The 228409-nt window shown below is 65.8% G+C and carries 202 protein-coding genes, 4 tRNA genes, 2 pseudogenes and 1 riboswitch (2 of these 209 running past the window's edge); of the genes and pseudogenes, 102 read left to right on the top strand and 106 right to left on the bottom strand.

Annotation, left to right across the window (positions count from 1 at the left end; genetic code table 11):
• The 9 genes from RQP53_RS10620 to RQP53_RS10580 form a co-directional block, all read left to right on the top strand.
• Positions 1-348, top strand: partial view of an esterase/lipase family protein gene (locus RQP53_RS10620; protein WP_315650280.1) — the 3' portion only. It extends 2610 nt beyond the left edge of the window; the window shows 348 of its 2958 coding nt (coding positions 2611-2958); its start codon lies off the left edge, out of view; the stop codon is at positions 346-348.
• A gap of 81 nt (positions 349-429) precedes the next feature.
• Positions 430-1107 (top strand): NF038129 family PEP-CTERM protein, encoded by a 678-nt coding sequence (locus tag RQP53_RS10615; RefSeq protein WP_315650279.1) that lies wholly within the window; start codon positions 430-432, stop codon positions 1105-1107.
• Positions 1108-1117: 10 nt separating this feature from the next.
• Positions 1118-1474, top strand: a complete 357-nt coding sequence (locus RQP53_RS10610; protein ID WP_315650278.1) for a hypothetical protein — start codon at positions 1118-1120, stop codon at positions 1472-1474.
• Between the two features lie 204 nt (positions 1475-1678).
• A complete protein-coding gene (locus RQP53_RS10605) occupies positions 1679-2818 on the top strand; it encodes an SGNH/GDSL hydrolase family protein (protein WP_315650277.1) in 1140 nt (379 codons plus the stop codon).
• Between the two features lie 11 nt (positions 2819-2829).
• Complete coding sequence (locus RQP53_RS10600; protein WP_315650276.1) at positions 2830-3534, top strand: hypothetical protein; 705 nt, start codon at positions 2830-2832, stop codon at positions 3532-3534.
• Between the two features lie 41 nt (positions 3535-3575).
• The gene (gene lnt / locus RQP53_RS10595) at positions 3576-5984 is read left to right on the top strand and encodes an apolipoprotein N-acyltransferase (protein ID WP_315650275.1); all 2409 of its coding nucleotides are present in this window, start codon (positions 3576-3578) and stop codon (positions 5982-5984) included.
• A 47-nt stretch (positions 5985-6031) separates the two neighbouring features.
• Positions 6032-6214 carry a hypothetical protein gene (locus tag RQP53_RS10590; protein WP_315650274.1) on the top strand — a complete coding sequence of 61 codons (183 nt, stop codon included), beginning with the start codon at positions 6032-6034 and terminating at the stop codon, positions 6212-6214.
• 311 nt (positions 6215-6525) lie between these two features.
• The gene (locus RQP53_RS10585; protein WP_315650273.1) at positions 6526-7329 is read left to right on the top strand and encodes a hypothetical protein; all 804 of its coding nucleotides are present in this window, start codon (positions 6526-6528) and stop codon (positions 7327-7329) included.
• 304 nt (positions 7330-7633) lie between these two features.
• Complete coding sequence (locus RQP53_RS10580; protein ID WP_315650272.1) at positions 7634-8368, top strand: hypothetical protein; 735 nt, start codon at positions 7634-7636, stop codon at positions 8366-8368.
• A 52-nt stretch (positions 8369-8420) separates the two neighbouring features.
• Here the strand turns inward: RQP53_RS10580 and RQP53_RS10575 are convergent, their stop codons facing one another.
• The 4 genes from RQP53_RS10575 to RQP53_RS10560 form a co-directional block, all read right to left on the bottom strand.
• Positions 8421-8639: a DUF4287 domain-containing protein gene (locus tag RQP53_RS10575; protein ID WP_315650271.1), complete on the bottom strand. Its 219-nt coding sequence runs from the start codon at positions 8637-8639 to the stop codon at positions 8421-8423.
• Positions 8640-8822: 183 nt separating this feature from the next.
• Positions 8823-9260, bottom strand: a complete 438-nt coding sequence (locus tag RQP53_RS10570) for a hypothetical protein (RefSeq protein ID WP_315650270.1) — start codon at positions 9258-9260, stop codon at positions 8823-8825.
• Positions 9261-9317: 57 nt separating this feature from the next.
• Positions 9318-9572: a GNAT family N-acetyltransferase gene (locus RQP53_RS10565; RefSeq protein ID WP_315650269.1), complete on the bottom strand. Its 255-nt coding sequence runs from the start codon at positions 9570-9572 to the stop codon at positions 9318-9320.
• Between the two features lie 437 nt (positions 9573-10009).
• Positions 10010-10537: a nuclear transport factor 2 family protein gene (locus RQP53_RS10560; RefSeq protein WP_315650268.1), complete on the bottom strand. Its 528-nt coding sequence runs from the start codon at positions 10535-10537 to the stop codon at positions 10010-10012.
• Positions 10538-10881: 344 nt separating this feature from the next.
• Between RQP53_RS10560 and RQP53_RS10555 the strand changes: the two genes are divergently transcribed.
• The 3 genes from RQP53_RS10555 to RQP53_RS10545 are packed head-to-tail and all read left to right on the top strand — an operon-like array spanning position 10882 to position 15196.
• Entirely contained in the window at positions 10882-13035 is a 2154-nt protein-coding gene (locus RQP53_RS10555; RefSeq protein WP_315650267.1) for a DUF1800 domain-containing protein, read from the top strand.
• A gap of 11 nt (positions 13036-13046) precedes the next feature.
• A complete protein-coding gene (locus RQP53_RS10550) occupies positions 13047-14375 on the top strand; it encodes a DUF1501 domain-containing protein (RefSeq protein WP_315650266.1) in 1329 nt (442 codons plus the stop codon).
• The gene (locus tag RQP53_RS10545; protein ID WP_315650265.1) at positions 14375-15196 is read left to right on the top strand and encodes an AraC family transcriptional regulator; all 822 of its coding nucleotides are present in this window, start codon (positions 14375-14377) and stop codon (positions 15194-15196) included. The genes RQP53_RS10550 and RQP53_RS10545 overlap by 1 nt, the downstream gene beginning before the upstream one ends.
• 395 nt (positions 15197-15591) lie before the next feature.
• Here the strand turns inward: RQP53_RS10545 and RQP53_RS10540 are convergent, their stop codons facing one another.
• The 6 genes from RQP53_RS10540 to RQP53_RS10515 form a co-directional block, all read right to left on the bottom strand.
• Entirely contained in the window at positions 15592-18801 is a 3210-nt protein-coding gene (locus tag RQP53_RS10540; RefSeq protein ID WP_315650264.1) for a CusA/CzcA family heavy metal efflux RND transporter, read from the bottom strand.
• 10 nt (positions 18802-18811) lie between these two features.
• Complete coding sequence (locus tag RQP53_RS10535; protein ID WP_315650263.1) at positions 18812-20029, bottom strand: efflux RND transporter periplasmic adaptor subunit; 1218 nt, start codon at positions 20027-20029, stop codon at positions 18812-18814.
• 14 nt (positions 20030-20043) lie between these two features.
• Positions 20044-21252 (bottom strand): TolC family protein, encoded by a 1209-nt coding sequence (locus RQP53_RS10530; protein WP_315650262.1) that lies wholly within the window; start codon positions 21250-21252, stop codon positions 20044-20046.
• A 68-nt stretch (positions 21253-21320) separates the two neighbouring features.
• Complete coding sequence (czcI, locus tag RQP53_RS10525) at positions 21321-21710, bottom strand: cation efflux protein, CzcI family (protein ID WP_315650261.1); 390 nt, start codon at positions 21708-21710, stop codon at positions 21321-21323.
• A 131-nt stretch (positions 21711-21841) separates the two neighbouring features.
• Complete coding sequence (locus RQP53_RS10520; protein ID WP_315650260.1) at positions 21842-22951, bottom strand: hypothetical protein; 1110 nt, start codon at positions 22949-22951, stop codon at positions 21842-21844.
• Positions 22948-23625, bottom strand: coding sequence for a hypothetical protein (locus RQP53_RS10515; protein ID WP_315650259.1), 678 nt, complete (start codon positions 23623-23625; stop codon positions 22948-22950). Before RQP53_RS10515 ends, RQP53_RS10520 begins: the two co-directional genes overlap by 4 nt.
• Before the next feature lie 516 nt (positions 23626-24141).
• Between RQP53_RS10515 and RQP53_RS10510 the strand changes: the two genes are divergently transcribed.
• Positions 24142-25407, top strand: coding sequence for a putative Na+/H+ antiporter (locus tag RQP53_RS10510; RefSeq protein ID WP_315650258.1), 1266 nt, complete (start codon positions 24142-24144; stop codon positions 25405-25407).
• Between the two features lie 159 nt (positions 25408-25566).
• Here RQP53_RS10510 and RQP53_RS10505 read toward each other — a convergent pair whose 3' ends face one another.
• Positions 25567-25956, bottom strand: coding sequence for a hypothetical protein (locus RQP53_RS10505; protein WP_315650257.1), 390 nt, complete (start codon positions 25954-25956; stop codon positions 25567-25569).
• 1388 nt (positions 25957-27344) lie between these two features.
• Between RQP53_RS10505 and RQP53_RS10500 the strand changes: the two genes are divergently transcribed.
• The 3 genes from RQP53_RS10500 (at position 27345) to RQP53_RS10490 (ending at position 31457) form a co-directional block, all read left to right on the top strand.
• Entirely contained in the window at positions 27345-27992 is a 648-nt protein-coding gene (locus tag RQP53_RS10500; RefSeq protein WP_315650256.1) for a LysE family translocator, read from the top strand.
• Between the two features lie 103 nt (positions 27993-28095).
• A complete protein-coding gene (locus RQP53_RS10495) occupies positions 28096-29076 on the top strand; it encodes a class I SAM-dependent methyltransferase (protein WP_315650255.1) in 981 nt (326 codons plus the stop codon).
• Positions 29077-29132: 56 nt separating this feature from the next.
• Complete coding sequence (locus tag RQP53_RS10490) at positions 29133-31457, top strand: radical SAM protein (protein WP_315650254.1); 2325 nt, start codon at positions 29133-29135, stop codon at positions 31455-31457.
• Positions 31458-31500: 43 nt separating this feature from the next.
• Here the strand turns inward: RQP53_RS10490 and RQP53_RS10485 are convergent, their stop codons facing one another.
• Positions 31501-32271: a thioesterase II family protein gene (locus tag RQP53_RS10485; protein WP_315650253.1), complete on the bottom strand. Its 771-nt coding sequence runs from the start codon at positions 32269-32271 to the stop codon at positions 31501-31503.
• Between RQP53_RS10485 and RQP53_RS10480 the strand changes: the two genes are divergently transcribed.
• From RQP53_RS10480 to RQP53_RS10435, 10 genes are all read left to right on the top strand, one after another.
• On the top strand, positions 32262-32654 hold the full coding sequence (locus tag RQP53_RS10480) for a hypothetical protein (protein ID WP_315650252.1): 393 nt from the start codon (positions 32262-32264) through the stop codon (positions 32652-32654). The two genes, RQP53_RS10485 and RQP53_RS10480, sit on opposite strands and share 10 nt — an antisense overlap.
• A gap of 12 nt (positions 32655-32666) precedes the next feature.
• Complete coding sequence (locus RQP53_RS10475) at positions 32667-33257, top strand: MSMEG_1061 family FMN-dependent PPOX-type flavoprotein (protein ID WP_315650251.1); 591 nt, start codon at positions 32667-32669, stop codon at positions 33255-33257.
• Between the two features lie 78 nt (positions 33258-33335).
• Positions 33336-35111: a non-ribosomal peptide synthetase gene (locus RQP53_RS10470; RefSeq protein WP_315650250.1), complete on the top strand. Its 1776-nt coding sequence runs from the start codon at positions 33336-33338 to the stop codon at positions 35109-35111.
• Between the two features lie 11 nt (positions 35112-35122).
• Positions 35123-35875 (top strand): YqcI/YcgG family protein, encoded by a 753-nt coding sequence (locus tag RQP53_RS10465; protein WP_315650249.1) that lies wholly within the window; start codon positions 35123-35125, stop codon positions 35873-35875.
• Between the two features lie 14 nt (positions 35876-35889).
• A complete protein-coding gene (locus RQP53_RS10460) occupies positions 35890-36654 on the top strand; it encodes a carbon-nitrogen hydrolase family protein (protein WP_315650248.1) in 765 nt (254 codons plus the stop codon).
• 69 nt (positions 36655-36723) lie between these two features.
• Positions 36724-37989: a cation:proton antiporter gene (locus tag RQP53_RS10455; RefSeq protein WP_315650247.1), complete on the top strand. Its 1266-nt coding sequence runs from the start codon at positions 36724-36726 to the stop codon at positions 37987-37989.
• A 10-nt stretch (positions 37990-37999) separates the two neighbouring features.
• A complete protein-coding gene (gene ectB, locus RQP53_RS10450) occupies positions 38000-39301 on the top strand; it encodes a diaminobutyrate--2-oxoglutarate transaminase (RefSeq protein ID WP_315650246.1) in 1302 nt (433 codons plus the stop codon).
• 270 nt (positions 39302-39571) lie between these two features.
• A complete protein-coding gene (locus tag RQP53_RS10445; RefSeq protein WP_315650245.1) occupies positions 39572-40606 on the top strand; it encodes an iron-containing redox enzyme family protein in 1035 nt (344 codons plus the stop codon).
• On the top strand, positions 40603-41913 hold the full coding sequence (locus RQP53_RS10440; RefSeq protein WP_315650244.1) for a phosphoribosylamine--glycine ligase: 1311 nt from the start codon (positions 40603-40605) through the stop codon (positions 41911-41913). Before RQP53_RS10445 ends, RQP53_RS10440 begins: the two co-directional genes overlap by 4 nt.
• Positions 41822-42817 (top strand): DMT family transporter, encoded by a 996-nt coding sequence (locus RQP53_RS10435; protein ID WP_315650243.1) that lies wholly within the window; start codon positions 41822-41824, stop codon positions 42815-42817. The genes RQP53_RS10440 and RQP53_RS10435 overlap by 92 nt, the downstream gene beginning before the upstream one ends.
• 343 nt (positions 42818-43160) lie before the next feature.
• On the opposite strand, the gene glmS is transcribed toward RQP53_RS10435, so the two are convergent.
• On the bottom strand, positions 43161-45032 hold the full coding sequence (gene glmS, locus RQP53_RS10430; protein WP_315650242.1) for a glutamine--fructose-6-phosphate transaminase (isomerizing): 1872 nt from the start codon (positions 45030-45032) through the stop codon (positions 43161-43163).
• A gap of 159 nt (positions 45033-45191) precedes the next feature.
• Here glmS and RQP53_RS10425 point away from each other — a divergent pair, with 159 nt between their 5' ends.
• A complete protein-coding gene (locus RQP53_RS10425) occupies positions 45192-45665 on the top strand; it encodes an Lrp/AsnC family transcriptional regulator (protein WP_315650355.1) in 474 nt (157 codons plus the stop codon).
• A 110-nt stretch (positions 45666-45775) separates the two neighbouring features.
• On the opposite strand, the pseudogene RQP53_RS24750 reads toward RQP53_RS10425, so the two are convergent.
• The 9 genes and pseudogenes from RQP53_RS24750 to RQP53_RS10385 all read right to left on the bottom strand — a co-directional run.
• Positions 45776-45868: pseudogene (locus RQP53_RS24750) on the bottom strand (PEPxxWA-CTERM sorting domain-containing protein); the annotation flags it as partial.
• A 369-nt stretch (positions 45869-46237) separates the two neighbouring features.
• Positions 46238-46822, bottom strand: a pseudogene (locus RQP53_RS24745) (trypsin-like serine protease); the annotation flags it as partial.
• Positions 46823-47151: 329 nt separating this feature from the next.
• Positions 47152-48333, bottom strand: a complete 1182-nt coding sequence (locus RQP53_RS10415) for a class I SAM-dependent rRNA methyltransferase (RefSeq protein WP_315650240.1) — start codon at positions 48331-48333, stop codon at positions 47152-47154.
• Positions 48334-48380: 47 nt separating this feature from the next.
• Positions 48381-49760, bottom strand: a complete 1380-nt coding sequence (locus RQP53_RS10410; RefSeq protein ID WP_315650239.1) for a hypothetical protein — start codon at positions 49758-49760, stop codon at positions 48381-48383.
• Positions 49761-49986: 226 nt separating this feature from the next.
• Positions 49987-50916: a tyrosine recombinase XerC gene (locus RQP53_RS10405; RefSeq protein ID WP_315650238.1), complete on the bottom strand. Its 930-nt coding sequence runs from the start codon at positions 50914-50916 to the stop codon at positions 49987-49989.
• The gene (locus RQP53_RS10400) at positions 50897-51649 is read right to left on the bottom strand and encodes a DUF484 family protein (RefSeq protein WP_315650237.1); all 753 of its coding nucleotides are present in this window, start codon (positions 51647-51649) and stop codon (positions 50897-50899) included. The genes RQP53_RS10405 and RQP53_RS10400 overlap by 20 nt, the downstream gene beginning before the upstream one ends.
• Entirely contained in the window at positions 51646-52512 is an 867-nt protein-coding gene (dapF, locus tag RQP53_RS10395) for a diaminopimelate epimerase (RefSeq protein WP_315650236.1), read from the bottom strand. The genes RQP53_RS10400 and dapF overlap by 4 nt, the downstream gene beginning before the upstream one ends.
• Before the next feature lie 7 nt (positions 52513-52519).
• Positions 52520-53446, bottom strand: coding sequence for an LpxL/LpxP family acyltransferase (locus RQP53_RS10390; RefSeq protein ID WP_315650235.1), 927 nt, complete (start codon positions 53444-53446; stop codon positions 52520-52522).
• Complete coding sequence (locus tag RQP53_RS10385; RefSeq protein WP_315650234.1) at positions 53443-54300, bottom strand: lysophospholipid acyltransferase family protein; 858 nt, start codon at positions 54298-54300, stop codon at positions 53443-53445. Before RQP53_RS10385 ends, RQP53_RS10390 begins: the two co-directional genes overlap by 4 nt.
• Before the next feature lie 174 nt (positions 54301-54474).
• On the opposite strand from RQP53_RS10385, the gene metK reads away from it, so the two are divergent.
• Complete coding sequence (gene metK, locus RQP53_RS10380) at positions 54475-55659, top strand: methionine adenosyltransferase (protein ID WP_315650233.1); 1185 nt, start codon at positions 54475-54477, stop codon at positions 55657-55659.
• A gap of 372 nt (positions 55660-56031) precedes the next feature.
• Here the strand turns inward: metK and RQP53_RS10375 are convergent, their stop codons facing one another.
• Positions 56032-56403, bottom strand: coding sequence for a response regulator (locus RQP53_RS10375; RefSeq protein ID WP_315650232.1), 372 nt, complete (start codon positions 56401-56403; stop codon positions 56032-56034).
• Between the two features lie 39 nt (positions 56404-56442).
• Positions 56443-57408, bottom strand: coding sequence for a chemotaxis protein CheX (locus RQP53_RS10370; RefSeq protein WP_315650231.1), 966 nt, complete (start codon positions 57406-57408; stop codon positions 56443-56445).
• A gap of 200 nt (positions 57409-57608) precedes the next feature.
• Between RQP53_RS10370 and RQP53_RS10365 the strand changes: the two genes are divergently transcribed.
• Positions 57609-58613: a GGDEF domain-containing response regulator gene (locus tag RQP53_RS10365; protein ID WP_315650230.1), complete on the top strand. Its 1005-nt coding sequence runs from the start codon at positions 57609-57611 to the stop codon at positions 58611-58613.
• A 62-nt stretch (positions 58614-58675) separates the two neighbouring features.
• Complete coding sequence (locus RQP53_RS10360; protein WP_315650229.1) at positions 58676-59770, top strand: DNA glycosylase AlkZ-like family protein; 1095 nt, start codon at positions 58676-58678, stop codon at positions 59768-59770.
• 3 nt (positions 59771-59773) lie between these two features.
• Here the strand turns inward: RQP53_RS10360 and RQP53_RS10355 are convergent, their stop codons facing one another.
• Entirely contained in the window at positions 59774-60541 is a 768-nt protein-coding gene (locus RQP53_RS10355) for a hypothetical protein (RefSeq protein ID WP_315650228.1), read from the bottom strand.
• 156 nt (positions 60542-60697) lie between these two features.
• Positions 60698-61486, bottom strand: coding sequence for an HAD family hydrolase (locus RQP53_RS10350; RefSeq protein WP_315650227.1), 789 nt, complete (start codon positions 61484-61486; stop codon positions 60698-60700).
• A gap of 72 nt (positions 61487-61558) precedes the next feature.
• A riboswitch (S-adenosyl-L-homocysteine riboswitch) is annotated at positions 61559-61658 on the top strand.
• Between the two features lie 85 nt (positions 61659-61743).
• Here RQP53_RS10350 and ahcY point away from each other — a divergent pair.
• From ahcY to RQP53_RS10330, 4 genes are all read left to right on the top strand, one after another.
• Positions 61744-63171, top strand: a complete 1428-nt coding sequence (gene ahcY, locus RQP53_RS10345; protein WP_315650226.1) for an adenosylhomocysteinase — start codon at positions 61744-61746, stop codon at positions 63169-63171.
• 158 nt (positions 63172-63329) lie between these two features.
• Positions 63330-64097, top strand: a complete 768-nt coding sequence (locus tag RQP53_RS10340) for a TlyA family RNA methyltransferase (RefSeq protein WP_315650225.1) — start codon at positions 63330-63332, stop codon at positions 64095-64097.
• Positions 64098-64099: 2 nt separating this feature from the next.
• Positions 64100-64957, top strand: coding sequence for a methylenetetrahydrofolate reductase [NAD(P)H] (gene metF / locus RQP53_RS10335; protein WP_434064075.1), 858 nt, complete (start codon positions 64100-64102; stop codon positions 64955-64957).
• A gap of 132 nt (positions 64958-65089) precedes the next feature.
• Positions 65090-65701 carry an OmpW/AlkL family protein gene (locus RQP53_RS10330; protein WP_315650223.1) on the top strand — a complete coding sequence of 204 codons (612 nt, stop codon included), beginning with the start codon at positions 65090-65092 and terminating at the stop codon, positions 65699-65701.
• 111 nt (positions 65702-65812) lie between these two features.
• Here the strand turns inward: RQP53_RS10330 and pepQ are convergent, their stop codons facing one another.
• A complete protein-coding gene (pepQ, locus tag RQP53_RS10325) occupies positions 65813-67177 on the bottom strand; it encodes a Xaa-Pro dipeptidase (RefSeq protein ID WP_315650222.1) in 1365 nt (454 codons plus the stop codon).
• A 76-nt stretch (positions 67178-67253) separates the two neighbouring features.
• The gene (locus RQP53_RS10320) at positions 67254-67823 is read right to left on the bottom strand and encodes a 5-formyltetrahydrofolate cyclo-ligase (protein ID WP_315650221.1); all 570 of its coding nucleotides are present in this window, start codon (positions 67821-67823) and stop codon (positions 67254-67256) included.
• Between the two features lie 84 nt (positions 67824-67907).
• Between RQP53_RS10320 and RQP53_RS10315 the strand changes: the two genes are divergently transcribed.
• Together RQP53_RS10315 and RQP53_RS10310 are read left to right on the top strand one after the other, a co-directional pair.
• On the top strand, positions 67908-68300 hold the full coding sequence (locus RQP53_RS10315) for a TfoX/Sxy family protein (protein ID WP_315650220.1): 393 nt from the start codon (positions 67908-67910) through the stop codon (positions 68298-68300).
• 73 nt (positions 68301-68373) lie between these two features.
• A complete protein-coding gene (locus tag RQP53_RS10310; protein WP_315650219.1) occupies positions 68374-69276 on the top strand; it encodes a transporter substrate-binding domain-containing protein in 903 nt (300 codons plus the stop codon).
• 17 nt (positions 69277-69293) lie between these two features.
• Here RQP53_RS10310 and RQP53_RS10305 read toward each other — a convergent pair whose 3' ends face one another.
• Positions 69294-69758, bottom strand: a complete 465-nt coding sequence (locus tag RQP53_RS10305) for a cupin domain-containing protein (protein WP_315650218.1) — start codon at positions 69756-69758, stop codon at positions 69294-69296.
• Positions 69759-69778: 20 nt separating this feature from the next.
• Positions 69779-70099 carry a DUF2917 domain-containing protein gene (locus RQP53_RS10300; RefSeq protein WP_315650217.1) on the bottom strand — a complete coding sequence of 107 codons (321 nt, stop codon included), beginning with the start codon at positions 70097-70099 and terminating at the stop codon, positions 69779-69781.
• 133 nt (positions 70100-70232) lie between these two features.
• On the opposite strand from RQP53_RS10300, the gene RQP53_RS10295 reads away from it, so the two are divergent.
• Complete coding sequence (locus RQP53_RS10295) at positions 70233-71213, top strand: LysR family transcriptional regulator (RefSeq protein WP_315650216.1); 981 nt, start codon at positions 70233-70235, stop codon at positions 71211-71213.
• 57 nt (positions 71214-71270) lie between these two features.
• On the opposite strand, the gene RQP53_RS10290 is transcribed toward RQP53_RS10295, so the two are convergent.
• The gene (locus RQP53_RS10290; protein WP_491572048.1) at positions 71271-71948 is read right to left on the bottom strand and encodes a 5-formyltetrahydrofolate cyclo-ligase; all 678 of its coding nucleotides are present in this window, start codon (positions 71946-71948) and stop codon (positions 71271-71273) included.
• On the opposite strand from RQP53_RS10290, the gene RQP53_RS10285 reads away from it, so the two are divergent.
• From RQP53_RS10285 to RQP53_RS10275, 3 genes are all read left to right on the top strand, one after another.
• Complete coding sequence (locus RQP53_RS10285; protein ID WP_434064074.1) at positions 71875-73935, top strand: lytic transglycosylase domain-containing protein; 2061 nt, start codon at positions 71875-71877, stop codon at positions 73933-73935. The two genes, RQP53_RS10290 and RQP53_RS10285, sit on opposite strands and share 74 nt — an antisense overlap.
• Positions 73936-73993: 58 nt before the next feature.
• Positions 73994-74932, top strand: a complete 939-nt coding sequence (locus RQP53_RS10280; protein ID WP_315650213.1) for a complex I NDUFA9 subunit family protein — start codon at positions 73994-73996, stop codon at positions 74930-74932.
• Positions 74933-75045: 113 nt separating this feature from the next.
• Positions 75046-75726, top strand: coding sequence for a glutathione S-transferase family protein (locus RQP53_RS10275; protein ID WP_315650212.1), 681 nt, complete (start codon positions 75046-75048; stop codon positions 75724-75726).
• Between the two features lie 69 nt (positions 75727-75795).
• Here the strand turns inward: RQP53_RS10275 and RQP53_RS10270 are convergent, their stop codons facing one another.
• Both RQP53_RS10270 and RQP53_RS10265 read right to left on the bottom strand, forming a co-directional pair.
• Positions 75796-76323, bottom strand: a complete 528-nt coding sequence (locus RQP53_RS10270; RefSeq protein ID WP_315650211.1) for an FxDxF family PEP-CTERM protein — start codon at positions 76321-76323, stop codon at positions 75796-75798.
• 237 nt (positions 76324-76560) lie between these two features.
• Positions 76561-77046 carry an FxDxF family PEP-CTERM protein gene (locus RQP53_RS10265; protein WP_315650210.1) on the bottom strand — a complete coding sequence of 162 codons (486 nt, stop codon included), beginning with the start codon at positions 77044-77046 and terminating at the stop codon, positions 76561-76563.
• A 171-nt stretch (positions 77047-77217) separates the two neighbouring features.
• Between RQP53_RS10265 and RQP53_RS10260 the strand changes: the two genes are divergently transcribed.
• Complete coding sequence (locus RQP53_RS10260) at positions 77218-78453, top strand: multifunctional CCA addition/repair protein (RefSeq protein ID WP_315650209.1); 1236 nt, start codon at positions 77218-77220, stop codon at positions 78451-78453.
• On the opposite strand, the gene RQP53_RS10255 is transcribed toward RQP53_RS10260, so the two are convergent.
• From RQP53_RS10255 to tsaB, 5 genes are read right to left on the bottom strand one after another with little or no spacing between them, the layout of a single operon-like run.
• Entirely contained in the window at positions 78422-79558 is a 1137-nt protein-coding gene (locus RQP53_RS10255) for a class I SAM-dependent methyltransferase (RefSeq protein ID WP_315650208.1), read from the bottom strand. The two genes, RQP53_RS10260 and RQP53_RS10255, sit on opposite strands and share 32 nt — an antisense overlap.
• Before the next feature lie 38 nt (positions 79559-79596).
• Positions 79597-81672 carry a putative bifunctional diguanylate cyclase/phosphodiesterase gene (locus RQP53_RS10250; RefSeq protein WP_315650207.1) on the bottom strand — a complete coding sequence of 692 codons (2076 nt, stop codon included), beginning with the start codon at positions 81670-81672 and terminating at the stop codon, positions 79597-79599.
• Positions 81659-82558 (bottom strand): uracil-DNA glycosylase, encoded by a 900-nt coding sequence (locus RQP53_RS10245; protein ID WP_315650206.1) that lies wholly within the window; start codon positions 82556-82558, stop codon positions 81659-81661. The genes RQP53_RS10250 and RQP53_RS10245 overlap by 14 nt, the downstream gene beginning before the upstream one ends.
• The gene (gene rimI, locus RQP53_RS10240) at positions 82555-83043 is read right to left on the bottom strand and encodes a ribosomal protein S18-alanine N-acetyltransferase (RefSeq protein ID WP_315650205.1); all 489 of its coding nucleotides are present in this window, start codon (positions 83041-83043) and stop codon (positions 82555-82557) included. Before rimI ends, RQP53_RS10245 begins: the two co-directional genes overlap by 4 nt.
• Positions 83040-83801, bottom strand: a complete 762-nt coding sequence (gene tsaB, locus RQP53_RS10235; protein ID WP_315650204.1) for a tRNA (adenosine(37)-N6)-threonylcarbamoyltransferase complex dimerization subunit type 1 TsaB — start codon at positions 83799-83801, stop codon at positions 83040-83042. The genes rimI and tsaB overlap by 4 nt, the downstream gene beginning before the upstream one ends.
• Positions 83802-83833: 32 nt before the next feature.
• Here tsaB and RQP53_RS10230 point away from each other — a divergent pair, with 32 nt between their 5' ends.
• A complete protein-coding gene (locus RQP53_RS10230) occupies positions 83834-85300 on the top strand; it encodes a D-alanyl-D-alanine carboxypeptidase/D-alanyl-D-alanine-endopeptidase (protein WP_315650203.1) in 1467 nt (488 codons plus the stop codon).
• A 68-nt stretch (positions 85301-85368) separates the two neighbouring features.
• On the opposite strand, the gene RQP53_RS10225 is transcribed toward RQP53_RS10230, so the two are convergent.
• The 6 genes from RQP53_RS10225 to purE all read right to left on the bottom strand — a co-directional run bounded on the left by RQP53_RS10225 (position 85369) and on the right by purE (position 91211).
• Positions 85369-86040 carry an OmpW/AlkL family protein gene (locus tag RQP53_RS10225; RefSeq protein ID WP_315650202.1) on the bottom strand — a complete coding sequence of 224 codons (672 nt, stop codon included), beginning with the start codon at positions 86038-86040 and terminating at the stop codon, positions 85369-85371.
• Positions 86041-86087: 47 nt separating this feature from the next.
• Positions 86088-87452, bottom strand: a complete 1365-nt coding sequence (locus tag RQP53_RS10220; protein WP_315650201.1) for an alpha/beta hydrolase family protein — start codon at positions 87450-87452, stop codon at positions 86088-86090.
• 156 nt (positions 87453-87608) lie between these two features.
• Complete coding sequence (locus tag RQP53_RS10215; RefSeq protein WP_315650200.1) at positions 87609-88565, bottom strand: SGNH/GDSL hydrolase family protein; 957 nt, start codon at positions 88563-88565, stop codon at positions 87609-87611.
• Between the two features lie 27 nt (positions 88566-88592).
• The gene (locus RQP53_RS10210; RefSeq protein WP_315650199.1) at positions 88593-89570 is read right to left on the bottom strand and encodes an L-threonylcarbamoyladenylate synthase; all 978 of its coding nucleotides are present in this window, start codon (positions 89568-89570) and stop codon (positions 88593-88595) included.
• 7 nt (positions 89571-89577) lie between these two features.
• Positions 89578-90747 (bottom strand): 5-(carboxyamino)imidazole ribonucleotide synthase, encoded by a 1170-nt coding sequence (locus RQP53_RS10205; RefSeq protein WP_315650198.1) that lies wholly within the window; start codon positions 90745-90747, stop codon positions 89578-89580.
• Positions 90747-91211, bottom strand: coding sequence for a 5-(carboxyamino)imidazole ribonucleotide mutase (gene purE / locus RQP53_RS10200; protein WP_315650354.1), 465 nt, complete (start codon positions 91209-91211; stop codon positions 90747-90749). The genes RQP53_RS10205 and purE overlap by 1 nt, the downstream gene beginning before the upstream one ends.
• A gap of 130 nt (positions 91212-91341) precedes the next feature.
• Between purE and RQP53_RS10195 the strand changes: the two genes are divergently transcribed.
• A complete protein-coding gene (locus RQP53_RS10195; protein WP_315650197.1) occupies positions 91342-92301 on the top strand; it encodes a tetratricopeptide repeat protein in 960 nt (319 codons plus the stop codon).
• A gap of 39 nt (positions 92302-92340) precedes the next feature.
• Here the strand turns inward: RQP53_RS10195 and RQP53_RS10190 are convergent, their stop codons facing one another.
• On the bottom strand, positions 92341-93444 hold the full coding sequence (locus RQP53_RS10190; protein ID WP_315650196.1) for an ATP-binding protein: 1104 nt from the start codon (positions 93442-93444) through the stop codon (positions 92341-92343).
• 17 nt (positions 93445-93461) lie between these two features.
• Positions 93462-94358 carry a phosphoribosylaminoimidazolesuccinocarboxamide synthase gene (locus RQP53_RS10185; protein WP_315650195.1) on the bottom strand — a complete coding sequence of 299 codons (897 nt, stop codon included), beginning with the start codon at positions 94356-94358 and terminating at the stop codon, positions 93462-93464.
• A gap of 353 nt (positions 94359-94711) precedes the next feature.
• On the opposite strand from RQP53_RS10185, the gene hemB reads away from it, so the two are divergent.
• Together hemB and RQP53_RS10175 are read left to right on the top strand one after the other, a co-directional pair.
• Complete coding sequence (hemB, locus tag RQP53_RS10180; RefSeq protein ID WP_315650194.1) at positions 94712-95716, top strand: porphobilinogen synthase; 1005 nt, start codon at positions 94712-94714, stop codon at positions 95714-95716.
• A gap of 4 nt (positions 95717-95720) precedes the next feature.
• On the top strand, positions 95721-96800 hold the full coding sequence (locus RQP53_RS10175; protein ID WP_315650193.1) for a magnesium transporter CorA family protein: 1080 nt from the start codon (positions 95721-95723) through the stop codon (positions 96798-96800).
• A 21-nt stretch (positions 96801-96821) separates the two neighbouring features.
• Here RQP53_RS10175 and ybeY read toward each other — a convergent pair whose 3' ends face one another.
• Both ybeY and RQP53_RS10165 read right to left on the bottom strand, forming a co-directional pair.
• Positions 96822-97268 (bottom strand): rRNA maturation RNase YbeY, encoded by a 447-nt coding sequence (gene ybeY, locus RQP53_RS10170; protein WP_315650192.1) that lies wholly within the window; start codon positions 97266-97268, stop codon positions 96822-96824.
• Complete coding sequence (locus tag RQP53_RS10165) at positions 97265-98320, bottom strand: PhoH family protein (protein ID WP_315650191.1); 1056 nt, start codon at positions 98318-98320, stop codon at positions 97265-97267. The genes ybeY and RQP53_RS10165 overlap by 4 nt, the downstream gene beginning before the upstream one ends.
• A gap of 94 nt (positions 98321-98414) precedes the next feature.
• On the opposite strand from RQP53_RS10165, the gene RQP53_RS10160 reads away from it, so the two are divergent.
• From RQP53_RS10160 to ruvB, 4 genes are all read left to right on the top strand, one after another.
• Complete coding sequence (locus RQP53_RS10160) at positions 98415-100292, top strand: sensor histidine kinase (protein WP_315650190.1); 1878 nt, start codon at positions 98415-98417, stop codon at positions 100290-100292.
• Between the two features lie 103 nt (positions 100293-100395).
• The gene (locus tag RQP53_RS10155; RefSeq protein WP_315650189.1) at positions 100396-101049 is read left to right on the top strand and encodes a response regulator; all 654 of its coding nucleotides are present in this window, start codon (positions 100396-100398) and stop codon (positions 101047-101049) included.
• A 73-nt stretch (positions 101050-101122) separates the two neighbouring features.
• On the top strand, positions 101123-101695 hold the full coding sequence (gene ruvA, locus RQP53_RS10150; protein WP_315650188.1) for a Holliday junction branch migration protein RuvA: 573 nt from the start codon (positions 101123-101125) through the stop codon (positions 101693-101695).
• Positions 101696-101705: 10 nt separating this feature from the next.
• Complete coding sequence (ruvB, locus tag RQP53_RS10145; protein ID WP_315650187.1) at positions 101706-102758, top strand: Holliday junction branch migration DNA helicase RuvB; 1053 nt, start codon at positions 101706-101708, stop codon at positions 102756-102758.
• Positions 102759-102851: 93 nt separating this feature from the next.
• Here the strand turns inward: ruvB and RQP53_RS10140 are convergent, their stop codons facing one another.
• The 5 genes from RQP53_RS10140 to RQP53_RS10120 all read right to left on the bottom strand — a co-directional run bounded on the left by RQP53_RS10140 (position 102852) and on the right by RQP53_RS10120 (position 108352).
• Positions 102852-103790 (bottom strand): porin, encoded by a 939-nt coding sequence (locus RQP53_RS10140; RefSeq protein WP_434064079.1) that lies wholly within the window; start codon positions 103788-103790, stop codon positions 102852-102854.
• A gap of 175 nt (positions 103791-103965) precedes the next feature.
• Positions 103966-104589 (bottom strand): histidine phosphatase family protein, encoded by a 624-nt coding sequence (locus RQP53_RS10135; RefSeq protein WP_315650185.1) that lies wholly within the window; start codon positions 104587-104589, stop codon positions 103966-103968.
• 5 nt (positions 104590-104594) lie between these two features.
• Positions 104595-104918 carry a DUF1840 domain-containing protein gene (locus tag RQP53_RS10130; RefSeq protein ID WP_315650184.1) on the bottom strand — a complete coding sequence of 108 codons (324 nt, stop codon included), beginning with the start codon at positions 104916-104918 and terminating at the stop codon, positions 104595-104597.
• A gap of 87 nt (positions 104919-105005) precedes the next feature.
• On the bottom strand, positions 105006-107075 hold the full coding sequence (locus tag RQP53_RS10125) for a putative bifunctional diguanylate cyclase/phosphodiesterase (RefSeq protein WP_315650183.1): 2070 nt from the start codon (positions 107073-107075) through the stop codon (positions 105006-105008).
• Positions 107072-108352: a cyclic di-GMP phosphodiesterase gene (locus RQP53_RS10120; RefSeq protein ID WP_315650182.1), complete on the bottom strand. Its 1281-nt coding sequence runs from the start codon at positions 108350-108352 to the stop codon at positions 107072-107074. Before RQP53_RS10120 ends, RQP53_RS10125 begins: the two co-directional genes overlap by 4 nt.
• A gap of 257 nt (positions 108353-108609) precedes the next feature.
• Between RQP53_RS10120 and pcaF the strand changes: the two genes are divergently transcribed.
• The 5 genes from pcaF (at position 108610) to RQP53_RS10095 (ending at position 116820) form a co-directional block, all read left to right on the top strand.
• Positions 108610-109812: a 3-oxoadipyl-CoA thiolase gene (gene pcaF, locus RQP53_RS10115; protein ID WP_315650181.1), complete on the top strand. Its 1203-nt coding sequence runs from the start codon at positions 108610-108612 to the stop codon at positions 109810-109812.
• A 560-nt stretch (positions 109813-110372) separates the two neighbouring features.
• Complete coding sequence (locus tag RQP53_RS10110; protein WP_315650180.1) at positions 110373-111206, top strand: IclR family transcriptional regulator domain-containing protein; 834 nt, start codon at positions 110373-110375, stop codon at positions 111204-111206.
• A 124-nt stretch (positions 111207-111330) separates the two neighbouring features.
• The gene (locus RQP53_RS10105) at positions 111331-112536 is read left to right on the top strand and encodes a 4-hydroxybenzoate 3-monooxygenase (RefSeq protein WP_315650179.1); all 1206 of its coding nucleotides are present in this window, start codon (positions 111331-111333) and stop codon (positions 112534-112536) included.
• A gap of 176 nt (positions 112537-112712) precedes the next feature.
• On the top strand, positions 112713-114737 hold the full coding sequence (locus RQP53_RS10100; RefSeq protein WP_315650178.1) for a M13 family metallopeptidase: 2025 nt from the start codon (positions 112713-112715) through the stop codon (positions 114735-114737).
• A 64-nt stretch (positions 114738-114801) separates the two neighbouring features.
• Positions 114802-116820 (top strand): M13 family metallopeptidase, encoded by a 2019-nt coding sequence (locus RQP53_RS10095; RefSeq protein ID WP_315650177.1) that lies wholly within the window; start codon positions 114802-114804, stop codon positions 116818-116820.
• A 90-nt stretch (positions 116821-116910) separates the two neighbouring features.
• On the opposite strand, the gene RQP53_RS10090 is transcribed toward RQP53_RS10095, so the two are convergent.
• The 4 genes from RQP53_RS10090 to RQP53_RS10075 all read right to left on the bottom strand — a co-directional run bounded on the left by RQP53_RS10090 (position 116911) and on the right by RQP53_RS10075 (position 120624).
• Positions 116911-117597 (bottom strand): ABC transporter ATP-binding protein, encoded by a 687-nt coding sequence (locus RQP53_RS10090; RefSeq protein ID WP_315650176.1) that lies wholly within the window; start codon positions 117595-117597, stop codon positions 116911-116913.
• Positions 117598-117646: 49 nt separating this feature from the next.
• Entirely contained in the window at positions 117647-118879 is a 1233-nt protein-coding gene (locus RQP53_RS10085) for an ABC transporter permease (protein WP_315650175.1), read from the bottom strand.
• 3 nt (positions 118880-118882) lie between these two features.
• Positions 118883-120130, bottom strand: a complete 1248-nt coding sequence (locus RQP53_RS10080; protein WP_315650174.1) for an efflux RND transporter periplasmic adaptor subunit — start codon at positions 120128-120130, stop codon at positions 118883-118885.
• A 98-nt stretch (positions 120131-120228) separates the two neighbouring features.
• On the bottom strand, positions 120229-120624 hold the full coding sequence (locus tag RQP53_RS10075) for a MerR family transcriptional regulator (protein ID WP_315650173.1): 396 nt from the start codon (positions 120622-120624) through the stop codon (positions 120229-120231).
• An 82-nt stretch (positions 120625-120706) separates the two neighbouring features.
• Here RQP53_RS10075 and RQP53_RS10070 point away from each other — a divergent pair, with 82 nt between their 5' ends.
• The 3 genes from RQP53_RS10070 (at position 120707) to RQP53_RS10060 (ending at position 123786) form a co-directional block, all read left to right on the top strand.
• Positions 120707-121168 (top strand): hypothetical protein, encoded by a 462-nt coding sequence (locus tag RQP53_RS10070; protein WP_315650172.1) that lies wholly within the window; start codon positions 120707-120709, stop codon positions 121166-121168.
• A 170-nt stretch (positions 121169-121338) separates the two neighbouring features.
• Positions 121339-123423, top strand: coding sequence for a putative bifunctional diguanylate cyclase/phosphodiesterase (locus RQP53_RS10065; protein WP_315650171.1), 2085 nt, complete (start codon positions 121339-121341; stop codon positions 123421-123423).
• Positions 123424-123483: 60 nt separating this feature from the next.
• Positions 123484-123786 carry a hypothetical protein gene (locus RQP53_RS10060; RefSeq protein WP_315650170.1) on the top strand — a complete coding sequence of 101 codons (303 nt, stop codon included), beginning with the start codon at positions 123484-123486 and terminating at the stop codon, positions 123784-123786.
• 548 nt (positions 123787-124334) lie between these two features.
• On the opposite strand, the gene RQP53_RS10055 is transcribed toward RQP53_RS10060, so the two are convergent.
• Positions 124335-124419: transfer RNA gene (locus RQP53_RS10055), tRNA-Leu, on the bottom strand.
• A 98-nt stretch (positions 124420-124517) separates the two neighbouring features.
• Positions 124518-125915 carry a pyridoxal phosphate-dependent decarboxylase family protein gene (locus RQP53_RS10050; protein WP_315650169.1) on the bottom strand — a complete coding sequence of 466 codons (1398 nt, stop codon included), beginning with the start codon at positions 125913-125915 and terminating at the stop codon, positions 124518-124520.
• Positions 125916-125987: 72 nt separating this feature from the next.
• Between RQP53_RS10050 and RQP53_RS10045 the strand changes: the two genes are divergently transcribed.
• Entirely contained in the window at positions 125988-127469 is a 1482-nt protein-coding gene (locus tag RQP53_RS10045; RefSeq protein ID WP_315650168.1) for an aminotransferase-like domain-containing protein, read from the top strand.
• Here RQP53_RS10045 and RQP53_RS10040 read toward each other — a convergent pair.
• The 4 genes from RQP53_RS10040 to RQP53_RS10025 all read right to left on the bottom strand — a co-directional run bounded on the left by RQP53_RS10040 (position 127369) and on the right by RQP53_RS10025 (position 132540).
• Positions 127369-128775, bottom strand: coding sequence for an FAD-binding oxidoreductase (locus RQP53_RS10040; protein WP_315650167.1), 1407 nt, complete (start codon positions 128773-128775; stop codon positions 127369-127371). The two genes, RQP53_RS10045 and RQP53_RS10040, sit on opposite strands and share 101 nt — an antisense overlap.
• Before the next feature lie 6 nt (positions 128776-128781).
• Positions 128782-129798, bottom strand: a complete 1017-nt coding sequence (locus tag RQP53_RS10035; RefSeq protein ID WP_434064078.1) for a DUF1338 domain-containing protein — start codon at positions 129796-129798, stop codon at positions 128782-128784.
• 129 nt (positions 129799-129927) lie between these two features.
• The gene (amaB, locus tag RQP53_RS10030) at positions 129928-131433 is read right to left on the bottom strand and encodes an L-piperidine-6-carboxylate dehydrogenase (RefSeq protein ID WP_315650165.1); all 1506 of its coding nucleotides are present in this window, start codon (positions 131431-131433) and stop codon (positions 129928-129930) included.
• A 15-nt stretch (positions 131434-131448) separates the two neighbouring features.
• Positions 131449-132540 carry a saccharopine dehydrogenase family protein gene (locus RQP53_RS10025; protein WP_315650164.1) on the bottom strand — a complete coding sequence of 364 codons (1092 nt, stop codon included), beginning with the start codon at positions 132538-132540 and terminating at the stop codon, positions 131449-131451.
• Between the two features lie 141 nt (positions 132541-132681).
• Here RQP53_RS10025 and RQP53_RS10020 point away from each other — a divergent pair, with 141 nt between their 5' ends.
• From RQP53_RS10020 to RQP53_RS10010, 3 genes are all read left to right on the top strand, one after another.
• Positions 132682-133182: an Lrp/AsnC family transcriptional regulator gene (locus RQP53_RS10020; RefSeq protein WP_315650163.1), complete on the top strand. Its 501-nt coding sequence runs from the start codon at positions 132682-132684 to the stop codon at positions 133180-133182.
• A gap of 194 nt (positions 133183-133376) precedes the next feature.
• Entirely contained in the window at positions 133377-133514 is a 138-nt protein-coding gene (locus tag RQP53_RS10015; RefSeq protein ID WP_315650162.1) for a hypothetical protein, read from the top strand.
• Positions 133515-133545: 31 nt separating this feature from the next.
• The gene (locus tag RQP53_RS10010; protein ID WP_315650161.1) at positions 133546-133740 is read left to right on the top strand and encodes a hypothetical protein; all 195 of its coding nucleotides are present in this window, start codon (positions 133546-133548) and stop codon (positions 133738-133740) included.
• Between the two features lie 6 nt (positions 133741-133746).
• Here RQP53_RS10010 and RQP53_RS10005 read toward each other — a convergent pair whose 3' ends face one another.
• On the bottom strand, positions 133747-134979 hold the full coding sequence (locus RQP53_RS10005) for a M24 family metallopeptidase (RefSeq protein ID WP_315650160.1): 1233 nt from the start codon (positions 134977-134979) through the stop codon (positions 133747-133749).
• Between the two features lie 192 nt (positions 134980-135171).
• Between RQP53_RS10005 and RQP53_RS10000 the strand changes: the two genes are divergently transcribed.
• The 3 genes from RQP53_RS10000 to RQP53_RS09990 all read left to right on the top strand — a co-directional run bounded on the left by RQP53_RS10000 (position 135172) and on the right by RQP53_RS09990 (position 138568).
• Entirely contained in the window at positions 135172-135750 is a 579-nt protein-coding gene (locus RQP53_RS10000; protein WP_315650159.1) for an NnrU family protein, read from the top strand.
• 98 nt (positions 135751-135848) lie between these two features.
• A complete protein-coding gene (locus RQP53_RS09995; RefSeq protein WP_315650158.1) occupies positions 135849-137621 on the top strand; it encodes an ABC transporter ATP-binding protein in 1773 nt (590 codons plus the stop codon).
• The gene (locus RQP53_RS09990) at positions 137618-138568 is read left to right on the top strand and encodes a CE1 family esterase (protein WP_315650157.1); all 951 of its coding nucleotides are present in this window, start codon (positions 137618-137620) and stop codon (positions 138566-138568) included. Before RQP53_RS09995 ends, RQP53_RS09990 begins: the two co-directional genes overlap by 4 nt.
• Before the next feature lie 10 nt (positions 138569-138578).
• On the opposite strand, the gene RQP53_RS09985 is transcribed toward RQP53_RS09990, so the two are convergent.
• The 9 genes from RQP53_RS09985 to RQP53_RS09945 all read right to left on the bottom strand — a co-directional run bounded on the left by RQP53_RS09985 (position 138579) and on the right by RQP53_RS09945 (position 146919).
• Complete coding sequence (locus RQP53_RS09985) at positions 138579-139568, bottom strand: 2-dehydropantoate 2-reductase (protein WP_315650156.1); 990 nt, start codon at positions 139566-139568, stop codon at positions 138579-138581.
• A 429-nt stretch (positions 139569-139997) separates the two neighbouring features.
• Positions 139998-140753, bottom strand: coding sequence for a class II aldolase/adducin family protein (locus RQP53_RS09980; RefSeq protein ID WP_315650155.1), 756 nt, complete (start codon positions 140751-140753; stop codon positions 139998-140000).
• The gene (gene hpaI, locus RQP53_RS09975) at positions 140753-141568 is read right to left on the bottom strand and encodes a 4-hydroxy-2-oxoheptanedioate aldolase (RefSeq protein ID WP_315650154.1); all 816 of its coding nucleotides are present in this window, start codon (positions 141566-141568) and stop codon (positions 140753-140755) included. Before hpaI ends, RQP53_RS09980 begins: the two co-directional genes overlap by 1 nt.
• A gap of 123 nt (positions 141569-141691) precedes the next feature.
• A complete protein-coding gene (hpaH, locus tag RQP53_RS09970; RefSeq protein WP_315650153.1) occupies positions 141692-142498 on the bottom strand; it encodes a 2-oxo-hept-4-ene-1,7-dioate hydratase in 807 nt (268 codons plus the stop codon).
• A 158-nt stretch (positions 142499-142656) separates the two neighbouring features.
• Positions 142657-143067: a 5-carboxymethyl-2-hydroxymuconate Delta-isomerase gene (locus RQP53_RS09965; protein ID WP_315650152.1), complete on the bottom strand. Its 411-nt coding sequence runs from the start codon at positions 143065-143067 to the stop codon at positions 142657-142659.
• A 1-nt stretch (position 143068) separates the two neighbouring features.
• Positions 143069-143941, bottom strand: a complete 873-nt coding sequence (gene hpaD, locus RQP53_RS09960; RefSeq protein ID WP_315650151.1) for a 3,4-dihydroxyphenylacetate 2,3-dioxygenase — start codon at positions 143939-143941, stop codon at positions 143069-143071.
• A 1-nt stretch (position 143942) separates the two neighbouring features.
• A complete protein-coding gene (gene hpaE, locus RQP53_RS09955; RefSeq protein ID WP_315650150.1) occupies positions 143943-145403 on the bottom strand; it encodes a 5-carboxymethyl-2-hydroxymuconate semialdehyde dehydrogenase in 1461 nt (486 codons plus the stop codon).
• A complete protein-coding gene (locus tag RQP53_RS09950; protein WP_315650149.1) occupies positions 145400-146200 on the bottom strand; it encodes a fumarylacetoacetate hydrolase family protein in 801 nt (266 codons plus the stop codon). Before RQP53_RS09950 ends, hpaE begins: the two co-directional genes overlap by 4 nt.
• Entirely contained in the window at positions 146197-146919 is a 723-nt protein-coding gene (locus RQP53_RS09945; protein WP_315650148.1) for a fumarylacetoacetate hydrolase family protein, read from the bottom strand. Before RQP53_RS09945 ends, RQP53_RS09950 begins: the two co-directional genes overlap by 4 nt.
• A 94-nt stretch (positions 146920-147013) precedes the next feature.
• Here RQP53_RS09945 and hpaR point away from each other — a divergent pair, with 94 nt between their 5' ends.
• The 3 genes from hpaR (at position 147014) to RQP53_RS09930 (ending at position 149413) form a co-directional block, all read left to right on the top strand.
• Positions 147014-147475 carry a homoprotocatechuate degradation operon regulator HpaR gene (gene hpaR / locus RQP53_RS09940; RefSeq protein ID WP_315650147.1) on the top strand — a complete coding sequence of 154 codons (462 nt, stop codon included), beginning with the start codon at positions 147014-147016 and terminating at the stop codon, positions 147473-147475.
• 86 nt (positions 147476-147561) lie between these two features.
• Positions 147562-148704 (top strand): sensor histidine kinase, encoded by a 1143-nt coding sequence (locus RQP53_RS09935; protein WP_315650146.1) that lies wholly within the window; start codon positions 147562-147564, stop codon positions 148702-148704.
• The gene (locus RQP53_RS09930) at positions 148682-149413 is read left to right on the top strand and encodes a LytR/AlgR family response regulator transcription factor (protein ID WP_315650145.1); all 732 of its coding nucleotides are present in this window, start codon (positions 148682-148684) and stop codon (positions 149411-149413) included. The genes RQP53_RS09935 and RQP53_RS09930 overlap by 23 nt, the downstream gene beginning before the upstream one ends.
• 37 nt (positions 149414-149450) lie before the next feature.
• On the opposite strand, the gene RQP53_RS09925 is transcribed toward RQP53_RS09930, so the two are convergent.
• Positions 149451-149993, bottom strand: coding sequence for a hypothetical protein (locus RQP53_RS09925; RefSeq protein WP_315650144.1), 543 nt, complete (start codon positions 149991-149993; stop codon positions 149451-149453).
• Positions 149994-150128: 135 nt separating this feature from the next.
• Here RQP53_RS09925 and RQP53_RS09920 point away from each other — a divergent pair, with 135 nt between their 5' ends.
• The 3 genes from RQP53_RS09920 to RQP53_RS09910 are packed head-to-tail and all read left to right on the top strand — an operon-like array spanning position 150129 to position 152273.
• On the top strand, positions 150129-151331 hold the full coding sequence (locus RQP53_RS09920) for an acyltransferase family protein (RefSeq protein WP_315650143.1): 1203 nt from the start codon (positions 150129-150131) through the stop codon (positions 151329-151331).
• 9 nt (positions 151332-151340) lie between these two features.
• On the top strand, positions 151341-151787 hold the full coding sequence (locus tag RQP53_RS09915) for a VOC family protein (RefSeq protein ID WP_315650142.1): 447 nt from the start codon (positions 151341-151343) through the stop codon (positions 151785-151787).
• Between the two features lie 42 nt (positions 151788-151829).
• The gene (locus RQP53_RS09910) at positions 151830-152273 is read left to right on the top strand and encodes a group I truncated hemoglobin (protein ID WP_315650141.1); all 444 of its coding nucleotides are present in this window, start codon (positions 151830-151832) and stop codon (positions 152271-152273) included.
• Between the two features lie 19 nt (positions 152274-152292).
• On the opposite strand, the gene RQP53_RS09905 is transcribed toward RQP53_RS09910, so the two are convergent.
• Positions 152293-154224, bottom strand: coding sequence for an SPFH domain-containing protein (locus RQP53_RS09905; RefSeq protein WP_315650140.1), 1932 nt, complete (start codon positions 154222-154224; stop codon positions 152293-152295).
• Between the two features lie 183 nt (positions 154225-154407).
• Here RQP53_RS09905 and RQP53_RS09900 point away from each other — a divergent pair, with 183 nt between their 5' ends.
• Positions 154408-155865: an MBL fold metallo-hydrolase gene (locus RQP53_RS09900; protein WP_315650139.1), complete on the top strand. Its 1458-nt coding sequence runs from the start codon at positions 154408-154410 to the stop codon at positions 155863-155865.
• Positions 155866-155883: 18 nt separating this feature from the next.
• Here RQP53_RS09900 and RQP53_RS09895 read toward each other — a convergent pair whose 3' ends face one another.
• The 3 genes from RQP53_RS09895 to RQP53_RS09885 all read right to left on the bottom strand — a co-directional run bounded on the left by RQP53_RS09895 (position 155884) and on the right by RQP53_RS09885 (position 159312).
• A complete protein-coding gene (locus RQP53_RS09895; protein ID WP_315650138.1) occupies positions 155884-156870 on the bottom strand; it encodes a hypothetical protein in 987 nt (328 codons plus the stop codon).
• A gap of 22 nt (positions 156871-156892) precedes the next feature.
• Positions 156893-157936: a peptidoglycan-binding domain-containing protein gene (locus RQP53_RS09890; RefSeq protein WP_315650137.1), complete on the bottom strand. Its 1044-nt coding sequence runs from the start codon at positions 157934-157936 to the stop codon at positions 156893-156895.
• Between the two features lie 86 nt (positions 157937-158022).
• The gene (locus tag RQP53_RS09885; RefSeq protein ID WP_315650136.1) at positions 158023-159312 is read right to left on the bottom strand and encodes a hypothetical protein; all 1290 of its coding nucleotides are present in this window, start codon (positions 159310-159312) and stop codon (positions 158023-158025) included.
• A 150-nt stretch (positions 159313-159462) separates the two neighbouring features.
• Here RQP53_RS09885 and RQP53_RS09880 point away from each other — a divergent pair, with 150 nt between their 5' ends.
• The 3 genes from RQP53_RS09880 (at position 159463) to RQP53_RS09870 (ending at position 162599) form a co-directional block, all read left to right on the top strand.
• Positions 159463-160479: a catalase family protein gene (locus tag RQP53_RS09880; protein ID WP_315650135.1), complete on the top strand. Its 1017-nt coding sequence runs from the start codon at positions 159463-159465 to the stop codon at positions 160477-160479.
• A 323-nt stretch (positions 160480-160802) separates the two neighbouring features.
• Positions 160803-161876, top strand: a complete 1074-nt coding sequence (locus RQP53_RS09875; protein WP_315650134.1) for an extracellular catalytic domain type 2 short-chain-length polyhydroxyalkanoate depolymerase — start codon at positions 160803-160805, stop codon at positions 161874-161876.
• A 69-nt stretch (positions 161877-161945) separates the two neighbouring features.
• Positions 161946-162599, top strand: coding sequence for a hypothetical protein (locus RQP53_RS09870; RefSeq protein WP_315650133.1), 654 nt, complete (start codon positions 161946-161948; stop codon positions 162597-162599).
• Between the two features lie 117 nt (positions 162600-162716).
• On the opposite strand, the gene RQP53_RS09865 is transcribed toward RQP53_RS09870, so the two are convergent.
• From RQP53_RS09865 to RQP53_RS09845, 5 genes are all read right to left on the bottom strand, one after another.
• Positions 162717-163196, bottom strand: a complete 480-nt coding sequence (locus tag RQP53_RS09865) for a hypothetical protein (RefSeq protein ID WP_315650132.1) — start codon at positions 163194-163196, stop codon at positions 162717-162719.
• Positions 163197-163256: 60 nt separating this feature from the next.
• Positions 163257-164858 carry a Dyp-type peroxidase gene (locus tag RQP53_RS09860; protein WP_315650131.1) on the bottom strand — a complete coding sequence of 534 codons (1602 nt, stop codon included), beginning with the start codon at positions 164856-164858 and terminating at the stop codon, positions 163257-163259.
• A gap of 40 nt (positions 164859-164898) precedes the next feature.
• Entirely contained in the window at positions 164899-165603 is a 705-nt protein-coding gene (locus tag RQP53_RS09855) for a hypothetical protein (RefSeq protein WP_315650130.1), read from the bottom strand.
• Positions 165603-166277 (bottom strand): hypothetical protein, encoded by a 675-nt coding sequence (locus RQP53_RS09850; RefSeq protein ID WP_315650129.1) that lies wholly within the window; start codon positions 166275-166277, stop codon positions 165603-165605. The genes RQP53_RS09855 and RQP53_RS09850 overlap by 1 nt, the downstream gene beginning before the upstream one ends.
• A 174-nt stretch (positions 166278-166451) precedes the next feature.
• On the bottom strand, positions 166452-167078 hold the full coding sequence (locus RQP53_RS09845) for a DJ-1/PfpI family protein (RefSeq protein ID WP_315650128.1): 627 nt from the start codon (positions 167076-167078) through the stop codon (positions 166452-166454).
• Positions 167079-167168: 90 nt separating this feature from the next.
• Between RQP53_RS09845 and RQP53_RS09840 the strand changes: the two genes are divergently transcribed.
• Positions 167169-168110: a GlxA family transcriptional regulator gene (locus RQP53_RS09840; protein WP_315650127.1), complete on the top strand. Its 942-nt coding sequence runs from the start codon at positions 167169-167171 to the stop codon at positions 168108-168110.
• 7 nt (positions 168111-168117) lie between these two features.
• Here the strand turns inward: RQP53_RS09840 and RQP53_RS09835 are convergent, their stop codons facing one another.
• Together RQP53_RS09835 and RQP53_RS09830 are read right to left on the bottom strand one after the other, a co-directional pair.
• The gene (locus RQP53_RS09835) at positions 168118-168831 is read right to left on the bottom strand and encodes a CPBP family glutamic-type intramembrane protease (protein ID WP_315650126.1); all 714 of its coding nucleotides are present in this window, start codon (positions 168829-168831) and stop codon (positions 168118-168120) included.
• 187 nt (positions 168832-169018) lie between these two features.
• A complete protein-coding gene (locus RQP53_RS09830; protein ID WP_315650125.1) occupies positions 169019-169435 on the bottom strand; it encodes a YkgJ family cysteine cluster protein in 417 nt (138 codons plus the stop codon).
• 308 nt (positions 169436-169743) lie between these two features.
• On the opposite strand from RQP53_RS09830, the gene RQP53_RS09825 reads away from it, so the two are divergent.
• Positions 169744-170574: a hypothetical protein gene (locus tag RQP53_RS09825; RefSeq protein ID WP_315650124.1), complete on the top strand. Its 831-nt coding sequence runs from the start codon at positions 169744-169746 to the stop codon at positions 170572-170574.
• 386 nt (positions 170575-170960) lie between these two features.
• On the opposite strand, the gene RQP53_RS09820 is transcribed toward RQP53_RS09825, so the two are convergent.
• From RQP53_RS09820 to rsmB, 7 genes are all read right to left on the bottom strand, one after another.
• Positions 170961-171035: transfer RNA gene (locus RQP53_RS09820), tRNA-Thr, on the bottom strand.
• A gap of 21 nt (positions 171036-171056) precedes the next feature.
• Positions 171057-171132: transfer RNA gene (locus tag RQP53_RS09815), tRNA-Gly, on the bottom strand.
• 46 nt (positions 171133-171178) lie between these two features.
• A tRNA-Phe gene (locus tag RQP53_RS09810) sits at positions 171179-171254 on the bottom strand.
• 67 nt (positions 171255-171321) lie between these two features.
• Positions 171322-172029, bottom strand: a complete 708-nt coding sequence (locus RQP53_RS09805) for a response regulator (protein WP_315650123.1) — start codon at positions 172027-172029, stop codon at positions 171322-171324.
• A 13-nt stretch (positions 172030-172042) separates the two neighbouring features.
• The gene (locus tag RQP53_RS09800; protein ID WP_315650122.1) at positions 172043-174316 is read right to left on the bottom strand and encodes a sensor histidine kinase; all 2274 of its coding nucleotides are present in this window, start codon (positions 174314-174316) and stop codon (positions 172043-172045) included.
• The gene (locus RQP53_RS09795; protein WP_315650121.1) at positions 174313-174930 is read right to left on the bottom strand and encodes a DUF4390 domain-containing protein; all 618 of its coding nucleotides are present in this window, start codon (positions 174928-174930) and stop codon (positions 174313-174315) included. The genes RQP53_RS09800 and RQP53_RS09795 overlap by 4 nt, the downstream gene beginning before the upstream one ends.
• A gap of 30 nt (positions 174931-174960) precedes the next feature.
• Positions 174961-176343: a 16S rRNA (cytosine(967)-C(5))-methyltransferase RsmB gene (gene rsmB, locus RQP53_RS09790; RefSeq protein WP_315650120.1), complete on the bottom strand. Its 1383-nt coding sequence runs from the start codon at positions 176341-176343 to the stop codon at positions 174961-174963.
• A 179-nt stretch (positions 176344-176522) separates the two neighbouring features.
• Here rsmB and folE point away from each other — a divergent pair, with 179 nt between their 5' ends.
• Together folE and RQP53_RS09780 are read left to right on the top strand one after the other, a co-directional pair.
• The gene (gene folE, locus RQP53_RS09785) at positions 176523-177236 is read left to right on the top strand and encodes a GTP cyclohydrolase I (protein WP_315650119.1); all 714 of its coding nucleotides are present in this window, start codon (positions 176523-176525) and stop codon (positions 177234-177236) included.
• Positions 177237-177243: 7 nt separating this feature from the next.
• Positions 177244-177666 carry a BLUF domain-containing protein gene (locus RQP53_RS09780; protein WP_315650118.1) on the top strand — a complete coding sequence of 141 codons (423 nt, stop codon included), beginning with the start codon at positions 177244-177246 and terminating at the stop codon, positions 177664-177666.
• Between the two features lie 159 nt (positions 177667-177825).
• Here RQP53_RS09780 and RQP53_RS09775 read toward each other — a convergent pair whose 3' ends face one another.
• Both RQP53_RS09775 and queC read right to left on the bottom strand, forming a co-directional pair.
• Entirely contained in the window at positions 177826-178371 is a 546-nt protein-coding gene (locus tag RQP53_RS09775; protein WP_315650117.1) for a LemA family protein, read from the bottom strand.
• Complete coding sequence (gene queC / locus RQP53_RS09770) at positions 178368-179126, bottom strand: 7-cyano-7-deazaguanine synthase QueC (RefSeq protein ID WP_315650116.1); 759 nt, start codon at positions 179124-179126, stop codon at positions 178368-178370. Before queC ends, RQP53_RS09775 begins: the two co-directional genes overlap by 4 nt.
• Positions 179127-179228: 102 nt before the next feature.
• Between queC and RQP53_RS09765 the strand changes: the two genes are divergently transcribed.
• Complete coding sequence (locus tag RQP53_RS09765) at positions 179229-180821, top strand: DUF4139 domain-containing protein (protein ID WP_315650115.1); 1593 nt, start codon at positions 179229-179231, stop codon at positions 180819-180821.
• Positions 180822-181025: 204 nt separating this feature from the next.
• Complete coding sequence (locus RQP53_RS09760; RefSeq protein ID WP_315650114.1) at positions 181026-181655, top strand: hypothetical protein; 630 nt, start codon at positions 181026-181028, stop codon at positions 181653-181655.
• 19 nt (positions 181656-181674) lie between these two features.
• Here the strand turns inward: RQP53_RS09760 and RQP53_RS09755 are convergent, their stop codons facing one another.
• The 6 genes from RQP53_RS09755 to RQP53_RS09730 form a co-directional block, all read right to left on the bottom strand.
• Complete coding sequence (locus RQP53_RS09755; RefSeq protein ID WP_434064077.1) at positions 181675-182991, bottom strand: glutamate-5-semialdehyde dehydrogenase; 1317 nt, start codon at positions 182989-182991, stop codon at positions 181675-181677.
• A 51-nt stretch (positions 182992-183042) separates the two neighbouring features.
• Complete coding sequence (locus tag RQP53_RS09750) at positions 183043-183534, bottom strand: nuclear transport factor 2 family protein (protein ID WP_315650113.1); 492 nt, start codon at positions 183532-183534, stop codon at positions 183043-183045.
• Positions 183535-183563: 29 nt separating this feature from the next.
• The gene (locus RQP53_RS09745; protein WP_315650112.1) at positions 183564-184418 is read right to left on the bottom strand and encodes a GNAT family N-acetyltransferase; all 855 of its coding nucleotides are present in this window, start codon (positions 184416-184418) and stop codon (positions 183564-183566) included.
• The gene (locus RQP53_RS09740) at positions 184419-185405 is read right to left on the bottom strand and encodes an AEC family transporter (RefSeq protein ID WP_315650111.1); all 987 of its coding nucleotides are present in this window, start codon (positions 185403-185405) and stop codon (positions 184419-184421) included. It abuts the gene before it with no gap.
• A 41-nt stretch (positions 185406-185446) separates the two neighbouring features.
• Positions 185447-187303, bottom strand: coding sequence for an ATP-binding protein (locus RQP53_RS09735; protein ID WP_315650110.1), 1857 nt, complete (start codon positions 187301-187303; stop codon positions 185447-185449).
• A gap of 172 nt (positions 187304-187475) precedes the next feature.
• Complete coding sequence (locus RQP53_RS09730; protein ID WP_315650109.1) at positions 187476-190172, bottom strand: DNA topoisomerase III; 2697 nt, start codon at positions 190170-190172, stop codon at positions 187476-187478.
• A gap of 114 nt (positions 190173-190286) precedes the next feature.
• On the opposite strand from RQP53_RS09730, the gene RQP53_RS09725 reads away from it, so the two are divergent.
• From RQP53_RS09725 to RQP53_RS09715, 3 genes are all read left to right on the top strand, one after another.
• Positions 190287-190796 (top strand): SET domain-containing protein, encoded by a 510-nt coding sequence (locus tag RQP53_RS09725; protein ID WP_315650108.1) that lies wholly within the window; start codon positions 190287-190289, stop codon positions 190794-190796.
• 292 nt (positions 190797-191088) lie between these two features.
• Complete coding sequence (locus RQP53_RS09720) at positions 191089-191946, top strand: biotin--[acetyl-CoA-carboxylase] ligase (RefSeq protein ID WP_315650107.1); 858 nt, start codon at positions 191089-191091, stop codon at positions 191944-191946.
• 8 nt (positions 191947-191954) lie between these two features.
• Positions 191955-192650, top strand: coding sequence for a hypothetical protein (locus RQP53_RS09715; RefSeq protein WP_315650106.1), 696 nt, complete (start codon positions 191955-191957; stop codon positions 192648-192650).
• A gap of 139 nt (positions 192651-192789) precedes the next feature.
• Here RQP53_RS09715 and RQP53_RS09710 read toward each other — a convergent pair whose 3' ends face one another.
• From RQP53_RS09710 to tkt, 4 genes are all read right to left on the bottom strand, one after another.
• On the bottom strand, positions 192790-195024 hold the full coding sequence (locus RQP53_RS09710; RefSeq protein ID WP_315650105.1) for a S8 family serine peptidase: 2235 nt from the start codon (positions 195022-195024) through the stop codon (positions 192790-192792).
• Positions 195025-195367: 343 nt separating this feature from the next.
• On the bottom strand, positions 195368-196366 hold the full coding sequence (gene gap, locus RQP53_RS09705; RefSeq protein WP_315650104.1) for a type I glyceraldehyde-3-phosphate dehydrogenase: 999 nt from the start codon (positions 196364-196366) through the stop codon (positions 195368-195370).
• Between the two features lie 16 nt (positions 196367-196382).
• On the bottom strand, positions 196383-197402 hold the full coding sequence (locus tag RQP53_RS09700) for a hypothetical protein (protein ID WP_315650103.1): 1020 nt from the start codon (positions 197400-197402) through the stop codon (positions 196383-196385).
• Between the two features lie 36 nt (positions 197403-197438).
• Complete coding sequence (gene tkt / locus RQP53_RS09695) at positions 197439-199490, bottom strand: transketolase (RefSeq protein ID WP_315650102.1); 2052 nt, start codon at positions 199488-199490, stop codon at positions 197439-197441.
• Positions 199491-199642: 152 nt separating this feature from the next.
• On the opposite strand from tkt, the gene RQP53_RS09690 reads away from it, so the two are divergent.
• The 10 genes from RQP53_RS09690 (at position 199643) to RQP53_RS09645 (ending at position 212428) form a co-directional block, all read left to right on the top strand.
• Positions 199643-200230: a hemerythrin domain-containing protein gene (locus RQP53_RS09690; protein ID WP_315650101.1), complete on the top strand. Its 588-nt coding sequence runs from the start codon at positions 199643-199645 to the stop codon at positions 200228-200230.
• A gap of 221 nt (positions 200231-200451) precedes the next feature.
• Positions 200452-201597, top strand: coding sequence for a porin (locus RQP53_RS09685; protein WP_315650100.1), 1146 nt, complete (start codon positions 200452-200454; stop codon positions 201595-201597).
• Positions 201598-201609: 12 nt separating this feature from the next.
• A complete protein-coding gene (locus RQP53_RS09680; protein WP_315650099.1) occupies positions 201610-202053 on the top strand; it encodes a type 2 periplasmic-binding domain-containing protein in 444 nt (147 codons plus the stop codon).
• 223 nt (positions 202054-202276) lie between these two features.
• Positions 202277-203755 carry an HD domain-containing phosphohydrolase gene (locus tag RQP53_RS09675; protein WP_315650098.1) on the top strand — a complete coding sequence of 493 codons (1479 nt, stop codon included), beginning with the start codon at positions 202277-202279 and terminating at the stop codon, positions 203753-203755.
• A complete protein-coding gene (locus RQP53_RS09670) occupies positions 203748-205934 on the top strand; it encodes a PAS domain-containing protein (RefSeq protein ID WP_315650097.1) in 2187 nt (728 codons plus the stop codon). Before RQP53_RS09675 ends, RQP53_RS09670 begins: the two co-directional genes overlap by 8 nt.
• A 100-nt stretch (positions 205935-206034) precedes the next feature.
• Positions 206035-207210, top strand: a complete 1176-nt coding sequence (locus tag RQP53_RS09665) for a TonB-dependent receptor (protein WP_315650096.1) — start codon at positions 206035-206037, stop codon at positions 207208-207210.
• Between the two features lie 14 nt (positions 207211-207224).
• Entirely contained in the window at positions 207225-207653 is a 429-nt protein-coding gene (locus RQP53_RS09660; protein WP_315650095.1) for a type 2 periplasmic-binding domain-containing protein, read from the top strand.
• Positions 207654-207921: 268 nt separating this feature from the next.
• Positions 207922-208638, top strand: coding sequence for an N-acetylmuramate alpha-1-phosphate uridylyltransferase MurU (gene murU / locus RQP53_RS09655; RefSeq protein ID WP_315650094.1), 717 nt, complete (start codon positions 207922-207924; stop codon positions 208636-208638).
• Positions 208639-208748: 110 nt separating this feature from the next.
• The gene (locus RQP53_RS09650; RefSeq protein ID WP_315650093.1) at positions 208749-210653 is read left to right on the top strand and encodes a sensor domain-containing diguanylate cyclase; all 1905 of its coding nucleotides are present in this window, start codon (positions 208749-208751) and stop codon (positions 210651-210653) included.
• A 206-nt stretch (positions 210654-210859) separates the two neighbouring features.
• A complete protein-coding gene (locus RQP53_RS09645) occupies positions 210860-212428 on the top strand; it encodes a M20/M25/M40 family metallo-hydrolase (protein WP_315650092.1) in 1569 nt (522 codons plus the stop codon).
• A gap of 9 nt (positions 212429-212437) precedes the next feature.
• On the opposite strand, the gene RQP53_RS09640 is transcribed toward RQP53_RS09645, so the two are convergent.
• Positions 212438-215638 carry a two-component regulator propeller domain-containing protein gene (locus tag RQP53_RS09640; protein ID WP_315650091.1) on the bottom strand — a complete coding sequence of 1067 codons (3201 nt, stop codon included), beginning with the start codon at positions 215636-215638 and terminating at the stop codon, positions 212438-212440.
• A gap of 102 nt (positions 215639-215740) precedes the next feature.
• Positions 215741-216721 (bottom strand): potassium channel beta subunit family protein, encoded by a 981-nt coding sequence (locus tag RQP53_RS09635; protein ID WP_315650090.1) that lies wholly within the window; start codon positions 216719-216721, stop codon positions 215741-215743.
• A gap of 181 nt (positions 216722-216902) precedes the next feature.
• On the opposite strand from RQP53_RS09635, the gene RQP53_RS09630 reads away from it, so the two are divergent.
• From RQP53_RS09630 to cas1e, 9 genes are all read left to right on the top strand, one after another.
• Positions 216903-218399 (top strand): hypothetical protein, encoded by a 1497-nt coding sequence (locus RQP53_RS09630; protein ID WP_315650089.1) that lies wholly within the window; start codon positions 216903-216905, stop codon positions 218397-218399.
• Positions 218400-218461: 62 nt separating this feature from the next.
• Entirely contained in the window at positions 218462-219703 is a 1242-nt protein-coding gene (locus RQP53_RS09625; RefSeq protein WP_315650088.1) for an FAD-dependent monooxygenase, read from the top strand.
• Between the two features lie 230 nt (positions 219704-219933).
• Entirely contained in the window at positions 219934-222735 is a 2802-nt protein-coding gene (cas3, locus tag RQP53_RS09620; RefSeq protein ID WP_315650087.1) for a CRISPR-associated helicase Cas3', read from the top strand.
• Positions 222732-224348 (top strand): type I-E CRISPR-associated protein Cse1/CasA, encoded by a 1617-nt coding sequence (gene casA / locus RQP53_RS09615; protein WP_315650086.1) that lies wholly within the window; start codon positions 222732-222734, stop codon positions 224346-224348. The genes cas3 and casA overlap by 4 nt, the downstream gene beginning before the upstream one ends.
• Positions 224349-224378: 30 nt before the next feature.
• A complete protein-coding gene (gene casB / locus RQP53_RS09610) occupies positions 224379-224909 on the top strand; it encodes a type I-E CRISPR-associated protein Cse2/CasB (RefSeq protein ID WP_315650085.1) in 531 nt (176 codons plus the stop codon).
• A 71-nt stretch (positions 224910-224980) separates the two neighbouring features.
• Complete coding sequence (gene cas7e, locus RQP53_RS09605) at positions 224981-226042, top strand: type I-E CRISPR-associated protein Cas7/Cse4/CasC (protein WP_315650084.1); 1062 nt, start codon at positions 224981-224983, stop codon at positions 226040-226042.
• A gap of 5 nt (positions 226043-226047) precedes the next feature.
• Complete coding sequence (gene cas5e / locus RQP53_RS09600; protein WP_315650083.1) at positions 226048-226818, top strand: type I-E CRISPR-associated protein Cas5/CasD; 771 nt, start codon at positions 226048-226050, stop codon at positions 226816-226818.
• Positions 226818-227516 (top strand): type I-E CRISPR-associated protein Cas6/Cse3/CasE, encoded by a 699-nt coding sequence (gene cas6e, locus RQP53_RS09595; protein ID WP_315650082.1) that lies wholly within the window; start codon positions 226818-226820, stop codon positions 227514-227516. The genes cas5e and cas6e overlap by 1 nt, the downstream gene beginning before the upstream one ends.
• A gap of 86 nt (positions 227517-227602) precedes the next feature.
• Positions 227603-228409, top strand: the 5' portion of a protein-coding gene (gene cas1e, locus RQP53_RS09590; protein WP_315650352.1) for a type I-E CRISPR-associated endonuclease Cas1e. It continues 108 nt past the right edge of the window; only the first 807 of its 915 coding nucleotides appear in the window; it begins with the start codon at positions 227603-227605; its stop codon lies beyond the right edge, outside the window.

The raw sequence follows: 228409 nt of genomic DNA, 5'->3' as shown, positions 1-228409 counted from the left end.
CAGGACCAGAGCGGCCAGCTGAGCATCCAGCAAAGCGGCCTGCGCCTGGACCGCAGCAGCGGCTTCTTCGTGCAGACCATCACCATCGCCAACACCCAGGGCACGCCGCTGCCGGGGCCGTTGTTCCTGCTGCTCAGCGGTCTGCCCAGCGGGGTCGATATGGTCAATGCCTCGGGGCGCAGCCAGCGCGTGCTGCCCGGCTCGCCCTATCTGAGCGTGCCGCTGCTCAGCGATGGCCTGAGCCTGCAGCCCGGCCAGAGCCTGAGCTTCACCGCGCAGTACCTGAACCCGGGGCGGCTGAACTTCAATGTGCTGCCCGCCGTCTGGCGCAGCAGTGTCGGCCCTTGAGCCACTGGCAAGCCGAGCTTGACCCCGTTCGCGCTGCCGCCCCGCGGCAGCGCCTTGCACCCTCTTCCAACGAGCATCTTCATGAGCACAAGCCTTCTTTCCATCTCGCCCCGTCAGCTGGCCCGGCTGGGACTGCGCAGCCTGATCCGCTGCGCTGCTGCGTTGGCCGCCAGCGTCTTGTTGCTGACACCCGCACTGGCCTCGCCAGTGCTGGTCACCATCGACACGCGGCCGCTGCAAGGCCTGGCCGGCTATCTGGCCTTTGACTTCATCGCCGGCAATCCCGGTGGCGGCAACACGGCCAGCATCAGCAGCTTTGCCGGCAACGCCAGCCTCGGCACGGCCAGCAGTTCCGGCGCCGTCAGCGGCAATCTGCAGGCCGGGCCGCTGACGCTCGGCGGCGGCCAGTTCTTCAGCGAATTCCTGCAGCGCATCAGCAGCTTCGGCAGCCAGATCAGCTATGTGCTGGACCTGGCCCCGAACGCGGCCGGCACGGGCCGCCCCGATCAATTCAGCTTCTTCCTGCTCGATGCCGCCCAGGTGCCGATCGACACCGCCGACCCGACCGGCGCCGGTGCGCTGTTCAGCATTGATCTGACCGGCCCCGGCAGTGCGGCGCAGATCTATGCCGCCGCCTCGGCCAGCGTGCGCATCGATCCGCTGGGCACCCCCGGCCTGCCCGAACCGGCCAGCCTGGGCCTGGTGGCGCTGGGCCTGGTGGCGGCGCTGTCACGCCAAGGGCTGGCCTCGCGCCGCTGAAACGCCATTGATGGATGGAGCGGCGATCGCCGTGCTGGCCCTCTGCGTGCTGCAGTTGGCCGGCGCGTGGGCCGTGTTCAGTGGCCGCTCGGTCTTCGCGCGTCGAGCGGCGCTGATCTGCCCCGCCGCCATGCTGGCGCTGGCCCTGCTGCAGCTGGGCGGCTGGGCTTGGCACAAGGAGCGCGGCCCGCTGCTGGCCGTGGAGCAAGCGCTGCTGCTGGCCCTGCTGCTGGCCCTGGCCTTGGCCTTGTTGCAGGGGCGCCGCGGCGGGTCGCCACTCACGCTGGCCGATCGCACGCTCTGGCTGCTCAACAGCACGCTGTGCGCTGCCTTTGTCTATCTGCGCTTCTTCTTCCGCTTGTTCTGAGGGCGTGTGCTCCAAGTCGATGCAGTCCGCGCCTGAGCCGCCGCGATTTGCTGCACCGCACGCGAGGGATTCCCCGGCCGTGGGCGGCAAAACGCAGATGCTAGTCTTCGCTAGCGGGTTTCGATGTGCGATCTGCGCGCAAATGACCTCGAGCGCATCACGCCCACCATGAGCTTTCACCACCTGTCGCCCAAGGAGTCTCCGATGAGTTCAGTCTTTGTCGATCAGAAGCGCCAGGCGCCCTCGCTGCGCCGCCGTTGTGCCGCCCTGATGCGCGGCGCGTTACCGGCGCTCGCCCTGCTGGCCGGGTCCGGCCTGGGCCTGGAAGCTGCGGCCAACACGCTGACGCAAAACGTCTCCTGGACGATTGACCGCCCAGGCACCACGGCCAAGTACCGCGTCGTGGCCTATGGCGATTCGATCTACGCCGGCTACAACGGCTCGACGCTCAATGCCGCCAAATACGCCGCCCCCACCGTCGATGCCGAGTACCTGGCCGCGAAATGGAACGCCAGCATCGAGAGCGTGCGCCGGGCCAAGTCGGGCGCCATCGCCTCCGACGTCTACAACAACAAGATCGTCGCCGAGAAGTCCTATATGCAGGCGGCCTCGACACGGGTCGTGACCTTCGAGATGTGCGGCAACGATGGCCTGCAGGCCCGCTCGGCCTTCAAGAGCCAGAGCGGGACCTGCAACTACAGCGGCATGAACAATGCCGTGGCCGCCTGCAAGACCTATGTGGCCGCGGCCATGGACTACATCAATGCCAACGCCTATCCCGGCGTCAAGCTGAAGGTGATCTCCAATCTGCACTACCCCGGCTATGCGGCCGACAATGTGCAGAGCTCCTGCAAGGACCCTTCCACCGGCGCCAGCGTCAACCTGCAGTCGCTGTTCCTGCCCAAGCTGGCGACGATGAACTACTGGATGTGCGAGTACGCGCGCCAGAAGGGCTTCCAGTGCGCCGACAACTTCGCGCAATACATGGGCGCCGATTACGACAGCAATGGCGACGGCAAGATCGACTCCGACGCGCTGCGTTATGTGGCCGGTGAGAGCGAAACCAGCTATGTGACGCGGATCAGCAGCACGCTGCGCGCGACGATACGCGACGCCAACACCCATTTCGTCTCGGCCAGCAGCAGCTACGACTACATCCAGTCCGACGACACCCACCCGACCTACAACGGCGGCACCGTCAGCGCCGGCCTGTTTGGCGGCACCACCGGCTCGGGCGCCTCGCGCTATCCCAGCATCAGCGGCGGCAAGAACCCGATCTGGAACCAGTACGGCCATGAGCGCATGGGCTGGTCAATCTCGACCTCCAATCCGGCATCGCCCTGAGCCTCGCTGAGATGAAGCAGCCCCCGATCCCGCCGCATCAAGGCCACTGGCGCGCCGCGCCGGGCCCACTGCTGCTAGCGGCGGGGCTGCTGCTCGTCATGGTGTTGGCGCTGCTGCACTGGCTCGGCGCCTTCGACGGCGACGCGAAGCCCGATGGTCCGTCGCCGCTGGTGGCCAGCGCCGCGCCAACGAATCCGCCCGCAACGCAAGCGCCACAAGTCAGCGTCGCCAGCAGCGGGGTGGCCATGGCGCCCCCGACTGCAGCACCGGGCCTGCCGAGCGCGGCCAGCGCACCGCGCATCCAGCGCCAGCGCGATCCTCAGGGCGATCTGACGCCGGATCTGTCGGACTACGTCAACGAAGGCGAGCGCCCCAGCATGGGCGAGGTGATTGCGCGGCTGCACGCGGCCGGCGTTCACACCGGCCTCGGGGCCTTCTCGCCGCCTGGCACCCGCCCCGCGCTGATCGGCCTGGCCGTGCCCGAGGACTTCGCACTGCCGCCGGGCTATGTGCGCCATCACCAGGCCACCGATGACGGCCAACGCATCGAGGCCATTCTGATGTTCGCCCCCGACTACCAGCCGCTGGACGCTGCCGGGCGGCCGCTGCTGCTGCCGGCCAACCGCGTGGTGCCGGCTGAGTTGGCACCGCCGGGCCTGCCGCTGCGCCGCATCGTGCTGCCGCCGCCGCGCGATCAGACCCCCAGCGGCCATTGAATCGCCATCCCTTTGTGCATCGGCTCCTCAGCAGCCGCTGGATGGCCATCGCCGCCAGCGCACTGCTGTGCGGCCTCTATGCCCGTGGCGGCTGGGGCTGGCCGCTGGGCTTTATCGCGCTAGTACCTTGGTTACGCGCCCTCGATCACGAGCGCGCCTGGACCGGCACGCTGCTCAGTGCCTGGGCCATGAGCCTGGCCTACAGCGCCGCGGTATTTGCCTGGTTCGGCCAGGCGATCGGCAGCTACAGCCAGTGGGGTGAGGCGGCCGGCGTTGCCCTGCTGCTGCTCGCGGCGCCGCTGTTCCAGCCGCAGTTCATCGTCTTCGCGCTGCTGCGCCGGCAGGCGCTCAACCACCACGGCCGGGCCTGGGCGGCGCTGGCAGGCGCAGCGGCCTGGGTCGCCAGCGAGGCCCTGCTGCCGCATGTGCTGGGCGACACACTGGGTCATGGCCTCTACCCGGCGCGGCTGCTGCGCCAGGCCGCCGATCTGGGCGGCGCGGCCGGGCTGACCCTCTTGCTGCTGCTCAGCAATGAAGCCTGGACCGCGGTTTTCGCGCAGCGCGCTGCGGGCCAGGCACGCGCGCTGATCCAGCCGCTGCTGCTGGCCGCTGCCATTCCCTTGCTGCTGGCCGGCTATGGGGCCGCGCGCCTGGCCCAGCTGCCGGTGGCCGGCGGCAAGCCCTTGCGCATGGGCCTGGTGCAGTCCGCGATCGTCGACTACGAGGCACTGCGCCGCGAGAAAGGCACAGCCGCCGCCGTCCGTGAGGTGCTGGACACGCACTATGCGATGTCCTACGACGCCGTCGAGCGCCAGCATGTCGATGCGCTGCTGTGGTCAGAAACGGTCTATCCCACCACCTTCGGCCAGCCCAAGAGCGAGACCGGCGCGGAGCTCGATGCCGAGATCCTGGCCATCGTCAAGGCCGCCGGCGTGCCCCTGGTCTTCGGCACCTTTGATCGCGATACGCAAGGCGAGTACAACGCCGCCGCCTTTGTCTCGCCGCAGCGCGGCTTGCTGGGCCTGTACCGCAAGACCCGGCTTTTCCCCTTCAGCGAGCATGTGCCGGCCTGGCTCGACAGCCCCGCGCTGCGCCAGGCCCTGCCCTGGACGGGCCACTGGCGGCCCGGCGATGGCGCCCGCGTCTTCCCCTTGCAACTGGCCGACGGCCGCGAACTGCCGGTACAGCCGCTGATCTGCCTTGATGATGTCGATCCCCAATTGGCCATTGACGGTGCCCGCCTCGGTGCCCAGGCGCTGATGACGATGTCCAACGACAGCTGGTTTGCCGCCAGCGGCCCCGGCGCGGTGCTGCACCATGCGGTGGCAGCGTTTCGCAGCATAGAAACGCGGCTGCCGCAGTTCCGCGTTACCAGCAATGGCTTCAGCGCCATCATCGATGCCAGCGGCGAGATCGTCGCCGGCGCCCGGCAGGGCGAGCGCAGCCTGGTGATTGCGGCCGTGCCACTGCAGGAAGCGCCGCCCACCTTGATGCGCAGCTGGGGCGACTGGGTGGGCCCCACGTCCGCAGCCGCCCTGCTGCTGCTGGCCCTGCTCAGTGCGCTGCAGCGCCACAGTGCCGCAGCGCCGCTGAGCACCGGTCAGGCCCTGCGCTTGCCGGTGCGCGTGGCCCTCTTGCCCCCGGCAGCACGCCTGGCCGCTGCCATCTTGCGCGGCTTTGCCCGCCTGGCCCTGCTGGCTCTGGCGGCGCGCATCATGCTGGGCGACGGCGCACTGCAAAGCAATACCTTGGCCCAGCTGCGCGCCTTCAGCGCCCTCTTTCTCGTGCCCGAGGCAGCAGCCTGGTGCCTGCTGCGTGCCTATGCCGCCGAGCTCGACGTCAGGGACGGCACCCTGCACTTCCACCGCGGCAGGCAAGACCTGACCCTGCCGCTGGCGGAGATCGGCAGCCTGAGCCTCTGGCGCCTGCCACTGCCCGGCCCGGGCCTGGGCCTGCGGCTGCGCTCCTCAGGCCATTGGCGCTACGGTCTGTCCTGCCGCGACCCGCTGGGCCTTGCCGCGGCCTTGCATGCGGCCGGCCGCATCGATTGCAGGAGCGGCATGTTCGTCCAGCGCTATGCACAAGCCAGGCGCCTGCCGCTACCGCACTGGGCGGCCCGCCTGCACAAGCCGGCAGCCAAATTCCTGCTGCTGCCCCTGCTGCTGGCCTTGCCAGCCTTCCGGCTGCACCAGCACATCGCCTACGGCAGCAGCTTCGGCGAGTACTACAGCTTCGGCCTGCTTGCCTATCTGAAAGCATTTGCCCTGTGGTGGGCGGCCTGGATCATCGGCGTGACGCTGTGCGCGGCGGTGTTGCGGGCCGTGGTGGAAGCCCTCACGCTGGCGCTGCTGCGCTTGCACGGCGCTCGCCGCCTGCTCGACACCCTGGCGTTGGCGCTGCTCTACCTCGGTCTGCCGGTCTGGCTGGCGCTGCGCCTGCTCGGCGCATGAGCCCTTGGCGCTGCTGCGTCGCTGAGCGCCCGTGCACCTCGGCGAGCTTGCGAATCGTCCAGGCCCTGGGCATCGTGGATGCGACCGGCAGCGACATAACCGGTCTGGCCGCTGTGCAGCAGCCGCGGCACGCCATCCGCTTGCCACGCTTCAGGGCCGGCCCGGCCGCCATCGCCTGGGCCCGCCGCTTGTTCGGCACCGCGATGACGCCGGTCTGCACCCCAGCCTGATCCGCGCCATACAACCGTTAGCCCAGCCCAGCGCACTGACCCACTGCCCGCTACTGGATGACGCCGACCACCCCGACCGGCACCGCTGCCTGGCCGAAGCTGCGCCACCCTGCCCGCCTCGCGCAGCGGCCTGCTCAACGACGGCAACAACGCCCTGCTGGTCGCCGCCGTCAGCGGCCAGGGCCTCGCCCTCGACCAGCGCTCACTGTGCCCATCCGGCGCTGCGATTACGCGTATACAGTACGCGGCGTAGCGGCAACGGAGCGTAAGGAAGCATGGAACGGGTGGCCAATCGCTCAGCAGCGGCAGACATGACGATGGCCGCCACAGTGAAACACGCGCTCCGCCGTGTCCTCACAAGCGGTTTGACACGGCGCAGCAGCGTCGTCCTGACCGGGCTATGCGTCGGCCTTGCGCTGCAGCTTCCTGGCGCGGTCGTGGCACAGCCTGCAAGACCTTTTGTCTTTGGCACGCCTTCTAGTCCGAGCTCGCCGCTGGGCAAATGGATGCGACAGGTCTACACCGAAGCGCTGCGCCGAATGGGCATGCAGATCGAAGTGGTCGAAGCGCCGCTCAAGCGCCTGGCACTGATGACCCAGAACGGCAGCATTGACGGCGAGTTCAGTCGGACGCCTGCCTACGCTGCCGAACATCCCGAGATGGTCAAGGTGGAAACGTCCTTGCTGTCTGCCGTGTTCAGCTTCTATGCCGTGCGGCCAATGCCGGAGCTCGGCAGCGTAGAAGCCGTGTTGCGCGGGCAGCAACAGGTGATCTATCACCGTGGCGTCGTCGGTTGCGAAAAGCTGCTGCAAGGCAGATTGCCCGCCGAACGGCTAAACGTCGTCACCTCCACTGCCCATGGTCTTGAAATGCTGCGGCTGGGCCGTGCGCAGCTGTTCTGCGAAGTCAGCAGCGAGATGTTCAATGAACGTCTGTCGCACAGCATGTCGGAGCACAAGCAGCTGTACAAGCTCTTCGATGCTGCGCCCCCAGTGCCGCTGAACGCCTACGTCCTTGCCAAGCACGCCGACTTCGCCGTGCGACTGGGCACGACGCTCAAGCAGATGAAGGCCGAAGGGCTTGTCGATCGCTACCTGAGGGAAGCGCTGCAATAGCTGCGCGCGGGCCTGTGCGTCCTGCGCCCGCGCACCGAGTGTTGGGTCGAAACCCAGTCTGACTTGCGGCATGCAAAGGCGCAGTTGAAGCGCGAACAACGCACAAGCTGGTCGCCAGACAGGCTATGGTTCGGTCCGCGCCTTTGCGCCGTCAGGATGCTGCGAAACTGCTGCCCACGCTGTCCTGTCGTCAGCATGGACACCATCCGGACCACCGTGGTCCTACCCGCTTCGCCCCGCCACAATGATTCCAGGAACTTTCATGCGTCACCGGATCGCTGCTCTTGTTTGCGCCGCCCTGCCAATGCTCACAGCCACGGCACACAGCGCTGAACTGATTGCCACCGAGATCGTCGTGCGTGCCAAGGCACGCGACGGCAAGTTCATCGGCTCGTCGGTCGGCGGTGCCTGGGTGCGCATCAAGGATGCCGACAGCGGCAAGCTGCTGGCCGAGGGGCTGACCGAGGGCGGCACCGGCAATACCGAGCTGATCATGAGCACGCCGCGTGAGCGCTACAAGCCGATCGCCGATGCCGGTACGGCAGCCTTCAAGGCCAGCCTGCCACTGGAGCGCCCGCAGTTGCTGACGATTGAAGTGCTGGCGCCCTATATCAAGCGCCAGGCGCGCACGTTGTCGCAGACGCAGACCTGGCTGGTGCCCGGCAAGCCGATCAGCGGCGACGGGCTGGTGGTCGAGATCCCCGGCATGATCGTCGATCTGCAAAGCCCGGGCACGCATGGCTACATCCCGCTGGCCCAGGCGCCGTATGAGATCCGCGCCAATGTGGTGATGATGTGCGGTTGCATCATCACGCCCGGCGGCATCTGGGATGGTCAGAAGCTCGAGGTCAGCGCACTGATCAACAAGGACGGACGGCCCTATCAGAGTGTGCCGCTGCAGATGGGCAGCACCATGAACAGCTTTGCCGCCAAGTTCCAACCGGATTCGCCGGGCAACTACCACGTCACCGTCTACGCCTACGATCCCAAGACCGGCAATACCGGCGTGGACCAGACGGCGTTTGTGGTCACGAAATAAGCCGCGCCGGCGGGGCAAAATCAGCCCGCGCTTGTCGGTTTGCCCTCGCCCTTCAGCCCTTGGCCTTTTGCGCCAGCACATGGGCGACGATGGCATTGGCATGTCCATGCCCCATGCCGTGCTCGCCCTTCAGCCAGGCGACCATTTCCATGTGCTTCATGCCGTCCAGGCCGCTGACCAGCGTCAGCCAGTGGGCGATAGGCTGGCCGTACTTCTTTTCGATCGAGGGAAAGTAGGAGGCCGGGCCCTTGATCTTCTCTGTGTCGCTCATGTTGGTGGATGCTCCTTGAACGCGCGTCAGGCGGCAAGCGGCCAGGCTACGCCTGCCCCACCGCTCGCGGGCGCTTTTGAGTGTCGAGACCTGGAGCATGTCACAGGCACGCACGTCGCGCGGACAGGAAAGCCAGCGGTACGGAGCAAGGAAAAGCTCATTCAATCGGGCCAGTGCCGCGGATCAGCAGGCTTCGGGTTCATCGCCTGCAGCGCCACGCCAGGCACGCAGCGCCATGGCGAGCAGCAAGCTGGCCAAGGGCGCCGCAGCGCTCCAGACCATCAGCTGCTCGTGCGTCGCCGGCCGCGGAAACTGTGCGAAGGCGGTCGCTATGGTGGCCATGCCGGTCAGGAGCAGCACCAGCAGCCAGGAGAGGCGTCGCGCCAGCAGACAGGCGATCGCCGAGCCCAGGCCGAAGGACAGTGCCCGGATGATCGCGTCAGCGCGCCAGAAGGAGCTGACGCCCGCAATCAGCACCACGCCGCTGGACGAGTCTCCCGGCCCATCGAAGAGCCAGACCGGCGTGATGGCGCCGAGCAGCACTTGCGTGCCCAGCGATACCAGCAGGGCCAGCACGGTGACGAAGGCGGTGCTGCAGGTGAAGTGCATCCGACGGTTCATGGCGTTTCTGGCGCGGTGTCCAATACGGTTGTACCAATGTGGCGCAGCGGGCCAGGGTCACGCCAGCCGCTTGGCGCAGACACGGTTCTCATGCGTTTCGCCTTCGAACTCGAACTGCAGGAGCCCATGGTCGGCGTAGCCACGGCGCTGATAGAAGGCCCGCGCACGGAGCTTGTGCACCCAGGAGCTCAGCCACAGCACCGAGACACCTTGCGCTGCCGCAGCCTGCTCGGCCCGTGCCAGCAGCTGGCTGCCCACACCGGAGCCGGTGAAAGGCGCCTGCACATACGAGCGCAGCAGCTCGGCCGGCACACCTTCTGGCGCGAGCTCATGGCATGCCCGAGCCCGAGCTGCGCCAAGCCGACCAGATGCCCGTTCAGCTCGGCCACCAGCAGGAGCTGGTTCGGGTCTCCCAGCTGCTCGGCGAAGGCCTCTCTGAATAGCTGGAGAGCACCTCGCGTGCCAGGGCCGGGCGTATACCGTCGGTGGCATAGGTGTCGAGAATAGGTGTCGAGAAAGACCTGCATGGCCAGCACGGCGAGGCACAGCGCATCCTCGTGGCATGCGCTGCGCAGTTGAAGGCCCTCTGTCGAGCGCGTTGTCATGGTGCTACGGTCGGCTGCGGATCGGGGCCGATTGTTGCATCGGCCCCAGCCGCACCGATGAAGCGCCGACGTTCAACATCTGCCCGTTGATCTGGCCTCCAACGGGCTGGCCATGTTGAGCCGCGCCGCTTCGCTATGCAGTGCTCACTTGGTGGCGCCCGCCAGCCGCGCTGCCTCGACATAGCCCTGCAGATCGCCCATCTCCAGATGCTCGATCACCTGGCCGCCCTGCACCTGCAGCGCAATCACGATCGGCGTGCGGCTGCGCACCGCAGGCGTTCCGGGCGGCGCAAAGCTCCAGTCCGAGACACCGACGAAGACCGCCTGCTGGCCGGCGAAGAAGCTGCGTTCCAGCTTGAACTCATGCGTCTCGATGTAGGGGTAGACCTGGCGGAGGTACTGCGTCAGGCGCGGCTTGCCGGCCTGGTCCAGCGTGCCGAAGACCAGCGCGGCCGTGGTGTCGCGAAACTGGATCTGCTCGGCCATCAGCGGTTCCAGCTGCGCCCAGTCCTTGCGCAGATAGGCCTGGAAGTAGCGCTCGGCGATGTCGCGGGTCTGTGCCGAAGCCTGGGTGTAGCGCGGCGGCGAGTCCTTGGACGCCTCCGTCGGCGCGGCGATGGCGGCACTGGTGGAGAGGGCAAGGCACAGGAGGGCGTGGGCGAAGCTTTGCATGCTCGGGAGGGCGAAGTAGCTGAGGTCCACCACTGTGCGCCAGGGCCAGCGGATCGCGCGGAGCTGTGTGACGAAGCGCCCCAACGCTGAGCGCAGCCGCCAGGCCCGGCGCTCTCGGCACAGGCCGACACAGCAGCTTGCAATTGCTTGCGATTGCAGATTTCGGCCAATGCGATGCTGGCCGGGCGACACAAATTGACCCCCGGCCAAATTTTGTCGCTCAGCGCTGCCAGCCTCTGTCCATTGCCACGCTGCCGTGGCGACACAAACGCGGCAGCCCCGGCAGGCAGGCCAGGCGGCACGGAGCTTGCTGCGGTCCACGGGCTCATGTCACGGAGACATCCATGCCGAACACGAATCTCACCCACATGCTCAGGGCAGTGACCCTGAGTCTGGCGGGCACGCTGGGCGCCGGCCCGCTGCTGGCCCAGGGCATCACCGTCTACAGCGGCGGCAGCCTGCCCATCGCCACGAGCCGGCAGCTGACCGCCTATGTGCCGTTGTCGCCCAACACGGTCAGCTGGTCGGTCAATGGCATCGCGGGCGGCAATGCCGTGGTGGGCACGGTGTCCGATCGCGGGCTGTACACGGCGCCCACCAGCATTCCCTCGCCCAGCGAGGTGACGGTGCGCGCCACCAGCACCGCCTACCCGGCACAGTCCGGCGCGATCACACTGGCGATCACGCAGGTGCAGCCCCGGCTGTGGAGCCTGAGCCCGGCCACGGCGCCGATCGGCAGCTTCACGATCACGCTCAATGGCGCGGCCTTCCCGGCCAACCCGGCCGTGCGCATCGGCGATCTGCAGGCCAGCGTCACCCGGCTGTCGGCCACGCAGCTGCGCGCCACGGCCATGGCGCCGCAGGCCTGGCTGGGCCAGACGCAGCGGGTGCAGGTCTGGGCCACCGGCCCTGGCGCGATCGGCTCGGACGTGGTGAACCTGAGCTTCACGGCCGCCACGCCGACGCCGACGCCGACACCGACGCCGACACCGACACCGACACCGACACCGACACCGACACCTACCCCCACTCCGACCCCGACGCCCACGCCGATCCCCGGCCCCGGCCAGGGCACGGCCAATCTGGCCGCCGCCCGGTTTCTGGAGCAGGCCAGCTTCGGGCCGAATGCAGGCACGGTCGCGCGGCTGCAAAACCTGGGCATCGAGGCCTGGCTCGGCGAGCAGTTCGGCATGCCGGAAACGGCCATCGCGCTGCCGGCGGACAACAGCAATGCCGGCGTGGCCGCGCAAATGCTCAACCGGCTCAGCGATGCGCCCGACCAGCTGCGCCAGCGCGTCGCCTATGCGCTGGCCCAGGTGCTGGTGATCTCGGCCAACAAGAACATCTACGCCAATGAGCTGGTGCCACATCTGCGCCTGCTGAGCCGCCAGGCCTTCGGCAACTACCGCACGCTGCTGGAGGCGCTGGCACGCAGCCCGCAGATGGGCAAGTACCTGGACCTGGCCAATAGCAACAAGCCGCTGGGCGGTTCGGCGGCGAACGAGAACTTTGCCCGCGAGCTGATGCAGCTGTTCACGATCGGCCTGGTGCAGCTGAACGCCGATGGCACGCAGCGGCTGGACCTCGCCGGACGCCCGCAGCCGATCTACGACCAGGCCACGCTGCAGCAGGTGGCGCTGGCGCTGACCGGCTGGACCTACGCCGGCAGCGGCAACAACAACTGGGAGAACTTCAACGCCGATCTGGTCAGCCGCGAGATCAACCATGAGCAGCGTGCCAAGCGCTTCCTGGGCTGCACGCTGCCGGCCAATCAGGGCGTCGAGGCCGATCTGCGCAGCACGCTGGACTGCCTGTTCCAGCACCCCAACACGCCGCCCTTTGTTGCGCAGCGGCTGATCCGCCAGCTGGTCAAGAGCAACCCGAGCCCGGCCTATGTGCAGCGCGTTGCCCAGGTCTTCATCAACAACGGCAGCGGCCAGCGCGGCGACCTGCGCGCCGTCGTGCGCGCCATCCTGATCGATGCCGAGGCGCGCAATGATGCCGCCGGCCCGAACGACGGCCGCCTGCGCGACCCGTTGCAACACCTAACTGCCACGCTGCGCGCACTCAATGGCGGCTTCCAGCCCGGCAACAACCTGGCCTGGGAGATCGGCCGCACCGGCCAGCCGCCGCTGACCCCGCCCTCGGTCTTCGGTTTCTATTCGCAGCTGTTCAGGCTGCCGCAGACCAGCCTCGCCGCGCCCGAGTTCCAGATCTACACGCCCACCGAGGCCACGCTTCGCGGCAATCTGTTCTGGTCGCTGCTGACGCAGCCCGGCGCCAATCTGCGCGTCAATCTGCAGCCCTTCATGGCCGTGGCCGCGGACACGACGGCGCTGATCAATGCCGTCGACCAGGCGCTGCTGTGGGGCCGCATGCCCACTGCCATGCGCCAGAGCCTGGCCAACGCGATCAATGCCCAGCCGGACGCCACGCAGCGCGTGCACACGGCGCTTTACCTGACGCTGCTGTCCGGACAGCACGCCATCCAACACTGAAGGGGCCTTCCATGGATCGCAACACCACCCGCCGCGCCCTGCTGCGCGCCGCCTGCGCGCTGACCGCCGCCCCCGCCCTGCCCGCCATGGGCCAGACCAGCGAGGACTACCGCGCCCTGGTCTGTGTCTTCCTGGCCGGCGGCTGTGATGGCCACAACCTGCTGGTGCCGCAGGAACCCACGGCCTATGCAGCCTACCGCCAGATCCGTGGCGGCCTGGCCCTGCCCGACCAATCGGCCGGCCTGCTGCCGATCAGCACCCGTGACGGTGTGCCCTACGCACTCAACTCGGGGCTGCAGGCGATCCACCCGCTGTGGGCGCAGGGCCGGCTCGCGCTCATCGCCAATCTCGGGCCGCTGCTGGCGCCGACCACGCGCGCCCAGGTGCTGGCCGGCACGGCCACCTTGCCGGCCAATCTGTTCTCGCACTCGGACCAGATGCTGCAGACCCAGGCCGGCAACGGCAGTGGCGGCGGCACCGGCTGGGGCGGACGCAGCGCCGACGCGCTGCTGGCGCGCAATGGCAGCGCGCGCTTCCCGGCGGCGATCTCGATGGCCGGTGGCGCGCTGTTCGCCAGCGGCGCGCAGGTGCCCAGCGCCAGCCTGATCCCGGGCTTCAATCTCGACGTCAGCGGCATGAGCACCTGGCCGGCCAGCGCCAGCGCCGCGCGCAGCCAGGCGCTCAACGAGATCCTGGCGCTGGACGGCGGCGTGCGCCTGATCCAGGCGGCCAACCAGGTGCGGCGCGACGCGCTGAGCCTGGGCACGCTGCTGCGCAACAGCGGCAATGGCAGCGTGAACACGGTCTTTCCCGGCACCGATCTGGGTCGCCAGCTGCAGCAGGTGGCGCGCATCATCGCGCTGCGCGGCACCGTGGGCGTCAAGCGCCAGGTCTTCTTCGTCCAGCTGGGCGGCTTCGACACGCACAGCAACCAGAGCTGGCAGCACTGGGACCTGCTGCGCCAGCTCGGCGAGGCGCTGGCCGCTTTCCACGCCGCAACGGTCGAGCTGGGCGTGGCCTCGCTGGTGACCAGCTTCACACAGAGCGAGTTCGGCCGCTCGCTGCAGCCCAGCGGCTCGGGCACCGACCATGGCTGGGGCAATCACCATCTGATCCTCGGTGGCGCCGTGCGCGGCACCCAGGTCTATGGCCGTTTCCCGACACCGGCGCTCGGCGGCAGCGACGACTTCGGCAGCCGCGGCGTGCTGATCCCCAGCACCTCGCTGGAGCAGTTCGGCGCCACGCTGGCGCGCTGGTTCGGGCTGGACAACCCGGCCCTGAATGCGGCCTTTCCGGCACTGGCGGCCTTCAGCCCACAGGATCTAGGATTCATGTCCTGATGATGGCCAGCCGCACCCAGCTCCTGCCGCCCAGCGCGGCCCTGGCGCCCTTTGTTCAAGCGATTGCGGTGCGGCGCCCCTCTGCCCACGGCCCGGCCCTGCCGGCGCTGCAATGCTTCCCGGCCAATGGCCTGGGTGCACTGACCGTGCTGCACCGCGGCGACTGGGTCGACGCCGACACGCGCCGGCCCATGGCCGAACTGGAACTGGCGGGCCCGCGCCTGCAGCCAGCGCGCCGCAGCTATGGCAACGACCCGGCCATCACCACCGTGCTGCTGCGCCCCGGTGTGCTCAGCTGGCTGTTCAACAGCCCGGCGAGCCACTGGGTGAACCAACGCTTCGCGCTCGCCGAGGTGCTGGGCAGTGGCGTCGCCCGCGCGCTGATGAGCCGGCTGCGCGAGGCCAGCAGCACGGCTGCTGAGGTCTGGCTGATCGAGCAGCAGCTGCATGCGTGGATCGAGCAGGCGCAGACGCGCCTGCCCTGGCAAGCGCCACCGCAGATTCCCACGCAAGCCGCCTGCGTAAGGGACTGGGCCGGCTGCACTGACGCCAGCGTCAGACAGTTGCAACGCCGCATCACGGACACGCTGGGTCTGCCGCCCAAGGCGCAGCTGCGCATGGCGCGCCTGCATCACAGCCTGGCCCAGCTGTCACAAGGCCGCAGCCTGGCCGAGATTGCCGAGCGCTGCGGCTTCAGCCATGCCGGCCATCTGGTCCGCGAGTTCCGCGCACTCACAGGCCTGAGCCCCGCCGCGGTGCGGCGCGATCTGGCCAGGCACGAGGGGCTGCCGTGGCTGGCTTTGAACGCGCAGGCCAGCTAAGGAAGGCCTGCATAAGTCGGCGTGGGCCGTGGTTGAGAGAAAAGGGGCGGCCCTACAGCAGTGATTTCAGGCGCGCTGCGAAGGTCGGGCTGGTGGCCCGACAGCCGAGCAGCGCAACGCCCGTGGGGGCCCATTTTCTCTCAACCCGCAGGGCAAGCACCAGCCAAAACCCTGCCGGTGTTGCGAGACTTGCGCAGGCCACCAGCCTGAGCTGCGTCTCACGCCTTGGCAGGCCATGGCTGGTGCTTGCCACGGCCCACGCCGACTTATGCAGACCTTCCCTAACAGTCTGCTGAAGCGCCCAGTTGCCTCACCGATCGGTGCTCGGCTGGCCACACCGCTTGGCTGATCAGGCGCAGCGGGCAACAAGCCCCAGGGCAGGCTGCCCCATCGCTTCAGCCTGCGGCGAGCCCCTTACCCGCAGGCGCAGGATCCTCGGCCGCCTCTGCCTTCCCGGCGTCCTGCCTGTGTGCCCATCGATACAGGATGGGCAGCAGCAGCAGCGTCAGTGCTGTCGAAGACAGGATGCCGCCAATGACCACGGTGGCCAAAGGCTGCTGCACCTCGGCGCCGGTGCCAGTGGCCAAGGCCATGGGCACGAAGCCGAGCGACGCGACCAGGGCCGTCATCAACACGGGTCTCAGCCGGCTCAGCGCCCCTTCATTCACCGCCTCATCGAGGCTGCGGCCTTCCTCTCTCAAGCTTCGGATGAATGACAGCATCACCAAGCCGTTCAGCACCGCCACGCCAGAGAGCGCAATGAAACCCACCGCCGCAGAGATGGACAGTGGGATGCCGCGCATCCAGAGCGCCAGGATGCCGCCGGTCAACGCGAACGGGATGCCCGTGAAGACCAGCAGCCCGTCTTTCACATTGCCGAACATTGCGAACAGCAGCACAAAGACCATCAGCAGCGACAGTGGCACGACGATCTGCAGGCGCTGGGCCGCCGACTGCAGCTGCTCGAAGCTGCCGCCCCAGCTTGTCCAGTAAGCCGCGGGCACCTTGACCTTCTGCTCAATGGTGGCCTGGGCTTCGGCGACAAAGGAACCGAGGTCTCGACCAGTGACATTGGCACTGACGACGATGCGCCGCTTGCCGTTCTCTCGCGACACCTGGTTTGGGCCAGGCGCAACGTCCAGCGTGGCCACCTCCGATAGCGGCACATAGCCGACACGGCCTTCAATGCGACCGTCACCGCGCCCCTTGGGCAGCGGCACCGGCAGCCGTCGCAAGGCCTCCAGGTCTTGCCGCTGTGCATCGGGCAGCCGCACCAGGATGTTGAAGCGCCGGTCGCCCTGGAAGAAGGTGCCGGCCTCGCGGCCGCCAATGGCGGTGGCCACGGCATCCTGGACCTCGGTCATGTTCAAGCCATAGCGGGTGGCCTTGGCGCGGTCGATGTTGACCGTGAGCATAGGCAGGCCCGTGGTCTGCTCGACCTTGACCTCCGTCGCACCGGGAACGCTTTGCAGCACCTGTGCAAGCCGATTGGCGGTCTCGTTCAGAACGTCATTGTCGTCGCCGAATAGCTTGACGGCGACATCGGAGCGAACGCCGGAGATGAGTTCGTTGAACCTCAGCTGTATCGGCTGCGAGAACTCATAGTTGTTCCCCGGCACCTTGTCCGCTTCTGCGCGGATGGCTGCCAGCAGTTCATCGCGTGTCTTGCGCGGCTCGGGCCATTGGTCCATCGGCTTGAGCATGAGGTAGCCGTCCGAGATGTTGGGCGGCATCGGATCGGCCGCGATCTCCGCCGTGCCGATGCGCGCAAAAACGCGCTCAATCTCGGGGAACTTGGCCATCAGCTGGGTTTCGAGTTGCTTCTGCATCTCGACCGATTGCGTCAGGCTGGTGCCCGGGATTCGCAGGGCCTGGATCGCGAAGTCGCCCTCGTTGAGATGGGGCACAAACTCGGAGCCGAGCCTGCTTGCCACGGCCGCACAGAAGACCACCAGGACGGCTGCTGCCGTCAGCACGACGGGCGCGTTGGCCATCGAACTTGCGAGCAAGGGCTGGTAGCGCGCTTGCGCCCACTGCATCAGCCAGTTTTCCTTCTCGGCCACGCGCTTGCCCATGAAGAGCGCCACAGCGGCCGGCACGAAGCTCACCGACAGCAGCATGGCGCCCAGCAGGGCCAGCAGCACCGTGTAGGCCATCGGATGGAACATCTTCCCTTCGACACCGGTGAGCGCCAGGATGGGGATGTAGACCACCATGATGATGAGCTGTCCGAACAGCAGGGGCCGGCGAGCCTCACGGGCCGCGGCGAACACCTCTTGGAAGCGTTCGGTGCGTGTCAATGCCCGGCCCTGCAGCTCATGGGCTTTGGCCTGAGCATGCGCCAAGCGCCGCACGCAGTTCTCGACGATCACGACCGCACCGTCGACGATGATGCCGAAGTCCAGCGCGCCCAGGCTCATCAGGTTGGCGCTGATGCCCATCCTTACCATGCCGGTGAAAGTGAACAGCATCGACAGCGGAATCACCATCGCCGTGATGAGCGCAGCGCGGATGTTGCCAAGGAACAGGAACAGCACGGCGACCACCAGCGCAGCACCCTCGATGAGGTTGCTCTGCACGGTGCGCACCGCCTTGTCGACCAGGATCGTGCGGTCGTAGACCGTCACCGCCTTCACGCCCGCGGGCAAGGTCTTGTTGATCGATGCCATCTGCTTGTCGACAGCGCGCGCGACCTTGCGGCTGTTCTCGCCCATCAGCATGAAGACGGTGCCGAGCACGACCTCCTTGCCGTTCTCGGTGGCCGCGCCAGTTCGAAGCTCGCGACCCAGCTCGACATCCGCGATGTCCCGGACCCGAATCGCTTGCTCCAGGGCCGTGCCGATGATGATGTCGCGGATGTCGTCGATCGACTTGACCTGACCTGGCGCGCGCACCAGGTACTGCTCGCCCTGCCGCTCGATATAGCCGGCGCCCTGGCTGGCGTTGTTCTTCTCCAGCGCGTTGACGACGTCGGCCAGGCTCAGACCAAAGGCCGACAGGCGTTCCAGGTTCGGCGCGACGACGTACTGCTTCTCGAAGCCGCCGATGGAGTTGATGTCGGTGACGCCAGGAACCAGACGCAGCTGCGGCTTGATGACCCAGTCCTGAATCTCGCGCAAGTCCGTCGAGGTGTAGGGCGAGCCGTCGGCCTTCTTGGCATTGGGCTCGGCCTCCACCGTCCACAGGTAGATTTCTCCAAGGCCGGTGGAAATGGGTCCCATTGAAGGCGTGACACCGTCAGGCAGGCGGCTCCGTGCCTCCTGGATGCGCTGATTCACCAGCTGCCGCGCAAAGTAGATGTCGGTGCCGTCCTTGAAGATGATCGTCACTTGGGAGAGCCCGTAGCGCGAAAGCGAGCGAGTCTGCTCCAGACCGGGCAGACCGGCCATGACCGTCTCGATGGGGAAGCTCACGCGCTGCTCGGTCTCCAGCGGCGAATAGCCGGGCGCATGGGTGTTGACCACGACCTGCACATTCGAGATGTCGGCCACGGCATCGACGGGCAGCCTGGTGTAGCTGTAGACGCCGAGCAGCGCCATGCCAAGCACCGCCAGCATGACAAGCCAGCGCTGCTCGATGCAGAAGCGGATGATGCGTTCAAACATGGTGCCCCCTTCAATGCTCATGCTCGGCGCCGGCTTTGCCCAGCTCCGACTTCAGGACAAAGGCATTGACCGTGGCGACCTTGTCACCGGCCTTCAGGCCTTGCAGGACTTCGACAGACTTGCCATCGGCGCGCCCGGTTTTCACGGGCATGGGCTGGAAGCCTCCAGGCACGGCCTTGAACACCATGCTCTGCTTCTCGATGGTCTGGATGGCCTCAGCCGGGACGGCAATGGGCACCTGCTGCTCGGCACCGAGCACACTGACGGTCACGAAGAGCCCGGGGCGCCAAGCCCCCTGGGGGTTGGCCAGGGTGACGCGGGCGCGGGCCGTGCGTGTCTGTTCGCCCAGCAGCGAGCCGACGTAGGAAATCGCGCCTTGGACCCGCTCCTCGAAGGCCGAGGAGGAGACGATGACTTTCTGGCCCACACGCACCACGGCCAGGTCCTTGGGTGCCACCGCGAATTCCGCCCACACCGAGCTGAGGTCGGAGACGGTGAAGATGCTGGCATCTTCCCGCACCGCTTCGCCGCGCGACAGGTGTTTCTCAACCACCGTGCCATCGAACGGTGCCTTGACCTCGAAACGGTTCAGGCTGGAGGTCGAGGCGCTGGCGCCGATGGCAGCGAGTTTCTGCCGCGCGTTGTCGACGGTGATGGCGGCCTCGCGCAGCGCGGACTGGGCTTGCAGATAGTCCTGCTCGGCGGAAATCTTCTCCTGCCAGAGCTTCTTCTCGCGCTCGTAGGTCGCAAGTGCCGCTTCCTGTCGGCGCTGCGCCGTCAGCAGTTCGCTGCGCTGTTCCGAGAGCGAGGTGCTGGCGATCACCGCCAGCACCTGGCCGGCACGCACCTGCTGACCGAGATTGGCCGTCACCCCCTCCGCCACGCCGGCAAGGCGCGGCACGACGTGGGCGGTGCGGTCGTCGTTGAAGCGGATTTCGCCGGAGAAGTCGCTCGCCGCCTGCAGGGCAGTGCTGCCAGCCGAGGCCACGGCAACGCCCGCCGTCTTCTGCTGTTCGGCACTGAGCTTGATGACGCGCTCCTGCTCGTGTCCCGCGTCAGGCTGACCAGGATCGCCCTTGCCATGCGGCTTGCTTTCGTCTTCATGCGTGTGCCCTTGGTCTGGGGCCGGGGCTGTCCCCCGGCCGCTCCAGAGCACGGCGCCGCTGGCGATGAGGCCCGCCGCGACAAGCGCGGCCATGAGAGTCTTCTGCTGCTTCGTGATCGTCATGTCAGTGTCCCCATTCAACGGCCGGTGATGCGGTCAATGGTGGCTGCCGCCTGGTAGGCGGTGGCCAGGGTGTTCAGGTAGCGGGAGCGTGCTTGCAGCAAGCTGCGCTGCGCGTCGATGACGTCGAGGAAGCCGAACTTGCCGGCGTCGAAGCCCTTGCTCGCGGTCTCGTAAGCCTCCTGCGCAGACGGGAGCACCATGCCCTGCAAGGTCTGCAATGAGGCGCTCGCAACCGTCAGGCGGTTCGAAGCGTCCTGCAATTCGCCGAGCATGCGAAGCCTGGCAAGCTGCAGTTCGTCCTGCGCCTTGTCGGCGCGGCGCGAGGCCTCCAGGATGGCGCCCTGGTTGCGGTCGAAGAACGGCAGGGGGATGGAGAAGCCCAGGACGGCCTGCATGCGCCCGGCCGAAGCGTCCCGCTTGGCGCCAAGGCTGAGCGTCAGGTCTGGGCTTGCCTTGCTCTTCTCGACGTTCACCAAGGCCGCGCGACGCTCGGCTTCCAGCCGCCCGATCAGGAGCGCGGGAGAGTTTTCGAGCTGCGAGACCAGCTCGGAGAACGCGGGGCGACTGGGCAGCGTCCGGGCATCGCCCTGCACCGTGTCAAAGCTCGGAGCACCGTCGCCGATCAGCGTCGCCAGCATGAACCGCGCGGTCTGCCACTCGGACCTGGCCTCGGCAAGCTCCAGCTGGGCGTTGGCAAAGTCCACCCGGGCGCGTGTTGCCTCGACGGGCGAGACCTTGCCGGCCGCGACACGTTTCCCCACCGCGTCCGCTGCGCGGGCGGCGATGTCTGTCGAGCTTTCTGCAAGCTTCATCCGCTCCTGAGCCACCAGCACGCCAAAGAAGGCGTTGATGACGCCGGAGCGAACTTCGGCGCGGACCTTGCTCAGTTCGGCAGCAGCCACGCTGACGGCCCGTTCCGCCGCCGTGACCCGGGCCGCGCGCTTGCCGCCAAGCTCCAGGGGAATGTCGACGGTGACGGTGGTCGTCCGGCTCTCTCTTCGGGTGTCCTCGACCGTCATGCCGAGCTCCGGGTTGCGCCAGGCAGCAGCCTGACCGACGGCAGCGCCCGCAGCGTCGACCTCCTTGGCCGCGGCAGCGATGGCCGGGCTTCGGGAGGTCGCCTGTTCTAGCGCGAGTTCAAGGGTAAGCGTGGTTTGTGCCCACAGGGGCACGGGGCTGAGGCAGGCGGCCGCCAGCCCGAGCGGCAAAAGGAGTTTTCTCATCGAATCTCATCGGTTGAAACCTTCGGATTCGGCGAGACGGAACGGTGGGGGTTCAGGCGTCTCGCCGGCTAGGCGAGACGGGGCCACTGTGGGCGGTCAGGGGTGCGCTGCGGCACCGAGGCGGGCTTGGCATTGCCGAGCACGGCAGGCGCAGCCGCGTTGCGCTGCAATGGCGGCAGCAGATCGAGCTGCAACAGGGCCGTGGCGGACGGCGCGTGGCAGAAGCTGCAATCGAGGTCGATCAGCAGCTTGGCGCCGCCAGGCTTGGCGCCCGGATCCTGCGCCGAATCGGCAGCCGCCTTCTCATGCGGCTCGGCATTGGCATGAACATGGCTGTGATGCCCAAAATGCCGGCCCGCCTGCAGGCCGGTCTCATGCTCGCAGTAGCGCGCCGCCACGCCCCAGGAGAGCTGGAGCGGCAGCAGCAGGGCAATGAGGAGGGCGATCAAGAACTTCATGCGAGCCGCGATTATCACCGCGCTCGTCGGTAGCGCTCGACAGCGTGCATGAAGCAATGCAGCAAGGCCCGCGCATGCCCGTTGACCGCACGAGGATGGTCCTCGGCCTAAAGCAGGTGGTCGAGACGGGCCTACAAGAACGAGAAGCCAAAGCCGGCGCTGATACCACCGGGCAATGATTGCGGTACGCCGCTGCCGCGGCAAAGAAAGGGTTTGTTGAGCGCGTAGTGGTAGAGATCAAAATCACCGAAGACGACAAACCGAATCGCAGTGTCTCGCTGCGCACCGCCCTGCGCAGCGGCAGCCGGGGCCTCCAACTCGCAGGCCAGCTGGGCAGCCCGCTGCATTTTGGCTTTGACGGCATCCAAATCCAGTGATGGCAGCGCGACCTGGACCTCGATCAAGGCCTCGACCGCGAGCTTCATCGTCGCCTCGCCCTCGCCAACGATCAGCTCGCCCGGATGCGAGATGCCGGCCTGAAGGACGACCAGTCCGAGTTTCTCCAGCGCTGCTCTGAACTGCGGCCGCGCGGGCGTCGAAGCGGACGCAGGCGCAGCGTCTTCAGTGCCGCCGTTGTAAAAGGAAGAGAAGATGAAGGCGGATACCAAGGCTGGATTCGATCGGCTGCTTTTGAACAGCGGCGACATCACCGGGATCGCCTTGGTGTACTGAACCGCTACGCCGGCCAGCACTGCGGCGGCAATGATGGCCAGCAAGGCCTTGGCTTCCCTTGATCCCTCAGCCGCGCCGTCGCTTTCCTGAGCGTGCCCGGCCCGCACCAGCAGTGCATAGTCGATCAATGAGTATTGCCCCTTCGAAAGGGTCAGCTGCGTGAGCGGGAGGAAGAGCAGAAAGTACGGAAGCAGCAAGTTCTCCGGCGCCAGCATGCCCGACATATCGGACAGCTGTGCGGCAGTGACGAGAACATACGCACACAGCAGCAGCCAGCGCACCAGCAGTTGCTCGGCGCCGGCCGCCGATCCATCCAGATTCAAATGATGAAGGCACAAGGCATTCTTGACACGGAGCGGCAAGCGACGCTGCAGCCACAGCAAGCCCCCCAAGATCAGAAAGAGCAGCACGATCCAAGCGCCTGAGGCTGCATCAGGCTGGCTGAATGCGCCGCGCAGCAAGCCCACAATGAATACCGCCAGCTCGATCGCAAACGTCAGGCCGAAAGCGGCCATGACAAGGGCATAGAGCAGGACAGCCTTGAGAAAACCTCTGAGGTAGCCCATCACTTCCCCAGCCGCTCCAGCACCAGCTGGCGGTAACGCACGGTGAATAGTCCCGCGATCGCGATCAGCAGGATCTGGCGCCAGTATTGCGTGATGAAAAGGACACGCCCATCGGCAATGGCGAGCTTGCGGGCCTGTCGGCTGACGCCGTCCAGCGTGACGCCGAGCTCGGTTTCGTCGCTGAAGTGGCCCAGCGCGGTGGCAATCAACACCTTGCCCTGGCCGACCTTGGCCTTCATGCTGATTGAGGCGTAGCCGTAGGTGCGCAGCACCTCCTTGTCTATCGTCGCCTCGATGGGCTCCGAGAATCGGATCTCGGGGTCTGCCGCGTAGGGAATGATCTCGATACGACTCAGGGTCTTCTCGTGCAGGCCGCCAGGGATGCGGATATTCAGCAAGCTGCAGTCGCCACCAAGGCTCGCTGAGTTGGCGACTCCCGAGGCAGCAGCAACGGGCGGGCAAGCCACCTTGTCAATATAGAAAGCGGGACCTTCGTTCTGCCCCAGCACGGCCTCCTTCGCCCGATCCATGCCCGGCGATACAAGCGCAATGAGCCCGATCGAGAGCAGCGACTCGAATGAATAACGCTTCAAGAAGGCCAGGCTTGCCGGCAGCAACTGGGTCTTGCTGGCAGCGTCAACGGTCACGGCGGGCTTGGCTGTCGGTTTCTTCTTCACAGAACCTCCCTGCTGAGGATGCCGGATCATCGCGGCCCCATCGCCGAAGCGCAATTCCTTCCCAGGGCCGACGCACTCTGCCCTGATCAAGGCGCAAGTCCTCGACCCCCGGGGGCTGTACCCCCTTGACGCCAGACGGCTCATCACGCCACGCAGGCCCGCTCAGACCTAGGGAAGGTCTGCATACGTCGGCGTGGGTCACGGTTGAGCGAAAAGGGCGACCTTAGAGCAGTGACTTCCGGCGCGCTGCGAAGCTCGGGCCGGTGGCCCGACAGCCAGGCAGCGCCGAGCCCGTGGGGGCATCCTTCTCCTCAAGCCGCAGGGCAAGCACCCGCCAAGCCCTGCCCACCTTGCGAGACTCGCGCCGACTTGTGCAGACCTTCCTAGGGCCACCTGCCTTTGGGTTGTGAACCTGGAACAAAGCCAGCGGGCTACACTCGCGCCGGGTGCTGCACCGACTCCCGGTGCCGCAGGTTGATTGCGCTGGTCGGGCCGCCGCGCGGAACTGTCACAACCATGAATCCGACGACCGATCAGACGCTCCAGTACATTGCCCTCGCCATCTTTGTGCTGGCACTGGCACATACCTTTGCCGCCAAGCAGTTCGAACGCCTTTCCCACCGCTTTCCCAAACACGCAGGGCTGTTCCACCTGCTCGGCGAGGTGGAGGTCGTCTTCGGCTTCTGGGCCATGGCACTGGTCCTCACAATGGCCATCTTGCAGGGCGGGCAACAGGCCCTCTCCTACGCAGAGTCGCGCAACTACACCGAGCCCCTGTTCGTCTTCGTCGTGATGGTCGTTGCGGCATCTAGGCCCGTCCTGCGCTCCGTGGTCTGGCTGGTCGACAGCATTGCTCGCCTTGCGCCGCTGCCGACGCCGCTGGTCAGCGCTTGGTTGGGACTCGCGGCCGTGCCCGTGATGGGTTCGCTGATTACCGAGCCCGCAGCGATGACCATCGCGGCCCTCATGCTGGCGCCGCAAGTATTCCGACCGACCGTGCCTGAGTGGCTCAAATACCTCGGTCTGGGCGTGCTGTTTGTCAACGTGTCGATTGGCGGCACGCTGACTTCCTATGCTGCGCCACCGGTGCTGATGGTGGCGAGCACCTGGCAGTGGGACAGTGCCTTCATGTTCTCGAACTTTGGCTGGAAGGCAGTTGCTGCGGTCCTCATCAACGCAACCGTCGCCACGTTCATGCTTCGCAAGCATCTTCAAGCGCCGCCAACCGAGGGATCAACTGCAGAAGCCGCGGTGCCTGTCCCGGTCGTGCTGGTCCACCTGACACTGCTGGCCGGCGTGGTTTTGTTGGCTCATCATCCCGTGGCCTTTCTCGGCCTGTTCCTGATGTTTCTGGGCTTCACTCAGGCCTATGAGCGGCACCAGAGCCCGTTGATCCTCAAGGAAGCCCTGCTGGTGGCCTTCTTCCTGGCCGGACTGGTGGTGCTTGGCGGTCTGCAGGCTTGGTGGCTGCAGCCCATCGTTTCCAGCCTGCAGCCCTTGGCCTTGTTCTTTGGCGCGCTCGGCCTGACTGCGATCACTGACAACGCTGCGCTGACCTACCTTGGCTCACTCATCGCGGGCATCTCCGATCAGTCCAAGTACATGTTGGTGGCCGGTGCTGTCGCCGGTGGTGGCCTGACCGTGATCGCCAATGCCCCCAACCCTGCCGGGGTGGCCCTGCTCAAGCGTGGCTTCGAGGACGAGTCCATCGGCGCCGGCGGCTTGCTGCTGGGTGCCCTCGGCCCGACTGCGCTGGCCGCAGCAGCATTGCTGCTGCTGTAGGCAGCGGGGGATTCGGAGCACGCTCATACCGGAGTGGGTCCCCGGGGGGCTCTGGCCGCAGACCGCCCGACAGGGCCTTTGTGCAAATCGTCCTGGCCGCAGCCGCTCAGCCCCGGCCACCCGTTCGACGTTGAAGCGCTGCAGGTGATATGCAGGCGCTCAATCGGCATTGTTGATCCGTGCCGCCCAAACGCCAGCAAGGAAGGCATCGCCGTTTGACGCCATGTCTTGCACCATGGTTTCCGGCGTATCCGTCGGTTCGAACCTGGCAGCCAAGAGAACAAGCTTGATCATCAGCGATCGTCCGAGATCGCCGAGACAACCTTCTCCCAGTGCAGCATCTTCCTGGCGATGCAGCCGCCCCACCCGCGTGACCAGCGCTGCGCCCCGCCGCCCTCGTCGACAGACATCCCGTACGACCAGCTCTGGAAAGAAGAGTGGATGCAGTTCAACTTCGAGGGGATCAAGAAGGCCCGACTCAAGGAATGAGGGCGAGGTTCCCACTCCCAGATACCTTGCCCCATACACATGAACATCCAGGTCGTTCAAGATTTGGCCCGCTCCTCATGGACGGGATCCGCCGTTTGATCAGCCAGTCGATGACCCCACAGCTGATGGAGCCGGCCCACAAGGCTGAACAGGGTTTCGCCCGGGAGCCACTGGAGCAACTCCCGGCTTAGCCGGTCGGCGTCAGCCGCGAAGACAAGCTTGCTCCCGCAATCCGGCTTTTGGTCGCCAGGCCGCATCGGCGCTCAGCCCGTGTTTACGACTTAATTCCCAAGAACAACCAGCCAGGTGACTCGAACAATAGAGTTAGTCGGGATCATCGCTGCCAAGTCATTGATCTAGCCAATACCTGCCGCGACGGAAAAGTCCGTCGGAGCCCTTGTAACCGACGGGCAACAATGACTCTGGCACGGAAAGTACGTCAAGCGCCGTGCGATCAATACGGCTTTCGTGCTCGACGTCGAGTAGCCGCGACGAATGAGCTGACAGCAGCCAACCAAAAGAAGTGCTAGAACAGCGTGCCCGTTGTTCCTCACCGTGGTCGACTGCCTGCCGATCTTGCCCGTCGGGCCACCCAGCTACTCGCCGCAGATCACTGCCAGTGCCTGCTCCACGTCCCCCTGCGGCACTTCGTACGCCTCCTGCAACTGTTCCAGCTGCCATGCAGGCGCGCCGCCCGGCCCACCTTCCAATTGGGGGGGGCAAGGCCTGCAGGACCATCTGTGCCTGCGGCCCCATGTGCTGGGGCAGCCTCTGTTCCAGTACTTGCTACAGGGCTTGCGTTTACAGGGTGTCTGCCGAGTGTTCTTGTGAAGTTTCCCTGAACACGTCGCCCACCAGGCTCGCCTCGCCTCCCGGCTCGGCCTGCGCCGCCGCTACCGCTTTCCCTTCAAAGCTCCTCAGCCCAGCCTGTCACCGCGCATAGGAAAGCTGCGCAGCGGACTCACCCCGAAGTTACCGTCGCGATCGAGACTGGATCGCCAGGCGCAACCGATAACTGTTATCACACCTTTTGCAGTCTATCAAGCTGTTAGGCCTTACGACTACTGTCGATTTCTCACGCCGCCTACAGTCCGCGTCTTCTTAACGACGGTGGTTGATTCGGTCTTGGCTGCGCAGATCGAGCACCACAAGAACGATGCTCCAGCTGTCTGACAGTCGCATCAACCGCCGAGGCAAGGACTGAATAGAACGCATTCAAATGAAATGCGTCGCAGCGGTCATCTTGCAAAGCAACGCAATTCAGTTATTGACGCTTACAAATAACGTGTTGGCAGGCCGTCTTTTGCATCTCTATCCATGGCTGCCGATGCACCGGTAAACGTATGGGTTGAGCATGTCGGGTGCAACTGACATCTCATGACAATAATTCTGTCGCAAACCACTCCTAAAGTGGCGCGGCTTGCACCGGCAAGAGTGAGGGACTCTAGATGAATGCAACGGCTGCCTTTTCAGGCATCCTGCTGGCCCTGCTAGCAGGGGCAATCAGCCCAGGCCCAAGCTTTGTGCTTGTGTGCCGGACTTCGATGCTCCACTCCCGTCGGGCGGGTCTAGCGGCAGCCCTTGGGATGGGCCTTGGCGGTGCCGCCTTTGCCTGCCTAGCGTTAGCCGGGCTTGCCGCGCTGCTCCGCGAGGTGCCTTCACTGTATGCAGCGCTTCGCTTGGCTGGTGGTGCGTACCTGCTCTACCTAGCGTACCGAATCTGGCGCGGCGCCAAAGAGCCGCTCGTCTTACAGACCCGGAGTCCGGGGGCGGCGCCAGCGCCCCTTGGCAAGGTCTTCAGTCTTTCGCTGATGACCCAGATGAGCAACCCCAAAACTGGCGTTGTATACGGCAGCATCTTCACTGCCTTCCTACCTCCGGAGCCCCCGACCGGACTGCTCATCGCTTTGGTGCCCGGAGTATTCCTGGTGGAGTTCTGCTGGTATGCCGTCGTGGCCGCATTCTTCTCGAACCGCCGGCCTCGCGACCTTTACCTTCGCTCGAAGTCCGTGATCGACCGGCTGGTTGCCGGTGTGCTGGGGCTGCTCGGCGTTCGGCTGCTTACCGAAGCAGTTTCGAGCCTTTCCGGCCACTGAAGCCTTCTCCGAATCCCCTGGCCACTGCAGACCCGACGGCGGCTGGGAGAAATTGCGCGCCCGCGCCCCTTGTGCCCCCCCCCCTGTGAACGAAGGATGAACCGTGCTCACTAAAGTCAAAAACCTTGAAACACAACTCCAAATCGACGACCCCGTACCGCAAAACCGCCGTCGCGCTTTGGATGTCAACAACGGCCTGGGCTACACGGTCGACTTCCACATTCGGGAACTGCTGCTTGAGTCCGCCCCGCTGATGAATGCTTGGTCCGAAAACAAGTGCCGTGGCAAGCACCAGGGTGGCATGGAAGCTTGGGCCAAGGACAACGAGAAGGACCACGTCAACAGCTGCGATTGGTACCACTCGACTTGGCAGTACCTGCGCCTTGTTGACATGGTGGCCACTCCGCCTTGGTATCCGTTCTACATGCGCGCTCTGGGTCAGCTGCTGGCCGCTAAACCTGATTGCGAACTCTTCATCTCGGCCGCGGCGGACTGGGGCATGTTAGCCATGGTCCATGAAGCGGCTGCCGCAGTGAATGCCGCCCCGCGCATCACCCTGTGGGACATCTGTGAGACCCCGATTGCTGCGAGCAAGTGGTATGCCGACAAATTTGGTATGTCCATTGAAACCAAGGTCCAGAACATCATCACAGACAGTGCCGAGCTGGATGGCCGCTTTGACATCGTGGTGACCGACGAGTTCCTGACGGTGCTGGCAGATCCGCTCAAGCCGCAGATCACGGAGCGCTGGCGTCATCTGCTTAAGCCGGGCGGCTCGGTCGTGACGACGGCCATGGTCGGCGGCCCGACTACGCCGGAACTTCGCCAGGTGTTTTACACGCGCGCCATGTCGCTATTCGATCGCGACACCTTCCTATTCCGCCGCATGGGCGTTACGCGTGAGGAGTTCTCCGAGCAAGTCGCCGTATTCGCGTCTGTTCACACCCGTCACATGCTGACCTCACCGGAGCAACTGGAAACCCTGTTCGCCGATTACGAACTGGATTACAGCGCGGTCGTGACGCCCGGTGAGTGCGTCAATCCGACAACCTCGTTCCAAATCGTGGCGCGCCGCCCACTGTAAACGAGGGGCATTGCCTCAGCCACCTCCCTGTTGATGTAGCCCCTAGGAAAAAAAGTATGTCAACCGTCGATTGCTTGCTGGTCGGTCACAATGAAATGAGTTTTCGAGATTACTACGGAATTCTCGAGAATATGGCGGCCTCCAGTGGACGTGATCACGTTGCTTTCCGTGATCTGCAATTCAATTGCGTCAACTACGAAGGCGACCATCTTCAGGGCCAAGACATGTTGACGACCCTCTACAACGAGGGTCGTCCTGAGCACGAGAGGCGCACCTTCTACAACGGTGATTGCTTTTGGACTGCGATTGCCTACCTCGGCAGTTATCTGAACAAGCGCGGTTATTCCTTCGACTACGTCAATCTATTCCAAGACGAGAAGGAGCGCTTGCGCAAACTGTTGCTCGAAAACAATTACCATGCCGTGGTCCTAACCGGCACGATGTATGTTTTCGAGCAAAACATCTGGGAGGTCGTCCGCTTCGTGCGCAGTGTTCGCAAGGACGTCAAAATCATTGCGGGTGGGCCCTATATCTCTAAGCAGGCGGAAGAGCGCGAGCCAGAGTATCTGAAACCGCTCTTTCGCTACCTCGATGCGGACTTTTACTGCTATTCAAGAGAAGGCGAGCAAACACTCACCAAGCTGATTGACGCACTGCGTCATGGTACTCCACTCGATACCATCCCTAACCTCGCCTACCGTGAGGGCCGCGGGTACAAGGTGACTGAAAAGGTCAAGGATCACACCCCACTGGCGCAGAACATGGTGGATTACCAATTGTTCGCTGCGGACTACGCCAAGTCTGGCTGGGCGAACATCCGCATCTCCGATGGTTGCCCCTACGCCTGCGCCTTCTGCTCTTTCCCTGAGCATGGCAACGAACGCTACGTGACCTTGCCGCTCGAACGTATCGAACAGGAACTGGATGCCATCAAGGCCGCCGGTGCGATCACGCATATCTTCTTCGTGGACGCGACATTCAACGTCCCGAAGAAGAAGTTCAAAGACCTGATGCAACTGATGATCCGTAAGCAGTACGGATTCAAGTGGCACTGCTTCTTCCGTTGCGACCAAGCTGACGAAGAGGCGATCGAACTGATGAAGCAGGCTGGCTGCATCGGTGTCTTCCTCGGCTTGGAATCCGCCTCGGAGATTGTCCTGCGCAACATGGACAAGACCGCGCACAAGGCTGACTTCCGCCGGACGATGCCCATCTTCAAGCGCTTGGGTATTCGCACAATGATCTCCGTGCAGGTGGGTTTCCCGGGCGAGACCTACGACACCATTGCCGACACGATGGCGTTCCTGGAGGAGATCCAACCGGACTTCACAAGGGTGCAGATCTGGTTCTGCGACGTGACCACACCCGTCTGGTACAAGCGCAACACCTTTGACCTGCAAGGCAAAGGCTACGGCTGGCGCCACTACACGATGGACGCCGAGACGGCCGTCAATCTGGTGGAGGACGCCTTTATGCGCCTGGATGGCGTGACGTGGATTCCCGATCCCGGATACAACTGGGTGTTCTGCTACATGCTTGAAAACCTAGGAATGCCGATCGAACGCCAGAAAGCATTCCTGGGGGCCTTTGCGGAAGCAGCCCGCGAGCGCCTCGTCCTGCCCGGTCGTCCTCAGATCCATGCGGACATCCTCAAAGAGATGCGCGAGCTCGCTCAATTCGACAAAGAAATGCCAGTGGCCTCGACCCAAAGGCGCCCCTTCACTGGTGCGGCCTACCGAGAGAGCGAGGCGTTCTGGGTCTCGCTGGCTGAGCCCGAGATGGAAGATCGCAGGATCGCAGCGACCGCAAAGGCCACGCACGTCCATGACGTCACACTGCCGGCCCTGCTGCTGCCACTCGACGAACTGGGCATGCCGGAGCCGGTAGCACTTGAGGCGGCCATGCTCGCTGCCATTGCCAGCCTGGACCAAGGTAGCGACAGCGTTGGCCTGTCACCGGACGGGGATGTGCCCTTCCCTGTACCGGCCGCTGCTGTGGCCAGCGCCGAAGCGCGGGAGTCCTATGAATCGTCGCTACGAGGCCGCCTGATAACTCACCGTACCGTCGGCTTCTTCATCCAGCAGCACTCACACAAGCTGGCGTATTGGCGCAAGCGCGTGCCATTGCTTCAGCACGCCCTCGTGAGCGGCGTTGGCGCCCAGGATCTGGCCGCAGCCGTCCAACGGTTCGCGCTCATCCCACAGCAGCTGGAACGCCTTGAGCTGCTCTTCCTAATGGATCGCCAGGGCGACATGCTGCATCTGGGCCTAGCCTACGACCCCGCCACCGTAAGCCTTGACCGGGCTCGCCAGGCATTGCAATCCGTCGCGAAGACCCTGCCGCAGCAGCTGGGCGTCAACACAGCCCTGCTGCCAGGCTGACATGCCTGCCGCAACGAGCGCCCAGGCGGCTTGGGCAGCTTCATCAAACCGCGCGCTGCCAGGCCCTCTCGATTCGCGCGGCGAGCGCGTTGGCATGGCGGTCCAGAAAGAAATGCCCGCCATCCGGGAAGACCTGCGTCTCGAAGGCGACTTCCGTCTCGGCCTTCCAGGCATCCAGGTCCTCGGGCCTGACCGATGGATCGTCACTCGATCCAACGGCCAGCAGAGGCACCTTCAAGCTGGGCTCCGGCGAGTAGCGGTAGGTGTCGGTGATGGCGAAGTCGGCGCGCAGCTGCGGTTCGACGGCACGGATGAAGTCTGGTATCGGGGCTGGGCCCAGGCTACTGCGATTCAGAGCCAGCACCGCCTCCACCAGCGCATCGCCAGACAGGGTGTGGAAGTCGTGCATGCGGCGCGGCGCGGCTGGTGCCACACGGGCCGAGACACACAGCAGTTCGGGCATCGGCAGGCCTTCGCGGCGCAAGCGGCGGCACAGCTCGAAGGCGACCAGCGCGCCCACGCTGTGGCCGAGGAATGCGAAGGGGCGGTCCAGCAAGGCTTCAAAGGCCGGCATCAAGGCGTCGAGAAGGCTATGCACATCGCTGAACGGTGGCTCCCGGAACCGACGCTCCCGGCCGGGCGCCACCATGGCGGACAGCACCCAGTCACGCGGCATGGCCGCCGCGAGGGCGCGAAATGCGCCAGCACCAGCGCCACCGTAGGGGAAGGCAAACAGCCGTCGACCGGCGCTGTCGGCAGCTCCGAACTCACTGAACCACAAGTTCTTGTTGCAGGGGACTGGAAATGAATGCATCAGACCAAGAAAGTAACGTCAAAGGTGGCGGCACGCTAACCAAGGACATCCAAACCGTCAATGCTGTCAATGCTTCTGCGGGCACCGCACCGTCTTGGCCAGCCGACCCGATGCGGCCCGCGCTGATGGGATTGATTGGCAAGGACGTGGCACTGTACGGACTGTCTGGTGACCGTCCGGCCGTAGTCCACGTGGAATCCGCTGGCAGCGGGGTGATACGAGCTGTCTTGAAGGCCTCCGGCGAGGAGGTCTGCATCGCCGAACGCTATGTGCTCTTGATCCAGGGCACGTCGCCGCGGAGCCGCAAGGCTTTCCTCTCTCGCAGCAAAGGCTGCGAATTCATCCTGCGCCTGGCTAGCGCGCAGGCAGTGATGGCCTGCTGAAGGAGTCCCGTGATGCTCACCGAAACCAAGACCTGCGAATACCTCGTCGATTCGGAAGACAAGCTGCGCAGCCTCTACCCGGGCACACGCTTTCTGGCCGTACTTGATGAACTGGACCGCACGGCAATCAAGTTCATCGAGCACTCACCCTTCGTGGTGATTGCGGCATGCAATCCCGACATCGGCATCGAGGTTAGCCCACGCGGCGATGCGCCAGGCTTTGTCAAAGTGTTGAACCCGCACACGCTCGTCATTCCCGATCGCTCAGGCAACCATCGCCTGGACTGCATGACTGGACTGCTCAAGCACCGCGAGATCGGCCTGATGTTCCTGGCACCGGGTCTGCTGGAGTGCCTGCGCGTAAAGGGCGAAGCCTCGATCACACACGACCCCGCGGTCCTGGAGCTCTTCCGCGAACGCAACGGCAAGTTGCCACGTACCGCCATCGTGGTGAACGTATACGAGTCCTTCATTCACTGCGGCAAAGCCATCAACCGCGGCCACCTCTGGGATAACAGTTACACCGTTAGTCAGGAAACCTGGAAGCTCATGCGCGGCACCCTGGAGAACGCGGAGAGCTCCGCGCTTGACCTCGACGAATAGCCCCTTCAGCAGAACCAACCCATGCAAGCCCAACCCATCTTCATCCATCGCCGCACTTCCAGCGCGCGCACGCCGACCGTGATCGGCCGCATTGTTGATATCGCCCGGACCTACCCGAATGCGCCGGCCGTCTCCATGGCGGGTCGTACCCTCAGCTACGCCGACCTCGACAGTGCATCCAGCCGCCTGGCCAATGCGATCGTGGCGCGCGGCATTGGCGTCGGAGACCTGGTGGGCATTGCCGTCGAGCGCAGCGTGGAGCTGATCATTGCCATCCTTGGCGTGCTCAAGACGGGCGCAGCCTACGCGGCCATAGACCCGGAGTACCCGCCCGAACGCGTGGCGCAGATGTGCGCCGCTGTGGACATGGCCCTGGTGCTGACCACCGAGAAGGGCCTGGGCACGCGCCCGCCATTCGGCGCCCCCCGTCTGCACCTGGACCGCGACCGTGAGCGCATCGCCGCCTTCGCCGACACCTTTGAACTGCCAGAGTTATCCCCCAACGACCTGGTCTACGTGGTCTTCACCTCAGGTTCGACGGGCACGCCCAAAGCGGCGGCGGTGCACCAGGCCGGCTGGATGAACCTGATGTCCTGGTTCGTCGACGAATTCAAGATCAGTCCCCAGGACCGCGCACTGATCGTCAGCTCCTTCAGCTTTGACATCACTCAGCGGGCCATCGTCATGCCCTTGCTTGCTGGCGGGCAGCTCCACCTTTGCCCATTCCCGACAATCGACGCTGCGGCAGTGCTGGACCAGATCCGTCGTGACGAGATCAGCCTGCTCAACTGCGCACCGAGCGCCTTCTACCCGCTAGCCGAAAGTCCAGAGCGCGCGGCCGCTGGCCGTCTCCGTTGCCTCTTCCTCGGCGGTGAGCCGATCAATGCAGCACGTCTGCAGGCCTGGGCGGAAGCCTCAACGACTACGACGCGCGTAGCAAATGTCTATGGCACGGCCGAATGCAGCGACGTCTCAACCTTTCACGTTCTCTCCGACTACAAGCGCTACATCGAGCAGGGCGTGCCGGCTGGGCACGTGATCACGAACACCCGTGTCCACCTGCTGGACGACAGCGGCCGGCCAGTATCGCCAGGCGAGGTCGGTGAGATCGTGATCGCCGGCGTCGGCGTCGGCAAGGGCTACGTCAATGACCTGGCCGCGACGCGCCGCAAGTTCATCGCCGACCCTGAGGTGCCGGACCAGATCGCCTACCGCAGCGGCGACCTCGGCCGTTGGCTGCCTGACGTGGGCCTGGTCTTCGAGGGACGAGCCGATCACCAGGTCAAGATCCGCGGCAACCGCGTTGACCTGGGTGACGTTGAATCACTGTTGCGCCAGGATGTGCGGCTGCGCGACGCCGTCGCCGTCAAGCTGGAAGCTGGCAACGCCGAGACGCTGGCCGCAATGCTGCTCGTGGACGGCCTGCCCGCTGACGCCGAGATGCTGGCCGCCGAGGTGCGAAAGGCCCTGGCCCGTCGGGCACCAGTCTTCATGATCCCCACTCATATCGAGTTCGTCACGGCCTTTCCGCTGAACCCCAATGGCAAGGTAGATCGTCCCACCATCGTCAAGGCCTTCGAACGCGTGGCCAGCGTTCAAGGCGCCGTTGAGGAGAAGCACACGTCGACCGAGCAGGAGATTGCGAGGATCTTCAGCAGCATCCTCAATGTCTCGTCCGTCGGACTCGACGACAACTTCTTCGATCTTGGCGGCTATTCGATGCTGGTCACCGAGGCACTTGCGGAAATCAACAGCAACTTGGATGCGGGGGTCACGATCTATGACTTCCTGACCGGTCCCACGGTGCGCGCCCTGGCCGAACGCATCGCCCACGAACCTGCCACGCAGGCCTGAACGGAGGACCCATGGCACTTATCGAGCAAGCCCATCTGGACACGCTTGGTCCGGGGCACTCAGACTGGCACCGCCAAGTCCATGAACAGCTTGGGGAGCGCCTGCGCGCGCCCTCTGAGTTCCCCTGCACGTTTTCGCAGAACGCCTTCAAGCGAAAGCTCATCTGCTATTCATTCGTCGAACAGAGCGACGAGGCCGGACTCGCTGCGTCTGCGGCGGACCTGCGCCAATACACGTCACTGTCGCGCCAGTGGAACGGTTCCATCAACACGGCCCGCCCCCTTGTGGTCGCCTTTTCGCTGCAAGCAGCCCGCTTCGACACACTCGAGCAATACCACGCCTTCGGCTGGCAGGTGCTGCAGGCTTGGCATGGCCTGGATCTTGAGGACTGGCCCAATGGCGTGGCGCGGGACCCACACGAGCCCTTCTGGTCCATGTGCTTCGACAGCATGCAGCTCTTTGTCAACATGAGTGTGCCCCTGCACCGCGCGCGACGCAGCCGCAACCTGGGTGATCACCTGCTGTTCATTGTGAATCCGCGCGAACGCTTCGACATCGTGGCCGGTAACACGCCGGAAGGCCGTGCCATGCGGACGCATATCCGCCAGCGTGTTGAACACTACGACGGCCTGGCTCACTGTCACCAGCTGGGCTCCTACCAGGCGGGCGAGATCGAGTGGTGGCAATACGGCATTGTTGAGGAGAACCGCGAGCGCAGCGACCGCTGCCCGTTTCACGTCCTGACGGCCCGGCAGGAGGCCTGATGCGTATAGCTGCCATGGAGTTGGTGCACGGAAGCACCCCTGAAGAACTCGCCGCCCAAATGGAAGCCGCTGAGGCCGACCTGGTCTTGTTCAATGAAATGCCCTGCGGACCATGGCTTGCTTCGCAGCAGGATTTCGAGATCGAGGCGGCCAGGTCCAGCGTGCAGTTGCACGAGGAGCTGCTGGCTAGGCTGGCCGCGCGTCGTCGCGGTTCCGCCCTGCTAACACGCCCGCGCCTGGGCCGACAGCGGCTTGTCAACGAGGCCGTACTGGTTCGCGAGGGGACGGTGCACGCCTTCCATGCCAAGTCCCGCCTACCCGAGGAGGCCGGTTTCTACGAGCAGAGTTGGTTTGAGGCTCAGCCTATGCTGGCACAGACGGCGACCTTCGAAGATATGCGCCTCGGTGCCCTGATCTGCACGGAGCTCATGTTTACAGAGTTGGCCTGCCAGCTCGCGCGCAATGGCTGCAATGTCATTGTCGCGCCGCGCTGTACCGGTGGTGCCGACAATTGGCTAATCGCCGGCCGAATGGCGGCGCTGGCGAGCGGCTGCTACGTCCTGTCCTCCAACCGCTCTGGTCATGCTCCGGACGGCCAACGTTTCGGTGGCGGTGGGTTCATCATCGCTCCAGGTGGTGAAGTGCTGGCCGTGACCACGCCGCAACAGCCCGTCGTTAGCGTCACCATCGACCTCAATCTTGTCCGTGCCGCCCAAGCGGACTATCCCTGCTATCTGACGCTGGCCCCCGAGCTAGCGCCCGGGACGGTCGCCAATTGAGTCCCGGACACGGGCGGAAGTCCCGGCCGGGCAGCGGCTTCATTCGACTCGACAACGCGGGGTGATCCCATGTCTTCCGGCCTCGCTTCTCTAGGACTACTGGCTAGCGCCTCGCTCGTGGCGGTGTGCATCGTCCGGCCTCGATTGGCGTCCTGGGTGCCCGACATCCTCGTGTACCTAGCACTCGGGCTGGCATTCGGTGCCTGCGGCCTGTGCGTGCAGTTCGGGCTGCAACTATCTGCAGGACCCGCTGCTGGCGCCGCATCGGCGGCACAGACCGCCGCGCTGTACCTGCTGGTCTTTTCCAGTTGTGCCGACCTGAAGATCACAAGCCTACAACGGCACCTGCTTGAGGTCGGCACTCTGCTGGCGGCTAGCGTCGCAGCCTTTGCCGTCGGCCTGATCACCGTGGGTCACATCCCTGCGCTGGCACCTGATGCAACCCTGCAGGCTGCTGGCGACGGGGCACGCCTAGCCTACTTCCTCGCCCTCAGCCTAGGCGTGATGGTCTGCTCGGTGCCTTTTCTCACCAAAATCTTCTTGAACGTTGGCTTGCAGCGCAGCCCATTTGCCCACGGTCTTCTGCTGGCCGCCTGCTTCATCGACATCCTTGTCTGGGCCCTGTTTTCTGTGGCGGTGAACCTTCGCCAAGGCAACGGCCTGGTTGTGGACACATTGGTTCAACAGGTGTTGCGCGGCCTGGGCCTCACGTTGGCCGCCGGCGCGCTCGCCGGGTTGGCATTCCAGGGCCTAGCGCACGGCCTGCGCAGGCGGCGACGCGAGGCCCCTTGGATGTTGCTGCTCGCCACGTCGCTTCTGTTCATCGGCTTGATGCATGCTGCCGGCCTGGAGCCGGTGATCGGAATGGTCCTGTGCGGTCTGGCAGTCGCACCTCACCGTGACGTCTTTGGCACTGCCATTGGCAGGAGTCAGGCCCTGGCTGTGACCTTGGGAGCGCCGATCTACTTCACCTGCGTCGGCTTTGGCATCCAGCCGTCGTCCATCGTAAGCCTCGAGGCTGTGGGCGTATTTATCCTTTGGTCGTCAGTCATCAAGATCACCAGCGTCAGCCTGGCGGCCGGGTTCATCCGACGTCCAGGCGAGCGCAGGCTCGACTATGGCATTGCGATGAACACACGCGGCGGCCCTGGCCTCGTACTCGCCGGCAGCGCATATGCCGCTGGGCTGATTCCGATCACCGGTTTCGTCGCGCTCACCAGCGCCTCCGTGCTCACCGCCTTGGTGACCGAGCTCTATCTAAAGGCCGCAGCCCCACGCATCCTAGCGGCGGACGAGGCCAGCAGCACGACCGCGCAACCCTTGCGCTCACTCTGAAATGTGTTCCATGCCCGTCCAAAACCTTGTCGAAGCCCAGGCCAGCCGGGCGGCGAGCGCAGACCTCTCATTGATTGAAGACATGGAGTCGGCAGTACGAAGCTACTGCAGGAGTACACCCGTCGTATTCACAAGAGCTCAGGGCAGTTGCATTTTCGACGAGCGCGGCAATCGCTATATTGATTTTCTGTGCGCGGCCGGCTCACTCAACTACGGCCACAACGACCCACTGATCAAGCAGGCGCTCATCCGGTACCTGGACGACGACGGCATCCTTCAGACGCTGGATTTCGCCACGGCAGCCAAAGCCAGATTCCTGCAGGAGTTTCGCGACACGATCCTCGTGCCGCGCGCGCTCCACTATCGGGTGCAATTCACTGGACCAACAGGCACGAACTGCGTCGAAGCAGCTATCAAACTCGCGCGCAAGGTCACGGGGCGGCGAGCGATCGCGGCATTCACCAACAGCTATCACGGGGTCTCACTCGGTGCGCTTGCGCTGACCGGCAATCGAGCAAAGCGCTCGGCAGCCGGTGTTTCGCTGGGCGACACACTGCGTCTACCCTACGATGCATATTTCGGCCCGGAGATTGACACGGTAGGGCTGGCGAGAAAGCTCTTCTTGGACGCCAGCAGCGGCTACGACGCCCCCGCAGCGTTCATCGTGGAAGCGGTGCAGGGCGAGGGTGGACTGAACTGCGCACGTGACGCATGGATGCGCGCACTTGCGGCGCTAGCGAAGGATCTCGGTGCCCTACTCATTGTCGATGACATTCAAGCTGGCTGTGGCCGCTGTGGGACGTTCTTCAGCTTCGAAGCAATGGACATCCATCCAGACATCGTATGTCTGTCGAAGTCCATCGGCGGTTCGGGCTTGCCGATGGCACTCACCTTGATTCACCCGAAGCTGGATGTCTGGGAGCCCGGGGAACACAACGGAACATTTCGAGGAAACAACCTGGCCTTCGTTGGCGCGACTGCTGCACTTGAGTACTGGCGCGACGCGTCCTTTCAAAACGGCATCGCGCACCGGTCAAAACTCCTTCATGACGCCCTGAGTCGAATCACCAACGGCTACATGCGCGGACATGCCACGCCGGTTGGACGCGGCCTCTTCGTCGGATTGCGGTTCGACAGTCCGAGTCGTTCCGAAGCTTTCCGACGGGGCTTGCTCGTTCGGGGCGTCCTGACCGAGACCTGCGGACCTAACGACGAAGTAGTCAAATTCATGCCCGCCCTCAACATCCCGGAGGACACCCTGTGCGAAGCAGTGCGCCAGATTGAAGCCTGCGCCGCGGAGATGGCGCAATGACCAAGCGCGAGCCGGCGATTTGCCACTTGCGTGGCGGTCAGGATGTACGGGCAGCCGGCATCGTCGGCTGCTGCATTCCCCGCACAGCTGCAGCCGTTGTCGCACGCGTTCTCAGCCAAGTCCGCAGCAATTTGTGTGGCATTCCTTAGGGAGAACGGCGGCAAGTTCCCCGCTCTTTGCTGGCCCCTTCGCCCAGCTCGTCATTCAGACCTCGCTGTGGCTTGCCCACAAACTTGTTCAACCGATCAATTCCACGAAGAACAGCCCAACATGAACGACCTCGCCAAGCTCATTCCTCGAACTGAGCCAGCCTCTGACGATGAGATCTTCAATGCCCGCGAAACTTGTCGGCAAATCGTAGGTGCTGCATTCACTGGTCTTGATGCGCACGCTTACAGTGAATTTCACTCGCTGCTGGCGCTCGTCTACGAACAAGACTTTCAACCAAAGACATGGCCGAAGATCGGCATCGACCAGCGCGTCCTCGTGAGCACGATTAAGGCCGTGTTGGAGCCTGCGCTGTTGCGCGAGTTCACAACGGTAGCGCTACAGGAAACGGTCGCCCAGGTGCCGAATGACTCAGCCGCCTACTTGCTGTGGTTGAAGCAAGTAATCGCGGAACACCCTGCCAGTCATCATCCGTTTTACGAGCAATTCATCGCAACCGATGTGACGGTCAGCCAATTGCGCTCCTTTCTGATCCAAGAGACCAACTTGGACCCAAGGTTTGACGACATCCTTTGCCAGCTTCAATTTGGTACCAGTGGCCCCGCACGACTCGAGCTCGCCAGTAACTACAACGACGAAATGGGAGGGGGGCTGGGCGCCGCTGGCGTGCACACTGATCTGTTTCGCCAGTCACTGCGCCACCTTGATATTGACCTTGAGCGGGACACTAAAGATGTCTGGCTGCCGACCAAAGTCTCAGGCAACCTAACAGCCATGTTCGGCACGAATCGAGAGCACTTCTTCAAAGCCATTGGGTACTTCGGCGTTGTTGAGCACCTGACACCGCGCCGGATGAAGCGCGTCGTGCAGGCCTGGCGCCGCTTGGGGCTGCCTGAGTCAGGCATCGAGTACCAAAAGCTTCACATCCAGATTGATGCGAAGCACTCTCAGGCTTGGTTCGCCAACATCGTTGGCCCCTATGCGGCAGATAGCATTGAGGTCAAGCGGCAGATTGCGATCGGTGCCCTCATCCGTCTGAATTCTTCACAGCTCTATCTTGATTCGCTTCCTGGCTACCTCGCGCCCGCTGCTCTACAGACACCAGGTGCACTGAACAAGAGCGCTGCCGAAGCATGAAGCATGTCGCCGTGATTGATAGTACGGGGCGTGGTCACGCGCTGTGCGACTGGTTCGTGCGGACTTCGCCAGCCGTCGTGGTGCACTACCTTCCTGGCAATGCGTTGATAACGCATCCACGCATCCTGTCGCCCATCAACCCGATTCCTTTGCTGGATTTCGAGGCGATGGAGGCCCACCTTCAGCCACTCGACATCGACTTCATCGTTGTGTCACACATCGAGTCAATGAGCTGCGGTGTTGTGGATTATTTCAGAGCGCTGGGCTACCAGGTCGTCGGCGCCGACAAGGCAACTGCCCAACTCGAGTGCAGCAAATCCTTCGGCCGACTTTTCTGCCAGCGCCACGGCATACCAAGTCCTCAAACGCTGGCGCAAGCCAGTGCAGCAGACATTCTCGCCAATTGCTCCCGGATCCAGACGCCCTGTGTCCTAAAAGCGGATGGACTACGCGACGTTAGCGACGGCGCCATCCTCTGTCATGACGGCGCTGACGTAGAAGCTGCGGCCAGGTTCTTCATTTCGACCGGCTCAGCAACAGACCTGGTCATCGTCGAAGAACTGGTCGCGGGACGCGAGTATTCCTGCATCGCCATGGTGTCCGAGTCCGGCTATCACCTGTTGCCGCTGGTCCGGGATTACAAGCGTACCTATGAGGGCGATCTTGGAAAGAACTGCGATGGCATGGGCTCCACGCTCTCTCCGAGCGATCAGGACCCGCAACTCCTGGCCGAACTTGAGCGGGTCATCTTTACGCCGATGATTCAAGGACTCGCTCAGGAAGGTCTTCGCTTGAGCGGCTTTCTGTATGTTGGCGTGATGTGCACTGCAGACGGCCCACGCGTGCTGGAAATCAATGTCAGATGCGGGGATTCGGAGGCCGAGGTCCTTCTGCCAGGCATCACAACGTCCGCACACAGCGTCTTTGCCGCGATGCTTGATGGCTCGCTCGATCGTCTCGGCATTCAAATGGACGGCCGCTCAAGGTGCTCGGTCGCCGCAGTGCAGGGCGTGGCGGGAACCAAGGATTCCGCGGGCTGGCCCTTTGGACCGTTTGAGTCTGGGTTTGAGGTGAGCGGACTGGATGCGGATGAGCCGCCCACTCGAGTATTTCTGGCAAACATTGTCAAAGGGCCAAGAGGGCTTCCTGTAACCAGTGGCGGGCGAGTTCTACACGTTGTTGGCGCTGGCGTGACGCTTGCAGAAGCGGTGGCGCATGCGTATCTGCGGCTCAGTGGCATTTCATTCGCGGGTATGCGGTATCGACTGGACATCGGTCACGCGGCCGGTTCCCAACGCACGCAATAGGGAGCCCATCATTCGCTACCTCAAGGTCTTGTTGCTTGGCCTGCTTTGGGCCATCGCGTTTATCCTCCTCCATCGCTTGGCTCCCGTGTTTGGCGCATCTACGGTTGCCTTTTGGCGAACGCTGATAGGCGCCTGCATCTTGTTCGTGATGGGTCGGGGTTGGCGCTCCGCCGGCGAACTTCGCCCGCACGCAGCCTCACTCACATTGCTGGGCATGGCAAACGTTGCGGCACCCTTTTTCCTTTTTTCCTACGCATCGATCTTCCTGCCAGCCAGCCATCTGTCGGCGCTGAACGGATTGACTCCCGTCTTCGCAATCCTGTTCTGCGCCATGCTCTACGGCGAGCCCATCAAGCTCCGGCAGGTCTTCGCCATCTGCATGCTGCTTTCGGGCCTGTACTCGCTTGCTGATTTCCACGGGGCTTCGGTGAAGTCGGCCAACGCTGGATGGGCGAGTGCCGTTCTCGGCGCTATGTCGTACGCGACTGCCATCACGATGTCGCGCAGGTTTCAGGGAAAGCTAAGCAGCCTCGCGCAGGCGTGTGGAAGCCTGGTGGCAGCTTCCGTATTGCTGGCCCCGTTCTACGCCATCAATCAGAGTCCCTACGCGGGCAATGACCTGCTTGTAGACCTTCTTCTCCTGCTGTTGCTCGGCGCTGCCTGCACGGCCGGCGCCGCTTTGCTCCTGTTCCACGTCATTTCCCAAGAAGGCCCTGTTTTTGCGTCAATGGCGTCCGCATTGGTGGGCCCCCTTGCTGCCTTCATTGAACTCGGGCTCGACAGTGAACAGCCAATCGCTTTTGGCGTTTTTCTAGTTGCGCTGGCAGTGCTGTTGGTAAGCAAACCTGCTCGACAGTCTCCGTGGAGGGGCGAGCCGCCGCAGATCCAACGCACGGAGAACTAGGTGTGATGTTTCAATAGCTTGTTCACCCTGAAGTACCTGGGAGACTGGTGTTCTCTACGCTTCAGCCCCACTGGGTAATCAACTGGATGAACAGCCCATTGAATGCCAGAACCACATCCCAGATCCGCAAGCTGCTGATCGAACGTAGGCCGTGAGCCTCCTCGAAACCAGGGGCGATTCAACTCCCGGCTTAGCCGTTCGGCGTCAGCCGCGAAGACGAGCCTGTTCCCGCAATCCGGCTTTTGGTCGCCAGGCCGCATGGGAACTCAGCCCGTGTTTACGACATTAATTCCCTGTTCACGACTTTAATTCCCAAGAACAGTCACCAGGGTCAGGTCTTGCCTCACTCTACCGTCACACTCTTTGCGAGGTTACGAGGCTTGTCCACGTCCGTGCCGCGTGCGCAGGCGGTGTGGTAAGCGAGCAGCTGCAAGGGGATGACGTGCAGGATGGCGCTCAGTGCGCCGTAGTGCTCGGGCATGCGAATCACGTGCAGGCCCGGCTCGCTTTCGATCTTGGTGTCGCCATCGGCAAACACATAGAGCTGCCCACCACGGGCGCGGACTTCCTGCATATTGCTCTTGAGCTTTTCCAGCAACGCGTCGTTGGGCGCCACCGTCACCACCGGCATTTCGGCGGTCACCAGGGCCAGCGGGCCGTGCTTGAGTTCGCCGGCCGGATAGGCCTCGGCGTGGATGTAGCTGATTTCCTTGAGCTTGAGCGCGCCTTCGAGCGCGATCGGGTAGTGCAGACCGCGGCCGAGGAAGAGCGCGTTTTCCTTGCGGGCGAATTCCTCGCTCCAGGCAATCACCTGCGGCTCCAGAGCCAGCACCGCCTGCACGGCCACCGGCAGGTGGCGCAGCGCCTTCAGGTGCTCGGCTTCCTGTTCCTCGCTGAGGTGGCCACGGGTTTGGGCCAGCGCCAGCGTCAACAGGAAGAGACCCACCAGCTGGGTGGTGAAGGCCTTGGTCGAGGCCACGCCGATTTCGGCGCCGGCGCGGGTGATGTAGGCCAGTTCGCACTCGCGCACCATCGCGCTGGTCGACACATTGCAGACCGTCAGCGTGTGCTTCATGCCCAGCGAGCGGGCGTGCTTCAGCGCCGCCAGCGTGTCGGCGGTTTCGCCGCTCTGGCTGATGGTAACGACCAGGGTGCGCGGGTTTGGCACGCTGTCGCGGTAGCGGTATTCGCTGGCGATCTCGACGCTGGTCGGGATCTTGGCGATCGATTCCAGCCAGTACTTGGCGGTGGAGCCGGAGTAGTAGCTGGTACCGCAGGCCAGGATCAGCACCGAGTCGACTTCCTTGAAGATCCCGAAGGCGCCGTCGCCGAAGAGTTCAGGGCTGATGCCGGTCACGCCATCCAGCGTGTTGGCAATGGCCACCGGCTGCTCGAAGATTTCCTTCTGCATGTAGTGACGGTAGGGGCCCAGCTCGGCGGCGCCGCTGTGCGCCTGCACGGTGCGCACCTCGCGGTTTTGCGTCTCGTAGCGGCCGGTCTCGGCATTGCGGTTGCTGATCCAGTAGCGGCCCAGCTGCAGGTCGACGACATCGCCCTCTTCCAGGTAGACGATCTGGTCGGTCACGCCTGCGAGAGCCATGGCATCCGAGGCCAGGAAGTTTTCGCCCTGCCCGGCTTCGACACCTACGCCCAGCACCAGCGGCGAGCCTTCGCGGGCACCGATAACGCGATGTGGTTCGTCGCGGCAGAACACCGCAATCGCGTAGGCGCCGCGCAGGCGGGTGACGGCCTGCTGAACGGCTTCCAGCAGGTCGCCGTGGTAGAGATGGTCAACCAGATGGGCGATCACCTCGGTGTCGGTCTGGCTGTGGAATTCATAGCCACGGCCGCGCAGCTCGGCGCGCAGCTCGTCGTGGTTCTCGATGATGCCGTTGTGCACCAGCGCGATGCGACCGGCAGTTCCGGCGGCAGCGTTCGGGCCAGGCGAGAAATGCGGGTGAGCATTGTGTACAGCCGGTGCGCCGTGGGTGGCCCAGCGGGTGTGCGCGATGCCGGTACCGGAGGCGATGCCGTCCTCGGCCGTTTGGCTGTGCAGCTCGGCCACGCGCGAGGTGCTGCGCGCACGCTTGAGCTCGCCGCCCTGGTGCACGGCGACGCCGCAGGAGTCATAGCCGCGGTATTCGAGGCGCTTCAGACCTTCGATCAGGATGGGGACGATATTGCGCTGACTGACGGCGCCGACGATGCCACACATACGGAACTCCCTGTGAGTGTTGGAGAAGAGCTGGGCGCATCGTAGTCAGCCGTCAAAAATAGATGCATGCAAAATTTCCATCAATTTGCAATAAACATTCATTACCAACCATTGATGGTGATAGATTTCACAAAATTGTTGAAGGTGAAATTTTCAAGCATGGATATCGACGCCACCGATCTGCGCATCCTGGATTGCCTGCAAGAGGATGCCTCGCTCTCGAACCAGGACTTGGCCGCCCGCGCGCTGGTGTCGCCGGCCACCTGTTTGCGCCGGGTGAAGCGCTTGGTCGAGGCCGGCATCATCGAACGGCGGATCGCCATCCTGTCGGCCGACAAGCTCGGCGCCGGGCTGAGCGCCATCGTTGAAGTCACGCTGGACAAGCAGGGCGCCGAGCATCTGCTGGCCTTTGAGCAGCTCGCCGTGGCCCACCCGGCCGTGCAGCAGTGCTACCGGGTCTCGCCTGGACCGGATCTGGTGCTGGTGCTGCAGGTCGCCGATATGGCGGCCTACCACCGGTTGGTGCAGCAGCTGTTCACGCAACACGCCAATGTACGCAATGTCAAAGCCTTCTTCAGCGTGCACCGGGCGAAGTTTGAACCGCGGCTCGCCCTGCCTGCGCGGGCGGCCTGAATCGCAGTCCGGCAAGTGGAAACGAAAAAGGCCGCAACATGTGCGGCCTTATCAAACCTTACCCATCTTCACTGCGCCTTGGTTCAGCGCAGCTGCGGGCAGGCGTTCGTTCAGTCTTGCTTGCGGCGGCGAGCCACCGAGCCCACGGCCAGCAGGCCCATGATCATCAGCGCATAGGTCTGGGGTTCCGGCACGGCGGCGGTCACCGAATTGATCCACTGGGCATGCGAGAACACGGCGGTGGAACCGGACAGGTCACCATAGCTCGAGCTGTTCTTGGTGCTGACGTCGCAGTTCAGGCCGAAGGTGCTGCAACCTTGCCAGCCCCAGCTGTGCACGCCGGACAGCAGCCATTCGGTGCCGTTCCAGACGAAGTCGCCACCACCGGAGTCACCGCCAGCGATCAGGCCTTCGCCGCTCACGCCGGTGTTGCTGTTCCAGGCGGTGATGCCGTACTTGTCGGCAACGCGCTGCATGGTGTTGTTGGTGGTGTTCTGGCGGTCAAAGTCGACCATATAGGTGACGCCGTGCTTGTAGTACGCCGGGTCATAACCCCAGGGATCGCCAGGGTTCGCTGCATCCCAGCCTGCGCCAACCTTCTCATTGAAGGTCTTCGAATCGGTGTCGAAGGTGTTGTAGGCGTAGTGGCCGTAGTTGCCGTCGTTCCAGTTGGTGGCGGCATTGGTCGCACCGTTCTGGGTTGTGCCATAGCCAGCGATCAGATGCTGCTTGCCCACATCATTGGTGGTGCTGATCTTGTAGCCGTTGATCGTCGTGACGGCCTGGTCCAGCTTCAGGATGGCGATGTCGGCGCCTGTGTCCAGGCTACCATCCCAGCCGCCATAGACGTAGGCATTGCCCACCGACACATTGCGGGTCACTTGGGCGGTACCAGCGTACCAGCCGAACTGCACGGTCATCTTGGTGAAGTCGTCGGCGCAGTGGGCAGCCGTCAGCACGTACTGACCGCCGGCCAGCAGCGAACCAGAACAGGCCCAGCTACCGCCAGCATTCTCAAAGCTCAAGCGAGCGACGCCGTCAAGCGCACCGACCACGCCGTTGAAAACCTGGCCAGGCGCGAAACGCCAGTTGCTCGGCGCGCTCGAGTTGCCGGTCAGCGCCGTGATGCCCGTGGCGTCAGGCTCAAAGCCAGCCATGAACTTGCCGGTGTTGCCAGCCATGGCCGACGCCGACAGCGCCAGCGTGGCAGCAGCCAGAGCTGCCAGGCGGAAAGTCTTTTGCATGATGTCTACCCTCGATAGGTTATTTGGGGGTCTGTTAACCGATGCCGCAGTGCGATTGAAAGTCACTGCAATGACATGGGTTCATCATGGCCGTAGCTCGCACGGCTGTCACCGGGCAAAGCCCGAAAACACCCCCCTCATCAGAGGGGGCGTGTTGTCCCTTAAGTGATGCCCCTAGGGAAAAGTTTTACCAAGCCGTGCAATCAGGCAAGACCTGACCCCTGACAGCAGCATTTGGACCGTCAGCGCTTGAGGATCAGCAGGCCCTTCAGGTACTCCCCCTCTGGGAAACAGATCGTCTGCGGATGGTCTGGCGTGGCGCCAACGCGGTCGAGGATGAAGCCATCGGCCGGCGCATCCAGTCCGGCACCCGCGACGATCTTGTGAAACAGATCGGGGCTGATGCCGCCGGAGCAGGAAAAGGTGAACAGCAATCCGCCCGGCTCCAACAATTTCAGGGCCAGGCGGTTGATGTCCTTGTAGGCACGCGCGGCGCGCTCGGCATGGGCGACGGTCGGGGCGAACTTGGGCGGGTCCAGAACGATGGCATCAAAGCGCCGCCCCTGCTTCAGGCAGTCACGCAGGGTGTGGTTCACATCAGCGTCCAGCGCCTGATGGCGGATCGGATCAAAGCCGTTGAGTGCGACATGCGCCGTTGCCCGCGCCAGAGCCGGTGCGGAAGAATCGACGCTGATCACCTCGCTGGCGCCACCGGCCAGCGCGGCGACCGAGAAGCCCCCGGTATAGCTGAAGCAGTTCAGCACTCGCTGGCAGCCGTACTGGCGCACCGCGTCGGCGAACTTCTTGCGGTTATCGCGCTGATCAAGGTAGTAGCCGGTCTTGTGGCCCTCGGCGACATCCAGGCTCAGCTGCCATTGGTGCTCCTGAATGGTCAGCTCGGTGCTGCCCTCGCCCGCCAACCAGCCGGTCGCCGGTGGCAATCCCTCCAGCTCCCGCACACTGGCATCGGAGCGCTCAAACAAGCGGGTGAGGCCGGTAGCCGACAGCAACGCATCCACAATCACAGCCTTCCAGCGCTCGGTCCCGGCCGTCCCGAACTGGGCGCTGAGCGTATCTCCGTAGCGATCGACGATCAGACCGGGCAGGCCGTCCGCCTCGCCATGAATCAGCCGGACGGCGTTGGACGCAATCGGCAAGCGCGCGCGCATTGCCAGCGCAGCGGCAATGCGGCGCTGGAAGAAGGCGGCGTCGATGCGCTCCTGTTCATCGAAGCTCCAGGCCCGCAGCCGAATCGCCGAATTTGGACTGAAGGCGGCCCAGGCCAGGAACTCGCCCTCCTGCGATTCGACGCGGACGGTCTCACCTGCATCGGCCTTCCCCTTGGCCACGGAGCCCTCGAAGACCCAGGGATGACGGCGCTGCAGCGAGCGCTCCTTGCCGGCGCGTAGACGTATGACTTTCATGCGGCAATTGTCGCCGCAGTCCGCTGTGTGCCCCAGGGCGCTGGCGATCAGCGGGAGAGTGCCCCGAAGGCGTAGCCGACGCTGAGGTTGAACGACGGTGAACTCTGCGTTTGGCCGCGAAGGCTGCGCCACTGGCCCAGGCCGGCATGCAGGCGCACCCGTTCCCACTGCCACTCGGCCCAGGCTTCGGTCTGCGCAATGGCGCCGCCACTGACGGCAATGCCACCACCACCACCGGCGCCAAGCCCCATCTCAAGGCCTACCGACACTGGCATGCCGGCGCTGGGCTGCGTCTGCAAGCCCAGACCCAGCAAGCCATAGGAATAGGCGCCCGCGCTGCCGAAGGCCGCACTGCCGGCCTGCGCCATGCCATAGACATGTGGCCCCAGATCGCGCGTGATCCGCATACCAAGCAGGCCGACACTCTCTTCGCGGCCGTCCTTGAAACGGACCCGCCGCAGATGCTGCAAGCTCGCGCCGACGACCTGATTGGCGATTCGCCCCTCAGCATCGCCGCTGCTTGCGTAGACGTCACTCAGCCGATCCAGCGGCAGCGAGGCGCTGAGGCGCAGGAAGTTGGCGTTGAAGCTGCCCGCGGGGCGCCCCACAAACCCAGCCTCAAGACGCAACGAAGGCCCCCAAGGCGTCTTCCAGCGCAAGGTCGGACCGGCCTTGACCAGCCAGCCACTGCCGGTATTCAGATTGCCGCCGCCGCCAAGTCCAACGCCCGCCTGCCAACCCAGCCGGGGCAGTCCAGCAACGAGCTCATAGTCTTCGCCGAGCATGCCCAGCACTTCCATATAGCCATCGGCACCGCCCGAGCTCGCCCCCGCCGCCTCCAGGCCCCACCACGCGCCATCGCTGACATACTGACGCAGCGCGGCCCCCACCTGCCCGATTTGGCGGCCGAGCGGACTGCCGTCACGCCCCAGGGCCGAATGCCTCGGCCGATAACTGCCGACGTTCAAGCCAATCTCGTCAAAGCCCATGCCGGTACGGCGGTAGCTGCTGGCTTTCTTGCCCGCACTGCTGGGCGAGAAGCTGCGGAAGCCATCGGCATAGCCGAGCACGAAACCGATCGAGGTCCCGCGGATATTCCCGCTGGGGAAACGCACATGCGAGAGGCTCAGCCCGCCGGACCAATTGCCCCATTCATTGCGCAATGAGATTTCTGGGCGAAGCATCAGCCCGCCGCCGAACCGCACGTCAGGCATGCTCACGCCACCGCCGGCGCCTGCATACAGACTGGTCGCCAAGTAGGTGCTGCTCCCCAGTCGCTTGCGATGCTGGGCCGTGAAGCCGACAGTGAACAGGCCGCCGAAATTGCCCTTGGCAGCACCGTACACCGTGGGTCCAATGCCCCAGTCTTCGTCCATCGCGACCATATAGCTGCCGCCCAGCAAGGCGGTGCGGGTGTCGTTGGGCATCTTCAAGGGCGTCCAACTGAATTCCAGCGCCGCAGGCTGAGCTTGCAGAAAAGCAGGGCGCGCCAGTTTCGGGCTTTCATCAGCAGCGACAGCCGGGGTCGCGGACAGGGTCAGGACCGCCAGCGCCAGGGCGGCAGGTCGGAAACGGCAGGGCATCGGGCAAGACTTCGACATAGGCGCGCACCATACCGCAGTCTGACTGCCCCGGAGCATTCGCACGGACAGCTCAGCGTTTTTTGGCTCGCGGATGGGCCGCGTCATAGACCTTGGCGAGGTGCTGGAAGTCCAGCTTGGTATAGACCTGGGTCGTCGCGATATTGGCGTGCCCCAGCAGTTCCTGCACCGCGCGCAGATCACCGCTGGACTGCAGCAGATGCGAGGCAAAGCTGTGACGCAGCATGTGCGGATGCACATGGCTGGGCATGCCGGCGGCGAGTGCACGCTGCTTCAGGCGCAGGCGCACATAGGCCGCGCTGATGCGCCCGCCGCGTGGCCCCGGGAACAAGGCCGGGTTCTCGCCGCGCAGCAGCTGCGGCCTCAGCGCCAGCCATTCCCGCAGTGCCTTCAACGCCGCACTGCCGATCGGCACGCTGCGCCGCTTGGCGCCCTTGCCCAGCACCTGGGCCTCGGCATTGCTCAGATCGATCCAGCCCGCCGCTTCGGGCCCCGGCCGTGCGTCCAGGCCCACCAACTCGGCAATGCGCAGGCCGCAGCCATAGAGCAGCTCGACGATGGCGTGGTCGCGGGCCTCGATGGCGGCATCGGCCTCGGCATCGCGGTAATCGGCCAGCTGCACCGCATCGTCCACCGCCAGCGCCTTGGGCAGCGGCTTGGCGGCCTTGGGCGGGCGCAGGCCTTCGATCGGATTGAACTCGACCAGCCGTTCGCGCCCCAGCCAGCGGTACCAGCCGCGCCAGGCCGACAGAAGCAAGGCCAGGCTGCGTGGGGCCAGGTCTTGCCTGGCGTGCAGCTCGGCCGTCCAGCGCCGCGCCTGGGCGCTGCTGAGGCGCAACAGATCGACCGCGTCGCGCTCGGCCAGGCCGTTCAGCCGGGTGAGCGCGTCTTCATACAGCGTCAGGCTGCGGGCGGCGAGCCGGCGCTCGACGCGCAGATGCGTCAGATAGCGCTGTTGCAGCTCAGTCGGCGGCAGCGTCATCGGGCGGCAGCAGGCGCACCAGCGCCGCACTGGCCAGTTCGCCGATGCGGGCCAGGAACTCGGTGCCCATTTCGGCGGTGTAGCGGGTCGGGTCCGGCGAGCCCAGGGCCAGCAGGCCAAAGACGCGGCCCTTGGCATCGCGCAGCGGGATCAAGGCCAGCGAGGCCACGCTTGCGGCATCCTGTCCGTCATCGTCCTGTCCCTGGGTCAACCAGCGCGCCGCCTCGAAGCCCGAGTTGACGCCGCAATAGGGCTGGCTGAGGCTGCTAGCAAAGCTCTTCACATCGGCACTGACAGCCTGTGCATAGGCCGCCTCGGCGTGAGTCTCAGCGAGCTGCCACAGGCGCAGGCCGGCGCTCGGAATCATGAAGTGGTGGCGCAGTTCACGCAGCAGCACCGCCGGCAAATCGGCGGCGTTGGCGGTCAGCATCAGGCTGCGCGTCCAGCGGTGCAGCCGGTCAGCGATCGTCACGTTCTCCTGACCGTGGCGAATCATCTCGACGATCTTCTGCTCCAGGCCCTTGATCTTGTCGCGCAACATCTCGGCCTGGCGCTCCTGCAGCGACACCGCGCGCTGCCCATGCGGATGGCTCAGCTGCACGCTCGCCAGCAGCTCGGCGTGGCGCTCGAAGAAGCTCGGCGTGGCGGCGAGGAAGTTGGCGATGTCCTGCTCGGTGATCACAGGCGCGGTGGCGGTGGCACCGGTGGCGGAGCTGTCGGGGGGGGTGCTCACAGGCTGATCTCTCCATCAAAAACAGTGGTCGCCGGGCCTGTCATCAGCACCGGCGCGTCCAGGCCCTGGCTGAGGCCGGCCCATTCAATGCGCAGATCGCCGCCGCGGGCATGGACTTCGACGGCCTCGTCCAGCCAACCCAGGCGAATGCCGGCCACGACGGCGGCACAGGCGCCGGTGCCGCAGGCCAGCGTTTCGCCGGCGCTGCGCTCGAAGACGCGCAGGCGCACTTCCTTGCGGCTGATGATCTGCATGAAGCCGGCATTGACCTTGCGCGGGAAGCAGCGATGGGCCTCAATCTGCGGCCCCCAGTCCAGCACCGGTACCGTATCGACATCGGCAACACGCTGCACCGCATGCGGATTCCCCATCGACAGCACGGCCACCTCGCACCGCGCGCCGCCGGCCAGCGCCAGCGGCCAGAGCTCGAAGCCACCCTCAGCGCGGGGCTGCAAGTCGCTGCCATCAAAGGGAAGCGCCGCGTGCTCGAAGAACGGCGCGCCCATATCGACGGTGACCCGGCCGTCGTCGCGCAGCCGCAGCTCCAGCATCTTGTTCATCGTCTGCACGCGGATCGTCCGCTTGTCGCTCAGGCCCTTGTCGACCACATAGCGGACAAAGCAGCGCGCGCCATTGCCGCAATGCTCGACCTCTTCGCCGCTGTTGTTGAAGATGCGGTAGCGGAAGTCAACGCCCTCGGCCGGGCTGGCCTCAATGACAAGGATCTGGTCGCAGCCGACGCCGAAGCGGCGATCGCCAAGGCGACGCAGCTGGGCCTCGCTCAGCGCGAGTGGCGTGCGCGTCGCGTCAATGACGACGAAGTCATTGCCGGCGCCCTGCATTTTGGTGAAGCGCAAATTCATCGCCCGATTATCGTCCGCGACACTGGTAGAGCGAGGCCTCGCCGGCCGGACGGGTCTTGAAACGCTTGTGCACCCACAGGTACTGGGCGGGATGTTGGCGGATGCGCGCTTCCAGCCAGGCGTTGAGCAGGCGGGCGTCGGCCAGTGGGTCGTCGCTGGGGTAGCCGTCCAGCGCTTCGCAGGCCTCGACCTCGTATCCCTGGCCGCCAGGCAGCATGGTCACCACCAGCGGCTGCACCCGCATATTGACGCTGCGCGCCATCCGCGCCGGCGCCAGCAGCGTGCAGGCCGGCACGCCGAAGAAGGGCACGAAGGCCGAGTCCTTCTCGCCGAAGTCCATGTCCGGCGCATTCAGAAAGGCGTAGCCCTGCTTGATCAGGCGCAGCACCGGACGGATGCCGTCGTGGCGATCAACAAAGGCCGTCTGGCCGAAGCGCGCACGGCCGGCCAGCATCCGCGCGTCCAGCACCGCATTGCTCTGGCGCTGGTAGACATCGACGCCGGGTCGCTTCTGATTCAGCATCAGCGCCGGGCCGACCCATTCCAAGCCGACGAAATGCGGCAACAACCACATGATGGGCTGCTCGGTTTCTTCGGCCAGTTTGATATTGCCCTTGATGCGCATCAGGCGCTGCAGCCGTGCCGGCGAGGCAAACCACAACAGGCCGCGCTCCAGGAAGCTCCGCCCCAGCCAGGCGAAATGTTCCCGGGCCAGCGCCTCGCGCCGCGCGCCATCAAGCTCGGGAAAGCACAGCTCCAGATTACGCAGCGCAATCCGCCGGCGCGAGCGCGCCAGCACCCAGAGCAGCCCGCCTAGCCCACGCCCCAAGGCCGCCAGCAGCGGCAGCGGCAGAAAGTGCAAGAGCCACAGCAGGCCGATGAAGAGCTGCGCCCCCAGCCAGGAGAATGCTTTTGAAAACAGCCCGCCGATCACGCCTCGGCCTCCTGCGGGCGCGGCGCCTTGTAGCGGTTGTAGCCCCAGAGGTATTGCGAGGGTTGTTGAAGGATGACTGCTTCCATGGCCTTGTTGATCAGCGCGGCTGCGCATTCTGGCGTGGAATCGGCGGGAATGTCGGGTCCCGGCCGCACATGGATGACAAAACCGCGCCCCCAGCTCAGCCGCTCGCCAAAGATGGCCAGCGATGCTGCGCCGGTCTGCTGCAAGAGCCGCGCGCCCAGCGTCATCGTGTAGGCCGGCTGGCCGAAGAAATCAGCCCAGACACCGAGCCCCTGCGGCGGCACCTGATCGGGCAGGAGGCCGACCGCCTCGCCGCGGCGCAGGGCGCGAATCATCTGCCGCACACCGGACAGGCTGGCTGGGGCCGTGGCCAGGCCGGGGCGGCCGCGCGACTGCTCGACCACCTCGCGCATCCAGGGCTTGCGCGCCGGCCGGTACAGCACCGTCACCGGGCAGCCCTGCGGTGCAAAGCGCTCGGCATAGGCTTGCGCGGTGACCTCGAAGCAGCCCATATGCGGGGTCATGAAGACCAGGCCATGACTGGCTTGCAAGGCCTGTTCAATCAGCTCCGCCCCCTCCCAGCGCACCCGCGAACCCAAGGGTCGCGAAACAGGCCGCAACCACAGCCAGGGCAGCTCGGCAATCATCCGGCCGGCATGGCCCACCGCCGCGCGTCGATCTGCCGCACTCAAGCCGGCCAGCCCTGCGTTGGCAGCACAGCGCGCACGGTAGGACGGCGACAAGGACCAGCTCAGCCAGCCGCCCAAGGTCCCCAAGGCATGCAAGACCACAAGTGGAAGCTTTGACAGCAAGCGAAGCAAGAACATCATTCCTATAATGGCCGGATCGCCGAGTTAAACAGGACAACTTGCGGGGCGATGCGGGTGTATTCGAGCAATCAAATCTCCGCCGAGCAGCGATGCTCAACAAATGCCGCTAAAGCGTTCGCCGCGTGACTCCACCAGCACGGCAACGCCGATTGACTGACTACAAGGAGTGTAAAAGTGGCGAGCAGCGATTTTCTCTTTACTTCTGAATCGGTTTCCGAAGGCCATCCTGACAAGGTCGCCGACCAAATCTCGGATGCCATCCTCGACGCGATCTTCACGCAAGACCCCCTGTCCCGGGTGGCCGCCGAAACCCTGACCAACACCGGTCTGGTCGTCCTGGCCGGTGAAATCACCACCAACGCCCACGTCGACTACATCCAGGTCGCGCGTGACACCATCAAGCGCATCGGCTACGACAACACCGAGTACGGCATCGACTACAAGGGCTGCGCGGTGCTGGTGGCCTACGACAAGCAGTCGAACGACATCGCCCAGGGCGTTGACCGCGCCAGCGACGACTACCTGAATATCGGTGCCGGCGACCAGGGCCTGATGTTCGGCTATGCCTGCGACGAGACGCCCGAGCTGATGCCCGCGCCGATCTACTACGCCCACCGCCTGGTCGAGCGCCAAGCCCAGCTGCGCAAGGACGGCCGTCTGCCCTTCCTGCGCCCGGACGCCAAGAGCCAGGTCACGCTGCGCTATGTCGACGGCAAGCCGCACTCGATCGACACCGTCGTGCTGTCCACCCAGCACGCGCCGGAGATGAGCCTGGGCGACAAGATGAAGCCCGAGTTCTACGAGGCCGTCATCGAAGAGATCATCAAGCCGGTGCTGCCCAAGGCCTGGCTGACCGAGCAGACCAAGTACCTGATCAACCCGACCGGCCGCTTCGTCATCGGCGGCCCGCAAGGCGACTGCGGCCTGACCGGCCGCAAGATCATCGTCGACACCTACGGTGGTGCCTGCCCGCACGGCGGCGGCGCCTTCTCGGGCAAGGACCCGACGAAGGTCGACCGTTCGGCCGCCTATGCGGCCCGTTACGTGGCCAAGAACATCGTCGCCGCCGGCCTGGCGCGCCAGTGCCAGATCCAGGTCGCTTACGCGATCGGTGTGGCCCGCCCGATGAACGTGACCGTCTACACCGAAGGCACCGGCGTGATCTCCGACGAGAAGATTGCCGCCCTGGTCAACGAGCACTTCGATCTGCGCCCCAAGGGCATCATCCAGATGCTGGACCTGCTGCGCCCGATCTACTCCAAGACTGCCGCCTACGGCCACTTCGGCCGCGAAGAACCCGAGTTCACGTGGGAGCGAACCGATAAAGCTGCAGCACTGCGTGCTGCAGCGGGGCTGTAAGCCCGCCTCGCCTGAGCGAGGCATCGGTTCGCGGGCGATGCTCATGTTGCGCAGCAACGTGAGCAGAGACCAACGGACTGACAAAGCGGCTGCGCTGCGTGCAGCGGCTGGGCTGTAAAGCCCAGAGGACGCCGAAGGCGGACCAGCCGCTTTGGGGCTTTGCTCATATCGCGCAGCGATGTGAGCGACGACCACAAGGCTGCCGCTGGGCTGTAAGCCACGCGTTCGCGCCAACAAGCACTGGGGCTTTGCTCATATCGCGCAGCGATGTGAGCAAAGACCACAAGGCGCCGCGCGGGCGGACTTTCAGCCCCCGCCCTCAAAGCAAAAGCCGCCCTCAGGCGGCTTTTTTCATTGGCGCAGGAAACCGGCTCACGTCATCCCGCAAAACTTCCTGAACGGCCCCAGCACCGCCTCGCCGCGGAAAGGCTTGACGATCCAACCGGTCACGCCGATGGTCTTGCCGCGGTCGCGCATGGCCGGGTTGTCTTCCGTGGTCAGCATGACGATGCGGACATCCTTGTTGCCAAGCTCGTTGCGAATCTTGTCGGCCATGGTCAGCCCGTCCATATTGGGCATATTGACGTCGCTGATCACCAGCCGGATGCCGGGGTCGCTGCGCAGCTGCAGCAGGCCATCGCGGCCGTCGGTGGCCACCGCCACCTCGAAGCCGTTCTGGCGAAGAAAGCTGGCCACGATCTCGCGCATGGTGCTGGAATCATCGACCACAAGAACAATCGCCATAAAGAAAACTCCTCCCGCCAGCGTTGCGGCGAAATCAGATCAGAACAGTTCCAGTTCGCCGGTCGGGCCAACATCGGGCGCCACGGCATCGTATTCGGCAAACTCGTCGGGCGACCAGTGCAGATTGAAGATGAAGCGCTGCACGATGGTCAGTGGCGGCAGCCCCGGACGGAACGGGTCAGAAAGCTGGTAGCGGATGCACAGCTGCGGGTCCTGCGAACCGAAGGAGATGTATTTGTGCTCATGGTTGATGACGATGGGCACCTGGGTCTGCTGATTGGCAAAGGCCTTGGGCGGGATATAGCGGTTCTTGAACGCGCCCCAGATCAGATTGGTCGTCTCGCCGAGCATATTGTTCAGCTCGCGGAAGTTCAGGTCGCCGCCTATGCCTTGGTAGCTGAAGCCCTGGATCAGCCCCTGGCGCAGCGCACTTTCCTCGGTCTGCAGCATCATGTAGCCGCGGCACCAGGTGCTCTCGATGGCAATCAGCGTCGACACCTCGCCGTGAATGATGCGATCGTGCACCACATAGGGCGACTCGGATTGCACATTGGCGTTCGGGAACATCGCCCCCAGCGCCTGAGTGGTCAGCTCGACGATGCCGCGCACCAGGCTGGTCGGGTAGCGCAGGCTGAAGATGGTGTGATCGATGGCCGCGCGCAGATGGTCAAGATCGCCGGTCTGCCAGCGATGGCGCACCGTGCCTTCTTCTTCGGGGGTCAGCGCCCGCTGGCTGGTGCGGCGCAGAAAAATCGGCAGCTCGGGCCTGATCTTGTGGATGGCACGCGCCAGGTGCAGGCCATCAGGCCCGTCGCAGGGCATGTCCTCGGCCAGCAGCACGCCGCCCAGGTCCTTGTGCTGCGCCAGCGTGGTGAGCGCGTCGGCCGCCGTGCGCGGCAGGGTCATCAGGCCGACTTCCTGGCAGAACTCGGTCAGGCAGTTGAACTGGCCGGCGTCATGCTCCAGCAGCAGGACCTTGGCCTCAAGTTGCGTGGTTTCTGTCATGTGCTTGCGATGCGCTGCGCGCCCGCCCTTTCAGGCCCCAGCGGCCCGGCTTAGCCCCTGAGATCGGCCACTGGCGACGGATCTGTAGAGCCCGTGTCTGGCGAGGCGCCGATATATCGACACAAACTCAATTCCCGCCTTCAGCCCCGGCCTCGCGGGCCGATATCGAGACAGCCACCCGATGCGCGTGGCCCCATGCCATGCTGCCCTCATCCCATACACAACTGACCATCCTGGTTGTCGATGACCAGAACGCTGCCCGTGTCGCGCTGAGCGCCGAGCTCGATCAGGCCGGCCACCGTGTCATCGAGGCCGACAGCCCGGACTGGGCGCTGGAACTGTTCAGCCGCTACCGGCCCGACCTGGTGCTGCTGGATGTCGAGATGCCCGGGCACGATGGCTTCTGGACGGCGCGGCAGATGCGCGCCGCCGAGCCGGGCGGCTGGACGCCCATCATCTTTCTGTCCAAGAGCGGCGAGGACCGCGCCATCTGGCAGGGCATAGAAGCCGGCGGCGATGACTATCTGGTCAAACCCGTTTCGCCGGTGATCCTGCACGCCAAGCTGCGCGCGATGCAACGGCTCTCGCAGATGCGCCACCGGCTGGTGCAGCTGTCCGACGATCTGCGCGCCGCCAATGCGCAGCTGCAGGAGCTGTCGCATGTCGATTCGCTGACCGGGCTGATGAACCGCCGCGCGCTCGATGCCCGCCTGCAGCAGGAGCTGGACCAGGCCCGCCGTGATGGCGACGCGCTGACGCTGGTGCTCTGCGACGTCGATCACTTCAAGCGCTACAACGATGCCCGCGGGCATATCGAAGGCGATGCCTGCCTGCGCCGCGTGGCCCAGCTGCTGCGCGAGACCTGCCGCCGGCCCAGCGACTGCGCCGGCCGCTACGGCGGCGAGGAGTTCGCGCTGATCCTGCCGCACACGCCGCGTTCCGGTGCGATGACCTATGCCCGCGCGCTGATACGCACGATGGCGCTGGCCCATATCCCGCACCCGGACTCGCCGGTGGCGGCGCACATCACCCTGTCTGGCGGCATCACCACCTGCACGCCAGATGAGAGCACCACCGCCGAGGTGCTGCTGATGCGCGCCGACGACGCGCTCTACAACGCCAAGTCCTACGGCCGCAATCGCTTCTTCAGCTACGAGATGCAGATGGACACCGACGAGCAGCGCCACATCACCGGCAACGGTTGAGTCACAGCCACAAGGCCAGAAGCACTGGACAAATAAACAGCCTTCTGAGAAGCTTCGCCGCCATGAGCAAAGCCCCCAGCCTCGACGATTTGCGCCGCTACGCCATTGCCCGCAGCCTGTTCAAGCCAACAACGCTGCCGCAAGCGATCAACAAGCTGGGCTTTGTGCAGGCCGACCCGATTCGCGCCCCGGCGCGCGCGCAAGACCTGACCCTCCGCCACCGCGTCCGCGACTACCGTGCCGGCGATCTGGAGCGCCGCTACCCCAAGCTCGACGTCGAGGAAGACTGCCTGGTCAACTACGGCTTTCTGCCACGCCAGCACCTCAGCCTGCTGCACCCGCGCGAGGCCAAACGCGCCTGGGATGCCAAGACCCGGCAGCGCGCCGCCGCCATCCGCGCCTTCATCGCCGAGCAGGGCCCCAGCCATCCCAGGCTGGTGCAGCAGCACTTCGATCTGGGCCGCAGCACCAATGCCTGGGGTGGCAGCGGCAACGCCACGACCAAGCTGCTCGACGGCATGCATTACCGCGGCCTGCTGCGCGTCACCCATCGCGAGCAGGGCCAGCGCATCTACGCCCATGTCGAGCACAGCGATGATCCGCGCAGCCCGCAGCAAAAAGCTGAGGCCCTGCTCGGCCTGGTGCTGGCCAAGTACGCGCCGCTGCCCTCGCGCTCGCTCGGCCAGCTGGCCAGCCTGCTCGGCTACGGCGCACCGCATCTGCGCGCGCAAACCAGGCACATGCTGCAGACGGCGCGCCAGCTCTGGCCCAGCGTCGACATCGATGGGCAGCGCTGGTACTGGCCCGAGGGCGAGCAGCCGCGGGCGGCGCGCTGGCGGCTCGATGAGGAACTGCGCCTGCTGGCGCCCTTCGACCCGGTGGTCTGGGACCGGCTGCGCTTCGAACAGTTCTGGGGCTGGGCCTACCGCTTCGAGGCCTACACGCCGCCGGCCAAACGCAAGCTGGGCTACTACGCCTTGCCGCTGCTGTGGCGCGGGGAGGTGCTGGGCTGGGCCAATGCCAGCGTCGACGATGGCGAGTTGCACCTGCAATGCGGCTTTGTGGCCGGCCAGGCGCCGCGCGATCCGGCCTTCAAGGCCGCGTTGGAACGCGAGACGGAACGCTTCAGCGTGTTCCTGGGCCTCGCGTCAGCCTGACGTTCACATTGCTGATTCGAACAACGCTGGCACGGCAAGGGCAACTTCTCGACAAATCAGCTTGTGCAACATCTGAATCTTTTCCGCCGCACTCAGGGCGCCCCAGACACTGATGCCGTTCGGGCTGCGCGCTGCTGGCTGCGGAGCGCTGGCCGTAGCACGGTGCTCGGCAACGATCTCCCAGCTCTGCACGTCGACCAGCATCAGCTTGAAATATGCATAAGGCGCCAGAATGCCCCAGCTGGTTTCGCCCGTATCCACATTGACCACAGTCCTGCGCGTATCCAGGTAGAAGCCCAAGCCTTCCAAGCTGCCCGTCCCGACTGCCGTGTGATAAAGCTGGATGCTGGTCGGTGCGCGTTGGGGCACGACCAGTAGCAAGTGGCTGGCTCCGGCCTGCGTTACACCGGCAATCAAGCCCTCAGTCGGCTGAAGCTTGCGCCCGTCAAAAGCAAATGGAAGCGAACGGTCCGTGGGCCGCGCCAACATCAACATCGAGCTCACACTCGGTTTGGGCAGCTTGCGCAATGCCGACACGGCGGCGTCGATAGCATCTTGCTCGAATTCACCCGGATCCACATTGATGACTTGCTTCCGGTTCCTGTCCAGATTGCTGCCGGTCGTGTCTTGTTGAATGACAACATTGACCTGGTCGCCCAAGACAGACATCAAGGCCAGCCGTTTCACTTCGACCGCGTGCGCCCATGGGGCAGCCAGCACCACACCGGCCACCAGGCATACCCGCCGCAGCGCATGGATTCTCGCGTTCATCCTCACCTCCGTTGAGCAGCACCGGCCCCGCCGGTGGCTCACTTTTTAAAAGTGTTGGCCGTCAATGCCCTTCATTGCCAGCACCGCGGCAGACCAGACTGCGGCGGCATGATATGGGCCATCGACCGAATCTCGAACCCTACTGTTGGGGGATACTCAACCCACCGTTCGCGCTGCCAGCAGGCGCTGCGCCAGCTCGGCAAAGCCACTGCCACGCTCACCGCGGGTCAGATAGCGCGGCCGGTGCTGCAGCTGCGGCAGGAAGCGCGCGATATTGGCCACGCCGACGCTCAGCGGCAGGTGCTCGAACATCAGCTGATCATTACTGGAGTCGCCCACAAACAGCCAATCGGCGGGATCGAAGTCCAGGCCGAGCAGACGCGGCACCGCCCATTGCGCCGCCGTCCATTTGCTGTGGGCGCCTATCCAGCCGTTGATGTGGATGGAGCTGACCGTGGCCTGCAGGCCGTGGGTGCGCATCACGGCGCAGACGGCCTCGATCTGCATGGCGTCGAGATGGGCAAACTCGCTGTGGTCGATCGCGATGTCGGTCAGGCGGCCGGAGCTGTCGCGAGCCAGGCTGCTGCCGGGCACCTCGGCCAGCACGGCGGCAGCGCAGCGCTGCAGGCGGGCGAAGTTGTCACGCCGTGTCGCCTCGTCCTGGCTGAACTCGACGCTCAGGCGCTCGCCATCGCGGCGCAGCAGCACCGCGCCGTTCTCGGCAACGATGCCATGGACCGGCCAGGCCAGCGCGAAGGGCTCGCTCCAACCGGCCGGGCGGCCAGTGATGGCGATCACCGGGATGCCGGCCGCAGCCAGGCGCTGCAGCGCCGTCAGCGCCTCCGGTGCGATGGCGCCCGCCTCGGTCAGCGTGTCGTCGATATCGGTCAGCACGCCGCGCACGGCGGCGAGCTGGGCCGGCGGGCATTGATCCAGTGGCTGCATGGTGGCGGGATTGTCCTCAATTCACACGCTGTTCCAATGAACCTAGGCCAGCTTCTGGTCTAGAATTGCGCCCATTCCGAGGAGCGTTGCAACCTCTTTCAGCTGAGGCCAGGCTCGGATCAAGCGCTGTCGACACCGTGGTCGGCAGGCCCAGCAACCGCGCTCACCCGCTGAAGTCCTGCGTGGGTGATTTGCGTCCTCGGATTCCCCTCACTCGCGCACGATGGCAGCGGCTTCAACCCACTGAAGGAGCCCGCATGACCGCCACGACGCTGACCCCCGATCAATACCATATTGCCGACCTGACGCTGGCCGCCTGGGGCCGCAAGGAACTGAACATCGCCGAGAGCGAAATGCCGGCGCTGATGGCCATCCGCAAGGAATACGCGGCCAGCCAGCCCCTGAAGGGCGCGCGCATCACCGGTTCGCTGCACATGACCATCCAGACCGGCGTGCTGGTCGAAACGCTGCAGGCGCTGGGCGCCGAAGTGCGCTGGGCCTCGTGCAATATCTTCTCGACCCAGGACCACGCCGCCGCCGCCCTGGTGGCCGCCGGCACCCCGGTGTTTGCCTACAAGGGCGAGACGCTGGAAGACTACTGGGACTACACCCACCGCATCTTCGAATTCGCCGGCAAGGGCGAACCGGGCGAAGGCCCGAACATGATTCTGGATGACGGCGGCGACGCCACGCTCTTGATGCATCTGGGCCAGAAGGCCGAAAAGGATCTGTCGGTGCTGGCCAACCCGGGCAGCGAGGAAGAGCGCATCCTGTTCGCTGCCATCAAGGCCCGGGTCGCGCAAGACCCGACCTGGTACACCCGCAAGAGCGCCGAGATCATCGGCGTCACGGAAGAGACGACGACCGGCGTGCACCGCCTGAAGGAAATGTCGGCCAAGGGTACGCTGCTGTTCCGCGCCATCAACGTCAACGACTCGGTCACCAAGAGCAAGTTCGACAACCTCTATGGCTGCCGCGAATCGCTGGTTGACGGCATCAAGCGCGCCACCGATGTGATGGTGGCCGGCAAGATCGCCGTGATCGCCGGCTATGGCGATGTGGGCAAGGGCTCGGCGCAGGCGATGCGCGCACTGTCGGCGCAAGTGTGGGTGACCGAGATCGACCCGATCTGCGCGCTGCAGGCGGCCATGGAAGGCTATCGCGTCGTGACCATGGAATACGCCGCCGACAAGGCCGACATCTTCGTCACCACCACCGGCAACAAGAGCGTCATCCGCCATGAGCACATGGTCAAGATGAAGCACAACGCCATCGTCTGCAATATCGGCCATTTCGACAACGAGATCGATGTTGCCTCGCTGGAGCAGTACCAGTGGGAAGAGATCAAGCCGCAGGTCGATCATGTGATCTTCCCCGACGGCAAGCGCATCATCCTGCTGGCCAAGGGCCGTCTGGTGAACCTGGGCTGCGGCACCGGCCACCCGAGCTATGTGATGAGCTCCTCGTTCGCCAATCAGACCATTGCCCAGATCGAGCTGTTCGCCCACAAGGACGCCTACGACATCGGCAAGGTCTATGTGCTGCCCAAGCATCTCGACGAGAAGGTCGCCCGCCTGCAGCTGACCACGCTGAACGCGCAGCTGAGCGAGCTGACCGATGAGCAGGCGGCGTACATTGGCGTGCCGAAGCAAGGGCCCTATAAGCCCGACACCTACCGCTACTGAGCAATTGCGGGCTACTGCGCAGGCTTCAGCCGTCGTTGCGGGTCCCTCCGCAGATCCTCACGTAGCGCTGCTACGTTCCGGTCTGCGGATCCGCCCGCGCCTAGCCTGAAGCCTGCTCGCTACGCCCGGGCTGCACGCTGCACTGCTTCATTTTTTCCATGCGCGCTGACCTTCGCCTGACTACCCAGCAACTCGCCCCGACCCGCTCCGCCGCACAGCGGCTGATCGAGCGAGGTGCCGTGCTGCGCGCCTCGGGCGCGGTGGTGAAGAAGGCGGGCGAGGAGGTCGGTGAGCATGAGGCCCTGCTGATCACTGACGACGCCGAGCTGCGCTATGTCTCGCGCGGCGGCTTGAAGCTCGAAGGGGCGCTGAAGACCAGCGGCCTGGACGTGAGGGGCTTGACGGTGCTGGACATCGGCCAGAGCACCGGCGGCTTCAGCGACTGCCTGCTGAAAGCCGGTGCGGCACGCGTGGTCGGCGTCGATGTCGGCCACGGGCAGTTGCATGCCTCGCTGCAGGCTGATCCCCGCGTGACGCTGCTCGAAGGCCTGCATGTGCGTGAGCTGGCCGGCTCGGCGCTGGCACAGCAGGCACCGGAAGGCGGCTTCGCCCTGATCGTCGGTGACCTGAGCTTCATCTCGATGATTGGCGCCCTGCCCCATCTGCGGCCCTGGCTGGCCGATGGGGGTCAGGTCTTGCTGCTGATCAAGCCGCAGTTCGAGCTGGGCCCCAAGGCGCTGGGCCGCGGAGGGCTGGTCAAGGATGCGGCGCAATACCCGCTGCTCGAGGCACGAGCTCGCGAGGCCGCCGCTGCTACAGGCTGGCAGACGCTCGGCTATTTTGAAAGCACCATTGCCGGCGGCGATGGCAACACCGAATTTTTCCTCTGGGCACGCAAGGCCCAGAGCGAGACAGACAAGGCATGAGCATGACTATCCCCCAGACCGGCCGCCCGCCGGTCAGTTTCGAGTTCTTCCCGCCCAACACACCGGTCGGTGCCGAGAAACTCAAGACCGTGGTGCAGGATCTCAGCGTGCTGAACCCGCACTATTTCAGCGTCACCTATGGCGCCGGCGGCTCGACGCGCGAGAAGACGCTGGCCACCGTCAGCGGCATTGCCGCACTCGGCTTCGAGGCAGCGCCGCACCTGTCCTGCGTGGGCTCGACCCGTGAGAGCATCGCCGAGATCCTGGCCACCTACCGGGCCCAGAATATCCGCCGCGTCGTCGCGCTGCGCGGTGACCTGCCCAGCGGCACGGCCACGGCCGGTGAGTTCCGCTATGCGGCCGAGCTGGTGCGCTTCATCCGCGAGACGCAGGGGCCAGACTGGCAGATCGAGGTTGCCGCCTATCCGGAGTACCACCCGCAGCAGCGCTACGCGGCCCGCGATCTGCAACACTTTGCCGACAAGATGGCGGCCGGCGCCAGCGGTGCGATCACCCAGTTCTTCTTCAACGCCGACGCCTACTTTCACTTTGTCGACGAGGCGCGCAAGCTGGGCGTTACGGCCCCCATCGTGCCGGGCATCATGCCCTTCCACAACTACGCCCGCATCGCCCAGTTCGCTGCCCGCGATGGCATCGACATCCCGCGCTGGGTGGCGCTGAAGATGGAAGGCTTCATGGACGACAGCGCTTCGATCCGCGCCTTCGGCCTGGATGTGATCGGCCAGCTGTGCGAGCGGCTGATCGCCGGCGGCGTGCCCGGCATCCACTTCTATACGCTCAACCAATCGGCTTTGACGCTGGAGTTGTGCAAACGCCTCAGCCTGGGCGCACAAGCTTGATCTGACGCAAATCGGCCCGGCCAGCCCGCCGGGTGGCTGGTGCGACTTGCGTCAGATCAAGGGTTTACCCGTCGCGGGGTTCTCCAATAGCTTCATCGGGCCTGTGATGCCCGCCAACAAGGAGCTATCGAGATGAACAAGTTTGCAGCCCGCACCCTTACCGCCGTCGCCATCGCTTGCACGGCCGTCGCCGTCCAAGCCGCCGAAGGCCCGTGGGGAATGCGCGTGCGCGCCGTCAACATCGACTCGGCCAACAAGGACAGCACCGGTCTGGGCCTGACGATCAACAACAAGGTCATCCCCGAAGTCGACTTCAGCTACTACTTCTCGCCCAATCTGGCGGCTGAGCTGATCCTGACCTACCCGCAAAAGCACACGCTGTCGTCCAATGGCACCGAGATCGGCACGCTGAAGCACCTGCCCCCGACGCTGAGCCTGCAGTACCACTTCGCGCCGAATGACGCCTTCCGCCCCTACATCGGCGCTGGCATCAACTACACGATCTTCTCGAACGTCGAGTTCGCTCCGGCCGTTGATGCTGCGCTGTCGCCCAGCGTCAAGCACACCAGCCTGGGCCTGTCTTTCCAGATCGGCTTCGACTATGAGCTGAGCAAGAACCTGTACCTGAATGTGGACCTGAAGAAGGCACAGATCGGCACCAAGGTCTACTCCAAGGGCACTGAAGTCGGCACCTTCAAGGTCGATCCGCTGCTGATCGGCGTGGGCCTGGGCTTCCGCTTCTAAGTCCGAGGCGCCCGGGCAGCTTGAACGAGCTGCCACAAACAAAAGCCGCCTGGCTGGAGCCCGGCGGCTTTTTCTTTGTTGGCGCTGCTACAGCACCGCCGCGTTCAAGGCTCAGCCCAGCAGCGCAAAGGCGTCGCGCGTCAGGTTTTCCGGCGCGCCCTCGGCGCGGCAGACCACATCGTCCTCGATGCGGATGCCGCCAAAGCGGGACAGGCGTTCGACCTTGGCCCAGTCGACACTGGCCGCGGCCGGCATCGCGCGCAACTGCTTGAGCAGGGTCGGGATGAAATACAGGCCCGGCTCGATGGTGACGACCATGCCGGGCAGCAGGTCGCGGGTCAGGCGCAGATAGCGGTGGCCCTCGGGCTTGTCGCGCGTGCCGCCGGCCTCGCCGGCCATGAAGCCGCCCACATCGTGCACCTGCAGGCCGAGCAGATGGCCGATGCCGTGGGGCATGAAGATGCTGGTCACCCGCTCCGCCAGCATCGCTTCCTCGCTCATTGCGACGATGCCCTGCTGCTTCAGGATGCGGGCCAGATGGCGATGGGTGCTCAGGTGGATGTCGCGGTAGTCGACGCCCTTGCGCACCTCATCCACCAAGGCCAGCTGTGCCACTTCCATCGCGGCCAGCACGGCATCGAATTCGGCGCTGTCGGCATCGCCGCGGGTCCAGGTGCGGGTGATATCCGCTGCATAACCGTTGACCTGCGCGCCCGCGTCAACCAGCAGCGAGCGCCACTGCGCCGGGCGCTGAACGTCCTGGTACTGGTAGTGCAGCACGGCCGCATGCTCGTTCAGGCCGACGATATTGCTGTAGGGCAGATCGCGGTCGGTATGGCCGCAGGCGATCAGGTAGGCGCGGTGGATCTCGGCTTCGGATCCACCGGCCAGGAAGGCATCGCGCGCGGCCAGATGGGCGCGGGTGGCCAGGCGCGAGGCCGCGCGCATGCTGTCCAGCTCGTACTCGGTCTTGCAGGCACGCGCCCAGTGCAGGCTGTCGATCAGGGCCGCCGGGTTGTTCGGCTGCAGATGCTGCAGCGCTGCATCGGCCTCGCCCACGATGGCCAGACGCGCGAGATCGGCGGGCAGCTGATCCGCCAGTTGGGCCAGCGCCTGCTCGGGCTCGCTGATCACGCGCAACTCGACATGCTCCAGCCAGAAGCCGCTCGGCGCCGCCGGCGGCACATGCCAGTAATCATCGGGCTGGTAGTAGACCAGCAGCGGCTTTTTCCCCGGGCGCACCAGCAGCCAGCTGTAGGGGTGGGCGCACAGCGGCAACCAGGCCTTGAAATGCGGATTGGGCTGGAACAGATAGGGCCGGTCGTCGAGAAAGGCGTACTTCTCGACACCGGCAGCGATCAGCAGGGCGTCATGCCCGCTCAGGCCCAGCGCGCGTTCGGCGCGGGTTTGGCAGATGGCGATGTGTTGCGCATACAGCGCGGCGATGTCTGCACCAGCAGCGGGGGTAGCGGTCATGAGCGGCAGCCTGTTCGTGAAGGGCCGCATTGTCCATCAGGCAGGGCCGATCAACAGCGCTGACCGTGCCGGCACCTCAGCCGTTCTTGTCCCAGACCACGCCTTCCTCGGTGATCATCGCGTCCAGCGGCACATCGTGAGTCTCGGCCTTTAGCAGCGGCTGGAAGCCGTGGGCATAACCGACGCCGACGGTCGCCGGCCGCGGCCGCAACTCGGCCAAGGTGCGATCCATGAAGCCGCCGCCATAGCCCAGGCGCAGGCCGCAGGGACCGTATCCGACGCAGGGCACGACCAGCAGCTGTGGCTCGAAGACTTCGGTGTCCTTGGGTTTGGGGATGCCGTAAGCATCGTCTTCCATCGGGCAGCCCGGGTACCAGACATGAAAACGCAGCGTGCCATGCTGCTTGTCGACCACCGGCAGGCCGATGCGTCGATCCGGATGCGCTTCACTCCAGCGGTACAGCGCCGGCAAGGGGTCGAACTCGCCCTTGATGGGCCAGTAGGCGCCTATCGTCGTCTCGCGGCGGCGCACCAGCCAGACGCGCAGCACCTCTTGCATCTGAGCGGCCAGCGCCAGGCGATCGGGCAGATTCAGGCGATCCTGGATCAGCTTGTGGCGCAGGGCCGGCTTGTCGTTCAAGTCCACGCGTTCAAACCCATGCTGGAGAAGAGCGCCGATCGTAGCCGGGCTCAGGCCTTGCCGCCAGCCTGGCCGCTCTATCATTGACCGATGTCCAAGGAACTGCTCGACCACGCTCTGGAACTGTTGGCGCCGCTGGGCTCGCTGCGCTCACGGCGTATGTTTGGCGGCTATGGCATCTATGTCGATGAGCTCTTCATCGCGATCATCGCCTTCGAGCAACTCTGGCTGAAAGCCGACGAGCTCAGCCTGCCCCGCTTCGAAACTGCCGGCTGCCGCCGTTTCGAGTACAGCCGCGAGGGGCAAACAACCGGCCTGCGCTACTACAGCCCGCCCGAGGATGCGCTGGAGTCACCAGCGCTGATGCTGCCCTGGGCGCGCCTGGCCCTGGAAGCCGCACTGCGTGCCCAGGCCCTGAAAAGCGCCAAGACTGCACGCAAGTCGAACTCAAAGCCGGCGCCACGCCGTGGCCGCAGCGAGTAAGCTCCGCGGGGTTGCGCGAAACCAGCAGCGCTTCAGTGGCCTCAGCTGAACCGTGCCTCTTCAAGGAGTTCTGATGAAGTCGGCAAACCGATGGCGGACCTGCATCGCGATCCTCGGCGCTAGCCTGGCCTGCGGACTGGCGAACGCGCAGCCTGCCACGCCTGCTGGTGCGCGGCCGCCGGTGTACTGGCAGGTGCTGGACTTTCCGCCCTACTACATCGTCAGCGGCGCGCAGCAAGGGCAGGGTTTGAGCGACCAATTGCTGCGCGATGTACAGAAGCTGCTGCCCGAATTTGAGCACCACAACGAGCCCTCGGCGCCATTGCGTCAAACGGCGCAAATGAAGGCAGGCAAGCCGGCCTGCACGGCCAGCATGCTGCGCACGCCGGAACGCGAGCAGTTCATGGATTTCGCCTTGCACCCCTTCACCTGGCAGTTGCCCCAGGTCTTGCTGATGCCGGCATCCAGCCCGCTGGCCAAGAAGCTGCAGCGCGACAGCGAGGGCCGCATCTCGCTGGCCGATGCCTTGCAAATTGCCGATTTCCATCTCGGCGTCACTGCCAGGCGCAGCTTTGGCGCCGAGCTGGATCCCCTACTGGCACGCGCCCGTGCGGCACGCCCCGACGCGGTGCGCGAATTCCGGCAAGACAGCCTGCTGGCCGAAGCACTGCGGCTGATGAAACTGGGCCGATTCGACGCGACCCTGGGCTATCCCACCGAGGCGGAATACCTGCGTCAGAACGAACCCGCGCTGGTCAGCGATCTTCTCTACCTGCCCTTGCGCGAGACAGCTGGCCTGCTAGCACAGTATTTTGGCTGCAGCCGCCACCCGGACGCACGGCACCTGCTCGAGCTGATGAATGCCCGCGAGGCCGACCTCGCGCCAGCACGGCGACATGTGCGCGACGCCTATACCGAACGGCTCCCCGCCGCTTTGCGCAGCCACTATCTGAAGCTGCGCGCGGAGCTTGAGTAGGCCGGCAGATTCGGCGTTCAGCCCTCGTCGCGCCCCACTGCGCCCAGTTCAACCAGGGCCTCTTCGGCACCATTCATATAGAGCCGTTTGCCGTGTGCCGGGTAGTCGCAGACATCCAGCTCAAGCCGTGTACGGGCAGCCAGCAACACGAGCGGCTCCTCGCCGCAATTGACCAGCGCATGGGCGAGACCGCCAGCCGCAAAGCCAAGAAAATCCCCGACCCCAATGGCCTCGCTCGCCGCCTCGAATTGAACTTCTCCTCGCCCTGACAGCACGTAGAAGCACTGCTCCTCGTACAAATGTCGATGCAGCGGCCATGCCGCGCGGCCAGGCTCCAGCCGCATGATCTGGACACCAAGTTGCGTCAACCCGGTTGCCAGATCCAGCCGCTTGGCATCACGTTGTGCTTGTGCATCAAGCAGGTGCAGCTTGCGCTGCCAGGGCAGCGCATCGATGGCCTGGGCCTTCAGCAAGGGCATCATTGCTGGACTCGGTGCCTGGTTCATGCCGAAGCGGCCTGCAAGCCGACACTGAGTCCGCCCGTGCGAGTCTGTCGCTGGCGCAACGCCGGGCAAGCCGCCGGCGGCACCAGCAACTGGAAACTGGCCGCCGGCCAAGCTTCCAGCACCAACTGCGTGCCCGAGGGCAACGCCAGCGTATCACCCGCTTCCATCCAGATGTCGGTCGCTGGCGCCTTGGTGCTGCCGCGCTGCGTCAGCCACAGGCGACCGCTCGTCACCTGCAGCTCGCGCGGCCCCGGCCCGACCTGCAGGCTCAGCGCCTCGGCCCGCCCCAGATTCCACAACGCTTGCGATTGGCTCATGATTGATTCCCCCTTGGCCGCCGCCGGCCTCTTGAACAAAGGTGCGCATTTCCCCACACCACGAAGCGAATACTAGGGATGACCCGAAGTGTCGTCCAATGAGACTGCGGCGCTCGATTGATACCATTCAGGAATGAATCAACGCCGCCAACGCCCGCTCGCCATCGGTCCGCTGCGCGCCTTCGAGGCGGTCGCACGAAGGCTCAGCTTCAGCGCCGCCGCCGAGGAGTTGCACCTCACCCAGTCGGCCATCAGCCGGCAGATCCGTGCGCTGGAAGAGGAGATCGGCAGCACACTGTTTCTGCGCGGCACCCGCCATGTCGAGCTGACCAGCGACGGCGCCAGCCTGCAGACCAGCGTCGTCGCCGCCCTGGAACGCCTGGATGGCACGGTGCGCCAGATCCGCCAGGCCAAGGGGCGGCGCGTCGTCAACGTCACCTCCTTCGCGTCCTTCGCCTCGATGTGGCTGCTGCCGCGGCTGCCGGAGTTCCAGCGCCAGCACCCGGACATCGACATCCGCGTTTCCGCGCTCGATCAGGTCATCGATCTGGACGACAGCGAGCTTGATCTGGCGCTGCGCTACTGCCCGCCGCAAAAAATGCCGCCCAGCAGTACTCGGCTGTTCGGCGAGATTCTGACGCCGGTGGTCAGCCCCTGGTTGCTGCGCGAGGCCGAGGCGCAAGGCACGCCCTTGCGGCGCCCGGCCGATCTGGTCAACTTCAGCCTCGCCGAGGAAGACGATCAGCGCCCGAGCGGCCTCTTTCTCAGCTGGCACCGCTGGCTGGCCGAGCAGGGCCTGGCCGATCTGCAGCCACGGCGCTGGATGTTCCTGAATTTCACCTATCAGCAGATCCAGGCGGCGCTGTCCGGCCAGGCGCTGGCACTGGCGCGGCTGGCCCTGGTCGGCGAGTCGCTGGAGCGCGGCGATCTGGTCGAGCCCTTCGGCGAGGCTGGCCGCATCGGCAGCCCCTCGGCCTACTGGCTGCTGTTGTCGCGCCATGGCGGCAGCCGACCCGAGGTGGTGCTGTTTGCCAGCTGGGTCCGCGACCAGGCCCGGCTGACCCGCCTGGCACTGGGCGAAGAACAGGTCGATCAGGAAGACGGTCTGGGCTGAGCACTGGGCAACAGGGCCACTGGGCCACTGGGCCTGCCGGCCGCACTCAGCCTGCGATCAAGGCGAGATCAATTCACGCTCGGTCAGCACCAGGGTCAGCGGTTGGTCATGGGCCTCGACGGCGAATGTTGCCTCGCCCACGCTCCAGGCCAGGCCGATGGTGGTCACGCCCGGGTGGCGGGCCAGCCAGCGATCAAAGTAGCCGCCGCCGTAGCCCAGGCGATAGCCCGCGCGGCTGAAGCCGACGCAGGGCACCAGCAGCACATCGGGCAGCACCACCGCGCCACTGGCGCAGGGAATGCCGCATTCATCGCGCGTACTGGGCGTCTCGCCATCCCAGCGGCGGAACTCCATCTTGCGCTCCTGCTTGTAGGCGCTGGGCAGCGCCAGCTGCATCTGCGCGGCCCAGGCCTGCTGACGCGCCAGTTCCGCGGCATCGAACTCGCCGTCCAGCGGCCAGTACAGGCCCAGGCATTCGGGCTCCAGCTGCTGCAGCAAGGCCGGCAGCGCCTCGGCCAGCGCCGCGCTGGCGCCAGCACCCTGCGGGCTGGTCAGCCACTCGCGACGGCGCTGCAGCAAAAAAGCGCGCAAGGCAGAACGCTCTTGCGGTGGAGTGGCCGGGAATGCGTTAGCCTCGCTCAAGGAGCTCACCTGGATAGCAATGAAGTTGAACGCAGTATATGAAGTCGCCCGTGGCCTGACCTTGCTCGCAGTCCTGTCCGTCGGGGCTGGCATTGCCCTGCCCGGCCATGCGCAGCCGGTGGTCGGCACCATGGCGAGCGGAGCGGATGGTGTCAGCCCAGACCTGCTGAACGAGGCCCGCGAGGCCTGGCGGCTGAAGGATCGCAAGCGCCTGGCCGCGGCCAGCGCCGCCGCCCAGGCCCAGCAATACCCGCTGGCGCCCTGGATCGACTACTGGGATCTGGGCCTGCGCCTGAACGAGTTGAGCCCGACCGATCTGGAGGCTTTCTATCAGCGCTGGCCGGGCAGCTATGTCGAAGACCGGATGCGCAACGACTGGTTGCTGGAACTCGGCCGGCGGCGCGACTGGACGAGCTTCGCGCGCGACTATCCGCGCTTCAAGATGAACGATGATCGCGAGCTCAGCTGCTATGCCCTGCTGATCGAGCATCAGCAAGGCGTCGATGTGCGCCAGCGTGCGCTGGCGCAGTGGCTGGCCCAGCGTGATGGCGACGACGGCTGCCAGCTGCTGGCCAGCACGCTGCTGGAGGCCAAGCGCTTCAGGGAGGCCGACGTCTGGCTGAAGTTGCGCCTGTCCTTTGAATTCAACAAGCCCCGCGCCATCAAGCAGGCGGCCGCGATGTTCAAGCGTGGCACCGAGCTGGACATTCTCGGCCTGCAGGAGCAGTGGCAGCGCTACCTGGCCCGCCGCGCCAACAGCAATGGCCGCACACATTCCGAGCTGGCCACGCTGGCCCTGCTGCGCGCCGCCGCGGTCGATCCGGCCCAGGCCGCCGAGCGCGCCAGCAGCGATTGGGCGCGCCGCCTGCCGGCCGATCTGGCCGCCTGGGCCTGGGCACAGATTGCCCGCCAATCCGCATTCAAGCTGCAGCCCGAGGCGGCTGACTACTACGAACACGCGCTGAAACTTCAGGCCAGGGCCGGTGCGGCGCCCGAATGGAGCGACGACACCTTGGCCTGGGCCGCGCGCAGCGCCCTGCGTGCCGATGCCGGCGCCGGCCGACCGGCCCTGCTGCAAGAGGCGCTGAAGCTGATGAGCGCCAACGAACAACGCGAGCCGCAGTGGCAGTACTGGCGGGCCCGCAGCCTGATGAACAGTGCCACCCAGGGCGCTGCCGGCGATGCACAGCGCCAGCAAGCCCGCCAGTTGCTGCAGGCCCTGGCCTCGCCGCTGAGCTTCTACGGCAAGCTGGCCGCCGATGAGCTGGCGCTGAACCTGCCCTTGCCGCCAACGCCGACACCGCTGAGCACGGCCGAGCGCAGCGCCGCGCTCGCTCACCCCGGGCTGAATCGCGGCTTGATGATGATTGCCATGGGTGCTCGCAGCGAGGGCGTGCGCGAATGGAACTTCTCGCTGCGCGGCATGAGTGACCGCGAGCTGCTCGCCGCTGCCGATCTGGCCTGCCAGCGCGAGGCCTGGGACCGCTGCATCAATGCCAGCGAGCGCACCAGGAACGAGATCGATCTGGCGCAACGCTTTCCCATGCCCTACCGCGCCGAGGTGATGGCCAAGGCCCGCGAGATCGGCCTGGACCCGGCCTATGTCTATGGCCTGATCCGGCAGGAGTCGCGCTTCGTCACCGATGCACGCTCCCACGTCGGCGCTGCGGGGCTGATGCAGGTGATGCCGGCGACGGCCAAGTGGACAGCCAAGAAGGCCGGCATCGCCTACCGCCCCGAGCTGATGACCGATCGCGATTTCAATCTGCGCATCGGCACCCAGTACCTGAAGCTGGTGCTCGACGACTTTGGCGGCTCCATGCCCATGGCCGCGGCGGCCTACAACGCCGGCCCCAACCGACCACGACGCTGGCGCGAAGGCCCGCTGCTCGATGCCGCCATCTGGGCCGAGACGATTCCCTTCAACGAGACGCGCGATTACGTCAAGAAGGTGCTGTCCAATGCCACCGTCTACGCACGGCTGATGGGCGCAGAGCGGGCCACGCTGCGCGAACGGCTGGGCCAGCTGATCGGGCCGCGCGAGGCCTCTGCTCCTCAATCGAACCAGGATCTGCCATGAACACCGCCAACCCGTGCCACGCAAGACCTGACCCCGCTCACGTCAAGGCGGCTCGAGCATGAAGCGCGTGCTGATTCTGGGCGGCAGCGGTTTCGTCGGCCGTTCGCTCTGCCAGCAGCTGGTGCGACAGGGCGGCTTCGAGATCACCGTGCCGACGCGGCGGCTGCGCGACGCACAAGCGCTGCAGCTGCTGCCCGGGCTCTGCATCCGGCAGGCCCAGGTCAGCGACGAAGCGCAACTGCGCCAGCTGCTCGCCGGCCAGGACGCGGTCGTCAATCTGATCGCCATCCTGCAGGGCTCATCCGATGCTTTCCAGCAGGTGCATGTGGAGCTGCCACGGCGCATCGCCGCGGCCTGCCGGGCCGAGGGCGTGGAGCGGCTGGTCCACGTGAGCGCCCTCGGCGTCGGCGAGCAGGCGCCCTCGCGCTATCTGCGCTCCAAGGCGGCCGGCGAGGCCGTGCTGCAACGCGCCGGCCTGGCGCTCAGCCTGCTGCGGCCCTCGGTGATCTTTGGCCGCGACGATCGCTTCCTCAATCTGTTCGCCCGCTTGCAAGCGCTGTTCCCGCTGCTGCCCTTGGCCGGCGCCCTGGCGCAGTTTCAGCCGGTCTGGGTCGAGGATGTAGCCGCGGCACTGCGCGCCTGCCTGAACGATCCCGCGACGATAGACCAGCACTACGAGATCGCCGGCCCCGAAGCGGCACCGTTGGCGCATTGGGTGCGCTTGGCCGGCCAGATGAGCGGCCACCCGCGCCCCCTCCTGCCACTGCCTGAGGCAGCCGCCTGGCTGCAGGCGCTGATGATGGAATGCCTGCCTGGCGAGCCCTTGATGTCGCGTGACAACCTGGCTTCGATGCAGCTGCCCAATGTGGCCACCGGCCAGTGGCCCGGCCTTGCCGCGCTGGGCATAAGGCCGCGCTCGGCCGCCTCGGTGTTGAGCGACTATATGCAGGGCGAGCAGACACAGCAGAACGATTGGCGCCGCCGCGCCGGCCGCTGACGCCGCAAGATCACGGCGTACAGATTACGCATCAATCCGATGCGAATTGCTCAACCCGGCACAGGCTCAGGCTGGCTAAGCTTCACGTTTTGCAATTGTGAGGAGGTCTCTTGATGAAGCTGGTCATCGGCAACAAAAACTATTCGTCCTGGTCGATGCGCCCCTGGGTGCTGCTGAAGCATTTCGGCATCGCCTTCGAGGAAGTCAAGCTGCGTTTTGACTTCACGCCTGACTCGGCCTTCTACCGCGAGCTGGCGCGCTTTTCGCCAGTCGGCAAGGTGCCGGTGCTGATCGAAGACGATGGCTTCGCCGTCTGGGACAGCCTGGCCATCACCGAGTACATCGCCGACCGTCACCCGGATCTGCCGATCTGGCCGCGCGAGGTCCAGGCCCGCGCACGCGCCCGCAGCCTGTGCGCCGAAATGCACTCGGGCTATGCGGCGTTGCGTGGTCACTGCCCAATGAACATCGACGCCGACCTGGCCGCCGTGGGCCAGCGCCTGCTGGCCACCGAGCCCAAGCTGCAGCAGGACTTGAACCGCCTGTGCGCCGCCTGGAGCGAAGCGCTGCAAGCCAGCGGTGGCCCCTTCCTGTTCGGCGAGTTCAGTGCCGCGGATGCGTTTTTCGCCCCGGTGGTGATGCGCGTGACGCGCTACAGCCTGCCACTGCCGGCCGTCTGCCAGTCCTATGCCGAGGCCGTCAGCGCCGCCGCTGGCGTGCGCGACTGGATCAGCGACGCACTGGCGGAACGCGATTTCCTCGATTTCGAGGAGCCCTATCGCGCCCAGCCCTGAGCACCGGTGGCGAAGGAATGAAAAACGGCGCCAGGGGCGCCGTTCTTGCTTCAGTCTGAGGCGTACCGATCAGCTGCGACGGCGGCGCGCCACAAAGCCGACGACACCCAGGCCCGCCAGCAGCATCGCGTAGGTCTCGGGTTCCGGCACCATGGACACACTCAGCGAACCGCCGTACTGCGCGCCTGTCGTGGCCGAACCCCAGACTTCCAGCTTGTAGGCCGGTGCATTGCCCAGATTGCCAGCCACCGGCCCGGCGAAGAAAACGGAAATCAAGCCACCGGTGCCGGTGTTGTCCACCGTGCCGAGCACACCATTCAGCGAGACCTTGCTGAAGTCCACGTTTGGCGCCGTGTTGCCGAACTGGAAATGCAGGCCATTGACCGCACCCGCACTGGCGCCGGCCAGGCTGGCAAAGCTGAAGTCAAAGGTGTCGTGAAACAGGCCGCTCAGCTTGCTGGTCGAGAAATTGACCGTCTGATTGGCCAGTGAGGCATTCAGCGAACCCGCCAAATTCACGACGTCGTCCTCGGCCATCGCCTGACCGGTCAACAAGGCCAGACCCAGGCCCAGTGCCGCAACTTGCTTGCTCTTCATTTCTTGCCACTCCTCGATCCAGCGCGCCGGATCGTGATCAAAAGCTGCACGGTCTGTTGCCGTGTCTGTAAAGCGCCCAGGACGAACTGTCATGCCGACTCTGGGATGTGCGGTCGAGTCTAGCGAGACTCCCGAGCTTGCGCAGCCCACTCATCCCCCGCAATTCCGGGGGTGAGGCTGCAGTGCGCACAAAAAAGGCGCCCGCAGGCGCCTCGATCTTGCCGCATTGGGCAGATTTCAGTGCTCGCGGCGGCGACGCACGACAAAGCCCAGAGCGCCCAGACCAGCCAGCAGCAAGGCATAGGTCTCCGGTTCCGGCACGGCCGGTGCCACCGACAAGGAGCCGGTGAACTTGGCCTGCTTGAAAGTGGCAGCGGTGGCGTCGACATAGCCTTCAACGTGCAGCGTCAGCGGCGCCGTGCCAACGTACTCGATGTAGCCAAAGCGCAGCTTGCCGCCGGCACCGGCGCTCAGGTCCCAATCGTGACCATCCAGCGTCACATGGCTGAACACCACACGGGTGCCGCTCAGATCGCCGGTGATGTTGTAGTTGCCTGCCGCCAGGCCGGCGAAGGTGATGGTCTGGCTGAAATTGCCCAGCGACGTGAAGGTGTCGTTGCCGAAAATGGCCGCGCCTTCGGGGTCAAAATTGGCACCGCCGGCCTGAGCCGTCAGCGCGCCGAGGGACAGCAGCGTTGCGGCTGCCCATGCTTTTGCGTTCATTGAATCCTCCTTGATGGAACCGAAAAAGCGTGACATCTGCCACACTCACGGGCGCATTCTTACAGCATTTCCCCCCGTGAAAACCCCAACTCTTGGGGGTATGTTGCAATGCAACATCTTCTTACCAGGTAACGCCGTTTCAGAGCGGCTCACAGAGCGCACAAATCATCAATGCAGATTTATCGAGTGGGTGGTGCCGTCAGAGACAAATTGCTGGGTCGACCGGTCAGTGACATCGACTGGGTGGTCGTGGGTGCCAGCCCGGAACATTTGCTTGCACTTGGATACCAAGCTGTCGGCAAGGACTTTCCGGTGTTCCTGCATCCGCAGACCCATGAGGAGTACGCGCTGGCCCGCACCGAGCGCAAGACGGCGCCCGGCTACCACGGCTTCGCCTTCCATGCGGCGCCTGAGGTCACACTGGAAGAGGACCTGGCGCGCCGCGATCTGAGCATCAACGCGATGGCCGAGGCCGAAGACGGCCAGTTGATCGACCCCTATGGCGGCCAACGCGACCTGGCCGAGCGGCGGCTGCGCCACGTCTCGCCCGCTTTCGCCGAGGACCCGGTACGCATCCTGCGCCTGGCCCGTTTCGCGGCTCGCTTTGGCGACTTCAGCGTCGCACCCGAGACGATGGCGCTGATGCGCCAGATGGTGGCCGCCGGCGAGGTGGATGCCTTGGTTGCTGAGCGGGTCTGGCAGGAGATTGCCCGCGGGCTGATGGAGCCCTGGCCGGCCCGGATGTTCGAGGTGCTGCGTGACTGCGGCGCGCTGGCCCGGCTGATGCCCGAGCTGGACCGGCTGTTCGGCGTGCCGCAGCCGGCGGAGCACCACCCGGAGATCGATTGCGGCGTCCATGTGCTGATGGTGCTGCAGCAATGCGCCCGGGCACAGGCGCCGCTGACGGTGCGCTTTGCCGCGCTCTGCCACGATTTCGGCAAAGGGCTGACGCCGCCCGAGTTGCTGCCCCGGCACATCGGCCACGAGGGCCGCGGCCTTGCCCCGCTGCAGGCCTTGGCCGAGCGCTGGCGCCTGCCCAGCGACTGCCGCGAACTGGCCGAGTTGGTCGTGCGCGAGCACACCCATGTGCACCAGGCCGGCGGTTTTTCCGCCGAGGCCAGGTTGCGGCTGCTGGAGCGCTGCGATGCACCGCGGCGGCCCGAACGATTTGCCGAGCTGCTGCTGGCCTGCGAATGCGATGCACGCGGCCGGCTCGGCCTGGAAGACCGACCTTATCCGCAGCGCCCGCTGCTGGCCGCCGATCTGGCCGCCATCCGGGCGCTGGATCAGGCGGCCATCAGCGCCGCCGCCTTGGCCCAGGGGCTGAAAGGCCCGGCGATCGGCCGCGCCATCCAGGCCGCCAGGCTGCAGGCGATCACAGCATGTGAGAGCGATCGCCCGCGCTGAAGCCGAGCGCGTCAAAGCCCTCGCCCGCGGCGAAGCCGATCACCTTGAACAGCTCACCCATCTCATGTTCGGCGATCAGCTTGTGGGCCATGCTGCGGGTCGGCAGATCGGCCTCGGCCAGCAGTTCGACCAGGCCGCAATTGATCAGGAAGTTGGCCTGGCTGGTGTAGCCCAGCACGGTCAGCCCGGCATCCTGGCCGGCCAGGGCCACACCAGTGAAGTTGATGTGGACGGTGATGTCCTTGTCGCCAACCAGGCTCAGCGGATCGGGGTCCGCACGGTGCAGGTGGTGGCACATCAGCGTGCCGCCGCTGCGCTCGGGGTGGTAGTACTCGCGCTCGGGAAAGCCGTAGTCGATCAGGAAGATCGCGCCACGGCGGAGCTGGCGGGCCAGGGTGGCCACAAAGGCCTCGGCCTGGCCATGGATCTCGACCAGGCTGCCAGGCACCAGTCCAGCGCGCAGCTCGGCGTCCAGGCCCTGCGGTGCGTTGGTGGGGCGGTCGACCCATTGGAAGCCATCGCCATCGACGCCAACGCCACGTTCCAGCCACTGCCGCCCATCCCAGCGCAGCAGCTGCACCGGCATCGCGTCCAAGACTTCGTTGCCGATCAGCACCCCTTCGATGGCCTCGGGCAGGCGCTCCAGCCACTCAACCTTGTCGGCCCAGGGCGCCAGCCGTTCGGACTGGCGCTGACGCAGCTCGCCGGACAAATCGACGATGCAATAACGCTTCAGCTGATCACCCAAGGCCTCCAGCAACTGGGCGGCCAGCGCGCCGCTGCCGGCGCCAAATTCATAGACCTGCGTCGTGCCCGTGGCCGCCAGCGCCTGCGCCAGCTGACGCGCCAGCGCACGACCGAATAGTGGCGACAACTCCGGCGCGGTGACGAAGTCGGAGCCACTTTCCGGCATCAGGCCGAATTTGCGTCGCCCGCCGGCGTAGTAGCCAAGGCCAGGTGTGTACAGCGCCAGCTGCATATAGCGCTCAAAGCCTATCCAGCCGCCAGCGGCCTTGATGTGTTCGGCGATCAGGGCCGACAGTGGAGTCGCCAGTGTGGACGAAGGGCTTGCAGGTGCCGGCGCGCCGGTCGAGGTATCGCTCATCGGGCGATTGTAGAAAGCCCGCGGCGGGGCCAGGCCACTCAGCGGCGAGCGGCGAGCCAGCTTTCAAACTGCGCCGCCGGCATCGGCGGGCCAATCAGCTCGCCTTGCAGACCATCGCAGCCCCAGCTGGCCAAGAGCTCGCGCTGCGCCTCGTTGCGTACGCCCTCGGCGCTGACCTTCAGGCCCAGGCCCTGGGCCATCTGCACAATGGCGCGGGTAACAGCCAGCGCGCCACGGTCGCCAGGCAAGGCGGCGACAAAGCTCTGGTCGATCTTCAGCTTGTCCAGCGGCAGCTGGGTCAGATGCGCCAGCGAGGTGTAGCCGGTACCGAAATCATCGACCGAGATCGACAGGCCCTGCGCCCGCAGCGCATGCAGCAACTCCGGCACAGCCGAGATGTCGTCCATCAGCATGCGCTCGGTCAACTCCAGTTCCAGCCAGGCGCCCGGCAACTGCCCTTCGGCCAGGACGCGCGCCATCAGGCCGTCAAAGCTGTCGAGCCGGAACTGCATACTGGAGAGGTTGACGGCGATGGGCACGGGCGCCAGGCCGTTCTCATGCCAGAGCCGGCTCTGCCTGGCCGCCTCACGCAGCACCCATTCACCCAGCGCCAGCATCAGCCGATGCCGCTCGGCCACGGCGATGAAGGCGTCGGGGCTGAGCAGGCCGCGCTCGGGATGCTGCCAGCGCAGCAGGGCCTCGGCGCCCACCAAGGCGCCGCTGCGCGCATCGACCTGCGGCTGGTAGAAAAGCTGAAACTCGTCGCGGGTCAGCGCCTGCACCAACTCAGCCTCCAGCACCAGATCGGCATAGGCCTTCTCGGCCATGCCGGGCTCGAAGAACTCGTAGGTGGCACGGCCGCTGGCCTTGGCGCGGTACATGGCCAGATCGGCATGCTGGATCAGCTCCTTGGCCGACAGCCCATGCGCGGGGAACAAGGCAACGCCGATCGAGGGCGTGACCGAGAGGTCGCGGCCATCGGCCTGCACCGGCACCTCAACGACGGACAGCAGCGCGCTCAGCACCCGCACCACATCGGCCCGGGTCGGCACATCGCTGAGCAGCACAACGAATTCATCGCCGCCGAAGCGGCCGACCAGATCGCTGCTACGCAGGCAGGCGCTGAGCCGCTCGGCGACGGTGCTGAGCACCTTGTCGCCCTCCAGATGGCCGAGCGAATCGTTGACGCGCTTGAAATTGTCCAGATCGATGAACAGCAGCGCATGCTGTTGCGGCGGCTGGCGCTCGGGCGCCAAGGCCCGCTCCAGCCGCTCCATGAAGGCCGAGCGATTGAGCAGCTGCGTCAGCGCGTCGTGGTGCGCCAGGTAGTGGATGCGCGCCTGCGCCTCGACCTGGCTGCGCAAATCACGGACCACAGCCATGCGCAGACGCTCGCCGTGGCGAATCATGCTGCGCACGATGAACTCGACCGGAATCTGGCTGCCATCGCGGTGCAGCAGCACCGTTTCGTAACGCGTTTCATGACCGGCCTGCATCATCGCGGCGACCTTGGCCACCTCCTGCGGTGCAACGAAGTCCAGCGCGCGCCGGCCGATCAACTCGTCGGCGCGGTAGTCGACCAGCTGGCACAGCGCCGGATTGACGTCGCTGACGATGCCCTCGCGGTGAAAGACCAGGCCTTCGAGCGTGGCCTGCATGAAGGTGTCCAGCCGCGCCTCGGACTCGCGCAGCGCCTGCTCCGCGGCGCGGCGCTCGCTGATATCGGCAATCAGCACAAAGGCGCCGATCACCTCGCCATCGGGCGCAAGCTGCGGGATCAGGTTGACGTCGAGCCAACGCGCGCGGCCATCGGCGGCACGCAGCTGGCGCTCGTACTGCACCGGCTGGCGCACCTGGATGATGTGATCGACATGCGGCTGAATCTCGGCCGTCGCGGCCTCGCCAATCACCTGCGCAAAACTCAGGCCGATGATGCTGTGAACGTCATAGCCAAAGGTCTGCGCATAGGCCTTGTTGGCGTACAGGCAACGAAAACTGTTGATCTCATAGAGCGCGATCAGCACCGGCACGTTATCGGCCAGCAGCCGAAAGCGAGCCGCCTCCACCTCGGCGGGCACCTCGGCCAGCAGCTGACGATGCTCAGCCTCGGTCATGGCTTTCCCAGGTCTGCTGCGCCAGACAAAGGTCTTCCCAGGCCCGCGCCTTGTCGACCAGATTGCGCAGCAGATAGGCCGGGTGGTAGGTGACGATCAAGGGCACGCCCTGGTACTCATGCACACGACCACGCAGCTTGCCGATGGCCTCGTTGCTGCGCAGCAAGGACTGCACGGCAAATCGCCCCATGGCCAGGATGATGCGCGGCTGGACCAGCGCGATCTGGCGCTGCAGATAGGGCTCGCAGCGCGCCAGCTCCTCGGGTTCCGGATTGCGATTGCGCGGCGGGCGACACTTCAGCGTGTTAGCGATGAAGACCTGCTGCGCCGGCGGCGCCTCGGCGCGGGTCAGCCCCAGCGCACGCAGCATATTGTCGAGCAGCTTGCCAGCCTGGCCGACGAAGGGCTCGCCCTGCAAATCCTCCTGCTCGCCCGGCGCCTCGCCAACAATCATCCACTCGGCGCGGCGATGGCCTACACCAAACACCGTCTGCTTGCGCGACTCGCACAGCCCGCAAGCCTGGCAGCCGGCCACTTCCTGCTCGAGGGCGTCCCAGTCCAGTGTGGCGATGCGGCCGGCATCGGCGGGCAGCGCCCGCGGCGCCGCGGCCATGGGCGCTGCTTCAGCCGCTCGGATGGCCGGCGCACTGCGCGATGGCGCGGCCGGCGCTGGCACCTGAGGGCGCTCGATCACGGCAGCGGCAGGCGTGGCCTGGCGATGCGCGGGCTCGGCCGCCGGGGCAGAAGCCGCCGTGGCGACGCGCTTGGCGGCCACAGGGGCCGGCGGGGCAACCGGCTCGCTGGCAGCGGTCTCAATGCCCGGCTTGACGAAGAGCTTGATGCCCATCGCCTCCAGCATGGCGCGCTGGCGCTCGTCCCAGCTCATGGCCTCGCCTCCTGAAGATGCAAGCTCATCAGCACCGCGTCCTCGCGCTGGCCCTCGGCCGCCGGGTAGTAGGCGCGACGCAGGCCGACCTCGGCAAAACCGTAGCGCCGGTACAGCTCACGCGCCCGTGCATTGCTTTGACGCACTTCCAACCAAATCTGCGCACAGCCCAGTTGCAGCGCGATGCGCGAGAGCTCATCCAGCATCTGGCGCGCCAGGCCACGCCCCTGCCAAGCCGGCGCCACCGTGATGTTCAGCAGATGCAGCTCTTCGTAGCCCTTCATGGCCAGGAAGTAACCGAGCAACTCGCCGCCGGCCGCACGCAGCTGCATGGTGATCTGACCGCCGGCAATGGAATCGATGAAATTGCCGCGAGTCCAGGGGAACTCATAGGCCTGCAGCTCGATTGCCAGCACGGCATCAACATCGCTGGGCATCAGCGGGCGCAGCTGGGCCTGCAGCAGCGGAGGCGCGGTTGCACTCATACCGCACGAGCTCCCTGCTCTGGCATTGGGTTTGGCGACGGGCCTGACGCCTTGGCCGCCTGCAAGGCCTGCCGCTCGGCCGTGGTCTGGGCCACCTTGTCACGCACATAGACGGGCATGGCCTCGGCGGCGTCCATGGCCAGGCCTTGGCCATGCAATTGCGCGGCCAGCGCCGCCAGTGCACGCGCCCGCGAGGCAGGTTGCGGCCAGCGGCGCGCCTGCTGCAGGCCAAGATCGAACACCCCAAGCGCTGACCCAGCGACCGCCTCGGGCTCGCCCTGCCAGTGCTCGCGCAAGGCTGCGGCGCTGTACAAGGCGGGCGCCTCACCGCACTGCCAGCGGCCTTGCTGCCAGCGGTAGGAGGCGGCGTAGATCTCGTCCATTCGCGCATCCATCGCCACCCAGATCGTCTCGGGCGGCGCTTCGCCCGCCGCCTCGGCCTGCTGACGGGCGTCTTCGGCGACCAGCATCAGGCTGTCCACTGCCAGCACCGGCTTGCCGGCGCCCAAAGCCAGGCCCTGGGCCACGGCGCAGGCGGTGCGCAATCCGGTGAACGCACCCGGGCCAGCGCCAAAGGCAATCGCGTCAACATCAGCCAGCTGCAAGCCGGCTTCAGTCAGCAAAGCCATCGCTTCAGGCACCATCCGGGCGGACGACTGCGCGCCCGCCGCGCCCTCGAAAACACCCAGGCCGGCGTCGCAGAGCAGCGCAATGGCCATGGTGTCGGTGGAGCTGTCGAGGGCAAGCAGAACGGTCATGCGCTCAGTGTAGCCGTGCCATAGTGAGGGCCATGTCTGCCCCTGTTTCATTCGTACGCCGTGCCGCCCTGGGTGCGATGCTGTTCGCGGCGGTGCTGCCCGTCGCTCAGGCCAAAGCGCCGGGCCTAGGCAGCGACTTGCCCACAACGGTGCTGAAAGCGCTGCAAGCTGCGCATGTGCCAGCAGACGCGCTCAGCGTCACGATCGAAGCCCTCGATGGCGAACCGCGCCTGGTGCAGCACCTGGCCACCCAGCCGCGCAATCCAGCCTCGCTGTTCAAGCTGGTCACCAGCATGGCCGGCCTGGAGCTGCTCGGCCCCGCCTGGACCTGGGCCACCCCGGTCTGGTTGCAGGGTCAGATCTTGCCCGGCGGGGTGCTCGACGGCGACCTTGTCATCAAGGGCAGCGGCGATCCCAAGCTGGTGCAGGAGCGGCTGTGGCTGATGCTGCGCCAGTTGCAGCGGCTGGGTGTGCGCGAGATCCGCGGCAATATCGTGCTGGACAGCAGCGCCTTTGCGCCAAGCATCGTGCAGCCGGGCGACTTCGACGGTGAGCCCTGGCGAGCCGGCAATGTGCAGCCGGCCGCGCTGCTGTTCAACTACAAGGTGCAGACCTATTTCTTCCGGCCTGACCCGGCGCAGGGCCTGGCCTGGGTGGAGGCGGAACTGCCGCTGGGCGACCCGCAGTTGCCCGCCAGCGTGCCGCTGATCGCCGGCCCTTGCGACGATTGGCGCAGCACCCTGAAGCCAAACTGGAGCAACGCCGCCAAACCGCGTTTCGGCGGCGCCCTGCCCGCCGCCTGCGGCGAGATGCGCTGGCCGGCGGCCGATTGGGAACCAGCGAGCTTCAACGCCAGGCTGTTGGCGGGGCTCTGGCAGCAGATGGGCGGCCGCCTGGGTGGCCGCGTCATCGATGGCCTGGCCCCCGCCACAGCCCCCAGTTTTGAGCTGCGTTCACCGCCGCTGGCCGAGCTGCTGCGCGACATCAACAAGTTCAGCAACAACCTGATGGCCGAGCAGCTCTTCCTCAGCCTGGTTCAGCCGGCAGATGGGGTGCCGGTCACCGTCGCCATGGCCCGTGAGCGACTCTCTCGCTGGCTGGCCGCCAAGCTGGGTGATGGCGATTTCGTCATCGACAACGGCTCCGGCCTGTCGCGCCAGACGCGCTTGAGTGCCACCCAACTGGCTCGGCTGCTTCGCCTGGCCTGGCAGAGCCCGCTGATGCCGGAGTTGATGGCCACGCTGCCGCTGTCCGGTGTCGATGGCACGCTGCAGCGCCTGGACGCCCGCGCCATCGGCGCCGCGCAGGCCCGCGCCCATCTGAAGACGGGATCGCTGCGCGATGTGCAGGCAGTGGCCGGCATGGTCCAGTCCAGCAGCGGCCGGCGCTGGCTGCTGGTTGCCATCATCAACCACCCGCAAGCCGGCGCGGCACGGCCGGTCCTGGATGCGCTGCAGCGCTGGGTCGCAGAGGATCTCTCCCCAAGCGCTGCTCCATGAAAAAAGCCGGCTCGCTGCACGCGCAGCGAAACCGGCTTGGCACTTGAGCGGGCAGGCTCAGCGCTTCATCAGAAGCTGTAGCCCAGCGACAGTGTCGTGACGATGGGGCGGAAGTTGATGTCCGATCCGCGCGTCACCGTTGTTTCGCCAATGTGGGTCACGGCCGTCATATCGCTGCGCACATGGGCCATCGCAATCGTCGTCACCAGTGACCAGTTCTTGCTGAATTGCACCGTCGCGCCGATGTGGCCGGCCAGGCCCCAGGAGTCCTTCAGCGAGATGTCGGTCGGCCCGCCCGACGCCAGATTGCCGGACAGGGTGCTGCGCGTCTTGCTGAAACGGGTGTAGTTGATGCCCAGGCCGACAAATGGACTGAACTTGGGCAACACGTTCTCGAAGTGGTAGTTCAGGAAGACCGAGGGCGGCATCTGCTCGACGACCGAGATCTGACCAAACGGCTCTAACGCGCCGGCACCATAGACCTTGTGGGCCGGCGGCAGGCCCAAGGCCAGTTCGGCACTCCAAGCGGCTGCAAAACGATAGGAGTAGCCGAAGCCGACGGTGTCCTGGTCGCCCACGGTCAGACGGGCATCGGGCACCGACGAGTTGGTCAGCGGTGTGGCGTTGGCGCGCACATTGATGTGGGCCGCACCGAGGTAGAAGGTGTGGGCGGTCTGGGCTGCGCTGGCACCGGCCAGACCGGCCAGCAGCAGGCCGGCAATGCAGGAAAGCTTGTTCATGAAATCACTCCGCACTTGTTCTTGAGGCACTGGGGGCACGAATGGGCTTACTGGCCGCTGGCCAGCACCTGCTGGAAGTAGCCGCGCATCAGCGCCGTGCAGAACGGTGGCACCAGGCCGCCGTGGTATTGCGCCAACGCACCGGCACCCGCTGCCGCCTTGGCTTGCTGGAAGCCGCCATAGACCAGATCGAAGGCAGCGCCTGCAGGCATGCTGGCCCGGGTCTCCAGATCAAAGGCCGGCACCAGCACACCGCGGCTGGCCAGGTCGGCCTGCATGTCGGTGGTGTTGAAGAAGAACACCGTCGGGTCGTTCTTGCCCGCACACAGCGCCAGCGGACGCTTCGGCGTCCAGCCCAACAGCGTGTTCTTCTGCGAATCGACACGGAAGCCCGAGTTCGGGAAATAGCTGGCGCGGAAGGTGTCAGTGATCAGACCGCCAGCGCCAAAGAGCTTGGTGAAGGTCGGGTCGGCCGGCAGCTTGCCGGCAGCCATCAGATCAGCGATCGGCGTGTCGGTCGGGAACAGGCTTTCGGCCGTGGCCGCGTAAGGTGACTGGTAGGCCTCAGTGACCGAGCCGTAGACATTGCCGTAGCTCTTTTGATAGCTGGTCAGCAGCAGCGGCGTGAACAGCGTGGCGCCACCATTGACCGGGCCCGGCCCGATGATGACGTCGTTCATCTTCACCAGGTTGTAGGGGCCGGACATCGGTCCCGAGGCGGTGACGGTGAACTCGCTGGCGTAATCGCGTTCGATGATCTTGTGGGTGGCCATGGCGACATGGCCGCCTTGCGAGTAGCCGCTGATGAAGAGCTTGCTCGAAGGCTTCACGGCGCTGGCCGCGGCCAGATGGGTCTTGGCAGCACGCAGGCCGTCGACCATGTCCATGGCCTGCGATTCGGCGTTCAGATAGGGGTGATAGGACAGGCTGGACTTGTCATAGCCCAGGTAGTTGGGCATCACAACGATGAAGCCTTGAGCGGCAAACATCGCCATCAGCAGCGAGGCTTCCTTGTTTTTGACAACGTCCGCCATGTTCAGGCTCTTCGTCGTCGAGGTCCCGTGTGCGTACAGCAGCACCGGGCGATCGCCCGTACAGGCCGGGTCGCTGCCCTTCGGCACAAGCACCCCTTCCGTGGCCGTTGCGGCGGCTCCTGAAGGGTCGCGGGTCATGTACACAACATAGCGAATATCCACATCGCACTTGGCTGCACCCGAGAGCGCTTGCAGACCCGTCTCCTTGGTACCCGCGTCAATTTGCGCTATGGGCGCACTGCCTGCCAAGAGTGCCGTCAGCACTGTCGCTCGGGCTGGCGGCGGATCATCGCGATCGGCCGACATGCCGCCGCCACCGCAGGCACTCAGCAGGGCGCTGGCGCAGGCCAGCCATGCCAGGTTGAAATTCTTGCTCATGCGCACCTCGTCAACGTCTCTCTGGTTTATAAAAACGAACGTTCGTTCGTTTTTGTAGAGAAGACTATATGCCGCAGTCGCAGTTCGGGCGCAGAAGTAAAAACCCCGACATCGTTGCCGATGTCGGGGTTTCGCTGCAGACCAGTTGAGGCGTTTCTAGAACGGATTGCCGCGCGCTCGCGTTTGTGCCAACAGGCCAATACGACTCTGCCCGCCATAGCTCAGCATCGTGTCCGAAGACCACAGCCAGGTCGTGGGGCTAGCCTCTGACAGCAGCGTCTTGCTCGTGCAGTCCTTCAGTGCCACCGAGCTCAGGCAGGCGGGCTCGGTCACATTGGCAAACCCGTAAGCGCCGGGGAACTTGACGATAGACTGAACTGCCTCGTCACCCAGCACCAGGCCGACGAAATGGCCATCCTGCACAACGCTCAAGCGCAGCTTGGTATTGAACGCAGCCGTCAGCGCCGTCAGGAAGGCGGCGCGGTCGATATCTCCCTTGGCCAGACGCTCCTTGAGCGCGAAAGGCGTCAAGCCCATATCCGGCACGGTGACCACGATGACGCGCCCACCCGCGTTGGCAATCCGATTGACCTGATCGGCCATCAACTGGCCCGCCGCCTCGGCGGCAACCAGCAATGACGCCTGGCTCTGTGTCGGAAACTGGCGATAGAGGTCCAATACATCATTGGCACCAGCCAGCATGGTCACCAGGGTCTTGCTGTCAACGGTGCTCACGCTGAAGAACTGATCCAGCTGCTTCTGCACGTCCGCCACCTTGGCGCCGGATGCCGCATACATCTTGGCTTGCGGCGCCGCATAGTTGTCCGGATTGCACTCCGCATAGATCAGGCCGTACATCGCCGCCAATGCCTGCACCCAGGTCGGATTGCTGCGGCACAGCAGGGCACCACTGCTGGGGTCGACCTCATTGATCGACAGCTTCTTGCCCTCGGGCGTCAGCAAGCTGAACTCATCACCAAAGGTGATCAACCGTGTTGCCACAAACGGGTCGATCTGCTGGGTGCCACCACCGCAGCCAGCCACCACGCCCAGCGCCGCGACGCAAAGCAGTGCACATCCGAGACGGCGCACACCTTGCTTGAAACTCTTCATGAAATCTCCATAACAGCAGCCTTGAGATCAGGGCTCAAAAGCAGCAGAGGCCCGGGACAAACGATCTCTGACGCCATCCCACTCCGGACCATAGGGCGGCGTTTCTATCCAGATTTCGTGCGCGCCAGCTGCGTCAAGATCGCGCAGCACGGCAAACAATTCATGCGCCACCGCCCGCGCATCCGCAGGCATCTGGCGTGCCAACGGCGAGTTGGCAGCCTCGACAGTGCGCGAATATACCGCCAGGCCTGCTGGCAATCCGCCGGTCACAGCGGTCTGCAGTTGCAACGCGGTCTTCAGCCGCACGGCGGCGCGCGGGGCATAGTGGGCCAGCAAGGTGCCCGAGGCCCGCGGCGCCTGTGCATCGGGGGCGTGCAGCGGCTCGCCGGCCGCCGCCTCGATTTGCGCCAGCGTCAGCACACCGGGCCGAAGCAAGGCCGGATGCGCCCGGCTGCAGTCGACGATGCTGGACTCGATACCCACTTCGCAATCGCCGCCATCCAGCACCAGCAGCCCCGGATCAAACTCGGCCAGCACATGGCCGGCTCGGGTCGGTGACACGCGGCCGAAGCGATTCGCACTCGGCGCCGCGACGCCACGCACGCCCAGTTCGCGCGCCGCGGCCAGCACCGCGCGTGCGACCGGATGCGCGGGGCAACGCAGGCCGATGCTGTTCTGCCCGCCAGCGGCGGCAGCGCCAACGCCCTCGGCGCGCGGCACGATGACGGTCAGCGGCCCCGGCCAGAACGCCGCCATCAGTCGCTGCGCCACCGGCGGCAGTACCGCAGCAAAATGCGCCGCATCCTTGGCATCCAGCACATGGACGATCAGCGGATGATCGGCAGGACGCCCCTTGGCCGCAAAGATCTTGGCCACCGCTGCGTCGCTGTCGGCCCGCGCGCCCAAACCATAGACGGTCTCGGTCGGCAGGCCCAGCAGTTCGCCAGCCGCCAGGGCCTCGGCGGCGCGATGAATGTCGACGGGGTTCTGGCCGTTCAGCAGCACGCCAGCCTCACCAGCTAGCCGGCAGGCCCAGCAGGCGCGCGGCCCGCTGCGCGACATCGCGAGCCGCCTCAGCGCTGGCCGCCGTGATGTTCAGATGGCCCATCTTGCGACCCGGGCGGGCGCTCTGCTTGCCGTACAGGTGCAGGTGCGTTCCCGGCAGCGCCAAGACCTGGTCCCAGACCGGCGTGCGCTCCTGACCCGCAGCGTCAAACCACAGATCGCCGAGCAGATTGAGCATCAACGTCGGCGAATGCAGTCGCGGTTGCGGCAACGGCAGGCCGGCCATCGCACGCACCTGCAGCTCGAACTGCGAAACATCACAGCCGTTCATCGTGTAGTGGCCAGAGTTGTGCGGCCGCGGCGCCATCTCATTGACGACCAGACGGCCGTCCTGCAGCAGGAAGAACTCGACGCAGAGCACGCCGACATAGCCCATGCTGGCGGCAATACGACCGGCCGAAGCCACCGCCTCGGCCTGCAGCTCGGCCGACACGGCGGGCGCCGGCACTTCGGTGACGGCCAGGATGCCATCGCGATGCAGGTTCTGCTGCACCGGGAAATTGACGATGGCGCCGTCGGCGCCGCGGGCCACGATGACACTCAGCTCCAACTGCAGCGGCAGCATCTGCTCCAGCACGCAGGGCACGCCCTTGAGCGCCGCAAAACCAGCGGCCAGCTCGGCGGCATCACGAACGCGGATCTGGCCCTTGCCGTCATAGCCCATGCGCGCCGTTTTCAGAATGCCGGGCAGCAGGCTGTCCGGCACGAAGGCCAGCTCGGCCGCGCTGCGAATCACCGCATGCGGGGCACAGGCCACGCCGCTGGCCTTGAAATGCGCCTTCTCATCGGCGCGATCCTGACAGACGGCTACGGCGCTGCCCGCCGGCGCGACGGCGCGCGAAGCAGCCAGCTGGGTCAGCGCTGTCGCCGGCACATTTTCGAACTCGGTGGTGATCGCGTCGCAGACCGCGCTCAAGCGAGCCAGGCCAGCCGGGTCGAGGTAATCGCTTTGCACATGCTCATGGGCCACCAGACCGGCCGGGCTGTCGGCGTCTGGGTCCAGCACCACGGTGCGAAAGCCCAGGCTTTGCGCCGCATGAACGAACATGCGGCCCAGCTGGCCGCCGCCCATCACACCCAGCGTGGCCGCCCCTGGCAACAACATAGCGCTGGCCATCAGACCAGATCCTTGCTCATTGCTCGCGCAACTTCGGTCTGGCGGGCGCGGAAGGCTGCGAGCTTGTCGCGCAGCGCCGCATCGTCGCGGGCCAGCATGGCGATCGCAAACAGGGCCGCATTGCCGGCCCCCGCGGTGCCGATGGCAAAGGTGGCGACCGGAATGCCCTTGGGCATCTGGACGATGGAATGCAGCGAATCGACACCCTGCAGATGGCGGCTGGCCACCGGCACGCCCAGCACCGGCACCAGCGTCTTGCTGGCCAGCATGCCCGGCAGATGCGCGGCACCGCCAGCACCGGCGATGATGGCGCGCAGGCCGCGGCCCTCGGCGGCTTCGGCGTAGGCAAACATATCGTCAGGCATCCGGTGGGCGGACACCACTTGCGCCTCGAAAGAGACGCCGAACTCGGAGAGAATGTCGGCGGCGTGCTTCATGGTGTCCCAGTCACTGCTGGAACCCATCACCACACCGACCAGGGGAGAGGCGCTGCTCACGGCTCGCTCCAAAAGGCTGGAAAACCTTGAATTGTAGGCGGCGCGCCCCCACAACCGGTATCGCCGCCCCCAAACCTCCATCAGGCACCGTCCTCACATGATCGATATCACGATACAGAACTTCGAGACCGAGCTGCTTCAGGCCTCGCTGCAACAGCCGGTGCTGCTCGACATCTGGGCCCCCTGGTGCGGCCCCTGCAAGAGCCTGGGCCCGGTACTGGAAAAGCTGGAAGTCGCCTACGCCGGACGTTTCAAGCTGGCCAAGCTCAATAGCGACGAGCAACCCGAGATCGCCAGCCAGCTGAGCCAGGCCTTTGGCGTGCGCAGTATCCCGTTTTGCGTGATGTTCGCCGGCGGCCAGCCGGTGGACGGCTTCGTCGGTGCGATTCCCGAAGCGCAGATCCGCGAATTCCTCGACAAGCACGTACCCAGCAGCGAGGCGCTGGAGGCCGAGGAAGAAGTCGCCGAGGCCGAAGCCTTGCTGGCCGAGGGCGATACCGACGCCGCGCTGCAAAAGCTGCACGATGCCGTGCAGGCAGATCCGAGCAATGAAACGGCACGCTTTGATCTGGTCCGCGCCTTGCTCGAAGGCGGACAGCTCACCGCCGCGCAAGCGGCTTTTGAACCCGTCGCCGCTCGCGCCGCCGACACCATCACGCCGCATGCCCGCTTTGCTGCGCTATCGCATTGGCTGCGCGCCGCCGAGCGAGCCACCGCCGGCGTCGATGCCGCCGCGTTGCAGGCAGCCATCGCTGCCAACCGGCGCGATTTCGAGGCCCGCTTCACCCTGGCGCAGCTGCTGTTCGCACAGCAGCAGTTCACCGCCGCCATGGACGAGCTGCTGGAAATCATCATGCGCGACAAGAGCTGGAACCAGGAGCTCGCGCGCAAGACCTACGTCGCCATCTTGGAACTGCTGACCAAGCCAGCACCCAAGCCCCAGCCTAGCGCTGGCGACAAAGCCGGGAGCCTGCAGCTGGCCGGGCAGACCTTGGTCACACCCAGTGACCCGCTGTTGGATCAGTACCGCCGCAAACTCAGCATGGCGCTGTTCTGAGCCGGCTGCAGGCGCGGTTCGGCGCCTGCGCAGCCCCGCTCAAAACGGCTGCAATGCGGCATCGCGCAGTTGCATCAGCCAGTCGGACTGCTGGCGCGCAAATTCGGCCCACTCCTGCACAGCCAGGTCGCGATGACGCTGAGCCGCGCCACCATCCCCCAACGCCTCATAGATCTGGCACAGCCTGCTGTGCGTGGCAGCACGATCATCGACGTCACAGGTTGGATCCAGCTCGATCTCGGCCTCGCGGGCCTGCTGCAAGGCTTGTTCAGACTGGCCACAATTGACCCTGCACCAGGCCATGTCAGCGAGCAAACTGCTCCCCAGTCGCGCCAGGCCGCGCGACATGGCCAGCGGTAGATGCTCCTCGTACAAGGCTCGCGCTGCCTCGAACTGCCCTTGCAGGACCAGAATCTGCGCACGCTGCACCGGGGTCAGATTGGGCAGCGATCGCGAGCTGACGGCGGCGTCGTAATGGTGAACAGAATCAAGCCCAAGCAATAGTTCGGCGTTCGGCTCGGCACGACCGGACAGAACCGCCCGTCGAGATTGCGCTGTGCGCATGGCCTGCATATTGAACATCAGCGATGACAGGCTCGCATCGTCGCCCTCGGCCAGCGCGTGGCTGCGTGCCCGTTCGTACCAGCGCTGCGCTTCGCCGGTGTCACCGGCGTAATGCCAGGCCAGCCCCATGCTCATGCAGGCGCGTGCCCGAGCAACATGATGCTCAGGTGCCGAGGCCTGCTGGCATTCACGCACCAGCTCCAACATCAAGGGCAACTCGTGTCGCACATAAGCCAACTGGGCCAACCAGGCACTGGCCAGCGCGATGATCTCGCTGAGCCCGGCCGACTTGGCAATTGCATAGGCGCGCTGGATCTTTTCCCGCGTGCTGCTGCTGAAGTCGGTGTAGTAGCTCATCAAGCCTTCGGCGAAGTGCAGCCAGGCCCCAATTTCAGGATGCGGATGCTGAAATGCCAGCTGATGCAGCGCCGTCAGTTGCTCCCGTGCTTCGGCCAAGGCTCCGTGCCGGGCCAGCAGCATTGCGCGCTTGGCTTTCAGGCAGGCGGCCAGCACCGGCTGCGCCGCAGCGGCAGCGATTTGTTGATCCAACTGCTTGAGCAAGCGCGACTTGATCTGCATGCTCGGCTCCCGGACGCTCAGCGCGTCAAACGTTCGAGCGCTTCGCGATACTTCGCTGCGGTTTGCTCAATGACTTCGGCCGGCAGGGCCGGGGCTGGAGCGACCTTGCCCCAGGGCTTGCCATCGACCTGCGCCTGTTCCAGCCAGTCGCGCAGGAACTGCTTGTCGTAGCTGGGCGGGTTGCTGCCGACGGCGTAGCTCTCTGCCGGCCAGTAGCGCGAGGAATCAGGCGTCAGCACCTCGTCCATCAGCGTCAGCGTGCCATCGACATCCAGGCCGAACTCGAACTTGGTGTCGGCAATGATGATGCCCTTGGTCAAGGCATAGTCGGCGGCACGGCGATAGAGCTCGATCGAAACGCGACGCACCTGTTCAGCCAGTTCGGCGCCAATGATCTCGACACAGCGTTCAAAGCTGATGTTCTCGTCATGGTCACCCATCTCGGCCTTGGTGGCCGGCGTGAAGATCGGTTCGGGCAACTTGCTGGCGTTTTGCAGGCCTGCCGGCAGTTGTACGCCGCAAACCTGGCCATTGCTCTTGTATTCGGCCCAGCCGCTGCCGGCGAGGTAGCCGCGTACCACGGCTTCGATGGGCAGCGGTTTCAGCCGTTTGACCAGCATCGAGCGATCGCGCACCTGGGCCTGCTCTGCAACTGTCACGACCGACAGTGGATCGTCGCCGGTCAGGTGATTGGGCACGATGCCGTCAAGTTGCTTGAACCAGAACAGCGCCATCTGCGTCAGCAGCGCGCCCTTGCCGGGAATCGGCTCACCCATGATGACGTCATAGGCCGAAATGCGATCACTGGCGATCATCAGGATGCGATCTTCGCCCACGGCATAGTTCTCGCGCACCTTGCCACGCGCGATCAGGGGAAGCGAGGTGATGGACGAATTCAGCAGGGCAGCGGTCATGGTGCGGGTTCCAACGAGAAGGCCCGGATTTTAGGCGCTGCGCCTGGCTTTGGATCGCCCGCGCAAGCCAGCCGCGACAGACGAAACAAAAAAAAGCCCCGGCTATCAAGCCGGGGCGGCAAAGCCTTTTCGCTGTCATCACGCAAAGGCTCCTGCTCAGGGAGGAAAAGCAGGGAACGACGCCTTGCGGCTATCATTCGCGTACAAGTTTAACAGAGCTGACATTTGGCGTCGCTACGGGATGTTGCGGATATCCGCGAACAATGCCACGGCACATCAGCGTCCGTGCATCCCTGATGAGCTGCCGCAGCCCCCTGCCTCGTATTTGCTGCCTCCCGGACCTGGAGATCGGTTTGTCCCATCTGACTGCCCCCTACCCGCTTGCCCGCCCACGCCGGCTGCGCCGCAACGCCTTTTCGCGCAATCTGGTGCGTGAGCATTCGCTCAGCGCCCATGACCTGATCCTGCCGGTGTTCGTCCACGAGGGCAGCAGCCTGCATCCGATCGACTCGATGCCCGGCGTTTCCCGGCTGCCGCTGGAACAATTGCTGCGCACCGCTGAAGAAGCGGTCGAGCTGGGCATCCCGGTCATCGCGCTGTTCCCCGCCATCGACCCTTCGCTGAAAACCATCGACGGCTCGGAGGCCTTCAATCCCAACGGCCTGATTCCGCGTGCCGTCAAGGCGCTGAAATCGCGCTTCCCGGAGTTGGGCGTGCTGACCGATGTCGCGCTCGACCCCTACACCAGCCATGGCCAGGACGGCCTGCCCGATGAGACCGGCTATCTGATCAACGATGCCACCGTCGAACTGCTGGTGCGCCAGGCACTGACCCAGGTCGAGGCCGGCGCCGATATGGTCGGCCCGAGCGACATGATGGACGGCCGCATCGGCGCGATCCGCCAGGCCTTCGAGCGCGACCGCCACCTGAACGCCCGCATCATGGCCTACAGCGTCAAGTACGCCAGCGCCTTTTACGGCCCTTTCCGCGATGCCGTTGGCTCCAAGAGCGCGCTGGGCAAGGCCGACAAGAACACCTATTACGTCGACCCGGGCAACAGCAACGAGGCCTTGCGCGAAGTCGCCATGGACCTGGCCGAGGGTGCCGACATGGTGATGGTCAAGCCCGGCATGCCCTATCTCGATGTGGTCCGGCGCGTCAAGGACGAGTTCGGCGTGCCGACCTTTGCCTATCAGGTCAGTGGTGAGTACGCGATGCTCAAGGCGGCCGCCGCCAATGGGTGGCTGAATCACGACGCGGTGATGATGGAGTCGCTGCTGGCCTTCAAGCGCGCCGGCGCCGATGGCGTGCTGAGCTATTTCGCACTGGAAGCCGCGCGGCTGCTGAAAAAGGCCTGAGCCCTTGCGCGCCTTTGCGGTTCATCCGGGTGGCTTCAGCGAGCTGCGGCAACTGCCACAAGACCTGCCGCCGGAAGGCTTTGTCTGGCTGAGCTTTGCCCGCGCCGAGTTCGAGGCCCGTGTGCCCGAGCTGCAGGCCAGCCTGCAGCATTGGGCCGGCGGCACCCTGGTCGACCTGCATGTGTCCGACCTGCTCAACGCCCAGCTGCCCTCGCATTTCGACTACACCTCCTGGTACGACCTGCTGGTGTTTCGCCGCTTGGCTGCCAGCAGCGCCAGCGAACAGCGCGAAGAAGAGCCGGCGGCCGACGCGATGCTCAGCTCGATCGACACGAATCCGGTCGGTTTCGCGGTCTTCGACCATGTGCTGGTGACGGTCCACCCGGACGACTGCCTGGTACGCGACTTTTTTGCCGAGCGCCTGGAACGCTGGCATGAAGGCCGCGATCTGCGCGGCGGCGGTCGCCTGCCCAGCAGCCCGGCCGAGCTGATGCTGCGCATGGTCAACCACATGGTTGACAGCTATCTGGAGCTGCGCCGGCAGCTGACGCGCCAGTTCAGCGCCCTGCAGCGTCAGCTGCTCGATCCACACAGCCAGTTCGACGACTGGCCGGCACTGCAAACCGCGCGCGATGCGCTGCACCGCTTGGAAGACACCTGCGAAGACCAACGCAGCGCGCTGCAGGAGTGGATGGACGCGCTGGCCGAGTGGCCACCCGGCACCAGCTTGCTGGCCGAGCGCGAGCGCGAGCTCTTGCGGGTGCGCTCACGCGATGTGCTGGAGCATGTGGAGCGGGTGCTCAGCCATGTGCGGCGCCTGGAGAGCTCGGCCGAGACCGCGGTGCAGATGCACTTCTCGGCGCTGGGCCACCGCACCAACAACATCATGCGCACGCTGACGGTGCTGACGGCCATCTTTCTGCCGCTGAACCTGATCACCGGCATCTTCGGCATGAACTTCGATGCGCTGCCGCTGGTGCACAAGGCGCTGGGCTTCTGGATCGCCTTCGGGCTGATGCTGGCCGTCGGCCTGGGCCTGGGCGCCTTCTTCTGGCGCAAGCGCTATCTGAGCACGCGCAACTGAGGCGCACCGCGGCGGCTGCGTTCAGCCCTTGAAGTAGGGATCGGCAAAGCCCAGCGCCAGCATGATCTCGGTCTCGCGGGCCTCCATGCACTCGGCCTCGTCGTCCTCTTCGTGGTCGTAGCCCTGCGCATGCAGCGTGCCGTGGACCAGCATGTGGGCATAGTGAGCCGCCAGGTCCAGCTTCATCTCGGCTGCCTCGCGTTCCACCACCTCGGCGCAGATGACCAGATCGGCGCCGACCACCGGTTCATGGCTGTAGTCGAAGGTCAGCACATTGGTGGCGTAGTCCTTACCGCGGAATTCGCGGTTCAGCTGGCGACCTTCCTCGGCGTCGACGATGCGCACGGTCAGCTCGCCGGGCAGCTCCAGCGCCGCGCGTATCCAGCGCTGCACCTTGTGGCGCGGCAGCAGCGGCTTGTGGCGCGGATCCGCAAACTGCAGCGACAGGCTCAGTTCAGGACGGCTCATGCAGACGCTCCCTTGGTGTTGCCAGCGGCCTTGGCCTCGCGCGCCTCGGCGCGCAGTCGCGCGGCCGTCTGCGCCTCGTAGGCATCGACGATGCGCGCCACCAGCGGATGGCGCACCACATCGGCCGAGGTGAAGTGGGTCATCGAAATGCCCTTGACCCGCGCCAGCACCCGCTCGGCATCGATCAAGCCACTGCTCATGCCGCGCGGCAGGTCGATCTGGCTGGTGTCGCCGGTGACGACGCAGCGGCTGCCAAAGCCGATGCGGGTCAGGAACATCTTCATCTGCTCCGGCGTGGTGTTCTGCGCCTCATCGAGGATGACGAAGGCGTGATTCAGGGTGCGACCGCGCATGAAAGCCAGCGGCGCAATTTCCAGCTGGCCTTTCTCGAAGGCCTTGGTGACACGATCAAAGCCCATCAGGTCGTAGAGCGCGTCATACAGCGGGCGCAGATAGGGGTCGACCTTTTGCGTCAGATCGCCGGGAAGAAAGCCGAGTCGCTCACCGGCCTCGACGGCCGGCCGGGTCAGGATGATGCGCTGCACGGCCGAGCGCTCCAGCGCGTCGACGGCGCAGGCGACCGCCAGAAAGGTCTTGCCGGTCCCCGCCGGGCCAATACCGAAGCTGATGTCGTGGGAAAGAATGTTCTTCAGATAGAGGTGCTGATTGGGCGTTCGTCCGGCCAGATCGGCGCGGCGGGTACGCAGCACCAGCGGGCCATCGGCGGCCGGGACAGCGCCAGCACCTTCTGCCGCCTTGCGCGCACCGCGGCGCGGCGACGCACCATCAGCCAGCTGCATCGCCGCCTCGGTGATGGCCAGCTGCAGCAGCTCGGCGGCGATCGGCTTCTTGGCGCGCTCGTACAGCGATTCCAGCAGCTGCAGGCTGCGCTCGGCAGCGGCCTTGATGCCTTCGATACGGAACTGCTCGCCGCGGCGGCTGATGCGCACATCCAGCGCGGCCTCGACCTGGCGCAGATGATCGTCCAGCATGCCGCACAGATGGGCGAGACGCGGGTTGTCGATGGGCGTGAAGGAATGGCGGAGGATCAAGGCGGCACTTCCGGGTTCAATGGCTCAAGATGGCTATTGTCGCCCGGGCATCTACGCGGCTCGCAAGGGGCGCTCGTCCTGCACAATGCCGCCCATGCGATTCCTGCTCCGAGAACGTCCCCACCTGCCGCCAGTGGCGCGGCTGTGCCAGACCTTGTTGCTGCTGCTGAGCCTGCTGCTGACCCTGCCTGGACAGGCCCAGGTGCTCAACCGCGCCGAGTTGGTGCTCAGCGACGCCGAGCGCTTCCCCGACGGTGAGCCCACCCAGACTCAATCGCTTCCGGATCTGTGGGCGCAAAGCCGCCCTGGCTACACCGGCCAGGCCTGGTACCGCTGGCATGCCCAGCTGCAGCCCAGCGGGCGCCGTTTGGGGCTGTATATCGACAAGGTCTGCAGCAACTACCAGCTGCGTCTGAATGGCCAGCTGGTGTTCGCCCAAGGCCGCTACGGCGAGCCGCTGACGGACCGCTGCGACCAGCCGCAACTGCTCGATCTGCCAGCCGAATGGTTGCTGCGCGGTGAGAACGTCATCGACCTGCGGCTGAGCGGCTACGAGGCCCAGGCGCTGGGTCCGCAGGAGCGCAGCACCCGCCTGTCGCCGCCCGAGCTGGGTGAGTACGACACGCTGGCGCGCCGCCAGGCCCTGGCTGAGTTCTGGCGGCTCGGCCTGCCGCGCTTGCTCAGTGCCATGGTGCTGATGCTGTCGCTGTGCATGGGCCTGTTGGCGCTGATGCAGAAGCAGGAACGGCAGCTGCCCTACCTGGCTGGACTGATGCTGGCCTGGCCTCTGCTCGGCGCTCGCCCTTGGTTGGCTGATCTGGGCTGTTCGCGGCTGAGCGCAGAACTGCTCATGTTGGCGGTGCTGGCCCTGTTCGCACTCTGCGCCGTGCAGTTCCTGCTGCGTCAGCAGGGCCTGCGTCGCATGCCCATCGATGCTGCACTGCTGGCCCAGTGCCTGCTGCTTCCCTTGACTGTAGGCCTGGCTCCCGCCGCTTGGCAGGGCCGCCTGGCCCACGGCTGGCAGGCGCTGATCGGCCTGGAAATCCTGCTGGCCATGGCCTGGCATCTGTGGCTGCGCCAGCTGGCGATCAAGCAGGCCGGCAGCGGACAGGGCCAAATGCGCCAGGACTTTGCGCTGATGGCCGCCCTGCTGGGCCTGGGCGCCTGCGCCGTGCTGATGGAGTACGCGATGCAGGCACTGCGCCTGCCGCTGTGGCTGCCGCTGAGCCCGTTGGCCGTGCCGCTGCTGCTGATCGGACTGGGCCTGCAGCAACTGGCTGCCCAGGTCCGAGGCCGCCGCGGTGTGGAGCAAAAGCTGGTGCTGAACGAGTTGCGCCTGCAGGAACGCATTGCCGAGGTCGAACGCAATTTCAGCGCCATGGCCGAACAGAAGTTGGAACAAGTGACCGAACGCGAGCGCAAACGGATTGCTGCCGATCTGCATGACGATCTGGGCGCCAAGCTGCTGACCATCGTGCACACCAGCGAATCGGACCGCATCTCGACTCTCGCCCGCGAGGCGCTGGAGGAAATGCGCCTGTCGGTTCGCGGCCTGACCGGCAAGCCGGTGCAGCTGCTGGACGCGTTGGGCGACTGGCGCGCTGAAGTGGTCTCGCGCCTGGGGCAGGCCAATATCCTGGCCGAATGGAAATCCCCGGCCGAGGACATCGTGCACACGCTGCCGGCGCGTGCTTACGTGCAGACGACGCGCATTCTGCGCGAGGCCGTCAGCAACATCATCAAGCACAGCGGCGCCACGCACTGCATCATTGGCTGCAATGTTCAGGACGGCGACTTCCAGGTCATCATCCAGGACAACGGCCAGGGCATCCCGATGGAGCTGGATGGCCGCCTGGATCGCGGCCACGGCATGGCCAGCATGAAGTCACGGGCCAAGCAATTGCAGGGCCAGTGCCTGGTCGAATCGGGGCCGGGCTGGGGAACCGTGATCCGGCTCACGATTCCACTTTGAATCTGCTGCTTCTGCGCTTGCGCGATTTGGCTTTTCTACCGATAAAGGCGTACTGTTGCGCCAGGCACCTCCCGCCGCAAGGCGCATGACCTTTCGAGATTCCATGAACCACATCCTGCTGCTTGAAGACATTCCCGAGATCCGTGCCTGGCTGAAGGCCTTGATCAAACAGGTGTTCGCCAACGCGGTCATCACCGAGTGCTCGCGCGTGCAGGATGCGCTGCAGCAGGTCAACGCCCAGAAGTTCACGCTGGCCCTGCTGGATCTGGGCCTGCCCGACGGCTCGGGCGTCGACGTGATCGCGGCGCTGCGCGAGAAGCAACCCGAGGTGCAGTCGGTCATCGTCACCATCCACGACGACGACGAGCACCTGTTCCCCGCCCTGCAGGCCGGCGCCTTCGGCTATCTGCTGAAGGAGCAGTCGCGGGAACTGCTGGTCGAGCAGCTGCAGCGCATCAGCCAGGGCGAGCCTCCGCTGTCGCCATCGATCGCCCGCAAGGTGATTGCCTATTTCGCTTCGCAGCGCCGCCCGCAGGCGACGCCGCAGCTGATCGAGGTGTCGCTGACCGATCGCGAAACCGAGGTGCTGTTGCGCGTCGCCAAAGGCTTCACGCTGCCGGAGATCGGCGTGCAGCTGGGCCTGTCGCGCCACACGATTGCCGACTACGTCAAGCAGATCTACCGCAAGCTCAACGTCTCCTCGCGCGCCGAAGCCGCGCTGGAAGCGCAGCGCCTGGGCCTGTTCAACCGCAACTGAGCCAGGCAGAAGGCCCGCGGGCGGCAAAGATTCCCTGTGCCGGCCACGCCGGCGGGCCGGATAATCGCCGCCCATGATAGGAAGACTCAGCGGCGTCATCGCGGAAAAATCGCCCCCGCTTGTTCTGATCGATGTGCAGGGCGTCGGCTACGAGGTCGACGTGCCGATGAGCACCTTCTACAACCTGCCACCGCTGGGTGAGCGGGTCAGCCTGCTGACGCACTTTGTCGTCCGCGAAGACGCGCAGATTCTGTTCGGCTTCCTCAGCGCCGAAGAGCGCGCAACCTTCCGGCAGCTGATCAAGATCAGCGGCGTCGGTCCCAAGCTGGCACTGTCGCTGCTGTCGGGCCTGAGCGTCGCCGAACTGGCCCAGGCGGTCAGCCGGCAGGAAGCCGGCCGCCTGGTCAAGGTGCCGGGCATCGGCAAGAAAACCGCCGAGCGGCTGCTCTTGGAGCTCAAGGGCAAGCTGGGCCCCGATCTGGCGGTGCCCGCCACCATCGCCAACGACAACCAGGCCGATATCCTTCAGGCCCTGGTGGCGCTGGGCTATAGCGAGAAGGAAGCCGCAGCGGCGCTGAAGTTGCTGCCGGCCGAGATTGGCGTCAGCGAAGGCATCAAGCAAGCGCTGAAGTCGCTGTCGCGCTGAGGGTCAGGCCATGAGCATTCAGACCGACGACTTTGCCAGCGCCCCGCGCGTGATCAGCGCCACCCCCAGCTCGCCGCAGGAAGAGGCGATCGAGCGGGCCTTGCGCCCCAAGCTGCTCGATGAATACGTGGGCCAGCGCAAGGCCCGCGAACAGCTGGAAATCTTCATCGGCGCCGCACGCAAACGCGACGAAGCGCTCGACCATGTGCTGCTGTTCGGCCCGCCAGGCCTCGGCAAGACGACGCTGTCGCACATCATTGCCGCCGAACTGGGCGTCAATCTGCGCCAGACCTCAGGCCCGGTGCTGGAGAAACCCAAGGACCTGGCCGCGATCCTGACCAATCTCGAGAAGAACGATGTGCTCTTCATCGACGAGATTCACCGCCTCTCCCCGGTGGTCGAGGAAATCCTCTACCCGGCGCTGGAGGACTACCAGATCGACATCATGATCGGCGAAGGCCCGGCCGCCCGCTCGATCAAGCTCGATCTGCAACCTTTCACGCTGGTCGGCGCAACCACGCGCGCCGGCATGCTGACCAACCCATTGCGCGACCGCTTCGGCATCGTCGCCCGGCTGGAGTTCTACTCGGCGGAGGAGTTGCAACGCATCGTCACACGCTCGGCCGGCCTCTTGAACGCGCCGATCGAGACCGATGGCGCACTGGAAATCGCGCGTCGTTCGCGTGGCACACCGCGGATTGCCAACCGCCTGCTGCGCCGCGTGCGCGACTATGCCGACGTCAAGGGCGACGGCCGCATCACCAAACAGATTGCCGATCTGGCCCTGGCCATGCTGGATGTGGATCCGCAAGGCTTCGACCTGATGGACCGCAAGCTGCTGGATGCCGTCGTCCATCGCTTCGATGGCGGTCCGGTCGGGCTAGACAACGTCGCCGCTGCCATCGGCGAGGAGCGCGACACCATCGAGGACGTGATCGAACCCTATCTGATTCAGCAGGGCTTTTTGCAGCGCACACCGCGGGGGCGCATCGCCACACTCGCAGCCTACCGGCATCTGGGCGTTGCGCCACCGAAGGCGATGGGGGATTTGTTCGAGGCTTGACACTCACTCCCATGCGTAAGCGCTGAACCACAAAGTCAGAAGACAAGAAAAAAGGCGACCCGAAGGTCGCTTTTTTCACATCCGATCCTACGATCAGAAGTTGTGGCGGATGCCCACTGCCAGCGAGCTCAGGTCACCAGAGTTGATCTTCTTGTCGAGGTTCGTGTAGAAGCCGTAGACCTTGGTGCGCTTGCTCAGGTTGTAGTTGTAAGCCAGCGTGAATTGCTTGCCCGAGGTATCAACGCCAGCAACGGTCGAGTTGTTAGCAGCCGAACCGAAGTTCACGTGGAACTCCGAAGCGCCCATCGTGTACATCGCGGCCAGACGATAGATGTTGTAGGCCTTGGTGCCAGCAGCGCCTTCGTCAGCACGCTGGTAGTAACCACCGATGGTGATTTCGCCCAGTTCGTACAGGGCACGAGCGCCCCATTGCTTGGCATCGCCCTGCTCGCTATAGCCTGCGCCCAGGTGCAGAGGACCTTGGTCGTAGTTACCAGCCAGGTCAGTGCTGCGCTTTTCGCCGGCAGCGCCTTCGCCCAGGTGCACAGCGACTTCACCGCTGAAACCGTCGATGTTCGGGGTGAAGTAACCGATCTTGTTGGTCGTGGTGAAGCCAGCGCCGGAGTACAGCTTGTCTTCCGAATTGCCGGTGTCATGGTTGTGCATCGACACGTAGTCAGCGGTGGCGAAGTAGGAACCCGGGGTCCACTTGCCCAGGCGGACAGCACCGAAGGAACCAGCCAGTTGCACCGAAGCTTCGCGGTTCCAGAAGGCGGCGTTGGTCGCCTTGCCATCATCCGAGTTCAGACCATGTTCCAGGGCGAAGCTGGCCTTCAGACCGCCGCCCAGATCTTCCGTACCCTTGAAACCCAGGCGCGAGTTGTTGTTGACCATCTTGACGACACGCGAATTGGTGCCTTCCTTGATGCTTTCAACGGACGTATTCAGACGGCCCCACAGGGTCACCGAGCTTTGTGCGAAAGCCGAAGCAGACAGAGCTGCCAGGGCGGCGACGATAGCGATCTTCTTCATCATTTGCCTTTTGTGAGTGGATGGATTGCCGGGCTTGCAACGCCTGGTCTTTTCGCAAAATGTGGCGGAAGTATAGGAGTGCAAGGGTTTGACCGGGTTCAGATCGACGCAAAATTGCAACACTTCACTGCTATACAGCAACGTTGGCGAATAGCACTTGCCAACAGGGACAACCCTAGCTCTCCAGGTGGCGACCGTCGCCCCAGGCGATAACACGCCAGCCCTCGTCGCTGCGCAGAAGCCGGTTGATACGCGCATGACCGAGTTCCCAACTGCGCGACACGTCTAGCGCCGCGTGGGTGGCATGGCGAAACAGGGTGTCCATGACACCGCCATGGGCAAGCAGCAGGATTTGCTGCCCGGGATGGTTCTTCGCAAGAAGCTCGGCGGTGCTCAGCACGCGTGCATGCAGCTCCTGCAGACTTTCGCCGCCGTCGGCGGCAAACAGCGGATCCCGCCGGTGCCAACGCTCGCTTTGTTCTGGCCACTGCGCGGCAATCTCTGCCCAGTGCAAACCCTCGAACGCGCCAAAACTGCGCTCACGCAGGCCTTTGTCGCAACGCAAAGGCAGGCCCAGACGCTGCGCCAATGGTTGGGCCGTCTGCACCGCACGACTCAGATCGCTGCAGTAAATCGCCGCCAGCACCTCATCAGCGAGCGCATCAGCCAGGCGCTGCGCCTGCCAAAGACCGCGCTCGTTCAGGCCGATATCGCTATGACCCTGGATGCGCCCCGCCAGATTCCAGTCGGTTTCGCCATGGCGAACCGCGAGCACCTGCGTCGCGCTGTCCAGGCTCATCGCGCTCAAACCCCCCAGACCAGATCTGCTTGATTTTGCAGACTGTGGCGCATCAACTCAAGCAAGGGCCAACAACGTTTGCGTGCCGAAATCGCTGGCTGCGGCGGCGGCGCATCGCCACGCGCGACTGCCTCATCAATCAGGGCCTGCAGACGCAGCTCCTCGGCGGTGATAGCGGCCTCTATGGCGCCCATGGCTTCCGCCATCTCTGCATGACGCACGATTCCTGGCGCCAGCGGGTCGCGTTGCAGCCATTGCAGCACCTGCTTGCCCTGTGCCTCAAGCATGATCACATCGGCGCCTGCCTTGGACTTGAACTTGTAAAGCATCTGACTCCCATCAAGCGAATCGCCAATGACTCGCTACATGCAACATTGTGCGGCCAGCAGCGCTGGCCAGGGGCGGTTCGCAAGCGGCTAATGAGGCCACACCCGCTCTGCAAACCCCTGCACGTCCATGGCAGGGGCAAACAGAAAGCCTTGATATTCATGGCAGCCACTGGCGGCCAGAAAACTGCGCTGGGCATCGGTTTCGACGCCTTCGGCAATGACCTTCAGCTTCAGTGCCCGCCCCATCTGGACAATGGCATTGACGATGCCGGCGTCACTGGCATCGCCCGGCAGGCCTTTCACAAAGCTGCGATCTATTTTCAGGCGCTGAATCGGAAACCGCTTCAGATAGCCGAGACTGGAATAGCCAGTGCCAAAGTCGTCAATGGACATGCAGACGCCCAACTCAGCCAGCGATTGCAGCCGCCGCAGCGCATCTTCCGCATCGCGCAGCAGGATGGATTCGGTCAATTCCAATTCAAGCAACGAGGGCGGCAGGCCGCTGGCCTTCAGCACTGCGGCGACCGACTCGACAAATTGAGCCTGCTGAAACTGCAAGGCGGATACGTTCACCGCCACCGGCATGCGCCTGCCCTGGCGCAGCCATTCGGCTGCCTGCTGAACCGCCTGCTGCAGGACCCAATCGCCGATCGCGACGATAAAGCCACTTTCCTCGGCCACCGGGATGAATTCGCCGGGTGGCACCTCGCCGCGCAAGGGATCACGCCAGCGAATCAGGGCCTCGGCGCCGATGACGGCCTGGCTGCGCAGGTCGATTTGAGGCTGGTAGTGCAAGCGAAACTGCCCGTCTTGCAGGGCCTGGCGCATCGCATGGTCGAGGCGCATTCTCGACAGCAGATCGACATCCTTGCGGGGCTGATGGAAGCGGAACGCCCCGCGCCCGCTTTCCTTGACCCAGTGCATGGCCCGCTCTGCGCTGGCCATCAATTCCTCGATAGTCAGGCCATCGCCTGGAAACAGAGCGATGCCTGTGCTACAGGTCACGGTGAAGGACAGTGTGTCAAAGCTGAAAGGGCGGGACATCGCTTCCTGGACGCGCCGCGCCGCATGCTCGGCGCCACGAGCATCTCCTTGATGAATCAGCAAGGCAAACTCGTCGCCGCCCAGCCTCGCCACGGTATCCACCTCGCGCAAGCAATCCTTCAGTCTTTGCGCGACATCCTTGAGAACCCGGTCCCCGTACGAGTGCCCCAGCGTATCGTTGATCTGCTTGAAGCGGTCAAGATCCACGTTCAGCAAGGCAAATGGGGAAGCTTCTCGGCGTGCCATGGCCTGGGCGTACTCCATGCGCTCAGCCAGAGCCCTGCGGTTGGGCAGGCCGGTCAGCATGTCGGTATGTGACAGCTCTTCGATGCGTTGATGTGCGGCCAGCTTTTCACTGAGGTCGCGGTAGGAATAGACACGCCCGATGGGGCGGCCGCGACTCCATTGCGGGATGGAGACCCGCTCCAGCACTCTGCCGTCGAGCAGCTTGATGACATCGCTGGTCTGCAGCAGCGGCGCCTCCTGCACAGCTGCCAGACGGCCGACATAGGCCGGGCCGTCGACGACGCTGCGTCGCATCCAGGCATGGACGGCCTCGTCATTGCGTTCGGCGAGCAGATCCTCCGGAATGCCCCATAGCGTGGCAAAGCGGCGATTGAAGGACCGCATACGCCCGGCCAGATCAGTCACCAGAATGCCGTCTGCGGTCGATTCGAGCGTTGCCTTCAATTCCGCAACCAGGGCTTCGCGCTCTTCGTCCGCCTGACGCTGTCGGCTGAGGTCATGCATGGAGACCAGCCAAAACCCGTCCCCATCGGGCACTGCCACATGCGCGATTCGCCGTGAAATCCACAGCATGTGGCCATCGGCATGGCGCAGCATCGTGTCTGACTGCAGTGACTCACGCCGCCCCGCTGCCGCCTCCAACCAGAACGCCAAGTCTTCAGGCGTTGAGGCGAGCGTTTCCATCGAGCAGCCCAGCAACTGCTCGGCACCCATGCCCAACATCCGCTCCGAAGCCTGGTTGGCCGCGACCACACAACTGGTGCCCGCATCTACCAGCCAAACGGCCTCCTGCAAACCATCCAGCAGGCTGGCGTATCGGGCGCTATGGGAACGGGGGCTGGGCGTTGGCAGGCTGACCAGCCTCACGCCGCCATCTCCCCAGCCGGTGCGCTGGCAGCCGATTCGAAGAAATAAGCCACCCGTGTTCGCGGGCTCAGATAGTCAAGTGACGCCCGTGGCAACATGGCCGGCTTGAGGCTGCGCCGGATGCCGAGATCGGGGTGCTCTTCGAGGTTGACGATCAACGCCTCATCGCGCGGCACCTTGGTGTCGTGAACCATCACCTTGGGCTTGAGCGGGCGCGATGAATTCACTGCCACCACCAGCGCATACCGGTCGTCGGTCAGTTGCACCGTCGAGCCCGGCGGGTAGACGCCCATCATGCGGATGAAAGCGTTCAACATGGTCGCATCAAATCGATTGCGCCCCTGAGCAAACATCAGCGACAAGGCCTCATGCGGCGTCATCGACTTGGAAGCCAGGAGCGGATTGCACAGCCCATCAAAGCGGTTGACCAGGGCAACAATCCGCGCTGCGGCGCTCATGCGGTCGACATTGATGCGCTGCGGGAAGCCGCTGCCATCGGCGTTTTCATGGTGCTGCGCGATGACCAGCAAGGGGCCCGGCGGCATACCCATCTGCTGGGCCATGGCCACACCCTTGATGACGTGCTGCTGATAGAGCTGCGTCTCTGCCATCGTGAAACTGTCGTCGCGGTGGCGTACGCGCGCTGGCAACTCCAGTTTGCCGATATCGTGCAGCAGCGAGCCAACGCCCAGATCCATCATTTCCTCGCGACCCAGCCCGAAGGCACGCCCCAGGAGCAACGAGATGATCGAGACATTCAGCGCATGGGCCGTGCCGCGATCGCCGGCAGCCTCATTGAGCAGGCGGATATTGACATCGCCCTCGATCAACATCTTGTCCAGCAAGGCCTGCGTGAGCGCGAACGATTGATCGCGCGCATTTCGACCATCGCGCGCCAACATATCCGTCACTTCGCGGAAGGCACTGGCTGCCTCGGCATACTGCCGCTCGCATTGCAGCAAGGCCGCTCGCTGAGCCGCCAATGCGCGTCGGTGGGCCTCCTTGGCCTGCTGCTCCGGCGACACCGTTGTCGGCAGTTCGGTCACCGCGGCCGGCGTTTCGACCGCCGCCGCGTCGGTTTGCAAATCGCTTTTCGACGGACTCCAGCGCACCTGTTTCAAGCCCAGACGCTTCAAGATCAGCAGTTGGTCTTCTGAACTGAGCTTGAAGCTGCTGAGCGGAAATGGGTGCGACATCCAGCCCAGGTCCAGATGGATAAACATACCCACCCGCAACTGCGCGACATCGATCAACGGATCTGAAGTTGTGTCCTTCATTGGATTCCTACACTCGCCGGGAGGCGCCCTCGAAAGCAGCTTCGGCAGATCCGAGATTGAACTTGAGCCGAAAAGGCATTCGGCGATGATGGTGCGAATAGGGCTGGCATATCCGTGCGATCAGTCACGAGTTTATGCGGACAGATACACCTGCCTGAGCAGACAAAGTTCAATCAATGAACCTTGGTTCATAATTAGAACTTCGCTGCCGATCACAAACGCGCGCAACGCTACTCTGACCACCGAAAGGACGCCCCATGAGTCAAGCCTTTATTTGTGATGCCCAGCGCACTCCATTCGGACGCTATGGCGGCGCCCTGTCCGGTGTGCGGGCTGACGATCTGGGCGCGATTCCCATTCAAGCCCTGCTCAAGCGCCACCCTGGCGTCGACTGGGAGGCGCTGGACGAGGTGCTGTATGGCTGCGCCAACCAGGCCGGCGAGGACAATCGCAATGTCGCGCGGATGTCGGCACTGCTGGCCGGCCTGCCGATTGCTGTGCCCGGCGCAACGCTGAACCGCCTCTGCGGCTCAGGCATGGACGCCGTGGGCAGCGCCGCCCGGGCAATTCGCGCCGGCGAAGCGGATCTGCTGATTGCCGGTGGCGTCGAGAGCATGAGCCGCGCGCCGTTCGTGATGCCCAAGGCCGAATCCGCCTTCTCGCGCAGCAATGCCGTCTACGACACAACAATTGGCTGGCGCTTCATCAACCGGCTGATGAAGGAACGCTATGGAGTGGACTCGATGCCGGAAACCGCCGAAAACGTCGCCCAGGAGTTTGGCATCGAGCGCGAAGCCCAGGATCGCATGGCGCTGGCCAGCCAGATGAAAACCGTAGCCGCGCAGCGCGCCGGCTTCTTCGACGCAGAAATCACGCCAGTGACGCTGGCACAGAAGAAGGGCGAGCCCATCATCGTCAGCGTCGATGAACACCCTCGCGAGACCAGCCTCGAAGCCTTGGCCAAACTCAAGGGCGTGGTTCGCCCGGACGGCAGCGTCACCGCCGGCAATGCCTCCGGTGTCAACGATGGCGCCTGCGCCCTGCTGATGGCCAGCGAAGCCGGCGCGCGCCGCCATGGACTCACACCAAGGGCGCGCGTGGTCGGCATGGCCACGGCCGGAGTGGCGCCGCGCATCATGGGCATCGGCCCGGCGCCAGCGACGCTCAAGGTGCTGCAGCGCACCGGATTGAGCCTCGCGCAAATGGATGTGATCGAGTTGAACGAGGCCTTCGCCGCCCAGGGACTGGCCGTGCTGCGCCAACTTGGCTTGGCCGATGACGATGCCCGGGTCAATCCGAACGGTGGGGCCATTGCCCTGGGCCATCCGCTGGGCGCCAGTGGTGCACGGCTCGTCACCACGGCCATCAATCATCTGCACCGCAGCGGCGGCCGCTATGCGCTATGCACCATGTGCATCGGCGTCGGCCAAGGGATTGCACTGGTGCTGGAACGGGTCTGATCCCACCACAGCTGAAGCCGGCTGGACCGCGATCTGCGGGCCTGTCCCAAGCACTCAAATGAAACGCCCGCCCGTCGTGAGACGCTGGCGGGCGTCTTCGTTTGGCGCATGAACATTGTTTTGTTTGGCAACCTCGTTCTGCGACGGCGTTGTGACAGAAATTGAGAATTGTTTACTGACAAACCATTGATGTTCTGTCGGCACAGCATGGGATACTGAATCGAAATCGGTTTGTGTATCGCACATATGCCAAAAGACATCTGCCCGACGGGCAGGTACAACTTGGCTGCTCACACACAGTCACTACAACAAGAAACCGCCGTTTTGCCCGCGGCCCATAGGGTCGGCTACTGTCAGCTGTCGAGGAGGAGTCGCACTGCCGTGCACCGTCGGCCGTGCGTATTGGTTCGCCGCAATATCACCAATATGGTGCATCATCGTGCGAACACCGCCCCAAATGCGGGGATGACCCAAGACACAGCCGGTAGCAACTCCTATAGTCAGCGCCTGACCTGCTTGCGCCCAGCGGAATTGGGCGCCATTCGCACACCTACTGCCACATGTCTGCTGCTCGCGCTTTTGAAGATCTGGCCGCTGTTGCGGCGCCCGTCCCGGCCGTCGCTGCGCCCGAAACTTCCGGCCCGCTGAAGCGCGATCTGGTCGCCGGCCTGGAAAAGGGTCTCGCCGTGATCGAAGCTTTCGACCAGGAACGCCCCCGGCTGACGATCAGTGAGGTCGCGGCTCGTACCGGCCTGACCCGTGCCGCCGCCCGTCGCTATCTGCTGACTCTGACCTATCTGGGCTTTGTCTCGCAGGACCGAAAGATGTTCGCCCTGACCCCCAAGGTCTTGCGTTTGGGTCAGAGCTATATGCACTCGGCCCGCCTGCCACGCATCGTCGAGCCCGAGCTTCACAAGCTGGCCTACGCGCTGAAAGAGGCCAGTGCGGCCGGGGTGCTCGACGGCAGCGATGTCATTTGCATTGCCGCCACCAGCGCCGGCCGCGTCGTATCGCCAACGCTGCAACCTGGCACCCGTGTGCCGGCCTTCTGTTCAGGCAATGGCCGCGTGATGCTGGCCGCGCTGCCGCAAAACGAGGTCGACAGCTGGATCGCCCGCCAGGAACTCAGCCCAATGACGCCGCACACGGTGACCCATCCCGAGCGGCTGCGTATCGAGATCGCCCGCGCCCGGGCGCTGGGCTATGCCTGTATCGACCAGGAGCTGGAACTGGGCCTGCGCACTGTCGCCGTACCGCTGAAGAACTACCGCGGCGATGTGGTGGCTGCGATGAACATCAGCGTTCATGCCTCACGCATGAGCATGGACCAGTTGGTTGAGCACTGCCTGCCGCCGCTGCTGCAGGCCCAGGCGCATCTGCGCATGTTGCTCTGAGGGGGCTTCCCCGCACTCTCCCTGACTCGCCAAGCCTTTGACGCTGGGCTATGCTGGGCTCGGCCGAGCCAGCAGGCAAGGCCTGACCCTTGTAGACCGCCTCGCGCGGGTCTGGGAGCCACCCATGCAGCGCACGCAGATCGCGATCGTCGGTGCCGGGCCCACGGGCCTGTTGCTTGGCGCCTTGCTGCACCGGGCCGGCATCAGCAATGTGATCGTCGAGCGCTGCCGCGCTGAAGACATCCTCGCCCGGTCGCAAGCCTGCGTGTTGGAGGATGACAGCATCGCCGTGTTGAACGCCGCCGGGCTGTCACTCGGCGCCCAGGCGCTGCGTCAAGACAGCCTGCTGCTCAGTGTCGATGGCCGCAGCCACCGTGTCGAGCTGGCCCGCCTGACGGCGGGGCGCGGCCTGACACAGTGCAGTCAGACCGAGCTGACCCGCTCGCTGATGCGGGCCCGTGCAGCGGCCGGCATGCACACCATCTATGAAGCGCAGCAGGTCAGCCTGCACGGCTTTCTTGGTGCCGATGCGCCGCTGCTGCGCTATCGCAAGCAGGACCAGGATCACGAAATCCGCTGCGACTACATCGCCGGCTGCGATGGTTTTCACGGCGTGTCCCGCGCCAGCGTGCCGCCCGACGCTTACCGCTGCTATGAGCGCCTTTATCCCTTTGGCTGGCTCGGCGTGCTGGCCGAATGCCCGGCGGCGGCGCCAGAACTGTTGCTGGCCCAGCACCCGCGCGGCTTTGCGCTGTCGGTCATGGCCGGCCCCCAGCGCAGCCACAGCTATATCCAATGCAGCCTGAGTGACCGTCTGACGCAGTGGAGCGACACGCAGTTCTGGGCCGAACTGCGCCGCCGACTCGGCCCGGACTTGGGTTCCACCCTGCCGGTGGCACCCGCGCTGGACATGAGCATCACCCCCCTGCGCAGCTTTGTGCTCGAACCGGTCCGCTTCGGCCGCCTGCTGCTGGCCGGCGATGCGGCACATGTCGTGCCACCAACTGGCGCCAAAGGGCTGAATCTGGCCGCAACCGACACGCAGGAGCTGTCGGAGGCACTCGCCCAAGCCTGCCGTGGCGATCATGCGGAACAAGGGCTCAACAACTACTCGGAGCGCGCACTGCGCCGCACCTGGCGGGCAGAACGCTTCAGCTGGGCGCTGACCCGGTTGCTGCACAGCTTTCCCGATCAGAACAGCTTTGATCAAAGAATCCAGCAGGCGGAGTTGGAGCACTTGCTCGACTCCAGGGCGGCCCAAACGGTGCTGGCGGAGAGCTTCGTGGGGCAGCCCGCAAGCGCTGGCGGCGCCCCTGGGGTCTTCACCTAGATCGTCGTCAAAAACCATCGGCGACGTCAGCCTGACGCGATACTTATCGGCTGACTTTTGGCTGCACTCGGCTCGCCGCCTAGTCTCCCGGCCACACCAGCCTGCCGCGCCTGCATGCCGGCGGCCCCTGGCGTCCTACCCGGCGCGCCAGGATCCAACCGTTCACACCACACACGATGAAGCTAAAACTCACCACCCTGGCGCTGTTGCTGCAATTGGCCGGCGCCTGCATGGCCGCGCCGGCCTCGCCAACAAGCACTGGCCTTGACACCAAGGGCTTCGACACCACCGTGCGCGCCCAGGACGATCTGTTCCGCGCCGCCAATGGCGGCTGGCTGAACCGCACCAAGATTCCCGCCGACAAGGCCGACTACGGCGCCTTCACCATGTTGGCCGACCAAAGCGATGCCCAGGTGCGCGCCATCGTCGACGAGCTGGCGCGCAGTCAGCCCCCGCTCGGCAGCATTGAGCAAAAGGTGGGCGCCTTCTACAAGAGCTATCTGGACACCGCCGGCATCGACAAGGCCGGCCTGCAAGCGCTGAAACAGCGCCTCGCCGACATTGCGGCGATCAGTTCCCGCGCCGAACTGGCGAAATGGCTGGGCCGTGCTCAGGGCCAGCTGGGCACCCCGATCCAGCTCGACGTCACGGCCGACTTCAAGCACCCGGAAATCAACCGTGTGATGAGCTGGCAAGGCGGCCTCGGCTTGCCGGACCGCGACTACTACCTCAAGCAGGACGACAAGCGCCTGCAAAAGGCCTATCAGGCCTACGCTCAGTACCTGAACAAGCTGGCCACGCTGGCCGGTGACAAGCAGGCCGTCGAAAGCGCCCGCCGCGCCCTGGCGCTGGAGCAAAAGATTGCCGCCGCGCACTGGGGCAAGGTCGAGACCCGCGATCCGGAAAAGATCTACAACCCGATGAATCTGGCTCAGCTGAACGCCGCAGCACCGGGCTTTGATTGGGCCGCCTTCCTGGCCGCCGCGTCGCTGCCGCAGGACGACACGCTGATCATTGGCCAGCCCAGCACCGTCACGGCAGTCGCCAAGCTGGCCGCTGAAGAGTCGCTCGACGATTGGAAAGCCTATCTGAGCCTGCGCACCATCGACACCCTGGCCGACCTGCTGCCCAAGGCCTTCCGCGACGCCAGCTTTGCCTTCCACGGCAAGGCACTGACCGGCGCTCAGGCCGACCAGCCGCGCTGGCAAAAAGCCATTGCCGAACTCAACGGCGCCATGGGCGAGGCCGTGGGCCAGCTCTATGTGGCCAAGCATTTCCCACCGGCGCACAAGCAGCGCATGCAGGAACTGGTCAAGAACCTGCTGGCAGCCTATCGCGAATCGATCGAGGCGCTCAGCTGGATGACCCCGGCGACCAAGGCGCAGGCCCAGGACAAGCTGTCCAAGTACATGACCAAAATCGGTTACCCCGACAACTGGCGCGACTACAGCAAGCTCGAAGTCCAGGCCGGCGATGCGCTGGGCAACTCGCTGCGCGCCGCGCAGTTCAACTGGGCGCGCACCGCCGCCAAGGCCGGCAAGCCGGTTGACCGCGCTGAGTGGGGCATGACACCGCAGACGGTCAACGCCTACTACAACCCCTCGCTCAACGAGATCGTCTTCCCGGCCGCCATCCTGCAAGCGCCCTTCTTCGACATGGCGGCCGACGATGCGGTCAACTACGGCGCCATCGGTGCCGTGATCGGCCATGAGATCAGCCATGGCTTTGATGACGAAGGCAGCAAGTTCGACGGCGACGGCGCGCTGCGCAACTGGTGGACAGAAGACGATCGCAAGGCCTTCGAGTCGGTCACCGCACGCCTGATCGAGCAGTACAACGGCTATCAGCCGATTGCCGGCAAGCACCTGAACGGCAAGCTGACGCTGGGCGAGAACATCGCCGATCTGTCCGGCCTGCAGATCGCCTTCAAGGCCTATCAGGCCTCGCTCAAGGGCGCGCCGGCCCCGGTGATCGATGGTCTCAACGGCGAGCAGCGCTTCTTCCTCGGCTGGGCCCAGGCCTGGCGCGAAAAAACCCGTGAGGAACGCTCGCTGCAACTGCTGACCATTGACCCGCACTCGCCTCCCAAGTTCCGTGCCAACGGCGCCGCCGTCAATCACGACGGCTTCCACAAGGCCTTCGGCACCAAGCCGGGCGACAAGATGTTCAAGCCCGAGGCCGAGCGCATCCGCATCTGGTAATTGACGGGCATCGGGCGCCGCTGCCGGCGCCCCGCCCTTCCGCCATCCATCACCCCCCATCCCGATGAAACTTCAGCAACTCAGCACCCTTTCCCTGCTGGTGGCACTCAGCCTCGGCACCCAGGCCCATGAGGCCGCCTCCGGCGTCAGCCAGAACGGCTTTGACAGCGCCGTGCGCGTCCAGGACGACCTGTTCCGCGCCGTCAACGGGGGCTGGATCAAGGCCACCGAGATGCCGGCCGACAAGTCGCGCTACGGCACCTTCGAGCTGCTGCGCGACAGCTCCGACGCGCGCGTCCGCGCGCTGATCGAGGCACTCGCTGCCCAGCCGCAAACGGCCGGCAGCAAGGAATTCAAGATCGCCGCCTACTACAAGGCCCATCTGGACACCGCCGCGATCGACAAGGCCGGCTTCACGCCCGTACAGCCGCTGCTGGCCGAGATCCAGGCCATCGATTCCGCCAAGGCCCTGGCCCGCTGGCTGGGCGGCGCCCAGCTGCGCAGCAGCTCGCCGGTGCGCGTCTTCGTCGCCCCCGATGCCAAGAAACCTACCGTCAACGGTGCGCGCATGTTCCAAAGCGGCCTGGGTCTGCCAGACCGCGACTACTACCTGAAGAAGGACGATGCCCGCCTGTCCAAGGCGCGCGAGGCCTATCGTGACTACCTGGTCAAGCTGGCCGGCTTTGCCGGTGAGGCCGATGGCAGCGCCGCCGCCGGCCGCGTGCTGGCGCTGGAAGAGCGCATGGCCGCGGTGCATTGGGACAAGGTCGAGAACCGCGACCCGGTCAAGACCTACAACCCGATGAGCCCCGCCGAACTGGCCCAGCGCGCCCCGGGCTTCGACTGGAACGCCTACCTCGATGCCGCCGGCCTGGGCGGCATGACCAGCATCGCCGTTGCCCAACCCAGCGCCATCACCGGCATCGCCAAGCTGCTGGCCGAGGTGCCGCTGGACGACTGGAAGCTCTACCTGCGCCTGCATGCGCTGAATGCCAATGCCGAGGTGCTGCCGCAGGCGCTGCGCGAAGCCAGCTTCGCCTTCAACGGCCAGGCGCTGTCGGGCGCCAAGGTCGAGCAGCCGCGCTGGCAGAAGAGCATCGGTGAGGTCAACGGGGCGCTGGGCGAGGCCATTGGCGAGCTCTATGTGGCCAAGCACTTCCCGCCCGCCGCCAAGGCGCGGATGCAGGCCCTGGTGGTCAATCTGCTGGCCGCCTACCGCGACTCGATCGACGGCCTCTCGTGGATGAGCGCCGAGACCAAGAAGCAGGCGCAGGACAAACTCTCCAAATACGTGACCAAGATCGGCTACCCCGACAAGTGGCGCGACTACAGCAAGCTCGAAGTCCGCGAGGGTGATGCCTTTGGCAACCGCCAGCGCGCCGGCGCCTTTGCCTGGGCGCGAATGATTGCCAAGGCCGGCAAGCCGGTGGACCGCAGCGAATGGGGCATGACGCCGCAAACCGTCAATGCCTATTACAGCCCGTTGGCCAATGAGATCGTCTTCCCGGCCGCCATCCTGCAGCCGCCCTTCTTCGACATGAATGCCGACGACGCGGTCAACTACGGCGCCATCGGTGCCGTCATCGGCCACGAGATCAGCCACGGCTTCGACGACAAGGGCAGCCAGTACGACGGCGACGGCGTCTTGCGCAACTGGTGGAGCGAGGCCGATCGCAAGGCCTTCGACGGCATCGCCGCCAAGCTGGTCGCCCAGTACGATGGCTATGAGCCCATCGCCGGCAAGCATGTCAACGGCAAGCTGACGTTGGGCGAGAACATCGCTGATCTGTCCGGCCTGCAGATCGCCTACAAGGCCTACCAGCGCTCGCTGGGCGGCAAGCCCGCGGCGGTGATTGGCGGCTACAGCGGCGAGCAGCGCTTCTTCCTCGGCTGGTCGCAATCCTGGCGCGAGAAGGCCCGCGAGGAACGCATGCTGCAGCTGATCACCACCGATCCGCACTCGCCCGGCGAGTTCCGCGCCAACGGTGCCGCGGTCAATCATGACGGCTTCCACCAGGCCTTTGGCACCAAGGAAGGCGACAAAATGTTCAAGCCCGAAGCCGAGCGCATCCGCATCTGGTGAGCGATGGGCAGGCCAGACCTGCCCCCACATCGCTTCGCCCCATCGAAGGCCCGGCACTGCCGGGCCTTTTTCATGCCAGGCCGCGTGGCCTCAAACCACCTGTCCGTCGACCACCTCGATGGTCTTGTCGCAACGCAGCGCCAGCGCCGGGTTGTGGGTGACGAAGAGCACCGCCGTGCCATGTTCGCGATTGACCTGGCGCAGCAGCTCGAACACCGCGTCGGCCGATTTGGTGTCCAGATTGCCGGTCGGCTCGTCAGCCAGCAGCAGGGCCGGCTGCATGGCCAGGGCCCGCGCCACCGCCACGCGCTGCTGCTGCCCGCCCGACAGACGGCCGGCCGGCGCATCGCGCCAGCGCGTCAGGCCCACGCTGTCGATCAAGGACTCGGCGCGTTCGCGCATCGCCGCGTTGGGAAAACCGTTCAAGCCCAGCATCGGCAGCATGACGTTCTCCAGCGCACTGAAGGCGCCGAGCAGGTGGTGGTACTGAAACACAAAACCGATGCTGCGGCCGCGCAGGCGCGTCAGCGCCTGATCGTCCAGCTGCGTCGTCTCCTCACCGGCAATGCTGAGCTGCCCGCTACTGGGCCGGTCCAGCAGGCCGACGATATTGAGCAAGGTACTCTTGCCCGAGCCCGAGGGCCCCATCACCGCGCAGAACTCGCCCGGCGCCAGGGCCAGGTCGATGCCATGCAGGATTTCGACCTCGGTCGGTTCGCCGACATTGAAGGACTTGCGCACCTGCTGCAAGCGCACCACAGCCTCCCGCTCGGTCATCACAGGCTCCCGGCCGAGTGGCCGAGCCGCCACGCGAGGTGATGCCGGCTCAGCCACGAATTGCCACCACGGGGTCAAGTCTTGCCGCGCGCAGCGCCGGTGCCAGTGCGGCCAGGAGGCCGGTCAGCGTCGCCAGCGCCAAGGCGGCCACAAACAGCGGCGGCTCCAGGCTGACGCTGAACATCGCTGTGCCATCCGGGTTGCGCGCATAGGCCAGCCAGAGCATCAGCGCAGCGGCGCCGATCAGGCAGCCCAGCGCCGCACCGCCAAAGCCCAGCACGCCGCCTTGCAGCAGGAACACCCGCATCACCTGGCCGCGCGAAATCCCCATCGCGCGCAGGATGCCGATCTCCTTGGAGCGCTGCACCACCGAGACCACCAGCACGCTGGCGATGCCGAAGGCAACCGACAGGCCGACGAAGAAGCGGATCGCCGTGTTGGCCGTCTGCTGCGACTGCACCGCGCTGAAGAACTGCGCATTGGTCTTGATCCAGCTATCAGCCTGCACGCCGGTGGCGGCGGTGATGCGCTGGGCGATCCGCTCAGCGGCATAGATATCCTGCACGGTGACCTCGATGCTGGTCACGCCGCCGACAAAGCCGAGCAGGCTTTGCGCACTGTGCAGGGCGATATAGCCGGCACGCTGGTTGGCGCCCTTGTTGCCGAGGTCAAGGATGCCGCTGATCTCGAACAGATTGACCGCACCGCTGGCGGCTCTGACGCTGAGCTTGTCACCAATGCCCACGCCCAGATCCGAGGCCAGCTCGATGCCGATCAGGATGTCCGTCGCCCCCAGCCGGGCACGGCCGCGAACGATCTTCTCGCTCAGGCTGACGATGCGGTCGTACTGCTCCAGCTCCACGCCTTGCACGCTGAGTGAGCGGCTGGTGTCGCCGCGCAAGAGCAGGGCCGAGCCGCTGACCGTCGGTGCCGCCACCTTGACCTCGGGCATGCTGCGCAACATGCCTAGCACCGCCTGCCACTGGTCGATCGACTTGAGGCGCTGCAGCGGCGCCTGGATCAAGGTGGCGTGCACCGCCTGATCGGGCTCGTGCAGCACACGCACCGTTTCCTTGGGTGGCAGCAGCTGGATATGCGGCTGGGCGGTCAACACCCGGCGCACGAAGTTGGCCTGCAGGCCCTGCAGCAGGGCCGACATGAACACGATCACCGCCACGCCGATGGCCACGCCGGCCATGATGAACAGCGTCTGCAGGCGACCCTCGCGCAGAAAGCGCGAGGCGACGATCCACTCGAACGGTTGCCAGGTGGCCAGTGCCATCGCTCAGCCCCCGGCCGCGCGCACCCGCTGGCCCTCGCGCAAGCCCGATGTCGGCTCGGTCACCAGCAGCTCGCCCGGCTGCAGGCCGCGCAGCACTTCTGCCCATCCGCCCGAACGCAGGCCCAGGCCGATGTCGGCGCGCTGCAGTCGACCATCGACAACACGCCAGGCCCAGGGCTTGGCACTCTCGGGCTCGTGCACCGCATCAATCGGCAAGACCAGCGCCTGCGGCCGCCGCGCCACTTCGATCTCGACCGACATCGTCATGTCCTGGCGCAGATAGGCCGGCGGCTCGGGCACCCGCAGCCTGACCTCCACCGAGCCGCGCTGGGCATCAACGCCGGGGCTGATCTCGCTGAGCCGGGCCTTGAAGCGCTGCTGCGCATAGGCATCGGCCGAGGCCAGCGCCGACTGGCCGACTTGCAGCAGGCCCAGGCTCTTCTCGTCGATCTGGGCCACCAGCTCGGTCACGCCGCTGGGCGACAGCCGCAGCAGCACCTTGCCGGGCTGCACCACCTGGCCGGGCTCGACCTCGCGATCAATGATCTGGCCGGCTACCGGCGCCGTCAGCCGCAGATAGCTCAAGCGGGCCGCGGCCGCCCCGGCATTGGCCTCGGCCTGGGCCAGCGTGGCGCGGGCAAGCTGCAGATCACTGCCCTGCGGCTGATTGGCGGCCAGCTGGGTGCGCGCACTGCTGGCCTGGGCATCGGCCACATCGAGCACGCGGCGCGCCTCGTCCAGCGCCGCCTGACCGATAAAGCCCTGCTTGAACAAATCCTGCTGACGTCTGAATTGCGCGCCTGCCTGGGCCAGATTGGCGGCCGCCTGCCGCTCGGCCTGCACCGCCAGCGGCGCCTGCACCTCGTTGAACTGGCGCAGCCTGGCCCGGGCCTGCGCCACCGCCAGCTGGGCCGCCGCCAGCGTCGCCCGGGCCTCGCGTTCATCCAGCTCAACCAGGGGCTCGCCCGCAGCCACCATCTGGCCTTCGCGCACCAGCACGCGCAGCACCGTGGCCGTGATCTGCGCGCCGAGTTCCACGCGGTGCGGCGCCTCGACGCGGGCGCTGGCCACCACGCTTTGCACAAGGTCGCGGCGCTGCAACTGCTGCGTCTTCAGCAGCGGTCCTCGCAAGCCACTGGCGGCCCAGAGGCCCAACGCGGCAAGCGTCACCGCGATCGCCCAGACCGTCTTGCTGCCCAGCCACCGCCGCCAGTGGCTTGCACCCGCATCCACCTTGCTGACCTCGCCCATGCTTGTCACCACCTTGTGCGGCCGATTGTGGTCGAGATGGCGGCAGGCAGGAGCGCCCAGTGGCGCATTGATTGACTCAGGTCAATTTCAACCCGTGCTCAAGCCGAGCGCTTGCGAGGGGTTTTCGCCGGGGCCTGTGGCCGCAGCGGACAGTCATCCGGCATGTCCTCCAGCCGCAGCCGCAAGGACTCGCGCAACTCGCTCAGCGCCGCGATGCGGGCGTCGATATCGCCAAGCTTGCGCCGCAGCGCTTCACGCAGCTGCGGCGCCGCATCGGCACCCTGGCCGAGCAGGGGCAGATCGGCTTCGATCTCGGCCAAGGTAAAGCCCAACGCCTGGGCCGTGCGCAGATAGGCCAGCCAGGGCAAGGCTTCGGCCGGGTAATCGCGATAGCCGTTGGCGCTGCGCCGGGGCTGCAGCAGGCCGCGCTTCTCGTAGAAACGCAAGGTGTCGCGGCTGAGGCCGCTGAGTTCGGCAAGTTGTCCGATTTGCATCTCGAGGACGGCAAAAGTGCTTGACCCTGGAGCGTACTCCAGGGCCGAGCATGCGGGCATCTCCACTTGCCCCTCAACTGCAATGACTGCCCTCCGCGACCGCCTGCCGCGCTTCAGCGCCTCTGCCTATCTCCGCCTGGTTCTGGCCAGCGCCGTCTACGATCTGGTCCTGACCAGCCCTTTCGCCACCCCCTGGAGCTTCGCCTGGGTGCATCAGCAGCTGTCCGCGCTGAACCAGGCCCTGGGTGGCCTGCCCCTGCCGGTGTTTGAACCTTTCCATCTGTTGATCGCCGGCCTGCTGGGCAGCATCGTCACCGTCTGGTCGCTGTTGCGCTTGCGCCGCCGCGACGCCAGCCTGGGCCGCTACGACGGCATGGCGCGGCTGCTGTTCAGCAGCTGGATGGCCTGGACCCTCGCCCAGACCGGCCAGCCGCTGCTCTGGCTCTTTCTGCTGCCCGAGGCCGCTTGGGGCATCGCCCAGCTGTGGCCGGTGAACCGCATGCCCGAGCAATGTTCCGTCGCTGCAACAGGGCGGTCTCAGTGAAGGCGCAGCCCTGAGGGCCAAACCCCAAGACCGGAAAAGCGCTTTACATTTGCATCCATGACTGCGCCACCGGATCGGTGGCCGCTCGTCTTTGTCGAGGGTCGTGGATGGGGATGGCGCCTGACAGGTCTGAAGTCGCATGGCCTGCTGCCGACGCAGCGGCCTCGCCCGTGGCGTGGCAAGACCACCTGGCGCTGATTGATGCGTTGCCGCATGCGCTGTGGATGAGCAACGCGCAGGGTCAGTTGCTTGCCGTCAGCAGCCGCCTGCTGCTTGACAGCCAGCTGCCTCGGCAGCAGTTGCTGCAGCAGGGCTGGGCGGCCCTGATCGATGACAAAGACCTGCCGGCGTTCAACGATGCCTGGCAACACTGCCTGCGCACCAAGACCGCCCTGTCACTAGACCTCAGGCTGCGCGGCCACAACGCCGCCGCGCGCTGGCAGCTCTGCCTGGCCGCGCCCTGCCACGACGCACAAGGCCGCCTCAGCCACTGGCTGGGCAGCTTCACCGACATCAGCGCCCGCAAGGAGGCCGAGCAGCAGCTGCGCGAGGCCGATGCCTTGTGGAAGCTGGCGCTGGAGAGCATCGGCGACGGTGTCTGGGACTGGTATGTGCAGACCGGGGTCGAGCTGTTTTCCGAGCGCTATCTGCAGATGTATGGCTTTGATGCCGATGAGATCGAGAACATCTCGCGTACCTTTGATGAGCGCACCCATCCCGACGATATCGCGCAGATGGAGCTGGACCGACGCGCGCATTTCGAGGGCCGCAGCCCGCTCTATGTGAACGAGCATCGCGTCCGCTGCAAGGATGGCAGCTGGAAATGGGTGCTGTCGCGCGGCATGGTGATCAGCCGCGATGCCGAGGGGCGGCCACTGCGCATGGTCGGCACCCACACCGACATCACCGAGCGCAAGGCCGCCGAGGCGCTGATCTGGAAACAGGCTCATTTCGACGCACTGACCGGGCTGCCCAACCGCCGCATGCTGCGCGAGCGCCTCGAGCAAGACCTGACCCTGGCCCGCGCCGCCGGCGAGCAGCTGGCCGTGCTGTTCATCGACCTCGACCATTTCAAGGAGGTCAACGACAGCCTGGGCCACGACCGCGGCGACGCCCTGCTCGTGCAGGCCGCTCAGCGCATCCGCGCAGCGCTGCGACCGCAGGACACCGTGGCGCGCATGGGTGGCGATGAATTCACCGTGCTGCTACCCGCGGTGCCCGACGAGCAATCCCTGAGCGACATTGTCCATGCCTTGATCAAGACCTTGGCCAGCCCCTTCGAGCTCGGCGAGGACCGTGCCTTCGTCTCGGCCAGCATCGGCATCAGCCTGTTCCCGCGCGACGGCGAGCAGATCGAAACCCTGTTCAAGCACGCCGACCAGGCGCTCTACGTGGCCAAGGCGGCGGGGCGCAATCGCTACAGCGTGTTCACGCCGGCACTGCAGGCAGCCGCGCAGCTGCGCATGCGGCTGACCAACGATTTGCGCGAGGCCCTGGCCCGCCAGCAGTTCCGCCTGGTGTTTCAGCCCATCGTCGAACTGCGCACAGGCGCGATCCACAAGGCCGAGGCCTTGCTGCGCTGGTTGCATCCCGAGCATGGCCTGATCAGCCCGGCCGACTTCGTCCCGCTGGCCGAAAGCAGCGGCCTGATCATGGAAATCGACGCCTGGGTCTTTGAGCAGGCCGTCGGGCTGGCGCAGCGCTGGCGAAAGCAGCACGACGCCAACTTCCAGCTCAGCATCAATCGCTCGCCGCTGCAGTTCCGCGGCGAAAGCAAGCACTATGAACACTGGCTGCTACGCCTCGCTGCCAATGGTCTGGCCGGGGCTGGCTTGGCCATGGAGATCACCGAAGGCCTGCTGCTGGACAGCGACGGCGGTGCTCACCAACAGCTCCAGGCCTTGCGCGCGGCCGGCATCAGCATCTCGCTGGACGATTTCGGCACCGGTTACTCCTCGCTGGCCTATCTGCAGCGCTATGAAATCGACTGCCTCAAGATCGATCAAAGCTTTGTTCGCCATCTCGAGGTCGGCAGCAAGGACTTTGCCGTCTGCAAAGCCATCATCACGCTGGCCCACGAGTTGGGCCTGAAGGTGGTGGCCGAGGGCGTCGAGACCCAGGCCCAGCACGAGCTCTTGTTGCAGGCCGGCTGCGACTATGGCCAGGGCTTCTGGTTTGCACGTCCGATGAGTGCCGCCGACATCGAGACGCTGTTGCGCAAGCGGACATCAAGTTCCAGCGACGGCGACCGATAAATACTTCACGGAGCGCCTCAGCGGTTTGGGGCCCGGTCCACCTTCGCCAAGGAGGCCGCCATGAGTTCAGTCACGTCAGTCAGCGCCGCCGGCGCGATGTCGACCGGCAGCGTGCCGGTCAGCCTGGATGCGGAACGCGCCAAGTGCGAGATCCAGCTGGCCGACTGGAGCCACTGTGGCTCCGCCAAGACCCCCGAGGGCAAGGCCAAGATCGACGCCCTGTCTGAACAGCTGGCCACCATCAAGGCCCGGATGCAACGCGCCCAGGCCGCCCACAACGCCAGCCAGCGCGAACAACGCGGCAGCACACCGGCCGCACCAGCCGCCAACGGACTCGGCGCGCACGTCGATCTCTACGCCTGACTTCCGGCCAGCCAGCGCAACAGCCGACTGAGCCATTGGGACGCTGAAAACGCAAAAGGCCAGCACTTTCGTGCTGGCCTTTCTTGTTTGGTGCCGGCTCGCTTGCATGCGAGCCGGCCTCAGCCCAGTAGAGGACTCGGTCACACCGGCGCGACCCCGGCGGCGCTTGCAGGCGCCGCCTTTCTCGTCCTCCCGTCCAGCCTGCAGTGGGCTGGACTTCCTGAGGCAGCACTGAATCAGTCCCCGTGCGCCGCGGCGGGGTCTTTGCGGGAGGCTGGGCAAGGCGCGAGCCGCAGCACAGGCTGGTTGGCCTGTGCAAGGATTGCAACGCCGGCCAGCGCCCGCAAAGGTCCGCCCCTGAAGGGTTTGCGAGAGAAGCGGCCGTCTCGGGCGTTGCAGCGCTCGGCTGTCGGGCCGCCAGCCCGACCTTCGCACTGCGCCTTCGATCCGGCCGCTTCTCTCGCAAACGCGGCATGCGGGGACCGATTCAGTGCTGCCCAAGCCCCAAAACGCAAAAGGCCAGCACTTTCGTGCTGGCCTTTCTTGTTTGGTGCCCAGGAGAGGACTCGAACCTCCACGGAGTTACCCGCTAGTACCTGAAACTAGTGCGTCTACCAATTCCGCCACCTGGGCTTTGTCTTCAGTGCTTTTCAGCAGCGAAGACCGCTACTATAGCACGGGATTTTTGATCTACGCAAACTTTTTCTTGAAATTTCGGAAAAGCTGACCTTTCAAGGCTGATCGGCCTTCAGCGCAGCGCGCAGTGCCTTGTGGACGCGCCGCACGTCGTCGGCGCTGGTGCGCCAGTTGCTGAAAGCCGCGCGAATGGCCCAGCGGCCGGCGTACAGCGTCGGCGTCAGAAAGGCCTCGCCGCGATCACGCAGCCGCTCGAGCAGCGCCTGCACCTCGGCCTGGGTCGTCATGCCCCGCACGGCAAAGCAAACGATATTGAGCCGCACCGGCGCCAGCAACTCCAGCGTCTCATCGGCGGCGACCAGATCACCCAGCAGCCGGGCGCAGTCGATATTGCGCGCCACGATGTCCGCCTGCCCTTCGCGTCCGTAGGCCTGCACCGCAAACCAGGCGGCCAGGGCGCGCCAGCGGCGCGAGTTCTCGGGCGTCAGATGAACGAAGTCGGGCCGCTCGCCCGGCTCGCCCAGATAGGCCGCCGCGTTCTGGAACACCCTCAGCTGCAGCGCGCGGTGACGGGTGAACTGCAGTGCGCTGTCGTAGGGCACGTTCATCCATTTGTGGCAGTCCACGCAGACCGAGTCCGCCGCGTCCAGGCCCGCGACCTGCGAGGCCAGCCGTGCATCAAGCGCCGCGAAGGCGCCGAAGGCGGCATCGACATGCAGCCAGAAGGGGTAGCGCTGGCGCAACGCCGCGATGGCGCGCAAATCATCGAAATCGCCGCTGTTCACCGTACCGGCATTGGCCACCACGATCACCGGTCGCCCCTGCTGGGCCTGCAGCGCCGCCTCGAGCGCCTGCAGATCGACCGCCTCGCGCCCGGGCTGCGTGGCGAGCTTCTGCACCGCCTGGCGCCCCAAGCCCAGCATGGACAGCGCCTTGTGAATGCTGGAATGCGCCGCGCCGGACAGTACGGTGACCGGCCCCAGCGCGGCCACACCTACTTCGCTGACGCGCACGCCCTGCTGCTCGCCCAGCCACTCGCGGGCGATAGCAAGGCCGACGAAGTTCGACATCGTCGCGCCGGAAACAAAAGCGCCCTCATGCGCGGCGCCAAGCCCGAACCAGCCGGCCAGTTCGCGCACCGTCTGCCGCTCCAGCTCGGGCGCCTCGGAGTCCCAGCCGGCCGTCGGGTTCTGGTCAAGCGCCGAGGTCAGCCAGTCGCCGACCAGGCTGGCCGGCGTTGCGCCGCCGGTCACGAAGCCGAGATAGCGCGGCCCGGCACTGGCGGCCAGCCGCGGCAGCCAGCGCGCCTCGAACAGGCACAGTGCCGCGGCGGCGCCGGGCTCGACACTGCGCTCCAGCGGGCCGACGCTGGGCAGCGGATGGATCGCCACCGGTTGCTCTGCGAGCTTGAGCAGGCTGTGCAGCGCGCTGTCGCGCGCCAGGTTCAAGAGCTCGGGCAGTGCGCGCAAGTCGTCTTGCAGGACAGGGTGCATGGCTTTCTCCAGCAGATGAGGGACAGATGCTAGAGTCAACTGGACTGATTCAAGCAATCCAATTGAGCAATCATGGACTGGTCCTTGCTGCGCCACCCGGCGCTGATCCGCGCCCTGCAGGGCTCGCCCCTCTATGCCGCGCTGGCCAGCGCCATGCAGGGCCTGATACTCGGCGGTGAGCTGCTGCCCGGCGATCGACTGCCGCCCGAACGCCTGATGGCCGAGCGACTGGGCATCAGCCGCAGCACCGTGGTCGCGGCCTATGCGAGGCTGGCAGAAGCCGGCTGGGTCAACGCCCGGCAGGGCCAGGGCACGACCGTCAGCGCGGGCCCACCGGGCCACGTCGCCGCCAGCAAGCGTGCGGTACGACTGGGCAACCCGGCGCTGCGCCGCGAAGGCAGCGGCGATCCGGCCTGGGTCGATTTCGCCTTGGCCACGGCCGTGCCCGAACTGGCCTGGCTGCAGCCCAGTGCCCAGGCGGCCAGCCTGGTGCTGCGCGAGAGCGCCTATCAGCCCGAGGGCATGCTGCCGCTGCGCGAGCGCATCGCCGCGCGCTACAGCCGCCAAGGCTTGCCGACCATGCCGGCGCAGGTGCTGGTGTGCGCCGGCGCCCAGCAGGCGATCAGCCTGCTCGCTCAGCACTTTCTGCAGCGCGGCGATCGCGTCTTGCTGGAGTCGCCCAACTACTTCGGCGCGCTTGATGTGTTCCGCTCGGCCGGCGCCATCCTGGACGAGCTGCCGGTGCAAGCACGCGCAGCCCATGCGCCGGCCTTCAGCGCCGCACTGGCCGGCGGCCGGCACAAGCTGGCCTATGTCTGCCCCTCGCTGCACAACCCCTGTGGCATCAGCTGGAGCCGCAGCGCGTCGGAACGGCTGGCCCGAACGGCAGCCCAGGGCAGCGGCCTGCTGCTGGTCGACGACTCGCTGGCCGAGCTGCATTTCGCGCAGACGCCAGCGCCACTGCCGGTGCCGCGAGGCGCGCCCATCGTCCATATCGGCAGCCTGTCCAAGACGCTGTGGGCCGGGCTGCGCATCGGCTGGCTGCGAGCGCCCGAGCCGCTCATCGAGGCGCTGCGCCGCGCCAAGGCCAGTGCCGACATTGCCTGCAGCGCCCTGAGCTCTGCCCTGGCCTGCGATCTGCTGGACCGCTACGACGCCTTGCTGGCGCCGCGGCGCGAGCAGCTGCAGTCACAGGCGGAGCTGTTGCTCGACGGCCTGCACCGGCTGCTGCCGCAATGGCGCGTCCAGCGCCCTGAAGGCGGGCTCTTTCTCTGGGCCGAGTTGCCGCCGCGCGGCCCGGATGCCGAGGCCTGGGTCGAAGCCGCAGCGGCGCAGCGGGTCAAGCTCACACCGGGCAGCGCCATGAGTGCCCACGCAGGCTTCCAACGCCATCTGCGCCTGGCCTTCACCCAGCCCGCCGCGCAGGCGCTGGAGGGGCTGAGCCGGCTAGCGGCTATCGCGGAGGAGGGCCCCACACCGTCAAGCCCAGGCATGCAGCCGGATCAAACAGGCGCTGCACGCGGCCCGACCAGTCCAGCAACTCGGGCGCGCTGAGGTCCCAGTAACTCTGCTGCAGCTGCGGCCCGATGCCGTGCTCGGCACTGAAGCTGCCCTCGAAGCGCTGCACCAGCGCATAGACACCGGCGCGCAGCGCGGCCTCGTCGAGCAGCGGCGCATCCTTGGGCCAGACCAGGTTGAAGTGCATGCCGCCATCGCCCAGATGGCCGAAGTCGGCCAGCTCGGCAGGTGCAAAGTGTTCGGCCAGCCAGGCCCGGCCGGCTTCGCGGAAGGCCATGAAATGCCGCCGTGGCAGCGACACATCGAAGCCGACCACCTTGCCGCGCGCGCGCAAGCCCTCGCTGATGTGGTGGCGCAGCGCCCAGCAGGCGGCATCGGCGCCCAGCACCGCATCGGCCACGCGCTCGCCGAACTCGGCCTCCAGCCAACCCTGCAGCAGTGCCTGCAGATCAAGCTTGTCGGCCGGCAGATCGGACGAGAGTTCGATCAGCAGCGCGTAGTCCGGCAGCTCGCCGCCGAACCAGCGGGAGCGCTCGCCGCCGCAGCTCAGCGCAGCCTCGAAGGCGGCACGCGAGATGCCCTCGCAGGCGCTCACCAGGCTGCCCAGCTCGTCCATCAGCCGCTGGTAGAGCGGCAGCACCGCGTCCAGGCTGTTGGGCGCCACCAGCGCCACGGCCTGCTGACGAGGCAAGCGCGCCAGCTTGAAGGTCGCCTCGGCGATCACGCCTAGGCTGCCCGAGGAACCGATGAAGAGCTGCTGCAGCGGCAGCGCCGCGTTGTCTTTCTGCAGACCCCGGCCCAGGCGCAAGACCTGGCCCTCGGCCGTCACCACCGTCAGGCCCAGCGTGTTGGCGCGTACATCGCCAAAGCGCAGCATGCGCGTACCGCCGGTGTTATGGGCCAGCATGCCACCGACGCTGGGGTCGGCGCTCAGGTCGATGGGCAGCATCAAGCCATGCGGCGCCAGACGCTCGTTGATCTCGGACAGCCGGTAGCCGGCCGAGACGCGCAGCGTGCGGTCAAGCAGATCCAGCTCGAAGACCTCGCGCAGCCGCTCGGTGGCGAGCAGCAGATCGCGCTGGGCATCGGTGGGCGTGCCGGCGCGCACCAGGCCGGTGTGCGCCCCCTGCGGCACGATGCGCAGGCCATGGCGCGCCGCCAGCGGCAGCAGCGCCGCCAGTTCGGCCACGCTGGCCGGCCGCAGCAAGGCCGCGGCCTGCCCGGCGCCATAACGAGCCGCCTCCAGATAGCGAGGCTCAATCGCCGCGCCGGTGGCGACGGGCATTGCGCCGCAGCGTGCTGCGGCCTGGCTCAGAAAGCTGTCCAGCGCGTGGGCCGCCATCGTGCTTCAGCAGGCTTCGGCCTGGGCCTTGGCCTGCGTGGTCATCTTGAAGATACCGGTGGCATTGGCGGCGTCAAAGCGCAGGTCCAGGCGCTCGCCGTCGCGTTCACGCTGGATGAATTCGTAGAAGGAACCCGGCACTTCCATGGTCAAGACCTGACCCTCGTGCAGGAACTGACGCTGCACCTGGACCGCGCGGAAGGCGGTCTGGCGCACCTGGCCGGTGGCCGAGACCTCGATGCGTTCCTTGATCGGGCGGCCCAGCGCACGTTGCATGGCAGCCAGCGATTCGAGGTCCTCGACGCGATCGGTCGCGTGGTTGAAGGCATTGCCCTCGGTCGCGATCCAGGCCATCTCGGCCGACTCGGTCAGCAGGGTCTGGTAGTCCTCCAGCGAGAACAGGCCATGCTGTCGATCGAAGCAGGCGATCAGATGCGGCAGCAGCGCCAGCGCGCCGGCCCAGGGCAGGCTCTTGTCGCGCGCCAGCTGCTCCAACAGTGCCATATCGCCCGGTTGCAGCGGATCGCGCGAGCTCGACAACACGCGGGTCACCGCGGCCTGGAAGCTGCTGGAGAACTGCTCAGGATGCAGCTCGGAGACGAAGAACTGTGCAATCTCTTCCGGGAAATCTTCATGGCACCAGGCCCGGCCGGTCATCTTCAGCTTGGGCAGCGGATAGGGCGCCGCGAAGCGAAAGCCCAGCGGCCGCAGCACGCGGGTGATGGCCGCTTCGCCCGCCGGCAGCGCGCCACTGGGCCAGGCCACGGTGCGCAGCGCGCCATGGTCAAAGCACAGCTTCTGGCCGGCACGCTGCTGGTCCGCCACATAGGCGGCGGCGGCCGGCACGCGCAGCGTCACGTCGCGGAACAGCGCCATGTTCAGCGCCTGCGCGATCTCGGCACGCGAGACCTGGGCCGTCACCGGATTCAGCAAGGCCGGCGCCACCTGCAGTTGCGCAAAAGTTTCAATGGCCGCGCTCTCGCCAATGGCGCAGCTCAGCAGACGAAAGAGTCCGGAATCCAGCATGGGGGTCAGTCTAGAAATTCAAAGAAGGCACCCACAGAGCCACGGAGACACAGAGGAATGCAGAGCCTCAGCCCTGGATCTCCGTGTCTCTGTGTCTCTGTGGCGTGTTCCGACGCCGGGTCGCGCTCAGATGTCGAACTTCACACCTTGAGCCAAGGGCAGTTCGCGCGAGTAGTTGACCGTGTTGGTCGTGCGGCGCATATAGGCCTTCCAGGCGTCGGAGCCGGATTCGCGGCCGCCGCCGGTTTCCTTCTCGCCACCGAAAGCGCCACCGATCTCGGCACCGGAGGTGCCGATATTGACGTTGGCGATGCCGCAGTCCGACCCGCTGGCCGAAACAAAGGTTTCGGCTTCACGGATGTCGTTGGTGAAGATCGCCGACGAGAGGCCTTGCGGCACCTCGTTCTGCAGCGCGATCGCTTCGTCCAGCGTCTTGTACTTCAGCGTGTACAGGATGGGCGCGAAGGTCTCGTGCTTGACGATCTCGGTCTGCGCCGGCATCCGCACCAGCGCCGGCACGGCGTAGAAGGCGTCCGGATGCTGCTCGGCCAGCGCGCGCTCACCGCCGCTGACCTGGCCACCCTGCTCGCGCGCGGCGGCCAGTGCGGCCTGCATCGCGTCGAAGGAACCCTTGTCGATCAGCGGGCCGATCAGGTTGCCGGCTTCCATCGGATTTCCGATCTTCAGCTGGGCGCGGGCCTTGTCCAGACGGGCCACCAGTTCGTCATGGATGCTCTCGTGAGCGATGACGCGACGCGTCGTCGTGCAGCGCTGGCCGGCCGTGCCATAGGCGCCGAACAGGATGCCGCGCACGGCCAGGTCCATGTCGGCGCTGGGGGTCACGATGATGGCGTTGTTGCCACCCAGTTCCAGCAGGCAACGGCCGAAGCGGGCCGCCACGCGCGGACCGACGGCACGGCCCATGCGCGTCGAACCGGTGGCCGAGACCAGGGCCACCTTGGGGTGGTCCACCATCGCCTCGCCCACCGCCGCGTCGCCGTTGAGCAGCTGCGACAGATGGGCAGGCGCACCCTCGTACCGGGCGACCGCGCGCTCGAACAGCGCCTGGGTCGCGAGCGCCGTCAGCGGCGTCTTTTCGGAAGGTTTCCAGATGCAGGTATCGCCGCAGACCAGGGCCAGCGCCGAGTTCCAGGCCCACACGGCCACGGGGAAGTTGAAGGCCGAGATGATGCCGACCACGCCCAGCGGCAGGTACTGCTCCATCATGCGGTGGCCGGGGCGCTCGCTGGCGATGGTCAGGCCATGCAGCTGGCGCGAGAGACCGACGGCGAAGTCGCAGATGTCGATCATCTCCTGGACCTCGCCCTCGCCTTCGCTGCTCACCTTGCCGGCTTCCAGCGAGACCAGGCGGGCCAGATCGGCCTTGTGCTTGCGCAGCTCTTCGCCGAACAGGCGCACCAGCTCGCCACGCTTGGGAGCGGGCACATTGCGCCATTGCAGGAAGGCGGCGTGGCCGCGCTCGACGGCGGCGCGCATGTCCTCGGCCGAAGCCTCATGCACGACGCCGATGGTCGCGCCATCGATGGGCGAGCGCACCTTCAGCGTGCCGCCGGTGTAAGCGGAGGAAGGAACGCCCAGGGCGTTCAGGAGATCAGTGGTTTGCGTAGTCATCCCGGGATTCTCCGCTCAACCGATGGACTCGACCTGGCGCGATTGCTGATAGGCCTTGCCGAACTCATTGGCCAGGAATTCGGGCAGCGAGACCTCTTCCTGCGAGATGAAGCCGGACTGCGGCAGCTTGCCCTGGCGGAACAGGTCGACCGCGGCGCACATGCCGGCGGCGGTGGTGATCTGGATGGCCGACAGCGGGCGGGCGCCATCGCGCTCGGCGAAGATCTTGCGGGCGAACACTTCCTGCACCAGGCGGCCGTTCTTCATGCCGGAGACGGTCACGAACACCAGCACCACGTCCTGCATGGTGGCCGGCATGCTCTTGCGCATGATGTCCTTCAGCAGCTCCTGGTCGTTCTTCAGTGCCAGATCGCCGAGCAGGAATTGCATCAGGTCGCGGTGGCCGGGGTAGCGCACCGTCTTGTAGTCGAGGTTGCGCACCTTGCCGGACAGCGTTTCGCACAGCGTGCCCAGGCCACCCGAGGTGTTGAAGGCTTCGTACTCGGTGCCGTCGAGCGAGAAGTGCTCCAGGCCTTCCAACGGCAGCGCGTCGATCTTCTCGCCGTCGTGGATGCACTCGCAGGGATGGCAGTACTCGTTGATCAGGCCATCGACCGACCAGGTCAGGTTGTACTTCAGTGCATTGGTCGGGAAGGCCGGCAGCGCGCCGACGCGCATCTTCACGTCGTGCAGGCTGTCAAAGCTCTTGGCCAGGTGAGCGGCGACGATGCCGATGAAACCAGGAGCCAGGCCGCACTGCGGCATGAAGGCGGTCTTGGCGCCTTCGGCGATGCGCATGATTTCCTTGGTGGCGGCCACGTCCTCGGTCAGGTCGAAGTAGTGGCAGCCGGCTTCCAGCGCCATATGGGCAGCGGGGATGGCCAGCTGGTAGGGCAGCGCATTGACGATCGCATTGAAGCCACGCACCTGGGCGGCAGCGCCAGCACCGATTTCGCTGACGACCTGGGTCTTGATGCCCTCGCCCGACAGCACGGCCAGCGCCGCGGCGTTCTTGTCGAACACGGTCACGTCGTAGTGGCCCGAGCCATGCAGCAGACGTGCAATGGTTTCACCGATATGGCCAGCGCCCAACAATGCGATCTTCATTTGATGCTCCTCAATACGGGTTGATGGGACGCAGTCTAGGCAGAGCTGCTGACGAAAAAAAGCGCAAGTTCGTCGAAACTTCTGGTGAAATTGACGATTCGTCATTCACTTTCGCCAGATCGGCAAAAACAAGGGTTATCCATGAGCAGCACGCGCAAGACCGTTGCCGCCCGGGCGGTGCAGCCCAGCGTCACCGCACCGGCCACGGCCAAGGACCAGACCGACCGCGAGCTGATCGCGCTGCTGCAGGCCAATGCGCGCGAAAGCACCGCCAATCTGGCACGCAAGCTGGGCGTGGCGCGCACCACCGTTGTCGCCCGGCTGGCGCGGCTGGAAAGCGAAGGGGTGATCGTTGGCTACACAACCAAGCTCGGCTCCGAGGCCAGCGACCGCGGCGTGCAGGCCTTTGTCGGCATCAGCGTGCAGCCCAAGGCGCAGCGCGAGGTGATCCGCCAGCTGAGCCGGTTGCCGGAGCTGCGCCAGCTCGCCTCGGTCAGCGGCGAGTTCGACTACATGGCCCTGCTGCGCGCCGACACAACAATGCGGCTCGATGCGCTGCTCGATGAGATCGGCGAGATCGAGGGCGTGATCAAGACCACCACCTCGGTGGTGCTGGCGCTGCGGGTGGATCGCAGCGCCTGAGCATCACAGCCCATGTGGCGGCGCCCCAGCCTGGTGCCCGCAGCACCAAGGCATGACTTGAACCCAGAGATGCCCGCCCTGTCGGCGCCTGCCGCCTCATTCAGCGCCCAGGACGAATGTTTTGTTTTTCGGCCGCTGTCGTCCTGGCACGGCACTTGCTCGTTGTATGCCTACCTGTTGAGGAGTGCACCACCATGAAGCGACTTCCCCTTGCCCAGCGCGGCCAGCAGCTGATGCTGGCGATGAAGGCCCTGGTTCTGATCGCCGCCGTTTGGGGCCTGGCCTATCCAGCCCTGTTGTGGAGCCTGGAGCGGGCCCTGGCGCCGCTCTGACTTTCTTGTTGACTGCATCAAGGAGTTCACGATGCACAAGTCGATTGCCACTGCCAGCCCCGCCCGGCCCGAGCCGCTGAGCGACACCCTGCGCCATCTGGCCTGGCAGGGTCTGGGCTGGTTGATTGCCGCACTGACGCTGGCCGGCGGCTTCTCGCTGCTCAGCCTGGTCGAAGGCGACGTCAGCCAGGCCAGTGCTGACGCTTCAGTTCAGCGCCTGGCCTGAAGCAGCTCAAGCCCCCAGGCCGAAGGGATCGTCGATCGAGGGCGAGGGCTGCGTGAACCAGCGCGGGCCGCTGGCGCTCATGAAGACATGGTCTTCATGGCGGACGCCGAATTCGCCCGGGCAGACGATCATCGGCTCGTTGCTGAAGCACATGCCCTCGGCCAGCGGCGTGCTGTCGTTGTCGACCAGATAGGGCCATTCGTGGATGTCCAGGCCGCAGCCGTGGCCGGTGCGGTGCGGCAGGCCCGGCAAGGCATAGCTCGGACTGTCCGCGCCCGGCAGCAAGCCGCCGGCGCGCAGCACGCGGCGCGCCGCGCGATCGACCTCGCAGCAGGGCACGCCCAGCTGCGCCGCTTGAAAAGCCGCCGCCTGCGCCGCCTTCTCCAGATTCCAGATCTCGCGCTGCCGCGCCGTGGGCGTGCCGAACACATAGCTGCGCGTGATGTCGGACATATAGCCCTGCACCAGGCAGCCGGTGTCGATCAGCACCATATCGCCGTCGCGCAGCTGCTGCGCCTCCTTGACGCCATGCGGAAAGGCCGTGGCGCCACCGAACAGCACGATGCAGAAGTAGGAGCCGCTGGCGCCGACCTTGCGATGGGCCTCAGCGATGAAGGCCTCGACCTCGGTCGTCTTGATGCCCTCGTGCAGCATGCTGGCGGTGGCGCGGTGCACGGCCAGCGTCATGTCATGGGCGCGCTGCATCAGCGCCAGCTCGGCGGCGCTCTTGCGCATCCGGCAGCCGGCCGTCACCGGCTTGGCATTGCGCCAGGCTTGGCGCTCCGACTGCTCGCGCAGGCCGTCGACGACGAAGAACGGGCAGTCTTCGCTGAGCCCGACCGGCGCGGTTTCGACCACCCCCATCTCGCGCAGCACGCGCAGCAGCAAGGCATAAGGGCTCTCGTGCTCCTGCCACAAATGCAAGGCGCCGGGCACGACCATGTACTCGCGCAGCGTGCCCTCCTCGAAGGCCGGCGCCAGGTACTGCGGCGCCCCTTCGGCCGGGATCAGCGCACCGACCAGCCGTTCGCTCGGATGCCAGACGGTGCCGGTGAAATAACGCAGATTGGTGCCGGCATGGACATAGATCGCGGCCCAGCCCTGCTCACGCATCAGCGCCTGGGCGCGTGCGATGCGGGCCTGGTACTCGGCCAGGCCAATCGGCTGCACACCGGCCATCATGTTGTCGAGAGAAGCCAAAGCGGCCGCCGCGGTCTTGCCGCCCACACCCAGGGTCATGTCTTGCCTCCGAGATCAATCGGTTAAATATATTTACAGAATACAGCATTCAAGGACTGCCCGCAAAAACGCAAACGCTGTGTTTCCGCACACACCGCTGCAGCCAAGCCAGCAATCGCGTACAAAGCGGCCTGAATCTCCAACCCCGGTACAGCCCCCTGCCAGGTGGCGCAACGACGCAGAAAGCCCCGCATGACTGCCTTGATTCTTGGCCTGATCCTCTTCCTTGGCGTGCACTCGACGCGCATCATTGCCGAAGACTGGCGCAGCGCGCGCCGCGCCGCCATCGGCGAAAACGCCTGGAAGCTGGGCTACACGGCGATATCGCTGCTGGGCTTTGCCCTGATCATCTGGGGTTTCGGTCAGGCCCGCCAGGACGCGCTGGTGCTCTGGGCCACGCCGCGCGGTATGAACCACCTGGCCGCCCTGCTGATGCTGCTGAGCTTGGTGCTGCTGGTGGCCGCCTATGTGCCCCACAACCATCTGAAGGCGCGGCTGGGGCATCCGATGCTGCTGGGCGTCAAGGTCTGGGCGCTGGCGCATCTGCTCGCCAACAACACCCTGCCCGAGCTGCTGCTGTTCGGCGGCTTTCTGATCTGGTCGGTGCTGTGCTTCCGCTCGGCACGCCAGCGTGACCGTCTGAATCCGCCCGCCGCCATCACGCCCCGCATCGGCGCCACGCTGCTCACCGTGCTGATCGGCGCGGCGCTCTGGGCGCTGTTCGCCTTCTGGGCCCATGCACTGCTGATCGGTGTGCGGCCCCTGGGTTGATCAAAGTTGATCAAGGCTGATCAAAGCAGGACTGCACCGATACTGGCGGCCGTTCCCAGCTCTGATTCAAGCGCGGCCAGACGGGCCGCGCGGCCGCCATGCATCCATTGAAAATGCTGCTGGCCTATGCCAGCGCCTACCGTGCCCAGATCCGCCTGGCCACGCTGTACACCGTCCTCAACAAGTTCTTCGACATCCTGCCCGAGGTGCTGATCGGCGCGGCGGTCGACGTCGTCGTCCGTGGCGACCAAAGCTTTCTGGCGCGCAAGGTGCTGCTCGGCTTTGGCATCAGCGACACCTGGCAGCAGCTGCTGGTGTTGGGCAGCTTGAACGTGCTGGTCTGGTGCGGCGAGTCCTTCTTCGAATACCTGCTGGAGCTGAAATGGCGCGGCCTGGCGCAGGACATCCAGCACGATCTGCGGCTGGACAGCTACCAGCATGTGCAAAAGCTCTCGCTGTCCTTCTTTGAGAACCAGCGCACCGGCGCGCTGATGTCGGTGCTCAATGACGACATCAACCAGATGGAGCGCTTCCTCAACGGCGGCGCCACCCAGATCATCCAGGTGCTGTGCTCCTCGGTGATGATCAGCGCGGTGTTCTTTGCGCTGCAGCCGGGCATTGCGCTGATCGCGCTGCTGCCGATTCCGCTGATCCTGTTCGGCGCCTTCTGGTTCCAGAAGCGGCTGGCGCCACGCTATGCCGAGGTGCGCGAGGCGGCTGGTGATGTCAGCGCCCGGCTGAACAACAACCTGCTCGGCCTGGCCACGATCAAGGCTTTTGCCACCGAGGCGCTGGAGGCCGAACACATCCGCGAGGCCAGCGACCGCTATCGCAGCGCCAACGCCCGGGCGATCCGCTTCAGCTCGGCGATCACGCCGGTGATTCGCATGGCCATCCTGGCCGGCTTCACCGCAACGCTGGTCTATGGCGGCTGGCTGACCCTGCATGGCGGCCTGGAGGTGGGCGCCTATTCGGTGCTGGTCTTCCTGACCCAGCGCCTGCTCTGGCCGATGACGCGGCTGGCCGAGGTCGCCGATATGTACCAGCGCTCGATGGCCTCGACCCAGCGGGCACTGGGCCTGCTGGAAACGCCGATCGGCATTGCCTACGAGGGCCAGCATCTGCGCCCCGAGCAGGCCCGCGCCGCCTTGCAGTTTGAGGGCGTGAACTTTGCCTATGCCGAAACGCCGACGCTGCAAGACCTGACCCTCAGCATCGCCCCCGGCCAGACGGTGGCCTTCGTCGGCAGCACCGGCTCGGGCAAGTCCACGCTGGTCAAGCTGCTCTTGCGGTTTTACGAGCCGCAGCAGGGCCGCATCCTGTTCGACGGCATTGCCATTGCCGAGCTGAATCTGCAGGATCTGCGCCGCTGCATCGGCTATGTCGCGCAGGACAGCTTCCTGACCGACGGCACCATTGCCGAGAACATCGCCTATGGCGTCGACGGTGCCAGCGAGGCGCAGATCCTCGAGGCGGCGCGCCTCTCGGAAAGCCTGGAGTTCATCGAGCGCTTGCCGCTGGGTTTTGCCACCCGCGTCGGCGAGCGCGGCCAGAAGCTCAGTGGCGGCCAGCGCCAGCGCCTGGCCCTGGCCCGCGCCATCCTGAAGAACCCGCCGCTGCTGATCCTCGACGAGGCGACCAGCGCGGTCGACAACGAAACCGAAGCCGCGATCCAGCGCTCACTGGCGGTCGTCAGCCAGGGCCGCACGACGCTGATCATTGCCCACCGGCTTTCGACCGTGCGCCAGGCCGACTGCATCCACCTCCTGGAACGCGGCCGCATCATCGAGAGCGGCCGCCATGAGGATCTGCTGGCCCGTGGCGGCGCTTACGCGGCGCTGTGGCGGTTGCAGACCGGGGAACAAGCATGAGCGCTGCAACTCCATTCTGGCGTCGCCTGCTGTTGGGCGGCAGCGCTTGGAGCGGCCCGCGCGCTGCGCTGCAGGCGCTGAGCCAGCCGAGCCCGAACGGCCCGCGCCAGGTCTGGCTGGCCGCGCCTTCGCAGCCCAGCACGGCCGCACGCCCGACAGTCATTCTTCTGCACGGCTTTGGCGCCTCCGGCAAGCAGCTGCTCGGCGAGGCTTTCCCGCCCTCGCCGCTGGCCCATTGGCGTGAGATCGCCGAACGCGAGGGCTGGCTCATCGCCGCGCCGGACGGCCAGCGCCAGCGCTGGAACGACGGCTTTGCCGACGCCAGCGCCAGCGGCGATTGGGACGATGTCGGTTTCATCGATGGACTGATCAGCACCTTGATCGCCGCGCACGGCGCCGATGCCGAACGCATCTACCTGATGGGCGTGTCCAAGGGCGGCATGATGAGCTTTCGCCTCGCCGCGGAGCTGGGCCCGCGGCTCGCCGCCTTCGCGCCGGTGCTGGCCTCGATGCCGAAAAACAGCCGCGTACCGGCGCCGCGCCATGCGCTGCCGCTGCTGATGATCGCCAGCCGCCACGACCCGCTGGTGCGCTACGAGGGCGGCGCCTTTCGCAAGAACCGCCGCCAGGCCGGCGAGATGCTGGGCATCGAGGCCTCGCTGCAGGTCTGGCGCGAGCTGGCCGGCCTTGGCGGCGCGCCGCGTAGCGAGACGCTCACATCCAGCGATTGCAAGACTGAGGTGACGCGCCTGCAATGGGGCGAGCCTGGTGCGTCGCTGCAGGCCGTGCTCTTGCGCGTCGACGGTGCCGGCCATGCCGAACCGAGCGCGCGGCATCGCTATCCGTGGTGGATCAATGCCCTGACCGGCGCGCAGAACGCCGATGTCGACAGCGCCGAAGTCGCGTTTGAATTCTTCCGCGACAAGCGGCGCCGGCCGGCGGTCTGACTGCCGCGAATCAGAGCAGGCCGCGGGTCTGCGCCATCAGCCGGGTCAGGCCCAGCATCGCGTCGATATTGGGCGTGGCCGTGCCGATGTGCTGGCCGATCTCGCGCACCGAGCTGACCAGGGCATCGAGCTCGATCGTGCGGCCGGCCTCGACGTCCTGCAGCATCGAGCTCTTGAAGGCGCCGAGCTTGCGGGTGATCTCGTGGCGCTGCTCGGGCGTCTGGCCGACCGGGCAGCCGATCTGATCGCCGATGGCCGAGGCCTCGCGCATCACCGCCGAGACAAAGCCCAGCACCAGCTCGTCGTTCATGATGCGGTCGGTGGTCGCGCCGGTCAGCGCCGAGATCGGGTTGACCGTCATATTGCCCCAGAGCTTGTACCAGATGTCCTTCTGGATGCGCTCCGACACCGTCGCGTTGAAACCGGCGCGCTGCAGCAGCGCGGCCAGTGCCTCGATATGCGCCGGCCGGCCACCGGCCGGATCGCCGAGGATCAGGCCCATGCCCATCACATGGCGCACCAGGCCCGGCTCGGGCACGGCGCAGCTGGCATGGACGACCGAGCCGATCACCCGCTCGGCCGGGATCAGGCCGGCCACCACGCCGCCGGCATCGACCGACTGCAGGCGCAGGCCGCGGCAGGGGCCCTCCAGGCCATCAAAGAACCACCAGGGCACGCCGTTCATCGCCACCAGCACATGGGCGCCGGGCGATTGATCGAGCAGCTGGCGCACGGCCGGCGCCACGCCGGCCAGCGCCGGGCCCTTGACGGCCAGCACGATCAGATCCTGCGCGCCCAGCTCGGCCGGCACATCGCTGGCCGTGATCGGCACGACGATGCGCTCGCCGCCGCTGTCCATGCGCAGGCCGTGCTCACGCAGCGCCGCCAGCGTGGCGCCGCGGGCCAGCGCGCTGAGCTGCACTTCGCCAGCCAGCTTGTGCCCGCAATGGGCCGCGAACCAGCCGCCAATGGCGCCCGCCCCAACAATGCAAATTCTCATTTTCTTGACTGCTGTCATCTCTTCACTCCGAAGCGCTTATTGTCCCCTGCCGCTTGGGGAACCGACCACAGAGACACGGAGACACAGAGGGAACACAGAGCTTGAACGGATGTCATCGTCCTGCATTCCTCCGTGGCTCTGTGTCTCTGTGGTTCGCATTCGTTCCTTCTCTCGATCGCGCTGCGCGGGGAACCGACCACAGAGACACGGAGACACAGAGGGATCACAGAGTTTGAACGGACGCAATCCTCCTGTTTTCCTCCGTGTCTCCGTGTCTCTGTGGTTTGCATTCATTCCTTCACTCGATCGCGCGGCGCGGGGAAACGACCACAGAGACACGGAGACACAGAGGGAACACAGAGTTTGAACGGACGCAATCCTCCTGTTTTCCTCCGTGTCTCCGTGTCTCTGTGGTTTGCATTCATTCAATCAATCGCGGTAAGACGGATCCATCCGCTCGACCTTGCGCCGCAGCGCATCGAAAGCATCCTGCCCCGCGCCGAACTTGGGGTTGAAGTTCAGCGAGTCGCGCACGCAGCCGGCCAGCACCGGCTCGGCGATCTGTCGCGCCGCGCCCATGCTGGCCGTGGCCAACTGCACCTCGCAGGCGCGCTGCAGCAGCCACATCAGCGAGAAGGCCTGGGCAAGGCCAAAGCCGATCACCACCGGGCCATGGTTGCGCAGCAGCAGCACCGGCTTGCCCACGGCGCTGGCGAGGATGCGCGCGCCCTCCTCGGCATGGACGGTGATGCCCTCGAACTCGTGATACGCGACCTTGCCCCACAGCTGGGCCGCGTAGAAGTTGCTGAAGTCCAGGCCGCTGTCCAGGCAGCAGACGGCCATCGTTGGCGTCGTGTGCACATGCATCACGCAATGCGCCTCGGGCAGTGTGCGATGGATGGCGCCGTGGAAGGTGAAGCCGGCCGGATTGATCGGCCAGCGGCTGCTGCCGATGATGCGGCCCTCGCCGTCGACCTTGACCAGGTTCGAGGCGCAAACCTCGTCATAGCGCAGGCCAAAGGGGTTGAGCAGGAAGTGCTGCGGCTCGCCCGGCACGCGCAGCGAGATGTGGTTGTAGATCAGCTCGCTCCAGCCCAGCATGTCGAAGATGCGGTAGGCGGCGGCCAGCTGGATGCGCGCCTCGCGCTCCTGCGGGCTGATGTCCATGCGCTCCAGATCGCTCATCAATAGCCTCCTCGCGGGCTGGCGGCGCCCTCGGTGGGCGCACTGTCATCGGGCTTGAACTGGCGGCGCAGCTCGGTGGCGCCGCGCTGCAGCAAGGCGGTATCGAGGCCGACGGCGACGAACAGCGCCCCGGCCGCCAGGTACTGGCGCGCCATCAGGGGATCGGTGGCCAGAATGCCCGGCGCCTTGCCGGCGGCGCGAACGCGGGCGATGCCGTCGATCAGCGCGCGCTGCACCTCGGGATGGCCGGGCTGGCCCAGATGGCCCATAGACGCCGACAGATCGGCCGGGCCGAAGAACACGCCATCGACGCCATCCACCGCGGTGATCGCATCGAGCTGGGCAAGACCTGACACCGTCTCCACCTGCACCAGCAGGCAGACCTCCTCGTTGGCCTGTTGCAGATAGCCGGGGATCTGGTTCCAGCGCGAGGCCCGCGCCAGCGCCGCACCCACACCGCGGATGCCCTGTGGCGGATAGCGGGTCGCCGCCACCAGCGCACGGGCCTGCTCTGCGCTGTCGACCATGGGCACCAGGAGCGTCTGTGCGCCGATGTCCAGCAGCTGCTTGATCAGCGCCGTCTCCCCCTGCACCGGGCGGATGATGGGCTGCACCGGATAGGCGGCCAGCGCCTGCAGCTGCGTGAGCATGCTGGGCACCGTGTTGGGCGCATGCTCGCCGTCGATCAGCAGCCAGTCATAGCCGCAGCCGGCCAGCAACTCGGCCGAATAGCTGCTGGCCAGACCGAGCCAGAGGCCGATCTGCGGACGGCCGGCGCGCAGCGCGGCGGCGAAGGTGTTGCGGGGCATCTTCATTGTTCATCCTCGCCATTGAAATCAGAACCAACCACAGAGACACGGAGACACAGAGGAATTCAAAACAGCACTTGGTTTTCCTCTGTGGCTCCGTGTCTCTGTGGTCTGCATTCCTTCCATAGATCAGGCAAAACGGAACGCGACCACGCCCAGCGGGCCGTAGTCGACATGGAAGCTGTCACCGGCCACGGCCGGTGTGGGGCGGGTGAAGGAGCCGGCCAACACCACCTCGCCGGCCTTCAGGCCCTCGCCATGCGCGGCCAGCTTGTTGGCCAGCCAGACGATGCCCATCGCAGGGTGGTTGAGCACGCCGGCGGCCAGGCCGGTCTCTTCGATGACGCCGTTCTTGAACAGCATGGCGCCGATCCAGCGCAGGTCGTGCGAATCGACACGCACCGGCCGGCCGCCCATGACGATGCCGGCGCAGGCGGCGAAGTCGGCAATGGTGTCGAAGACCTTGCGTGGCGCGCGGGTGTCGCGGTCGAACTGTTCCAGCCGCGCATCGATGATCTCGATCGCCGGGGTCACCCACTCGGTCGCGGCCAGCACATCAAACAGCGTCACGCCAGGCCCCTGCAGATCGCGACCGAGGATGAAAGCCAGTTCGACCTCGACCCGCGGCGCGATGAATCGATCGATGGGGATGTCGCCCCCGGGCTCAAAGAGCATATCGTCCATCAGCGGCGCGTAATCGGGCTCGTCGATCTGCGAGCTCAGCTGCATCGCCCGCGAGGTCAAGCCGATCTTGTGCCCACGCACCCGCCGCCCCGCCGCCAGCTCCAGCGCCACCCAGGCCCGCTGGATCGCATAGCCATCGGCCAGCGTCATCTCCGAATGCTGGCGCGAGAACTGCCGCAGCGACTGGCGCTGCTGGCGCGCCTCAAACAGCTGGCGGGCCAGGGTGTTGATCAGTTCGGGTGCAAGGGCCATGTCGGAATTCCATTCTTTCGGCGCTTTGCGCGTGACACACAAAACAAAACCACTGAGTCACAGAGCCACAGAGCCACAGAGGAATGCAAGGAGACAGCAAGGCTTTGAGGCTGACTTCTCTGTGTCTCCATGTCTCTGTGGTCGGTTCCCTTGGGCGTTCAAGCCTTTGGCTTGAAGCGTTGATGGAGGTTGTTGTGCTTCCAGGTGCCCGCCTCGCTGAACTCGCCCAGTTCCAGCGACAGCGCCAGGCCCTGGCGTTCATAGAGGGCGGCGAAATGCGTCTTCATCTGCGCGAACAGCGCGTCGCCGCAGGCCTGCTGCTGCGCGGCGCTGCGGCCGGCGCCGATCAGCAGCCGGGCGTGCACGAAGCCGGCCTCGGGCACGCTGCCATCGGCAACACACCAGTCCTCGCAGGCGATGGCGCGCACCCGCACGCCGCCGATCGGAAAGACCGGCTCACCGGCCTCGTTGCGCTGCGCCACCAGGGTCTGCGCCAGGCTGCGGCAAAGCTGATCGAAGCGGCCCTGCTCGCGCAGATTGGCCGAGTATTCAAGCGTCAGGTGCGGCATCTCAGGCCTCCTTCTCAGGCAGGGGCAGCACGGGAAAGATCGCGTTGATCTGCCCGGTGCCCGAACTGCCGAAATAGGGCGTGATCACCTCGACCTGCCCGCGGTACTGCGCGCCGCCGAGCAGGCCCAGCAGCATGGCCGTGTCGTGCATGCCGCCCTCGCCCCAGCATTTCTCGGCGTACATCGGCAGCATCGCGGTGAAGGTGGCGAAGTCGCCCTGCTGCCAGAGCTCGACGACACGGCAATCGACCTGCTCCAGGAATGGGTCCCAAACCCTGTGCATGAACTCCGGCGCCGTGCCGTTGTTAGCGAAGTGGTGCGACAACGAACCGCTGGCCAGCACCGCCACGCGGCCCTCGTAGCGCTGCTCGATGGCGCGGCGCACCGCCAGGCCGAAGCGCAGGCTTTCCTGCAGATCGTGCCAGACGCACCAGGCCGCCACGCTGACCAGCTTGAAACGCTGGTTGGCATTCATATAGCGCATCGGCACCAGGCTGCCGTACTCCAGGTCCAGCGAGGTGTCGACATGGGCGCGGCTCTTGACCCCCAGCGCATTCGCCTCGGCCGCTATCGCCTCGGCCAGCAGCGGGTTGCCGGGCACCTCGTAATCGAGGTTCTTGATGAAGTGCGGCAGCTCGTTGCTGGTGTAGCGGCCGGCAAAGCGAGCCGCGCCATTGAGGTGGTATTCGCTGTTGACCAGCCAGTGGGTGTCGAACACCACGATGCTGTCCACCCCCGCTTCCGCACAGCGCCGCGCGATCTCCTTGTGCCCGTCGATCGCCGCCTGCCGGCAGCCCTGGTGCGGCCCGGGCTGCTCGCTCAGGTACATCGAGGGCACGTGGGTGATCTTGGCGGCTAGGGCTAGTGTTCCCATCTCAGGTTCCCCAGTGAGGAATGTGGTGGCTGCCGAGAGAAACACAGACGTTCTTCGGCTCCAGGAACACCTCGTAGCTCCAGGTGCCGCCCTCGCGGCCGGTGCCGGAGGCCTTGCTGCCACCAAAGGGCTGGCGCAGGTCGCGGACGTTCTGGCTGTTGACGAAACACATGCCGGCCTCGATGGCGGCGGCCACCCGCGTGGCGCGGCCGATGTTCTCGGTCCAGACATAGCTGGACAGGCCGTAGGCGGTGTCGTTGGCGATGCGGATCGCGTCGGTCTCGTCCTTGAAAGGGATCAGGCAGGCGACCGGGCCGAAGATCTCGTCCTGCGCAATCTTCATCCGGTTGTCGACATCGGCGAACACCGTCGGCAGCACATAGTTGCCGGCGCACAGTTCGGGCGGCAGCTCGGGCGCGCCCAGGCCTCCGCACAAGAGCGTCGCGCCCTCCTGGCTGCCCAGCTCGATGTAGCGGCGCACCTTGGCGAGATGGGCGGCGCTAATCATCGGGCCGATGATGGTCTGCTCGTCCATCGGGTCGCCCACACGGATGCGCCGCGCCCGCGCCGCGAAGCGCTCGGCAAAGTCGGCGTAGATGCTTTGCTGCACCAGGATGCGCGAACCAGCGGTGCAGCGCTCGCCATTGTTCGAGAAGATCATGAACACGGCGGCGTCGAGCGCGCGGTCCAGATCGGCATCGTCGAAGATCACGAAGGGGCTCTTGCCGCCCAGCTCCATGCTGAACTTCTTCAGGCCGGCCGCCTGCACGATGCGGTTGCCGGTGGCGGTGGAGCCGGTGAAGGAGATAGCCCGCACATCGGGGTGGCGCACCAGCGGCTCGCCGGCCTCGGGGCCATAACCGTGCACGATGTTCAGCACGCCGGCCGGGATGCCAGCCTCCAGCGCCAGTTCGCCCAGGCGCGATGCCGTCAGCGGCGACAGCTCGCTCATCTTCAGCACCGCCGTGTTGCCGAAGGCCAGCGCCGGCGCAACCTTCCAGGTGCTGGTCATGAAGGGCACGTTCCAGGGCGAGATCAGCGCGCACACGCCGACCGGATGGAACAGCGTGTAGTTCAGGTGCGTGTCGGTCGGGTAGGTGTGCCCGTCGACGCGCACACACATCTCGGCAAAGTAGTTGAAGTTGTCGGCCGCGCGCGGCACCAGCTGCTTGCGGGTCTGTGCGATCACCTGGCCGGTGTCGGCCGTCTCGGTGGCCGAGAGCTGCGGCACCTCAGCCGCAATCAGCTCACCGAGCTTGCGCATCAGCGCGGCGCGGCGCGGCGCCGGCAAGGCGGCCCAGGCCGGGAAGGCCGCCTTGGCCGCTGCCACTGCTGCGTTCACCTCGGCCTCGCCACCCTGCGCCACCTCGGCCAGCACCGCTTGGGTGGCCGGATTGACGGTCTCGAAATAGCGCTTGCCCGCAAGCGGCTTGCCGTTGATCAGATGCTCGATGCGCGTCATGGCTGACCCTCGATGATGGTGTTGTGCAGGCGGCCCAGGCCGTCGATCTCGCAGACGACTTCGCTGCCCACCGGGCAGTCAACCACGCCATCGGGCGTGCCGGTCAGGATCAGGTCGCCGGGCGAGAGCGTCATGAAACCGCTCAGGTACTCGATCAGCTCGGCCACGCCGAAGACCATGTCGCGTGTGCTGCCCGATTGCTTCAACTCGCCATTGACCCAGCTGCGCAGGCTCAAGCCCTGCGGGTCGCCGATCTGCGCGGCCGGCACCAGCCAGGGACCGATGGGCGTGCAAGCGTCACGGTTCTTGACGCGAAGATTGGGCCGGTAGAAGTTCTCCAGGTAGTCGCGCACCGCGTAGTCGTTGGCAATCGTGTAGCCGGCCACATGGTCCAGCGCCTGCGCGCGGCTGACGCGGCGCGCCTCGCGGCCGATCACCGCGACCAGCTCGCATTCATAGTGCATATGCCGGGCGCCAGGCGGCCGCGGCGTCTGCCCGCGGTGGCCGCACAGGGTGTTGGCGCCCTTCAGGAACAGCAGCGGCTCGCTGGGCGGCTTGAAGTCCAGCTCACGGGCATGGTCGGCATAGTTCAGGCCCAGCGCAAAGCAGCTGCGCGCGCGGCGGCCCTGCAGCGGTGGCAGCGCCGGCAGCCAGTCGAACTCGCCCTCGTGCAAAACCTGGCCCCCGAGCAGCTGCACCCCGGCGGGATGGGGGCGCACCTCATGCACCCGCCCCTGCCAGCGCACCCAGCCACGCGCGCCCTCGGCCAGCGGCCGCAGCGAAGCGATGCCGCTCATGCCCACTCCTCGGCCAGTTGAAGCGTCAGCTGCGCCGCGCCAGCGCTCAAGCGCACCCGGTCGCCGGCACGGCCGCGTGGCGCATCCAGCGGCGCGCCGAGGTGCAACACATCGCCCGGCTCCAGCGTCATGAAGGCGCTGACGTCGGCAATCAGCTGCGCCGCGTCGCGCACCAGACCCTGCAGCGGTGCCAGCTGCTGCACCGGCGTGCCGTTGATTTCCAGCTGCAGGAGTGCCGGCGCCTCGACCAGCAGCTGCGGCCCCATCACGCAAAAGCCATCGCGGCAGCGCTGGCGCACGGCCGGGCGGTGCACCTGCAGATGCGGTTCGGCCAGATCCAGCATCAGCACATAGCCGGCCAGGCAGGACAGCGCCTCGGCGCGGCTGACGCGGCAGGCACGGCGCGCGAACACCAGGCCCAGACAGGCGCCCAGCTCCACCGCTTCCAGCCCGTCAAGCGCCACGCGGGCGCCGTCCTCGGCATAGGTATTGGGCGTCTTCAGGTACAGCACCGGCGCCTGCGGCGCGGCCTTGTAGACCGAGTCCTTCCAGCCCCCGCCAGCGAGCTGCTGCAGGCGCGCCACATCGGCCTGGCGGTTCAGCAGCGTGCCATAGACATGGCCCGGCGGCAGCGGCCAGCCGGCGAACTTGTCAGAGGCCGCATCACGCTCGTCGGCCTCATCCACCAGCGTGGCCCAGGAAGAAGGAAGGGGAATCATGTCTCGGTTTGCCGCGCACCTGGGTGTCCGGCGGTTTATTTATTTAATAAGTTAAGTATTATCATAAAACCCGTTTTCCGCCACCGCAAGCCGCATGTCCAAAGCCCCCGCCAGCTCCCGCCGCAGCCTGCCCCTGCTGCTGATGCAGACCCGTGAGACGGTGATGGGCTACTTCCGGCCGCTGCTGCGCGAACATGGCGTCAGTGAACAGCAGTGGCGGGTCATCCGCGCACTGAAGGCGCAAGGGCCGATGGAAACCACCAAGCTGGCCGATCTGTGTTCGCTGCACGGCCCCAGCCTCAGCGGCATGCTGACGCGGATGGAAGCCGCCGCGCTGATCAGCCGCAGCCGCCTGATCGAGGACCAGCGCAAGTTCCGCATCGCCCTCTTGCCCCGCGCCGAGGCCTTGTTCGAGGCCATGCGTGAGGGCATGGAAGCGCAGTACCGCGAGATCGAGGCGCGCCTGGGCGCCGAGGAGCTGGAGCAGCTTTATGCGGTGCTGGACGCCACGATCGCCCGGCTGGGCGGCTTGCAAGAACCGGTCGACGAGGATTGATCCCGCGTCTTGTGGCGAACTGAGCCACAGGCGGGGCCAGCCGCCCGCGCGGCCAGGCGCAAGGCTGATATCGTGCCGGGCACATCATGCCAAGCCCTACACCTTCACCGCTGCCGGAGAGCGCTCAGCGCCTGCGCCTCTGGCTCGCCTACGCCGCCACGCTGCTGGTCTTCGGCCTGCTGCTGACCGCGCCGCAGCTGCAGCGCTATCTGGAGCACGGCGGCCCCCACCCCTGGGAGCCATTCTTGTGGGAGCTCAGCTCGCTGCTGTGCAACGGGCTGCTAGGCGTTGCGCTGTACCGTTGGCATGTGGCGGGCCTGGGTCGGCCGCGGCTGCTGCAGATCGGCCGCCATGCGCTCGGCGCTGCGGTCTACTTCTTCGCGCATGTCGGCGGCATGTTCGCGATCCGTTTCGCTGTCTACGCTGTTGTTGGGGTCGAGTACCACCCCGGCTCTGCCGCCAACGTGCTCAGCTATGAGCTGGGCAAGGATCTGGTCGCCTACGGTCTCTTCGTCGTCATCTGCCACGGCATCCATCTGTTCTTCAGCAGCCAGCGCCAGGCCTTGCAGCTGCAGCGCCTGCAGCAGGAGCTGGCCGAGGCGCGTTTTGCGCGGCTCGCCGAGCAGGTGCAACCGCACTTTCTGTTCAACACGCTGAACCTGATCTCCTCGGTGATGTATGAGGATGTCGCCAAAGCCGATCGCATCCTCTGCCAGCTGGCCACCTTGCTGCGCCAGGCACTCGACGCCGAGCGCCAGGGCTGGCACAGCCTGGACGAAGAACTGACGCTGGTGCAGCCGTTTCTGGAGATCATGCAGGCGCGCTTTGGCGAGCGCCTGCAGGTGCAGCTGGACATCGCGCCGGACGCGCGGCGCTGCCGGCTGCCGGCGCTGCTGCTGATCACGCCGCTGGAGAACGCGATCAAGCACGACGTGGCCCAGGCCCTGCAGAACAGCTGCGTCAGCCTGCGGGCCTGGTGCGAAACTGGACCAACGAGCCCTGATGGTGATCGGTTGAAACTCCGCGTTCACAACAGCGGCACGGCGCCACAGCGGCTTTCGCGCGAAGGCAGCATCGGCCTGCCCAATCTGCGCGCCCGGCTGCAGGCCGCTTATGGCGATGCAGCGGCTCTGCATTTCGGTGCCGCGCCCGAGGGCGGCAGCGAGCTGCTGCTGGATCTTCCCTCGACCATGACTCCGACGAACGATGCGACTGCTGCTGATCGATGACGAAGCCCCGGCGCGCGCCAAGCTGCGCCGCCTGCTGCAGGCGCAGCCGGGCATTACCGAGCTGGTCGAGGCCGCCGACGGCCTGAGCGCGCTGGCGCTGTTGCAGCGCGAGCGCTTCGATGGCGCGTTCCTGGACATCGAGATGCCCGGCCTTGATGGCCTGTCGCTCGCGCAGCAGCTGCCCACCGGCCTGGCCTGGGTGTTCTGCACCGCGCACCAGGCCCATGCGCTGCAGGCCTTCGACCTCGGCGCCGCCGACTACCTGCTCAAACCCTACACGCCGGAGCGCCTGGCCGCCGCGCTGCAGCGACTGCGCCAACAGCTGCTGCGCCCCGAGGCGGCGGCCGCTGCCGGCGCCGGCCTGCGCAGCGCCTTGCAGCAGCAGCAGCCTATCGACGCGCACTGGCTGGTCGAACAGCGCGGTGCGCTCGTCAAGCTGCCAATCTCCGCGATCGAATGGGTGGCGGCCGCCGACAACTACATCGAGCTGCACGCACCGCCGCAGCACTACCTGGAGCGGCGCAGCCTGGCCAGCTTCCTGGCACAGCCGGCCGCGCAGGGCTTTGTGCGCGTGCACCGCTGCCATGCGGTGAACGCCGCGCACATCCAGCGCATCCAGCCGCTGCCCCATGGCGAGGCCGAGCTGACGCTCTCCAGCGGCCAGACGCTGCGCGTCTCGCGCGGCTACCGCGAGCAGTTGCGCGGCTGAGGAAGGCACCTCCTAGGCGCGCAGCGGCCTCGGTGCCTCACTCGATGTGCGCCGTCGCGTAGGCATAGCTTCGCTCGTAGTGGCTCAGCAGCGCGTCCAACAGCTTCAGGTTCAGCGCATTGCCGAAATGCTCCTCGCGACCGGCCGCCACTGCATCCCGGTGGCGTTGCAGCGCCTCGCGATCCCGCTCCAGAAATGCGATCGTGGCCAGCACATAGTCGTTCCAGCGCAGTTGGCCAGGCTGACGGTCCTTGGGCTCGTCCAGCACCGTTCGCGCGGCGCGTATGGCCGCCTCGCTATCACCCTGGGTGGCGCGCATCTGGGCCAGATGCCAGCGCAGGGACGAGGCCTTGGCGCCCGTGGCGGCGATATAGGCTTCGATCAGGTCGCCGGCCTCGCGGGCGCAGAGCGCGCCCTCGGCCAGAGCACGGAAACCCTGGCCCTCGGTCTGGTCAAAGGCCTGGACGCTGAGCGTCAGATCGGTCTTCAGATGCTCGCGCAGCAGCGCAGCACAGTCGTTCGACTGCGCCTGCGCACACAGCGGGTACATCAGGCTCAGCAGCAGCAGCGCTGTAGACATTCTTCTCACCGGGCTCTCCCTACGTAGCGGCCAGCACTGTAGTCGAAACGAGGGCCCCTGCGATTCGCCCCAGCCTGCATGCAACTCGCCACCGGCCGCTGGGCGCCGACTCCGGGCGAGGCGATCATCCGCCCCATGAACACAAGCACCACTCAAGGCCGCCAGTACTTCCTGGACTGGCTGCGCATCCTGGCCTTCGCGCTGCTCGTGCCCTACCACGTCGGCATGTACTACGTGCCCTGGGACTGGCATGTGAAGAGCAGCGAGATCATCCCGGCGCTGGAGCCGCTGATGGCGCTCAGCTCACCATGGCGCATGGGCCTCTTGTTCCTGATTGCTGGCGCCGCCAGCGCCGGCCTGATGCAGCGCGGCCCCGGCTTTGTGCGCTCACGCAGCAAGCGCCTGCTCTGGCCCCTGTTGTTCGGCATGCTGGTGATCGTGCCGCCACAGGCCTACTACGAGGTCGTCACCAAGGTGGCCTACGAAGGCAGCTACCTGGACTTCATGGGCCTGTATCTGCGCGCCTATCACGGCTTCTGCAAGGACGGGCACTGCCTGAGCCTGCCGACCTGGAACCACCTCTGGTTCCTGCCCTATCTGTGGGTCTACAGCCTGATCGGCTGGGCGCTGCTGAAGGCCTGGCCCCGGCTCAGCGAGCGGTTCAGCGAGTGGATTGAGGGTGCCAGCCGCTGGCAGCTGCTGATCGTCGGCGCGTTGCCGCTGATCGCCGCACGCAACCTCGCCCCACTGTTTGAAAGCACTCACAACCTGAGCTGGGACTGGTACAACCACGCGCAGTACCTCAGCCTGTTCCTGATCGGCCTGCTGGCTGCCCGCAGCAGCTTGTGGGCGCAGGCGCAACGAGCCCGCTGGCCGGCGCTCGCCCTGGCGCTGATCGCCTGGCTGGCGGTGCAGGCCTACTTCAAGGTCTATGCGGATGTCGAGCCGCCGATGGCGCTGCGCCTCTTCATGCGAGTCGTCTACGGCACCATGCAATGGTGCTGCCTGATGGCCGCCTGCGGCTTTGCCCGCCAGCATCTGGATGCAGACAGCGCTTGGCGCCAGCCGCTCAGCGACGGCGTGTTCTGCGTCTACATCCTGCACCAGACCCTGATCGTGCTGCTGACCCGCCTGCTGCTGCCGCTGCACTGGCCGGCCGCGCTGGAGGGCCCGCTGCTGATCGTGTTGACGCTGGCGCTCAGCGCGCTGGGCTATCTGGCGGTACGCCAGGTGCCGGTGCTGCGACTGTTGATGGGCGTGCCAGATCGCCGCAAGACCCCGGACCGGCAAGCCCTGGCTGCTGCGGCCACAATGGCGGCACCCCGCACGGAGTCTTGAAACGCAATGATGAAATACCTGCACACGATGGTGCGCGTCACCGATCTGGACCAGAGCCTGACCTTCTATCGCGATGCCCTCGGCCTGGTCGAGGTGCGCCGTACCGAGCATGAGGCCGGCCGCTTCACCCTGGTCTACCTGGCCGCCCCTGGCGATGAAGCCGGCCGCTTCCAGCCCCAGCTGGAGCTGACCTACAACTGGCCCGATGCCGATGGCAAGGCCGAGACCTATACCGGCGGGCGCAACTTCGGCCATCTGGCCTATGCCGTGCCCGATATCTATGCGGCCTGCCAGCGCCTGGCCGACCACGGCGTGACGATTTCACGCCCGCCGCGCGATGGCCGCATGGCATTTGTGCGCTCGCCCGATAACATCTCGGTGGAACTGCTGCAGGACGGCCCCGCCCTGCCCCCGGCCGAACCCTGGGCCTCGATGCCCAATGTCGGCAGCTGGTGATTCAGCATCCGGGGCTGCGCCAGATGATTGACGGAGCTCCCATTGACGCTGCAAGGACACGCCCACGCCACTGCCATCAGCGCCATCAGCGCCCTGCTGATCGGCATGAACGCCGGCGCCCAGCCCCGGCCGGATGAGTTGTTCCAGGCCTTGGGCGGCCGCGAGGGCATTGCGCGGCTTAGCGCCGACGTGGTGCCGCGGCTGTTCGCCGATCCGCGCATCAAGCATTTTTTCAAGGACGCCAACGCCAAGAACCTGGTCGAGCAACTGAGCGACCAACTCTGCGCGGCCAGCGGCGGCCCCTGCACCTACGAGGGCGGCGCGATGAAGGCGGTGCACGCCGATATGGCAATCAAGGCGGGCGACTTCAACGCCGTGGTCGAGGACCTGCAGGCGGCGATGGACGCCGCGCAGATCCCCTTTGCCACCCAGAACCGCCTGCTGGCGCTGCTGGCACCGATGCACCGTGACATCGTCAAGCGCTGAGCAGGCGCCGGTCGCGCACTCAATCGCGGCGCAGTTCCTGCGCCTTGAGCGCGCTCATCAGGCCCAGCAAGGTGCCGAAGGCATTGCCGCCATCGGACTGAGCACCGAGCTGGATCTGCGGCACCAGCGGCACCTTGGCCGCCTCGAAGGCCTCGGCCAGGCGCAGCATCACCGTCTGCATCAGCTGCTTGTCGGCGCCCTCGCCCTGCAAGGCGTCTGACTTGGCCTGGATGGCCGCGCCTTCGGCCTCGCCGACCGAGCGGATGGCAGCCGCACGGCCCTGACCCTCGGCCTCCTGGCGGAAGCGGTCGGCCTGGGCCAAGGCCTCGATCTCCTGACGCTTCTTTTCCGCGGCCTTGACGGCGGCGGCGCCCTGGTTCTCCTTGATCGAGATGTCGACCAGCGACGCCGTCAGCTCGGCCTGCTTCTCGGCCCGCTTCTCGGCCTCATTCAACTCGCGCTGCTTGTTGGCGGCGATCTCCTTTTGCGCAAAGGTCTCGACCTGCTCGCGGGCGATCTGGCGGTCGCGCAGCTGGGCCATGATGGCCTCGATCTTGTGGTCGCCGGCTTGCGGGCGCGGCGTGCCGATCAGCACCTCCTGGAACTCCAGCGAATAGGCCAGGAAGCGTTCGCGCATATCGCGCGAGGCATTGGTCTGCAGCTCCGAACGCGACTGGATCAGCTCGATGAAGGTGTGCGTCTGCGACACATTCTTGAAGTAGCTGGACACCATCGGGTCCAATGTCTGCTCGACCAGCTGCTTCACATTGCCAAAGCGCTGCACCACCATCGGCGCCTTGCGGTAGTCGATGTGCACGACGACCGACAACGGCAGCTGCGGCTCGAAGGCATCCTTGGTGATCAGCGTGATCTCGCGCAGGTTCGAGTCGAAACTGGAGCCGCTCTCGCCGCTTTTCCACATCAGCACGAAATTGGTCGTCGGCACCAGCTCGATCTTGCCGGCATAGGTGTTGAAGGCGTACTTGCCGGGCATCAGCGGCTCGCGCCAGACACCGCGGCAGCCGGCGTTGACCAGCTCGCCATGGCTGTACTCGCTGCCCGACACATCCTCGCCGCGGCTGCCGGTGTAGGACACGACCACGCCGACAAAGCCGACCGGGATGATGGTCTTGCTGATGAACTCCACCGTTGCGAAGAGCCGGTTGATGTAGTACGTGCCTTCGACCAGCACCCGCTCCTGGCGGCCGCGGCGGCCACCGGCAGCGAGAAAGCGCTCCGGCTCCTGGAAGCTGTTGTGCGCATCGCCCACATCGGGCGCCAGCAGCTCGTCGCGCGACAGCGCCGGGCCGTCCTGCACGGTGACGATGGCCAGCTGGTCCGACTCATGCGTGCCGCTCTTCTCCTTGATCACCACCGGGGTGAAGGCCTGGCGTTCGTCGAGCAGCTCGCGCATGCGGTCGTAATAGGCCCGCTCCTGCGCGTCCATATTCAGCGCGTAGGTGGTTTCCTCGCTCATCACCACGAACAGCGCCGGGTTGATGATGTGGGTGCCTTCGCGCAGCACCTTGCGTTGCGGGCCCTTCTGGCCGCCGCCCTGCAGGAAGGCGCGCACATCGAGAAAGTTATCGGTCTGGGCGTTGCTGGCCAGGGTCTGGCCAGCCGGCAGGTCGATGCCGTCGCGGGCAAACACATAGCCGATCTTGCCCTGGGTGATGGACACCATCGGATGGATGTGCACGCGGTACTGGAAAGGGGTGAAGAAATGAAAGCCGCCGCGGCGCAGCTCGGGCTGCAGGCCGGCCTCGCCCTGCATGGCCAGCAAGCCCGCCTGCACCGAGCCATGCGCGCTCCACAGCTTTTCGATCACGCCGATGCGGTCATTCGGGATGTAGCGCACCATGCCGCTGGCCAGCACCAGCAGCGCCAGCAGGGCCAGGCCCAGCAGTGCATAGAGCAGCACAGCGTTGCTGCCCAGGAAATCGAAACTCATTGTTGTCCTCCTGTTGTTCTGCGCGGCACCGCCCGGCGCCGCTGCATCGCCCGAGGTGGGCACAGCTCCCGCCTCGTCAGACGCGTTTGTCCTCCCGGCTGCATCAGGAACACATAAGTAAGTGCGGGGGCTGACTTCAAGCACGGAGCCAAGGCGAAGCGGGTGCAGATAATCGGCGCCACCATGAAGCACCTCTCACGCCTGCCTGCCCCGCCCCGCCTGACTGGCGGCCTGCTGCCCCAGCTACTGTCCGTCTGCCTGGCCCTCGCCGGCCTGCCTGCCGCAGCAGCCGAGCCTGCGCCAAGTGGCACTACGCCGGTTCAGCAAGCGGCCAGCCCATCCGCCCGCTGGCAGTTGCTGAGCCTGGCGATGAGCGGCGAGCGCCTGGTCGGCGAGCAGGCGCCGCGGCCATCACAGGCCGAGGTGCCGGTGCCCGTCAGCCAGACGCTGCTGCTGGATCGCGATGGCCGCTTCCGGCTGGTGACGGGCAGCCAGTACCCCGGCCCGATCCAGTTCAGCTTTCTGCAGACCGGCGGCCCCGACGGCAGCGCGACCGTGGACCTGCTGAAGTGGCGCAACGGCACGGAGATCTTGCGCAAGAACGCCGAGGCCGCACGCGCCGATCTGGCCGAGCTGCAGTTCCTCGCACCGGCGCTGCTGCTGGAGCTGGCCGCCAGCCAGGGCCTTCGGCCCGCAGCGGGCGCGAGCCAGCTGGACTTCAAGGATCTGGCCGGCCGCCCGGCCCAGCTGCTGCTGGACGCCGGCACGGGCGAGCCGCGTGCCGCCATCAGCGCCAGCCGACGCTATGACTATGCCGACTTCCAGCCGCTCGCCGATGGCCTGCGCCAGCCGCGCCGCATCAGCGAGTCACGCGCCGAGAAGACGCTGGTGCGCTGGCAGCTGCAGGCGCAAACCATGGCCGGTCCGCTGCCCGGGGTGTTCGATCTGCCGGCCGGCTATGTGGAAGCCACGGCTGCGAGCGGTCTGCGTGCCACGCCCATCGGGCCGGGCTGCTACCGCGTAGATGGCGCGGCTTCGTCTTACCACAGCGCCTTCTCGATCGGCGAGCGCGGCATCGTCGTTTATGACGCGCCGGTCAGCGTTGCCGAGGCGAATCAGGTGCGCGCGCAGATCGCGCAGCTGGCGCCGGGGCGGCCGGTCAGTCATGTGCTCATCTCGCACACGCACCGTGACCACATTGCCGGGCTGCCGGCCTTCGCCAGCGAGCAGTTGCAGATCCTGGCCGGCCCCGAGGCCACGCAGGCTGTACGCCGCCAGCACGGCGAGGCGCTGGCGGCGCGGGTCAGCGAGCTGCGCGAGGTCAATGAGCTGGACCTTGGCGACCGCCGCATCCGGCTGATGCCACTGGCCAACAGCCATGCCAACGAATCACTGGTCGCCTTTGACAGTGCCTGCGGCGCGCTGTTCCAGGGCGATCTGTTCTACATCCCCGATGTCGGCCCGGTGCCGGCCGCTTTCGCGATGAGCAAGGACTTGGATCAGCTGATCCAGCGCGAGGCCCTGCCGGTGCAGCTGATCGTCGGCGTGCATGGCCGCTCGGGCACGCTGGCCGAGCTGCGCCAGTCGCTCAAGCTGGCCGACACCCTGCGCAAGCTGCAGCCCGAGGCGCACAAGCACTGAGGCCCGCCTGCGCCAGGCTCAAGCCACGCTGTCCGACTTCGCCGGCTTCGGCCCGGCCGCCCGCAGATTGAGGAACTTCTGCAGCGTGTCGAACCAGAACGGCGCACCCAGCGCGACGGCCAGCGCGGTGATCGCGCAGCCCAGCAGCTTGCTCAGCGACCAGAAGGCCGCGCAGTCAAAACCATTGGGCCAGCCGAAAGGCAGCGGCAGCTGCTTGACCGGATCAAAGGCCGCCTGCACCGGCGCCACGGTGTCGCGCAGCGACTTGGGCTCGGCGGCGGCTGGCTTGGCCGCTGCAGCGCTCGCACCACTCGCGACTTGCGCTGCCGCCACGCTCGACGCCGCCGCAGCAGGAGCCGGCGCCACGCCATCCGGATGCTCCTTGGCAAAGGTCTTGGCCTGTTCCATCACCTGCGCGCGGGCGACCGGGTCGGCCCAGAGCTTCTTGGTCATCTCGATGGTGTCGAAATTGCCGCCAAAGGCGATCACGAAACCGAAGATCAGCATGAAGTTCTGCGAGAAGCGCTTGTAGGCGCCGCTGACGCGGTCCATGCCGTCGTCAAACCAGCGCTCGACGCCACCGCGGAACTTGTCCAGATCCCCGCCCGCCTGGTTCAGCAGCGCCGTCAGCGCCTGCTTCAGTCGCCCGGCGGGCAGCTGCGCGACGCTGCGTTCCACCTGCGTGAACACCGGCGCCTGCGAGCCATCCATCAGCGACTCGATCAGCGCCATGCCGAAGTTGCCGGCCGCCACATAGGACGGCGCCCGCGTGCCGCCGGCCGTGGACAGCATGCCATGGCCGCTGACCGCCTCGAACAGCCAGTTGCCGGCCTTGCCGCCAAAGCCCTCGTGGGCCAAGAGTGCGCGCAGGCCCTGCTGCAGATGCTTGCCGCGCCAGTTCAACAGGCTGGCACAGGCCTCCTGCGCAGCCGAGCCGACCAGGCCCAGCAAGAGGTAGACAAAGATCAGGCCGATGGCCACATCGATGATGACGCCGAAGGACATGGGAAGCTCCAAAGTTTCTTGTTCACGCCTGCGCTGCGAGGTTCAGCAGCACGCGGGTCTGGTAGTGGAAGGAATTGACGCCCGAGCCGTTGTAGCGCCGCACCGCATAGGGCCAGTCGCAGAGGAACTCGGCCCGGTCCGGCACGTTCAGGTAGGGCAGCGTGCTGTAGTACTGCGTGGTTTGATAGCTGCCGCTGGCGCCGGCAAAAAACGGCGTGCCAACGCCAAGGGTGAGCGTGCGCACCGCGCGCGCGCAGTTGGCGCAGTCGCGCATATAGCGGCTGTCGCTCGGCTGATAGCGGCACAGGCGCAGGCTGATCAGCGGGTGCTCGGCCAGACGGTCGTCGGCCGTGTCGCTCGGCCCGGCAACGAAGTGATCGAACTTGTCGCGCAGCTCCTGCTGCGCCCGTTCGACATTGCGCACCGGATCGAGCATGAAGTCGGCCACCTCCTCGGCGCGTGGCGGGTGATGGAACAGCGTGTACTGGCCCAGGCCAAAGCCGCGCGAGGTGATCTGCTGCGGGCTGGCGGCATTGTTGCGGTCCAGGCCGACGGTGATGAAGCTGTCGCTGCTGCTGTGGGTGGGCAGCTGGAAATGCTGGCCGCTGCTTTCCTGCTTGACGATGGCCAGGATGAAGGGCGTCGGTGCCACCGTGCTGCGGCTGTTGGCCACCGCGGCCATCGCGCGGGCGTTCTCGGCCGCCGGGTCCTGCGCCTCCGGCAGCGTGGGGATGCGCGTATCGCCGCGCAGCGCCACCAGGCAGGCCGCCAGCGACTGATCGAACACGCCGGTGACGGCCGCCACCGGCGCCACGCCGCCCGCGCCGTTGAAACTCTTGATGGCCACCGGCGCCGCGCCGTCGCCGCCCTTGGAACTGCCATCGTTGTGTAGCAGATCGTACTGCAGGGCCGCCACCGCCGCCTGTGTGCCCGGCCCGAAGCTGCCATCGATGCCCCCGCGCAGATAGCCCAAGGCGCGCAGATCACGCTGCAGCTCGACGATGGTGTCGCGCGGCGCCGTGCAGTTCAGGCTCAGGGTCAGGCCGGGGGATTGATAGCTGGGCATGGCTGGGACTCCTTGCATGCATAGGAGGCCCTGACTCTAGCGTGGGCACCGGCGCTGGCCATCCCCATTTGCCAGCACACCGCAGGTCAGCGCGCGAGGCCTCCCCCATACTTGCCGCCGAGGTAGCCAAGTTGGCTGACCCCCATCAGCGCCAGGACCTCTATAGGAATGCTCCAAACGGCAGACAGCAACATGCTCTTGACGACAAATGCCAAGGCCAAGACCACAGTCCAGAAAAACATCTGCGCTCGGCTCAATGCCAGTCGGGCGCCCTCGGGATCGCCGTCCGGCGCCGACAGCAGATCGCTCCAGCGCCAAACAGGCAGCTCGGCGCCACGGGTCTCCGGCAGGGGCATTGCCAAAGCCCCTGCCGGTGGCAGCGGCGGGCCGGCAAGGCGGCTGATCCAGGCGGTTGCCGTTGCCGAGAACATCAAGAGGTAGAGCGTTTCCGGTGGACTGCTGAAATCGAGCCGGAGCAAGAAGATGTAGAGCAGCACGAAACCGATCGCATAGGTCCACAAGGCCATCTGCCATTTGGCCAGCGAGAGCCTGCCATCCTTTAGCAAGAGTTCGATCAAGCGGTGCTGGCGCCCACACAGCAGCTTGAGCAGGCCGGTAAAGCCAATCAACAGCAATGCACTCCAGCCGGCAGCTATCAAAGGCGTCCCCAGCAGCAGGGGCTGCTCGGCGATCACGCTGCAATCCGTGCAGCCCGGCTGCTGCCAGAGCAGCTGAGGCCGCACTCGCGTCACCGAATTGCTCAGAGGAATATGGCACTTGTCAGTGTTCTGTTCCGCATTGAAGAGCAGCAGGGTTCCGTTCAGCTCCGTCGTTGTTGAAACATGTGGACCAGCATTCTGAGTTTCCACTCCGCGCATCGTTGCAGGCCCATCCATCCATTTGGCATGTCGCTGCACCTGGGGGTTTTCCAACACGCAATAGCTGTCTTCTGCGGTGCGTACCGAATGACCAAAATGGAGCTTCAGTACAGGCTGCTCCGCTGCCGTCAGGTCAGTAGCCACAAACACCGCTAGAGGCCAGCTGCGCAGCTGCGCCGGCGCAGCATGCAGTTGCAGCGTCGCTGCGCTCGCCGGACTTGCCGGCGCTTCAGGTTTTCTGGGCCCTTGGTTGGGCGCTGGATTGGGCCCGCTGTTCTTGCCCTCCGGATTCGAATCCTTATTGCCCTTCTCGTTGTTGCCCTGCTTGCTGTCACCCTGGGCCGCGCTGGCGGAAGCCTGAGGGTTCGACGCGGCAGTGGCCGAGGGCTCGGCACCCGCTGCATGGCAGAGCAGGCTCGCCGGCAACAGCGCGGCAGCGATGAAGCGCGCCAGCAAAGACCGCAGGGTTGTAGACAGCCGCACAGAGCAATTCGTCATAAACAAAGCCTCCCGACGCTGGACTCTGACACAGCCGGGCACGCAGCACATCCGCAAGATTGCCGATCATCGAGGTGGCGCTGGCAGCCGCAGGCAGCGAGTGACATACTCCGCCCACTTGAACGGGCAGCACAGATCGAGGATGAATGCATGAGCGATAGCAAACTCTCCGCGCTGGAATCTCCACCCGCCAATGAAGCCCAGTGCATCAACGATCTGGCGGCGCGCCTGCAGGCCAAGATCGTTCGCGACAACGCCGGCGGCCCGATGCGCCGCGATGCCCATCCCAAGATGCACGGGCTGGTGCGCGCCGAGTTCATCGTCGAACCCGATCTGCCGGAAGAACTGCGCATTGGCGTGTTCGCCGAGCCCGGCAAGACCTACCCGGCCTGGATACGTTTTTCCAACCAGGATGGCACGATTCAGCCCGACATCAACGCCGATATCCGCGGCATGGCCATCAAGCTGATGGGCGTGCCCGGCGACAAGCTGCTGGAGGCCGAGCGGCAGGAGCGCACGCAGGATTTCATCGTCATCAGCACGCCGGTTTTCGTGACCCGCGATGTCGAGGAGTTCGACGATTTGATCAAGGCCTTGACCGGCAGCCTGTGGGCCAAGCTCTGCTTCTTTTTGACCCACTGGCATGTGGCCGGCAATCTGCTGCGCTCGATGAAGAAACATGCCAATCCGCTGCAGCTGCGCTACTGGAGCACCACGCCGTATCTGCTGGGCACGCGGGCCGTCAAGTACTCGGCCATCCCGCGCGCGCCCGCCACCGACACGATTCCCGATTCACCTGGCGACGACTATCTGCGCGAGGCCATGGTCCGCCAGCTGGCCCGCAAGGAGGTGGTCTACGACTTCGCCGTGCAGCTGCAGACCGATGCCGCCGCCATGCCGATCGAAGACCCCAGCATCGAGTGGCCGGAGGCGCTATCGACGTTTCGCAAAGTGGCCGCCATCCGCATCCCGGCCCAGCAGTTCGACAGCCCGGCCCAGCGCGTGTTCGGCGAGAACCTGTCCTTCACGCCCTGGCACAGCCTGCCTGAACACCGGCCGCTGGGCGGCATCAACCGCGCCCGCAAGATCGTCTATGCGGCGATCTCGACCTTCAGGCATGCGCAGAACGGCGTGCCGCGGCGGGAGCCGGTGGACTGGACGATCTGAGCGCAGCTGCGCGTTCGCTGGCGCGGTCACGCACCGTGTCACGGCGTAGGCCGGGTTAGCCAACGGCGTAACCCGCCTTCCCCAACGGCACGTCATTTACCGGTACGCGTCGGAAGCCCTTGTGACGAACAGTAGCCGAGCCAAAGGTGCCGCGCGGGTCGATTGACCCGCCCTACTGCGTAGCCGCGTCATTGCGGCGTCATCAAAACGACAAGTCTCGCAGTCCACCATACGCTCCAGTACGAAGCAGCTGCCCTGGGTCTCCAAGGCCTGACCTTGCTTCGATTCGCTTCGCTTCGATTCCATCGCGCAAGGAGCGGTGTATGACAGCATTTTCTTCGTCCGAGGTGCTCGATCTGTCCACCCTCAAGCTCAAGGTGGAGCGCGGGCAAAGCTCGGTCTCCGGCCTGTCCTCGGGCGCCTTCATGACGGTGCAGCTGCACCTTGCGCACTCGGCCAGCTTCGTTGGCGCCGGCATCGTCGCCGGCGGGCCGTATCGCTGCGCCGAGTTGTTTCCGGCTGCGGCGCCGCTGGCCGAGGATGCCTGCATCCTCACCGCCATGCAGATCGGCATGGCACCGCTGACCGAGAGCACGGCACCCAGCGCCCGGCGCTGCCTGCAGCTGGCCCGCGAGGCCGAGGCCGACCGGCTGATCGACCCGCTCAGCCATCTGGCGTCCCAGCGTGTCTACCTGTTCACCGGCAGCCGCGATCAGGTCGTGCATCCGCTGGTGGTGGCGCAGACCCGCGCCTTCTACGAGGCGCTGGGCATCAGCGGCGAGCGCCTGGCCTATGTGGACAATGTGCCGGCCGGGCATTCGCTGATCACCAGCAACCCCGAGGATTCCGAGCTGTCGCAGAACTGCCCGCCCTACCTGAACAACGGCGGCTTCATGCAATCGCACGACATCCTGCGCCATCTCTATCCCGACCTCCAAGCTCCGGCCGAGCGGCTCACCGGCCAGCTGCTGCGCTTCGATCAAAGCCCCTTCATTGGCGACCGCGACCGCGCCAGCATGAGCCGCTTGGGCTATATCTACATCCCGCAGGCCGTGCTCGACGGCGCGCCAGCGCGCGTGCATATCGCGCTGCACGGCTGCAAGCAGGGCTACGCCTATACCGACTTTCTCTACGGCCGCCTCGACAAGGCCAATCAGCCCCCCTACGGCACCCGCTACGTCACCAGCACCGGCTACAACCAGATGGCAGACAGCAACCATCTGATCGTGCTCTATCCCCAGGCCGAGGGGCGCGACAACAACAAGGCCCAGAACCCCGATGGTTGCTGGGACTGGTGGGGCTATAGCGCCGCCGACGCCAGGGCCCCTGACTACTTCTCGCAGCAGGCCGTGCAGATCAAGGCGATCCACGACATGCTCAGCTGCCTGGGCGCCTGAGCGCCTGAGCGCTGGCAGCACGCTGATCGACAGACTGGTTCCTCACCCCCCTTTTGATTGGAGAAGCTCATGTCCACGTCCAAACGCCGCAGCAGCACGGCCCATTCGACCCACTCAACCGACTTTGAAGACATCGACGAGACCGCTCCCGAGAGTGGCGACTGGCACTCATCCGAATCGCTCACCGAGGTTGATGACGAGGCCAGTTCCCACGCCCTTGTGTCGCTGCCAGCCGGGAGGCAGCTGCCCGCGCTGCTGTCGCCAACTGGCATCGCGCAGGCCGACACTGCCGAGCTGCCGAACTGGGCCGACTGGGCCAGCGTCCACATCAAGCTGCCGCTGCGCGGTCTGCGCCCCTGGGCGGCCTGGGTCCAGCGCAGCCGCGACAACGCGGTGCTCGCCGCCTCCGTCTGGAGCTGGAACACCCAACCCTTGCAGACGCTGGACGAGCTGAACGCACTGCAGCAAGCCAGCCGCCAGCAGAGCCAGCAGCTGCTGCAGCAATGGGCACAAAGCTGGGCCAGCCTGCTGCAACACCAGCGCGACCTCGGCGAGCCGAACACCATGTCCAAATGGACCGAAGAGCAGTTCAATCTGCTCGGGCAGATGATGGAGCTGTTCAGCCAGCAGGCCGCGGACCTGGCCAATCTGGACGAGAACATCAGCGTGAACTTCGGCTACTGGGCGCAGCAAAAGCTGGACAGGCAGGTCGAGACGGTCTGAGTCATCGAGCCACGTAGGCCGGGTTAGCCAAAGGCGTAACCCGCCTTTTTCAATAGCACGTCACTGACCAGCTATTTGCTAGGGCGCAGCGCGGGTCTAATGACCCGCCCTACGAAACTAACGCCCATACCGGCCATCGACGCAAAGCCCCTGTCGCCATTCCAGACGAATGGGAGCCACGCTTGCAGCGATCCGCGCAATTTCCCAGTCACTGAGGAAGTCATCTTCGATGAAGATCGCCTCCAGCTTGGCAAAGCAAGTCTTGAGGCGCTCGATCGCAAGGTCGACGCCCTCACAGGCATCCAAGTAACGTCGGGCTTCGCCCGCGGACACAGAAAGCCAGACGACATCAGCGGCGCAGCGCAGGCTGTCCGCGATCCCGTGATGGGCTTGCGCCGTGTGGGGAAATCGCGTCGCTGGATCAACGAGGGCGGCGTCGACCGTTTCGGTCGCGGGCCAGAGCAGCCCAGCGGCAGCAATCCGACAAGGGCTTGCAGCGACGATGGCAGCGCGTCTGGCCGCGCGCAACTCAAACACACTCCGCCCTTCCCACATATTCAGGAAGGCGTCTTTGCAAGCAGACAGGAACAGACTCATGCTTGACGCGCGATCACAGCCATGGCGGCGCGGCCCGGCAGTGCCCAATGACAGACAGCCTCACGTCGGATCAATCAGCCCCTTCGCGATCATCCGCAGCGCCGTCATGCTGGGTACGAAGAAGTACTCGCCGCCGCGGGTTTCGACCAGGCGGGGGATCTTGCTGAGGAAGTAAGGCGCATGTTCGCTGTCGGGCTCAACCTGCAGCACCGCCTTGCTCGGGTAGCGTTCATCGACGCTGTGGTTGCCGAGCAGGATTTCCTTGTCGTTGCCGGCCTTGAAGTCGTTGCCGTAGTTGATCCACTGCTGCTGAACGAATTCGAACTGGCGGTTGATGTCAGCGTTGAGCATCATGATGACGATGCCGTGGTTGCCGTCGTTGCGGCTGCGGTCCTTGACGCGGCCATAGGGCAGGCCGCGGCGCAGCACGCGGCGGCGGTTGCTCAGTGCACCGGGCGTGTCGAAGGCATCGGTGCTGACCTTCAGCGAGCCGGGTTTGTCGCCGGGGTCACGGATCATCTGCAGAGAGGCGCGTGGGTTGATGCGGCGGATATGGGACGAGAACGGGCATTTGCCACCGCTCATGTCTTCGTCATAGGTCCAGTTGCTGAGCAGCTTGTCCTGCTCGGCATCGTTGGCCGCGGCCAGCTGGGCATCGAAGACCTTTTTGGCCGCGAAATCGTGCGCCTTGACCAGCGGTGCGCCGTTGTCGCGCCAGCGGCCGACGAACTTGGCCGCCAGCAGCTCGCGCCGTTCAGCGGCGCTGGCGCCATGTTGGCCACAGCTGCGCGCATAGGCCTCGGCATGCTGGTCCAGATAGGCCTCGAAGCTGGCGACGTTTTCATGCAGCTTGCGATAGACCATATAGCTGCCATTGCGCGAAAGCAGCTGCGGGTCCGGCGCCGGCGGGTATTCCTGCGCCTCGTCGATATGGCCGAGCAGAAATTCGCCGGTGGCCAGCGGCGCCCAGCTGCCATCGGCCATCTGCTTGCCGCGGCCCAGCACGTAGTCGGGGGCATTGGGCATGCCTTCGAAGGCCGGGTCGCCGATGCCATCGGTATAGCCGAAATGCTCCTTGGAGGTGGGCTTGCCGTTCTCGAAGATGATCTCGACGTCTTGATAGTCGATCAACGCACCTTCGTCTGCGCGATGGCCTGACAGCAGGCTCACGCCCTCGGCGTACTGCGCCACCCGCGCCTGCAGCCATTGGTAGCCGGCCTCGCGCAGCGCCGGCGTGCGGGCATTGATCTGCACAAAGATGTGCACATCGCGCTCGCGGATTTCGCGGTTCTCGCGCCAGATCGGGTCCCAGTGCTCGGGCGCGCTGGGGCCGTTGTCGCCGAGGATGTCATGCCTGTCCTTCATGCCCTGCACGAACTCGGGCGAAAAGCCGATCAGCGAGGCCACCGGCAGGTCCAGGTTCTTCAGCCCCTGGTAGCTGAAGGCCAGGTTCAGCGTCCAGTCGGGCTGCGGGCGTTGGTCCGGCCCTGGCCCCCAGTCGACCGAGGTGGTCACTCTGGCAGTCAGTGCGGCAACGAAGGCCCGGCCCAGGGTCGAGTCCTTGATGTTGTAGAACACATAGCGCCCGACCGGATAGCCGAAGCGGCCGTAGGGGCGGATCACATTGCCTTGGATATCCGGCAGATCCAGTTGCTGGGTCATGGTGTCTTCGCTCCCGGTAGATGGATGCTCTTGGGTCTGCTCACTCGACGCGGTACTTGCCCGGCGCCCAGGTCGGGCCGGCGAGCTCGCGCGGCTGCACGCGGCGGATGAAGGCGCGGTAGTTGGCGCGCAGCGTGGCAGCATCCAGGCCCTGGTTCTCGACGGCGAACTTGGCCAGCTCCTGCTTCAAATACAGGGCCTTGAGCTGCTCGGGCAAGGGCTCGTCGTTGGAGCCGACGAAGAACAGCGTGGTCTCCAGCTGGCACTTCTTCATGTAGGCGACGAAGCCCGCGGCGTCATGCACCTGCTCGAAACCGTAGCAGTGCTGCCAGACCGACTCGATCTCGGCGCGGATATTGCTCCACATGCCGGCCAGGTAGCCGTCCAGATTGGCCGACGGCCCACCGTGGAAGTTGCAGGAGAACACCAGGTAGCGTGACTGCAGCCGGTCCTGCGCCGGCATCGCGCGGCGCCGCATGGCATCGGGCGTAACCGGCAGGAAATCGGCCAGCGTGTCCAGCGCGCTGCCACCGGGCAGCGACTCGGTGTAGACGTCATCAAGCACAAAGAAACGGCAGAGATAGGTCTGCGGCACCAGCGTCATCGGGCTGTTTGGCAGCAGGTTCCAGTCCTGAATGGTTTCGCGCACCGCATCGGCGCGGGCGATCTCACGGCCCGGCGCCAGCCCGGCCTTGATCGGGCACAGCACCGTGAGTGCATAGGCATTGCCGCTGATGTTTCCCATTATTCCTGCCCTCCGTCGCTGATGCCCTGGGATTGCGGATGAAGATGGTGGCTGCGCCGGTCGACCTGGTAGGCCGCCATGCTGACGATGGGCGTCGGGTACATATCGCCGAGGTCGTGCTGCAGGCCACGCAGCAGCGTGTGGTAGCGCTTCTGGAACTCTTCGTCGCTGCCCTTGTCGGCTTTTTCGTCAAAGGCGATCAATGCGTCCTTGACCGTCTTGGCGCTCTTCACATCATTCGAGGCGGCCAGCGGATAGGCGTTGTAGTAATGCTGGGTCTCGATCTGGTTGTACTGGATGTAGCGATGGAAGGGCGTCAGCGCTACCGATTTGGAGTAGCGGATGTTCCATTTCCAGAACATGTCCAGGCCGCTGGGGATGGAGAAGGTGAAGGAATCGACGTACTGATCCCAGCTGCCATTGAAGTTGCTGAAGAACAGCATGTAGCTGTAGCGCAGCTTCTCGCGTGGCTGATCGGACGACAGATGCGGGAACTGATCGCGGCCGATGATGACCCAGCGCGCATAGTGGATCAGCGACAGCGTGATCAGGCCCTTGAGCGTGGACGGAAATTTCAGTGCGAACCAGAAGATCAGCTTGTTGACCCAGGCCAGGCGCGGTCGCACCGGCGTGATCACATTCATCGCATAGGCCTTGCCGGCGATATTGAACATGGGCAGCACCTCCCCCCGTTGAATTGCGGGCGATTATGGGAGCGGCCCAGGGTCAGGGCAAGCGCAGTTGCGGTCGATCACGATGTAAGAAATGGGGATTGACGGCAAGGCGCATCAGGCTCAACACCTTGCCAGGCAGACCGCGCTGAAGCACAGCAACGAAAGCCGCGCTCTTCAGGCTGCGGCGTCTCCTTGATCCACCCACATCCATTCCATCTCCGCGCGCACCGGCGCTGTGTCACCGACCAGCGCCTGCACCAGGGCCAGCGACATATCGATGCCAGCCGAAATGCCGCCGGAGGTCCACAGCGCACCGTCCTGCACAAAGCGGCGGCCCTCTTGGGGCAGAGCGCCTGGGGCCAGCTCGCGCAGACGCTCGTAGGCCTGGTGATGGGTGCAGACGCGGCGCCCGTCCAGCAGGCCTGACGCGCCCAGCACCAGTGCGCCGGTGCAGACGCTGGCCAGCACCTCGACACGCGCTGCCTGTTCGCGCAGCCATTGCAAGAGCGCCGGGTGCTTGAGCAGCCGGCGCGTGCCGTTACCGCCCGGTATCAGCAGCACATCGGGCGCCGGTGCGTCGTCGAAGCGATAGCGTGGCTGCACGACAAAGCCGCCCCGCGCCTGCACCGGCTGGGTATTCAGACCGATCAGATAGGGAAAGAACGGCGCATACGGCGCCGCGGGCAGTTCGCTGCCGGCCACCGAGAAGACCTCGAAGGGGCCGGCGAAATCGAGCACCTCGACCTCGTCGAACACCAGGATGGCGACATTGCGGCTATTGCTCTGCTGGGCGATCGGCATGGCTACCTCGGCTTGAAAGCCTGTAGCTTCGCATCGTGCGCCGATGGCAGCAATGTCGCTATTCAAGCAATTTCTGCCATGATGTTCGCCATGCCTGCCGAACACCGTATTGCCCTGCTGATCTTCCCTGGCTTTCATCTGCTCGATGCCGCCGGGCCGCTGTCCGTGTTTGACGAGGCCGGCGCCTACCAGCTGCGCGTGGTCGCCGAACAGGCCGGCCTGGTGCGCAGCTCGGCCGGCGTCGCCTGGCAGGCGCAGGCGCTGCCGAGAACGGACAGCTTTGACACCTTGATGGTCGTTGGCGGCCGCGGGGTCGACGCGGCCTGCCAGCGCCCCGCGCTGCTGCGCCTGCTGCAGCGCGCTGTCGCAGCGCACAAGCGCCTTGCCAGCGTCTGCTCGGGCAGCCTGTTGCTGGCCGCGGCCGGGCTGCTCAATGGCCGGCGAGCCAGCACCCACTGGAGCCGTGTCGAGCAGTTCCGACGTCAGCATCCGCAGGTCCAGCTCGAGGCCAATAGCCTGCATGTGCAGGACGGCCAGATCTGGAGCAGCGCGGGCGTCAGCGCCGGCATCGACCTGGCCCTGGCCATGCTCAGCCGCGACCGCGACGCCGAGCTGGCGCGTCGCGTCGCGCAGGAGCTGGTCGTCTACTACCAGCGCCCGGGTGGGCAATCGCAGTTCTCGACCCTGGCCGCACTGCAGGGCGAGCGCTTCGCGGCGCTGCTGGAACGCATGCGGCGCTCGCTGCGCGAGCCGCTCAGCGTCGAACAACTGGCCGACTGGGCCTGCATGAGCCCGCGCCATTTCAGCCGCGCCTTCAGCGCCGAAACCGGCACCACGCCAGCCAAGGCGGTTGAGCGCCTTCGTGTCGAGGCCGCGCGCGCCGCGCTGGCATCCGGGCGCGTTCATTCACTGCAAGAGCTGGCACGTGACTGCGGCTTTGGCGATAGCGAACGGTTGCGCCGCGCGATGCGCCGTGTGTTGGGCGTGGCGCCTGCCCAGCTGCGACTGCTGGGCGAGGCCGCGGCAGAGTAGTTGCCGCTCAGTGGCGCAGCAGCAGACTGATCACGCCACCGGCCACATTGGCCACGTTGTGAGCCAGCACGGCCGGCCAGATCGACGCGCTGCTCAGGCGCAGCCAACCCAGCGCCACGGCGGCATAGAAGGTGTAGAGAAAGATCACCACCAGTTGCAGGCCCGAGACCTCAAGCACATGCAGGGCGGCAAAGGGCAGCGCCGATATGGCGAGCGCCAGCGCAGCGCGCCCCGGCAGGCGCTCGAAGCGACTCAAGCCCACAACCAGCAGGCACAGCCAGGCGCCACGCATGCTGAACTCCTCGCCCAGGCCAGGCATCGTCGCTTCGTATAGGAAATACTCGATCGTCAGCGGCGCCGGATCGGGCGGCAAGAAGCGCTCGGCGACCCAGCCCACGGCCGTGATCGACAGACCGACCCACACCGCATGCAACCAGGCCTGCCGCGCCGGCCAGCGCAGGCCCAGCAGCGCGCGCGGTTCACCCAGCGCCCAGGCGATCAGCACGCTCGCGAGCAGCGCTGCCAGTTGCTGGCCCCAGCCCATCACCACGGGCAGCTTCAGCATGCCCTGCACGATGGAGCCGCCAATCAGCGCAGCGATCGCCAGCGCCACGGTCAGCAGCGCCTGCCACAGCGCGCCGCGCCGCGCCGGATCCAGTTCATTGGCCTGTATCCACTGATGCAGGTGATTCGTTTGCGAGCTCTGCGCTTCTCGACTCATCGTCTTGTCCCCATACCAGAGCCTGGGCGCGCTGGCACCCTGGCAGCAAAGGCCGACATGCTAGCGTCATGCGTCGAGAGCTTGGGCGCATAGCGCCGTCGCGCTAGCCTTGCTGCAGGCACCACGCTGCGCGGCGTGCAAAGCGCATTCAATTGGAACGCTCAGATCCCGCCAAGGCCTGCTCGATTCAGCGCCCAGGCTTCTGCTCGCTGCGCCGCTCGCCGTAGGGGCAAAAGCCCGGCCGCGGCCCCACCTGCGGATGCTTGCGGCAGGTGTTCGGCCGCCGCTCGTAGACGGTGCAGCGGCGCGACTTCGCGTCGAGAAACTGGCAGTCGCCATTGGCGCGGCGGGCCAGCGTGAAGATGCCATCCTTGTGGTTGTAGCGCTCGACCAGCTTGGCCTTGACCAGGCGCCGCGCAATCAGCCGCACTTCCTCGTGCTCGGCCTCGAAAGCGTCGACCAGTTCCAGGCGCACCAGATCAGCGAGTCGTATCTCCACCGGCATCGTGCAGCAATTCGCCGCGCAACTGTCGCAGAGCCCGGCGCGATAGCGTGTCCAGGTCTCAAGGCGGTCAACGTCGACGATATGGATGGAGGAGCGCATCGGTAGTGGGCGGAATCGCAGTGGGCATCGGCGCTATTGTCCGGCCAGCGACCCTGCCCCGAAAGCAGGGCCAACAGTCCTCGCGGCTCGCTCGCTGAAGGGGCGCAGCCGGCCCGCGACTTCGGTGGCCGCGCCGATGCGGACGTAGCCGTGGCAAACGACGCTTGCCAGGCATCAAGGTCGGCCAATGCCCCACGCCCCAACGAGCACAGCTGTGACGATTTGCAAGCGCCATGCTCGACTGGCCGGAGCTCATGCACAACAGCTGTTAGGCTGGACGCCGCTTTCAATTGGGACGGGGGGGGGAGATGCAAAGAACCATCAACATGCCGGCGGGCCAGATGTGGATGGAGCTCATTGAGGGCGAGGTCGTCTCGCAGCAGAAGTGGAGCGAGACGCAGATCCGCGCCACGGGCGGTGGCGGCTACATCAATCAGGGCTCAGGTTTGATCAGCGATGTCCAGCTCAGCACTTCAAGCAGCGAGCAGCTGGAGTTCTGGGTCAGGTCCGACGATGGCAAGGAGACCGCCTTCCGACTGGCCGACACCGGCCTGGCACTGCGTGCCGGACAACGGGTGCGGATCGCCCGCGGGGGCAAGCTTGGCTCCAAGCCAGGCACGCCCCTGCTGACTCAGAACTTCGCCAGTGGCGAGACCCATGCCCTGGTGCCGGACTGGCTGAACTGGGCGATGGCGCAAGGGCTGCTGCGCCGTCCGCTTTGGTACCGTCTGCTCAGCAACTGGCTGACGCTGGCCATCGCCGTGATCGCGGCGCTGCTCATCGTCTATGCCCACAAGCACCCGAGCAACAGCGGCGCACTGGCGGTCTTGCTGGAGCCTGCGCACGGCCCCATTTCGCTACTCGAGGGCGCGCAGCTGGTGCTGAGCCAGGCCGCTTCGGGCGGCGCCTCCCTGATTGCCGACCTCAGTCAGTGGTCGGCCTCAAGCAGCCAACCTGGCAAGGACAAGCTGCCAGCAAATCTGTTCAGCCTGCTGCTTTTCACGCTGTTTGCATGGGCGAGCCTGGCCGTGGCACTCAAACTCGTCGGCCGGCTCATTCTGAGCCTGCACTGGAAACGCTCAGCCTCACGCGACGTGCGCCAGCGGGTCATGACGGCGTTTGAAGCGCCTGCGGCCTGAGCCCCTGCGCCAGACGAACATCGATCACCCGCCCAAGAAGCCCTGGACAGCGCGCCGTCCGGGGCTTGCCCCTTTTTGCCAGCACAGCCCTACATGGCGCTTGACTGATTCAGGACGATGACGACAAGGTGCGGGGCATGTTCGGCCTGCGCTCGCGCTTCGACATGGCGCGGCGTGCGGCCGGCGTGGAGTTCAAGTTTCGGGAGACTCGGGCCAAGCCTGCAACCGACGTTGGCAACTTGGCGCACTCGCCTCGTCACTCGTCCAAGGCCGCGCTATGCGCCTCCACAGCTTGTAGATGAACAGCCAGAAACAGAAAAGCCCCGGACAGCGAACTGTGCGGGGCTTTCAATTTTTTGCCGGCTCTACCCGGGCTGCCTTCTGACTGGTGCCCATGGGCAGGATCGAACTGCCGACCTCTCCCTTACCAAGGGAGTGCTCTACCACTGAGCCACATGGGCAAGATGCCTGAGCGGCTGATATGGAGCGGGATAAGAGGCTCGAACTCTCGACCTATACCTTGGCAAGGTATCGCTCTACCAACTGAGCTAATCCCGCTTTGACTTTTGCGGCCCGCTGTTTGGTGAACAGCAGTCCATTGTCTTGGTGGCCTGGGGCGGAATCGAACCACCGACACGCGGATTTTCAATCCGCTGCTCTACCAACTGAGCTACCAGGCCATCTTCACTTCACTGTTTTGGCCCTGCTGCTGCAGCGCCGTAATCAGCGAAGACCATGACTATAACACTAAATTCCGTTGCTGCGCTTATTTCTTGAAAGATCGACGCCCAATTGTTTGAGCTTGCGGTACAGATGGGTCCGTTCCAGGCCGGTCTTCTCGGCCACGCGGGTCATCGAGCCGTTCTCCTTGGCCAGATGGAACTCGAAATAGCTCTTCTCGAAGGCGTCGCGGGCTTCGCGCAGCGGGCGGTCGAGCTCGAACAGTTGCTCCGAGGCCAGGCCCTGGGCAGGCAGGCTGGGCTGCGGAGTGCTGACGCCGCTGTTCAGGCTGACCGGCTGATGGCTCGGTGGCAGCAGCATCTCGCTGCGGCTGTAGCTGGGCAGGCCGACCACCGGGGCCGGCCGCGGCGCCGTCTTCACCAGCGCCTGCTCGACCGCGCGCAAGAGCTTTTGCAGCGTGATCGGCTTTTCCAGGAAGGCGATGGCGCCGTACTTGGTGGCCTCGACGGCGGTGTCGATGGTGCCGTGGCCGCTCATCATGATCACCGGCATCGTCAGCTGGCCGCTGCTGCCCCATTCCTTCAACAGCGTCACGCCGTCGACATCGGGCATCCAGATGTCCAGCAGCACGAGGTCGGGCCGCATGCGCTCGCGGACGGCGCGGGCGCGCTGGGCGTTCTCTGCCAGTTCGATCGTGTGCCCCTCGTCGGAGAGGATCTCTGACAGCAGGGCGCGTATGCCCAGCTCATCGTCTACAACAAGAATGGTTGCCATGTCTGCCTACTGTTCACGCGGGCCTGTGCTCGTCGCTGGGCGCATCGGCCGGGCTCGGTGCAGTCGCGAGTTTCGAAAATGATAACGAAACTTGCGCGCCTATCACCGGCTCGGCCTCGTCGCCTTGTTTGTGCAGGTTCACCAGCCTGATACGAGCGCCGTGTTCATCTGCAATCTTCTTCACCACCGCCAAGCCCAGGCCGGTGCCTTTGGACTTGGTGGTGACATAGGGTTCAAAGGCGCGTTTGAGCACCTTGTCGGCAAAGCCGGGGCCATTGTCCGTCACCAGCAGACGCAGACCGCGCAACTCGCCGTTTTCATTCAGCGCCTTCTGCGTGCGCACCAGCACATGGCCGTGCTCGCGCTCGCTCACCGCATCCAGCGCGTTCTGCACCAGATTGTGGATGACCTGGCGCAGCTGGGTCGCGTCACCAACGATATGCGGCGGATCGCTGTCCAGCTCGGCATGAAGCCGCCCTGCCTCCTGGGCCGACACATAGAGCTGCAGCACCTCGGCCACCAGCTCATTCAAATCAAGTTGCACCAGGCGCGCCGCGGGCAGCCGGGCGTAGTCGCGGAATTCGTTGACCAGCTGCTTCATCGCCTGCACCTGGTTGACGATGGTGCTGACCGAGCGCACCAGCATGGCCTGGTCGGTGCCTTCGAGCTTGGCCTCGAGCTTGTGCTGCAGCCGCTCGGCGGAGAGCTGAATCGGCGTCAGCGGGTTCTTGATCTCGTGGGCCAGGCGCCGCGCCACCTCGCTCCAGGCGGCCGAGCGCTGTGCCGAGACGACCTCGCTGATGTCGTCAAACACCATCAGCCGGGCCGACTGCGGCAACGCTGCGCCGCGCACGAGCAGCGTTAGCACATCCTGGCTGGCATCCATCTGCAGCTCGAAAGACTCCTGCCAGTGGCCGCGCTCGCCCGCCTCGGGACTGTCTTCCTGGGTCTCGAAGCGCTGCCAGACGCCGCGCGCAAAGGCCTCCAGATGCGGCACCTCGTCGAGCCGGCGGCCACGGTAGGCCGACAAGGGCAGGCGCAGGATGCGCGTCGCGCCGGGGTTGACGGTATCGATCAGGCCCTGGGCGTCAAAGACGATCACGCCAGCGGTCAGGTTGTCCAGAATCGTCTGCAGATTGGTGCGGGCGCGCTCCAGCTGGACCACGCTTTTCTCGACCAGGCCGCGGGCATCGGCCAGCTGCTGGGTCATGTCGGCAAAGGAGCGGGTCAGGCCGCCCAGTTCATCGCGCGAGGCCAGCACCGGCTTGGCGGTCAGATCGCCCTGCGCCACCTGGCGCACACCATCGGCCAACAGCAGCAGCGGCCGGGCCAGCTGATTGCCCAATGTCACCGCCAAGAGCAGCGCGCCGAACACGGCCAGGATCAGCACCAGAGTCAACGTGCCGAGGTAGAACTCGCGCAGGCCTTCGCGGCCCAAGGCCCGCTTCTGGTACTCGCTGTTGGCGGCGGCCACCGCCAGCGCATTGGTGGCCAAGGTGCTGGGCAGGCCCTGCACCACCATCAGATAACGGTCGGAGGCACCCAGGCTGAAGTTGCTGCTGGGCAGCAGGGCCAGCGCGCGGATGCGGGCGTGCCCCACCGAGGCCGGCGTCTCGACGTCCAGGTCTTCCACCTTGCTGGTCCAGCCCTTGGGGCCGCGAGCCAGGCGCAACAAGCTCGCATCGGGGCGATCCGGCGCCAGCGCGCTGCTCGATTCACCGACGGAGAACAGCACCTGGCCATTGCCACCGATCAGCGAGACGCTGCGCGCCGCGAGCTGGTCGCGCACCCGCTCCAGCGCCAGCGTCTGTGGCAGGCTGCCGATATCGCTGAGCCGCTCGGCGGCGCTGCGGGTCTTCAGGCCCAGATCGGTCTTCAGCGCGTCCAGCGTGTCGGTGCCCAGCGACAGCCCGGCGGTCAGCGCGCCGGCCAGCTGCTGATCGAACCAGCTCTCGATGCTGCGGTTCACGAACTGGTAGCTGACGGTATAGATCAGCACGCCCGGCACCACCCCCACCAGCGCAAAGATGCCGGCCAGCTTGAGCAGCAAGCGGCTGCCGAACTTGCCCTGGCGCAGCCGCAGCGCCAGCCGCAGCGCAGCGATGGCGATCACCAACACCAGCAGCACCGCCAGCGCCAGCGTCACGCGGTAGAGCCAGACGTAGTTGCGCTGGAAGAAATCACGTTCGGACGTGGCGCCAATCGACAGCAGCAGCGCCAGCACCACGCAAGCGCCGGTCACGGCAATGGCCGACACCACCCAGGCCCAACGCGCCGACCTGGTCATGGTTGCGTCTTGAGGCTGAAATCAGCGTTGAGGCCTTGATTGCGCTCCACGCTCAGGGCCCAGCCCTGCGGCGCACCCAGGCCGATCTGCATCGGCCGCGGCAACTGGCTGGTGTCCAGCTTGTAGCTGAACTCCAGGTAATAGCGCCCGTCGTCCTCCAGCTCCCGGGCCTCGGCCAGGCGCCACTGCGAGGCGCCGCGTACGGCCGCCACGGCCTCGGACAGGGTCTCGAAATTCTGGTTCAGCCCGCCGGTGCTGACACGGTACTGGTGCGTCAGCGGCTGGTAGCTGAGCCGCCAATTGCGCGTCTGCTTGGCCACGCGCAGATCGCGCCAGTACCAGCGGTTGCGAAACACGCTGACCTCGGCCTGGAAATAGATGGGCACGCCCTTGGACAGCGCCTCCTCGACCGGCTTGGGCAGCTCGAAGCGGGTACTGAAGCTCAGGAGCAGGCCGTCCTCGGCCCGCTCGGTGCTGAAGTGGCTGAGGCTGACGCCCTCGGCCCGGGCCAGCGGCGCGAGCAAGAGCCAGCCCACCAGCAGCAGCGCCATGCCGCGGGCCAGCATCAAGGCAGGCCGGGGCAGCAAGGCAGCGAGGGACAGCGGTCGCGTCATCGACAGGTAACAGATCGGGCGGGTGGGTTGCTACGGTTTGAGCAGCAGCGCGTAAAAGAACCCGTCCAGGCTCGCCACCGGCTGCGTTTGACCATTGTCAGTCAGCGGCAGCAGATGGCCGGTCGTAGCGGACACATGCAGGCGCTTGGCGCCCGGCTGGCGTTGCAAAAATGCGTCGATCTGGTCTTCACCCTCGGCCTTGAAGACCGAACAGGTGGCATAGACCAGGCGGCCGCCCGGCTTGAGCAGCGGCCACAGCGCGTCCAGCAGCTGGGCCTGGGTCTCGGCCAGTGCGGCAATGTCGGTGGCGCGGCGCAGCCAGCGCACATCCGGGTGGCGACGCACGATGCCCGAGGCGCTGCAAGGCGCATCCAACAGGATGGCATCGAAGCGCTGGCCATCCCACCAGCTGGCGGTATCGCGGCCATCGGCCGCCTTCAGCCGGGCACGCTGTTGCAGGCGGTCGAGGTTCTGCTGCACCCGGCTCAGGCGCTCGGCATCGGCGTCCAGCGCCAGCAAGTCATAGTCGCCCAGCTCCAGCAGGTGCGCGGTCTTGCCACCGGGGGCCGAGCAGGCGTCGAGCACGCGGGCGCCAGAAGGCAGCGCGGGCAGCAGCAGCTCGGTGGCCGGGGTCAGGTCTTGCTGTGTCCACGTCCGCAGCTCGCCCACCGTCAGCGGCGCGGCCAACTGGGCGGCGGCGTCTTGCACCGAGACATCGCCGGCGGCAAAGCCCGGCAGCTCGGTCACCGGCACCGCCCGCTCCAGCAGCAGCGCCTGCGGCGCCAGCGCGCCAAAAGGCTGGGCGGCAATGCCGGCTTCGGCCAGGCGCGCCTGGTAGGCCGCCAGCGGCTGGCGCGCATGAACGCGCAGCGTCATCGGCGGCCGGGTGTTGTTGACGGCCAGCATGGCCTGCCAGCGCTCGGGCCAGTCGCGCTGCAGCTGCGCGATCCACCAGGCCGGATGGTTGTAGCGGGCCGTCGCGTCTTTCTCGACGGCGGCCACCAGCGCCTCGCGCTCGCGCAAGAAACGTCGCAACACCGCGTTGACGAAGGCGGCGCTGTTCTTGGCGCGCTGCCGGGCGGCCTCGACCGCCTGGTCGACCACCGTGTGGTCGGCATAGGGCGGTTCGGCCTGCGGCCACAGCAAGGCCAGCGCGCAGATCAGCAGGTTGTCGACCTTGGGCGGCGGCGCCTTGGGCACCAGCAGGCGGCGCAGCGCCTCGGCGGCACCCAAATGGCGCAGCACATGAAAACTCAGCGATTGCGTGGCTGGCCGCAGCGGCGTCGGGCAGCGGGCCAACAGCTCGGTCAGCGATTGGCCGGCGCGCACGGCCTGGACGGCATCGGCCGTTTGCAGCAGGAGGCGCTGCAGCGGCGGGGCTGGGTGGGAGATGGGGGGCTTGGGAGACGACACGGCGCCAGTGTAGGGGCTGCGCCCGATCGCGCCGAGCAGCGGGATGGGCGAGGCAACTTGCGTCAAATGCTGCTCAGGCCCCGGCACAAGCCGGGGCCGTGGCAGGGTTAAGGCAATCCGGCCACAATGCCGCCAAGCCATCATCACCCGGGCGCTTGGCAACAAGTGACCCTCCGCCCATGCCACGCACCCCCAAACTGAACGAGGCCGAACTGGCCACGCTGCCGGCCTCGGAACGCGTCCGTTACCGCCTGGTCCACGCCCAGCGACGCCACCACGCCAATGACAATATCGCCGCCTTCATCGAGGACGGCGAGCTGGATCAGATCCAGGCCGAGGTGCAGGCCAAGATGCAGGAGGTGCTGCGCGCGCTGGTGATCGACACCGACAGCGACCACAACACCCAGGAGACCGCCAAGCGGGTCGCCAAGATGTTCGTCCGCGAGGTCTTCAAGGGCCGCTATGTGGCCAGCCCGGCGGTCACCGAGTTCCCCAATGTGACGCGGCTGAACGAGCTGATGATCGTCGGCCCGATCACCGTGCGCAGCGCCTGCTCGCACCACCTCTGCCCCATCATGGGCCGGGTCTGGATCGGCCTCTTGCCCAACGAGCATTCAAACCTGATCGGCCTGTCCAAGTATGCGCGGCTGTGCGACTGGATCATGAGCCGGCCGCAGATCCAGGAAGAGGCCGTCACCATGCTGGCCAACGAACTGCAGGAACGTGTGCAGCCGGACGGCCTGGCCATCGTCATGGAGGCCGACCATTTCTGCATGCATTGGCGCGGCGTCAAGGACAGCGAATCGATGATGACCAATAGTGTAATGCGCGGCGCCTTCCTGAAGGACCCGAATCTGCGTCGCGAGTTCCTTTCATTGCTCAGCAAGAAGTGAGCCCACCATGCTTGTACGACTTCTCTACGCCAGCCGCGCGGTCCACGCCCTCAGTGAGGCCGATCTCGGCACCATTCTCAAGCAATCGCGCGAACACAACCCGAGCGAGGGGCTGACCGGCCTGCTCTGCTACAGCGATGGCGTGTTCATCCAGGTGCTGGAAGGCGGTCGCGATGCCGTCAATGCGCGCTACAAGCACATCGTCAGCGACGCCCGCCACCACGACGTGATCCTGCTCAGCTACGAAGAAGTGGCCGAGCGCCAGTTCGCCGGCTGGAGCATGGGCCAGGTCAATCTGCACCGCCTCAACCCGGCCCTGGTGCTGAAGTACTGCGACACCGCCCGCCTCGATCCCTATGCGATGAGCGGCCACGCGGTGATGGCGCTGTTCCAGGAACTCGTCAGCTCCGGCGCCATCGTCTGCAGCTGATGGGGAAGTAGCCTTCGCACGCCAGCCGCTAGCGATTGCTAGGCAATTGCAACGCCGTCCGCAGGGCACCACACGATCGAGCGGAGCCCATGGATCCGGCTCCGCCGGTCCATCGGGCTCGCCCCCGGACGGGGCCGCGCGCAGCGCGTCGGGGGCGAGTCATAGCGACCGTGCTTCGGTGAAACCGAAAAAGCTGCACAGCACCCGCGTCGGGAACTGCTGCACCGCCTCGTTGTAGGCGGTGACGGCCTGGTTGAAGACCTGGCGCGCGAAGGCGCGGTGGCGCTCGATCAGCTTGAGCTCGTCGATCAGCGCATCGACCTCGGCCTGCTCGCGCAACTCGCCGTGATGCTCAACCAGCGACATCAGCCGTGTCAGCGCCGCACCGTGTACTGCCGCGGCGACGGCCAGCGTGGCCACCGGATCGGCCGCGTGAGGCCGGGCCCGCACCGCCTGCGCGGCCGCATGGGCCTCGGCCTGGGCGGTTTCCAGCGCATCGAAGGTCGCCTGCTCGCTGAGCATCACCGGCCGCGCCAGCGCGATCAGCCGGGCGCTCTGCGTGGCCCGCTGGCCCAACGCCTCGTCGAGCTGCGCATAGGCCGTGCCGATCGCGTTGCGCAGCTGCATGACGCGGTTGTAGGCCCCGATGGACCAGAACAGCAGCACGGCCATCAGGCCCCAGCCGACCCAGCTCCAGTCCGTCATGCCGCACCCTGGGCGGCCGCCTCGCGCCACTGCGCATGGCCGCGCGCGCGCAGCTCGCAGGCCGGGCAGCTGCCGCAGCCGTAGCCCCAGGCATGCCGCTGGCTGCGCTCGCCCAGATAGCAGGTGTGGGTGTGCTCGACGATCAGCGCATTCAGCGCCGCACCGCCCAGCCGCTCGGTCAGCGCCCAGGTCTCGGCCTTGGTGATGAACATCAGCGGCGTCTCCAGCGTCATCGGCGTGTCCAGGCCCAGGCTCAGCGCCACCTGCAAGGCCTTCAGCGTGTTGTCGCGGCAGTCGGGATAGCCGGAAAAATCGGTCTCGCACATGCCGCCGACCAGCACCGAGGCGCCGCGCCGGTAGGCCAGCGTCGCGGCGAAGGTCAGGAAGAGCAGATTGCGGCCCGGCACAAAGGTATTGGGCAGGCCGTTGGCCTGCAGCTCGATCGCACGGGCGTCGGTCAGCGCGGTATCGGAAATCTGGCCCAGCAGGCTCAGGTCGAGCAGATGGTCCTCGCCCAGCTTGGCGCCCCAGTGCGGAAACTGCGCCGCCAGCTCGCGGCGCACCTGGCCGCGGCAGTCCAGCTCGATGCGGTGGCGCTGGCCATAGTCAAAGCCCAGGGTCTCGACCTCGGCATAGCGGTCCAGCGCCCAGGCCAGACAGGCGGTGGAATCCTGGCCGCCGGAGAACAGCACCAGGGCCTTGCGGCGGCCATTGGCCTGCGGCGCCGCGGAGGAAAGATCAGCAACTGCGTTCATGGCCGCAAGTGTGCCAGGGTCGGCACGTGCCAGCGGTCGCGCGGCCTTCATCGCTGCGGCCGGGCGGCGTGCTACCGTGCAGCCACGACGAGGAGAGCATCGATGCGAAAACAAGCCCTTGGCGCCGTTCTGGCGCTGCTGCTGAGCCCCCTGAGCCATGCCGCCACCACGCCGCCGGCCAGCGCCAGTTCAAGAATCAGCAACGTGCTGGTCTACCCCGGTGGAGCGACGATTGAGCGCATCGCCCGGGTCAGCGCCGGCAGCCGCCAGCTACAGCTGAACTGCCTGCCGGCCCGCTTCGATCTGGACTCGCTGCAGGTGCAGGCCGACGCCGGCATCGCCGTCGGCGAGATCAGTGTGCAGACGCTGGACCGTGCCCGCAGCCCCGAGTGCAACAACAGCCCGCTTGACGCCCGCATCCGCGAGCTGGAAGACCAGCTGGCTGCGCTGAAGGCCGAGGACGAATCACAGGAGCTGGTGCTGGGCTTTCTGAAGAGCGTCGGCAGCGACAACAAGCTGCCCGCTGCCGCCATCACGGCCACCGCCGACACCCTGCGGCGCAGCAGCCTGGACGCCTTGCAGCGCCGTCTGCAGCTGGCCAAGCGCCGCGATGAACTGCAGCTGCAGCTCGGCCCGCTCAGCGCCGAACGCGAGGCCCAGCGCGCTGCCAATCCGCAGCTGCGCAGCCTGGTGCTGAACCTGGCGGCCAGCCGCGACGGCGAGCTGCGCATCAGCTACCGCAGCAGCCAGGCCGGCTGGAGCCCGGTCTACCGCGCCTATCTGGACACCGCCCGGACCAGCCTGCGCCTGGAGCGCCATGCCCAGGTCGCGCAAAGCAGCGGCGAAGACTGGCGCGGCGTGCGCCTGCGCCTCTCGACGGTGCAGCCGCGCCAGGCCAGCAGCCTGAATCCGCCGCAGCCCTGGGTGCTGGACCTGCTGCCGCCACCGGTGCAGAACGCCGCCTACGAGATGGCCGCGCCGGCGCCGGCGATGGCCATGGCGCCCCCTCCCGCCCCCATGGCCAAGCGCTATGCGGCGCCCGAGCTGCCCAGCTTTGACGTCAGCGAGCTGCAGGGTGCCTATGCCGCCGAGTACGAGGTGCCCGGCGAGGTGCAAGTGGCCAGTGATGGCCAGCGCGTCGGTTTCCTGCTCGGCAGCGCCGCGTTGAACACCCGGCTCGTCACCCGCGTGCAGCCGCAGCAGGAGGCGCAGGCCTATCTGCTGGCTGACAGCGAACGCCCCAAGGGCAGCTGGCCCGACGGCGCCTTGCAGCTGTTCCGCGACGGCGCCTTCATCGGCCAGTCGCGCCTGACGCTGGGCAGCGACGAGCGCCTCGCGCTGTTCTTCGGCCGCGATGAGCTGGTGCGTGTGCAGATCGAGCCGGAGCAACGCAATGCCGGCAGCACCGGCTTCATCGCCAGCCGCAGCGAGCGGCGCATCAGCCACGGCTACCTGGTCGAGAACCTGCACAGCACGGCCATCACGCTGCAACTGCTGGAGGCCGCCCCGGCGCCACGCCACGAGGACATCCGGGTGCAGACCCAGTTCAAACCCGCCGTCAGCGAGCAGGACTGGCACAAGCTGCCCGGCATGGTGCTCTGGAGGCAAGACCTGACCCCAGGTCAGAGCCAACGCTTCAGCGCCGAGTACTTGATCAGCTATCCCAAGGACGCGCGCATCGGCGGGCTGCGTTGAACAGCAGTTCGACGCATTTGGGTATCTGAAGACCTTACATCCAGGCAACCCCCTATTCGCGGGGAACCCCCTCACTCGCATACTCGCGACCTTTCGTGAACAAATTCACGAATAGAGCCACTGGTAACCGGCGCGCTGCAGAGCCGTAGGCCGCCTGCTTCCACGGCGCACTCAGGTCCGGATGTCAGTCCAAGGGGAGTTGTGATGGATTCGATCGACAGTGCAGCGCTGCTGCGCATGGTGACCTTGTATGGCCATGTGCTGGCCTGTTTCGCCGCGGCTGCCGGCGTGGTGCTCGGCGACATCGCCATCTTCATGCCCAAGCGGGTCGACCGGCTGCTGCTGTCCAAGGCGGCTCGCGTGGTGGGCATGGCGCTGATCGTGCTGTGGGTGACAGGTCTTGCCCTGATCGGCATCGACACCGGCTTTGACGTCGCCGTCATCGCCACCAAGAGCAAGGTACTGGCCAAGCTCAGTGTCGTCACGCTGCTGACGCTCAACGGCTTGGCCCTGCACCGCTGGGCCTTCCCGACGTTGGCCGCGCCGCAGGAACACCCCGAGCGCGCCGCAGGCCTGCCGGCCGTGCTTGGCGCCATCAGTGCCGCCAGCTGGCTGTTCGCCGCCTTTCTGGGCGTGGCCAAGGCGCTGGTGCCGCTGCTCAGCTACGCCGGCTTCATGGGCATGTACGCGGCTTTCGTGCTGCTCGCTGTCGGCTTCGGGCTGACGGTGATGCGCGGCAAGCTCAGCCAGCAGCTGCTGCGCACACCGGAAGACACCATCTACAGCGCCCTGCAGGATCTGCCGGAGCTGCCCAGCGCCCGCCTGGCCGGCTGACGCTGAGTGCGGGGCGGCTTCAGCCCCGTACCTCGCCCTGCCCCAGCACGATCCACTTCAGCGAGGTCAGGCCCTCCAGCCCGACCGGGCCGCGGGCGTGGAACTTGTCGGTCGAAATGCCGATCTCGGCGCCCAGGCCGTACTCGAAGCCGTCGGCAAAACGGGTGCTGGCATTGACCATCACGCTGGCCGAATCGACCTCGCGCAAGAAACGCATCGCGTTCGGGTGATTCGTCGTCAGGATCGCATCGGTGTGGTGCGAGCCATAGCGGTTGATGTGGGCGATGGCCTCGTCCAGGCTGTCCACCACCTTGATGCTGATGATGGGCGCCAGGTATTCGGTCGACCAGTCGGCCTCGCTGGCCGCGGCCAGCCGCGCATCAGGCAGCGGCCCCAGCAAGGCCAGCGTGCGCGGGCAGCCGCGCATCTCCACGCCCCTGGCCGCCAACAGCACGCCGATGCGGGGCAGGAAATCGGGCGCTTGTTCGGCATGAACCAGCAGTGACTCGGTCGCATTGCAGGGGCTGTACTTCTGCGTCTTGGCATTCATCACCACGCGAAGCGCCAGCTCCGGCTCGACCTCGGCGTCGACATAGCAATGGCAGTTGCCATCCAGGTGCTTGATCACCGGCACCCGCGCCTCGGCACTGATGCGCTCGATCAGGCCCTTGCCACCACGCGGAATGATCACGTCGACATGGGCCGGCATCGTGATCAGCGCGCCAACGGCGGCGCGGTCGGTGGTCGCCACCAGCTGCACCGCCTCGGCAGGCAGGCCGGCCTCTTGCAAGGCGGCCTGCACCAGCGCGGCGAGGGCCAGATTGGAGTGGATCGCCTCCGAGCCGCCGCGCAGGATGCAGGCATTGCCGCTCTTGATCGCCAGCGACGCGGCCTCGATGGTGACATTGGGCCGGCTCTCGTAAATCATGCCGAACACGCCCAGCGGCACCCGCATCTGGCCGACGCTGATGCCGCTGGGCCGGCGGCGCAGGCCGCTGATCTCGCCGACCGGATCGGGCATGGCAGCCAGCTGCTCGCAGCCCTCGGCGACGGTGGCAATGACCTTCTCGCTGAGCACCAGGCGATCGCGCATCGCGGCGTCCAGCGCACCGGCCGCCGCCAGATCGCGCGCGTTGGCGGCCGTCAACGCGGCCACCGATTCGCGCAGTCGGCGTGCCAACGCCAGCAGAGCGCTGTTCTTCTGTGCCGTGCTGGCAGCGGCCATGCGGGCGGCAGACTCGCGGGCCTGACGGCCCAGCGCCTCCATATAGGCGGGGATGTCGCCGGCTTCCAGGGCGCGGGCGGGAACAAGCGTCGGGGACTGGGCGGCATGCATCATGGCTCGATTCTCACCCAGCCCCGCCGCCCAGCCTTCGTCATCGCTTGATCATTGCTTGAGCGTCGGATCCCAGTGTTCGACGATGCGGCCGTCGACGACGCGGAACATATCGAACCAGGTCGTGGTGTAGCGCTTGCTGGCGTCAGCCGGTTCGGGATGCTCGGCGCGGAACACCAGCGTGACCAGATCGCCCTCGGCAGTGATCGCCACCAGCGGCGTGCGCACACGTTCCGCCACGGTGCGCGGCTTGCTGAAGGCCTTGAAGAAATTGACGAAGCCGGCCCGGCCGGTGGGCACCAGCGGGTTGTGCTGCCGGTAGTCCTCGGCCAGGTAGCGATCGGCGCGGTCCAGCTGGCCGGCCTCGATCAGCTCGCGCCAGAAGTCGTAGACCAGGCGCTTGTTGGCGGCCAGCCGGGCATCGGAACTGGCCAGCAGCACGGCGTGATCGGACTGGGCCAGCACCGGCTCCTGAGCCCGTACAGGCGTGGTCATCAGCAAGGCGGCGGTCAGCGCCAGCAGCGCGGGAAGTGCTTGTTTCATGGTGTGCTTGTCAGCGCTTGTGGAAGAAATCAGCTCAGCGTCAGACGCATCAGCAGCTGGTAGAGGCTGAGCGGCTCGGCGCCCGCACGGCGCAGCGCCGCCCCGCCCAGGTCCAGGCGCTGCAGTTGCGGCACGCGGATGCGCCGGTGCGGATGGGCGGCGGCCAGCGCCTGCAGCAAGGCCTCGGCATCACCCTGCGCCGCATCGCGGTCGATCAGGCTGGCGATCTGCACGCTGTGCTCATCGGGCACGGTAAACAAGAGCTGGGCCGAGCCGCGCTGCCAGGCCTGCAGGCCCACGGCGCTTTGCAGCGATTCCGGCATCACCTGCAGCGGCAGATCGCTGAAACCCGCCGCTGCCAGCTGGTTCAACCAGCCCATGGCCGCAGGCAGCTCGACCTGCCGGTGCTCGCACGGCTCTGCAGCCATGCGACCAGGCTCGGCCACATAGCCATGCAGCTCGTGCACCACGCTGAAGCCACGCCCCTGGTAGAGCCGCAAGGCGCGCTCGTTCTGCGCGAAGACCTCCAGCTCCAGCGCCACCAGCCCAGCCTCGCGACCACGCTGCAGAAAATCGTCCAGCAGCGCCGGTGCGGCTCCGCGGCCGCGTGCGGCAGGCACGGCGCCCATGGTCGCCAGCCGCCAGCGCCGGCTCTGCGGGCGGGGCGCCACCAGCGCAAAGGCGAGCACCTCGCCATGCTCGTTGAGCACGGCCCGGCTCAGTCCCAGGTCCGCGCCCTGGCGGCGCAGCAGGGCCGGCCACTGATCCAGCCCCAGGTTGAAGGGGCCGGCAACATAGTCGGCAAATGCCAGGTTGAAGGCCGTGTGCAGACGCTCTGGAGGCAGTTCGGCGGCAGTAATGAGGGTCAGGTCTTGCGCTATCAATTAAAACTTCATCCAACTCAACAGGGCCAACCAGAGCGGCGCGGTCAGCACAAAAGCCAGCGTCGACAGCACGATGGCCGCCGTCGTCTCGCCTTCCTCACAGCGATAGCGCTGGGCAAAGATCAGCGCGTTCGACCCTGAGGGCAAGGCCGCCAGCATCACGATCACCGCCAGCGGCATGCCGCCCACGCCCAACACCCCATGGGCAAAGCCCAGCACCAGGGCTGGCAGCAACAGCAGCTTCAGCAGCGCCAGCAAGACTACCGAACGCCAGGCCGCCGGCCATCCGTAATAGGCCAGCGACATGCCGATCAGCGTCAGGCACAAGGGCACAACCGCCGTGCCCAGCAGCTGCAGCACCTCGTCCAGCAGCGCCGGCAGGCGCAGGCCCAGGGCATTGAAAACCAGGCCGCTGAGCACCGGCAGCACCACCGGATGGATCACCGTGTTGCGCACCGTTGCCAGCAAGGTACTCAGCAGACTGCTGCCCTGGGCCTCGGCCTGTTCACGCGCCAGGTCCAGCTCCACCAGCAGGGTCAGCAGCGACAGAATCGTCAACGCATGCAGGCTGACAACGGTGATGTGGATGGCCAAGCCGGTTTCGCCGAACACACTGGCCGCCAGTGGCACGCCGATCTGCAAGGTATTGCCGAAGCTGACGGTGATCGCCTGCACGCTGGGTCGGGCGACAGGCGCGCCGGCGCGCAGCCGGCTGCGCTGCCAGAAGTAGACGGCGACGATCAGGCCCAGCACCGGGATGAAGAAGCCGGCCAGCGTCAGCCAGGGCAAGGCGGCCAGCTCCAGCCTCGCTGTGGTGCGAAACAACAGCGCCGGCACGAAGAGGTAGAAGGCCGCGTTGGACAGCACGCGGGCCGGATCATTGCCACCTGGCTCCGGCTGGCCCAGCCAGCGCATGCGGCCAACAAACCAGCCCAGGGCCACGACGCTGATCAGCGCGGCCAGCTTGTAGAAAATCGCTTCGCTCATCGGCGCAGTATGCCGCCGACTTATGCCGACCTTCCCGACGCTCAGGAGCCCAGCGGCAGATCGAGTTCGAACCAGAAGCTGCTGCCCTGGCCGGTGCCGCTGCTGACCTCGATCTGCCCGCCCATCAGCTTGACCAGCTGCTGGCTGATCGACAGGCCCAGGCCGGTGCCGCCGGCGCGGCGCTGATCCTCGGACACCTGTTCGAAGGGCTGGAACAGGCGGGCCAGCTGCTCCTGGCTCATGCCGATGCCGGTATCGCTGACCTCGACACGCACCCGGGCGCTGCCGGCATTGCGCGAACGCAGCTGGGCGCGCAGCGAGACCTGCCCCTGGTCGGTGAACTTCACGGCGTTGGACAGCAGGTTCAGCACCACCTGGCGCAGCCGCTGGCCATCGGCCCGCACGCGCAGCGGCAGCTGCGGGTCGAGCTCGATCAGGAAGGCGAGCTTCTTCTCTTCCACCTTCAGCCGCACCGCGTCGCTGGCCACCTCCAGCAGCGCACGCAGATCAACAACGGCCGGCTGCAGGCGGATCTTGCCGGCCTCGATGCTGGCCATATCAAGCAGATCGGTGATCAGGCTGAGCAGATGCTCGCCGGAGTCGCGGATCAGATTGATGCGGTTGTGCTGGCCGCTGTTCAGATTGCTGTCCATCTGCAGCAGCTGGGCGAAACCGAGGATGGCGTTCAGCGGCGTGCGGAATTCGTGGCTCATCGTCGCCAGGAAGCGGCTCTTGGCCTGGTTGGCGCCTTCGGCGCGCAGCTTGGCGCTGCTCAGCTCCAGGGTCCGCTCGGCCACCAGTTCTTCGAGGTGATCGCGATGGCGGGTCAGCTCCTGCTCGGCCAGGCGGCGCTGCGAGATGTCGCTGAGCATGCCTTCGATGCGTGGCGGCTGGCCCGAGCCGGTGGCCACCAGATGTGCACTCAGCTCGACCCACAACTCCCGGCCATCACGCGTCTGGATCAGGATGGGCACCTGCTGCAGCAGCCGGTGGCGTTGCAGCGCGTGAGCGATGCGGCGGAACTCGCCCGGCTCGATATGGGCCAGGCGGCGCAGGCTGCTGCTCACCGCCAGGGCCATCTCCGGGCGCGCAAAGCCCAGCATCTGTGCCATCGCCCGGTTCATGCTGAGCAGGCGCCCACGACCGTCGGCCTGGAAGATGCCTTCGGTGGCGTTCTCGAACAGGCTGCGGTAGCGCTCCTCGCTGGCCCGCATCGCCTCGGTGGACTGCAGCAGCTGGCGGCTCATCTGGTTGAACTGCGCGGTCAGCTGACCGATCTCGTCAGCACGCTCGACCTCCAGCGTGCCGCCCAGATCGCCATCGGCGACACGCCGTGCCATCGCACCCAGCCGCGAGACCGGCTGCTTGACCAGGCGGTGTACGAGCAGATAGCTGCTGGCGATGATGGCCAGCAGCACCGCCGCCAGCAAGCTGCCGACGAAACGCCGCGTCTGCGACACGGTGGCGATGACCTGCTCGCGGGTGAACACCAGCTTGGCCTGGCCGACCTTGACCGGCTGCGCCTGCGGCGAGGGCTGGTGCAGGATGTCGAAGCTGCGCTCCAGCGGCTGCACCGCGGCATGCTCGCGGGCCCGGCGCATCGGCGCGGCTTCAACGCCCACGGCGGACAGCTCGATGCTGTGCACCTCGGGGTCGGCCATCACCGCGTCGAGCAGGTTGGCGATGGCCGAGCTGTCCAGATTCCAGATCGGGCCGGCAAAGCCACGCGCGGCCAGCTGGGCCATGCGCTCCTGGCGCAGCCGCAGCGCCAGGGTCAGTTCGCGCTCCTCGCGGGCGGTCCAGTACCAGCCGACCAGCAGCACCAGCACCGTGGCCGCCAGACCCAGGCTCGCAATCAGGCGGGTCTGGATGCTGGTCGCCTTTCTTTGCACGCTCATCCCTGCTCCTCAGTACAGCCGCGAAGCCTCATGCCGCGAGCTCAGCTGAGCGCGAGTGTCGCGCAAAAGCGTTCCCTGGCGAAGCGGGCTTTCCACCGGGGCGCACTCAGCGGGGCTTTTTGGCGACGGACGCTGACCCAGCCGGTCAGGCGCCTCACCCGCCGCCCGAGCCTCAGGCCTTCTTGGCCGCCGTCTTCCTCGCCCCGCCCTTGGCGGCGGGTTTGGCCGCGCGCGGCTCGAACTCGAACATCACCTTGCCTTCCTTTTTGTCGAAGGCCAGGAAGGCCTTGAACTTGCGGCGGGTCTTGTTGGAGACAAAGTTCTCCAGCAGATCGGTCTTGCCGGTCTCCAGCAGCTTCCTCATCTGGCCCAGCTCGACCGGCTGCTGCAGGATGATCTTGCCGCTCTTGAAATCGCAGGCCGCCTTGGCACCGACGGCGTTCTGGCAGATGTAGTTCGTGCCATGCTCGTAGACGCCGCCGCCGCACTTGGGGCAGTGGCCCAGCGATTCCTGGGCGCTGAAATCGACCGGCTCGCCCTCTTCCTCGGCCTTCTTGGCGTCCTCGCCGAAGTCGAACTCCAGCTTCCAGTTGCTGATCTCCTCGTCATAGACCAGGGCCAGCTCGGCGGTAAACGGCCAGCCGGCCTTGGAGCGGAAGCCTTCCAAGGGGCCGATCTTCTTGTCGCGCAGGAACTGCTCGACCTCGGCCAGCTCGAAGCTGCGCCCGCCGGGGATCTTGCCGATCGAGAAGCCGCAGCCTTCGCCATTCCCATCGCCACCGTTGCAGGTGAAGCGGCGGTAGTTTTCCTTGACCACGCCGCCGCACTTCGGGCAGGGCGTGTGCAGCGTCGCATAGTCGCCCGGGATGGTGTCGCGGTCGTATTCCTTGGCCTTTTGCACCACGCGCTGGGTCATCTCGGCGATGCGCGCCATGAATTCCTCGCGGTTCAGCCGGCCCTTCTCCATTTCGGCCAGCTGGAACTCCCAGTTGCCGGTCAGCTCGGGCTTGGTCAGGTCTTCCACCCCGAGGCCACGCAACAGCGTCATCAGCTGGAAGGCCTTGGCGGTGGGGATCAGCTCGCGGCCCTCACGCAGCATGTACTTCTCGGTGATCAGGCCTTCGATGGTGGCCGCGCGGGTGGCTGGCGTGCCCAGGCCCTTCTCGGCCATGGCCTCGCGCAGTTCGTCGTCGTCGACCAGCTTGCCCGCACCTTCCATCGCGGACAGCAGCGTCGCTTCGGTGTAGCGGGCCGGCGGCTTGGTCTGCAGCGCCTTCACCTCGGTGCTTTCGGTGCGCACCATCTCGCCGGGGGCCACCGGCACCAGATTGGCGCCGCTGCCGTCGGCGGCATCGTCGGTCTGGCTTTCCTTGCCATAAATGGCCAGCCAGCCCGGCTTGACCAGCACCTTGCCGTTGGTTTGGAAGGCGTATTCCTTGACGCCAGGGCCGTTCGCCGGGCCGCTCCCAAGAACGGCCGTGTCCCCGCGGGAGACCGGCTGCGTACCCGCAGCCGAGGGGGCCACAATCTTCACGGTCGAGATGCGGGTCGTGACCTGGAACTCCGCCGGCGGGAAGAACACCGCCAGGAAGCGCTTGACCACCATGTCGTAGAGCTTGGCCTCGGCCTCGGTCAGGCTCTTGGGCGCCTGCAGCGTCGGGATGATGGCGAAGTGATCCGAGACCTTGGCGTTGTCGAACACCTTCTTGGTCGGCTTGATATAGCCGTTCTTCAGCGCCGTGCCGGCGTGCTGGGCCAGGGCCATCAGCGGACCGGGCAGGTCCTCGGAGGCAATCATCTCGGCGGTCTGCTTGGCCACGGCCAGATAGTCCTCAGGCAGGTAACGCGAGTCGGTCCGCGGGTAGGTCAGCACCTTGTGCTTCTCGTACAAGGCCTGGGCCAGGCCCAAGGTCGTCTTGGCCGAGAAGCCGAAGCGCGAGTTGGCCTCGCGCTGCAGCGTGGTCAGATCGTAGAGGCCCGGGCTGGCCTGGGTGCTGGGCTTGCTTTCCTCGGTGACGCTGGCCGGCTGGCCGGTGGCGGCGGCGGCGATCGCATCAGCCTCGGCCCGGCTCCAGACCCGGTCGGCGCGTTGTTCGGCGTCCTCGGGGTTCTTCTTCCATTTCGGGTCGAACCACTTGCCCTCGTACTGGCCGGCCTGCGCGTCAAAGGTGCCGCGGATTTCCCAGTAGTCGCGGTAGATGTGCTTGCGGATCTTCTCCTCGCGCTCGACGACGATGGACAGCGTCGGCGTCTGCACGCGGCCGACGGTGGTCAGGAAGAAGCCGCCGTCGCGCGAGTTGAAGGCCGTCATCGCCCGCGTGCCGTTGATGCCGACCAGCCAATCGGCCTCGGAGCGGCAGCGCGCCGCATCGGCCAGCGGCAGCATCTGCGCGTCGCTGCGCAGCTTCTCGAAGCCGTCGCGGATCGCGGCCGGCGTCATCGACTGCAGCCACAGCCGGCTGACCGGCTTGTTGATCGCCGCCTTGGCCGTGCCGGCGTACTGGACGATCAAACGGAAGATCAGCTCGCCCTCGCGCCCCGCGTCACAGGCGTTGATCAGCGCGCTCACGTCCTTGCGGCGGATCAGCTTCACCAGCGCGTTCAGGCGACCCTTGCTCTTGTCGATCGGGTTGAGATCGAAGTGCGGCGGGATCACCGGCAGATTGGCAAAGCTCCACTTGCCGCGCTTGACGTCGAATTCCTCCGGCGCCTTGATCTCGACCAGATGACCGACGGCCGAGCTGACGACGTACTCGTCGTTCTCGAAATACTCGTCGTGCTTGTCGAACTTGCCCGATGCGGGCGTGAGCGCCCGCACGATGTCCTGCGCCACGCTGGGCTTCTCGGCAATGATCAGTGACTTGCTCATGGTTCTTTCTTTTTGACTACCAGGCGCGAACTTGCGAAACGCCTGCCTACAATCCGGCCTCGCGCGCACGCACACACGCGCGCACCCATGATTTCAATGTACCCAACTCGAGCCATGCCGCAAGCCGCCGTCACGAACAAGCCCGCCGCCCGAAAAGCAGCCAAGGTCGTCAAGACACAGGGGCGCCGCATCCAGGTTCGTCAGTCGGGCATCCATGGTCGTGGCGTGTTTGCCACCACCCATATCGAGGCCGGTGAAACGCTGATCGAGTACACCGGCGAGCTGATCAGCTGGGACGAAGCGGTACGCCGCCACCCGCATGACGCCAGCCAGCCCAACCACACCTTCTACTTTCAACTCGAGACCGGCGAGGTGCTGGATGCCCTCTACGGCGGCAACAGCTCGCGCTGGATCAACCACAGCTGCGAACCCAATTGCGAGGCCGATGAGATCAATGGTCGCGTCTTCATCAAGTCCGTGCGCGACATCTTTCCCGGTGAAGAACTGTTCTACGACTACGGCCTTGTCATCGACGAGCGCTACACGCCCAAGCTGAAAAAACAGTACGGCTGCCATTGCGGCAGTGATCAATGTCGTGGCACCATGCTGGCGCCCAAACGCTGAGCCACTAGGGCCTGTTAACACTACGTCTGCCTGATGCGTTGCCACACCAATCGCCGTGAACGAGGCGCCCAAGCTTTCAATGAGCGAAGCCGGGGCCATTCCCCCGGCGAGGCTTTGCAACGACGTGTACGGCGATTGGTGTGGCAACCCTCCGGGAGAGGGACTCCAAGAGCCCCACTCGATGTTGAACTCCTAGCCCAGGCGGCCAGCCTGGGCGTCGTCGTCCGCAGAGAGTTGGGGCCCTTGGAGCCCCTCTCGCACAGGCAGACGTCGTGTTAACAGGCCCTCATCCGTGACGACCACCGAGCACCAGAACTGGGGCGTTGAAGCCCTCTGGCAAGAGCTGGAGCCGCTGCTGCCCGGCCTCTCGATCGAGGTCCTGGCCCGCGCCGAATCAACCAACACCGCGCTGCTGGAGCGGGTCAAGAGCGAGGGCCGGCACCCCGGCGAACGCGGCGCCTATGGCCGCCGTGCCCACGATATGCAACCCTGCCTGCTGGTGGCCGAGCACCAGACCCACGGCCGCGGCCGGATGGGCCGCTCCTGGCACGCGGTGCCGGGCGCCTCGCTGACGTTCTCGCTGGCCATGCCGCTGGATCTCGCCGACTGGTCAGGCCTGTCATTGACCGTCGGTTGCGCCATCGCCGAGGCGCTGGAGCCGAGCGGCAACGCCGCGCCTCGGCTGCAGCTGAAGTGGCCCAACGACATCTGGCTGGACGGCCGCAAGCTGGGCGGCATCCTGATCGAGACCGTGCCCGCAGGTGGCCAGCGCATGGCCGTGATCGGCATCGGCCTGAATGTCGGCCACCGGCCTAGCGATGCGGCCGAAGCCCAGTTCCTGACCGGCTTTGCCAGCCTCGATGAGCTGGAGCAAGACCTGACCCCACCCGAGGTGCTGCGCCGCATCGCCGGGCCACTGATACGGGCCGTCACCAGCTTCGGCCAGACTGGCTTCGGCGCCTGGGCCAGCGCCTATGCAAGACGCGACCTGCTGCAAGGTCGAGAGATCTACGCTGGCGCCCTTGAAGGCCTGGGGCGCGGCGTCAATACCCAGGGCGAGTTGCTCTTGCAGACCGCTGAGGGCATGCAAACCATCAGCGGCGGCGAAGTCAGCATCCGCCTCACAGCCCCGCCCCCTGTTCAGGATTGAATCACTCAATGTTGCGAACCCTGGTGCTCCTGCTGCTGCTGGCCAATGCCTTGTTCTTCAGCTGGTCGCGCGGCTGGCTCGACAGCATTGCCCCCGCCCATGGCGAACGCGAGCCGGAGCGCCTGCAACGCCAGCAGCACCCCGAGCGGCTGCAAGTGCTCAATGACCGCGATGCCGCCGCGCTGCAGCAGCGCAGCTGCCTGGAGATCGGCCCCCTGCGTGGCGAAGAACCGCTGAAGAATGCGCAGGCGATGCTGGCCAAGGCAGGCATCGCGAGCAGCGAATGGCAGGACCAGCGCAGCGATCTGGCCGGCGTCTGGGCGGTGGCGACGATCAAGTTCCCGAACAAGGAATTCGGCCAGCGCAAGGAAGAGACCTACCACCGGCTGAAAATCAATTTCGAATACCTCAGCGGCATGCCCGAAGAGATGCCCAGCATGCTGCTGTCGCGCCACCCCAGCGAAAAGGCCGCCGAGGCGGCCGTCGAGGCGATGTCCCAGCGCGCCCTGAAGGGGCTGCGCGTGCTGCAGCTGCAAGCGCCGCAGACGGTGCATTTGCTGCAATTCCCGCGCGCCGACGGCGCCCTGCGTGGCCAGTTGGCCGCCTTCAACGCCCGCCCCTGCGCCAACCCGCCGGCGCTCGCCGCCAGCGCCCCTGCAGCCAGCAGCCCGGCCGGCCCGGCGAGCAGCTCAGCCAGTCGCTAGGCAGCGCAGCTATCGCGGGCCGCACGGGCGCGTCTGCGCATCAGGCCATGGCGTCGGCATGGTTGGGCCTCGCCATACCGCAGACAGGTAGCGCCGGCAACGCCGGAGCGCCACCCGCCTAAGCGGCACCAGGCACGCATCAATCCCGGCTTGAAGCTTCACCGGCCTGTTGTTCCCGGCGACGCAGCAGCGGCACCGCTGCCAGCAGGCCCAGCAGCCAGCCCGGATTCATTGCACCACCACCGCCACCGCTGCTCGGCGTCGGCGTCGGCGTCGGCGTCGGCGTCGGCGTCGGCGTCGGCGTGGGCGTGGGCGTGGGCGTGGGCGTGGGCGTAGGCGTAGGCGTAGGCGTAGGCGTCGGCGTGGGCGTCGGCGTGGGCGTCGGCGTCGGCGTCGGCGTCGGCGTCGGCGTCGGCGTCGGCGTCGGCGTAGGAGTCGGTGTCGGTGTCGGTGCAGCCGCTACCGTGATGCTGCTGGTCTGGCTGTAGCTCAGGCCCAGGTTGTCAACGAGGGTCAGCTTGACCGAGAAGCTGCCGGCAGCGCTGGGCGTGGCCGATGTCGTCAGCCCACTGTTGGCCATCAGGCTGCTGACAATGCCGCCGCCGGAGACCAGGCTCCAGCTCGCCGAAGCGATGCTGCGCCCGCTGGGCAGTGCAGACAGGCTGGCAGTGAGCGTCAGTGCCTGCCCGGCCACCGGACTGGCGCTGCCTGGCGTCACGACGGCCGCCATGCTGTTGGCGGCCGACACCGCTTGCACGGCAGCCGCAGCATCCAGCATGCCGGCGCCGCAGGTGCTGGTGGTGCAGTAGCACTCGTCCTGCTGCGCCGCCGTTGGCGCCTTGCACTGTGGAATGCCTGTCGAGCCGCCCGAGCTGACGAAGCCGCGTACCGTACCAGTCAGCACCGATTTGACCTCGGCCGGCGTCATGGACGGACGAACCGACAGCAGCAATGCCGCCGTACCCGCCACCAGCGGCGACGAGAAACTGGTACCCACCGAGGCACTGTTGCCGGTATAGCTGGCATCGCCGACGACGGGGCCCTGCGTCCCTGCGTTGGTGGTGCTGAGCATCGGATACAGACAAGGGTCGCCGGCACCGATGAGCACACAATTGCCGCCCGGCGCACTCAGCGTCACCTCGGGCCCCAGGCTGGAGAAGCCGACCTTGGAACCAACATGGCGCAGGCCGGTGACTGCGATCACCCCGCTGCAATTGGCAGGGATGCCGACGGCCAGGCCTTCGGTATTGCCCGCGGCGGCAACGATGGTAGCCCCCCTGGCCAGCACCTCGCTAACGGCCTGACGGTAGAGCACGGCGCTGCCGCTGCTGTCGCTGCAGCTGCCGTCACCGCCCAGGCTCATATTGAGCACGCGAGCCGGCGTCGGATTGGCCGGGAGCCCGGGCACGCTGATGCCGGCCGCCCAACGCATGCCGGCCATGATGTCGGAGTCATAGCCGCCGCATTTGCCCAGCACGCGCACCGGCTGGATGCGGCTTCCCCAGCTGACGCCAGCCATGCCAGCGCCGTTGTTGCTGGCCGCACCAATCAGACCAGCCACCCGCGTGCCATGCCAGGAACTGTTGGTGACGTCTGAGCTGGTACAGCCGCTACCCAGCGTGCCGCCGTCGACATCGGCCTGGCTGACCCAGTCGCCGGGGTCAGCGGCATCGGCATCCGGACCGCTGCCATCGTTGGCAACGGCTACCGAGGTGCTGCCCCCCACAAAGCCAATCATGTCGTAGCCGGCGATCAACTTGCTGCTCAAGTCGGGATGATCAAAGCGAACGCCGGTATCGAGCACAGCGACAACGATGTCGGCCACGCCAGTGCTGATGTCCCAGGCCGTTTGCGCATTGATGCTGGACACCACATCACCGCTGGGCGGCTTCAGATACCACTGGCCGTTGGCCGAACCACCACCGGAGCTGGGCGCGGTGCCGCCATTGCCGGCATAGAGCGCATCGTTGGGCACGGCGGTGTGGTGGCGGCGCTGGTCAACGGCAACCAGTTCCACTTCTGGGTCCGCCGCCAGCTTCTTGGCCAGCGCCTCGGAACTGATGCCACTGGCCAGCAGCACATGGGTACGTTCATCCAGGCTGTGATAGGCGCGCAGGTTCAGCCCGCTGCGCAAGCCCAGCGAGGTGGCCCGCGTCTGCGCGACCTGGCGCGCTTCGCTTGGCGTAGCCCGCACCGACAGGATCTTGGCGCGGACGCTTTGTGCCGAGGCCCTGAAGCGGACGATGACGCGCGCGTTCTGCGTCGCAACGACGCTGGTCTGTGCGCTGGCCGGTGCCAGTTCGAAGCTCAGGCCGCCGAGCACCAGGGCGGCGACCAGCGGGGACAGGGCGGAGGCAAGGTGCTTGGGGCTCAAGGCAATCTCCCGGGGCGGCATGCAGGGACATCGAGTGTAGGCGCAGGCCCTGCTGCGAGGCGGTAAAGAAAGGCAAAAAGCCGCGCCCTGATCGCGGCATATGCGCCTCGTTTGCCCAAGAAAAAGGCTTTCTTGTCGTTCAGTGGAGATGCTCCGAAATCACGGCCGAATACACCACTGAGTCACAGAGGCACGGAGGAAAAGCACCAACGCTTCGCTACCTCTGTGACTCAGTGACTCTGTGGTTCGTTCTGGCTGATCAACACTGAACTAGCAGCGCCAAGAAAAAAGCCTCGCGGAGCGAGGCCTTTTCAAGCTTGAGGGCCGAGGCCCTGTGCGGGCTTTACTTGACGATGACGCGAACCATCTCCAGCACCTTGTTCGAATAGCCCCACTCGTTGTCGTACCAGGCGACCAGCTTGACGAAGGTGCCATCCAGGGCGATGCCGGCGTCGGCGTCGAAGATCGAGGTGCGAGCGTCACCGCGGAAGTCCGTCGCGACGACCTTCTCTTCGGTGTAGCCCAGCACGCCCTTCAGCGCGCCTTCGCTTTGTGCCTTGAACTCGGCGCAGATGTCCTTGTACGAGGCTTCGCTGTTCAGTTCGACGGTCAGGTCAACCACCGACACATCGCTGGTCGGCACGCGGAAGCTCATGCCGGTCAGCTTCTTGTTCAGCTCGGGGATCACCACGCCCACGGCCTTGGCGGCGCCGGTGCTCGAGGGGATGATGTTTTCCAGGATGCCGCGGCCACCGCGCCAGTCCTTGTTGCTCGGGCCGTCGACGGTCTTTTGCGTCGCGGTGGCGGCGTGCACGGTGGTCATCAGGCCGCGCTTGATGCCCCACTTGTCGTTCAGCACCTTGGCCAGCGGGGCCAGGCAGTTGGTCGTGCAGGAGGCGTTGGAGATGATGGCCTGGCCAGCGTAGGTGTTGTGGTTCACACCGTAGACGAACATCGGCGTGTCGTCCTTGGACGGTGCCGAGAACACCACCTTCTTGGCGCCAGCGGCCAGGTGCTTTTCGCCCGAGGCCTTGTCCAGGAACAGGCCGGTGGCTTCGACGACGATGTCGGCGCCGACTTCGTTCCACTTCAGATTGGCCGGATCGCGCTCTTGAGTCAGACGGATCTTCTTGCCATTGACGACCAGGGTGTTGCCGTCCACGGCGATCTCGCCGTTGAACTTGCCGTGCACGCTGTCGTGCTTGAGCATATAGGCCAGGTAGTCGGGCTCGAGCAGGTCGTTGATGCCGACCACTTCGATTTCCTTGAAGTTGGCGATGGCGGCGCGAAACACCATGCGGCCGATGCGGCCGAAGCCGTTGATACCGATCTTGATCGTCATGACTGGGAACTCCTGTTCAGTTTGGAGAGGGTTGAGGTTGGAGATTCAAACGGCCACAAGGTACATCGATCTGCACCGTCTGGCCAAACATATCATTCGCCTGCCTGTCGCTCGCAAAAGCCAGCTGACGCGCTTTCATCCAATGCAGGAACGCCACCCGATTGGGATCTTTCTTGCCACTGGCCCTGACCTCATTCGGCAAGGCAGGGCCATAGATGCTGTAGTGCAGCTTGAATGGGCAGTTCATCGTGTTGAAGTCGAAATCGGCCTGGAGCTGTCGGGCGTCCGTCGTCATGCCCAGAAACTCGGCCAGCCCGAAGGCCTGGCGCTTCAACACATAGCGCCGCACACCAGCCGGCACAAAAGTGAATTGCTGACGCATGGCCTGCGGCGCATCGCCAGCGTGCCGACAGGGCATCCGGTATTCGGCCAGCCGCTCGCGCACCAGCGCCTCCATCGCGCCCGTGCCACTGGAATGGATGATCTTGACCTCTGGCGGCGATTCGCCATCACCGCTGAAGGCAGCGGTCGCGACGATATGGCTGACGCTATTGCCCAGCATCGACGGCGGCTCCACATCCTTGCGCGGCATCACGATACAGAAGGCCGGGCGCCGGGCGCCCTCCTCGTCGTAGGGAAGCGGCGCCAAATCGCTGTTGCTGAAGCTGAACTCCTGCACCGCGCTGACGATCCCGTCAGTGGGCGTTAGACAGGGCAAGCGGTAACGCTCCACATAGCGCATCACCACGTCCTGCATGTCTTCCCGCGCGGTGTTTGACAGCACCCGCACGGTCGGCCCTTCATCCGGCTTGGCAAACTGCAGCTGCAGGCGCATAAAGCCCGGCGTGTTGTCGTAGCTGTGCTTGGACGGATATTGCGGCGCACGCTCTGGCCGCTGCAAGCAGCTCAGCGCGTGTGCCGGCGATGGCGGCGATACGTCCTGCGTCTGCGCATGCGCACAGGTGCCCAGGGCAACAGCCAAGCCCAGCACGGCCACGATGCGCTCAAACCCCTGCTTCTTCGATGGGTGGTTCAAGCGGTCTCCCTCATTGAATTGGATCTGTTGAAACGCTCAGCGCTTCTTGCCCTTCAGCTTGGCCACGCCCAGCGCGACCTTGACGGTGTCCACCACATTCTCGGCGGTGAAACCGAAGTGCTTGAACAGCACTGGGGCCGGGGCCGATTCGCCGTAGCTGTCGATGCCGACAACGGCCGACACGCCGTACTTCCACCAGAAGTCGCTGACGCCCATTTCGACGGCCACGCGGGGCAGGCCCTCGGGCAGCACGGCCTTCTTGTAGTCGCGGTCCTGGCGGTCGAAGACATTGGTCGAGGGCATGGACACCACGCGCACCGGGATGCCTTGCTGGGCCAGCGTGGCTTGCGCCTGCAGGGCCAGCTGCACTTCGGAGCCGGTGGCGATGATGACGCCCTTGGGCTTCTTCTTCAGGCCGGCGTCGCTGGGCTCGGCCAGCACATAGCCGCCCTTGGCGATGTCGTCGACCGCCGTCTTGGGCGCGTAGGGCAGGTTCTGGCGCGACAGGGCCAGCACGCTGGGGCGCTGGGCATTGCCGATGGCCATCGTCCAGGCAACCACGGTTTCGGTGGTGTCGGCCGGGCGCCAGACGTCCAGGCCCGGGATCAGGCGCAGCGAGGCGACATGCTCGATCGACTGGTGGGTCGGGCCGTCTTCACCGAGGCCGATGGAATCGTGGGTGAACACATGGATGACGCGCTGCTTCATCAGCGCGGCCATGCGGATGGCATTGCGGCTGTAGTCGCTGAAGGTCAGGAAGGTACCGCCGTAGGGGATGTAGCCGCCGTGCAGGGCCACGCCATTCATGATGGCGGCCATGCCGAACTCGCGCACGCCGTAGTTGATGTGGCGGCCGCCGTTGGCGCTGCCATCGGCCTCGACGCGGAAGGCCGGCGTCGACTTGGTGTTGGTCAGGTTGGAGCCGGTCAGGTCGGCCGAGCCGCCGAGCAGTTCGGGCAGCGCGGCGGTGAAGGCTTCCAGTGCCAGCTGGCTGGCCTTGCGGCTGGCCACGGTCTCGGCCTTGCCATGGGCGGCGATCACCGCATCGACGGCGACCTGAGCGAAATTGGCCGGCAGCACGCCGGCAATGCGGCGGGCGAACTCGGCGGCCAGTTCGGGGTGGGCGGTGGCGTAGGTGTCGAAGCGCTCGTCCCAGCTCTGCTCCAGCGCCGCGCCGCGCGCCTTGGCATCCCAACCGGCGTAGACCTCGGCGGGAATCTGGAAGGGTTCGTGGTTCCAGCCCAGCTGCTCGCGGGTCAGCTTGATTTCCTCGGCGCCCAGCGGTTCGCCATGGGCCTTGGCGGTGTTGGCGCGGTTCGGGCTGCCCTTGCCGATATGGGTCTTGGCGATGATCAGCGTCGGCTTGGCGCTGCTCTTCTTGGCCTGGGCGATGGCGGCGTCAACGGCGTCGATGTCATGGCCGTCGACCGGGCCGATCACGTCCCAGCCATAGGCTTCGAAACGCTGGGCGGTGTTGTCGATGAACCAGGGCGCGACCTGGCCGTCGATCGAGATGCCGTTGTCGTCGTAGATGGCGATCAGCTTGTTCAGCTTCCAGGCGCCGGCCAGCGAGCAGGCCTCGTGGCTGATGCCTTCCATCAGGCAGCCGTCGCCGAGGAAGACGTAGGTGTGGTGGTCGACGATGGCGTGGCCATCACGGTTGAATTCCTTGGCCAGCATCTTCTCGGCCAGCGCCAGGCCCACGGCGTTGGTGATGCCCTGACCCAGCGGGCCAGTGGTCGTCTCGACGCCCGGGGTGATGCCCACTTCCGGGTGGCCCGGGGTCTTGCTGTGCAGCTGACGGAAGGCCCGCAGCTCCTCGATCGGCAGGGCGTAGCCGGTCAGGTGCAGCAGCGCGTAGATCAGCATCGAGCCATGGCCGTTGGACAGCACGAAGCGGTCGCGGTCGGCCCATTGCGGATTGCTCGGGTTGTGGCGCAGATGGCGGTCCCACAGGGCCACCGCGATATCGGCCATGCCCATCGGTGCACCCGGGTGGCCGGAGTTGGCTTGCTGCACGGCGTCCATGGCCAGTGCGCGGATGGCGTTGGCCATCAGGGTGGAGGTGCTTGCAGCGGTTTGAGCCATGGTGGGTGCGGGCCTGGAGTTGCGGGTAAACCAGGCATTTTACTTGCCTCTTGGCGCGGCACGGAGATGGGCAGGCCTTGACCCATCTCAAAGCCCTGCGTGACGCCCGGGCGCAGTCTTGCGGGACAACAACAGACTGGCCGGAGACTGTCATGAAACCGCTGACCCTGCGCGTGATCCAGGACGAGCATCAGGCGCTCGCCGCAATGCTGCGCTCCATCCCCTTGCTGCTGGCCGAGCACCGCCGCCAGCAGACGCTGCCCGATTTCGCCGCGCTGCGCGCGATGCTGTTCTACGTCGATGAATTCCCGGAACGGCTGCACCATCCCAAGGAATCGCAGCTGCTGTTTCCGGTGCTACGTGCGCGGGCGCCGGAGTGCCGCGAGGTGCTGGACCAGCTCGATCAGGACCACGCCCGCGGCGAACGCGCCATTCGCGAGCTGGAGCACAGCCTGCTGGCCTTCGAGATGATGGGCGAGCCGCGTCGCGAGGCCTTTGAGGCGCTGGCTCAGCGCTATGTGCAGGCCTATCTGCAACATATGGCGATCGAGGAGCGCGAGATCCTGCCGTTGGCGCAAAAGGTACTGCAGCCGGCCGACTGGTACGACCTTGATGAGGCCTTCGCCGCCAATCGCGATCCGCTGGCTGGCCATGCCGCCGACGAGACCTACCGCGCCGTGCTGGATCGCATCCTCAATGCATTGCCAGCGCCGCTGGGCTATGGGCCAGCGCTAGATTGATCAAACGCAGCGCGCTCAAAAGCCGGAAAAGCGGTGCAAGTCACAGCCATTCATTGCCGAAGGAATTCATCAAAGCGACCGAAGAATCGCAACAGAAGCAAAGTCCGCTGCCCCGGCTTGTTTCTCCCCTGATCGGGGTTGGGGCCGGAGCCTCCGGCCCGTCGGGGCGCTCATCAGGCGTCGCACGCGCTGGCGCCACTCACACGTTGGAAGGACAGACGATGAGAACTCCAAGGCCGGTGAAACCGACACAGCTGCTCGCAGCATTGAGCCTGGCTGGCATCAGCACGCTGGCAGGTGCGGTCGACTTCAGTTATTCGGGCTTTGCCAATCTGAGCGCCAGCAAGGTGATCAGCGGCTCGGGCGAAGACATCGGCTACCCCGAGCCCACGCAATGGAGCAACTGCCCCTGCTTCATCTCCGATTTCTCGCACGGCACGGTGATCGAGAACAAATGGTCGCTGGCGCCAGAGTCGCGCCTGGGCCTGCAGGGCAACTGGACCTTTGACGACAAGTGGTCCTTCACCGCCCAAGGCATGGCACGCCATGCGGCGAAGAAAGCCAAGGTCGAGCTGGAGTGGGCCTATCTGTCCTACAACCTGACCCCGCAGTGGACCATTCAGGCCGGCCGCAAGCGCCTGCCGCTGTTCCTCTACTCCGACTTCCAGGACGTCAGCTTCGCCTACAACTGGGTGCGCGTGCCGCCCGATGTGTACGGTTGGGCGGTCGTCAACTACAACGGCGCCAACATCACCTACCGCAGCGATATCGCCGGCTGGGCGGTCAAGTCCAACGCCTATATCGGGCAGGAACACACCAAGGACAACCCGATCAACCGGCTGGCCAGCCCGACGCCGACCGACATCGACTGGGACAATATGTGGGGCGTTGATCTGGAGGTGAACCGCGACTGGTTCACCGCCCGGATCGCCTACAACAAGTCCAAGCAGCGCATGACGCAGAACGGCGTGCAGGTCAGCCCGGATCCGACCCAGTTCGGCCGCAGTTCGCCGCAGTCCTTCCTGGCCCTGTCCCTTGGCATCGACAAGGGCGACTGGATTGCCCGCAGCGAGATGTCCAAGGTCGACCGCTCGCCAGCTCGTGGCAGCTACTACGGCTTTCTGCTGGGCGTGGGTTACCGCATCGACAAGTTCACACCGATGATCACCTTCAGCCAGCTCAAGGCTTACGACAACGCCTTCGAAACCCTGCAGGAGAAGGACCGGCTGATCGGCCTGACGCTGCGCTACCAGCTGAGCGATTCCAGCTCGCTGAAAGCCCAGTACGACCGCAGCCGCTGGGACTATCTGAACGGCACCGACACGGTCCGCAAGGTGGTCACCGTCTCCTACGACGTGGTCTTCTGAAGGGGCTAGAGCATGACAAGCAAATTGCACTCCCTGATGCATGGCTGCGCCATGACCCTTGGTCTGGGCCTGGGCCTGCTGAGCGCCAGCGGCCTGGCCCTGGCCGATGCGGTGGTCATCGTCCATCCGAGCAATGCGGCCGCGCTGGACGACGAATCGATCAGCAAGATCTTTCTGGGCCAGACCAAGACCTTTCCCGGCGGCGCCGAGGCGGTGCCGGTCGACCAGAAGGAAGGCGCAGCAGCGCGTGAGGATTTCAACGGCAAGGTGCTGAAGAAGACCTCCTCGCAACTGAAGGCCCTGTGGGCGCGGCAGATCTTCACCGGCGGCGCCAAGCCGCCGAAGGAGGTCGATGGTGATGACGCCGTGCTCAAATTCGTCGCCAGCACGCCAGGCGCCATCGGCTATATCGAATCCGGCAAGGTCAATGCCACGGTGAAGGCCGTCAAGCGCTGACTCCCGCCTCCTCCCAAGCAAAGCCATGCCAGCTGCAGCTGCATGGCTTTTTTTGATGCTGGCGTCACCACAAGCGTGCGCCTGCCGTGACGAATTTAACGCCGCAAAAATAACAGATAAATCATTTAAATCATTTCGGAGCAGACTGGGGCCCAAACCCAGAGGGCGGCGTCCTGGTTGATGGCGTAGGAGCCATCGCAAGGCACCGCCAGGAGCGAGCCCCATGAGCGACGACCGTCCTGCCCCGGCCACCATCCTGCTGGTTGACGATGAGCCCTCCATCCTCAGCGCGCTGCGCCGCCAGCTGCGCAAGCCCGATCTGCGCATCCTCACCGCCGAAGGCGGTGCCGCCGGCCTGGCGCTGCTGGAGACCGAGCCCGTCGATCTGGTCATCTCCGATATGCGCATGCCCGAGATGGATGGCGTGCAGTTCCTCGAACAGGTGCGGCAGCGCTGGCCGAAGGTGGTGCGCATCCTGTTGACCGGCTATGCCGATATCAGCTCGACCATTGGCGCGATCAACCGGGGCGAGATCCATCGCTACATTTCCAAGCCCTGGGACGATCACGACATCCAGCTCTGCGTCAGCGATGGCCTGAAGCGGCAGCGGCTGGAGCTGGAAAACCAGCGCTTGAGCGAACTGACGCTGTCGCAGAACAAGGAGCTCCAGGACGTCAACGGTTTGCTCCAGGGCGCCAACGACGAACTGCAGGCCGTCAACGCGCAGCTACAACAGGCCAACAGCCAGCTGGCCGGTGTGAACGAAGAGCTGGAACGCCGCGTTGCCGAACGCACCCGCGAGCTGGAACTGGCGATGACGCAGCTGGCCGCCAGCCATGCCGAGATGGAAAAGGCCAACGAAAAGTTGAACGCCGCCAATCTGCAGCTGGAGGAGAACTTTGCGCTGTCCATCAGCGTGTTCTCCGGCCTGCTGGAACTGCGCGACGGCAGCGTTGCCGGCCACGGCCACCGCGTCGCCACGCTGGCCCGGCGCATCGCGCAGCAGCTGCAGATCAGCGGCATTGAAGAGACCGACATCTACAACGCCGGGCTCCTGCATGAGGTCGGCAAGATCGGCCTGCCCGATGAGCTGATGCGCAAGACCGTCTCGCTGATGAACGGCGCCGAGTTCAGCCGCTACAAGCAGCATCCGGTGCAGGCCCAGGCCGCGCTGATGCCGCTGGGCCGGCTGCGCCAGACCGCCATCCTGATCCGCTCACAGCACGAACGCATCGATGGCAAGGGCTATCCCGACGGGCTGTCCGGCTACGAGGTGCCGCTGGGCTCGCAGATCATCAACATCGCCAGCACCTATGAATCGCTGATCGCCGGCAAGCTGGCCGAAAAGGTGTTCTCGACCGAAGACGCCTGCAAGGCCATCCATGAGGGCGGCGAGCAACGCTATGACGCCGAGGTGCTGGCCGCCTTCGACAAAGCCATGGCCGAGCTGGCGCTGGAGCAGGGCCAGGACCAGGAGGTGCTCGCCGCCGGCCTGCGGCCCGGCATGGTGCTGGCGCGCGATCTGCTGAGTCCGCATGGCTCGCTGCTGCTGCCGGCGGGCTTCCGCTTCAGTGCGCCGCTGGTCAAGCAGGTGCAGGAACTGGCCCAGCGCGACAACGTCGAGCTGGTCTTCTTCGTCAAGAAAGACGGAGCGGCACGCGCGCCAGCGCGAACCGCGGCACAGCCGGTGCAACATGCTTGAGTTCGACCTCTCGCCCACGCCGCCCGCCGGCAGCAGCGCCATCGCCGCGCGGGCCACGGCCTTGCCAGAGGCCTCAGATCAGCTGCTTGACGAAGGCTATGTGCTCGCCTTCGAGGCCATCACGGCGCCGGTCCTGATTCACGCCGGCCTGCGCATCATCTATGCCAACACGGCGATGCAAAGACTGCTGGGCTATGGGCTGGCCGAGCTGCGGCGCATGCCTCACTACGGCTGGGCCGCAGAAGCCAGCCTGGCCCAGCTGCAGGACTACGGCGAACGCTGCATGAAGGACAGCGAGCAGCTGCCGGCGCTGGAATGCGAGGCCCTGACCGCCAATGGCTCGGTGCGCCAGCTGGAGATCAGCGCGCGCAGCATCAACAGCCCGCAGGGCCGCTTGGTCGTCGTCACCTGCCAGGATCTGAGCGACATCCGCCATGTGCAGAACAGCCTGCTCGAGATCGGCCGGGTGATGCAGCAGATCCTCGAGAGCAACCCGGCGCCCACCTTTGTGCTGGACAGCGCCGGCCGCATCTCGCACTGGAATGCCGCCTGCGCGCAGCTCACTGGTGTGGAAGCCAGCGCCATCACCGGCCGCAGCCAGCCCTGGCATGCCTTCCACGATGAAGAGCGGCCGCTGCTGGCCCATCTGCTGCTCGACGGCGATGTGCTGGCCAAAGGCCGGCCGCTCTATGGCGATGCCTTGCGGCCCTCAAGGCTGGTGCCCAAAGCCTATGAGCTGGAGCAGTTCTTTCCCAAGCTGGGCCGCTGGCTGTTCTGTACCGCGGCACCGCTGTTCGACATCCAGGGCCAGGTTGTCGGCGTGATCGAAACCCTGCTCGATGTGACCGAACGCCGGGCCGCCGAAGAAGCCTTGAAACGCCACAAGCAGGAGCTGGAGAACATGGTGGCGGCGCGCACCGCCGAGCTGCTGCTCACGCACCATGAACTCGAAGCCTTTCTGGAAAACGCCTCGGTCGGCATCATCTACACCCACGGCCATCGGATTGCTCGCGCCAACAAGAAGTTCGGCGAGATCTTCGAGCTCAACGAGGCCAGCGCCGTCGGCCTCTCCGGGCGACGATTCTTCGCCGACCGCGAGGCCTTCACCGAGCTGATCCGCCAAGCGCTGCCAGTGCTGGCCGCCGGTGAATCGCTGGCCTTGGAAGTGCCGATGCAGACGGCCCAGGGCCAGCCGATCTGGGTGCAGCTGATTGCCTATGCCTCCGACCCGCAGAATCCGACCCAGGGCGTCTGGTGGCTGCTGCAGGACCGCAGCGATGTGATGCGCGCCCAGGCGGAGCTGGTGCGCAACTACGGCGAGATGAAGCAGACCAATGCGCGCCTGGCCGAGGCGCAGAACCAGCTGCTGCAATCGGAGAAGCTGGCCTCGATCGGCCAGCTGGCGGCCGGTGTCGCTCATGAGATCAACAACCCGATCGGTTTCGTGTCGTCCAATCTCGGCAGCATGCGCCGCTATATGGAATCGATGCTGCAACTGATCGGCCTGTACGAATGCCTGGACCTGCAGCAGCTGCCCACCGAGTTGCGCGGCCAGATCGCCCAGCTGCGCCGCGAGGCCGACTTCGAGTTCATCCACGAGGACCTGCCGCAGTTGCTGGCCGAAAGCGACGACGGTCTGACCCGGGTGAAGAAGATCGTCCAGGACCTGAAGGACTTCTCGCGCGTCGACCAGTCCGACTGGCAGATGGCCGACATCAACCAGGGCCTCGACTCCACCCTGAACGTGGTCATGAACGAGGTCAAGTACAAGGCCGAGATCAAGAAGGACTACGGCAAGCTGCCCGCCGTGCGCTGCCTGGCCGCCCAGCTGAACCAAGTCTTCATGAACATGATCGTCAACGCCGGCCACGCCATCAGCGGGCGTGGCGAGATCCGGCTGAGCACCTGCTGTGTCGATGACTGGGTCTGCATCGCCATCGGCGACAACGGCTCAGGCATGGCGCCAGAGGTGCAGCGGCGCATCTTCGACCCCTTCTTCACCACCAAGCCGGTCGGCCAGGGCACCGGCCTCGGCCTGTCGCTGTCTTTCTCCATCGTGCAAAAACATGGTGGCCGGATCGAGCTGGAATCCGAGGTCGGCAAGGGCAGCACCTTCCGCATCTGGATTCCCGTGCTGGGCCCCAAGGCGCCAGGCGGCCAAAGCGCGATAAAGCCCTGAAGCGCAGCCCAAATCGTATTCAAGTAAACCCTAGGGTGGTCGAAAACCTGGCACATCGGCCTCGCGCTTGCGAGGCCGCCCACGCGTGCAAGGACTGCAGATGAAACACACCCCCACTCTCACGTTGACGCGCCTCGCCCTGGCGGCAGGCCTGCTCGCCAGCAGCCAGCTGGCCGCGGCCGTTGACTTCAGCTATTCGGGCTTCGGCAATATCACCGCCGGTCGGGTCGTCGGCGACAACGGACCCTTTGTCATCGGCGGCAACACGATTCCCTATCCCGATCCGGCCACCTGGTCGAACTGCCCCTGCGGCATCGTCGACTTCGTTCACGCCGGCGTCTACGAGAAGAAATGGTCACTGGACACCGAATCGCGCCTGGGCCTGCAGGGCACGCTGAACTTCAGCGACGATCTGTCGCTGACCGCCCAGGGCGTCGTTCGCGGTGTGGCCAAGAAGGCCAAGGTCAATCTCGAATGGCTCTACCTGAGCTACAACATCAGCCCCAAATGGACGATACAGGCCGGCCGCAAGCGCGTGCCTCTGCTGAACTACTCGGACTTCCAGGATGTCAGCTTTGCCTTTCCCTGGATACGCGTGCCCTTTGACGTCTATGGCTGGGAGATCACCAACTACAACGGCGTCAATCTGACCTTCCGCGACGACTTCAAGGGCTGGGCGGTCAAGTCCAATGTCTACGCCGGCTCGGAGGACTTCAAGGACAACCCGATGGCCAAGATCAGCGGCCCGGACAAGCAGAACGTCAACTGGAGCGGCATGCGCGGCTTCGACCTGGAGCTGAACCGCGACTGGTTCACCGTGCGCTTTGCCGTCAACAAGTCCAAGCAGCATATGGAGACCGTCAGCGCCGCCGACGGTTCGGTGACGCAGAACGTGCCGGCAGATCCCGCCTACGGCAGCCATGTGGCACAGACCTTCAGCTCGCTGTCCTTCAGCGCTGACTACCGAGATTTCATCGGCCGCTTTGAGCTGCAGAAGATCTCCCGTGGCCCGGAAACCTCCTATGACGGCACGCTGCTGAGCCTGGGCTATCGAATCGGCAAGTTCACGCCGACGATCTACGGCACCCGGCTGGCCTACAAGCCGACCGCCGGCACCAGCAATCCGGCCGATACCATCCGCGGCGCGACGCTGCGCTACAGCCTGAGCGACACCAGTTCGCTGAAGCTGCAGTACGACCGCATCACCTGGAACCATCAGCCCGACTTCACCATGAAGCGAGATGTGGCCACCGTCTCCTACGACTTTGTGTTCTGAGCGGGGACCGGATCATGAAAAAAACCAAGCAACTCCTGCTCCCCCTGTGCGCGGCGCTGTCCCTGTTCGGCGCCAGCGTGACCAGTCATGCCGACGCAGTCGTCATCGTCCATCCCAGCAACTCGTCCAGCCTCGACGACGAGCAGATCACCAAGATCTTTCTGGGCCAGACCAAGACCTTTGCCGGCGGCAGCGAAGCCACGCCGGTCGACCTGAAGGAAGGTTCGGCCCTGCGCGAGGACTTCGGCAACAAGGTGTTGAAAAAGAACCCCTCGCAGCTCAAGGCGCTGTGGGCGCGGCAGATCTTCACCGGCGGCGCCAAGCCGCCCAAGGAACTTGACGGCGAGGATGCCGTGCTGAAGTTCGTCGCCAGCACGCCAGGCGCGATCGGCTATGTCGATGCGGGCAAGGTCAATGGCACGGTCAAGGCCGTCAAGCGCTGAGCCTGCAGCGGCCCTGCAAGCAACGGCGAGCCCCAGCGGCTCGCCGTTTTCATTGGCCCCTTTAGCATGCGTTGACGATGCTGAAAAAAACAAAAATGGCAACCACAGAGGCTCGGAGTCACAGAGAAGAACTTGTCCAACCCTGGCACGCCTTGTGAATTCCTCTGTGCCTCTGTGGTTGCGTTTCGAACGCCGGTGGCAGCGTATCAATCAACATTAAAAGAGCCGCTTTTTCCGGCCCCAAGCCCTGCCCCTACACTGCTCGGCCATGAGAGCCATCATCCTGGCCGCGGGCCGCGGCGAACGCCTGCGCCCGCTGACCGACCACACCCCCAAGCCGCTGATCGAGGTCGGTGGCAAGCCCCTGATCGTCTGGCATATCGAGGCGCTGGCCGCCGCCGGCGTGCGCGATATCGTCATCAACACCGCCTGGCTGGGCGAGCAGTTCCCCGCCTTGCTCGGCGACGGTTCACGCTGGGCCGTGCGCCTGCACTACAGCCACGAGCAGCGCGACCATGGCCAGGCGCTGGAAACTGCCGGTGGCATCGCCACCGCGCTACCCTTGCTCTGCGCCGACGGCGATGAGGCCTTCTGGGCCGTCTCCGGCGATATCCATGCGCCAGACTTCCGCTACGACTCCGCCCAGGCCCAGGCCTTCGTCGAAGGCGGCCGTCTGGCCCATCTGTGGATGGTGCCGACCCAGCCCGCCCACCCGCTTGGCGATTTCTCCATCGACGGCGCTGGCCGTGCCGGCGCTACCGGCGAGCCGCGCCACGTCTACGGCAATATCGGCCTGTACCGCCGCGCCTTTTTCGACCAGGTTCGGGCCGGCCAGCGAATGCCGATGCGCCCCTGCCTCGACGCCGCGATCGCCCATGCCGAGGTCACGGCAGAGCTGTACCCGGGTCGCTGGGTCAACGTCGGCAATGCCGAATTGCTGGCCCAGGCGCGAGCGCTGCATGGCGCGGTCACCGGGCGGGACTGAGCTGCGGCAAAAGCGCCTCGGCGGCGCAAAAAGCACTACGGATTTGCCCGTATCGGCGACTCTGGCCACTGGGCCACAATCAAAACGCACCCAAGGGGGTCGTGTCGACGATGCGCAAGGACAAGAGCCTGATCCAAGCACCACGCTGGTGGCTGCTGCCCGGCACGGCTTTGATCCTGCTCGACCTGCTCTGCCTCGCGTCGGCGCTGTGGCTGCCGCTACCGCATCAGGTGGAATTGCTGGCTCATGGTCTGATCCTGCTGTGCAGCCTGGCCTTGCTGGTCATGCTGGGCAGCAGCTGGCGCCAGTTGCAGGCCGATCAGCTGCGGCTTCGCGAGGGGCTGGCCGTGCTCGACGAAGGCCTGGCCCTGTTTGACCCTGAAGACCGCCTGATCCTGGCCAATCCGGCGTTTGGCCGGCTCGACGACGAGCGTCAGGTGCGTTGGCGGCGTGGCACGCCCTTCGAAACGATACTGCGCGAACTGATGGCGGCCGAACCGGTACGCGAGGCCAAGGGGCGTGAGGAGCAATGGCTGCGCGAACGTCTGCTGCGCCACCACCAGCCGGGCGAGCCCTGGGTGATGCAGCTGGCCAACCAGCGCTGGATACGCGTGCTGGAGCGACGTTGCGCCGATGGCTCACTGGTCTATCTGCGCAGCGATGTCAGCGAACTGATCCTCAGCCAGCAGGCACGCGCCCAGGCCGATGAACAGGCACGGCTGGCGCAGACGCGGCTGCACGAGGCCATCGAGGCGATGCCCGCCGGCTTCGAACTTTGGGATGCCGAGGACCGGCTGGTGATGTGCAACCAGCGGCTGCGCGAACAATACCCCGAGATGGCCGACCTGCTGCGGCCCGGTGCCCGCTTCGCCGATCTGGTCGAGCAGTCGCTGGCCGCCGGTCGGATACCGGCAGCACGCGGCCAGGAGGCGCAGTGGCTGCAGGAGCGTCTGCGCCAACGCGGCCACTCGGCACAGCCGCTGTTGCAGCTCTATGGTGAGCGCTGGTCGCATCTGCACGAGTGCTTCACGCCCTCGGGCTATCTGGTCGGCGTGCGGCTGGACGTCACCGAGCTGATCCACACCCAGCAGGCGCTGCAGGACAGCGAGGCACGGCTGCAGGCGGTGATCAGCACGGCCGGCGTCGCCATCATCACTGCCGACAGCACCGGGCTGATACGCAGCGCCAATCCGGCCGCCGAGCGTCTGTTCGGCCTGGCCGAGACCGAGCTGCTGGCTCATGATCTGCGCCAGCTGGTCGACGAACTGGACCGCCCGCGCCTGGTCGAGCAGCTGCACCAGCTGGGCGAGGCCGGTGGCGCGCAAAGCCTCGCCCTGGAGCTGTGCGCGCGCCACCGCAGCGGCCAGGCGCTGACCCTGCATCTGAGCCTGGCCAAGGTGCTGGGCGGCGGCACGGCCACCCTGGTCTGCGTACTCACCGACCTCACCGAGCGCAAGCGCTTCGAGTTGGAATTGCGCCATGCCAACGAACAGCTGCTGCGCCTGTCGACCACCGATGCGCTGACCGAGCTGGCCAACCGCCGCCTGCTGATGCAGCGCCTCGATGAGGAATGGCGCCGCGCGTTGCGCTCCGGCGAACCGCTGAGCCTGCTGCTGGTCGACGTCGACTATTTCAAGCTCTACAACGACCACTATGGCCATCAAGCCGGCGACAGCTGTCTGCGCCGGGTGGCCGATGTGCTGCGCCTGAGCGTCAACCGCTCGACCGATCTGGTGGCCCGCTACGGCGGCGAGGAGTTCGTGCTGCTGCTTGCCGCCACCGATCTGCAAGGTGCGCAGGAAGTGGCCGAACGCTGTCAGCAACAGCTCAAGGCAGCGGCGCTGGAGCATGCGTTGTCGCCCTTGGGCCCGCATGTGACGCTGAGCATCGGCCTGGCCTGCGGCCGCCCGCTGCCCGAGGCCAGCGCCGGTCAATGGCTGGCCAGTGCCGACCTGGCGCTCTACCAGGCCAAGGCCCAGGGCCGCAACCGCACCGTCAGCATGCCCATGCACTGACTTTGTGTCGGGCGTACGAGATCCCACCCTGACAGGTCTGACAGGTGTCGTGCAAACCCGAGGCACGGCGTGCGACAGGCGCCCAAATAATCGGCGCCGGCTCGTGGCTCTTGCCGCGCCGCACCGACCGGAGCGTCCACGCCAGGCCTTGACCCAGGGGCTGTGCACTCGACGTTCCCTTGCTTCAGTACCACAGGAGACATCGAATGCGCACACGTCTGGCCCTCGCGGCCGCTCTGCTACTTGCCGCCAGCCATCCGGCCCAGGCAGGTGAAAAAGTCTGGATCAGCCTGGGCGATGCCGCCCTTGCCCAACTCCAAAAGCTCGCCGTCGCCGCCCAGCCGCAGGCCAGCGTCGTGCCGGCGGCCCGCCTGCTGGGCGATGTGCGCGATCTGCGCGCGCCGGAGAACGTTCACCTGGTCGAGGTCGACGAAGACCAGCTGCTGCAGCTGTCCGGCCGCGTCCACGAAGACCTGAAGCGCTGCGGCGGCTTCATGTTCCACCCGAGCAAATCGGCCGGCCTGGATGCCTTGAAGGCGCTGCAGTCCCCAACCCGCCCGCAGGCCGCACTGGCCGCCACCCGGCCCAGCTATGTGATCGACCAGCAGGCCGTCATCAACCCGATGCTGTCGCAGATGCAGGCCAGCAATATCGGCCAGACCATCGTCGATCTGTCCAACTACACCAACCGCTATTACACGACCAGCGGCGGTGTCAATGCCTCGAACTGGCTGAAGTCACGTTGGACGACCATCGCCAACGGCCGCAGCGACATCACCGTCGAGCAGTTCACCCACGCCAGCTGGGCACAGAAGTCGGTGATCCTGACCATCAAGGGCACCGACAACGGCAATGAAGTCGTCGTGCTCGGCGCTCACCTGGACTCGATCAATCAGTCCGGCACCAGCGAAACCACCCGCGCCCCGGGCGCCGACGACGACGCCTCCGGCGTGGCCAGCCTGACCGAGATCCTGCGCACGCTGGTGGCCGGCAACTACAAGCCGCGCCGCACCATCAAGCTGATGGCCTATGCGGCCGAGGAAGTCGGCCTGCGCGGCAGCGCCGAGATCGCCAAGAGCTTCGCCAATGCCGGCACCAATGTGGTCGGCGTGATGCAGCTGGACATGACCAACTACAAGGGCGCGGCCAACGACATCTACATCTTCACCGACTACACCGACAGCCAGCAGAACACCTTCGTCACCAACCTGATCAGCACCTATCTGCCGACGCTGAAGGTCGGCACCGATCGTTGCGGCTATGCCTGCTCCGACCACGCCTCCTGGAACGCCCAGGGCTATGCGACCTCGATGCCCTTCGAGTCCTCGTTCAGCGCCGACAACCCCTACATCCATACCGTCAACGACACCTATGCCAATACCGGCAGCCAGGCCGACCATTCGCTGAAGTTTGCCCGCATGGCCCTGGCCTACGCGGTCGAGCTCGGCAGTGATGGCCCCGGCACGCCGCCGCCGACCGACAAGACCGAAACCTTCTCCGGCAGCCTGACGCTGAACCAGACCAAGAGCTTCGGCCCCTTCAAGGTCAAGGCCGGCGGCACGATCAAGGCCAGCACCACCGGCACCGGTGACATCGACCTCTACGTCAAGCTCGGCGCCGTGCCCACGACCAGCAGCTATGGCTGCAAATCCGACGGCAGCACGGCCACCGAGAGCTGCAGCCTGAACGTCACCGTCAACAGCGACGGCTATGTGCTGCTGAAGGGCTATAGCGCCGGCAACTACAAGCTGACCGTCGTCTACCGTCCGCAGTAAGCAACAGTCTCACGGCTGTTCGCGTGCCCAGGCGCCCGAGCCGGCCATCTGCAGCCGGCCGGTCGCCACCCATTCGGCCAAAGGCCTGCGTGACCATTCACGCAGGCCTTCGTCACTTTCGGCGTCGGCACTGACCAGGCCCAGCCAGCCATTGCGACCGCCACGCTTGACCGCGTACAGCGCCGCATCGGCCAGATCGACCACCGCGCTCCAGTCCAGCGCCCGCGGCTGCCGCGGGCTCAAAGGGAAACAGGCAAAGCCGACCGAGCAGGTCTTGCGCAAGGCCGTGCCGTCATCAAGCACAAAGTCCTGGTCGGCCACCATCGCACGGGCCCGCTCGGCCAACTCGGCCGCATGGCCACGGCTGGCGGCGCGCGCAACGATCAGGAATTCCTCACCACCCCAGCGCACCAGATAGTCGGCATCGCGGAACACCTGCTTCAAGCGGGTCGTCATCTGCACCAGCACCGCATCGCCGGCCGAATGGCCGTAGACATCGTTGACCTGCTTGAAGTGGTCGATGTCAACCAGGAAGAAAATCAGGTCGCGGCCCTCGCTGGCCGTCTCGCCGTGCTGGTGCTCACCCTCGTAGCGCCGCACCGCCAGCGCCACATCGGCCTCGACGTGCTGCGACAGGAAGCGCCGGTTGCGCAGACCGGTCAAGGGATCACTGAGGCTGGACTCCTCCAGCGCCGCCGACTTCTGCTCCAGTGCCTGCGACAGCGCTTCCAGTTCGGTGGTGCGCTCGCGCACGCGGCGCTCCAGCACCATCTGGGCACGGCGCAGATAGCGGGTGCGCCCCTGCACAATCGCATACAGGCCGCCCAAGACGCTCGCCACCGCCAGCAGGCGGGCCCACCAGGTCTGCCACCAGGCCGGCTCCACATGGACTGCCACCTCGAGCTGCTGCGGGCTCCAGATGCCGATCCTGTTGCTGCCCTGCACATGCAGCCGGTAGTCGCCCGGCGGCAGATTGCCATAGCTGGCGAGGCGCAGTTCGCTGCCTGCATTGATCCAATCGTGGTCGTAGCCTTCCAGCCGGTAGCGGTAGCGCAACTGGGCCGGGCTGCTGTAGTCCAGCGCGGCGAACTCCAGGCTGAAGCTGCGCGTGCCCTGATCGAGGCGCAGGCCGTTCATCGCCGCCGCGGGCGGCACCTGGCGGCCATCAATGCGCAAATCGGTCAACACCACCGGCGGTAGAAAGCTCCAGCGCTCGAAGCGGTCAGGGGACAGCGCCAGAATGCCGCGGCTGCCGCCGAACAGCATGCGACCATCGTCGAGCCGGGTGTAGGCGCGAAACCAGCCGGTGCCGAAATCAACACCGTCGGCCTGGCCGAGTTCGTCGACGCTGCCGGAGATTGGGTCCAGCACGGCGCGATGCGTCCAGATGCGGCCCCGGCTGTCGTCGAGCAAATTGGCACCAAAGCCACGGCCCGGCGCGCCCAGCTTCTCGCCGATGCGCTCGAAGCGCGCCCGGTAGCCATCCCAGGCGTTCATCCGGTGCAAACCGGCAGCGGTGTCCACCCACAGCACCCCGTTGCGTGCCACCAGCAAGCCCAGCACCGAGAGATTGCTCAGGCCTTCGCCGGGCGGGCTGGGGACGGGATTGACGGCCGTGCTGCCGGGGGCAATCCGATAGATGCCGCTTTCGGCGCCTATCCAGAGGCCGCCATCGACGGTCGCGGCCAGGGCATTGACGTCGCCGGTCAGGGCCCGGCCGTCCTGCAGCAGCATGCGGCTGAGCCCCGTCTCGCCCGGACGATAGCGATACAGCCCGTCTTGCGTGCCGATCCAGACGCTGCCGTCCGCGGCCCCAAGCAGGCGCCGCACCCGCCCCTTGCCGGCCTGGTAGCGGGCCAGCAGTTCGCGGCCGGCGCTGAATCGATAGACGGCGGTGTCGGTACCCACCCAGACATCGCCGGCCGCATCCTGGGCCAGTCCGCCGACGCGTCCGCCGCGAAAGCCTTCAGCCCGCTCGGGCTCGGGCCGGATCGCGCCGATCAGACGCAGCTCGCGGTCCAGCACGGCAATGCCGCGCTCATTGGTGCCGGCCCAGATCTCGCCGCTGCGCAGCTGCAAGAGGCTGCGCACATCGGCCTCGGCCAGCGGGCTGTCCTCGGCCAGATCGGGCCGGCGCACCCACAGCGCCCCCGAGTTGGCCTGGTACCGCTGCACACCGCCGCCATAGCTGCCCAGCCAGATCCAGCCCGAGCGATCGCGCATCAGCACGCGCACATCGTTGGCGCTCAGGCCCCAGGGCTTGCGCACATCGTGGCGCAGCAGGCCCAGCAATTCCCCGTCGACCACGCTGCGCCGCTCGATGCCGCCGGCGCGGCCCAGCCACAACTCCTGCGCATTGATGGCCACCAGCGCATAGGCGGTGCCGCGCTTCAGACCAGCCGCGTCCTGCGCGATCCAGCGGCCGCTGCCGCGCGCCGGATCGATCAGCGCCAGCTCGCCGGACTGCGTGCCGGCCCAGATGCGGCCATCGGGCGCTTCGGCCAGCATCGACACAATGCGACCGGCCAGCTCCTGATCACTGTTCGAGAACACCGATTCGAACTGCCGTTCGCCGCGGCGCAGCCGCGCCAGGCCATTCCAGCTGCCGAGCCAGAGATCGCCGCGGCTGTCGAAGAACAGCGTCTGTATGCGGTCGTCGGGCACGCCATCGGAACCCTTGCGCAAGTGCTGAAAATGCCCGCTGGCCGGGTCAAAACGATCCAGCCCGCCACCAATCGTGCCCACCCAAAGCCGACCTTCGCCATCCTGGGCCAGTGCGCGAATGGTGCCGGGAGCCAGCGCATGAGGGTCGCCGGCATTGCTGTTGAAATAGGACCAGCGGCCGCTGTCCGGCTCATAGCGGGCCAGGCCGTCGCTTTCGGTGCCAATCCACAGGCTGCCGTCGCGGCCGGCCAGCAACGCACGGATGAAGCTGGTGCCGACGACGCTTTTGCTCTGGCGCTCCATCGTGAAGGGGCGCAGCTGGTAGCCGTCGTAACGAACCAGACCGACCGAGGTGCCAATCCAGATGAAGCCGCGCCGGTCCTGGGCCAGTGCGGAGACCACCCCGTCGGTGATCGAGCTGGCATCGCCGACGCTCTCAAATCGCGGCTCTTGCAGGCTGGCCACCTGCGCCTGAGCTTGCGCCCGGGCCAGCGGCCCCAGCCAGGACAGCACAAGCAGCAACGCGAACAGCAAGCGGGCAAGCATGCGCCCAATGGTAGCGGCGGCAGGCTACGCCGTGCTGACAGCATCGCGGTGGCACAGGACAGGGCGGCCCAGCTCGTGCCCGTGCCGCCCTCGCACCACGCCTTACTTCGACAAGGGCAATGTGATCGCGTCGATGCGTGCCAGCACCTCGGCACTGAGCTTGGGCGTCAAGGCCAGGGCACCCAGGTTGTCCTGCAGCTGGCTCAGCTTGCTGGCGCCGAGGATGACGGTGGAGACGCGCGGATTGCGATTGGCCCAGGCGATGGCCAGCTGCGCCACATTGCCGCCCAGCTCGGCGGCGATCTTCTCCAGCTCGGCGACGGCAGCGTTCTTGGCCGCATCCTGCAGCTGCTCGCGCATCCAGCTCATGCTCTCCAGCGCGCCGCGCGAGCCGGCCGGAATGCCGGCCTTGTACTTGCCGGTCAAGAGGCCCGAGGCCAGCGGGCTCCAGGTCGTCAGGCCCAGGCCGGTGTCTTCGTAGAGCCGCGCATATTCCTGCTCGACGCGCTGGCGATGGAACAGGTTGTACTGCGGCTGCTCCATCACCGGCTTGTGCAGATGGTGGCGTTCGGCAATCTCCCAGGCGGCGCGGATGTCGGCAGCCGACCACTCGCTGGTGCCCCAGTACAGCGCCTTGCCCTGGCTGATCATGTCGCTCATGGCCCAGACGGTTTCCTCGACCGGCGTGTGTGGATCGGGGCGGTGGCAATAGACCAGGTCGATATGGTCCAGCTGCATGCGCTTGAGCGAACCATCGATCGCCTGCATCAGGTACTTGCGGTTCAGCGTGTCCTTGAAGTTGACGGTATTGCCCTCACGCGTCAGGCCCCAGAAAAACTTGGTCGACACCACATACGACAGCCGCGGCCACTTCAGCTGCTTGAAGGCCTCGCCCATCACCTCTTCGCTCTTGCCGCTGGCGTAGATCTCGGCGTTGTCAAAGAAGTTGACGCCGGCATCAAAGGCCGCGGCCAGCATCTCGGCGGCCGATTTTGTGTCCACCTGGTTGTGATAGGTGACCCAGGAGCCCAGCGAGAGTTCAGAGACTTTCAGGCCGCTGCGGCCGAGACGACGGTATTGCATGAGTCGCTTTTCCTTTGAAACAAATGAAGTGGCGCGGCGGGTCCGTTGATCGGGAAAACGCGCAAGGCCGAGTCAGTTTCGTGCCACTACGATGCGCGCCTTCAAAAATCCGCAATGCGCCCAAAAGCGGCTTCGCCCGCACCAGCGCCGCATGATGACATCAAGCCGAGGAGCCTGCCCGATGTACAAGAAAATCACCGCCAGCGGCCAGGGCCGCCAGGCCCTGCTGCCCTGCCTGGGCGCCGTTCTGCTGAGCCTGAGCGCCTGTGGAGGAGGCGGTGGCAGCAGCCCACCCGCCACGACGCCATCGACAGGCCCGGGCACCAGTGCCACGCCCAGCGTCAGTGGTCGCGTCATCGATGGCTATGTGAAAGGCGCCAGCGTCTGGCTGGATCTGAACGGCAATCAAAAGCTTGATGCCGACGAGCCCTCGGCCGTCTCGTCCACCGACGGTCAGTACACGCTGCCGCTGACCGAGGCCCAGCGCGACTGCCTGCCCTACAGCGTGATGTATGTCGACGTGCCGGTGGGCGCCATCGACCAGGAGTCCGGCGAGGTCAAGCAGGCCTATCAGATGGCCATCCCGCCCCAGCTGCAGCCCTTGGCCAAGGACCAGGCCCTGCACGCCTCGCCGCTGACCACGGTGCTGTGGGAGGAAATCCGCAACGGCCTGAGCAAAGACCCGGCCCAAAACAGCTGCCAGACGCTCAAGCAAGACTCTGCCTTGCGCGAGCGCCTGAAGAACGAACTGGATGAGGCCATCAAGCGCCTGGTGGCCCGCCATAACCTTTCTGCTGACCGCCTCTATGCCGACTTCGTGCAAAGCAAGGACGCCGGCGCCCACCAGCTCGCCGTCGACATCGTGCGCGGCCTGAAAGCGGGCTTCGCGCTGCGCCGCCAGCTGCAGCAGCAGTACCCCGATGCCAGCTACGTGCGTGCCGAGGTCTACCGCGGCCGTGGCAGCACGGCCTATGACCGCCTGGGCGTCTGGTATCGCAGCCACAGCGTCAAGGTCGGCGGCCTGCTGCGCACCGAGAAATACGAGCTGGCCGATGACCTCAGCACCCTGATCCGTGCCGAATACCTGCGCATCGTCGACAGCAAACCCGTCAACGGCGGCAACTACACCCTCTATCGCACCGGCTACCGCGCCAGCAGCACGCTGCCGCAGTTCCGCTGCAGCCTGTACGAAAGTGTTGACACCAACGACAAGAACGGTGTCGGCTTTGAGCTGACGGCGCGCTATGTGCGCAGCGCCACGCTGGACGCTGCCGCGCCCTGTCTGAGCGCGAGCCAGGGCGAGATGGATCAGCTGCAGGGCTGGGACTACTACGTGCGCTTCAGCCAGGACAAGGTCGACTACATCACCATGCTCAGCATCGATCCCGGCAGCGCCGGCAGTGCAGAGCTGCAGCCCTACCAGAAGCTCGGCGACAAGCTGGCCACACTCGATCTCAGCTGGCTCGCACCCAAGCTGGCCAGCGCTGGCTACCGCTTTGACGAGCCGGTCACCCTGCCGGTCAGCGACTGGGCCAAGCGCGCCGAGGACTTCCGCGCCCTGCCCGTCATCACGCAGAAGTTCGCCCGCGACCCCTGGAAACGCAGCAGCTACAAGGCCGACGGCACACGCGTCGACGAATGCAGCGTCGACCAGGGCGCCAGCTGGAAGCCCTGCTAGACCAAGGCTTCGCGCTGGCCAGCGGGCTATAGTGCGGCGGCACTCTGCCGTTCCCGCCCACCATGCGCACCCTGCTTCACGCCACAGCTCCTGCCGATGCCCTGCCCAGCCGCCTGAACCTGGCCGTCGTGGGTGCCGGGCCGGCCGGCCTGGCCCTGGCCCTGCTGGCGGCGAGGCAGCTGCCCACGGCGCGCATCAGCCTCTTCGATGCGCGGCCGCTGGAACACGATGTGTCCGGCGATCCACGCACCTTGGCGCTCTCGCTGGGCAGCGTGCAGCTGCTGCAGCGCCTGCAGGCCTGGCCGGCCGAGCAGGCCCAGCCGATTCTGCAGGTGCACGTCAGCCAGGCGCCGCCCACGCTGCGCCACCCGCTGTTTGGCGCCCAGGGCCAGCCCAGCGTCAGCATCAGTGCCGCTGAACAAGGCGTGGCCCAGCTCGGTGCCGTGCTGCACTACGGCCAGCTGGTCGCACCACTGCAGGCCGCCTGGTTGGCGGCGTCAACGCGCCAGCCCGAGCGCCTGATCAGCCGCTTCGGCCAGCCGGTCGCCGCCATCAAGAACGAGGCCGCCAGCGTGGAAGTCGATGCCGGTATTGCCGAGCGCTTTGACCTCGCCGTCATTGCCGAAGGCGGCGTGTTTGCCGAGCAGGCACGCAAAGCGGTGACTCACGATTACCAGCAAAACGCCTGGGTGGGCACGGTAACGCTGGATGACAGCAGCCCGCGCGGCGCCGCCTACGAACGCTTCACCCGCAACGGCCCGCTGGCCCTGCTGCCGCTGCGTGATAACGCCGAGGGCCAGCGCCGCGCCGCGCTGGTCTGGTGCCTGCCGCAGGCCGAGGACGATGTCGCGGCCTTGAGCGACGCGCAGCGCCTGACCGTCATTCAGCAGCAGCTGCCGCCTGGCCTGCGCCTGCACAGCATCAGCCCGCTGAAATGCTTCCCGCTCGGCCTGAACGCCGAGCGCACGCTGGTTGAGGGCCGCAGCATCCGCATCGGCAATGCCGCGCAGACGCTGCACCCGGTCGCCGGCCAGGGCCTGAACCTCGGCCTGCGTGATGCCTATGCACTGGTCGACGCGCTGCGCCGGTCGCCCGGCGATATCAGCGCCGCGCTGCGCCGCGTCGAATGGCAACGCGCCCCCGACCGCTGGAGCACCATCGCCAGCACCGACTTCCTCGCCCGCAGCTTCGCCTGGCGCTGGCCGGGACTGCCGGCGGTGCGCGGCCTCGGCCTCGCGGCGCTGCAAGCTGTGCCTCCGCTGAAGCGGGCGCTGGCGAGGCAGATGATGTTTGGAAGGCGCTGAGGCACACGCGTCTCGCGCGGCAAACGCAGTTGGCATGACTGCGTCAGCCGCTTCAGCGCAAACCCTGAGCAAGGCTGGCCACGCTTGCTGGCAAGCTTGGGCCCACTGACGAAGATCAGGGAGGCCTTGATGTTGACAGCAGATTGCCCATCCGGGCGACATTCGCCCGCCCGCGCGCGCAGAGACGAAACTGACACCAACTGGCTCATCTGGTGAGCCACTAGGATCAGATGATCCGGCAAATGGATGCCACTTCATCAATGCTGCTGAGCGCGCTTTGCTTCCAGTACTGGGGCAAGGCCAAGGCAGCCACCCATGCAGCGCAGTGGCATCTGCTGGCCTACCACAGCCTTGACGTCGCCGCCGTCTGCCAGATCTACCTGGAGCGTTCACCGGGTCTGCTGGCCTGGCTGAAGCAAGAGCTGGCCGTGGCAGACTCCGACGCCATCATCAGTTGGCTGGTGTTCTGGCTGGCATTGCATGATTTGGGCAAGTTCTCACTGACGTTTCAGGCCCAGCGCGCTGACATCATGTCCACGCTTCAAGGCGCAGCACCCGAGCATGCGCAGCAGGGCACCCGCCATGACAGCTTGGGCATGCAGTGCTGGAACGAACACATCCTGCCGTTGGCAGAGTCGGAGCAGTGGTTTGGCGATGCCGATTCAGATCTGGATCTTGGTCTAGTTTGGTGGGCTCGTGCAGTCACAGGACACCACGGACAGCCGCCACTCGGCAGCGTGCCATTCATGCAGCGTCACTTTCGGCAACAGGATGTCGAAGCGGCCAAACAATTCGCGAGCGCGGCGCAGCGACTCCTCTTGAGCCCAGCTGCGGCGGCTATCCCTGGACGCTGCGGCGCACGTTTCGACTCCATCAGCCAGGCTTTGTCATGGTGGGCTGCTGGACTTAGCGTTTTGTGCGACTGGATCGGCTCGAACGCAGATTTCTTTGGCTACCACGAACGCGCTGAGCTCAGCCTGGAGGCCTATTGGCGAAAGGCGGTCGCGCAGGCTCGCCGAGCGCTGGATTCCTCTGGTGCTCTGCCCTCACCCAGCCCTCGCGGACTCGGCTTTGAGCAGCTCTTCCCTTCGATCTCGCAGCCGTCTCCCTTGCAGAACTGGGCCATCCAAGTGCCCCTAGAGGCAGGCCCGCAAATACACCTTCTCGAGGACGTGACCGGAGCGGGCAAAACGGAGGCTGCGGTGATGCTGGCGTACCGGTTGATGACGGAGGCCGGCGCTGAAGGCTTCTTCATCGGCCTGCCCACTATGGCCACCGCCAATGCCATGTATGGGCGCATCGGCGAGGTCTACGCCCGACTCTTCAGCGACCCGCGCGCCAGCCTGGTGCTTGCCCATGGCGGACGCAAGCTGGTGGAGGACTTCGCCGCCTCGGTGATTGCGGCCGGAAAGGATGAAGGCGGCTCGCCATTTGATGACGAGAGTGCGACACGCCGCTGCCAGCGCTGGTTGGCCGACCACAACAAGCGAGCGCTGCTCGCCCCGGCCGGCATTGGTACGGTGGACCAAGCTTTGCTGGCCGCGCTGCAGAGCAAACACCAATCGCTGCGCCTCTTGGGATTGGCACGCAAGGTATTAATCGTTGACGAAGTGCATGCCTGCGATCCCTATATGCAACGCACGCTGGAAGCCTTGCTGGAATTCCACGCGCGAGCCGGCGGCAGCGCCATCCTGCTGTCCGCCACGCTGCCGATGCGCATGAAGTCTGCGCTGTTGCGGGCCTTTGCCCGTGGATGTCGGGCCACGGCCGTACCGCCGCAATCGCTGCACTATCCCTTGGCTAGTTCCTGGGCATCGGCAGCACCGTCCGCACTGAGCGAAGCCGCCGTGGCAACGCGTCCGGACGTGCGGCGCAGCGTACGCGTGCGCTACGAGTCGGATCGCGCGTCCGTGCTGCAAGGCATTGCACAGGCGTTGGCTGCCGGCCACTGCGTCGCCTGGATACGCAACACGGTGGCGGACGCACTCGATGCCCATGCCGAGATGGCTGCACTATGGCCCGCCGAGCGCATCACCTTGTTCCACGCACGCTTTGCGCTTGGTGACCGGCTGGACATCGAGCAAGACGTGCTGGCCCGCTTTGGCCGCGACAGCGCGCCCGCCCAGCGCAGCGGCCGTCTGCTGATCGCCACCCAGGTGGCCGAGCAATCCTTGGACGTGGACTTCGATCTCCTTGTCACGGACCTCGCTCCCATTGACCGGCTGATCCAACGCGCCGGCCGCTTGCGTCGCCATGTGCGCGACGCAGCGGGACAGCGTCTCCTCGCGCCGGGAGCCCAAGACCAACGTGGTGAGCCATGGCTTTGGGTGTACGGGCCTGCCTGGGCGGAGGAACCAGAGGCCGACTGGTTCAAGAAAGCGTTTCCCAAGGTAGCGCGGGTCTACGAACACCATGGCCAGCTCTGGCTGACGGCCCGCGCACTGCAAGGCGGTGTGCTGAGCATGCCGGACGACGCCCGGACCTTGATCGAGGCCGTTTTCGGCGACGATGTCGACCTGCCCTCAGCGCTGCAATATGGCGCCAACCAGGCCGAGGGCAAGGCCTACGGTGACGCCTCCCAGGCCGCGCAGAACAGCGTCAAGCTCGCCAAAGGCTATGTGCGCGAAGGCCTGGAATGGGCGGCTGACAGCGTTGCACCGTCCCGCCTGGGAGAAGACACCATCGAAGTGCTGCTCGGCCGCTGGAAAGGTGATGCGCTGATCCCCTGGTGCGACCGCAGCACCGCACACGACTGGGCTTACAGCACCGTCAAAGTCGCCAAGCGCCTGATCGCCGCAGCAGTACCGCCCGCAACGCCGGCGCGGCAGGCGGCGTTAGCCGCGCAAATGGCGCTCTTGCCGGGAGGCGGGCAGTGGGTCGTACTGCTGATCATGGATGAGCAAGCACAGGGCTTCCAGGCTCGCGCCACGGGTGTCGCAAAGCCTGGCGCCGCAGCACGCGAAACCCTATGGATTTATGACAAGGCGGCCGGCTTGCGCACGGCCAATGACGCAGAGGAGAACAAGGCATGAACCTGCTTGATGAAAACTGGCTGCCTGTGCGAATGCACGACGGCAGCCAACACTGGATCAGCCCCGATCGACTCTCGGACCCAGGCATCGCCGCCTTCGACGCCTGCCGTGCCGACTTCAATGGCGCCCTGGCGCAGTTCGCGATTGGCTTGCTGCAAACCTGCACGCTGGCTGCCAGCGACAGCGAGTGGCGCGCCTTGCTGAAAGCCCCGCCAGACGCGGCGACACTGGCTCAGTGGTTTGCGCCGCATCGTGCAGCGTTTGAATTCGACGGCGATGGCGCGCGCTTCATGCAGGACTTTGAGCTGCGGGCCAGCGATGCAGAGCCCAACGGCATTGCTGCGCTGCTGATCGAGACGCCGGGTGAAAACACCATCAAGAACAACGGCGATCACTTCGTCAAACGTGGGCAGGTGCGGGGGCTGTGCCCCCACTGCGCGAGCTTGGCCTTGTTCACCTTGCAATCCAATGCGCCGGCGGGTGGCGTCGGCTACCGCACAGGCCTGCGCGGTGGCGGCCCGCTGACCACCCTACTGATTGCCACTGGCACGCCCGCCGCGCCGGCACCGCTATGGCAAACACTCTGGCTGAACGTTCGCGCCCAAGGCGCCTTTCTGGCGGATGGCGTGGAGCCCGGCATGGAGGCGCCATACCACACCTTCCCTTGGTTGGCAGCACAGTCGGCGATCCAGAAGGAACAGGGAGACACCACGCCACTGCAAGTCCACCCCGCGCATATGTTCTGGGCCATGCCACGGCGCATCCGCCTGGACTTTGACGCGGTGAACGCAGGCGCTTGCGACCTCTGCCACAGACCCTCAGAGCGGCTCATTCGGCAGTATGTGACCCGCAACTATGGGTTCAACTACAAGGGCGCCTGGCTGCACCCGCTGTCGCCCTACTACGCCGGCAAGGACGGCCTCTTGCCACTACACCCGCAGCCCGATGGTCTTGGCTACCGCCACTGGTTGGCCTGGGTGCTGGGCATGGACAACGACAAACGCAAAGTGCAGGCCGCCTCGGTGGTGTCGCATTTCTTGCTACAGCCACGCGTCGAGCAAAAGACCGGCATTGCCCTACGCCTGTGGGCCTTTGGCTATGACATGGACAACGCCAAGGCGCGCTGCTGGTACGACGCCACCGTGCCGCTCTATGGTTTGGGCGACTGCGGCCCGCCCGAGCAAAAGGCCTTGCGCGAGGAGGTGGGTGCCTGGCTCAGAGGGGCCGAATTGGTTGCCAGCTACCTCCGCGCTGCAGTCAAGGATGCGTGGTTCAGCAGCGATGCACGCGGTGACTTCGGCTTCATCGACGCTGCCTTCTGGAGCCGCACCGAGCCCAATTTCTACGGCCTTTTGAGAGCGCGAATCCAGGATCTGCGCGAAGGCTCAGCCGGCGATCCCCTCGCCGCCGCAGAAAGCTGGCGCCGGCAGCTACGCGCTGCAGCGCTTCGCCTCTTTGATGCCGAGTTGGTGGGCAGCAGCCCCATCAGCCGGCAGAACCCGGCCCGCATCGCCGCCGCGCATAAGCAGCTCTCCCACAGCCTCGATGGCCCCAAGCTGCGCCAGGCTCTTGGCCTGCCGCAGTCCACCAAGGCCACGGCCCCAACGGCGTGAGCCTGCCCAACCACCAAGGAGGATGAACCCATGTCATCTCAGCACCCTGACTACGCGCTGGCACCGCCGGTGATGAATGCCTACTTGAGCTGGTGGCACGCCATCACGAGTGAGAAGGCCAGCGGCACCGCGCGGGCCGAGCGTGCCGAACTGCGCCGTGCACATGACCTTGGCGCAGTCGTGCTCACGCCCGCCTATCAACGTTTCTATCGCCAGCTGGCCGAGGCTCATGAAGGCGCCCCGTGGAAGCCGTGGCAACTGGAGCGGCTGGCTGCCATCGCCGGCTTGGCCGTACATATCAAGACCGAGAGCCGCCTGAACCTGCCCGAGGCGATGAGCCAGCGTGACAAGGGCAGTGACCGCAACGCTGTCAGCGAGTTGCGCTTCGCCAGGCTGCTGGATGCACCGGATGTAGCGGCGCTATTCAGCGGCCTGCGCCGCGTCATGCCACTGATCGACAAGCAGCTGAGCCCCGCCGCGCTGGCCAACGACGTGTTCGGCTGGGGCGAGCACATCAAGAAGCAGTGGGCCTATGCCTATGCCTGGCCGAAAGCGGCCTGACTGTTAGCCATCACCCCTTCACAGCAAGCAAGCAACCACCTCACCCAACACATTCAGAGAGGATCCTGTCAATGAGCCGCTTCGTTCAACTGCATTTGCTGACCAGCTACCCACCCTCCAACCTCAACCGTGACGACACGGGCCGCCCCAAGACCGCGCTCGTCGGCGATGCCAACCGCCTGCGCATCTCTTCGCAAAGCCTGAAGCGCGCCTGGCGGTGCTCAGAGACGTTTGAATCGACGCTGGGCGGACATCTAGGTACGCGCACCAAGCTGAAGGGCAAGCAAGTGTTTGCAGCGTTGAAGGAAGGCGGCATTCCCGACAAGACTGCGCGCGAATGGGCCAAGGAGATCGCCAAGCAGTTCGGCAAGCTGAAGTCAGACAAGAAGACCGAGAATGACGCCGACCTGGAAATTGAACAGCTGGCCCATTTCAGCCCCGAGGAGGAAGCCGCCATCCAGGCGCTGGTCGCCACGCTGGTTGCCCGCAAGGATGCGCCCACCGAAGCTGAGCTGAAACTACTGAGCCAGCCGCGGCATGCCGTTGACATCGCGATGTTTGGCCGCATGTTGGCAGACTCTGCTGAGTTCAACGTAGAGGCAGCGGTGCAAGTGGCGCACGCCATTACCGTGCATCGCGCCGCTGTGGAGGATGACTACTTCAGCGCTGTCGATGACCTGAACAGGCGCGAAGACACGGGCGCCGCTCACATCGGCGAGCGAGGCTACGGCGCCGGGCTGTTCTACCTCTACATCTGCATCGACCGTGAGCTGCTGTTGAAGAATCTGAGCGGCGACGCAGCGCTCGCAGCCAAAGCCTTGGAAGCACTGGTGCACGCCGTAACCAAGGTGTCGCCCACCGGCATGCAAAACAGCTTTGCCTCTCGTGCCTATGCCGGGCATGTCTTGGCAGAGAAGGGCAGCCAGCAACCTCGCACGTTGGCACAAGCCTTCTTGAAACCTATCAAGCCCTTCGACGGGCAAGACATTTTTGAGAAGGCAGTCGCCGCACTGAACACTCGACGCGACAACTTTGACGCCGTTTATGGCGCCTGCGCCGACAGCCGCTACGAGCTGGATGTCGACAGCGCCCAGGGCACGCTGGCTGGGCTGGTGGCCTTTGTGGCGGAGTGAGCACCATGCACGACTATCTCGTGTTCCAACTACAGGCGCCGCTTTCGTCCTGGGGCGAGCCCGCAGTGGGTGAGTTTCGCGGCAGCGCCACGCACCCGGGGCAGTCTGCGCTGATTGGCTTGTTGGGCGCTGCGTTGGGGCTTGAGCGCAGCGACGAGGCGGCACATGCGGACCTGCGCGACGGCTTCGGCTACTGCGTCGGCCTGCTCAGCACCGGCAGCCTGCTGCGCGACTATCACACAGCGCAAGTGCCTCCCCGCCCTGCACTCAAGGGCCGCCCGCAGGCGACTCGCCGCCAAGAAATGGCTGTGCCCAAGCGCGAGCTGAGCACCATTCTTTCGACCCGCGACTACCGCCAGAACGCGGCGCAGCTGGTCGCGCTGCAGGCGCGCGAGGGCCGGCCAGCACGCTACAGCTTGCCGCAGCTTGCCAGTGCATTGCGCGCACCGCAGTTCACCCTCTATCTGGGCCGTAAGAGTTGCGCGCCAGCCGCCCCGCTTTGGCCGCAGGTGCTGGCGGCCGAATCAGCGCGCGACGCCTTCAGTGTCTATGCAGAGCGCTACGAGGCGGCGCGCCTGGCTGCCGCCGACCAAGGCGGTAGCCTACCGCTGGAGCCCCTACCGGCGCTGCACAGCCTTGCCTTTGACGCACACATCGAAGCCGGCGCGCCTATGGATCTCAGCACCCAGCGCAAAGACCGGTTGATACGCCGCCAAGGCTGGCAATTCGGCGACCGCGAGGAACGTATCGCCCTGATCGCGACGGAGGAGCCTTGATGCAAGCGATGTACTTCAGCCTGATCACGCCCGCTGAAGGGCGCGTTCACGAGGCCTTGCAACAGCGCTTGCAGGGCCCGTATGCCGACCACCAGTGGCTCTGGCGCTGGTTCGCCGCTCCCACCGGAACCAGGCGAGACTTTCTCTTCCGCCGCCATGATGCTGCGGGCTTGCCACGTTTCTATGCCGTATCAGCGCGACCGCCCGAAGCCCTGGGCGGCGCTTGGCATGTGCAGACCCGCGAGTACGCCCCGGATGTGCATGCTGGCGATGTCTTCAGCTTCGAGCTGCGAGCCAACCCCACGGTGCGACATGGACGCGACGGCAAGTCCAAGCGCCACGATGTGGTGATGGAAGCCAAGAAGCGCCTGCTCACAGAGCGGGGCTTGCAGCACTGGTCTGAATGGACCACAGCGGATCGCCCGGATCAACAAGCGCTGGTGCAGGAAGCCTGCAGCCATTGGCTGGAGCGACGCGGCTCGGCGTTGGGCTTCGAGCTGCAGCGCGATTCGGTACAGGTGGAGGCCTACCAACAACATCGCGAGCGAGCAGACGACAGCCTTGGATTCAGCACGGTGGACATCTCGGGCATCCTGAGAGTCACGGATGCACCAGCGTTCGGCCAGGCGCTGCGCACCGGCATCGGCAGCGCCAAGGCCTTCGGCTGCGGCTTGCTCCTGATTCGGCGCTTGGGCTGATCGATGGGGCGCCGAAGTTCAGAGAGTGGGCCCTTGGCACTTAGCGGCCCAAGCATTGGTGCCGGAGAACAAGCGCCTTGAGTGCCATGCTGCCGCCCCTCAAACCGTTGCCGATGAAGGAGCGCATCTCCGTGCTCTTCATCGAGCGCGGCGAGATCGACGTCATCGATGGTGCTTTCGTGGTGGTAGACGCCACCGGCATACGCACGCAGATCCCGGTCGGCGGGGTAGCCTGCATCATGCTGGAGCCGGGCACACGGCTTTCGCATCGCGCTGCAGCGCTGGCAGCCCGCGTAGGCACCTTGCTGGTTTGGGTGGGGGAGGCGGGCGTGCGCCTGTACGCGTCCGGCCAGCCTGGTGGTGCGCGCTCTGACCGTCTGCTCTACCAGGCTCAACTGGCGTTGGACGAAAATCTGCGGCTCAAGGTCGTACGAAAAATGTACGCGCTGCGCTTCGGTGAAGAACCTCCGGCGCGGCGCAGCGTGGAGCAATTGCGCGGCATCGAAGGCGCGCGCGTGCGGCGCAGCTATCAGCTGCTGGCCCGCCAATACGGCGTTGAGTGGAAGGCACGAGACTATGACGCGCAGGATTGGGAGTCTGCCGACATCGCCAACCGCTGCCTGTCGTCCGCAACGTCGTGTCTCTACGGGGTGACTGAAGCGGCCGTGCTGGCGGCTGGTTATGCGCCGGCGGTGGGCTTCATCCATACCGGCAAGCCACTCTCCTTCGTGTATGACATTGCCGATGTCTACAAGTTCGAGACGGTGGTGCCGGTCGCCTTCAAGATCGCCGCCTCAAATCCGCCCGGCAATCCTGAGCGCGCCGTCCGCCTCGCCTGCCGTGACATGTTCCGGCAAACCCGCCTGCTAGACCGCATCATCCCCGACATCGAA

The organism is Roseateles aquae, assembly GCF_032337115.1.
Taxonomy (GTDB): Bacteria; Pseudomonadota; Gammaproteobacteria; order Burkholderiales; family Burkholderiaceae_C; genus Roseateles_C; species Roseateles_C aquae.
Note: the sequence above shows the minus strand (reverse complement) of the source record. Positions and strands in the feature narration are given on the sequence as shown.

Bases quoted from the DNA above. Each gene is read 5' to 3' on its own strand.
- queC (WP_315650116.1), bottom strand. From the start codon at position 179,126: ATGAACGCAGTTGCTGATCTTTCCTCCGCGGCGCCGCAGGCCAATGGC.
- RQP53_RS10500 (WP_315650256.1), top strand. From the start codon at position 27,345: ATGAATGCAACGGCTGCCTTTTCAGGCATCCTGCTGGCCCTGCTAGCA.
- RQP53_RS10285 (WP_434064074.1), top strand. From the start codon at position 71,875: ATGAAGTTGAACGCAGTATATGAAGTCGCCCGTGGCCTGACCTTGCTC.
- cas6e (WP_315650082.1), top strand. From the start codon at position 226,818: ATGCAAGCGATGTACTTCAGCCTGATCACGCCCGCTGAAGGGCGCGTT.
- RQP53_RS09985 (WP_315650156.1), bottom strand. From the start codon at position 139,568: ATGAGAATTTGCATTGTTGGGGCGGGCGCCATTGGCGGCTGGTTCGCG.
- RQP53_RS10585 (WP_315650273.1), top strand. From the start codon at position 6,526: ATGACGATGGCCGCCACAGTGAAACACGCGCTCCGCCGTGTCCTCACA.
- RQP53_RS10445 (WP_315650245.1), top strand. From the start codon at position 39,572: ATGAACGACCTCGCCAAGCTCATTCCTCGAACTGAGCCAGCCTCTGAC.
- RQP53_RS10160 (WP_315650190.1), top strand. From the start codon at position 98,415: ATGCGATTCCTGCTCCGAGAACGTCCCCACCTGCCGCCAGTGGCGCGG.
- RQP53_RS09920 (WP_315650143.1), top strand. From the start codon at position 150,129: ATGAACACAAGCACCACTCAAGGCCGCCAGTACTTCCTGGACTGGCTG.
- RQP53_RS10460 (WP_315650248.1), top strand. From the start codon at position 35,890: ATGGAGTTGGTGCACGGAAGCACCCCTGAAGAACTCGCCGCCCAAATG.
- RQP53_RS09925 (WP_315650144.1), bottom strand. From the start codon at position 149,993: ATGTCTACAGCGCTGCTGCTGCTGAGCCTGATGTACCCGCTGTGTGCG.
- RQP53_RS10355 (WP_315650228.1), bottom strand. From the start codon at position 60,541: ATGAACGCGAGAATCCATGCGCTGCGGCGGGTATGCCTGGTGGCCGGT.
- RQP53_RS10020 (WP_315650163.1), top strand. From the start codon at position 132,682: ATGAGCAGCACGCGCAAGACCGTTGCCGCCCGGGCGGTGCAGCCCAGC.
- RQP53_RS10310 (WP_315650219.1), top strand. From the start codon at position 68,374: ATGAAGTCGGCAAACCGATGGCGGACCTGCATCGCGATCCTCGGCGCT.
- RQP53_RS09795 (WP_315650121.1), bottom strand. From the start codon at position 174,930: ATGACGCGACCGCTGTCCCTCGCTGCCTTGCTGCCCCGGCCTGCCTTG.
- RQP53_RS10300 (WP_315650217.1), bottom strand. From the start codon at position 70,099: ATGAGCCAATCGCAAGCGTTGTGGAATCTGGGGCGGGCCGAGGCGCTG.
- RQP53_RS10265 (WP_315650210.1), bottom strand. From the start codon at position 77,046: ATGAACGCAAAAGCATGGGCAGCCGCAACGCTGCTGTCCCTCGGCGCG.
- RQP53_RS09625 (WP_315650088.1), top strand. From the start codon at position 218,462: ATGCGCACCCTGCTTCACGCCACAGCTCCTGCCGATGCCCTGCCCAGC.
- hpaD (WP_315650151.1), bottom strand. From the start codon at position 143,941: ATGGGAACACTAGCCCTAGCCGCCAAGATCACCCACGTGCCCTCGATG.
- RQP53_RS10120 (WP_315650182.1), bottom strand. From the start codon at position 108,352: ATGAAGGACACAACTTCAGATCCGTTGATCGATGTCGCGCAGTTGCGG.
- RQP53_RS10440 (WP_315650244.1), top strand. From the start codon at position 40,603: ATGAAGCATGTCGCCGTGATTGATAGTACGGGGCGTGGTCACGCGCTG.
- RQP53_RS09850 (WP_315650129.1), bottom strand. From the start codon at position 166,277: ATGTTCAATATCGCCGGCAAGGCCTATGCGATGAATGTGATCACGCCG.
- RQP53_RS10250 (WP_315650207.1), bottom strand. From the start codon at position 81,672: ATGACCGAGGCTGAGCATCGTCAGCTGCTGGCCGAGGTGCCCGCCGAG.
- RQP53_RS09930 (WP_315650145.1), top strand. From the start codon at position 148,682: ATGCGACTGCTGCTGATCGATGACGAAGCCCCGGCGCGCGCCAAGCTG.
- RQP53_RS10340 (WP_315650225.1), top strand. From the start codon at position 63,330: ATGCGCGCTGACCTTCGCCTGACTACCCAGCAACTCGCCCCGACCCGC.
- purE (WP_315650354.1), bottom strand. From the start codon at position 91,211: ATGGGTTCCAGCAGTGACTGGGACACCATGAAGCACGCCGCCGACATT.
- RQP53_RS10010 (WP_315650161.1), top strand. From the start codon at position 133,546: ATGCACAAGTCGATTGCCACTGCCAGCCCCGCCCGGCCCGAGCCGCTG.
- RQP53_RS10490 (WP_315650254.1), top strand. From the start codon at position 29,133: ATGTCAACCGTCGATTGCTTGCTGGTCGGTCACAATGAAATGAGTTTT.
- RQP53_RS10475 (WP_315650251.1), top strand. From the start codon at position 32,667: ATGCTCACCGAAACCAAGACCTGCGAATACCTCGTCGATTCGGAAGAC.
- pepQ (WP_315650222.1), bottom strand. From the start codon at position 67,177: ATGACCGCTACCCCCGCTGCTGGTGCAGACATCGCCGCGCTGTATGCG.
- RQP53_RS09890 (WP_315650137.1), bottom strand. From the start codon at position 157,936: ATGCCCAGCTATCAATCCCCCGGCCTGACCCTGAGCCTGAACTGCACG.
- RQP53_RS09915 (WP_315650142.1), top strand. From the start codon at position 151,341: ATGAAATACCTGCACACGATGGTGCGCGTCACCGATCTGGACCAGAGC.
- RQP53_RS10415 (WP_315650240.1), bottom strand. From the start codon at position 48,333: ATGAAAGTCATACGTCTACGCGCCGGCAAGGAGCGCTCGCTGCAGCGC.
- glmS (WP_315650242.1), bottom strand. From the start codon at position 45,032: ATGTGTGGCATCGTCGGCGCCGTCAGTCAGCGCAATATCGTCCCCATC.
- RQP53_RS09680 (WP_315650099.1), top strand. From the start codon at position 201,610: ATGACAAGCAAATTGCACTCCCTGATGCATGGCTGCGCCATGACCCTT.
- RQP53_RS10185 (WP_315650195.1), bottom strand. From the start codon at position 94,358: ATGACCGCTGCCCTGCTGAATTCGTCCATCACCTCGCTTCCCCTGATC.
- RQP53_RS09675 (WP_315650098.1), top strand. From the start codon at position 202,277: ATGAGCGACGACCGTCCTGCCCCGGCCACCATCCTGCTGGTTGACGAT.
- RQP53_RS09945 (WP_315650148.1), bottom strand. From the start codon at position 146,919: ATGATTCCCCTTCCTTCTTCCTGGGCCACGCTGGTGGATGAGGCCGAC.
- ruvA (WP_315650188.1), top strand. From the start codon at position 101,123: ATGATAGGAAGACTCAGCGGCGTCATCGCGGAAAAATCGCCCCCGCTT.
- RQP53_RS09905 (WP_315650140.1), bottom strand. From the start codon at position 154,224: ATGAGTTTCGATTTCCTGGGCAGCAACGCTGTGCTGCTCTATGCACTG.
- RQP53_RS10090 (WP_315650176.1), bottom strand. From the start codon at position 117,597: ATGACCGAGCGGGAGGCTGTGGTGCGCTTGCAGCAGGTGCGCAAGTCC.
- RQP53_RS09690 (WP_315650101.1), top strand. From the start codon at position 199,643: ATGAAACCGCTGACCCTGCGCGTGATCCAGGACGAGCATCAGGCGCTC.
- RQP53_RS10270 (WP_315650211.1), bottom strand. From the start codon at position 76,323: ATGAAGAGCAAGCAAGTTGCGGCACTGGGCCTGGGTCTGGCCTTGTTG.
- RQP53_RS09725 (WP_315650108.1), top strand. From the start codon at position 190,287: ATGCCGCAAGCCGCCGTCACGAACAAGCCCGCCGCCCGAAAAGCAGCC.
- RQP53_RS10540 (WP_315650264.1), bottom strand. From the start codon at position 18,801: ATGTTTGAACGCATCATCCGCTTCTGCATCGAGCAGCGCTGGCTTGTC.
- RQP53_RS09635 (WP_315650090.1), bottom strand. From the start codon at position 216,721: ATGCAATACCGTCGTCTCGGCCGCAGCGGCCTGAAAGTCTCTGAACTC.
- RQP53_RS10485 (WP_315650253.1), bottom strand. From the start codon at position 32,271: ATGCATTCATTTCCAGTCCCCTGCAACAAGAACTTGTGGTTCAGTGAG.
- hpaH (WP_315650153.1), bottom strand. From the start codon at position 142,498: ATGGCCCTTGCACCCGAACTGATCAACACCCTGGCCCGCCAGCTGTTT.
- RQP53_RS10085 (WP_315650175.1), bottom strand. From the start codon at position 118,879: ATGGCACTGGCCACCTGGCAACCGTTCGAGTGGATCGTCGCCTCGCGC.
- tsaB (WP_315650204.1), bottom strand. From the start codon at position 83,801: ATGACCGTTCTGCTTGCCCTCGACAGCTCCACCGACACCATGGCCATT.
- RQP53_RS10365 (WP_315650230.1), top strand. From the start codon at position 57,609: ATGCTGCCCTCATCCCATACACAACTGACCATCCTGGTTGTCGATGAC.
- RQP53_RS10275 (WP_315650212.1), top strand. From the start codon at position 75,046: ATGAAGCTGGTCATCGGCAACAAAAACTATTCGTCCTGGTCGATGCGC.
- ahcY (WP_315650226.1), top strand. From the start codon at position 61,744: ATGACCGCCACGACGCTGACCCCCGATCAATACCATATTGCCGACCTG.
- RQP53_RS09965 (WP_315650152.1), bottom strand. From the start codon at position 143,067: ATGCCGCACCTGACGCTTGAATACTCGGCCAATCTGCGCGAGCAGGGC.
- RQP53_RS09800 (WP_315650122.1), bottom strand. From the start codon at position 174,316: ATGACCAGGTCGGCGCGTTGGGCCTGGGTGGTGTCGGCCATTGCCGTG.
- RQP53_RS10550 (WP_315650266.1), top strand. From the start codon at position 13,047: ATGGATCGCAACACCACCCGCCGCGCCCTGCTGCGCGCCGCCTGCGCG.
- cas7e (WP_315650084.1), top strand. From the start codon at position 224,981: ATGAGCCGCTTCGTTCAACTGCATTTGCTGACCAGCTACCCACCCTCC.
- RQP53_RS09840 (WP_315650127.1), top strand. From the start codon at position 167,169: ATGCCTGCCGAACACCGTATTGCCCTGCTGATCTTCCCTGGCTTTCAT.
- RQP53_RS10305 (WP_315650218.1), bottom strand. From the start codon at position 69,758: ATGATGCCCTTGCTGAAGGCCCAGGCCATCGATGCGCTGCCCTGGCAG.
- RQP53_RS10045 (WP_315650168.1), top strand. From the start codon at position 125,988: ATGGACTGGTCCTTGCTGCGCCACCCGGCGCTGATCCGCGCCCTGCAG.
- RQP53_RS10330 (WP_315650223.1), top strand. From the start codon at position 65,090: ATGAACAAGTTTGCAGCCCGCACCCTTACCGCCGTCGCCATCGCTTGC.
- RQP53_RS10245 (WP_315650206.1), bottom strand. From the start codon at position 82,558: ATGAGCTGGGACGAGCGCCAGCGCGCCATGCTGGAGGCGATGGGCATC.
- metF (WP_434064075.1), top strand. From the start codon at position 64,100: ATGACTATCCCCCAGACCGGCCGCCCGCCGGTCAGTTTCGAGTTCTTC.
- RQP53_RS10130 (WP_315650184.1), bottom strand. From the start codon at position 104,918: ATGCTTTACAAGTTCAAGTCCAAGGCAGGCGCCGATGTGATCATGCTT.
- RQP53_RS10535 (WP_315650263.1), bottom strand. From the start codon at position 20,029: ATGACGATCACGAAGCAGCAGAAGACTCTCATGGCCGCGCTTGTCGCG.
- RQP53_RS10435 (WP_315650243.1), top strand. From the start codon at position 41,822: ATGCGTATCTGCGGCTCAGTGGCATTTCATTCGCGGGTATGCGGTATC.
- RQP53_RS10075 (WP_315650173.1), bottom strand. From the start codon at position 120,624: ATGCAAATCGGACAACTTGCCGAACTCAGCGGCCTCAGCCGCGACACC.
- RQP53_RS10005 (WP_315650160.1), bottom strand. From the start codon at position 134,979: ATGACCCTGGGTGTGGGCGGCAAGACCGCGGCGGCCGCTTTGGCTTCT.
- RQP53_RS10205 (WP_315650198.1), bottom strand. From the start codon at position 90,747: ATGGCCAGCGCTATGTTGTTGCCAGGGGCGGCCACGCTGGGTGTGATG.
- RQP53_RS10600 (WP_315650276.1), top strand. From the start codon at position 2,830: ATGAAGCAGCCCCCGATCCCGCCGCATCAAGGCCACTGGCGCGCCGCG.
- RQP53_RS09825 (WP_315650124.1), top strand. From the start codon at position 169,744: ATGCAAAGAACCATCAACATGCCGGCGGGCCAGATGTGGATGGAGCTC.
- RQP53_RS10605 (WP_315650277.1), top strand. From the start codon at position 1,679: ATGAGTTCAGTCTTTGTCGATCAGAAGCGCCAGGCGCCCTCGCTGCGC.
- RQP53_RS10255 (WP_315650208.1), bottom strand. From the start codon at position 79,558: ATGAGCGATACCTCGACCGGCGCGCCGGCACCTGCAAGCCCTTCGTCC.
- RQP53_RS10375 (WP_315650232.1), bottom strand. From the start codon at position 56,403: ATGGCGATTGTTCTTGTGGTCGATGATTCCAGCACCATGCGCGAGATC.
- RQP53_RS09885 (WP_315650136.1), bottom strand. From the start codon at position 159,312: ATGACGAATTGCTCTGTGCGGCTGTCTACAACCCTGCGGTCTTTGCTG.
- RQP53_RS10190 (WP_315650196.1), bottom strand. From the start codon at position 93,444: ATGCAGATCAAGTCGCGCTTGCTCAAGCAGTTGGATCAACAAATCGCT.
- RQP53_RS10560 (WP_315650268.1), bottom strand. From the start codon at position 10,537: ATGCAAAGCTTCGCCCACGCCCTCCTGTGCCTTGCCCTCTCCACCAGT.
- RQP53_RS09750 (WP_315650113.1), bottom strand. From the start codon at position 183,534: ATGAAACAAGCACTTCCCGCGCTGCTGGCGCTGACCGCCGCCTTGCTG.
- RQP53_RS10135 (WP_315650185.1), bottom strand. From the start codon at position 104,589: ATGAGCCTGGACAGCGCGACGCAGGTGCTCGCGGTTCGCCATGGCGAA.
- RQP53_RS10105 (WP_315650179.1), top strand. From the start codon at position 111,331: ATGCAGCGCACGCAGATCGCGATCGTCGGTGCCGGGCCCACGGGCCTG.
- RQP53_RS09995 (WP_315650158.1), top strand. From the start codon at position 135,849: ATGCATCCATTGAAAATGCTGCTGGCCTATGCCAGCGCCTACCGTGCC.
- RQP53_RS10230 (WP_315650203.1), top strand. From the start codon at position 83,834: ATGTCTGCCCCTGTTTCATTCGTACGCCGTGCCGCCCTGGGTGCGATG.
- RQP53_RS09650 (WP_315650093.1), top strand. From the start codon at position 208,749: ATGCGCAAGGACAAGAGCCTGATCCAAGCACCACGCTGGTGGCTGCTG.
- RQP53_RS10480 (WP_315650252.1), top strand. From the start codon at position 32,262: ATGAATGCATCAGACCAAGAAAGTAACGTCAAAGGTGGCGGCACGCTA.
- RQP53_RS09980 (WP_315650155.1), bottom strand. From the start codon at position 140,753: ATGAGCGATCTGGAGCGCATGGACATCAGCCCGCAGGAGCGCGAGGCG.
- RQP53_RS10360 (WP_315650229.1), top strand. From the start codon at position 58,676: ATGAGCAAAGCCCCCAGCCTCGACGATTTGCGCCGCTACGCCATTGCC.
- ybeY (WP_315650192.1), bottom strand. From the start codon at position 97,268: ATGAGCCGTCCTGAACTGAGCCTGTCGCTGCAGTTTGCGGATCCGCGC.
- RQP53_RS10555 (WP_315650267.1), top strand. From the start codon at position 10,882: ATGCCGAACACGAATCTCACCCACATGCTCAGGGCAGTGACCCTGAGT.
- ruvB (WP_315650187.1), top strand. From the start codon at position 101,706: ATGAGCATTCAGACCGACGACTTTGCCAGCGCCCCGCGCGTGATCAGC.
- RQP53_RS09670 (WP_315650097.1), top strand. From the start codon at position 203,748: ATGCTTGAGTTCGACCTCTCGCCCACGCCGCCCGCCGGCAGCAGCGCC.
- RQP53_RS09880 (WP_315650135.1), top strand. From the start codon at position 159,463: ATGAGCGATAGCAAACTCTCCGCGCTGGAATCTCCACCCGCCAATGAA.
- RQP53_RS10140 (WP_434064079.1), bottom strand. From the start codon at position 103,790: ATGAAGAAGATCGCTATCGTCGCCGCCCTGGCAGCTCTGTCTGCTTCG.
- RQP53_RS09775 (WP_315650117.1), bottom strand. From the start codon at position 178,371: ATGACGGACTGGAGCTGGGTCGGCTGGGGCCTGATGGCCGTGCTGCTG.
- lnt (WP_315650275.1), top strand. From the start codon at position 3,576: ATGGCCATCGCCGCCAGCGCACTGCTGTGCGGCCTCTATGCCCGTGGC.
- RQP53_RS10455 (WP_315650247.1), top strand. From the start codon at position 36,724: ATGTCTTCCGGCCTCGCTTCTCTAGGACTACTGGCTAGCGCCTCGCTC.
- RQP53_RS09805 (WP_315650123.1), bottom strand. From the start codon at position 172,029: ATGGCAACCATTCTTGTTGTAGACGATGAGCTGGGCATACGCGCCCTG.
- RQP53_RS10000 (WP_315650159.1), top strand. From the start codon at position 135,172: ATGACTGCCTTGATTCTTGGCCTGATCCTCTTCCTTGGCGTGCACTCG.
- czcI (WP_315650261.1), bottom strand. From the start codon at position 21,710: ATGAAGTTCTTGATCGCCCTCCTCATTGCCCTGCTGCTGCCGCTCCAG.
- RQP53_RS09730 (WP_315650109.1), bottom strand. From the start codon at position 190,172: ATGAGCAAGTCACTGATCATTGCCGAGAAGCCCAGCGTGGCGCAGGAC.
- RQP53_RS10095 (WP_315650177.1), top strand. From the start codon at position 114,802: ATGAAACTTCAGCAACTCAGCACCCTTTCCCTGCTGGTGGCACTCAGC.
- RQP53_RS10465 (WP_315650249.1), top strand. From the start codon at position 35,123: ATGGCACTTATCGAGCAAGCCCATCTGGACACGCTTGGTCCGGGGCAC.
- RQP53_RS10025 (WP_315650164.1), bottom strand. From the start codon at position 132,540: ATGAAGATCGCATTGTTGGGCGCTGGCCATATCGGTGAAACCATTGCA.
- RQP53_RS09660 (WP_315650095.1), top strand. From the start codon at position 207,225: ATGAAAAAAACCAAGCAACTCCTGCTCCCCCTGTGCGCGGCGCTGTCC.
- RQP53_RS10405 (WP_315650238.1), bottom strand. From the start codon at position 50,916: ATGACGCTGCCGCCGACTGAGCTGCAACAGCGCTATCTGACGCATCTG.
- RQP53_RS10040 (WP_315650167.1), bottom strand. From the start codon at position 128,775: ATGGCGGCCCACGCGCTGGACAGCTTTCTGAGCCAGGCCGCAGCACGC.
- RQP53_RS10015 (WP_315650162.1), top strand. From the start codon at position 133,377: ATGAAGCGACTTCCCCTTGCCCAGCGCGGCCAGCAGCTGATGCTGGCG.
- RQP53_RS10070 (WP_315650172.1), top strand. From the start codon at position 120,707: ATGACTGCCCTCCGCGACCGCCTGCCGCGCTTCAGCGCCTCTGCCTAT.
- RQP53_RS09950 (WP_315650149.1), bottom strand. From the start codon at position 146,200: ATGAGCGGCATCGCTTCGCTGCGGCCGCTGGCCGAGGGCGCGCGTGGC.
- RQP53_RS09780 (WP_315650118.1), top strand. From the start codon at position 177,244: ATGCTTGTACGACTTCTCTACGCCAGCCGCGCGGTCCACGCCCTCAGT.
- RQP53_RS10315 (WP_315650220.1), top strand. From the start codon at position 67,908: ATGTCCAAGGAACTGCTCGACCACGCTCTGGAACTGTTGGCGCCGCTG.
- RQP53_RS10580 (WP_315650272.1), top strand. From the start codon at position 7,634: ATGCTCACAGCCACGGCACACAGCGCTGAACTGATTGCCACCGAGATC.
- hpaE (WP_315650150.1), bottom strand. From the start codon at position 145,403: ATGACGCGCATCGAGCATCTGATCAACGGCAAGCCGCTTGCGGGCAAG.
- hpaI (WP_315650154.1), bottom strand. From the start codon at position 141,568: ATGAAGATGCCCCGCAACACCTTCGCCGCCGCGCTGCGCGCCGGCCGT.
- RQP53_RS10225 (WP_315650202.1), bottom strand. From the start codon at position 86,040: ATGAACAAGCTTTCCTGCATTGCCGGCCTGCTGCTGGCCGGTCTGGCC.
- pcaF (WP_315650181.1), top strand. From the start codon at position 108,610: ATGAGTCAAGCCTTTATTTGTGATGCCCAGCGCACTCCATTCGGACGC.
- RQP53_RS10050 (WP_315650169.1), bottom strand. From the start codon at position 125,915: ATGCACCCTGTCCTGCAAGACGACTTGCGCGCACTGCCCGAGCTCTTG.
- RQP53_RS09665 (WP_315650096.1), top strand. From the start codon at position 206,035: ATGAAACACACCCCCACTCTCACGTTGACGCGCCTCGCCCTGGCGGCA.
- RQP53_RS10610 (WP_315650278.1), top strand. From the start codon at position 1,118: ATGGATGGAGCGGCGATCGCCGTGCTGGCCCTCTGCGTGCTGCAGTTG.
- RQP53_RS10545 (WP_315650265.1), top strand. From the start codon at position 14,375: ATGATGGCCAGCCGCACCCAGCTCCTGCCGCCCAGCGCGGCCCTGGCG.
- RQP53_RS09715 (WP_315650106.1), top strand. From the start codon at position 191,955: ATGTTGCGAACCCTGGTGCTCCTGCTGCTGCTGGCCAATGCCTTGTTC.
- RQP53_RS09895 (WP_315650138.1), bottom strand. From the start codon at position 156,870: ATGTCCTTCGGCGTCATCATCGATGTGGCCATCGGCCTGATCTTTGTC.
- casA (WP_315650086.1), top strand. From the start codon at position 222,732: ATGAACCTGCTTGATGAAAACTGGCTGCCTGTGCGAATGCACGACGGC.
- RQP53_RS09645 (WP_315650092.1), top strand. From the start codon at position 210,860: ATGCGCACACGTCTGGCCCTCGCGGCCGCTCTGCTACTTGCCGCCAGC.
- RQP53_RS09855 (WP_315650130.1), bottom strand. From the start codon at position 165,603: ATGGGAAACATCAGCGGCAATGCCTATGCACTCACGGTGCTGTGCCCG.
- RQP53_RS10110 (WP_315650180.1), top strand. From the start codon at position 110,373: ATGTCTGCTGCTCGCGCTTTTGAAGATCTGGCCGCTGTTGCGGCGCCC.
- RQP53_RS09990 (WP_315650157.1), top strand. From the start codon at position 137,618: ATGAGCGCTGCAACTCCATTCTGGCGTCGCCTGCTGTTGGGCGGCAGC.
- gap (WP_315650104.1), bottom strand. From the start codon at position 196,366: ATGACGATCAAGATCGGTATCAACGGCTTCGGCCGCATCGGCCGCATG.
- RQP53_RS10425 (WP_315650355.1), top strand. From the start codon at position 45,192: ATGGATATCGACGCCACCGATCTGCGCATCCTGGATTGCCTGCAAGAG.
- RQP53_RS09845 (WP_315650128.1), bottom strand. From the start codon at position 167,078: ATGCCGATCGCCCAGCAGAGCAATAGCCGCAATGTCGCCATCCTGGTG.
- RQP53_RS10530 (WP_315650262.1), bottom strand. From the start codon at position 21,252: ATGAGAAAACTCCTTTTGCCGCTCGGGCTGGCGGCCGCCTGCCTCAGC.
- RQP53_RS10570 (WP_315650270.1), bottom strand. From the start codon at position 9,260: ATGAACCGTCGGATGCACTTCACCTGCAGCACCGCCTTCGTCACCGTG.
- RQP53_RS10575 (WP_315650271.1), bottom strand. From the start codon at position 8,639: ATGAGCGACACAGAGAAGATCAAGGGCCCGGCCTCCTACTTTCCCTCG.
- RQP53_RS09835 (WP_315650126.1), bottom strand. From the start codon at position 168,831: ATGAGTCGAGAAGCGCAGAGCTCGCAAACGAATCACCTGCATCAGTGG.
- RQP53_RS09860 (WP_315650131.1), bottom strand. From the start codon at position 164,858: ATGACCCAGCAACTGGATCTGCCGGATATCCAAGGCAATGTGATCCGC.
- cas5e (WP_315650083.1), top strand. From the start codon at position 226,048: ATGCACGACTATCTCGTGTTCCAACTACAGGCGCCGCTTTCGTCCTGG.
- RQP53_RS10615 (WP_315650279.1), top strand. From the start codon at position 430: ATGAGCACAAGCCTTCTTTCCATCTCGCCCCGTCAGCTGGCCCGGCTG.
- RQP53_RS10060 (WP_315650170.1), top strand. From the start codon at position 123,484: ATGAGTTCAGTCACGTCAGTCAGCGCCGCCGGCGCGATGTCGACCGGC.
- RQP53_RS09640 (WP_315650091.1), bottom strand. From the start codon at position 215,638: ATGCTTGCCCGCTTGCTGTTCGCGTTGCTGCTTGTGCTGTCCTGGCTG.
- RQP53_RS09935 (WP_315650146.1), top strand. From the start codon at position 147,562: ATGCCAAGCCCTACACCTTCACCGCTGCCGGAGAGCGCTCAGCGCCTG.
- ectB (WP_315650246.1), top strand. From the start codon at position 38,000: ATGCCCGTCCAAAACCTTGTCGAAGCCCAGGCCAGCCGGGCGGCGAGC.
- RQP53_RS10290 (WP_491572048.1), bottom strand. From the start codon at position 71,948: ATGCCAGCCCCGACGGACAGGACTGCGAGCAAGGTCAGGCCACGGGCG.
- RQP53_RS09765 (WP_315650115.1), top strand. From the start codon at position 179,229: ATGCGAAAACAAGCCCTTGGCGCCGTTCTGGCGCTGCTGCTGAGCCCC.
- RQP53_RS10350 (WP_315650227.1), bottom strand. From the start codon at position 61,486: ATGCAGCCACTGGATCAATGCCCGCCGGCCCAGCTCGCCGCCGTGCGC.
- RQP53_RS09760 (WP_315650114.1), top strand. From the start codon at position 181,026: ATGGATTCGATCGACAGTGCAGCGCTGCTGCGCATGGTGACCTTGTAT.
- RQP53_RS10510 (WP_315650258.1), top strand. From the start codon at position 24,142: ATGAATCCGACGACCGATCAGACGCTCCAGTACATTGCCCTCGCCATC.
- RQP53_RS10100 (WP_315650178.1), top strand. From the start codon at position 112,713: ATGAAGCTAAAACTCACCACCCTGGCGCTGTTGCTGCAATTGGCCGGC.
- RQP53_RS09870 (WP_315650133.1), top strand. From the start codon at position 161,946: ATGTCCACGTCCAAACGCCGCAGCAGCACGGCCCATTCGACCCACTCA.
- folE (WP_315650119.1), top strand. From the start codon at position 176,523: ATGCCACGCACCCCCAAACTGAACGAGGCCGAACTGGCCACGCTGCCG.
- tkt (WP_315650102.1), bottom strand. From the start codon at position 199,490: ATGGCTCAAACCGCTGCAAGCACCTCCACCCTGATGGCCAACGCCATC.
- RQP53_RS10215 (WP_315650200.1), bottom strand. From the start codon at position 88,565: ATGAAGAGTTTCAAGCAAGGTGTGCGCCGTCTCGGATGTGCACTGCTT.
- RQP53_RS10370 (WP_315650231.1), bottom strand. From the start codon at position 57,408: ATGACAGAAACCACGCAACTTGAGGCCAAGGTCCTGCTGCTGGAGCAT.
- rimI (WP_315650205.1), bottom strand. From the start codon at position 83,043: ATGAGTGCAACCGCGCCTCCGCTGCTGCAGGCCCAGCTGCGCCCGCTG.
- RQP53_RS10195 (WP_315650197.1), top strand. From the start codon at position 91,342: ATGATCGATATCACGATACAGAACTTCGAGACCGAGCTGCTTCAGGCC.
- RQP53_RS10385 (WP_315650234.1), bottom strand. From the start codon at position 54,300: ATGATGTTCTTGCTTCGCTTGCTGTCAAAGCTTCCACTTGTGGTCTTG.
- RQP53_RS10080 (WP_315650174.1), bottom strand. From the start codon at position 120,130: ATGGGCGAGGTCAGCAAGGTGGATGCGGGTGCAAGCCACTGGCGGCGG.
- RQP53_RS09830 (WP_315650125.1), bottom strand. From the start codon at position 169,435: ATGCGCTCCTCCATCCATATCGTCGACGTTGACCGCCTTGAGACCTGG.
- RQP53_RS10280 (WP_315650213.1), top strand. From the start codon at position 73,994: ATGAAGCGCGTGCTGATTCTGGGCGGCAGCGGTTTCGTCGGCCGTTCG.
- hpaR (WP_315650147.1), top strand. From the start codon at position 147,014: ATGTCCAAAGCCCCCGCCAGCTCCCGCCGCAGCCTGCCCCTGCTGCTG.
- RQP53_RS10220 (WP_315650201.1), bottom strand. From the start codon at position 87,452: ATGAGCAAGAATTTCAACCTGGCATGGCTGGCCTGCGCCAGCGCCCTG.
- RQP53_RS09735 (WP_315650110.1), bottom strand. From the start codon at position 187,303: ATGAGCGTGCAAAGAAAGGCGACCAGCATCCAGACCCGCCTGATTGCG.
- RQP53_RS09685 (WP_315650100.1), top strand. From the start codon at position 200,452: ATGAGAACTCCAAGGCCGGTGAAACCGACACAGCTGCTCGCAGCATTG.
- RQP53_RS09875 (WP_315650134.1), top strand. From the start codon at position 160,803: ATGACAGCATTTTCTTCGTCCGAGGTGCTCGATCTGTCCACCCTCAAG.
- RQP53_RS09900 (WP_315650139.1), top strand. From the start codon at position 154,408: ATGAAGCACCTCTCACGCCTGCCTGCCCCGCCCCGCCTGACTGGCGGC.
- RQP53_RS09755 (WP_434064077.1), bottom strand. From the start codon at position 182,991: ATGCATGCCGCCCAGTCCCCGACGCTTGTTCCCGCCCGCGCCCTGGAA.
- RQP53_RS09630 (WP_315650089.1), top strand. From the start codon at position 216,903: ATGTACAAGAAAATCACCGCCAGCGGCCAGGGCCGCCAGGCCCTGCTG.
- amaB (WP_315650165.1), bottom strand. From the start codon at position 131,433: ATGACTACGCAAACCACTGATCTCCTGAACGCCCTGGGCGTTCCTTCC.
- RQP53_RS10410 (WP_315650239.1), bottom strand. From the start codon at position 49,760: ATGCCCAACGACACCCGCACCGCCTTGCTGGGCGGCAGCTATATGGTC.
- RQP53_RS09865 (WP_315650132.1), bottom strand. From the start codon at position 163,196: ATGAGTCTGTTCCTGTCTGCTTGCAAAGACGCCTTCCTGAATATGTGG.
- murU (WP_315650094.1), top strand. From the start codon at position 207,922: ATGAGAGCCATCATCCTGGCCGCGGGCCGCGGCGAACGCCTGCGCCCG.
- casB (WP_315650085.1), top strand. From the start codon at position 224,379: ATGTCATCTCAGCACCCTGACTACGCGCTGGCACCGCCGGTGATGAAT.
- cas3 (WP_315650087.1), top strand. From the start codon at position 219,934: ATGATCCGGCAAATGGATGCCACTTCATCAATGCTGCTGAGCGCGCTT.
- RQP53_RS10260 (WP_315650209.1), top strand. From the start codon at position 77,218: ATGCAGATTTATCGAGTGGGTGGTGCCGTCAGAGACAAATTGCTGGGT.
- RQP53_RS10295 (WP_315650216.1), top strand. From the start codon at position 70,233: ATGAATCAACGCCGCCAACGCCCGCTCGCCATCGGTCCGCTGCGCGCC.
- RQP53_RS09740 (WP_315650111.1), bottom strand. From the start codon at position 185,405: ATGAGCGAAGCGATTTTCTACAAGCTGGCCGCGCTGATCAGCGTCGTG.
- dapF (WP_315650236.1), bottom strand. From the start codon at position 52,512: ATGAATTTGCGCTTCACCAAAATGCAGGGCGCCGGCAATGACTTCGTC.
- RQP53_RS10155 (WP_315650189.1), top strand. From the start codon at position 100,396: ATGAACCACATCCTGCTGCTTGAAGACATTCCCGAGATCCGTGCCTGG.